This window comes from Streptomyces sp. NBC_01537 (assembly GCF_045040445.1).
Lineage (GTDB): Bacteria > Actinomycetota > Actinomycetes > Streptomycetales > Streptomycetaceae > Actinacidiphila.
This window is the reverse complement of sequence record NZ_CP109392.1, coordinates 2,742,694-2,972,245: the sequence shown is the minus strand read 5'-3', so window position 1 is coordinate 2,972,245 and position 229,552 is coordinate 2,742,694. Positions and strand designations below refer to the sequence as shown.

203 protein-coding genes, 5 tRNA genes, 2 pseudogenes and 1 riboswitch (2 of these 211 running past the window's edge) are annotated in these 229,552 nt (G+C 69.9%); of the genes and pseudogenes, 139 read left to right on the top strand and 71 right to left on the bottom strand.

The features are described from left to right. Window positions 1-1,149, bottom strand: the 5' portion of a protein-coding gene (gene glgX / locus OG607_RS13615) for a glycogen debranching protein GlgX (RefSeq protein WP_405736747.1). It extends 1,047 nt beyond the left edge of the window; 1,149 of the gene's 2,196 nt are visible here — the first part of the coding sequence; its start codon is at window positions 1,147-1,149; its stop codon lies off the left edge, out of view. 356 nt (window positions 1,150-1,505) lie between these two features. Here glgX and OG607_RS13610 point away from each other — a divergent pair, with 356 nt between their 5' ends. The 4 genes from OG607_RS13610 to OG607_RS13595 all read left to right on the top strand — a co-directional run bounded on the left by OG607_RS13610 (window position 1,506) and on the right by OG607_RS13595 (window position 5,631). Beyond that, window positions 1,506-2,621, top strand: a complete 1,116-nt coding sequence (locus OG607_RS13610; protein WP_405736745.1) for an Ig-like domain-containing protein — start codon at window positions 1,506-1,508, stop codon at window positions 2,619-2,621. Window positions 2,622-2,805: 184 nt separating this feature from the next. Further along, window positions 2,806-3,993, top strand: a complete 1,188-nt coding sequence (locus tag OG607_RS13605) for an Ig-like domain-containing protein (RefSeq protein WP_405736742.1) — start codon at window positions 2,806-2,808, stop codon at window positions 3,991-3,993. An 82-nt stretch (window positions 3,994-4,075) separates the two neighbouring features. Continuing rightward, window positions 4,076-4,843, top strand: a complete 768-nt coding sequence (locus OG607_RS13600; protein WP_405722951.1) for an enoyl-CoA hydratase/isomerase family protein — start codon at window positions 4,076-4,078, stop codon at window positions 4,841-4,843. Window positions 4,844-5,064: 221 nt separating this feature from the next. Then, window positions 5,065-5,631, top strand: coding sequence for an ATP-binding protein (locus tag OG607_RS13595; protein WP_405736739.1), 567 nt, complete (start codon window positions 5,065-5,067; stop codon window positions 5,629-5,631). Between the two features lie 304 nt (window positions 5,632-5,935). Here the strand turns inward: OG607_RS13595 and OG607_RS13590 are convergent, their stop codons facing one another. Beyond that, on the bottom strand, window positions 5,936-6,979 hold the full coding sequence (locus OG607_RS13590) for a phosphatidylinositol-specific phospholipase C domain-containing protein (protein ID WP_405722949.1): 1,044 nt from the start codon (window positions 6,977-6,979) through the stop codon (window positions 5,936-5,938). Window positions 6,980-7,265: 286 nt separating this feature from the next. On the opposite strand from OG607_RS13590, the gene OG607_RS13585 reads away from it, so the two are divergent. Both OG607_RS13585 and OG607_RS13580 read left to right on the top strand, forming a co-directional pair. Beyond that, window positions 7,266-7,394 (top strand): hypothetical protein, encoded by a 129-nt coding sequence (locus OG607_RS13585; RefSeq protein ID WP_405722947.1) that lies wholly within the window; start codon window positions 7,266-7,268, stop codon window positions 7,392-7,394. Between the two features lie 94 nt (window positions 7,395-7,488). Then, window positions 7,489-7,917: a VanZ family protein gene (locus tag OG607_RS13580; RefSeq protein WP_405722945.1), complete on the top strand. Its 429-nt coding sequence runs from the start codon at window positions 7,489-7,491 to the stop codon at window positions 7,915-7,917. On the opposite strand, the gene OG607_RS13575 is transcribed toward OG607_RS13580, so the two are convergent. Both OG607_RS13575 and OG607_RS13570 read right to left on the bottom strand, forming a co-directional pair. Then, window positions 7,914-8,156 (bottom strand): DUF397 domain-containing protein, encoded by a 243-nt coding sequence (locus tag OG607_RS13575; RefSeq protein WP_405722943.1) that lies wholly within the window; start codon window positions 8,154-8,156, stop codon window positions 7,914-7,916. The genes OG607_RS13580 and OG607_RS13575 overlap by 4 nt on opposite strands. Next, complete coding sequence (locus OG607_RS13570; RefSeq protein ID WP_405722940.1) at window positions 8,153-8,980, bottom strand: Scr1 family TA system antitoxin-like transcriptional regulator; 828 nt, start codon at window positions 8,978-8,980, stop codon at window positions 8,153-8,155. The genes OG607_RS13575 and OG607_RS13570 overlap by 4 nt, the downstream gene beginning before the upstream one ends. A gap of 275 nt (window positions 8,981-9,255) precedes the next feature. Here OG607_RS13570 and OG607_RS13565 point away from each other — a divergent pair, with 275 nt between their 5' ends. The 4 genes from OG607_RS13565 (at window position 9,256) to OG607_RS13550 (ending at window position 14,020) form a co-directional block, all read left to right on the top strand. Continuing rightward, window positions 9,256-9,639 carry an ATP-binding protein gene (locus OG607_RS13565; RefSeq protein WP_405722938.1) on the top strand — a complete coding sequence of 128 codons (384 nt, stop codon included), beginning with the start codon at window positions 9,256-9,258 and terminating at the stop codon, window positions 9,637-9,639. Between the two features lie 58 nt (window positions 9,640-9,697). Next, entirely contained in the window at window positions 9,698-10,486 is a 789-nt protein-coding gene (locus tag OG607_RS13560; RefSeq protein WP_405722937.1) for an SDR family NAD(P)-dependent oxidoreductase, read from the top strand. 346 nt (window positions 10,487-10,832) lie between these two features. Beyond that, window positions 10,833-12,749: an RICIN domain-containing protein gene (locus OG607_RS13555; protein WP_405722934.1), complete on the top strand. Its 1,917-nt coding sequence runs from the start codon at window positions 10,833-10,835 to the stop codon at window positions 12,747-12,749. 122 nt (window positions 12,750-12,871) lie between these two features. Then, window positions 12,872-14,020 carry an esterase-like activity of phytase family protein gene (locus tag OG607_RS13550; protein ID WP_405722931.1) on the top strand — a complete coding sequence of 383 codons (1,149 nt, stop codon included), beginning with the start codon at window positions 12,872-12,874 and terminating at the stop codon, window positions 14,018-14,020. Between the two features lie 164 nt (window positions 14,021-14,184). Here the strand turns inward: OG607_RS13550 and OG607_RS13545 are convergent, their stop codons facing one another. Continuing rightward, the gene (locus tag OG607_RS13545) at window positions 14,185-16,161 is read right to left on the bottom strand and encodes a glycoside hydrolase family 97 catalytic domain-containing protein (RefSeq protein WP_405722929.1); all 1,977 of its coding nucleotides are present in this window, start codon (window positions 16,159-16,161) and stop codon (window positions 14,185-14,187) included. A 669-nt stretch (window positions 16,162-16,830) separates the two neighbouring features. On the opposite strand from OG607_RS13545, the gene OG607_RS13540 reads away from it, so the two are divergent. Further along, complete coding sequence (locus tag OG607_RS13540) at window positions 16,831-18,324, top strand: RICIN domain-containing protein (protein ID WP_405722926.1); 1,494 nt, start codon at window positions 16,831-16,833, stop codon at window positions 18,322-18,324. Here the strand turns inward: OG607_RS13540 and OG607_RS13535 are convergent. The 6 genes from OG607_RS13535 to OG607_RS13510 all read right to left on the bottom strand — a co-directional run bounded on the left by OG607_RS13535 (window position 18,317) and on the right by OG607_RS13510 (window position 25,633). Next, window positions 18,317-19,942, bottom strand: coding sequence for a glycoside hydrolase family 43 protein (locus OG607_RS13535; RefSeq protein ID WP_405722924.1), 1,626 nt, complete (start codon window positions 19,940-19,942; stop codon window positions 18,317-18,319). The two genes, OG607_RS13540 and OG607_RS13535, sit on opposite strands and share 8 nt — an antisense overlap. Beyond that, on the bottom strand, window positions 19,939-20,865 hold the full coding sequence (locus OG607_RS13530) for a carbohydrate ABC transporter permease (protein ID WP_405722921.1): 927 nt from the start codon (window positions 20,863-20,865) through the stop codon (window positions 19,939-19,941). The genes OG607_RS13535 and OG607_RS13530 overlap by 4 nt, the downstream gene beginning before the upstream one ends. Further along, on the bottom strand, window positions 20,865-21,749 hold the full coding sequence (locus OG607_RS13525; protein ID WP_405722919.1) for a carbohydrate ABC transporter permease: 885 nt from the start codon (window positions 21,747-21,749) through the stop codon (window positions 20,865-20,867). Before OG607_RS13525 ends, OG607_RS13530 begins: the two co-directional genes overlap by 1 nt. 18 nt (window positions 21,750-21,767) lie before the next feature. Further along, a complete protein-coding gene (locus OG607_RS13520) occupies window positions 21,768-23,099 on the bottom strand; it encodes an ABC transporter substrate-binding protein (RefSeq protein ID WP_405722917.1) in 1,332 nt (443 codons plus the stop codon). A 311-nt stretch (window positions 23,100-23,410) separates the two neighbouring features. Then, window positions 23,411-24,502 (bottom strand): LacI family DNA-binding transcriptional regulator, encoded by a 1,092-nt coding sequence (locus tag OG607_RS13515; protein WP_405722915.1) that lies wholly within the window; start codon window positions 24,500-24,502, stop codon window positions 23,411-23,413. A gap of 114 nt (window positions 24,503-24,616) precedes the next feature. Then, entirely contained in the window at window positions 24,617-25,633 is a 1,017-nt protein-coding gene (locus OG607_RS13510; RefSeq protein ID WP_405722912.1) for a hydroxyacid dehydrogenase, read from the bottom strand. 500 nt (window positions 25,634-26,133) lie between these two features. Here OG607_RS13510 and OG607_RS13505 point away from each other — a divergent pair, with 500 nt between their 5' ends. The 6 genes from OG607_RS13505 to OG607_RS13480 are packed head-to-tail and all read left to right on the top strand — an operon-like array spanning window position 26,134 to window position 35,589. Then, window positions 26,134-27,483 carry an ABC transporter substrate-binding protein gene (locus OG607_RS13505; protein WP_405722909.1) on the top strand — a complete coding sequence of 450 codons (1,350 nt, stop codon included), beginning with the start codon at window positions 26,134-26,136 and terminating at the stop codon, window positions 27,481-27,483. Next, window positions 27,480-28,451, top strand: coding sequence for a carbohydrate ABC transporter permease (locus OG607_RS13500; RefSeq protein ID WP_405722906.1), 972 nt, complete (start codon window positions 27,480-27,482; stop codon window positions 28,449-28,451). Before OG607_RS13505 ends, OG607_RS13500 begins: the two co-directional genes overlap by 4 nt. 59 nt (window positions 28,452-28,510) lie before the next feature. Next, complete coding sequence (locus OG607_RS13495) at window positions 28,511-29,362, top strand: carbohydrate ABC transporter permease (RefSeq protein ID WP_405736736.1); 852 nt, start codon at window positions 28,511-28,513, stop codon at window positions 29,360-29,362. Window positions 29,363-29,412: 50 nt separating this feature from the next. Next, window positions 29,413-30,945 (top strand): glycosyl hydrolase family 28 protein, encoded by a 1,533-nt coding sequence (locus OG607_RS13490; protein WP_405722903.1) that lies wholly within the window; start codon window positions 29,413-29,415, stop codon window positions 30,943-30,945. Beyond that, window positions 30,942-34,292, top strand: coding sequence for an alginate lyase family protein (locus OG607_RS13485; RefSeq protein ID WP_405722901.1), 3,351 nt, complete (start codon window positions 30,942-30,944; stop codon window positions 34,290-34,292). The genes OG607_RS13490 and OG607_RS13485 overlap by 4 nt, the downstream gene beginning before the upstream one ends. 28 nt (window positions 34,293-34,320) lie before the next feature. Next, window positions 34,321-35,589 carry an alginate lyase family protein gene (locus OG607_RS13480; RefSeq protein WP_405722899.1) on the top strand — a complete coding sequence of 423 codons (1,269 nt, stop codon included), beginning with the start codon at window positions 34,321-34,323 and terminating at the stop codon, window positions 35,587-35,589. Window positions 35,590-35,605: 16 nt separating this feature from the next. On the opposite strand, the gene OG607_RS13475 is transcribed toward OG607_RS13480, so the two are convergent. Then, window positions 35,606-36,676 (bottom strand): LacI family DNA-binding transcriptional regulator, encoded by a 1,071-nt coding sequence (locus OG607_RS13475; protein WP_405722896.1) that lies wholly within the window; start codon window positions 36,674-36,676, stop codon window positions 35,606-35,608. 582 nt (window positions 36,677-37,258) lie between these two features. Here OG607_RS13475 and OG607_RS13470 point away from each other — a divergent pair. Beyond that, on the top strand, window positions 37,259-37,855 hold the full coding sequence (locus tag OG607_RS13470) for a low molecular weight phosphatase family protein (RefSeq protein WP_405722893.1): 597 nt from the start codon (window positions 37,259-37,261) through the stop codon (window positions 37,853-37,855). A gap of 15 nt (window positions 37,856-37,870) precedes the next feature. On the opposite strand, the gene OG607_RS13465 is transcribed toward OG607_RS13470, so the two are convergent. The 3 genes and pseudogenes from OG607_RS13465 to OG607_RS13455 all read right to left on the bottom strand — a co-directional run. Further along, window positions 37,871-39,604 (bottom strand): DUF4012 domain-containing protein, encoded by a 1,734-nt coding sequence (locus tag OG607_RS13465; protein WP_405722891.1) that lies wholly within the window; start codon window positions 39,602-39,604, stop codon window positions 37,871-37,873. Window positions 39,605-39,719: 115 nt separating this feature from the next. Then, window positions 39,720-40,289, bottom strand: coding sequence for a hypothetical protein (locus OG607_RS13460; RefSeq protein WP_405722890.1), 570 nt, complete (start codon window positions 40,287-40,289; stop codon window positions 39,720-39,722). 280 nt (window positions 40,290-40,569) lie between these two features. Next, a pseudogene (locus OG607_RS13455) lies at window positions 40,570-40,952 on the bottom strand (sugar transferase); the annotation flags it as partial. Window positions 40,953-41,315: 363 nt separating this feature from the next. Here OG607_RS13455 and OG607_RS13450 point away from each other — a divergent pair. From OG607_RS13450 to OG607_RS13440, 3 genes are all read left to right on the top strand, one after another. Then, entirely contained in the window at window positions 41,316-42,155 is an 840-nt protein-coding gene (locus OG607_RS13450) for a WecB/TagA/CpsF family glycosyltransferase (RefSeq protein WP_405722888.1), read from the top strand. A 289-nt stretch (window positions 42,156-42,444) separates the two neighbouring features. Next, window positions 42,445-43,857 (top strand): sugar transferase, encoded by a 1,413-nt coding sequence (locus OG607_RS13445; RefSeq protein WP_405722886.1) that lies wholly within the window; start codon window positions 42,445-42,447, stop codon window positions 43,855-43,857. Then, entirely contained in the window at window positions 43,805-44,158 is a 354-nt protein-coding gene (locus OG607_RS13440; RefSeq protein WP_405722884.1) for a transposase, read from the top strand. The genes OG607_RS13445 and OG607_RS13440 overlap by 53 nt, the downstream gene beginning before the upstream one ends. A gap of 19 nt (window positions 44,159-44,177) precedes the next feature. Here the strand turns inward: OG607_RS13440 and OG607_RS13435 are convergent, their stop codons facing one another. Further along, the gene (locus tag OG607_RS13435) at window positions 44,178-44,996 is read right to left on the bottom strand and encodes a class I SAM-dependent methyltransferase (RefSeq protein WP_405722881.1); all 819 of its coding nucleotides are present in this window, start codon (window positions 44,994-44,996) and stop codon (window positions 44,178-44,180) included. A gap of 399 nt (window positions 44,997-45,395) precedes the next feature. On the opposite strand from OG607_RS13435, the gene OG607_RS13430 reads away from it, so the two are divergent. Further along, entirely contained in the window at window positions 45,396-46,628 is a 1,233-nt protein-coding gene (locus OG607_RS13430; RefSeq protein WP_405722879.1) for a glycosyltransferase family 4 protein, read from the top strand. 128 nt (window positions 46,629-46,756) lie between these two features. Here the strand turns inward: OG607_RS13430 and OG607_RS13425 are convergent, their stop codons facing one another. Then, the gene (locus tag OG607_RS13425) at window positions 46,757-46,942 is read right to left on the bottom strand and encodes a hypothetical protein (RefSeq protein ID WP_405722877.1); all 186 of its coding nucleotides are present in this window, start codon (window positions 46,940-46,942) and stop codon (window positions 46,757-46,759) included. 327 nt (window positions 46,943-47,269) lie between these two features. Between OG607_RS13425 and OG607_RS13420 the strand changes: the two genes are divergently transcribed. Then, window positions 47,270-47,800, top strand: coding sequence for a glycosyltransferase (locus OG607_RS13420; RefSeq protein WP_405722875.1), 531 nt, complete (start codon window positions 47,270-47,272; stop codon window positions 47,798-47,800). A gap of 255 nt (window positions 47,801-48,055) precedes the next feature. After that, window positions 48,056-48,874, top strand: coding sequence for a class I SAM-dependent methyltransferase (locus OG607_RS13415; protein ID WP_405722872.1), 819 nt, complete (start codon window positions 48,056-48,058; stop codon window positions 48,872-48,874). Window positions 48,875-48,876: 2 nt separating this feature from the next. Here the strand turns inward: OG607_RS13415 and OG607_RS13410 are convergent, their stop codons facing one another. Further along, on the bottom strand, window positions 48,877-49,056 hold the full coding sequence (locus OG607_RS13410; RefSeq protein ID WP_405722870.1) for a transposase domain-containing protein: 180 nt from the start codon (window positions 49,054-49,056) through the stop codon (window positions 48,877-48,879). Here OG607_RS13410 and OG607_RS13405 point away from each other — a divergent pair. The 5 genes from OG607_RS13405 to OG607_RS13385 all read left to right on the top strand — a co-directional run bounded on the left by OG607_RS13405 (window position 49,055) and on the right by OG607_RS13385 (window position 54,359). After that, a complete protein-coding gene (locus OG607_RS13405) occupies window positions 49,055-49,807 on the top strand; it encodes a class I SAM-dependent methyltransferase (RefSeq protein ID WP_405722868.1) in 753 nt (250 codons plus the stop codon). The two genes, OG607_RS13410 and OG607_RS13405, sit on opposite strands and share 2 nt — an antisense overlap. Window positions 49,808-49,835: 28 nt before the next feature. Continuing rightward, entirely contained in the window at window positions 49,836-51,032 is a 1,197-nt protein-coding gene (locus tag OG607_RS13400) for a glycosyltransferase (RefSeq protein WP_405722866.1), read from the top strand. Then, window positions 51,029-51,838, top strand: a complete 810-nt coding sequence (locus OG607_RS13395; RefSeq protein ID WP_405722864.1) for a glycosyltransferase — start codon at window positions 51,029-51,031, stop codon at window positions 51,836-51,838. The genes OG607_RS13400 and OG607_RS13395 overlap by 4 nt, the downstream gene beginning before the upstream one ends. A 237-nt stretch (window positions 51,839-52,075) precedes the next feature. Beyond that, window positions 52,076-52,735, top strand: a complete 660-nt coding sequence (locus OG607_RS13390; protein ID WP_405736733.1) for an FkbM family methyltransferase — start codon at window positions 52,076-52,078, stop codon at window positions 52,733-52,735. A 316-nt stretch (window positions 52,736-53,051) separates the two neighbouring features. Next, the gene (locus tag OG607_RS13385) at window positions 53,052-54,359 is read left to right on the top strand and encodes an alpha-L-fucosidase (RefSeq protein ID WP_405722862.1); all 1,308 of its coding nucleotides are present in this window, start codon (window positions 53,052-53,054) and stop codon (window positions 54,357-54,359) included. On the opposite strand, the gene OG607_RS13380 is transcribed toward OG607_RS13385, so the two are convergent. Both OG607_RS13380 and OG607_RS13375 read right to left on the bottom strand, forming a co-directional pair. Next, window positions 54,329-55,564: a hypothetical protein gene (locus OG607_RS13380; protein WP_405722859.1), complete on the bottom strand. Its 1,236-nt coding sequence runs from the start codon at window positions 55,562-55,564 to the stop codon at window positions 54,329-54,331. The genes OG607_RS13385 and OG607_RS13380 overlap by 31 nt on opposite strands. A 127-nt stretch (window positions 55,565-55,691) precedes the next feature. After that, window positions 55,692-57,062 (bottom strand): lipopolysaccharide biosynthesis protein, encoded by a 1,371-nt coding sequence (locus OG607_RS13375; protein ID WP_405722856.1) that lies wholly within the window; start codon window positions 57,060-57,062, stop codon window positions 55,692-55,694. Window positions 57,063-57,600: 538 nt separating this feature from the next. On the opposite strand from OG607_RS13375, the gene OG607_RS13370 reads away from it, so the two are divergent. After that, window positions 57,601-58,281 carry a glycosyltransferase gene (locus tag OG607_RS13370; RefSeq protein WP_405722853.1) on the top strand — a complete coding sequence of 227 codons (681 nt, stop codon included), beginning with the start codon at window positions 57,601-57,603 and terminating at the stop codon, window positions 58,279-58,281. Between the two features lie 54 nt (window positions 58,282-58,335). Here the strand turns inward: OG607_RS13370 and gmd are convergent, their stop codons facing one another. Then, window positions 58,336-59,385, bottom strand: coding sequence for a GDP-mannose 4,6-dehydratase (gmd, locus tag OG607_RS13365; protein WP_405722852.1), 1,050 nt, complete (start codon window positions 59,383-59,385; stop codon window positions 58,336-58,338). Between the two features lie 155 nt (window positions 59,386-59,540). Here gmd and OG607_RS13360 point away from each other — a divergent pair, with 155 nt between their 5' ends. After that, window positions 59,541-61,049 (top strand): polysaccharide biosynthesis tyrosine autokinase, encoded by a 1,509-nt coding sequence (locus OG607_RS13360; protein WP_405722851.1) that lies wholly within the window; start codon window positions 59,541-59,543, stop codon window positions 61,047-61,049. Window positions 61,050-61,104: 55 nt separating this feature from the next. Then, a complete protein-coding gene (locus OG607_RS13355) occupies window positions 61,105-62,109 on the top strand; it encodes a GDP-L-fucose synthase family protein (protein WP_405722849.1) in 1,005 nt (334 codons plus the stop codon). A gap of 154 nt (window positions 62,110-62,263) precedes the next feature. Here OG607_RS13355 and OG607_RS13350 read toward each other — a convergent pair whose 3' ends face one another. From OG607_RS13350 to gcvT, 18 genes are all read right to left on the bottom strand, one after another. After that, window positions 62,264-62,656, bottom strand: a complete 393-nt coding sequence (locus tag OG607_RS13350) for a type II toxin-antitoxin system VapC family toxin (protein WP_405722848.1) — start codon at window positions 62,654-62,656, stop codon at window positions 62,264-62,266. After that, entirely contained in the window at window positions 62,653-62,925 is a 273-nt protein-coding gene (locus OG607_RS13345; RefSeq protein WP_405722847.1) for a hypothetical protein, read from the bottom strand. The genes OG607_RS13350 and OG607_RS13345 overlap by 4 nt, the downstream gene beginning before the upstream one ends. Window positions 62,926-63,106: 181 nt before the next feature. Continuing rightward, window positions 63,107-64,603, bottom strand: coding sequence for an FAD-dependent oxidoreductase (locus OG607_RS13340; protein WP_405722846.1), 1,497 nt, complete (start codon window positions 64,601-64,603; stop codon window positions 63,107-63,109). Next, window positions 64,600-65,601 (bottom strand): ABC transporter ATP-binding protein, encoded by a 1,002-nt coding sequence (locus OG607_RS13335; RefSeq protein WP_405722843.1) that lies wholly within the window; start codon window positions 65,599-65,601, stop codon window positions 64,600-64,602. Before OG607_RS13335 ends, OG607_RS13340 begins: the two co-directional genes overlap by 4 nt. Continuing rightward, the gene (locus tag OG607_RS13330) at window positions 65,598-67,328 is read right to left on the bottom strand and encodes a dipeptide/oligopeptide/nickel ABC transporter permease/ATP-binding protein (RefSeq protein ID WP_405722842.1); all 1,731 of its coding nucleotides are present in this window, start codon (window positions 67,326-67,328) and stop codon (window positions 65,598-65,600) included. The genes OG607_RS13335 and OG607_RS13330 overlap by 4 nt, the downstream gene beginning before the upstream one ends. Next, window positions 67,325-68,266 carry an ABC transporter permease gene (locus tag OG607_RS13325; protein ID WP_405722840.1) on the bottom strand — a complete coding sequence of 314 codons (942 nt, stop codon included), beginning with the start codon at window positions 68,264-68,266 and terminating at the stop codon, window positions 67,325-67,327. Before OG607_RS13325 ends, OG607_RS13330 begins: the two co-directional genes overlap by 4 nt. Before the next feature lie 6 nt (window positions 68,267-68,272). Further along, window positions 68,273-69,661: an ABC transporter substrate-binding protein gene (locus OG607_RS13320; protein WP_405722839.1), complete on the bottom strand. Its 1,389-nt coding sequence runs from the start codon at window positions 69,659-69,661 to the stop codon at window positions 68,273-68,275. 388 nt (window positions 69,662-70,049) lie between these two features. After that, window positions 70,050-70,370, bottom strand: a complete 321-nt coding sequence (gene fdxA / locus OG607_RS13315) for a ferredoxin (protein WP_405722837.1) — start codon at window positions 70,368-70,370, stop codon at window positions 70,050-70,052. Beyond that, window positions 70,367-71,452: a 2-oxoacid:ferredoxin oxidoreductase subunit beta gene (locus OG607_RS13310; RefSeq protein ID WP_405722836.1), complete on the bottom strand. Its 1,086-nt coding sequence runs from the start codon at window positions 71,450-71,452 to the stop codon at window positions 70,367-70,369. The genes fdxA and OG607_RS13310 overlap by 4 nt, the downstream gene beginning before the upstream one ends. Beyond that, the gene (locus tag OG607_RS13305; protein ID WP_405722834.1) at window positions 71,449-73,329 is read right to left on the bottom strand and encodes a 2-oxoacid:acceptor oxidoreductase subunit alpha; all 1,881 of its coding nucleotides are present in this window, start codon (window positions 73,327-73,329) and stop codon (window positions 71,449-71,451) included. The genes OG607_RS13310 and OG607_RS13305 overlap by 4 nt, the downstream gene beginning before the upstream one ends. 636 nt (window positions 73,330-73,965) lie before the next feature. Next, window positions 73,966-74,688 carry a nuclear transport factor 2 family protein gene (locus tag OG607_RS13300; protein WP_405722832.1) on the bottom strand — a complete coding sequence of 241 codons (723 nt, stop codon included), beginning with the start codon at window positions 74,686-74,688 and terminating at the stop codon, window positions 73,966-73,968. Window positions 74,689-74,714: 26 nt separating this feature from the next. Beyond that, window positions 74,715-75,407, bottom strand: a complete 693-nt coding sequence (locus OG607_RS13295; RefSeq protein WP_405722830.1) for a nuclear transport factor 2 family protein — start codon at window positions 75,405-75,407, stop codon at window positions 74,715-74,717. A 14-nt stretch (window positions 75,408-75,421) separates the two neighbouring features. Continuing rightward, window positions 75,422-76,162 (bottom strand): nuclear transport factor 2 family protein, encoded by a 741-nt coding sequence (locus tag OG607_RS13290; protein WP_405722828.1) that lies wholly within the window; start codon window positions 76,160-76,162, stop codon window positions 75,422-75,424. 1 nt (window position 76,163) lies between these two features. After that, on the bottom strand, window positions 76,164-76,862 hold the full coding sequence (locus OG607_RS13285) for a nuclear transport factor 2 family protein (protein WP_405722826.1): 699 nt from the start codon (window positions 76,860-76,862) through the stop codon (window positions 76,164-76,166). Window positions 76,863-77,932: 1,070 nt separating this feature from the next. Next, a complete protein-coding gene (locus OG607_RS13280) occupies window positions 77,933-79,300 on the bottom strand; it encodes an L-serine ammonia-lyase (protein WP_405722823.1) in 1,368 nt (455 codons plus the stop codon). A gap of 113 nt (window positions 79,301-79,413) precedes the next feature. Continuing rightward, on the bottom strand, window positions 79,414-80,694 hold the full coding sequence (gene glyA, locus OG607_RS13275) for a serine hydroxymethyltransferase (protein WP_405722821.1): 1,281 nt from the start codon (window positions 80,692-80,694) through the stop codon (window positions 79,414-79,416). 57 nt (window positions 80,695-80,751) lie between these two features. Then, window positions 80,752-81,129, bottom strand: coding sequence for a glycine cleavage system protein GcvH (gene gcvH / locus OG607_RS13270; RefSeq protein ID WP_329311964.1), 378 nt, complete (start codon window positions 81,127-81,129; stop codon window positions 80,752-80,754). A 42-nt stretch (window positions 81,130-81,171) separates the two neighbouring features. Beyond that, window positions 81,172-82,281 carry a glycine cleavage system aminomethyltransferase GcvT gene (gcvT, locus tag OG607_RS13265; RefSeq protein WP_405722820.1) on the bottom strand — a complete coding sequence of 370 codons (1,110 nt, stop codon included), beginning with the start codon at window positions 82,279-82,281 and terminating at the stop codon, window positions 81,172-81,174. Window positions 82,282-82,433: 152 nt separating this feature from the next. Then, a riboswitch (glycine riboswitch) is annotated at window positions 82,434-82,538 on the bottom strand. A 160-nt stretch (window positions 82,539-82,698) separates the two neighbouring features. Here gcvT and OG607_RS13260 point away from each other — a divergent pair. After that, on the top strand, window positions 82,699-83,370 hold the full coding sequence (locus tag OG607_RS13260; protein WP_405722818.1) for an AAA family ATPase: 672 nt from the start codon (window positions 82,699-82,701) through the stop codon (window positions 83,368-83,370). A 54-nt stretch (window positions 83,371-83,424) separates the two neighbouring features. On the opposite strand, the gene OG607_RS13255 is transcribed toward OG607_RS13260, so the two are convergent. Beyond that, on the bottom strand, window positions 83,425-84,360 hold the full coding sequence (locus tag OG607_RS13255; RefSeq protein ID WP_405722816.1) for a hypothetical protein: 936 nt from the start codon (window positions 84,358-84,360) through the stop codon (window positions 83,425-83,427). Between the two features lie 167 nt (window positions 84,361-84,527). On the opposite strand from OG607_RS13255, the gene OG607_RS13250 reads away from it, so the two are divergent. Both OG607_RS13250 and OG607_RS13245 read left to right on the top strand, forming a co-directional pair. Further along, window positions 84,528-85,286, top strand: coding sequence for an enhanced serine sensitivity protein SseB (locus OG607_RS13250; RefSeq protein ID WP_405722814.1), 759 nt, complete (start codon window positions 84,528-84,530; stop codon window positions 85,284-85,286). A 208-nt stretch (window positions 85,287-85,494) separates the two neighbouring features. Further along, a complete protein-coding gene (locus tag OG607_RS13245; protein WP_405722812.1) occupies window positions 85,495-86,322 on the top strand; it encodes an enhanced serine sensitivity protein SseB C-terminal domain-containing protein in 828 nt (275 codons plus the stop codon). Between the two features lie 24 nt (window positions 86,323-86,346). Here the strand turns inward: OG607_RS13245 and OG607_RS13240 are convergent, their stop codons facing one another. After that, entirely contained in the window at window positions 86,347-87,864 is a 1,518-nt protein-coding gene (locus tag OG607_RS13240) for a DUF885 family protein (RefSeq protein ID WP_405722809.1), read from the bottom strand. 599 nt (window positions 87,865-88,463) lie between these two features. On the opposite strand from OG607_RS13240, the gene OG607_RS13235 reads away from it, so the two are divergent. The 23 genes from OG607_RS13235 (at window position 88,464) to OG607_RS13125 (ending at window position 117,367) form a co-directional block, all read left to right on the top strand. Beyond that, window positions 88,464-89,459, top strand: coding sequence for an ABC transporter permease (locus OG607_RS13235; RefSeq protein WP_405722806.1), 996 nt, complete (start codon window positions 88,464-88,466; stop codon window positions 89,457-89,459). A 135-nt stretch (window positions 89,460-89,594) separates the two neighbouring features. Then, window positions 89,595-91,349: an ABC transporter substrate-binding protein gene (locus OG607_RS13230; protein ID WP_405722804.1), complete on the top strand. Its 1,755-nt coding sequence runs from the start codon at window positions 89,595-89,597 to the stop codon at window positions 91,347-91,349. A gap of 125 nt (window positions 91,350-91,474) precedes the next feature. Beyond that, window positions 91,475-92,473, top strand: a complete 999-nt coding sequence (locus OG607_RS13225) for an ABC transporter permease (RefSeq protein ID WP_405722802.1) — start codon at window positions 91,475-91,477, stop codon at window positions 92,471-92,473. After that, the gene (locus tag OG607_RS13220; RefSeq protein WP_405722800.1) at window positions 92,470-93,573 is read left to right on the top strand and encodes an ABC transporter ATP-binding protein; all 1,104 of its coding nucleotides are present in this window, start codon (window positions 92,470-92,472) and stop codon (window positions 93,571-93,573) included. The genes OG607_RS13225 and OG607_RS13220 overlap by 4 nt, the downstream gene beginning before the upstream one ends. A gap of 11 nt (window positions 93,574-93,584) precedes the next feature. Next, on the top strand, window positions 93,585-94,631 hold the full coding sequence (locus OG607_RS13215) for an ABC transporter ATP-binding protein (RefSeq protein WP_405722798.1): 1,047 nt from the start codon (window positions 93,585-93,587) through the stop codon (window positions 94,629-94,631). A gap of 81 nt (window positions 94,632-94,712) precedes the next feature. Continuing rightward, window positions 94,713-95,882: a cysteine desulfurase family protein gene (locus OG607_RS13210; RefSeq protein ID WP_405722796.1), complete on the top strand. Its 1,170-nt coding sequence runs from the start codon at window positions 94,713-94,715 to the stop codon at window positions 95,880-95,882. A 24-nt stretch (window positions 95,883-95,906) separates the two neighbouring features. Continuing rightward, window positions 95,907-97,073, top strand: a complete 1,167-nt coding sequence (gene mnmA / locus OG607_RS13205) for a tRNA 2-thiouridine(34) synthase MnmA (RefSeq protein ID WP_405722794.1) — start codon at window positions 95,907-95,909, stop codon at window positions 97,071-97,073. Next, window positions 97,070-97,870 carry a PaaX family transcriptional regulator C-terminal domain-containing protein gene (locus OG607_RS13200; protein ID WP_405722792.1) on the top strand — a complete coding sequence of 267 codons (801 nt, stop codon included), beginning with the start codon at window positions 97,070-97,072 and terminating at the stop codon, window positions 97,868-97,870. The genes mnmA and OG607_RS13200 overlap by 4 nt, the downstream gene beginning before the upstream one ends. A gap of 118 nt (window positions 97,871-97,988) precedes the next feature. Then, window positions 97,989-99,563: an MFS transporter gene (locus OG607_RS13195; protein WP_405722790.1), complete on the top strand. Its 1,575-nt coding sequence runs from the start codon at window positions 97,989-97,991 to the stop codon at window positions 99,561-99,563. 64 nt (window positions 99,564-99,627) lie between these two features. Continuing rightward, complete coding sequence (locus tag OG607_RS13190; protein ID WP_405722787.1) at window positions 99,628-100,095, top strand: TIGR03618 family F420-dependent PPOX class oxidoreductase; 468 nt, start codon at window positions 99,628-99,630, stop codon at window positions 100,093-100,095. Window positions 100,096-100,105: 10 nt separating this feature from the next. Next, window positions 100,106-100,636 (top strand): TIGR00730 family Rossman fold protein, encoded by a 531-nt coding sequence (locus OG607_RS13185; protein WP_405722785.1) that lies wholly within the window; start codon window positions 100,106-100,108, stop codon window positions 100,634-100,636. 7 nt (window positions 100,637-100,643) lie between these two features. Next, entirely contained in the window at window positions 100,644-101,342 is a 699-nt protein-coding gene (locus tag OG607_RS13180; protein ID WP_405722783.1) for an SDR family oxidoreductase, read from the top strand. 110 nt (window positions 101,343-101,452) lie between these two features. Continuing rightward, window positions 101,453-102,406, top strand: coding sequence for a methionine synthase (locus tag OG607_RS13175; RefSeq protein ID WP_405736730.1), 954 nt, complete (start codon window positions 101,453-101,455; stop codon window positions 102,404-102,406). 23 nt (window positions 102,407-102,429) lie between these two features. Next, window positions 102,430-104,652 (top strand): NAD-dependent DNA ligase LigA, encoded by a 2,223-nt coding sequence (gene ligA / locus OG607_RS13170; protein WP_405722781.1) that lies wholly within the window; start codon window positions 102,430-102,432, stop codon window positions 104,650-104,652. Window positions 104,653-104,812: 160 nt separating this feature from the next. Beyond that, window positions 104,813-106,945, top strand: a complete 2,133-nt coding sequence (locus OG607_RS13165; RefSeq protein WP_405722779.1) for a putative bifunctional diguanylate cyclase/phosphodiesterase — start codon at window positions 104,813-104,815, stop codon at window positions 106,943-106,945. A 250-nt stretch (window positions 106,946-107,195) separates the two neighbouring features. Further along, complete coding sequence (gatC, locus tag OG607_RS13160; RefSeq protein ID WP_405722777.1) at window positions 107,196-107,492, top strand: Asp-tRNA(Asn)/Glu-tRNA(Gln) amidotransferase subunit GatC; 297 nt, start codon at window positions 107,196-107,198, stop codon at window positions 107,490-107,492. A gap of 4 nt (window positions 107,493-107,496) precedes the next feature. Further along, entirely contained in the window at window positions 107,497-108,990 is a 1,494-nt protein-coding gene (gene gatA, locus OG607_RS13155) for an Asp-tRNA(Asn)/Glu-tRNA(Gln) amidotransferase subunit GatA (RefSeq protein WP_405722775.1), read from the top strand. Further along, the gene (locus OG607_RS13150) at window positions 108,987-109,226 is read left to right on the top strand and encodes a hypothetical protein (RefSeq protein ID WP_405722773.1); all 240 of its coding nucleotides are present in this window, start codon (window positions 108,987-108,989) and stop codon (window positions 109,224-109,226) included. The genes gatA and OG607_RS13150 overlap by 4 nt, the downstream gene beginning before the upstream one ends. A 5-nt stretch (window positions 109,227-109,231) precedes the next feature. Continuing rightward, window positions 109,232-110,746, top strand: a complete 1,515-nt coding sequence (gene gatB / locus OG607_RS13145; protein ID WP_405722772.1) for an Asp-tRNA(Asn)/Glu-tRNA(Gln) amidotransferase subunit GatB — start codon at window positions 109,232-109,234, stop codon at window positions 110,744-110,746. Window positions 110,747-110,972: 226 nt separating this feature from the next. Continuing rightward, a complete protein-coding gene (locus OG607_RS13140; RefSeq protein WP_405722769.1) occupies window positions 110,973-113,213 on the top strand; it encodes an MMPL family transporter in 2,241 nt (746 codons plus the stop codon). Continuing rightward, window positions 113,191-113,787: a hypothetical protein gene (locus OG607_RS13135; RefSeq protein ID WP_405722766.1), complete on the top strand. Its 597-nt coding sequence runs from the start codon at window positions 113,191-113,193 to the stop codon at window positions 113,785-113,787. The genes OG607_RS13140 and OG607_RS13135 overlap by 23 nt, the downstream gene beginning before the upstream one ends. 134 nt (window positions 113,788-113,921) lie before the next feature. After that, the gene (locus tag OG607_RS13130) at window positions 113,922-114,110 is read left to right on the top strand and encodes a hypothetical protein (protein WP_405722765.1); all 189 of its coding nucleotides are present in this window, start codon (window positions 113,922-113,924) and stop codon (window positions 114,108-114,110) included. A gap of 59 nt (window positions 114,111-114,169) precedes the next feature. Beyond that, window positions 114,170-117,367, top strand: a complete 3,198-nt coding sequence (locus OG607_RS13125) for an AAA family ATPase (RefSeq protein WP_405722762.1) — start codon at window positions 114,170-114,172, stop codon at window positions 117,365-117,367. 251 nt (window positions 117,368-117,618) lie between these two features. Here the strand turns inward: OG607_RS13125 and OG607_RS13120 are convergent, their stop codons facing one another. The 3 genes from OG607_RS13120 to OG607_RS13110 all read right to left on the bottom strand — a co-directional run bounded on the left by OG607_RS13120 (window position 117,619) and on the right by OG607_RS13110 (window position 120,101). Continuing rightward, the gene (locus OG607_RS13120) at window positions 117,619-117,783 is read right to left on the bottom strand and encodes a DUF6191 domain-containing protein (protein ID WP_405722760.1); all 165 of its coding nucleotides are present in this window, start codon (window positions 117,781-117,783) and stop codon (window positions 117,619-117,621) included. Between the two features lie 41 nt (window positions 117,784-117,824). After that, window positions 117,825-119,000, bottom strand: a complete 1,176-nt coding sequence (locus tag OG607_RS13115; protein ID WP_405722757.1) for a PQQ-dependent sugar dehydrogenase — start codon at window positions 118,998-119,000, stop codon at window positions 117,825-117,827. Window positions 119,001-119,108: 108 nt separating this feature from the next. Then, a complete protein-coding gene (locus OG607_RS13110; RefSeq protein ID WP_405722755.1) occupies window positions 119,109-120,101 on the bottom strand; it encodes an aldo/keto reductase in 993 nt (330 codons plus the stop codon). Window positions 120,102-120,148: 47 nt separating this feature from the next. Between OG607_RS13110 and OG607_RS13105 the strand changes: the two genes are divergently transcribed. From OG607_RS13105 to OG607_RS13065, 9 genes are all read left to right on the top strand, one after another. Continuing rightward, on the top strand, window positions 120,149-121,108 hold the full coding sequence (locus OG607_RS13105; RefSeq protein ID WP_405722753.1) for a 2-hydroxyacid dehydrogenase: 960 nt from the start codon (window positions 120,149-120,151) through the stop codon (window positions 121,106-121,108). A 295-nt stretch (window positions 121,109-121,403) separates the two neighbouring features. Next, window positions 121,404-124,244, top strand: coding sequence for a putative bifunctional diguanylate cyclase/phosphodiesterase (locus tag OG607_RS13100; protein WP_405722751.1), 2,841 nt, complete (start codon window positions 121,404-121,406; stop codon window positions 124,242-124,244). A 214-nt stretch (window positions 124,245-124,458) separates the two neighbouring features. Then, entirely contained in the window at window positions 124,459-126,336 is a 1,878-nt protein-coding gene (locus OG607_RS13095; RefSeq protein WP_405722748.1) for an acetolactate synthase large subunit, read from the top strand. 27 nt (window positions 126,337-126,363) lie between these two features. Next, the gene (gene ilvN / locus OG607_RS13090) at window positions 126,364-126,891 is read left to right on the top strand and encodes an acetolactate synthase small subunit (protein WP_329311922.1); all 528 of its coding nucleotides are present in this window, start codon (window positions 126,364-126,366) and stop codon (window positions 126,889-126,891) included. Window positions 126,892-126,991: 100 nt separating this feature from the next. Further along, window positions 126,992-127,990: a ketol-acid reductoisomerase gene (ilvC, locus tag OG607_RS13085; protein WP_405722746.1), complete on the top strand. Its 999-nt coding sequence runs from the start codon at window positions 126,992-126,994 to the stop codon at window positions 127,988-127,990. A gap of 259 nt (window positions 127,991-128,249) precedes the next feature. Beyond that, complete coding sequence (gene serA / locus OG607_RS13080; protein WP_405722743.1) at window positions 128,250-129,839, top strand: phosphoglycerate dehydrogenase; 1,590 nt, start codon at window positions 128,250-128,252, stop codon at window positions 129,837-129,839. A gap of 148 nt (window positions 129,840-129,987) precedes the next feature. Continuing rightward, on the top strand, window positions 129,988-131,574 hold the full coding sequence (locus tag OG607_RS13075) for a DUF2079 domain-containing protein (protein ID WP_405722742.1): 1,587 nt from the start codon (window positions 129,988-129,990) through the stop codon (window positions 131,572-131,574). Window positions 131,575-131,631: 57 nt separating this feature from the next. Continuing rightward, entirely contained in the window at window positions 131,632-131,985 is a 354-nt protein-coding gene (locus tag OG607_RS13070; protein ID WP_405722740.1) for a PadR family transcriptional regulator, read from the top strand. Continuing rightward, window positions 131,985-132,614, top strand: a complete 630-nt coding sequence (locus tag OG607_RS13065; protein ID WP_405722739.1) for an HAAS signaling domain-containing protein — start codon at window positions 131,985-131,987, stop codon at window positions 132,612-132,614. Before OG607_RS13070 ends, OG607_RS13065 begins: the two co-directional genes overlap by 1 nt. 9 nt (window positions 132,615-132,623) lie before the next feature. On the opposite strand, the gene OG607_RS13060 is transcribed toward OG607_RS13065, so the two are convergent. Continuing rightward, window positions 132,624-133,721 (bottom strand): PucR family transcriptional regulator, encoded by a 1,098-nt coding sequence (locus OG607_RS13060; RefSeq protein ID WP_405722738.1) that lies wholly within the window; start codon window positions 133,719-133,721, stop codon window positions 132,624-132,626. Between the two features lie 193 nt (window positions 133,722-133,914). Between OG607_RS13060 and OG607_RS13055 the strand changes: the two genes are divergently transcribed. Genes OG607_RS13055 through OG607_RS13045 form a run of 3 tightly spaced genes read left to right on the top strand, consistent with a single transcriptional unit; the run spans window position 133,915 to window position 137,072 of the window. Continuing rightward, window positions 133,915-134,844, top strand: coding sequence for a proline dehydrogenase family protein (locus OG607_RS13055; RefSeq protein ID WP_405722735.1), 930 nt, complete (start codon window positions 133,915-133,917; stop codon window positions 134,842-134,844). A gap of 29 nt (window positions 134,845-134,873) precedes the next feature. Beyond that, the gene (gene pruA / locus OG607_RS13050; RefSeq protein WP_405722733.1) at window positions 134,874-136,505 is read left to right on the top strand and encodes an L-glutamate gamma-semialdehyde dehydrogenase; all 1,632 of its coding nucleotides are present in this window, start codon (window positions 134,874-134,876) and stop codon (window positions 136,503-136,505) included. A gap of 51 nt (window positions 136,506-136,556) precedes the next feature. Beyond that, a complete protein-coding gene (locus OG607_RS13045; protein WP_405722730.1) occupies window positions 136,557-137,072 on the top strand; it encodes a DinB family protein in 516 nt (171 codons plus the stop codon). A 379-nt stretch (window positions 137,073-137,451) separates the two neighbouring features. Here OG607_RS13045 and OG607_RS13040 read toward each other — a convergent pair whose 3' ends face one another. After that, window positions 137,452-139,056 (bottom strand): purple acid phosphatase family protein, encoded by a 1,605-nt coding sequence (locus OG607_RS13040; protein WP_405722728.1) that lies wholly within the window; start codon window positions 139,054-139,056, stop codon window positions 137,452-137,454. Window positions 139,057-139,187: 131 nt separating this feature from the next. On the opposite strand from OG607_RS13040, the gene OG607_RS13035 reads away from it, so the two are divergent. After that, window positions 139,188-140,225 carry a 3-isopropylmalate dehydrogenase gene (locus OG607_RS13035; RefSeq protein WP_405722725.1) on the top strand — a complete coding sequence of 346 codons (1,038 nt, stop codon included), beginning with the start codon at window positions 139,188-139,190 and terminating at the stop codon, window positions 140,223-140,225. Between the two features lie 191 nt (window positions 140,226-140,416). Further along, window positions 140,417-141,505, top strand: a complete 1,089-nt coding sequence (locus tag OG607_RS13030) for a branched-chain amino acid aminotransferase (protein WP_329311911.1) — start codon at window positions 140,417-140,419, stop codon at window positions 141,503-141,505. 25 nt (window positions 141,506-141,530) lie between these two features. On the opposite strand, the gene OG607_RS13025 is transcribed toward OG607_RS13030, so the two are convergent. Further along, complete coding sequence (locus OG607_RS13025) at window positions 141,531-142,970, bottom strand: cytosine permease (protein ID WP_405722723.1); 1,440 nt, start codon at window positions 142,968-142,970, stop codon at window positions 141,531-141,533. Between the two features lie 145 nt (window positions 142,971-143,115). Between OG607_RS13025 and ureA the strand changes: the two genes are divergently transcribed. From ureA to cimA, 6 genes are all read left to right on the top strand, one after another. Next, on the top strand, window positions 143,116-143,811 hold the full coding sequence (gene ureA, locus OG607_RS13020) for an urease subunit gamma (RefSeq protein ID WP_405722721.1): 696 nt from the start codon (window positions 143,116-143,118) through the stop codon (window positions 143,809-143,811). After that, complete coding sequence (locus OG607_RS13015; RefSeq protein WP_405722719.1) at window positions 143,808-145,499, top strand: urease subunit alpha; 1,692 nt, start codon at window positions 143,808-143,810, stop codon at window positions 145,497-145,499. Before ureA ends, OG607_RS13015 begins: the two co-directional genes overlap by 4 nt. Window positions 145,500-145,513: 14 nt before the next feature. After that, complete coding sequence (locus OG607_RS13010; protein WP_405722718.1) at window positions 145,514-146,548, top strand: agmatine/peptidylarginine deiminase; 1,035 nt, start codon at window positions 145,514-145,516, stop codon at window positions 146,546-146,548. Between the two features lie 20 nt (window positions 146,549-146,568). Continuing rightward, on the top strand, window positions 146,569-147,180 hold the full coding sequence (locus tag OG607_RS13005; protein WP_405722716.1) for a TetR/AcrR family transcriptional regulator: 612 nt from the start codon (window positions 146,569-146,571) through the stop codon (window positions 147,178-147,180). 131 nt (window positions 147,181-147,311) lie between these two features. Beyond that, on the top strand, window positions 147,312-148,385 hold the full coding sequence (locus OG607_RS13000) for a phospholipase D-like domain-containing protein (RefSeq protein WP_405722714.1): 1,074 nt from the start codon (window positions 147,312-147,314) through the stop codon (window positions 148,383-148,385). A 325-nt stretch (window positions 148,386-148,710) separates the two neighbouring features. Then, window positions 148,711-150,315, top strand: a complete 1,605-nt coding sequence (gene cimA / locus OG607_RS12995) for a citramalate synthase (protein WP_405722711.1) — start codon at window positions 148,711-148,713, stop codon at window positions 150,313-150,315. Window positions 150,316-150,339: 24 nt separating this feature from the next. Here cimA and OG607_RS12990 read toward each other — a convergent pair whose 3' ends face one another. Both OG607_RS12990 and OG607_RS12985 read right to left on the bottom strand, forming a co-directional pair. After that, window positions 150,340-151,158, bottom strand: coding sequence for a class II fructose-bisphosphate aldolase (locus OG607_RS12990; protein WP_405722709.1), 819 nt, complete (start codon window positions 151,156-151,158; stop codon window positions 150,340-150,342). Then, a complete protein-coding gene (locus OG607_RS12985; protein WP_405722706.1) occupies window positions 151,155-152,030 on the bottom strand; it encodes an SIS domain-containing protein in 876 nt (291 codons plus the stop codon). Before OG607_RS12985 ends, OG607_RS12990 begins: the two co-directional genes overlap by 4 nt. Before the next feature lie 155 nt (window positions 152,031-152,185). Here OG607_RS12985 and rox point away from each other — a divergent pair, with 155 nt between their 5' ends. Continuing rightward, a complete protein-coding gene (gene rox, locus OG607_RS12980) occupies window positions 152,186-153,634 on the top strand; it encodes a rifampin monooxygenase (protein ID WP_405736727.1) in 1,449 nt (482 codons plus the stop codon). Here rox and OG607_RS12975 read toward each other — a convergent pair. Continuing rightward, window positions 153,612-154,277, bottom strand: coding sequence for an HAD family hydrolase (locus tag OG607_RS12975; protein WP_405722704.1), 666 nt, complete (start codon window positions 154,275-154,277; stop codon window positions 153,612-153,614). The two genes, rox and OG607_RS12975, sit on opposite strands and share 23 nt — an antisense overlap. Before the next feature lie 28 nt (window positions 154,278-154,305). Between OG607_RS12975 and OG607_RS12970 the strand changes: the two genes are divergently transcribed. Beyond that, on the top strand, window positions 154,306-154,782 hold the full coding sequence (locus OG607_RS12970; protein ID WP_405722701.1) for a GNAT family N-acetyltransferase: 477 nt from the start codon (window positions 154,306-154,308) through the stop codon (window positions 154,780-154,782). Here the strand turns inward: OG607_RS12970 and OG607_RS12965 are convergent. Beyond that, window positions 154,752-155,606: an MOSC domain-containing protein gene (locus OG607_RS12965; RefSeq protein WP_405722699.1), complete on the bottom strand. Its 855-nt coding sequence runs from the start codon at window positions 155,604-155,606 to the stop codon at window positions 154,752-154,754. The genes OG607_RS12970 and OG607_RS12965 overlap by 31 nt on opposite strands. Before the next feature lie 160 nt (window positions 155,607-155,766). Between OG607_RS12965 and OG607_RS12960 the strand changes: the two genes are divergently transcribed. The 4 genes from OG607_RS12960 to OG607_RS12945 all read left to right on the top strand — a co-directional run bounded on the left by OG607_RS12960 (window position 155,767) and on the right by OG607_RS12945 (window position 159,731). Next, a complete protein-coding gene (locus OG607_RS12960) occupies window positions 155,767-156,873 on the top strand; it encodes an HpcH/HpaI aldolase/citrate lyase family protein (protein ID WP_405722696.1) in 1,107 nt (368 codons plus the stop codon). 1 nt (window position 156,874) lies between these two features. Further along, window positions 156,875-157,747: an HpcH/HpaI aldolase/citrate lyase family protein gene (locus OG607_RS12955; protein WP_405722694.1), complete on the top strand. Its 873-nt coding sequence runs from the start codon at window positions 156,875-156,877 to the stop codon at window positions 157,745-157,747. A gap of 156 nt (window positions 157,748-157,903) precedes the next feature. After that, window positions 157,904-159,499, top strand: coding sequence for an acyl-CoA carboxylase subunit beta (locus tag OG607_RS12950; RefSeq protein ID WP_405722693.1), 1,596 nt, complete (start codon window positions 157,904-157,906; stop codon window positions 159,497-159,499). 28 nt (window positions 159,500-159,527) lie between these two features. Further along, complete coding sequence (locus OG607_RS12945; protein ID WP_329311894.1) at window positions 159,528-159,731, top strand: acyl-CoA carboxylase epsilon subunit; 204 nt, start codon at window positions 159,528-159,530, stop codon at window positions 159,729-159,731. 63 nt (window positions 159,732-159,794) lie between these two features. Here the strand turns inward: OG607_RS12945 and OG607_RS12940 are convergent, their stop codons facing one another. The 8 genes from OG607_RS12940 to OG607_RS12905 all read right to left on the bottom strand — a co-directional run bounded on the left by OG607_RS12940 (window position 159,795) and on the right by OG607_RS12905 (window position 169,905). Next, complete coding sequence (locus tag OG607_RS12940) at window positions 159,795-160,376, bottom strand: ATP/GTP-binding protein (protein WP_127356425.1); 582 nt, start codon at window positions 160,374-160,376, stop codon at window positions 159,795-159,797. Next, on the bottom strand, window positions 160,357-160,911 hold the full coding sequence (locus OG607_RS12935; protein ID WP_405722691.1) for a DUF742 domain-containing protein: 555 nt from the start codon (window positions 160,909-160,911) through the stop codon (window positions 160,357-160,359). The genes OG607_RS12940 and OG607_RS12935 overlap by 20 nt, the downstream gene beginning before the upstream one ends. A 76-nt stretch (window positions 160,912-160,987) precedes the next feature. Further along, window positions 160,988-161,401 (bottom strand): roadblock/LC7 domain-containing protein, encoded by a 414-nt coding sequence (locus OG607_RS12930; RefSeq protein WP_329311891.1) that lies wholly within the window; start codon window positions 161,399-161,401, stop codon window positions 160,988-160,990. Between the two features lie 9 nt (window positions 161,402-161,410). Beyond that, a complete protein-coding gene (locus OG607_RS12925; RefSeq protein WP_405722690.1) occupies window positions 161,411-164,464 on the bottom strand; it encodes a nitrate- and nitrite sensing domain-containing protein in 3,054 nt (1,017 codons plus the stop codon). 426 nt (window positions 164,465-164,890) lie between these two features. Further along, window positions 164,891-165,499, bottom strand: coding sequence for an ATP/GTP-binding protein (locus OG607_RS12920; protein WP_329311889.1), 609 nt, complete (start codon window positions 165,497-165,499; stop codon window positions 164,891-164,893). Then, entirely contained in the window at window positions 165,480-165,887 is a 408-nt protein-coding gene (locus OG607_RS12915; RefSeq protein WP_329311888.1) for a DUF742 domain-containing protein, read from the bottom strand. Before OG607_RS12915 ends, OG607_RS12920 begins: the two co-directional genes overlap by 20 nt. Window positions 165,888-165,957: 70 nt before the next feature. After that, complete coding sequence (locus OG607_RS12910; RefSeq protein WP_329321907.1) at window positions 165,958-166,371, bottom strand: roadblock/LC7 domain-containing protein; 414 nt, start codon at window positions 166,369-166,371, stop codon at window positions 165,958-165,960. 9 nt (window positions 166,372-166,380) lie between these two features. After that, a complete protein-coding gene (locus tag OG607_RS12905; RefSeq protein WP_405722687.1) occupies window positions 166,381-169,905 on the bottom strand; it encodes a nitrate- and nitrite sensing domain-containing protein in 3,525 nt (1,174 codons plus the stop codon). Between the two features lie 567 nt (window positions 169,906-170,472). On the opposite strand from OG607_RS12905, the gene OG607_RS12900 reads away from it, so the two are divergent. The 9 genes from OG607_RS12900 to OG607_RS12860 all read left to right on the top strand — a co-directional run bounded on the left by OG607_RS12900 (window position 170,473) and on the right by OG607_RS12860 (window position 174,302). Then, window positions 170,473-170,673, top strand: coding sequence for a hypothetical protein (locus OG607_RS12900; protein ID WP_405722685.1), 201 nt, complete (start codon window positions 170,473-170,475; stop codon window positions 170,671-170,673). Between the two features lie 67 nt (window positions 170,674-170,740). Continuing rightward, window positions 170,741-171,532: a fumarylacetoacetate hydrolase family protein gene (locus OG607_RS12895; RefSeq protein WP_405722683.1), complete on the top strand. Its 792-nt coding sequence runs from the start codon at window positions 170,741-170,743 to the stop codon at window positions 171,530-171,532. Beyond that, entirely contained in the window at window positions 171,525-172,997 is a 1,473-nt protein-coding gene (gene gltX / locus OG607_RS12890) for a glutamate--tRNA ligase (protein WP_405722680.1), read from the top strand. Before OG607_RS12895 ends, gltX begins: the two co-directional genes overlap by 8 nt. Before the next feature lie 10 nt (window positions 172,998-173,007). Beyond that, a complete protein-coding gene (locus tag OG607_RS12885) occupies window positions 173,008-173,742 on the top strand; it encodes an HAD family hydrolase (protein WP_405722678.1) in 735 nt (244 codons plus the stop codon). Between the two features lie 91 nt (window positions 173,743-173,833). After that, window positions 173,834-173,905 (top strand) — tRNA-Gln (locus tag OG607_RS12880). A 22-nt stretch (window positions 173,906-173,927) separates the two neighbouring features. Beyond that, window positions 173,928-174,000, top strand: a tRNA-Glu gene (locus tag OG607_RS12875). Between the two features lie 29 nt (window positions 174,001-174,029). Continuing rightward, a tRNA-Glu gene (locus tag OG607_RS12870) sits at window positions 174,030-174,102 on the top strand. Window positions 174,103-174,114: 12 nt separating this feature from the next. Next, window positions 174,115-174,186 (top strand) — tRNA-Gln (locus OG607_RS12865). A gap of 43 nt (window positions 174,187-174,229) precedes the next feature. Beyond that, window positions 174,230-174,302: transfer RNA gene (locus OG607_RS12860), tRNA-Glu, on the top strand. A 44-nt stretch (window positions 174,303-174,346) separates the two neighbouring features. Here OG607_RS12860 and OG607_RS12855 read toward each other — a convergent pair. After that, window positions 174,347-175,027: a MerR family transcriptional regulator gene (locus OG607_RS12855; RefSeq protein WP_405722676.1), complete on the bottom strand. Its 681-nt coding sequence runs from the start codon at window positions 175,025-175,027 to the stop codon at window positions 174,347-174,349. 82 nt (window positions 175,028-175,109) lie between these two features. Here OG607_RS12855 and OG607_RS12850 point away from each other — a divergent pair, with 82 nt between their 5' ends. Further along, entirely contained in the window at window positions 175,110-175,607 is a 498-nt protein-coding gene (locus OG607_RS12850; protein ID WP_405722674.1) for a DUF4188 domain-containing protein, read from the top strand. A 54-nt stretch (window positions 175,608-175,661) separates the two neighbouring features. On the opposite strand, the gene ndgR is transcribed toward OG607_RS12850, so the two are convergent. Further along, the gene (gene ndgR / locus OG607_RS12845; protein ID WP_127356438.1) at window positions 175,662-176,378 is read right to left on the bottom strand and encodes an IclR family transcriptional regulator NdgR; all 717 of its coding nucleotides are present in this window, start codon (window positions 176,376-176,378) and stop codon (window positions 175,662-175,664) included. 161 nt (window positions 176,379-176,539) lie between these two features. Here ndgR and leuC point away from each other — a divergent pair, with 161 nt between their 5' ends. From leuC to OG607_RS12825, 4 genes are all read left to right on the top strand, one after another. Beyond that, a complete protein-coding gene (gene leuC / locus OG607_RS12840; RefSeq protein WP_405722672.1) occupies window positions 176,540-177,952 on the top strand; it encodes a 3-isopropylmalate dehydratase large subunit in 1,413 nt (470 codons plus the stop codon). Between the two features lie 6 nt (window positions 177,953-177,958). Further along, complete coding sequence (leuD, locus tag OG607_RS12835; protein ID WP_405722670.1) at window positions 177,959-178,552, top strand: 3-isopropylmalate dehydratase small subunit; 594 nt, start codon at window positions 177,959-177,961, stop codon at window positions 178,550-178,552. Between the two features lie 167 nt (window positions 178,553-178,719). Continuing rightward, the gene (locus OG607_RS12830; RefSeq protein WP_329311878.1) at window positions 178,720-178,953 is read left to right on the top strand and encodes a hypothetical protein; all 234 of its coding nucleotides are present in this window, start codon (window positions 178,720-178,722) and stop codon (window positions 178,951-178,953) included. A 123-nt stretch (window positions 178,954-179,076) separates the two neighbouring features. Then, entirely contained in the window at window positions 179,077-179,718 is a 642-nt protein-coding gene (locus tag OG607_RS12825) for an HU family DNA-binding protein (RefSeq protein WP_405722667.1), read from the top strand. Between the two features lie 249 nt (window positions 179,719-179,967). On the opposite strand, the gene OG607_RS12820 is transcribed toward OG607_RS12825, so the two are convergent. Continuing rightward, window positions 179,968-180,186 (bottom strand): hypothetical protein, encoded by a 219-nt coding sequence (locus OG607_RS12820; protein WP_405722665.1) that lies wholly within the window; start codon window positions 180,184-180,186, stop codon window positions 179,968-179,970. Window positions 180,187-180,271: 85 nt separating this feature from the next. Then, window positions 180,272-180,937, bottom strand: coding sequence for a 2-phospho-L-lactate guanylyltransferase (gene cofC / locus OG607_RS12815; protein WP_405722662.1), 666 nt, complete (start codon window positions 180,935-180,937; stop codon window positions 180,272-180,274). 168 nt (window positions 180,938-181,105) lie between these two features. Between cofC and OG607_RS12810 the strand changes: the two genes are divergently transcribed. From OG607_RS12810 to OG607_RS12800, 3 genes are read left to right on the top strand one after another with little or no spacing between them, the layout of a single operon-like run. Then, the gene (locus OG607_RS12810) at window positions 181,106-181,822 is read left to right on the top strand and encodes a lysophospholipid acyltransferase family protein (protein WP_405722659.1); all 717 of its coding nucleotides are present in this window, start codon (window positions 181,106-181,108) and stop codon (window positions 181,820-181,822) included. Between the two features lie 2 nt (window positions 181,823-181,824). Continuing rightward, window positions 181,825-182,820: an NAD(P)H-dependent glycerol-3-phosphate dehydrogenase gene (locus OG607_RS12805; RefSeq protein ID WP_405736722.1), complete on the top strand. Its 996-nt coding sequence runs from the start codon at window positions 181,825-181,827 to the stop codon at window positions 182,818-182,820. A 40-nt stretch (window positions 182,821-182,860) separates the two neighbouring features. Next, a complete protein-coding gene (locus OG607_RS12800; protein WP_405722657.1) occupies window positions 182,861-183,997 on the top strand; it encodes a D-alanine--D-alanine ligase family protein in 1,137 nt (378 codons plus the stop codon). Window positions 183,998-184,053: 56 nt separating this feature from the next. Here OG607_RS12800 and OG607_RS12795 read toward each other — a convergent pair whose 3' ends face one another. Both OG607_RS12795 and OG607_RS12790 read right to left on the bottom strand, forming a co-directional pair. After that, window positions 184,054-184,557, bottom strand: a complete 504-nt coding sequence (locus OG607_RS12795; RefSeq protein ID WP_405722654.1) for a DUF3515 domain-containing protein — start codon at window positions 184,555-184,557, stop codon at window positions 184,054-184,056. Window positions 184,558-184,617: 60 nt separating this feature from the next. Next, window positions 184,618-184,851: an Lrp/AsnC ligand binding domain-containing protein gene (locus tag OG607_RS12790; RefSeq protein WP_329311871.1), complete on the bottom strand. Its 234-nt coding sequence runs from the start codon at window positions 184,849-184,851 to the stop codon at window positions 184,618-184,620. Between the two features lie 156 nt (window positions 184,852-185,007). On the opposite strand from OG607_RS12790, the gene OG607_RS12785 reads away from it, so the two are divergent. Further along, window positions 185,008-185,970, top strand: coding sequence for a thiamine-phosphate kinase (locus OG607_RS12785; protein ID WP_405722648.1), 963 nt, complete (start codon window positions 185,008-185,010; stop codon window positions 185,968-185,970). Then, window positions 185,967-186,797: a bifunctional hydroxymethylpyrimidine kinase/phosphomethylpyrimidine kinase gene (gene thiD / locus OG607_RS12780; RefSeq protein WP_405722646.1), complete on the top strand. Its 831-nt coding sequence runs from the start codon at window positions 185,967-185,969 to the stop codon at window positions 186,795-186,797. The genes OG607_RS12785 and thiD overlap by 4 nt, the downstream gene beginning before the upstream one ends. Before the next feature lie 42 nt (window positions 186,798-186,839). Here thiD and rpmB read toward each other — a convergent pair whose 3' ends face one another. Continuing rightward, the gene (gene rpmB / locus OG607_RS12775) at window positions 186,840-187,025 is read right to left on the bottom strand and encodes a 50S ribosomal protein L28 (RefSeq protein ID WP_014628431.1); all 186 of its coding nucleotides are present in this window, start codon (window positions 187,023-187,025) and stop codon (window positions 186,840-186,842) included. Window positions 187,026-187,273: 248 nt separating this feature from the next. On the opposite strand from rpmB, the gene OG607_RS12770 reads away from it, so the two are divergent. From OG607_RS12770 to mutM, 9 genes and pseudogenes are all read left to right on the top strand, one after another. Continuing rightward, window positions 187,274-188,845, top strand: a complete 1,572-nt coding sequence (locus tag OG607_RS12770) for a DAK2 domain-containing protein (RefSeq protein ID WP_405722643.1) — start codon at window positions 187,274-187,276, stop codon at window positions 188,843-188,845. A gap of 304 nt (window positions 188,846-189,149) precedes the next feature. Beyond that, a complete protein-coding gene (gene recG / locus OG607_RS12765) occupies window positions 189,150-191,354 on the top strand; it encodes an ATP-dependent DNA helicase RecG (protein WP_405722641.1) in 2,205 nt (734 codons plus the stop codon). Window positions 191,355-191,420: 66 nt separating this feature from the next. Continuing rightward, on the top strand, window positions 191,421-192,014 hold the full coding sequence (gene rsmD / locus OG607_RS12760) for a 16S rRNA (guanine(966)-N(2))-methyltransferase RsmD (protein WP_405722639.1): 594 nt from the start codon (window positions 191,421-191,423) through the stop codon (window positions 192,012-192,014). Between the two features lie 26 nt (window positions 192,015-192,040). Next, entirely contained in the window at window positions 192,041-192,520 is a 480-nt protein-coding gene (gene coaD / locus OG607_RS12755) for a pantetheine-phosphate adenylyltransferase (protein WP_329311865.1), read from the top strand. A 10-nt stretch (window positions 192,521-192,530) separates the two neighbouring features. Then, complete coding sequence (locus tag OG607_RS12750) at window positions 192,531-193,598, top strand: cell division initiation protein (RefSeq protein WP_405722637.1); 1,068 nt, start codon at window positions 192,531-192,533, stop codon at window positions 193,596-193,598. A gap of 135 nt (window positions 193,599-193,733) precedes the next feature. Beyond that, window positions 193,734-194,312 (top strand): YceD family protein, encoded by a 579-nt coding sequence (locus tag OG607_RS12745; RefSeq protein ID WP_405722635.1) that lies wholly within the window; start codon window positions 193,734-193,736, stop codon window positions 194,310-194,312. A 2-nt stretch (window positions 194,313-194,314) separates the two neighbouring features. Then, window positions 194,315-194,488 (top strand): 50S ribosomal protein L32, encoded by a 174-nt coding sequence (gene rpmF / locus OG607_RS12740; protein WP_026251550.1) that lies wholly within the window; start codon window positions 194,315-194,317, stop codon window positions 194,486-194,488. Window positions 194,489-194,507: 19 nt separating this feature from the next. Further along, window positions 194,508-195,191 (top strand): annotated as a pseudogene (gene rnc, locus OG607_RS12735) (ribonuclease III); the annotation flags it as partial. A gap of 55 nt (window positions 195,192-195,246) precedes the next feature. Then, complete coding sequence (gene mutM, locus OG607_RS12730; protein ID WP_405722632.1) at window positions 195,247-196,107, top strand: bifunctional DNA-formamidopyrimidine glycosylase/DNA-(apurinic or apyrimidinic site) lyase; 861 nt, start codon at window positions 195,247-195,249, stop codon at window positions 196,105-196,107. On the opposite strand, the gene OG607_RS12725 is transcribed toward mutM, so the two are convergent. Together OG607_RS12725 and OG607_RS12720 are read right to left on the bottom strand one after the other, a co-directional pair. Beyond that, window positions 196,080-196,460, bottom strand: a complete 381-nt coding sequence (locus tag OG607_RS12725) for a winged helix-turn-helix transcriptional regulator (RefSeq protein WP_405722630.1) — start codon at window positions 196,458-196,460, stop codon at window positions 196,080-196,082. The two genes, mutM and OG607_RS12725, sit on opposite strands and share 28 nt — an antisense overlap. A gap of 67 nt (window positions 196,461-196,527) precedes the next feature. Further along, complete coding sequence (locus OG607_RS12720; protein WP_405722628.1) at window positions 196,528-197,304, bottom strand: CAP domain-containing protein; 777 nt, start codon at window positions 197,302-197,304, stop codon at window positions 196,528-196,530. 217 nt (window positions 197,305-197,521) lie between these two features. Between OG607_RS12720 and OG607_RS12715 the strand changes: the two genes are divergently transcribed. The 4 genes from OG607_RS12715 to OG607_RS12700 all read left to right on the top strand — a co-directional run bounded on the left by OG607_RS12715 (window position 197,522) and on the right by OG607_RS12700 (window position 203,866). Continuing rightward, the gene (locus tag OG607_RS12715) at window positions 197,522-197,815 is read left to right on the top strand and encodes an acylphosphatase (protein WP_405722625.1); all 294 of its coding nucleotides are present in this window, start codon (window positions 197,522-197,524) and stop codon (window positions 197,813-197,815) included. A gap of 369 nt (window positions 197,816-198,184) precedes the next feature. Next, window positions 198,185-198,388, top strand: a complete 204-nt coding sequence (locus OG607_RS12710; protein ID WP_329311858.1) for a hypothetical protein — start codon at window positions 198,185-198,187, stop codon at window positions 198,386-198,388. Between the two features lie 188 nt (window positions 198,389-198,576). Then, on the top strand, window positions 198,577-202,233 hold the full coding sequence (smc, locus tag OG607_RS12705) for a chromosome segregation protein SMC (protein WP_405722623.1): 3,657 nt from the start codon (window positions 198,577-198,579) through the stop codon (window positions 202,231-202,233). A gap of 205 nt (window positions 202,234-202,438) precedes the next feature. Then, window positions 202,439-203,866: a sugar porter family MFS transporter gene (locus tag OG607_RS12700; protein ID WP_405722622.1), complete on the top strand. Its 1,428-nt coding sequence runs from the start codon at window positions 202,439-202,441 to the stop codon at window positions 203,864-203,866. On the opposite strand, the gene OG607_RS12695 is transcribed toward OG607_RS12700, so the two are convergent. Next, window positions 203,863-204,870: an LLM class flavin-dependent oxidoreductase gene (locus OG607_RS12695; RefSeq protein ID WP_405722620.1), complete on the bottom strand. Its 1,008-nt coding sequence runs from the start codon at window positions 204,868-204,870 to the stop codon at window positions 203,863-203,865. The genes OG607_RS12700 and OG607_RS12695 overlap by 4 nt on opposite strands. A 70-nt stretch (window positions 204,871-204,940) precedes the next feature. Here OG607_RS12695 and ftsY point away from each other — a divergent pair, with 70 nt between their 5' ends. Continuing rightward, on the top strand, window positions 204,941-206,134 hold the full coding sequence (ftsY, locus tag OG607_RS12690; protein WP_405722617.1) for a signal recognition particle-docking protein FtsY: 1,194 nt from the start codon (window positions 204,941-204,943) through the stop codon (window positions 206,132-206,134). A 159-nt stretch (window positions 206,135-206,293) separates the two neighbouring features. Here ftsY and OG607_RS12685 read toward each other — a convergent pair whose 3' ends face one another. Next, a complete protein-coding gene (locus tag OG607_RS12685) occupies window positions 206,294-207,004 on the bottom strand; it encodes a bifunctional DNA primase/polymerase (RefSeq protein WP_405722614.1) in 711 nt (236 codons plus the stop codon). Window positions 207,005-207,430: 426 nt separating this feature from the next. On the opposite strand from OG607_RS12685, the gene OG607_RS12680 reads away from it, so the two are divergent. From OG607_RS12680 to ftsH, 7 genes are all read left to right on the top strand, one after another. Then, window positions 207,431-208,786 carry a hypothetical protein gene (locus tag OG607_RS12680; protein ID WP_405736720.1) on the top strand — a complete coding sequence of 452 codons (1,356 nt, stop codon included), beginning with the start codon at window positions 207,431-207,433 and terminating at the stop codon, window positions 208,784-208,786. A 411-nt stretch (window positions 208,787-209,197) separates the two neighbouring features. Then, the gene (locus OG607_RS12675; protein ID WP_405722611.1) at window positions 209,198-210,529 is read left to right on the top strand and encodes an ammonium transporter; all 1,332 of its coding nucleotides are present in this window, start codon (window positions 209,198-209,200) and stop codon (window positions 210,527-210,529) included. Continuing rightward, window positions 210,526-210,864 (top strand): P-II family nitrogen regulator, encoded by a 339-nt coding sequence (locus OG607_RS12670; RefSeq protein ID WP_329311851.1) that lies wholly within the window; start codon window positions 210,526-210,528, stop codon window positions 210,862-210,864. Before OG607_RS12675 ends, OG607_RS12670 begins: the two co-directional genes overlap by 4 nt. Window positions 210,865-210,956: 92 nt before the next feature. After that, entirely contained in the window at window positions 210,957-213,428 is a 2,472-nt protein-coding gene (locus OG607_RS12665) for a [protein-PII] uridylyltransferase (protein WP_405722608.1), read from the top strand. A 101-nt stretch (window positions 213,429-213,529) separates the two neighbouring features. Further along, on the top strand, window positions 213,530-215,074 hold the full coding sequence (ffh, locus tag OG607_RS12660) for a signal recognition particle protein (RefSeq protein ID WP_405722606.1): 1,545 nt from the start codon (window positions 213,530-213,532) through the stop codon (window positions 215,072-215,074). A gap of 30 nt (window positions 215,075-215,104) precedes the next feature. Beyond that, window positions 215,105-215,620 (top strand): GNAT family N-acetyltransferase, encoded by a 516-nt coding sequence (locus tag OG607_RS12655; protein WP_405722603.1) that lies wholly within the window; start codon window positions 215,105-215,107, stop codon window positions 215,618-215,620. Between the two features lie 21 nt (window positions 215,621-215,641). Continuing rightward, window positions 215,642-217,588 (top strand): ATP-dependent zinc metalloprotease FtsH, encoded by a 1,947-nt coding sequence (ftsH, locus tag OG607_RS12650; protein ID WP_405722600.1) that lies wholly within the window; start codon window positions 215,642-215,644, stop codon window positions 217,586-217,588. Window positions 217,589-217,642: 54 nt separating this feature from the next. Here the strand turns inward: ftsH and OG607_RS12645 are convergent, their stop codons facing one another. Beyond that, on the bottom strand, window positions 217,643-218,476 hold the full coding sequence (locus OG607_RS12645; protein ID WP_405722598.1) for a class I SAM-dependent methyltransferase: 834 nt from the start codon (window positions 218,474-218,476) through the stop codon (window positions 217,643-217,645). A 216-nt stretch (window positions 218,477-218,692) separates the two neighbouring features. Here OG607_RS12645 and proS point away from each other — a divergent pair, with 216 nt between their 5' ends. The 15 genes from proS to OG607_RS12570 all read left to right on the top strand — a co-directional run. Beyond that, the gene (gene proS / locus OG607_RS12640) at window positions 218,693-220,105 is read left to right on the top strand and encodes a proline--tRNA ligase (RefSeq protein ID WP_405722595.1); all 1,413 of its coding nucleotides are present in this window, start codon (window positions 218,693-218,695) and stop codon (window positions 220,103-220,105) included. Window positions 220,106-220,318: 213 nt separating this feature from the next. Then, on the top strand, window positions 220,319-220,909 hold the full coding sequence (locus OG607_RS12635; RefSeq protein WP_405722592.1) for a hypothetical protein: 591 nt from the start codon (window positions 220,319-220,321) through the stop codon (window positions 220,907-220,909). 210 nt (window positions 220,910-221,119) lie between these two features. Next, window positions 221,120-221,557: a 30S ribosomal protein S16 gene (gene rpsP, locus OG607_RS12630; protein WP_329311844.1), complete on the top strand. Its 438-nt coding sequence runs from the start codon at window positions 221,120-221,122 to the stop codon at window positions 221,555-221,557. A gap of 2 nt (window positions 221,558-221,559) precedes the next feature. Then, window positions 221,560-221,799, top strand: a complete 240-nt coding sequence (locus OG607_RS12625) for an RNA-binding protein (RefSeq protein WP_329311843.1) — start codon at window positions 221,560-221,562, stop codon at window positions 221,797-221,799. A 118-nt stretch (window positions 221,800-221,917) separates the two neighbouring features. After that, a complete protein-coding gene (gene rimM, locus OG607_RS12620; protein ID WP_405722590.1) occupies window positions 221,918-222,439 on the top strand; it encodes a ribosome maturation factor RimM in 522 nt (173 codons plus the stop codon). A gap of 11 nt (window positions 222,440-222,450) precedes the next feature. Beyond that, the gene (trmD, locus tag OG607_RS12615; protein WP_405736717.1) at window positions 222,451-223,269 is read left to right on the top strand and encodes a tRNA (guanosine(37)-N1)-methyltransferase TrmD; all 819 of its coding nucleotides are present in this window, start codon (window positions 222,451-222,453) and stop codon (window positions 223,267-223,269) included. Window positions 223,270-223,406: 137 nt separating this feature from the next. Continuing rightward, on the top strand, window positions 223,407-223,757 hold the full coding sequence (gene rplS / locus OG607_RS12610) for a 50S ribosomal protein L19 (protein WP_405722587.1): 351 nt from the start codon (window positions 223,407-223,409) through the stop codon (window positions 223,755-223,757). Window positions 223,758-223,788: 31 nt separating this feature from the next. Then, window positions 223,789-224,412 carry a signal peptidase I gene (lepB, locus tag OG607_RS12605; protein ID WP_405722584.1) on the top strand — a complete coding sequence of 208 codons (624 nt, stop codon included), beginning with the start codon at window positions 223,789-223,791 and terminating at the stop codon, window positions 224,410-224,412. Beyond that, window positions 224,405-225,568, top strand: a complete 1,164-nt coding sequence (gene lepB, locus OG607_RS12600) for a signal peptidase I (RefSeq protein WP_405722582.1) — start codon at window positions 224,405-224,407, stop codon at window positions 225,566-225,568. The genes lepB (OG607_RS12605) and lepB (OG607_RS12600) overlap by 8 nt, the downstream gene beginning before the upstream one ends. Continuing rightward, a complete protein-coding gene (gene lepB / locus OG607_RS12595) occupies window positions 225,480-226,412 on the top strand; it encodes a signal peptidase I (protein ID WP_405722579.1) in 933 nt (310 codons plus the stop codon). The genes lepB (OG607_RS12600) and lepB (OG607_RS12595) overlap by 89 nt, the downstream gene beginning before the upstream one ends. Before the next feature lie 34 nt (window positions 226,413-226,446). Next, window positions 226,447-227,229 (top strand): signal peptidase I, encoded by a 783-nt coding sequence (gene lepB, locus OG607_RS12590; protein WP_405722577.1) that lies wholly within the window; start codon window positions 226,447-226,449, stop codon window positions 227,227-227,229. Between the two features lie 2 nt (window positions 227,230-227,231). Continuing rightward, the gene (locus OG607_RS12585; protein WP_405722575.1) at window positions 227,232-227,711 is read left to right on the top strand and encodes an NUDIX hydrolase; all 480 of its coding nucleotides are present in this window, start codon (window positions 227,232-227,234) and stop codon (window positions 227,709-227,711) included. Window positions 227,712-227,750: 39 nt separating this feature from the next. Next, complete coding sequence (locus OG607_RS12580) at window positions 227,751-228,077, top strand: DUF2469 domain-containing protein (RefSeq protein ID WP_329311835.1); 327 nt, start codon at window positions 227,751-227,753, stop codon at window positions 228,075-228,077. A gap of 74 nt (window positions 228,078-228,151) precedes the next feature. After that, window positions 228,152-228,529 (top strand): YraN family protein, encoded by a 378-nt coding sequence (locus tag OG607_RS12575; RefSeq protein ID WP_405722573.1) that lies wholly within the window; start codon window positions 228,152-228,154, stop codon window positions 228,527-228,529. Continuing rightward, on the top strand, window positions 228,529-229,552 hold the 5' portion of the coding sequence (locus OG607_RS12570; protein ID WP_405722571.1) for a YifB family Mg chelatase-like AAA ATPase. 584 nt of this gene lie beyond the right edge of the window; the window shows 1,024 of its 1,608 coding nt (coding positions 1-1,024); it begins with the start codon at window positions 228,529-228,531; its stop codon lies off the right edge, out of view. Before OG607_RS12575 ends, OG607_RS12570 begins: the two co-directional genes overlap by 1 nt.

Sequence of the window (229,552 nt, the reverse complement as noted above, 5' to 3'; positions counted from 1 at the left end):
GAGCATGTCGACGTCGTGCATGGAGCGGGCCAGCGCCGCGGCGAGGTCGAAGCGGAAGCCGTCGACGCCCATCTCGGTGACCCAGTAGCGCAGGGAGTCGGTGATCAGGCGCAGGACGTGCGGCTGGACGACGTGGAGGGTGTTGCCGCAGCCGGTGTAGTCGGCGTAGCGCCTCGCGTCGTCCTGGAGGCGGTAGTAGCCGCGGTTGTCGATGCCGCGCAGGGACAGGGTGGGGCCGAATTCGCTGCCCTCGGCGGTGTGGTTGTAGACGACGTCGAGGATGACCTCTATACCGGCGGCGTGCAGGGCACGGACCATGCCCCGGAACTCGTTGACCTGCTGGCCGCGGGTGCCGGAGGCGGAGTACGCGGCGTGCGGCGCGAAGTAGCCGACGGAGTTGTACCCCCAGTAGTTGCGCATGCCGCGCCGCAGCAGGTGGTCCTCGTGGGCGAACTGGTGCACCGGGAGCAGCTCGACTGCGGTGATGCCGAGGTTGACCAGGTGCTCGACGGAGGCCGGGTGGGCCAGGCCCGCGTAGGTGCCGCGCAGCCGCTCCGGGATGCCGGGGTGGAGGGCGGTGAAGCCGCGGACGTGCAGCTCGTAGATGACGGAGTCGGCCCAGGGGGTCTTGGGGCGGCGGTCGTTCATCCACTCGTCGGGCCAGCCCACCCCGTCCTCGACGACCACGCCCTTGGGGACGAAGGGCGCGGAGTCGCGGTTGTCGCGGACGGTGTCGGCGATGTCGTTGTCGGGCCAGTCCCGTACGTGCCCGTAGACCTCGGGCGGCAGCGTGAACTCGCCGTCCACGGCGCGGGCGTACGGGTCCAGCAGCAGCTTGGCCGGATTCCAGCGGGCGCCGGTCCAGGGGTCCCAGCGGCCGTCCACGCGGTAGCCGTAGCGGGTGCCGGGCAGGACGCCGGGGACGAAGCCGTGCCAGATCTCGTGAGTGAGCTCGGTGAGTTCGAGCCGCTCCTCGGCGCCGTCCTCGCCGAACAGGCACAGCTCGACGAACTCGGCCCCGCCGGCCCACAGCGCGAAGTTGGTGCCGGGCCGGCCGTCGGGCCCGGTGTGGAAGCGGGCGCCCAGCGGTGTGGGGCTGCCGGGCCAGACGGCACGGCCGGCGTCGGACTCGGGAGAAGGTGCCGTCATCCGTGGTTGCGGCAGGATCAGGGGATCAGCACGGTTGCCGTTCGGCCATGGCACAGCCGGGGTCGTGACGGCCTCGTCCTCGCGTGTCTCCGACACGTGCTCGCCTCCAGAGGCTCCGACGGTCGTTCACGCGGTGTCCCTTCCGCGTACATCCCGTCCCACTCCACCTTTACCCGAGCTTCTTACATGAAAGTCCTGGTGTTCGGGCTGAGCTTCCAGGCCGGGCGGGTGGACGGCTCCCGTGCGGGACGTTTCCCAGGGGCCGGTCCGGTCGTTGATCGGATGTGACGAATGCGGTGAGGCGCGCCCTGAGCGCGTGCGCGGGGGCGGGCCTGGTCCTGCTGGCGGGGTGTGGCATGGGCGCGAGCGCGGGGGACGGCGGAGGCAGCGCCTCCGCCCCGCCGGTTTCCCAGGCGAGAATCCTGGTCACGCCGAGAGACGGCGCCCGGAATGTCAGCCCGGACGCGCCCTTCGGCGTCGAGGTGGACCAGGGCACTCTCACCTCCGTACGGGCCCAGGACGAGGAGGGCCGTCCGGTCGAGGGCACGATCTCCGCGGGCCGCCAGATCTGGAAGCCCACCGCGAAGCGGCTCGCCCTGTCGGCGAAGTACACGGTGGACGCCTACGCCGTGGACGCGGACGGCCGCACCGCCGCCAAGCACGTGGTCTTCACCACGTTCGTCCCCCGGAACGCCCTCATCGGCTACTTCACGCCCGAGGACGGCTCCACCGTCGGCACCGGCATGATCGTCTCCCTGACCTTCAACCGCCCGGTCACCGACCGCGCCGCCGTCCAGCGCGCGATCTCGGTCACCTCCGCCCCCGCCGTCGAGGTCGCCCCGCACTGGTTCGGCAACCAGCGCCTCGACTTCCGCCCCGCCGCGTACTGGACCCCCGGCACCAGGGTCACCCTGAGCCTGCGGCTGCGCGATGTCGAGGGCGCGCCCGGGGTGTACGGGACGCAGTCCAAGGACGTGGGCTTCACCATCGGCCGCGACCAGACGGACATCGTGGACGCGGAAGCGCACACCATGACGGTGCGGCGTGGCGGCCAGGTCTACCGGGTGCTCCCGGTCTCGGCGGGCGCGCCGTCCAACCCCACGTACAACGGCAGGATGGTGATCTCCGAGAAGCTGCCGCTGACCCGGATGAACGGCGACACGGTCGGCTTCGGCGGCGAGTACGACATCCCGGACGTACCGCACGCGATGCGGCTCACCCGGTCCGGCACCTTCGTCCACGGCAGCTACTGGGCGGCGCGGTCGGTCTTCGGCCGGGAGAACACCAGCCACGGCTGCGTGGGCCTGTTCGATGTGAAGGGCGGCGGGGCGGAGACACCTGCCGGGTGGCTCTTCGACCACTCGCTGGTGGGTGATGTGGTGGAGGTCGTCAACTCCCATGACCGCACGGTCTCTCCGGACAACGGGCTGGGCGGCTGGAACCTCACGTGGCAGCAGTGGCGGGCGGGATGATCTCCGGGCAGGCACCGGGCTGATCCAACTGGTGCGGAACGGTGACATGGCCCAGAGGTGTGTTCCTAGCTTCGTGTGGTTATCTGACCCAAGAATTGGCGTGGGTATGGGGAGATAACACTTGAAGCCGATACGGACGACGCCGGGAGCCAGACAGACCATTCTGGCCCTGGTCGTCGGAACGATGATGCTGGTGGCCACAGCATGCGGGGGAAGCGACAACGACAGCGGCACGGGCAGTGGCGGTGACGGCAAGAACGACACCAAGGCCTCGGGCCAGGGCGGCGCCTCCGCCACGCCCAGCCCGGCCGCCGTCGTCAGCGTCACGCCGAAGAACGGCGCCTCCGGCGTCGAGACCACCGGGGCCCTGAAGGTCAGCGCGGCCAAGGGCACGCTGACCTCGGTGGTGGTCAAGGACGGCAAGGGCAACAAGGTCGACGGCGCGATATCCACCGACGGCACCGGCTGGGCGCCGAGCGGCACCCTGGCCGCCTCCACCAAGTACACGGTGGACGCCGTCGCCAAGGACAGCTCGGGCCTGAAGTCCACCAAGCACTCGACCTTCACCACGGTGCGCCCGGCGGCCACCTTCGTCGGCTACTACACGCCGGAGAACGGCCAGACCGTCGGCACCGGCATGGAGGTCTCGCTCAACTTCAACCACGCGATCACCGACAAGAAGGCGATCGAAAAGGCCGTCAAGGTCACCGCCGACCCCTCGGTCGAGGTCGTCGGCCACTGGTACGGCAACCAGCGGATCGACTTCCGCCCCAAGGAGTACTGGGCCGCCGGCACCAAGGTCACGCTCAGCCTGCGCCTCAACGGCGTCAAGGGCGCCTCCGGCACGTACGGCACGCAGTCCAAGGACGTGCACTTCACCGTCGGCCGCAGCCAGGTCAGCATCGTCGACTCGGCCGCGCACACGATGAAGGTCTACCGCGGCGGCAAGCTGATCCGGACCATCCCGATCACCTCGGGCGCGCCGAGCACGACCACGTACAACGGCAAGATGGTCATCACCGAGAAGTACACCGAGAAGCGGATGAACGGCGACACGGTCGGCTTCGAGGGCCAGTACGACATCCCCGACGTGCCGCACGCGATGCGCCTGACGACCTCCGGCACCTTCGTCCACGGCAACTACTGGGCGAGCTCGTCCACCTTCGGCAACGCCAACGTCAGCCACGGCTGCGTCGGGCTGCGCGACGTCAAGGGCGCGGGCAACTCGTCCACCCCGGCGGCGTGGTTCTACAACAGCTCGATCATCGGCGATGTCGTCCAGGTCAAGAACTCCAACGACAAGACCGTGGCCTGGTACAACGGCCTCAACGGCTGGAACATGTCGTGGAGCGACTGGACCAAGGCCTCGTGACGCCAGCCTCGTGACGCCTCGTGACGCGCGCTGAGATCTGCGTCGCAGCGTAAACGCCCGTTCACGACTACCCTCGTCGGCCATGACAGTGAACCTTGAGGTCGACGAGGGTGTCGGCACGATCCGCCTGGCCCGCCCGCCAATGAACGCCCTGGACATCGCCACGCAGGACGCCCTGCGGGCGGTGGCCGAGGAAGCGGCCGGCAGGGACGACGTACGCGCCGTCATCGTCTACGGCGGCGAGAAGGTGTTCGCGGCGGGCGCGGACATCAAGGAAATGCAGGCCATGGACTACGAGGCCATGGCCGTGCGGGGCAAGGCGCTGCAGGACTCCTTCACCGCCGTCGCCGCCATCCCCAAGCCCGTCGTCGCCGCCATCACCGGCTACGCCCTCGGCGGCGGCTGCGAACTCGCGCTCTGCGCCGACATCCGGATCGCCGCCGACAACGCCAAGCTCGGCCAGCCCGAGATCCTGCTCGGCCTGATCCCCGGCGCCGGCGGCACGCAGCGGCTCGCCCGCCTCGTCGGGCCCTCCAAGGCCAAGGACCTGATCTTCACCGGCCGCCACGTCCGCGCCGAAGAGGCCCTGGCCATCGGCCTGGTGGACAAGGTCGTCCCCGCCGACCAGGTCTACGCCGAAGCCCGCGCCTGGGCCGAGCGCCTCGCCCGCGGCCCCGCCGTCGCCCTGCGGGCGGCCAAGGAAGCGGTGGACGCCGGCCTGGAGACCGACCTGACCACCGGTCTGGCCATCGAACGCGGGCTGTTCGCCGGGCTGTTCGCGACGGAGGATCGGAGTACGGGTATGCGTAGTTTTGTCGAAGACGGCCCGGGGAAGGCGAAGTTCCGGTAAGGGAAATACCCTTCGGCCGCCTTAAGCCAGCCTTATGTCAACCTTAAGGCGGCCGACGCCCACTGTCACCCAAGTGATCGATCGACTACTCAACGTCGCAGCTCACTGATGCCGCGTCAGGCCCGTCGGTGCCCTCGGCATATGCCATAGCCCCTGCCCGGAAGCAAAGGTTCCGGCAGTCCAATTCCCCCGATCCGCCCCGAACCGCCGTCAGTACGGCCATCATGAAAGGCATGGCGGGGCAGGGAGCATCGGAGCGACCGCAGAGGGTGATCACCACACCCCCTGCGGGATGGGCACCCACGACACCACCCGTGGCGACGCCCGTGGTACCCGCGCAGCCCGTAGCGGCTGCGGCTGCGGACGACATGACTTCCCTCGATCTCCTCGGCGACCCCTCCCTCGAAGAGGTACGCCTCTGCTCCCGCCCCGAATCCGCCGGCGTCGCCCGCCGGCTCTCCGGCTCCGTCCTCCGCTCCTGGGCCCTCCCCCAGAAGACCGAGGTCGTCGAACTCCTCGTCTCCGAGCTCGTCGGCAACGCCGTCCGCCACACCGGTGCCCGCACCTTCGGCCTGCGCATGCTGCGCCGCCGCGGCTGGATCCGCGTAGAAGTCCGCGACCCCTCCCGCGCCCTGCCCTGCCTCATGCCCGTCCGCGACCTCGACATCAGCGGCCGCGGCCTCTTCCTCATCGACAAGCTCGCCGACCGCTGGGGCGTCGACCTCCTGCCGCGCGGCAAGACCACATGGTTCGAGCTGCGGGTCCAGGAACGCGAGCGCGAACGCTGAGCCGCGCGAAAGCCGAAAAGGCCCTCGGCGTCGTGCCCCTCTTTTTTTGGCGTCCTTCGCGGGCGCTTCGCTCGCTTCGGGCCGCTGCGCCGGACTCCGTCCGCCGGTCCCCGCAGCCCCGAAAGCCGAAAAGGCCCTCGGCGTCGTTGTACGACGCCACGAGGGCCTCTTCTGTTGCCGCGGGCCAGGGGGGTGGGGCCGCGACTGGTCCCACTCTACGGCATTCCCGGCCCACCGCCTAATCAACCGAAGGTGATGTGGGCCACCGGCCTTGAAAACGGTGGTCAGCGGGCCCTTCCACCCCCTACCCGCGTGTCGTGACCGCGCCAAGCACGGTAGTCGACAGCGCCGACCAGTCCGCGGTGATGATGCTCGCGTGGTCCGCCGCGAGCAGGGACAGCCGGGCCAGGGCCTCCGCCTCCGTCGGTGCGGTGGAGGAGATGGCGGGGGAGACGCCTGCGGCGCCGGTCATGATGAGGAGGTAGTGGCGGTTGTCGTACCAGGCGGTGTCGTAGCCGTTGTTGACGTAGGTCGCCGCATCGCCGTCGAAGACCACGAACCAGGGGCGGATGGTCGTGTCGGAGTAGCGCGTGCGCGGGTCACCGGCGGCGGCGTCGAGGACGGCGGGGAACATCTGGGCCTTCGAGATGTTGCCGGCGGCGTACAGATCCCGCAGGTAGTCCGCGTACTCCTCGTCCGTCCAGTAGGAGTCGAAGGGGTTGGCCTTCTCGAAGGTGCCGGGGATGACCTCGAACATCACCTTGCCGGCGAGGGCGTCACGGCTGGGCCAGGCGTCGGCCTGGGCGGCGGCGTCGAGGGTGCTGTAGGTGGAGCCGAGGAGGTCGGACGGAGCGAAAACGCTGCTGCCGAGCTTGGCGGAGATGAGGGCGTCCAACTCGTCGGGGCCGAGGCCCGCGGTGTTGTTGTAGCCGTTCTTCATCTCGATCTTGAAGGTGATCGGCCGGTGGTCGGGGTGCAGTTGCTGCCAGGCCGCGATGTTGTCCAGGCAGCTGCCGAAGTCCTGGTTGCGGGCCTTGCTGTACAGGTCGGCCGGCTTGCTCGCGTACTCGCAGTTGTTGTCGTTGCCCAGCGGGTTGCTGTGGCTGACCCGCCACCGCTTGCTGATGCTGTCCGTCCAGATGTCGATCTCCAGCAACGACGAGCCGGAGTCCAGCGCGTTGGCGAAGTACGTGTACGTGGCCTTCTGGTAGGCGTTGTGCACGCCCACCGTCGTCGCCGCAGACAGCTTCGGCGCTGCCCCCTGCGCCGACCCGCCCAGCGCGGTGACGGTGAGCGCCGTCGCCGCGAGTGCCCCGATGACCCATCTTGCCGCGTGCCGTATGCGCATGGACCTGCCGCCTTCCACCGTGGGGGGATGAACTGCCCAGGAGCGTAGGGGCTCCCCGTTACCGCTGGGTAGACCCTGGGCGGGAACAGCGTGAAGTGCGGGGTACTGCGGATATGTTGTGGTTCTGTCACAGATATTTCCGTGAAATGCAACCGGTAACTGAGAGCGGATCTCACGGCTAATTCATTGTCATCTAACGGGAATTGGTGGGCGCTCGCGAAATGAGCGCGTAATGTTTTCCATGTCGAAGCCGAAAGGGCGAGACGGAAACCACAAGGAGAACATCATGGCCTTCACCAAGATCGTCCCCGTCACCAAGCCGGCCGCCAAGCACCACAAGAAGCACGCCCCGGCCAAGCCCGTCGCCAAGAAGGTCGTCAAGAAGGTGGAGCGCAAGCGCCCCATCGGCGGCTGACCGACCCAGGCACCCGAGGCGGGTGCGCGGCAGCACCCCCACCGCTTACCCGCCTCGCCGCCCTGACCAACTGCATCTGCCGGGAGGCGATGACATGCGCAAGAGCCGCATCGCCTTGATTCTCTACGCGATCGCCCTCGCTCAGACAACTCTCATTCCCGTCGCTTCCGCGGCGGATGTCACCTACAACAACGTCGTGCCCGGGCGCACGATCCGCTTTTACATCGACCACTCGTCGATCTCGACCTTCCTCCTCGAAGTGGGCGGCAACCTGCTCCTCTGCGCCCCTCTCGGAATCCTGCTTCCCCTCGTCTCCCGCCGCCTTGATGGCGTGCGCCAAGTCACCCTCGTGACCGGGGCCGGAATGCTGATCGTCGAGACCATCCAGGGCTTCTGCCTCACCGGCCGCAGCTTCGACGTGGACGACCTCATCCTCAACACCGCCGGCGCGGCGCTCGCGTACCTGCTCTACGCAGCCGCCCGGCGGGTGGTCCCCAGGGCCTGGTCCGTCGCGCCGGGTTAGCGACGAGTGACGAACGCCGCGAAGGCGGTCCAGGCGGCGGGGCTGAAGGTGAGGTCGCCCGCGGCGGGGTCCTTGGAGTCGCGTACGTGGACGGCGGCGGGGTGGGCGGCGACCTCGACGCAGGCGCCGCCTTCGTCGCCGCTGTAACTGGACTTGCGCCAGGCGTAGGCGACTTCGAGGCACTCCCCGCCTTCGCTGCCGCTGTAGCTGGACTTGAACCACTCCCGTGCGCCGTTCATTGCTCTCCTAGCAGCCGGTCCAACAGGCCTTTGGTGTCTTCGGGATTGAGGGCCTGTGATCGCAGCATCGCATATTTCTGAGCCAGGATGCTGACCTCGTCGCCGTGGGATGTGAGGTGGCTGCCGCGCTGGGTCTCGGTGTACGCGAAGAGCAGATGGTCGGGGTTTTCCAGCAGGACGAAGGGGCCGTCGAGGGCGGCATGGGTGTGGCGGCCGAACGGCATCACCTGGAGCGTGAGCCCCGGCAGATCGGCGTATTCGCGCAGGTGGTGCAGTTGTTCGGCGTATGTCTCGTTGTTGCCGAGTCGGTCCATCAGGATTGCCTCGGCGACGATGAAACTGGCGGTCGGCGGGACCTTGCGATGGAGGATGTCCTGCCGGGCGATTCGGGCCGCCACCTGCTGCTCGATCTCCTCCTCGCTCAGGGTGGGAACCCTGCTGCGGAACACGGCGCGAGCGTAACTCTCGGTCTGGAGCTGGCCGGGGAGGACCTGGTTGGCGTAGATCGAGAGAGTGATGGCTTCGCGTTCCAGGTCGATGTACTCCATCGCCCAGACCGGGAAGGCGTCGATCTCCGGCAGATTGGCCACCGCCACAGCCAGCGCGCGCTTGGTCTCCAGCAGGTCGTCGAGCTGCTCGGCCAGATCGGGCTTCAGGGCGCGCCGGCCCTGCTCGATCGAGGCGATCAGGTCCTCGGAGGCGCAGAGCTGCTCCGCCAGCTCACGTTGCGTAAATCCGGCGGCACGGCGGAAGTTGGCGACCTGGGCACCGACCAGACCGATGCTGGAGCCGAGCTGCTTCTTCGGTTTCTGTGAGGGGTGCATAAGGGGCCTCGCGAATGGGTGGGGCGGGTGAAGGAGCGGGGTGAGGGGCAAGGTTGGCAAGGCGGAGGAGGGAGGCGCAGCGGAGCTGCGGCGACCGACGACAACGCCGCCAGGCGCCGCCCATCGCCACGCGACGCCGCCCCACCCATTCGCGAGGCCCCTGAGCCCTCAACTCCCCACCCGTGCCCGTACATGACCTCGCACATGCTCGTACAGCCGATCCGTACGGGCTGACGTACTGCTGAATACTAGTGACAGAGAGCGACGCTTGATGCATGACTGGCAATTGTGAGTACTTCTACCCGCGCACGCGCCGATCCGTGCCCGCCGCACGTGAGTTGACGCGCCGCACGCTGACCGATTGGGGCATCAGGACGCCGCGAGTGGACGACATCGTGCTGTGCGTGAGCGAGTTGGCGACGAACGCGCTGCTGCACGGCGTCCCGCCTGGGCGCGGCTTCCGTATCCACATCCGGATGGACGGATCCGCTGTCCTGCGGATCGAGCTGCACGACAGTGGGGACGGGAGCCCTCGGATCCCGGTGGAGGAGGCGGACGAGTCGGGCCGGGGGTTGCTGCTGGTCGAGGCGCTGTCGGACAAGTGGGGGGTCGGGGAGCGGGTGCCGGGCAAGATCGTGTGGTGTGAGTTCTCGATCTGACGTCACCGACGTCACTGCCGTCACGGCGAGGTGCCTTCGGGGCGCGTAGCGTGGCCGTATGGATCTGGGTCTCTCGGGCAAGACCGCTGTCGTCACCGGTGCGAGCAAGGGAATCGGGCTCGCGGTCACGCGGGCGCTGGCTGATGAGGGCGCCAGTGTGGTCGCCGGCGCGAGGCACATCACCGAGGAACTGACGCGGCTCTCTGCCGCCTTCCCGGTCCGCCCTGTGGTGGTGGACCTGGGAACTCCGGACGGCCCGGCACGGCTCGTGGCAGAGGCGGTGTCCGCATTCGGGGGCGTCGACATCCTCGTCAACAACGTGGGGGCGGCGCACCCGCGACCGGGTGGATTCCTGTCCGTCACCGACGAGGACTGGCTCTCGGCGCTGACCATCAACTTCCTGTCGGCGGTCCGTTCGACCCGGGCGGCGTTGCCGCACCTCATCGAGCGTGGGGCGGGCAGCATCGTGACGGTCTGCTCGGTGAATTCCTTCCTGCCGGACCCCGGGGTCATCGACTATTGCGCTTCGAAGGCGGCATTGGCCAACTTCAGCAAGGCGCTCTCCAAGGAGGTCGGTTCGCACGGTGTTCGGGTGAACACCGTGAGTCCGGGTCCGGTCGCGACCGATTTGTGGCTCGGTGAGGAAGGTGTCGCGTCGACCGTCGGCAGGGCGAGTGGGAGCGCACCCGACGAGGTGGCCAAGCAGGTCGCGGACAGCACGGTGACCGGTCGGTTCACCCGGCCGGAGGAAGTGGCGGATCTCGTTGTGATGCTTGCCGGGGATCGGGCCGGGAACGTGACCGGCGCGGACTTTGTCATCGACGGCGGGTTGACCACCACTTTGTGACGGTCCGGCTCCCGCCCAAAACGGGTGCGTACGCCGGGTAACTCACGAATCACCCCTGCCGACTCCCCATTAATTCGGGCTGGTTGACGCTTTGTCATGTCCCGTGCTCGTGGAGTATCCAGAAACAAGACAGAGTCTCTTGTTCTGTGTCCTTAGTGTGTGCGAAGGTGTGCAGACTTGTCGGTGCGCGAACAATTCAGCATCCTCGCGCGTGTTTGGTCCGCTCGTGGTCCTGGGCATCGGCATCCATTGGTTCGGACTTTTTTCCTGCTCGGCCCTCGGAAGGGAATGGGACGTGAAAGACTCCGTCCGGTCGAATTCTCCTCACGCAGATCAACTGTTCGATATGACGGACGATCAGCTCGCCCTCGAACTGAGGAACTCTTCGGGAAAAAGCCCCGCACACCACCCTGCAGGCGAACTGCTGTCCCGGCATTGGGACGCGGTCTTCGATTACGCGGGTCTGTGCACGGCAGGCCCGCAGGCCGCCGGAATGCTCACCACGACCGTTTTCACCAGGGTGTTCGGGGAAGCCACGCGGCAGACCGGGCCGACGGCGGCCTGGCGGCCGCACCTGCTGGCCACCGCACTCCGTATCGCGGGGGAGTGGGCGACGGGCGAGCGGCGTGAACTGGTACATCCGGAGCTGCAGTCCCGGCCGCATGCGCGGGACCGTGCGGCCGGGGTCGGCTGGCGGCTTCCGCCGTCGGACAACAGGCGGTTGGTGTTCCGGGCGTTCCAGGGGCTGGCGGAGCCCGCGCGCTGCCTGCTGTGGCACCGGACGGTCGAGGCGGAGGGGCTGCGGAAGCCGGCAGGGCTGCTCGGGCTCGGCGGGGAGGAAGCCAGCCTCGAGCTGGAGAGGGCGCGTGAACTGCTCCGAGAAGGGTGCCTGCTGGCCCACCGTGATCTCGCCCCGGCGGAGGAGTGCCGCCAGTACAGCCGGCTGCTGGACGTCTCCGTCCGGCGAGGTGACGCCGCCCTCGACCCGGATCTGCGACGGCACATGGCCAGGTGCGCGCACTGCCGCTACGCCGCAGGCCAGCTCGACCACTCCGGCGGCCGTACGGCGCTGCTCCTCGCGGAGGCCGTACTCGGCTGGGGCGCCCGGCCCTACCTGGACTCCCGACCGGCGCGCCGCGCCGCCGTCGACGCGGCCGCCGCCCCGGCCGGGCCGTCGTTCCCGGTTCCGCGTCAGCTCTCGGGCTCGTTCCCGGGCACGGCCGCGGGCACGGGCGCGGGTCCTGCCCCGGCCCCGTACCGCGCTTCGCTCCCGCTGCCGGCGCCGGCAGCGGTCCGCGCGCCGGAACCCGTCGCCGAACTTGACCTGGGGCCCCGCCACTCGGCGCGTTCCCACTCCCGGTCCCGTTCTTCGCACGCATCGCGCTTCCCCGGCGCCCGCCAGATCGCCCTGGCCGCACTGGGGGTCAGCGGCTGCGTCCTCGTCCCCCTGGCCCTGTGGTCCAGCCCCTGGTCCGGCGGTACGAGCGGGAACAGCGCCGCGCCCGGCACCACGGGCGCCTCCGCCCCGCCCGGCGCGAAGCCCTCCTGGGTCACGACCGGCGACCGGCCGACCGGCACCATGAGCGGCCGTCTGCACGACGCCGAGACCGGGCTGTGCCTCGACGTCGACGGTGACGTACCCACCCTGCACGCGGGTGCGGTCGCCGCGGAGTGCAGCTCGTCGGCCACTCAGCAGTGGCTGTACGAGCCCGACGGACAGCTGCGCAGCCTCGCCGACCTCGGCCTCTGCCTCACCTCCAGCCGGAACTTCTCCATCGAACTGGGCAACTGCACGGATTCCTCCAAGTCCGGTGGCATGAACGTCCGATACGACTTCACCCTCCAGGGCGTCCTGGTGCCCCGCTGGAGCGAGGAGCTGGCCGTGACGCCTGTTTCCCGGCAGGACGGAGCCGCCCTGGTCCTGAAGGCCCGTGACGACACCACGCTCCAGCAGTGGCTGACCGACACCTCCGCGCCGTCCCCCCAGACCGATGCCACCTCCGGGACCGCCATCGGCGACTCCCTGGTCCAGGTCGCCGCCACGGTCGCCGCCACCACGTCCGCGCCGGCTCCGGTCCCGACTTCGAGCCCGGCCTCCACCCCGCCGGCCACCAGCGCGTCGCCATCGGCCTCCGCCACGGATTCGGGCACCAACAGCTGCTACTACTACTGCTATTCGGGCGGATCCGGCTATGGATACGGATCCGGTTATGGCTACGGCAACGGCTATGGGTACGGGTACGGCAGCTGGAGCGGTCACTGAGGAACGGCCGTTTCGGCAAAGGTTGTGTGCCCGAGGCCGAAAGTTCTACCGAAGCCTCCTTGTCGACAGAACGCCGGATGCCAGGCTGGGGACGCCTCGCCGCTTACGCCGAAGGAGTACGCGTGTCCGCGTCCCAGCCGCCGCACCCGACCCGATCCCGCCGCAGCCGCCGCAGCCGCCGCGCCCGGGCCGCCACCGTCGCCGCCCTGCTGCTGGCCTCGCCGGTCGCGATACCGGCCGCCACCGCGCAGGCCCACGCGCCGAGCACGCCGCCCACAGCGCTCGCCTGCAGCCCCAACGCCTGGGCCGAGGGCTACAGCGACGCCCTGAACAAGCTGGTGGTCGACGGCGACACTGTCGGCGGCCTGTCCGCGCTGGCCTATGACTCCCGCCGCCACGCCTACGGCTCCGTCGTCGACCACAGCACCGGCGAACTCGCCGAGATCTGGTTCTTCGACGACCCGGCCGACCCCCACGTGACCGGCAGCCTGGTGCTGCGCCGGCCCGACGGCACGGCCTACGACGAGAACGACTTCGACGGCGAAGGCCTGGCCGTACTGCCGGGCGGCGACTACCTCGTCAGCTCCGAGACCGAGCCCTCGGTCCGCGTGTTCGGCCGCGACGGCATCCAGCGTTCCGAACTCGCCATCCCGGCCCGCTTCCTGGTCGCCCCCGCCGGCGAAGCCACCAAGAACGCCACCCTCGAAGGCCTGACCGTCTCCCCCGACGGCCGTACGGTCTACGCCGCCATGGAAGGCGTCCTCAGCGGCGACATCAGCGCCACCGGCGACGCGACCGACCGCCGCATCCTGGTCTACCGCCTCGACCGCCACCACGCCTACGACCTCGTCAAGGAGATCGGCTACCAGGTCGACCCCGGAAACCGCATCTCCGAGGTCGCCGCCTACGGCTCCCACGGACTGCTCGTCCTGGAGGCCGCGTTCACCGCCGGCTACGGCAACACGATCAAGGTCTACGCCGCCCCGCACATCACCCGCTCCGCCGATGTCACCCATGTCGGCGACCTCGGCGACGCGGGCACCGCCCTGCCGGCGAAGAAGACCCTGGTCGCCGACGTCGCCCAGTGCCCGTCCCTCGGCGCGACCGCTCCCGAGCCGCAGCCCAACCCGCTGCTGGACAACTACGAGGGAATGACCCTCGCCCCCGGCAAGGGCCGCAACGGCCTGAACGAACTGCTGCTCATCAGCGACGACAACTTCTCCGCCACCCAGAACACCCGCCTGCTGCGCCTGACGGTGCGGCTGCCCTGAGAAGCTGTTGTCCAGCCCCCTTCCGGGTCTGAGGAGCCTGGCACCGCCGCCTCCGGTGTTGTCGTCGGTCGCCGACGCTCCGCGTCGACTCCCTCCTCCGCCTTGGATTCGACGGCACCAGGCCCCTCAGCCTGATCCGGAATGGGGTTGGACAACAGCTTCTGTCAGCTCGCCGGCGTCAGGATGACCGCCTGTCCGCCCGCGCTGGTCATGGTCACGCTCAGTGTGGTGGCCGAGGTGACCGTCTGGGTGCTGACCACGGTGGGGGTCGCGTGCGGGGTGCTTCCGGCTGTTCCGTCGGCGTAGACGGTGGCGGTGTAGCTGGTGCCGCTGTCGAGGAAGTCCAGCGGGAGCGACAGGGTTCGCGCGGTCTCGTTGTTCATCGCCCCGAGGAACCAGGTGGTTCCGCTGCGGCGGGCGACCGCGACGTACTCGCCGATGGAGGCCGCGACGGCTGTGCTCTGGTCCCAGGTGGTGGGGATGGCGTCGAACCAGGCCAGGCCGGGCCAGTTGGCGGTGGTGGCGTAGGCGGAGGGCTTGGAGTACCAGTAGAGGAAGTTCAGCGGCTGGTAGTAGACGGCGGCCATCGCCAGCTGGTGGTTGTTGGTGGTCTGGTCGCGGGACTGGCCGTAGCAGATGGTGTAGTCCATCGGGCCGCCGACGTTGCGGGCAAAGGGCAGCAGGACGTTGTTGGTGGCCGTCGGGAACTGCTCGTTGCCCCGGACGCCTTCCAGGCTGATCCAGTTGGGGTAGGTGCGCTCGTAGCCCCAGGGCCGGACGTCGTCGTGCATGTCTATCAGCAGGTTGTACTTGGCGGCGGTCTTGGCCCAGGTGATGATCTGGTTGGTCATGGTCTGGGTGCCGTCGTTGATGAAGCCCAGTTTGATGCCGGCCACGCCCCAGCTCTTGTAGAGGGCGAACAGCGTGTCCGGGTCCGTCAGGGCGATGCGGTTGACGTAGAGGAAGACACCGACGCTGTGGGTCGTGGCGTAGTCGATCACCGTGGGCAGGTCGATGGCCGAGATCGCGGCGGTGGCGTCGGTCGTGGTGAACTCCGGCCCGTACCATCCCGCGTCGTACTCGATGTAGTCGAGATTGCGGGCGACGGCGAAGTCCACGCCCTCGGTGCCGGCGGCGGTGGTCAGTTCGCAGCGGAAGACCTTGCCGGGCTTGATCCAGGAGGTGTCCGACAGGGCGCAGGCCGGGGCCAGATTCAGCACCAGCTCGGCGTTGTCGATCAGGTCGGCCTCCTCGGACCCGAGCACCATCACCCGCCAGGGCGTGCTGAACGGCGTGGTGACGGTCGAGGTGGTCTGCGTCGTACCGGAGGAGCGAGCGGATTTCTGCATCAGGTAGGTCTTGAGCGTGGTGCTCGCCCCGGTGACCGAGCTGAGCATGGAGCGCGGGTAGTTGACGCGGGAGGATTCACAGATGGTGGCGAAGAGCCCGCTGTCCAGGGAGGCCAGCAGCGGGAGGTCGCTCAGGTAGCCGTAGTCGGTGCTGGAGGTGCCGGTGTATGGGATGGCGTCCGGCGCGATCGCGGTGTAGGCGTCCTCGTCGCGGGCGCTGTAGATGGTGGTGTTGGCAGGGAAGACCCAGGTGGTGAGCTCGTCGGAGATGGTGGCGCTGCCGGTGTCGAGCAGGACGTAGCGCAGCGCGACGCCGGTGTTGTAGGCGCGGAGCTGGACACTGAAATTGACGCCGCTGGCGCCGTCCTGGAGGTTCCAGCGCATCTCCTGGTAGTAGTCCCGGATCGTGGCGTTGCGGCCGAAGACCGGGGTCCAGGTGCTGTCCTTGGTCCAGTGCTGGTAGGCCGTCACCGTCGTGCTGCCGGCGCCCAGTGTGGTCCCGCTGCTCAACTTCAGGCCCAGGACCGAGGTGTCGATGACGGTCGTGGCGTTGCGCTTGGCCGACCACTGGAGCACCCCGCCCACCAGGGACGCCGTGATCTTGTTCTTGCCATCGGGCGAAGTCGCGGTCATCGAGGCGTCCGCCGCGGCAGCCGTGCGCATGGTGGCGAAGCCCGCTGCGGCGACACCCGCCGTGACCGCCGCTCCCTTGAGGAGCCCCCGCCGGGACAACGCCCCCGAGGGGACCGCCCGGTGCCGGTTCGGCTGGTCCTGGCTTCCTGACGTTTCCATGGCTGGCGCACCTCTCCATTGAGTGAATCGCACGAAAAAGAGAGCAGGGCGTCGTGTCGGCCCGGCGAGGGCCGCCGCCGGAGGGCGGGGGTGGCGTGTTCCTCACAACGACTGAAGCTCACTGCTCAAACAAAAAGAACCATGAACTAACGTTTCCTGACGTGCTTGGGTTGTTGTACGCCTTACTCGTTCGAAGGGTCAACCGCTGGACGGTCAGGTTCCGGCATCGTTACACGTGCGTGTCATATGAGGTCCGCGCCGTAAAATCCGGCAAATCGCCGTCCCGATGCCACTCGGGAGGAAGCTCGATACCAACAAAATCGAGCACACATCTTGACGCGAGATCACATGGTCGACTGTTATTGATCCGCCCGCCATATGACGGATGCACCTTTCGGGAGGTCGGTCCGGAGCATGACGATGTGGGGCCGGCGTCAGTCCCCTTGGAGATGACGTGCACCAACCCCGCCCGGTCGGCCCGCCGGCTCCCGGCGCACAGGCGGCGCGGCGGCTCCGTATCCCCCGGTAGCCCCCACCCCGGCTCCCCACACCCACACCCACTCCCACACCCGCCCACCGTCCCTCCCGACTTGGAGCGAAGACGGCGGCACGCCGTGCCCGCACGCAGGCGGACCGGCACCACCTGACCTCAATGGAGAGGCGTAGAACATGCTCAAGGGAAAGCCTTCCCGACGCCGCCGTCCCGCGTGGCGGACCGCTGTCGCGTCGATCGTGACGCTGCTCGCGGGCCTTGCCGCGCTTCTCGTACCCGCTTCGCTTGCCCACGCCGCCACCGTGACGTTCACGACCGGCGACGCGCGGACCGACACCAGTGGCAACACCCTGCAACTGCACGGCCTGGGCATCATCAAGGTGGGCAGCACCTGGTACGGCTTCGGCGAGGACAAGACCGGCGAGACCTCGTCCGACACGTCCTTCCAGGCCATCGCCTGCTACAGCTCGACCGACCTGTCGAGCTGGACCTTCGTCGGTGACGCGCTGTCGGTGCAGAGCAGCGGCGACCTGGGCCCGTCGCGGGTGGTGGAGCGGCCGAAGGTGATCTACAACTCGTCGACCGGCAAGTACGTGATGTACATGCATATCGACAGCACCAGCTACTCGGAGGCCAAGGTCGGCGTCGCCACCAGCGACACGCCCTGCGGTACCTACACCTACCGGGGCAGCTCGCAGCCGTTGGGCCACCTCAGCCGTGACATAGGGCTCTTCCAGGACACCGACGGGACCGCGTACCTGATGTCGGAGGATCGTTCCTACGGCCTGCGCATCGACCGGCTCTCCGACGACTACCTGTCGGTGGTGAGCACCGTGGCGATCCTGGGCAGCAGCGGCTCCAGCAGCTACGAGGCGCCCGCCATGATCAAGAGCAACGGCGTCTACTACCTGCTGGCCTCGCACCTGACCGGCTGGAGCCTGAACGACAACGTCTACGCCACCGCCACCTCCCTCAGCGGCACCTGGTCGTCGATGAGGAACTTCGCCGCCCCGGGCACGCACACGTACGGCAGCCAGACCGCCAACATCATCACCGTGGCCGGCACCTCCGGCACCACGTACATCTACGCGGGCGACCGCTGGAACACCTCCGACCTCGGTGCGTCCAAGCTCGTCTGGCTCCCCATGACCATCAGCGGCACCGTGGTCAACGTCGGCCAGTACCCGACCTGGTCGCTCGATGTCGCGGCGGGGACGTGGACACCGGGCAGCGGCGTGCCGAGCGCGGCGGCGCACACGCTGACGAACTCGGGCAGCTCGATGCTCCTGGACGTCACCGGCGCCTCCACCAGCTCCAACGCCAACATCATCCAGGCGACGTCCACCGGTGGCACGGACCAGCAGTGGACCGCGACCAAGGTCTCGGACAACATCTACACGCTCAAGAACGTCAACAGCGGACTGTGCCTGGACGTCCCCAGCAAGTCCACCGCCGAAAACCGCCAGCTCATCCAGTGGACCTGCAACGGCGGCACCAACCAGCAGTTCTTCTTCGACCTGGTCGGCAGCTACACCGGCAAGGTCTACATGATCGTCAACGTCAACAGCGACCTGCACCTCGGGGTGCTGGACAGCTCGACCACAACCGGAGCGGCAGTCGTCCAGCTGACGGGCACCGGACTCGCCAGCCAGAAGTGGACCATCAGCTAGCACCCTCGGACACCTCCCGTGACTCGGGCGTGCAGGTGAGCCGGAAGCCGGAGAAGTCCGCGGTGAAGGCGGCGTCGACGAGGTCGACGGCGTGGATGCCGGCGAACGCGCCGGTGAAGCGCAGCCCGGATCCGTGGTCGTCGGAGAGCCTGCTGAAGTCGAGGGGCGGCCCGACCGGCGTACGGGCTCCGTCCTCCCTGAGGAACCAGAACCGGGCCTCGGCGCCCTCGACGGTGACGCCGAGGGTGACCGGACGTCCCGGCTCGACGTCGAGGAGGGCCACCTGCCGCAGGCCCTCCTCGTCGCGTTCCTGGAGGCTGAGCACGGTGCGGCCGGTGCCCTGCCACTGCTGGCCGTGCTGGGCTTCGCGCGGGGGCTCCGCCCAGGTCAGGTCCAGGGAGAGACAGGCCCTGGTGTTGTACCAGAGCATCAGACCGGCGGCCTGGGTGAAGGTGCGCGGCCTGGCCTCGACCGTCACCTGGGCCTGCGCCCGGTGCTCGGTGACGCGCTGGGCGAGCAGGCTGTGGGCCCACAGCGACTCGGGTCCCTGGCGGCCGCGCAGCCGGATCCGGCCGGGGCGGCCGGTCGCGTCGGCCCACGAGGGATCCGCGTCTTCGCGCAGCGTGCTCCACGGCCAGGACAGCGGGCCCGTCCGAGCGGCGGGTGGCTGCGGACCGGGGTGGGGCGGTACGTCGACCTCGACCTCGACCGCCGGGTGCCGGCCGCCCTGGCGCAACCGGGGCCAGCCATCGGCGTCCCAGGTCACGGCCTGGATCGCGGTCTCCCGGCCGAGCGTGCAGCGGGGCCCGTCCGCAGTACTCAGGGGGCGGGCCGTCAGGTGGCTGAGGACCCACTGACCGTCGGCCGTCTCGACCAGCTCCCCGTGCCCGGCCTTCTGCAGCGGCAGCGAGGGATCGTCACGGGACGTCAGCAGCGGGCGGCTGTCGACCTCGTACGGTCCGGTGATGTCCCGGCTGCGCGCCACCAGGACGCCGTGCTCGAAGCCCGTGCCGCCCTCCGCGAGGACGAGGTAGTACCAGCCGTCGCGCTTCAGCAGCTTGGGTCCCTCGACGAGCCGTTCGTGCTGGAGCAGCAGACGCGTGCCGCCGACCGGGGCGAGGGTGTCGCGGTCGAGCTCGGTCAGGACGATCCCGGCGAAGCGCCGTCCTCCGGGGCGGTGGTCGCTCTGCAGGTTGAGCAGCCAGAGCCGTCCCTCGTGGTGGAAGAGCGAGGGGTCGAAGCCATGGCCGGGGACCCGGCGCGGCTCCGTCCACTTCCCGTTCACCTCAGGGGCGGTGGTGACGTACGTGTCCAGGTCGAAGTAGCGGGTGCCGACGGACCGCACGATGGAGTAGACGACCCAGAACCGTTCCCCGTCCCAGCTCAGCGAGGGCGCCCAGATGCCGCCGGAGTCGGGGACCCCGGCCAGGGAGCCGCCGGGCACTGCCCCGCGTACATGGCCCGCGTACTCCCAGTGGGCCAGGTCGCGGGAGCGGTGGATGGGGATCGTGGGGAACCACTCGAAGGAACTGGTGGCCAGGTAGTACCAGTCGCCGACCCGGACCATCGACGGGTCGGGGGCGAAGCCGCGGATGACCGGGTTGTGCAGCAGGGTCATTTGAGGGCTCCCAGGGTGACGCCCGTCTGCCAGTAGCGGCGCATCGCGGTCATCATGATCGCCATCGGCACGATGGACAGCAGCGCGCCGGTCAGGACGAGGCTGGTGAGGTCGACGCCGGACTCCGCGCGCTTGCCGGCCCAGTTGTACAGGCCGATGTTGAGGGTCCAGTTCTGCTCGCCGCGCAGCACGGTAAGGGGGAGGAAGAACGCGTTCCAGGTGTTGACGAAGGCGAGCAGGAAGACCGTGGCGCCACCGGTGGTCATGATCCGCAGCACGATACTGAAGAAGATCCGCAGCTCCCCGGCGCCGTCCAGGCGGGCGGCCTCCAGGAGTTCGAAGGGGACGGTGGCCTCGGTGTAGACCTTGGCCAGGTAGACGCTGAACGGGTTGATCAGGCAGGGGATCAGCATGGCCCAGGGGGTGTCCACCAGCCCGATCTCCGAGAACAGCAGGTACAGCGGGAGCGTGAGCAGGGCGAGCGGGATGAGGAACGAGCCGACCACGCACGCGAAGACCGCGCCCCGCCCGGGGAAATCGAAGCGGGCCAGGCCGTAGCCGGTGGCGAGGGCGATGAGGGTGCCGCCGGCGGAGCCGACTCCCGCGTACAGGAAGGAGTTGGCGGTCCAGCGCAGGAAGATGCCGTTGTCGTAACTGAACACCTGGTGCAGGTTCTGCCACAGGTGCATGCCGGAGAACCACATGCCGTTGCTCTGGTACAGCCCCACCCGGTCCTTGGTGGAGGCCACGATCAGCCACCACACCGGGAAGAGGCTGTAGGCGCTGGCCAGGGCCAGACCGATCAGGATGAAGCGCTGGCCGCCGCGCCCGCGTGCGGCGGCGTCGGGGTGGGCGAGGCGGCGGACCGCTCGGACCGGTGTCGTGGCGGGAGGCTGCTGGGCGCCGTTGTCGGTCGTCAGCATCAGTCTGCCTCCTTGGAGGTCAGCCGGTAGAAGAGGAAGGAGGCGACGCCCAGGATCAGCGCCAGCAGGACCGACAGGGTGGCGGCGTAGTGGTAGTTGCCGGCGTTGAAGGCCTGGTTGTAGATGATCATGATGGGGGTGAAGCTGTCGTCGACCGTCTGCGGCGTCACGTTCCGGAACAGCGCGGGCTCGTTGAAGAGCTGGAGCATCTGGATGATGGAGAGCAGACCGGTCAGCACCAGGGCTCCGCGTACGAACGGGATCTTGATGCTGCGTGCGATACGGAACTCCGACGCACCGTCCAGCTGTGCGGCCTCGAACAGCTCACGGGGCACGCTCTGGAGCGCCGCGTAGATGATCACCATGTTGTAGCCGATGCCGTGCCAGGTGAGCAGGTTGCCGATGGACGGCCAGACCATCGAGGGCGCGAAGAAGTCCCAGTGGAACCCGAAGAGGTTTCCCAGCGACGTCAGCGGGCCCACCTCGGGGCTGTAAAGGTTGACCCACACGAGGGCGGCGACCACCCCGGGGATCATGTACGGGACGAGCAGCAGAGTTCGGAATCTGCCGGCCGCCCTGGAGGTGAGGGCGTCCAGCAGCAGGGCCATGACCAGGCTGATGACGAGCATCAGCGGGATCTGGACGCACGAGAAGAGGAACACCCGCAGGACCGAGCCCATGAACACCGAGTCGGTCAGGCCCTTGAGGTAGTTGTCCAGCCCGACGAACTTCTCCGTCGAACCGCCCAGGCCCAGGCCGGACTGCTGCTGGAGGTAGAGGGACTGGTAGACCGCGTAGCCGATCGGCACCAGGTACAGGAAGACGAAGCCGAGCTGGAAGGGCACCGTGAACGCGGCACCCTTCCAGCGCTGGGAGCGAATCATCAGTGGTTGCCCTCGGCCTCAGCCTGTGACGCTGATGCCACGGGACTTCAGGTCGTTGACCGTCCACTCCTGCATGTGGGCCAGGAGCTGGGCGACGGTCTGCTGCTTGGCGACCACCTTGCCCCAGCCGCTCTGCAGCTCGGTGAACATCGCGGTCCAGTCCGGGCCGAAGGTCCAGTCGGTGGTGATGGTGCCCAGGCTGTCGGTCACGACCTGCTTGGCCGGCCCGTAGTTGTCGCCGAGCAGCTTCTGCGAGATCGCCGCGTCGACGTAGGAGGAGCTGTCGGCCAGTGCGGGCATGACGCCGCTGCCGGTCTCCGGGCTGGCCATGGTCTTGACCGCGCCGGTGTCGGTGGACATCCACAACGCCGCCTCGGCGGCCTGCTTCTGGCTCTTGCACTGCTTGGTCACCAGCGTCAGGTTGCCGCTCTGGTTGGTCCCGGCCGGGGTCTTGGCGGCCTCGCCGGTAAACGTCGGCCACGGCGACAGGGCCCAGTCGCCGAAGGACTTGGTGAAGTTCTGCACCATGCCGGACATCTGCCAGGTGGAGATCTGCCGGGTCACGGTGCCGCCGACGTCGTAGTTGCGCTGGACGGCCGCGTAGTCGGCGAAGGAGAGCTTGGAGTTGAGGTCGTTGTCGATGATCGTCTGGATCACCTTCGCCGCCTTGAGGCTGCCCTCGTCCTGGAAGTCGACCTTCCAGGACTTGCCGTCGATGGCGTACCAGTGGGCCCCGGCCTGCATCGAGAGCACCTCCAGGGTGCTCGGGTCCTCACCGGCGTAGTTGGTGATGTGGACGCCGTGCTTCTTCAGCACCTTGCCCGCGGCGATGAAGTCGTCCCAGGTCGCCGGTGCCTTCAGGCCGTACTTCTTGAAGACGTCGGTGCGGTAGATGGTGAAGGCGGGAGCCGAGGCGGTCGGGATGCCGTAGATCTTTCCCTGCACCTGGCCGGCGGCCCAGGAGCCGGCGTTGAACTTGTCCTTGCCGGCGTCGACGTACTGGCTGATGTCGGCGAGCGCGTCCTGCGAGACCCAGGAGGTCACGTACTCGGCGGTGTTCTGCAGCAGGCAGGGGGCGTTGCCGGCCTTGACGGCGTTGGTCAGCTGCTTCTGCATGGTCAACTGGTCGGTGACCTTGGTGTACTTGAGCTGGACGTCCTTGTGGGCGGCGTTGAAGGCCTTGACGACGGCTTCCTGGCCGTTGGCCCATCCCCAGAACTGGAGGGTGACCGGGCCGGCCGACGAGGCGTCTCCGGAGCCGGATCCCCCGCACGCGGAGAGCAGGCCGGTGAGCGCGATACCCACGGCGATGGCGCGGGTGAGTCTTCTGCGGGGGCTGGTGGAGTTCATCTGACCGCGATCCTTCGGGAGTTGGGCGTCTCGGAGATGGTCAAGAGGAAGATGTAGAAACCGTTTGCTGGCTGCCGTGACGGTAGGCCCACCGGACAGCCCTGAGCAAGAGGTCGGATCGACTTTATTGCGTCAACTTGTCGGGCAGGTTATTTCCGCGCGTCGATGCCGTCGATCAAGGAAAGGCAAGGATGTGCAGCTCAGCGCGGCTGTAGCGGTGTTCCTGCGGGCCCAGGCGGGCGGCGTACGGATGCCGGGAATGTGGTGGCGGCAGCGGGAAACCGCTTACGTAACACGCTCACCGCTCTGGGTCAGTCGCCCCGGCGGGGCGGCTGCACGGACTGCCGTACGACGACATGGGTGCCCAGCACCAGGTGCTCGCCGGCACCGCCCTTGCGCCGGTCGGCGCCGCCCTCGCGACGGTCGGCCACGGCGCGCAGCGCGACGCGGCCCATCTCCTCGTACGGGACGTGCACGGTGGTCAGTTGCGGGGTGAGGTGGGAGGCCAGCGGGATGTCGTCGTAGCCGACGACCGACACGTCCTCGGGCACCCGGCGCCCGGCCGCGCCCAGCGCCCGCATGGCGCCCGCCGCGACCACGTCGGTGCCTGCCAGCACCGCGGTGAAGTCCGGCCCGTGCCGCAGGGCGTCCCCGACCGCGTTGTACCCGTACGCGTAGTCGTAACTGCCGTGCCGCACCAGCTTCGGGTCGAGCGGCACGCCGTACGCCTCGAAGGCCCGCCGGGCACCGGTCAGGCGGCCCTGGGCCGTGGTGAGTTCGGCGTGGCCGGGCAGCACCAGGACCCGCCGGTGACCGGCGGACAGCAGATGGCTGGCCATCGCGTAGGCGCCGCCCTCGTTGTCGTAGTCCACCGTGGTCGCGGGAACGTCGCCCTGCAGCGGTGGCCGGCCCACCAGGACGAGGTGCGAACCGGCCGCGTCCAGGGAACGGGCGAAGCGGGCCATGCGCAGCTGGTACTCGTCGAAGTCGTACGCCCCGCCGAGCAGGATCACCGCGGCGACGGCCTGCTGGCGCATGAGGTTGACCAGCGAGAGTTCCCGTTCCGGGTCGTCCCCGGTGGTGCCGACCAGCGACAGCCAGCCGCGCAGCGAGGCCGCGCCCTCGACGCCCTGGGCCACGTGCGCGAAGGCGGCGCCGGTGATGTTGTTGATGAGGATGGCCACGGTCGGTGTGCCGCCGCCCCCGGCGAGCGAGCGGGCGTGGGCGTTGGTGACGTAGTCCAGGTCGCGTACGACCTTCATCACCCGGCGGCGCAGCTCGTCCGACACCGGGTAGTTGCCGGACAGCACGCGCGACACACTGGCGACCGAGACGCCCGCCCGCTGAGCCACGTCCCGGATGGTCGCCCGTCCGGCGTCGTCCGACGCCTTGCGCTGACTCACCGCTGTGGCTCCTTCTTCGCCTGTCCGGCCCCTTCGCCGCATGACCCGCGGCCAGGGAGTGCTGGAACCGTATCCCATGGTTTCCCGCGTGTGCGCCGGCCGGCCGGGCGGGCATCAGGCGGCATGGGCCAGATCCGCCTGGCGCACCTCGTGGGCCGGCGGCAGCCCCGCGGTCAGGCGTTCCAGCTCGTCGACGACGATGCGGCCGAGGCGTTCCAGCTCGTTGCCGAGCGAGCCCGCGATGTGCGGGGTGAGGAACACGTTGGGCAGGCCGTACAGCGGGGAGCCGGCGGGCAGCGGCTCGGGCTCGGTGACGTCCAGGACCGCGCTCAGCCGGCCGGAGACCAGCTCCTCGGAGAGCGCGACGGGGTCGACCAGGGCACCGCGGGAGGTGTTGATCAGTACGCCGCCGTCGCGCATGAGGGCGAGCCTGTCGCGGTCGAGCATGCGGTAGGTCTCGGGGATGTCGGGGGCGTGCAGGCTGACGATGTCGCTGCGGCGCAGCAGGTCGTCCAGCGACAGCGGCTCGGCGCCGAGCGCGGCGGCCCCGGCGGCGTCCACGTAGGGGTCGTACAGGAAGACGGTGAGGTCGAACGGCCGCAGCAGTTCCAGCAGCCGGCGGCCCACGCGCGAGGCGCCGATGATCCCCACCCGGCGGCCGAGGTTGCCGGTGGCCGCGGTCTCGGCGGGGGAGGGCTGGGCGTGGGTGGCGCGGTAGCGGTCGCGGTACGCGAAGACGTCCTTCCCGGCGAGCAGGATCATGGCGAGCGCGTACTCCGCGACCGGCAGCGCGTTGCCGGTCACCGCGCTGGCGACGGTGATCCCCCGGGCCCACACGGCGTCGCCGACCAGCCCGCGGACGGAGCCCGCCGCGTGCAGGACGGTACGCAGCCGGGGAGCGGCGGCCAGCACCCCGGCGTCGAGGCGCGGGCAGCCCCACCCGGTGATCAGGACCTCGGCCGCGGCGAGTGCGTCCGCCGCCGCCGGATCCGCGAAGTCCCGGACGACGAGTGCGGGGTCGATGGCGGCCGTCTCGCGCAGCCGTGCCATGAGCGGCGGGGGGAAGAGCAGGGGGAGGTGCACCGGATCCATCGCGAACACGGCTCTCGGCGGCTGGGCGCTGGGCTGCATGATTCTCCTGGAGCGATGGGAAAATGTTTCTGAAAGCGTCTTCTACCGTATGTCCGGCCCGAACGGCGGGTCAATCGGTGCGGCGGATCACGGAAAGTGGGCGGCTTCATGCGCTTTGGCCGCATTGGTCCATGCCGTGGGGAGTCGGGGCGACGCGGCTGACCTCGGGCGCTTCGCGTAAGCGGTTACTCACCGACTCGCAGGACGTGCCGCCAACCGGCTGTCACCCTGCCGCGGGCGGCCGGTGTGAGGGGAAGTCCGGAAGCCGGACGAGGTCCCGCGCCACGGCAACTCATCGCAGGTCAGGGGCGGTTCTCAGGCCCACCGGATCGTGTCGACAGGGTTACACGGTCTTTTCGAATGTCCGCAGGAACCCTTGACGTGACCTGTCGACAGGAAGAAACTCTGGCCACTCGGTGACGGCAACCGGTTGCCATGATGGCTGAACGGTTGCCACAGCCGAGTCGTGCCGTGCCACCCGAAGCGGAAGTGAGGCGTTCATGCGCGCACACGCCGGCGCTCCCCCCAGCCGCCGCCGGTTCCTCGCACTCTCGGCGGGCGGTGCCGTGACCGGCGCGGTCGCGCTGAGCGGCTGCGCCCTTCAGGTCGCCAGCGGCGTGAGCGGGACCGGCGAGACGGTCACCCTGATGATCAACCCCGACGATCTCGCCCCGGAGCTCATCAAGCAGGCGCAGAAGGACATCGGCGTCAAGATCGTCACGGTGAAGTACGACATCACCAAGCTGATCGCGATGATGACCAACGGCAACCCGCCGGACCTGGTGCGCGGCGTGGGGGCCGTGGACGCCCCGTACTTCATCGCGCGCGGCGTCGCCGAGAACCTGGACCCGTACTTCGCCAGGAGCGCCGTCCTCAGGGCCGACGACCTGGACCCGGTCAACGACGTCTGGCGCTACGACGGCAGGACGCAGGGCAAGGGCCCCCGCTACGGCATGGCGAAGGACTTCTCCCAGGACTCGATGTACTGGTACAACACCGCGCACTTCGACAAGGCGGGCGTCGCCTACCCGCCGGACACCGAACCGGTGACGTACGAGGAGTGGCTGGAGAACGCCAAGCGGCTCACCCGGCGCGAGAGCGGCCGGACGGCCGTCTTCGGCGGCAGCTACAACGGCCTGAACAAGACCGGCCTCCTGGCGAATCTGACGGCCGCCGCGGGCGGCAGCCTCTTCAGCGACGACTTCTCCCGGCTCGACTTCACGACCCCCGAGGGCCGCACCGCGCTGGGCTGGTACATCGGCTACGCCAGGGCCGGAGTCGGGCCGAGCCTCATCGACCCCGACCCCAACGGCTGGGACGGGCCCACCTACCAGGCGGGCCGCATGGCGATGTCGAACTCGGGTTACTGGCTCGGCGGCCTGATCAACGCCGATCCGAAGCTGGCGAAGCTGTCACGGCTGGCCCCCGCCCCGGTCTTCCCGGGCGGCCCGCGCCTGAGCTCCTGCCAGGGCGGCACCGGACTGTGGATGACGAGGAAGTCCCGCAACAAGGACGCCGCCTGGCGGGTCTTCGAGTGGTTCTTCGGCGAGGCACCGGCCAAGGCGCGCGCGTCAGGAGGCTGGGGCATCCCGACCCTGAAGTCGCTGCGCCCGCTGATGCCCGCGGAGAAGGACTACCAGAAGCGCGTGCTGAAGGCGCAGGAAGCCGAGCTGAGGCACTTCTCGGTGGTCTCCTTCACCCCCTACGCGAAGGTGGAGGGCCTCGACGCGATCTTCAACCAGTACGCCCCCGCGGCGATGCGGGGCCAGACCTCCGTCGACTCGCTCGCGCGACACCTGAACCAGGCCATGAACGAGCAGCTCAAGCGCGGTAAGGAGCAGGTGAGATGACAGTCAGTCAGATAGGCCGGATACCCTCCGTCGCGCGAACCGTGGACCGGCCGCGCTCGTCCATGACCGCGCGCCGGCACCGGGCGTTCTACATGTTCACCGCGCCCTGGATCATCGGCTTCCTCCTGCTGACGATCGTGCCGATGGGCTTCGCCCTGTGGCTGAGCCTCACCACCTTCGACGGGCTGTCCCCGCGCTGGCGCTTCATCGGCCTCGCCAACTACCGTGAGCTGCTGTCCGATCCCGTGACCTGGGACGTCCTGGGCCGCACCGGGCTGTTCGCCGTCGCCTCGGTGCCCCTGTCGATCATCGCGGGCCTCGCGCTCGCGGTCCTGGTCAACCGGCCGGTCAGGGCGCGCGGCCTGTTCCGTACGCTGCTGTACCTGCCGGCCGTGGTGCCGCCGGTCGGAGTCGGCATCGCCTTCAAGCAGCTCTTCGACACGAACTCCGGTGCGGCCAACGGCGTCCTGAATCTTTTCGGCATCGACGCCATCGGCTGGCTCGCCGACCCGTACGCCCGCTACGTGATCCTGATGACGGTGCTGTGGGGCGCCGGCAACATCATGATCATCTCGCTGGCCGGGCTCCAGGACATACCGCGCGAACTCGTCGAGGCGGCCCGCATCGACGGCGCCAGCGCCTGGCGGACCTTCCGCAGCGTCACCGTGCCGCTGCTGTCGCCGGTGCTGCTGTTCCAGACCGTGACCGGGGTGATCGCCTCGGTGCAGACCATCATGCCGCTGCTGCTGTCCGCCGACGCGACCACGGCGGGCGTCACCTCGATCCCGCAGTCCAACTACATGTACATGATGCACGTCTTCGCGCAGTACTTCGCGCTCGGCCGCTACGGCTACGCCTCCGCGCTGCTGTGGGTGCTCTTCGTCCTGATCCTCATCGTGACCGGACTCATCTTCAAGGCCACGTCCGGCGTGGTGTTCTACAACGTCGACCCGGAGGCGAAGAAGTGACCGCCACCCAGCTGGAGCCCCGGGCGAAGCCCCAGGGGAAGCCCCACGGGAAGTCCCGGATGAAGCCCGGCTCCGCAGCGGCCGGGGTGCGCGTGCGCACCTCCCGCCTCGTCCTCTACACCGGCCTGGTCGTGGTCACCGGGCTGTTCCTCGGCCCGTTCGGCTGGCTCGTCCTCACCGGCCTGAAGTCGCCGGCGGAACTCGCCGCCTCGCCCGTGCACTGGCTGCCCGACCACGTCCGGTGGGGCAACTTCGCCGATGCCTTCCGTCTGATCGACTTCCTCGGCTACGCCCGCAACTCCCTGATCATCGCCACGATCTACGCGACCCTGGTCACCCTCAGCTCGGCCTGGGTCGGCTTCGGCTTCGCCCGCCTGAACGCGCCCGGCAAGAAGCAGCTGTTCGGCGTGCTGCTCGGCTCGATGATGCTGCCCCAGATCGTCACGCTCTTCCCGACCTACCTGCTGTTCGCCAAGCTCGGCATGGTCGACACGTACTGGCCGTGGGTGCTGTGGGGCCTTGCCGGGGCCCCGTACCTCGTCTTCCTCTTCCGCCAGTTCTTCGCGGGGCTGCCCCGCGAGCTGGAGGAGGCCGCGATCGTCGACGGCTGCGGGTACACCGGGATCTTCTGGCGGATCTTCCTGCCCCAGTCCAAGCCGGTCCTCGCGGCGAGTTTCGTCATCGCCTTCACCTGGTCGTGGGGCGACTTCATCGCCCCGCAGCTGCTGCTGTCCACCGACCGCTCCACGCTTGCCGTCGCCGTCATGACCACCTACGTCACGTCCGCCGGCACGCCCGTCGCCTACCTCCAGGCCGCGGCCTCCGTGATGTACGTCGTCCCCGTACTGCTGATCTTCCTGGTCGCCCAGCGCGGCTTCGTCGCCGGCATGTCCACCACCGGCCTCAAGTAACTCCTCCCGCAGCTCTCATCCCTTTCCTCCCCGTGTGCAAGGAGCCGAGTGTGAACACGTCCTCGTCCCTGTCCCGCCGTTCCGCCCTCCAGGCGGCGGCTGCCGTCGCCGCTGCCGGAGCCATGAGCTTCGCGTCCCCGACCACCGCGTCAGCGGACGAGGGCGAGGGCGAGGCCGCGCCGAAGCTGGTCACCTACCCGCGCCCGTCCACCATGCCGACCAACACCGGCTTCCAGGTGAAGGCCCGCACCCCCGACGGCGATTGGCAGACCCTCGACATCTACCGGCCCCAGCTGGAGGAGATCAACGCCACCACGGGCTCGGGCAAGGTCTACAACTCCTCGATGGCGTACTTCGACTTCAGCGGATCAGTGGAGATCGAGGTCACCTACCTCAAGGGCGGCACCACCACGGCCCGCGTGAGACCGGACGCCCTCGGCATCACCCCCGAACTCCTCGGCGACACCCTCCGCTTCACCCTCGACGAGCCGCGCGACCTCGTCATCCAGATCAACGACCAGACCTTCGACTGCCTGCATCTGATCACCAACCGCATCGACCACTGCCCGCCCGCCGCCGACGACCCGGACGTCATCTACTTCGGCCCCGGCGTGCACACCGTGACCGGAGGCATCCTCACCGTCCCCAGCGGCAAGACCGTGTACCTGGCGGGCGGCGCGGTCCTGCAGGCGCAGGTGTTCTTCAAGAACGTGGAGAAGGCTGCCGTCACCGGCCACGGCATGCTCAACGCCGGTCCCGGCGGCATCCTCTGCGAAGGCAGCAAGAACATCCGCGTCGAGGACGTCATCATCATGAACCCGAACGGCTATGCGGGCACGTTCGGCGAGAGCGAGAACGTCCATGTGAAGAAGGCCCGTTCGTTCAGCTCGAAGGGAAATGGAGACGGTTTCGACGTCTTCTCCTCGACCGGGATCGTCTTCGACGGCTGCTTCATGCGCAACTCCGACGACTGCTTCGCCATCTACGCCCACCGCTGGGACTACTACGGTGACACCCGCGACATCACCATCAAGAACTGCACCCTGTGGGCCGACGTCGCACACCCCGTCAACGTCGGCACGCACGGCAACACCGACGCCCCCGAGGTCATCGAGAACCTGGTCATCAAGAACCTCGACATCCTCGACCACCGCGAACCGCAGATGGGCTACCAGGGCTGCATCGCCCTCAACCCCGGCGACTCCAACCTCATCAAGAACGTGCACATCGAGGACGTGCGCATCGAGGACTTCCGCTGGGGCCAGGTGATCCACATGCGGGTCATGTACAACACGAAGTACAACACCTCGGTCGGCGCCGGCATCGAGGACGTCTACGTAAAGAACCTCACCTACACGGGCACCCACGCCAACCCGTCGCTCTTCCTCGGCTACGACGCCGATCACGGCATCAGCAACGTCACCTTCGAGAACCTGGTGATCAACGGCACGGTCATCGCCGACTCGATGAAGAAGCCCACCTGGTACCTGACCACCGACGCGGTGCAGTGGTACTACAACGAGCACGTGACGAACCTGAAGTTCCTCACCACCGCCGAGGCCGAGGCGGCCGCCGCGTCATGACGATCCCCGCACCCCCCGCACCCAGCCGCCGGGGCTTCCTCGGCGGTGCTGCGGCCCTGCTGCTGGCGTCGGGCGCGAGCGGACTGCTCGTGCCCGGCACGGCGCGGGCCGCCACACAGGACGACACCGGACGCAGAGCCTTCGCCCACCCCGGCCTGCTGCACAGCGCCGACGACCTGGCCCGGATGAAGGCCGCCATCGCCGCCAAGGAGTCCCCGGTCTACGACGGTTACCTCGCCCTCGCGGCCCACGCCCGCTCGCAGTCGGCGTACGCGATCCAGAACACCGGCCAGATCACCTCCTGGGGCCGCGGCCCCGCCAACTACCAGAACCAGGCGGTCGCCGACTCGGCCGCCGCCTACCAGAACGCGCTGATCTGGTCCGTCACCGGCGACCGTGCCCACGCCGACAAGGCCCGGGACATCCTCAACGCCTGGTCCGCCTCCCTGACGGTGGTCACCGGGGCCGACGGGCCGCTCGGCGCGGGCCTGCAGGCCTTCAAGTTCGTCAACGCCGCCGAGCTGCTGCGGCACAGCGACTACGACGGCTGGACGGACGCCGACATCGCGCGCTGCGAGGAGTCCTTCCTGCGCGTCTGGTATCCGGCCGTCTCCGGCTACATGCTCTACGCCAACGGCAACTGGGACCTGACGGCTCTGCAGACCATCCTGGCCATCGGCGTGTTCTGCGAGCAGCCCGTGCTCTTCGAGGACGCGCTCCGCTTCGCCGCCGCCGGCGCGGGCAACGGCAGCGTCCCCCACCGCATCGTCACCGACGCCGGCCAGGGCCAGGAGTCCGGCCGCGACCAGGGCCACGAACAGCTCGCCGTCGGCCTCCTCGCTGACGCCGCCCAGGTCGCCTGGAACCAGGGCGTCGACCTGTACGGCCACCTGGACAACCGGCTCCTCGCCAACGTCGAGTACGCCGCCCACTACAACCTCGGCAACGACGTCCCCTTCACGCCCGACCTCGACCGCACCGGCAAGTACATCAAGACGGCCGTCTCGGCCACCGGACGCGGCACCCTGCCCCCGATCTACGAAATGGCCTACGCCCACTACTCCGGCGTACGCGGCCTCGACACCCCCTACACCAAGGCCGCCGTCTTCCGGGGCACCGGCGGCGCCCGCGTCGTCGAGGGCAGCAACGACGACCTGCCCAGCTGGGGCACCTTCGCCTACGCGGGAGCGACGGCCCCCGCTCCGGGCGGCGCACCCACGGCCCCCGCCGGGGTCACGGCCGTCGGCGAGGACGGCTCGGTCACCGTGTCCTGGCTGCCGGCCGCATGGGCGACCGGCTACACGGTCCTGCGGGCGACCGGGCCCGAGGGGGAGTACCGGACCGTGGCCTCCGGCATCGCCGGGCCGGCGTACACGGACCCCGCCGTGCGCCCCGGCCGGACGTACTACTACACGGTCACTGCCACCAACGCCCAAGGGGACAGCGGCGGTTCCACCTGGACGGCGGCCACCGCCGGTCTCCCCGAGCCCTGGTCCACGCAGGACGTCGGGGACGTGCGCAGCGCCGGATCCGCCGCCTTCGACGGGGAGCGGTTCGTGCTGGAGGCGAGCGGCACCGCCGACACCTACCGCCTGGCCCACCTCCCGCTGCGCGGCGACGGAACGGTCACCGCGCGGATCGTGTGGCCGCTCAGCTCGCAGTACTCCAAGATCGGCGTCACCCTCCGCGCCTCCCTCGACGCCGCCGCCGCGCACGCGTCCATGCTGGTCCAGGGCCTGCCGCTGCACACCTGGAGCGGCGTGTGGACCGTGCGCCCCGCAACCGGGGCGGCCGTCTCCGCCACCGGCAGCACCCCCGTGCCGCCGTCCCAGCAGCAGACGATCACCACCTCCGCGTCCTTCCCGATCTCCAGCCTGGGCGCCCTGCCCGAGTCCGCGACTCCGCTGGAGGCCCCGTACGTCGAGGGCGCCGGCGACGGCTACCGGCTGCGCGCCCCCTACTGGGTGCGGGTGACCCGCAAGGGCCGCCGCTGCACCGGGTCCATCTCCCCGGACGGCATCCGCTGGACCGAAGTCGGCTCCACGGACGTCGAGTTGGGGCGCACCGCGTACGTGGGACTCGCCCTCACCTCCAGCCTCGGCGTCGACCAGGACTACGCCGAGACCGGCACCGGCGCCTTCGACAACGTCAGCGTGACGTCCTCCGCGTCCGGCGAGGTCTGGTCCGTACCCCGCCCCACCCGTACCGCCGGGGACCTCAGCGCCACAACCGGCGCCGACGCCGTCGAGCTGGCCTGGACCGACCCCGACCTCTCCGCCCGGTACGCGGTCCTGCGGGCCGCCGACCCCGACGGCCCGTACGCGACGATCGCGACCGGGGTCGGCCCGGTCGGGTTCGGCACCCGCATCCGGTACGCCGACGCCACCGGCACACCCGGCACGACCTACCACTACGCCGTGGCGAAGACCAACCACGGCGGCCGTGGCCCGCGCTCGGACCCCGCCGACGCCCTGATGCCGACCCCTTCCGTGCCACAACTCACCTCCGCCGCCGAGGCCTTCGCCAACCAGGGCATCGCCTTCCGTCATCTACTGCGGGCCTCCCACGAGCCCGTACGGTTCGCGGCCGAGGGCCTGCCCGACGGCCTGCACCTCGACAAGCGCACCGGCCTCCTGTCCGGAACCCCCGCCGCCACCGGCGAGTTCACCCTCACGACCACCGCCGGCAACGCCTCCGGCGAGGCCACCGGCACCCTCGCCCTCACCGTCGGCACCCCGCCGCCCGACCCGTGGACCTACGGCGACCTCGGCGACCCGGTGCTCGACGACCGCGCCTTCGGGACGCTGGGCGTGGTGGCGATCCGTACGCCCGGCAGCACCTCCTACGCCGGCGGCGCCTTCACCGTGCGCGGCTCGGGCACCGACCTCACGGTCAACGGCCAGGGAATGACGGGGCAGTTCGTACGGCAGCCCGTCACCGGCGACTGCGAGGTCACCGCCCGGCTCGTCTCCCGTACCGGCGCCACCGCCGACCGGGTCGGCCTGCTGATGGCCAAGTCCCTGTCACCGTTCGACCAGACGGCCGGGGCGATCGTCACCGCCGGGACCACCGCGCAGCTCATGCTGCGCCCCACCGTCGCGGGCGCCTCCGCCTTCTCCGGCACCACGACCGTCCAACTGCCTCTGCTGCTGCGGCTGAAGCGCGCGGGCACCGCCTTCACCGCCTACGTCTCCACCGATGACGGCGCCACCTGGACCTCCCTCGCCGCGGGATCGGTCCCCCTGTTCGGTGACGTCCCCTACTACGTGGGCCTCGTGGTCTGCTCGCGCGACCCCCTGGCCCGCTGCACCACCCGCTTCGAAGAGGTGAGCATCACCCCCAACTAGACCCCCACCTGGAATGGAGCTGTGAGCGATGAGCCGCCGCGAACACCCCCACAACCCAGTCCCGCCACCGCCACCGAACGAGTTGAACCGCCGCGCTCTGCTGAGGACCGCCGGAGGTCTCACCGCCGCCGTCGCCCTCGGCGGCTCGGCGGCAGCCCTGACAGCCGCCACCGCGGACGCGGCACCCGCCGCCTTCACCCACCCCGGCATGCTGCACAACGCCGGAGACATCAACCGCGCCAAGGTCAGGGTCGCGGCGGGAACCGACCCCTGGCTGTCCGGCTGGAACAAACTCACCGCCAACTCCCACTCGGCGTCCACCTGGACGCCCCGGGCGACGGCGACGATCATTCGCGGAGGCACCGGACAGAACTACAGCCTGCTCTACAACGACATCGCCGCCGCCTACCAGAACGCGCTGCGCTGGAAGGTCGGCGGCACCGAGGCCAACGCGGCCTGCGCCGCCAAGATCCTCAACGCCTGGTCGACGACACTGACGTCGATCGGCGGCAACGCCGACCGGTTCCTCGCGTCCGGCCTCTACGGCTGGCAGTTCGCCAACGCGTGCGAGCTGATGCGCGACTACGACGACTTCGACCTCGCCGCGGCCCAGGAGCTGCTGGCCAACGTCTTCTACCCGCTCAACAACAGCTTCCTGACCAACCACAACGACGCCTGCATCACCAACTACTGGGCCAACTGGGACCTGTGCAACATGGCCTCCGTCCTGGCCATCGGGATCCTCAACGAGGACAGCGGCAAGTACGACCAGGCCGTCACGTACTTCAAGTCGGGTGCGGGCAACGGCTCCATCGCGCACGCCGTGCCGTACCTGTACACCGACCCCGACGGCTACGGCCTCGGCCAGTGGCAGGAGTCCGGCCGCGACCAGGGCCACACCGTCCTCGGCATGGGCCAGATGGGCGCGATCTGCGAGATGGCCTGGAACCAGGGCGACGACCTGTACTCGTACGACAGCCGTCGCTTCATGAAGGCCGCCCAGTACGTCGCGAAGTACAACCTCGGCAGCGACGTGCCCTTCACCACGTACACCTGGGGCACCGGGCAGAGCTGCGCCCAGTCGTCCCAGACGGTGATCTCCTCCGCCTCCCGCGGGCAGGTCCGCCCCGTGTGGGCGATGCTCCACTTCCACTACAACCGGCGCATCTCCCTGGACGACAAGTACATCTCCGCGATGTGCTACTCCGTCGCCCCTGAGGGCGGGGGAGGTGACTACGGCTCCGACAGCGGCGGCTACGACCAGCTCGGCCTCGGCACCCTGATGTACGCGAAGTAGCCGGCCCTGCTGCTGGTCATCGGCGCGCGTCCGCCGGTGGTGCCACCGAGTCGCGTACCACCACATGGGTGCCCAGCAGCAGGTGCTCGTCCTGTGCGCCCGGGGTTCTGGCGAGCACCGTGCGGACGGCCAGGCGGCCCAGTTCCTCGTAGGGGACGTGGACCGTCGTCAGGGCGGGGTGCAGATCGCGGGCGAACGGGATGTCGTCGTAGCCCACGAGCGAGACGTCGCCCGGCACGTCCAGGCCCGCCTCGTGCAGAGCGGTGAGCGCTCCCGCCGCCACCATGTCCGTGGCGGCGATCACCGCTGTGAACTCCAGCCCCTGGGACAGCGCCTGTCGCATCAGCCGGTACCCCGAGTCCCGGGTGAAGTCGCCGGACAGCCGCAGCGCCGGGTCCGGGTCCATGCCGCGGTCGCGGTGGGCGGCCAGACAGCCGCGCTCGCGTCCCTGGGCCGTGCTGTGGTCCGGGCTCCCCCCGAGGAAGAGGACCCGCCGGTGGCCCTGGGCGAGGACATGCGCGCACAGCGCGTAGGCGCCGCCCTCGTTGTCGTACTCGATGACCGTCACCGGCGCGCCGGGCGCCAGCGGAGGCCGCCCGCACAGCACGAGCCGCGACCCGGCCGAAGCCAGCGAGTCGGCGACCCGGCCCATGCGCTCGCGGTACTCGGGGGTGTCCGCCCCGCCGCCGACCAGAATGACGGCGGCGGCCCGATGGGCACGCATGGTCTCGATGAAGTCCAGCTCGTGCCGGGCGTCCCCGTCCGTGCTGCACACCAGGCACAGATGGCCGAGCCGGCTCGCCTCGCGCTCCACGCCGTGCGCCATGAGCGCGAACGACGGCCCGGTGATGTCGTCCAGGACAAAGGCGAGCGTGGGCGTGCCGACGCCCGCCACCGCCTTGGCCCGCGCGTCGGCGATGTAGTCCAGTTCGCGGACCGCCCGCATCACGCGCGTACGGGTCGCGCCGCTCGCCGGATACGTGCCGCCGAGGACGCGCGACACGGTCGACGCCGACACCCCCGCCCGCGCCGCCACATCCCGGATCGTGGTCCGGCTCGCACCGGCGTCGGCGCTCTTCCTCGTCATGGTCCCGCCTCGCCCCCCTGGCGCCTGTGGACGTGCGGCAACACCCGCGCCAACCGGTTCCGGAACCGGAGGCTAGCAGCGGGAGCGGACGAGGGCGAGCGACCCGGGGACTGCCGCCCCGGGCGGCCCTGTTTTCCGTTGGGGCGTGCTGCCGTCGCCGACAAGTCGTCCGCGCCCGGCACAGCGGCTGCGGACACCACGGCCTTCCCCAGCCCTTCCCCTCCCTTTTCCCTTCGCTGTCGTCATCGTCGCGGGCAAGCATCCCGGGGCAGCCTCAGCTTCACCAGCCGCAAAGCCGCGACGGACTTGCCGGCCTCAAGCTGCGCTCTGGCGTACGTGTGGCGCAGGACGCGAGCGCTTTCGTCGGTGGCCAGGTCGGATACGCGACGCTACGAACGCGCTCGTCAACGACTTCGAGTACCAGTCCGCGGCGAGAGCGCGGTGGTGGTCGCCGTGCCGCCCACCGCCGTGGCGGGCGCCTATACGGGTACGGTGACCCACTCGGTCGCGTAAACGAGCGCGCACGGCGATGGCCCGGCGGGGCGAACGGACGAAGGTGACCTTCGCCGCGATACTGCTGTCATGCCCGACCACTCCGCCGCGTCGGCCCGCGGCCACTGGCGGCTGCCGTTCCGGGTGCTCATGGTCTGCACAGGAAACCTGCACCGCTCGCCGCTGGCTGAGCGTCTGCTGACGGCCCGCCTGGGCTCGTCCCGGGAGATGTTCCGGGTGAGCAGCGCCGGCACAGCCGCAAGGGCGGGCACCCCCATGGACCCGGTGGCTGCGGCTCTCCTTGCCGGGCTGGGCGGGGACCCGTGCGGTGCGGTCGCTCGCCGGCTGACCGTGGAGCTGGTGGAAAGCGCCGACCTCGTGCTGGGCGCTGCGGCGGAGCACCGCGATGCGGCGGTGCGGCTGTCACCCGCCTGGGCGCTGCGGCGGGCGTTCACCTTGCGTGAGTTCGCCAGGCTCCTGAGGGCCGACGACGCCGCCGGGGTGGCCGAGCCCCCGGACCGGGCTGCCGAGCTGGTCCGCGGTGCCGGGGCCCGCAGGGGGTCGGAAGGCCCCGGTGAGGACGACGACGTGGCCGACCCGTACGGGGCGCCCGAGCAGGTGGCGCGGTCGTGTGCGGCGCGGATCGCGGAGTCGGTGGAGCGGATCGCCGTGGCCGTACGGGGCTGACCTGTACCGGCGGCCTCAACCGCCGCACCGCGGGTACGGATGCACGGTGGCCTGCAACGGCCGCACCAGCGGCTGGCGCAGCACGACCGGCGCCCGCGTGGCGGGAGGCTCAACCAGGTGCAGTTCGAGCGTGCGGGCCGATTGCGCGGGCAGCTCCATGTCCAGGGTGAACACGGGATGCCTGCGCTCCGTGGCGCTGTTCAGCAGCGCGGTCCGGCCGTCCAACGTAGCCCCGGTCAGGACCGCTCCCGTGCTCGCGAAGTAGGAGACCAGCAGCCGGTTGTCCCCCGGCCTGGTGGCGTACGGCGGCTTGTCCGCCCGCTGGGTGACGTACGTGGGGAGCCCGGAAGCCGGGGCCCGATTGGTGAGCGTGACCGTCACCGTGATGTCACGCCCGTACCGGCTGCACTGCTGCGGCTGCCAGTCCAGCCTCCGGTCGAGGTAGTAGTCGAGCTTCGACCCGGCCGCGTTGTTGACGACCAGTCCTGCGAACGGTGCTGGGCCGTCCGGCAGGTCGCCCGCGAAGTGGTGCCGCTGGACTTCCCGTTGCTCGGACCGATGGGCGCTCCACAGGGTGACCCGCCCCTCGTTCAGCTCTGTGTGCAGAGCTGACAGCAAGGCAGGCAGCCGCCGGCCGCCGGCGGCGGGGATCAGCTTCGAGGCAGTGGCGCCGGCTACGTCGAGGAAGAAACCCTTGCGCTCCATGGTGTTCGCGAAGGCCGCGTAGCTGGCGCGTTCGGTCAGATCCACCACGTTCCCGGCCGACACGGTGGTGCCGTCGGCCAGCCGTGCCGGACCGGTGACCGCGAGCAGCCCCGCCATCGCACCCGGGTCGAGGGCAATGACCCCGTCGGTCTTCTTACCGCTGTGCCGCGACCAGGCGTCCGCCCAGATCTGCGCGGCGTAGGGGAAGTGCGGACTGAGGTTGGCGTTCACCCAGGTGGTGGTGGGCGCGTTGTGCGCGTACTCGGCGTCGTACTCCTTGCCGAAATCCACTGTGGCGAGGGCGTCGGCCATGACCGTGTCATTGCCGAAGTCCGCGAAATTCAACTTTCCCCGGGAGGCCGTCAGGACGGCGAACGCGCCGGGCAGCCCTCCGGTACCCCGGGCCTCGGCCGTGTTCTGGAAGATCACCAGATAGCGCCGTTCGCCCTCCGCGCCCATCATGGCGGGCAGCACGCGCGCCGCCACGGCGGCGTCGGCCGTGGCCGGCGCGAGCCGGTCGAGCTCACCGTTGAGGCGCGTACGGGCCCGGTCCGCGGCCGGCAGCCAGGTGTTGCGGGGCAGCCCGGCGGAACGCGTACGCGTGTCGGCCGACACGCGCGCGGCGCGTCGCAGGGAGGGAGCCGCGCGGCGCAGCGCGGCGAGGTCGATGGGGCTGCCGGCCCCCCGGGCCTCGGCGGTGAGGCCGGTCGCGAGGCGTACCAGCGGGGGCAGAACATCCGCGGTGACACGGTGGGTGGCCCATGCCGCCCCGCGTACGGTGCGCACCGGGTCGCCCAGAACGGGGACCTGCGCCGCCAGGTACCACGCCGGGCCGGTGGTATAGCGGTGGGCCCGCGCGGCGTGGCCGGCGGCGGAACGCACCTCGGGCGCCAGGGATCCGAGGCCCTGTGCTCCGCCCGCCGACGCGCTCGCCGTCCTGAGGCCTTGCAACGGGGCCAGGTCGCGTTGCGCGGCCAGCAGCTCGTTACGGGCCAGCACCCCGGTGACGACGATCCACGCGCCTCCGGCGAGCACCAGGCCCACAGCGCCCCACAGCAACGTACGGGTCCGGCAACCAACGCGTCGCCGGGCCCGTACGTCGCTGTCGGCTCGATCCCGGAACCACTCCCGAGGCGGCATCAGCCGTGCTGCCCCCTCGTCATCCGCGCCGGCGCCGGCGCATGAGGTACGCGCCCCCGCCGAACGCGCCCAGCGCGGCGGCCGCGCCGGCCACGGCCAGGGTGCGGCCCTTGGCGTTCTCCGGCTCCTTGACGTGGTTGGCCACAGGCACCGTGTCGACGTTCACCGGGGCCGACCCCGCCCCCGCCCTCGCGTCGTCGGCAAAACCGGTAAAGCCGGGAAGCCAAGGAAAGCCAGGAGAGCTGTAATGGTAGTGCTGGCCGGGACGGTAGTGATGCCCCGGACCGTCCCCGGGACCGCCCGGCAGCCCAGTGACTGTGATGATTGCGGACAGATACAGTCCTGACTCCGAACCGGTCAAGGAGAAGCTGTAGCTGCCGGTCGGCGTCCGCCGGGGGATGGTTACGCTCCCACTCGCCTCACCGGAGCCGTCGGCCTTGACGACGGCCAGCAACGTCGGGTCGGGCCGGTCGGCTCCGGTACGCACCTCCGGCGCGAACCGCGCGGCGACCGATTCGCCCACTTTGAATGTCTTCCCGACGAACGTCAGCACGTTGCCCGCGATCAACGTGGTGGCGTTGAGGACCATAGGACCGGTCCCCGGTGGATAGGGGGCGGCACTGGCGGCCGGCGCCGAGACCACCGTTGCGGGAACAGCGAGTAGAGCGGCCGCGGAGGCCGCCACTGCGATGCGCCGAATCGAAGATATCGACATCGTGTTCGGGCTCCTTCAGCTGAGACTTGCGCCCGGCTGCCGGCGCAGCTGGGCAGACAGTGAGACGAAGGGATGGATACGGCCTCGGAGGCCCTGGATAACGGTTCCCACGGCACAACCCTCCGGATGGGGGAGCGAAAAGCACCGGACGGCCTCAGTAGGCTCCGTTCCCCCGCAGTACCGCCGCCGGGGTCCGGGCCAGGATGAGCAGGTCCAACCGGAGCGACCACGTGTCGACGTACTTCAGGTCCAGGCGCAGGGTCTCGTCCCAGCTGAGATCGGACCGGCCGCTGATCTGCCACAGCCCGGTGAGGCCGGGACGGACCAGCAGCCTGTGGCGCGCGTCCCCGGTGAACGCCGACACAGCTGTGGCAGCTCGTCCAGCGAGAAGCGCCGCAGCCAGCGGCCCGTGCTGGTGATGCGCGGGTCCTCGCGGATCTTGAACAGGTGCCCGTCGGTCTCGTTGCTGCCGGCCAGTGCCTGGCGCTGCCGCTCGGAGCCGACCCACATGGTGCGCAGCTTCAGAACATGGAATTCCGGCGCCTGATCCGAGCATTCTGCTTGCGTACTGCCTGATGCCGAGCGGGGCGATGAACCGCTCCGACGGCGGGTCGGCTTCATCCATTCGACGCCGCGGCCTCGCGCATCCCGAACATATAAATATAAATATGGCGTCAGCTCAGGTTCCTTCATTGACACTTCAGGTCGGCCTTTGGGGTGGGGCGGTCGACCCGGCGGCGAGAGGACTGCCATGCGCGCAGCAGTGACCGGCGGGACCGGTTCCATCGGCTCCCACCTGTACGACCGATTGCTGAGCAGCTGTCTGAGCGACGGCCCCTTGATGGTGTACGGAGCTGGAACGGCCTTGGCCGCCCGGGTGCTCCCCGCAGGAGCGCACCCGTGACCGTCCTGGCCGGGAGAGGCGATGTCCCTGTCGTCGAATGCATGGGTGTGCCCATCACCGCCCACACTCCCGAAACTGCGGCCCGTCACGTGATCCAGCTCGCCCTGCAGCACCGCGTTACCCGTTCCTCGGGCCCCACCACCGATGCGCCACCAGGTACCGACGTGCACCTGTGCAACGCCTACACGCTCGCCCTCGCCGACCGTGATCCAGAACTGCACGGCATCCTGCGTCGTTCAGGACTCAATCTCCCCGACGGACAACCTGTCGTCTGGGCCAACCAATTGCTGCACCGAAGAGCTCAACTGCCCAATACGCGTACTTGTGGACCAGAGCTCTTCTTGGACGTCTTCGCGCTCGGTCAAGTCGCCGGAATTCGGCACTACCTGCTGGGCTCCACGCCGCACGTGCTCGATGCTCTGCAGCGAGAACTTCGCCGGCGATTTCCACAAGCCCTCATCGTCGGCGCTCACTCCCCGCCCTTCCGGCCCTTGAGTGTGCGAGAGCGGCATGACCAGGACCGGGACATCCTCGCCTCCGGTGCCGACATCGTCTGGGTCGGACTCGGTACGCCCAAACAAGATGTCCATGCGACGGCACTCGCATCGGGACTGCCGGTGGTGTGCGCGGCCGTGGGAGCTGCCTTCGACTTCGTCGCCGGCCACAAGCGGCGGGCCCCGCGCTGGATGCGGAGCTCTGGGCTGGAGTGGATCTTCCGCCTGTTCTGCGAGCCCCGCCGCCTCTGGCGGCGCTACCTGTTCGGCAACGCGCGCTTCCTCTGGGGCGTGGCTCGGCAGACGGCCCGCGACGCCGTGCAGGGCGCCTTTGCGTACTGAGCGTACGAGGTGCTCTTCCCTGCCGATTGGTGATCCTGGTCCTGCCAATGCCGGATCGGCAGGTCCGACGCCACACGCGAACTGCTCCTCAGCCTTGGGCGGCCTCAATGAGGGGGAACTGAATCGGCCTTCCCCCTGCACCACTGTTCGTCCAGCCGAACGACATGGGAAGTCAAACAATCCGTGGGACCCAGTTGGAGGGTACATGTCGCTGTCCAGAGCAATCGGCCCTGACGTTGCATCAGCAGAGCAGGTCGAACCGCATCTCACTCGACGTCATCCTCTCGGCATGCGAAGACACCGGGGCAAGGTCGCCTGGCACTTGCCGATGGCGGTCGCCGTCGATGCTGCCGTAGTAGCCCTGCCGGCAGAGTTGGTCTTCGGGCTGGCGAACGAGCCGCACGCCGGGGCGTGCGCGGCGTCGTCGGCCTTGGTGTGGCTGCTGATCGGTACCTCGCGGGGGCGGTACTCGTCAAGGAACCTGGGAGAACGCGACAGCGTCACCTCCATGCTGCGGGACTGGCTGGCACTGGTGGGAGTACTCGCTGCCTTTCATGCAATGACAGGCGAGTCGTCCGACTTCACCCTGGCGTTGGCTGCACTGGTTCCGTGTGTCCCGATGACTGCGGCACGCCAGGCACTGCTGCGCCGCCACTTGCTCGCGCTGCGCCGTAGTGGGCGGGCCGTCAGGCGGGTTCTCGTGATCGGAGAGTCGAGCGCCGTGGACGGGGTGGTGAGTCATCTGGCACGGCATTGCGACCACGAGTACGTCGTGGTCGGAGCCTGCACATACGGCGATGGGAACCATGTCTCGGCGGCCCCGATCGCTGCCCGGTTGGACGGGCAGCCGCCAGTACGCGCGTCAAGGGATTCCTCTCTCGTGCTGGAGGCGGCCCGCAAGCTCGACGCCGATCTGGTCTTCATCGTGCCGGGGCCGAGCATGGCGGGTGATCGGCTTCAGCGACTTTCGTGGGCCGTGCACGGCGACGGGCGTCGGCTTGTCGTACTGCCGGGGATCACCGAGGTGGCCCGGCGCCGCCTTGACGTCTCCTCCGTGGCCGGCCTCACCCTGTTGCACGTCGCGCCACCCATCCGCCGCGGCCCCGCCTTGTTGCTGAAGTCGGCGACCGATCGACTGGGCGCGGCGCTGCTGATCGTGCTGCTCGCCCCGATTTTCGCCGTGGTGGCGGTCGCCGTCCGACTGGATTCAGCAGGAACGATTCTGCATCGGCAGATCCGCATCGCGCAGGGCGGTCGGCCGTTCAACATGTGGAAGTTCCGCAGCATGGTCGGCAACGCCGAGCAACTGCGTCAGGGGCTTGCCGGGGACAATGAGCACGACGGTCGCATATTCAAGATTCGACGCGACCCCAGGGTGACCCGGGTGGGGCGAGTGCTACGTCGCTACTCACTGGATGAGCTCCCCCAGCTGATCAACGTCCTCCAAGGGCACATGTCCCTGGTGGGGCCGAGGCCGCCGCTACCCGATGAGGTGGCGGGATACAACGATGTGGAACAGCGCCGGCTGAGCGTCAAGCCAGGGCTCACCGGCCTGTGGCAGGTCAGCGGTCGCTCCGACCTGTCGTGGGACGAGACGGTCGCCCTGGACCTGCGCTACGTCGACAACTGGTCCCCGGCAGGGGACCTCGATGTACTCATCCGCACTTTCCGGGCCGTTGTCAGCGGCAACGGTGCCTACTAACCGCGCCGGAGCGGAGCGCGGCGCCGCCGCTCGGCCTAGCCGCTGGCCGCTCGACTTGGTGGTCTTGCACAAAGATCCCGGACAGCGGGGCTTCAAGGTCCAGCCGAAGCGGTGGGCGGTGGAGAGAACGTTCGCGTGGATCACCATGCGACGTCGCCTGGCCTGCGACTACGAACGCGACCCGGCGCACTCCGAAACCGTGATCCGCTGGGCCATGACCGACGTGAACTCCGCCGACTCACCCGAGGTCGACTTGCCGTCCACCAAGGACCCCGCCCACTACGCAAAACCGCCCCCATAACCCGATCTCAGACACCTTCTCAGTCGCCTCGCCGCTCGGCGGTGATGAATACGTTGGTCGGCCGAATTTTTTGCCACGCTCTCGTCGCGTGGTATCGGTAGTTCCAGGCGGTGGTGACCGCGAGAGTGCGATCGACGAAAGCACCGGTCTGGGTCGCATACAGGTTCCTGCGCACTGCCCTCCCGATCCGGCTGGTCATCGGTGACATGCAGAACACGCTCGACCGGATGGACAAGCCTGCTTGGTCGACTGCCGTTTCGAAAATATGCCTAGGAATCCCTCTTTCGCGCAGTGTCAGCCCGGGTTTTCGGGGCGAACGCCAGTCACCCATGGAGACAACCGGCTCGCGGAGTACCACCCATCCGCCGGGTGCCAGAACCCGGCCGATCTCCCCCACGACGCGACTCACGTTGGGCACGTGGTGGAGTACTCCAAGGCAGAGCACAAGGTCGAACGCCCCTGCCTCAAATGGCATTTCTCCCGATGGTACGGGCTTGACATACTCCAGGGGAAAACCCTGAAGATTGGTCGATCGTAGTCTGTCGGACGGCTCCAGAATGGTAATGCGGTCGACGGCGTGCAGGATGGGCAAGAACTCCTCACCGAAGGAGCTCCCTACACCCAGCGCGTGCGAAAAACGGCGCCGGGGAAGAGTCCTGAAGCCAAGGAAGGAGTTAATCCCATTATAACCGTAGGGGGTTCGAGGTTCCGCACTGCCAAGATCCGCATACGCCTCTCGTTCGTCTGCGAACCATTCTTGGATCTGCTCGTCGGTGAAATCATCTCCCCAGAGTTCCTGCCCCGAGAGGAATCGATCGGCATATGTGTCGCGCTTCATGTTTTGCACTCTAACGCGCAGTCACAGGAAGAGGACCGCGTCGAACGCCGAGCCAACCCGTTTGGCGCAGGGCCAGCGCGCCCCGGCGTCACCGCCAGTCCGACGCGGTAGACGGCCGGCTGATGGGCGTTGACCGTGCTCTCTCTTCCGGCCCACTGCTACACCCGGTAGAGGGAATACGTACCTAATCCTGAACATACAACTGCATGGCGTCGCAAGACTTTCCACTCTGGCATGTAGTCGTAATAACGGTGCTGGCTAACTTCGCCGTTCATCGCCACTCCGGTCCGGATTCCCGCCCAGCGGCCGAGAGGGCTCTGGAACGTCTGGAGGAGCGGCGGCTGCGGCTCGATCCGCACGACACCCGCGGTCAGCGGGGCCAACGGGCTGGAGGTTTCGGTGGAGGTACTCGAAGCGTGTGCGAGCGGCCTGCGGGTCGCCGTGGTGCACAGTTTCTACGGGTCGAGCAGCCCCAGTGGGGAGAACCAGACGGTGGTCGCACAGGCGGAGGCTCTGCGCAGGGCGGGCCACCGCACGCTCCTCCTGGCCAAGTACACCGATGAGCTCAGCCACCCGCTGTATCCGCTTCGCGCCGCCGCAACGGTGGCCACGGGATTCGGCTGCTCCCCCCTGGCCGAGCTCCGACGACTTCGCCCGGATGTGGTGCACGTACACAACCTCTTCCCCAATTTCGGCCGGACCTGGCTGCGTCGATGGCACGGTCCCGTCGTCGCCACGGTGCACAATTACAGGCCCATGTGCGCCGCCGCCACGCTTCACCGGGACGGCGCGACATGCACTCGCTGCCCGGACGGCGACCGGTGGGCCGGGCTGTACAGCGGCTGCTATCGGGGGTCGCGGGCGGCCACGGCGCCGCTGGCCTGGGCAGGCCGCCACGGTGCTGCGGCCGACCCGCTGCTGCGTCGCGCGGACCGCGTCGTGGTGTTGTCCGACGCAAGCCGCAGGATGTATCTGAGAGCGGGAATTCCGGAAAGGCAGATGGACCTTGTCCCCAATTTCACCACCGATCCCACCGTCCTCCGGCAGGCCGAAGACGTGCCGATGGAACGAACAGCGAGGTGGCTTTTCGCCGGGCGGCTGACGCCGGAGAAGGGCATCCGGGAGCTGCTGTTGCGCTGGCCTGCCGGTCGCCCGCTGGACGTGGTGGGCAGCGGCCCGCTACTCGATGACTGCCGCCGGGCTGCCCCAGAGGGGGTGCGTTTTCTCGGCGCCCTCGACCACGCGGAACTACGCCGCAGGCTGCCGTCCTGGACAGCACTGGTCTTCCCGAGCCGCTGGCTGGAGGGCGCCCCTCTCATCTACCCGGAGGCACTGGCTGCTGGACTGCCGGTCCTTGCCTTTCCGGGTTCAGGGGTTGCCGAAGCCGTAAGGACGCAGGGCACGGGCGCTGTGGTCGGCTGGGACGAGTCCTTGGACGCGGTGCTGGCGGATGCCACGGAGCGCTTTCCTGCTCTGCGTCACCACTGCCGGAGCGTCTTCGAGCAGCACTACACCGAGGAAGTGTGGACGGCTCGTATCGACGAGGTCTACACCAACGCCATCTCCTCCAGAGCGGGTGCCCCTCATGCCCGATACAGCGGATCTGGGCCTTGGACCAGGGAGATGCGGTGACACGACGTAGGCTGCTCATCGTCCAGCCGTACATTCCCGATTACCGCGTCCCTTTCTTCCGCAGGCTCACGGCGGACCTGCACGCCGGTGGAGTCGAGCTCACCGTCGCCCATGGCCTTCCGACCGGCTCACAGGCCCAGCGCGGCGACGCCGGCGCTCTGCCGGGTGCTGTGGCCCTGGACCAGCACTCGTTCCGCCTGGGCGGCCGCACTCTGCTGTGGCGGCAGCTGGGGGAACTCGCCCGCCAAACCGACGCGGTCGTGCTGGAACAGGCACTTCACAACCTGGAAGCGCTTCCACTCTTGATGAGGCAACTGGCCGAACCTGTGGCCCGACGCGGTCCCTTGGTGGCCTTTTGGGGGCACGGACGGACCTACACCAAACCGGTGGGTCGCGTTGTGTCGTCCCTCAAGGAGATCATGACCAGGCGGGGTTCTTGGTTCTTCGCCTACTCCGAAGGAGGAGCCGCGCACATTGCGGCACGCGGATTCCCCCGTGACCGGATCACTGTGCTGCGCAACTCCGTCGACACTACGGAGATGGCCTGTGTGCGGGACAGGGCGGGGCAGCGGGGAACACCGGAGCACGCTGAGGCGCGGTCTCTATGCGAGCGGCATCGCCTGAGGTCAGGTCGCACAGCTTTGTTCATCGGCGGCCTGGACGCGTCCAAGCGCATCCCCTTCCTACTGGAGTCCGCCAGGCGGATCGCCGCCGAACTTCCGGGCTTCCGGCTACTGGTCGCTGGCGAGGGACCCGACCGTCGATTGGTGGAGGCGGCCGCGTCCCAGCCGGGTAGTCCCGTAGTCGCGCTGGGATACGCCACACGGTCGCAGATGGGGCTGCTCGGCGCTGTAAGCGACGTCATGCTGATGCCTGGCCGGGTCGGGTTGTGCGCGGTGGACTCCTTTGCATTGCGCACGCCCGTGGTCACGACCGAGTGGCCCTGGCACGCTCCCGAGTTCGAGTACTTGATCGGCGGATGCAATGCCCTGATCACGCCAGACGATGTGGATTCCTACGCGACGGCGGTCGCGTCGCTGCTACACGACCCTGCTCGCTTGGACTCGTTCCGCACCGCATGCCTGGACGCGGCCGCCGATTACACCGTCGAAGGCATGGCCGCCCGCTTCCGCGACGGTGCTCTCCGCATGCTTGGTGAGAGGGACACATGAAGTCCTGCACACCATTTGGGGCGCGAGGGCGGCTGAGGGGAGTCGCCCTCGGCACAGGAGACTTCCCGTGGGGCAAAGGCGCACCTCGCTGGCCACGACCTGGGATTCCGACTCGCGCCGCTGGCGTGGGGGCTGAGTCCGCCAGGGCTACGGGTAGGAGTTCGGCGCCTCCAGGCTGGACTGACTCGGCCGCGCGGCCCAACACACAGACATATATGAGGCATATACGGGGTAACCGCCGCTAGGATCGACAACATGTCGGATTTGCGTCAGAAGGTCGCCCGCAGTCGGATCGCCGCATTGGCAGCCATTCCCGGACGAGTATCCCTGATCGGACGACACAACGCTGCGGTGCTGCAAAATTCTGCTCGCTGGCTGGTGCGTTCGCGAGAGCATACAAACTTCACCTATGACCTCACGCCATTGAACCGAGAGCATTTGGCCTGGTTCATTTCCACAGTGGCGGCTCGTCCGGTCGGAGAAGTCCGGAAATACTTTGATGAGGTCGAGTCCGACCATCGGCTGAGTAGCCACATTCGGCGTGCCAATGCAGCGAGTGATCGGCGACGCCTGGCCGACGGTGACGTCCGGCTCGGCCGGCGGATCGGCTGGTATGCACTCGTCCGTGCTCTTCGGCCCGCGCACATCGTCGAGACCGGCACGGACAAAGGGCTCGGTGCCTGCGTAATTGCCGCGGCTGTCCTGCGCAACGGCGGAGGGCGAGTCACGACAATCGACGTCAATCCTGACTCGGGATGCTTGATCACCGGCCAATATGAGAGCGTAATCGACCGCCGTATTGGCGACAGCCTCGGCGTGCTCGGCCGGCTCGGCACAGTGGACCTATTCCTGCACGACAGTTTGCACACCCGTGACCACGAGATGGCTGAGTTGGCGGCCGTCGGACCGCGCCTCGCAGAACAAGCCATGGTGCTCAGCGACAATGCCCACGCCTCCGATGGCCTGTCCGGCTGGGCAGAGGAGACCGGAAGTCAGTTCCTGTTCTTCCGTGAACAGCCCCACGCCCACTGGTACCCCGGCGGTGGAATTGGCGCAGCTTGGACCCGGCTCTAATCTCAAGAACAATGCCGGCCGAGTACGAAGCGCACCTCCAGCTTCGGTGGGAGCAGCCGCACCCGAGCCTCGCGATCCTGGGTCATGGCCAGCACGGCGTCCATCAGATCCGGCGGAAACGCCGCGGTCAGTCCGCGCTGACGCCATGGTTCCCACCGAGGCAGACGGGCGAATCTGCGCATGATCGGAGTGTCCGCGCAATGCCCGGCGTTGTATGCGTACTACGCTGTCGCCATGTCTCTCCCTAGGGAAATCGTTAAATTTGCAGTGGGTACAGTGAATCGGCCGATCTCCCGCTACCGATTCTCCCGGGCATTGGCATCGGCATCGTATCCTTACAAGATCGAGATCGGCGCGTACCGCACCAAGCGCGCCGGCTGGATCGATACGGATATCAGCTGGCGCACGCGGCATTATATGGATGCGACCAAAGACTGGCCAGTGCCGACTTCCTCCGTCAGCCACGTCTATGCCGATAATGTGATCGAGCACCTGCGCATGGGACCCAATCGAAGGCTTTTTCGTGAAGCGCATCGCGTGCTCGCCCCGGGTGGGCGCATTCGACTGGCCACGCCAGACGTGGAGTACCTCGTCGATCGCTACATGAAGGGAGACGATGAGACGAGAAACCTAATCGAGATCTCGAATCGGAAGAATTATGAGGCATATCATCCCGTTGATCTGCTTCGAGTAGCCTTTCAGGAGTGCGGCCATCACGTTGGATACTTGTGGGACTACCAATCCCTACGCGATGAACTAAGATTGGCGGGTTTTACGAATATCTGCCGGTTCGAGCCCGGACAGAGTGACGAACCAGAACTCAGGGCGTTGGAGACTCGCCAGGATTTCGCCCTCGTCGTAGAAGCGAAAGTCGTCAAGAGCCCCACTCCCCAGTGGGCCACTCGACAGGCGACTTCGGAAAGCGCTCGCTGATACCCAACATTAGGCGACTAATGAGTAAATGTTCACCGTTCGAGCCGGAGAGGACTTCGGCGTGAAACCCCGAGTCGCATGGTACACGCCGCAGGTGCTTCCCTACTCGCAGACCTTCGTTGCTAACCAGTTGGCTGCGCTGCGCGGGGTCGACTCCCGGCTATTCGGTGTCGAATCCGTTCCGGACATCGCGGCGCCGGGAAAGGCATGGGTACTCGAATCCGATTGCACTTTCGGTAGGATTCAATCACTGTTATTCAAGGCGACGCGGCGCTCACCCGCCCTGCATGGCGCCCTGAAAGAATTCGACCCCAGTGTTCTGATCGCTCACTTTCTCCAGTGCGCCTGGCGTGTTTCGCAGGTCGCGAAATCCGTAGGGATCCCGTTGGCCGCGATGTGCCACGGATCCGACTTTCTGACGCTGCGCGGAAGCAGGCGGCATCAGTCATGGAGTACCCGGCAGCTTGCTGGCAACTGGCGAGTATTCATCGAGGAAATCCCACTGTTTCTAGCCGCGTCAGCTTTTCTAAGAAATCGGCTCCTGGAAGCGGGAGTGCCATCGTCCAGGGTCGCTGTCCATTACCTTGGAGTGCCGATTCCGGACGGCGCAGGGCTCGGCAGCGCCAAAGAGCGCTCCGGAGTGCTATTCGTCGGTCGGCTCGTTGAGAACAAGGGATGCGGCCTTCTGCTCACCGCCGTCGGGAGACTTGCCAGCGGTCGGCGTGTGGATGTGACTGTGGTGGGGGACGGGCCGCAGCGAAGTGCGCTGGAGAAACAGGCAGCTGACTTACCATCCAGCGCGAAAATCCACTTCGTCGGCAAGCTCCAGCAGGATGCGGTGTTCCGACTCATGAGACAGCACCGTGTGCTTTGTGTGCCGAGCACGGAGGTCGCGTCAGGGGCATCTGAAGGCCTTGGCCTGGTCGCTTGCGAGGCCGCAGCTCACGGCCGTCCCGTGATCGCGTTCGACACAGGGGGACTGCGCGAGACCCTGATTCACGGCACGACAGGTCTCCTGGTACCGCCAAGGAATGTCGGGGAACTGGCGGAAGCGTTGGAAGCAGTGCTGTCCGACGACTCCTTGGCGGATGCTATGGGCCGCGCCGCACGGCAGCTCGCGACAGAAAGATTCGATCTTTCGGTACAGGGCCATCGGCTCCACGAGCTACTCGTGACACGCGACTTGATCAGCGGTCGGCACAGCCGGGAGGCGAAACCAGGATGACAACAGTGCCGCCACGTGTCCGACTGGTCGTTCCAACCACGGGACAACGGCCTCTCTACCTACGGCAGTGCCTGGATTCGATCAGGCGTCAGCGGGAGCCGATCGAGGTCGTGATCGTCGCCCCCGCGTCTGCTGCGTCCGTGCTCCATGCCTTCGCCGAGCGGTACGAGTGCCGCCTCCTGGTTGAACGAGACAGCGGCATCAGCAACGCGGTCAACCAGGGATGGGAGGAAACGGAGGCAGATTACGTGGGTTGGCTGGGTGACGACGATCTACTCGCCGACTGTGCTGTGTCGGTCGCCGTCCAAGAGCTCGAAAGGAACCCGGCGGCGGCTATGGTCTATGGCCGGGTCCAGGTCATCGACGCCCAGGGGCACCACGTGTTTACTATGCGCCCTGGGAAGTTTGCTCCGAGCATTCTCAGATTTGGGCCCAACTTCGTCTGGCAACCGGGCTCTCTATACCGGCGAGACGCTGTGAGCCAGGTGGGGCTCCTCGATCCTTCGCTGCGCTACGCGATGGATATGGACCTACATCTTCGACTGCGTGAGAAAGGAGTCCTAGTCTATATTCCCCGATTGCTCGCAGCCTACCGCCTGCATCCAACCTCCTTGACAGTCACCAATCCTGAACCAAATGCAGAACGCCGAATGGTAATTCGCAGGCACCTCGGTCGCGTAGCCAGATCGTGGGAAAGTTGCTGGTGGCCCCTGGTCATGAGCGCAGCACGCGCGTGGCGTTACGCGCATTTCCGAACCGGCCGGGAAGAGCGGCTGGTGACGACGCAGGTCTTTCAAGAGGAGTGACGATGACGCATACAGACAATGCCGAAATGAGCGTGATCACTGACGAGGGCCGGACGCGGGCGCTACGAGCCTTGGACCGGAACCTTCGCGCGAGCCGCATCCGGTTGCGCTACAGGGCTCTTCGGCACCCTGTACGGCTCGGATATCCCACGCCGTCGCAGGTGCGGAAATGGAAGCAGCGTGGCTACAGCGTGCGAGCAAAGGCGATCACCCCATGGGGGGCAACAGATCGTCGTGATGCTGCCCGACGATGTGTCCGTTTCATTGCGTCAGAACGGGTTCTTCGAATATGACCTGAGCGCATTCTATCTTCGTTTCCTGAAGAACGGCATGACATTCGTTGACGTCGGTGCGCATGTCGGCTACTTCAGTATGTTGGCGAGTAGGGCGGTCGGTCCGGCCGGTCGTGTGTTCTCCTTTGAGCCGACTCAGTCGACTTACGATGTGCTGGTGACCAATGCGCGAACCGAGAGCAACATCACGCCGATCAACCAAGCTGTGTGGTCGGAAGAGGCAGAGATCGAACTGCATGACTACGGACCATGCTTCAGTGCCTTCAACTCCGCCTTCGGGGCACGGTCAGAGGGGGTCCGTACCGGGTTCTCGGAGCGTACGCATAGCGTACAGGCCGTTTCGCCTGATTCCTTCGTGCGCGATCAGGGATGCACTCCCCATGTGGTGAAGATTGACGTGGAGAGCGCGGAGGGGCACGTGCTTCGCGGAATGCATCATGTGCTCAGTGAGCACCGGCCGGTCGTGTCTCTCGAAGTCGGAGACATGGGCGTACCGGGTGCCGCAAGCAGCCGGGATTTGATCGAGCACGTACTCGCGTACGACTACCGGGCGTTTGAGCTGAGTGACGGACAGGCTCTGCCTCATCAGCCGAAGCGCGAGTAAGGCTACGAGAACATCGTTCTCGCACCCGATGAGGGAGCCGGCCGTCTCTGAGTCCTGTCCTCTGCTGTACGGGTGGATTTCGGAACGCATTCGGTTCCTCAGTACGATGTTTCCGAACTCCCGAGGCTACGCTTCGGAAGGTGACTATCTCAGGCAGTGGAAGCAATGGCACCACCCCTTTGGACTCGCAGGGATTGCCTCGTCGGCGGATTATGGCTAGTGCGGTTGCAAGCGCGGGGGCTCTGCTGGTCCGAAACAGGTTGCGAATGCGCTGGCCAAACCAACGAGTTCCAGCGCGTCGGACTATCAGCCGACCATGGCATCACTCGACACCCATCCCGTGCCTCAATGGCACAAGGACGCCAAATTTGGAGTCTTCATCCACTGGGGCGTATACTCCGTGCCCGCCGGCGGGGTCCGGAAGTCCGCTGCGGAGTGGTATTTGCGGCGCATCAACCAGGTGGGCTCCGCAGAGTACAACCTTCACCGGACCATCTACGGACCTGACTTTCCCTATGATGCGTTCATTCCTCAGTTCAAGGCCGAGAATTACAACCCCGACGAGTGGGTGCGGCTGTTCGAGAGTGCCGGCGCGCGCTATTTTGTGGTCACCAGCAAGCACCATGACGGATTCGCCGTGTACCCCAGCGTCGTAACAAACCGTCACTCTGTGGCCATGGGCCTACACCGCGACCTGGTGGGCGAGCTTGTCTCAGCAGCACGGCGCCGCGGAACAGTGCGCCCAGGCCTCTACTACTCGCTCGGGGAATTCTATAATCCGGCCCTCGCCCGACCGATGCGTAATCCGTACACGGGCGCGGTGATTCCCTACGCCGGCTACCTTCCGGTCGACGACTACGTGCGGGACTACGAGCTGAAACAGCTGCGCGAAATCATCGACCGCTACGACCCGGACCTACTGTGGGGAGACGGACCGTCGCTCGGGCCGTCGGACGGGATCTGGCACAGCGAGGAAGTGCTGGCCTACTACTACAACCAGGCCAAGAACCGCAGCAGGCCGAAGGAGGTGGCAGTCAACGACCGATTCGGTATGCACTACGATTTCGCCACCCACGAACAGCGCACCAACTCCAGCCTCGACCCGCGCAAGTGGGAGTGCTGCATCACCATTGGTGCCTCGTGGGGTTACAACAAGGCCGAACTCGCCGAGGACTTCAAGACCTCCGAGTATCTGGTCCACCTGCTCGTCGATGTAGTCAGCAAGAACGGCAACCTTCTGCTCAACGTCGGGCCGCGGGCTGACGGCACCATCCCTGACGTGGCGCTTGACCGGCTGCGAGCCATCGGAGCCTGGCTCGACATGAACGGAGAGGGGATCTACGGATCCTCGCCTTGGTCTCGTCCCGAGGAGGCTGGTGCCATTCCCGGCATCCGGCACACCCTCACCCCGGGCAAATTCCACACCATCATGCTCGGATGGCCGCGAAATGGGCTCGCGATCCCTGCTGATGTGCCCATCAGCGAAAACTCGCAGGTCAAGCTCCATGGCAACCGTGGAGAGCCGCTGTCATGGAGCCGCCGCGATGGAAAGATCCTGATTACGTTGCCGGACACTCCGCCAGGTGATCACGCCTACACGTTCACCTTCGACGGGATCCGTTGAGCCGAAGGCGGAACCGTGCCCGACTGCCGCTGGCTGGCCAGGTAGACAACCGCTGCGGCGGCCGCAGTCCCCAGGTATACCCCTTCGAGCCGGGGCCACGGAGAGAACAACAGGTCCCAGCCCAATTGTCCGGCCAGCAAGGAGAAGATCAGAGCCGGCGACCCGGATCCGGACCGCACCGCAGCGGCGAGTGCCCATAGGACAAGCCCCACCGGGAAGAGCAGCCCAGGGAGTGCGAGGACTCCCGTCTCGGCCCACACCTGGAAGAGCACCGAGTGCAGAAACATGCCCCGGCCGAAGTAGTAGCGGGTGATGCCCTCGTGGACGGTGACGCCGATGGCCTGCATGCGGTCCAGGAACGCGGACCGCGTCTGCACGCTCACTTGCGGCGCCACGCCGCGGCCCACCAGCGGTGAGTCCTCGATGACTGCGGTGGAGGCGATGAACTCCGGTCGAGCTCCCAGCAGCAGGCCGCCCTCGACGCGGCTCTGCACCTCCCACTTCATCTCCTGCTGCGCACCGAGCCGGCCGCTGTCGGCGACGTGACCGTAGCCGACGTAGACCACAGTGCCAAGCGCGCACAGAGCAGCACTGAGCAACACACAGCGTCTGAAGACCGGACCGGACCCGCGCCGGGAGGCGAGCAGGCCGACCACAGCGGCCACGAAAAGGATGAGGAACTCGGACCGGAACCCGAGTTCAAGGTTCAGCAGTGCGACGGTCAGCATCGCCAGTGCCGACAGCCATCGTCTGTCCCGGAGGGGTGGTGTTGCCACCACGAGGGCGGCTGCCACGCTGGCCACGGGGCCGAATCCGTACTTCCACGGATCCGCTGAGAGTCCTGGCGTCGGGACGAAGGCAATGCCGCCCGCCAAACCGACCACAAGCGACACGACGTAGATGTTCTTTACCCGTCCGCGCTGCTGGAAGGCCCACATCGCACCGCAGAAGCTCAGTGCCACGGTGATCGGTCGGCACAGCGCGTAGACGGTGTGCCCCAGGGGGTCGTGGACGACCAACTCGGTGGCCGCTGCGGTAAGCAACCACAGGGTAAGCAGGCACAGACACAGGCGCCCCGATTTCTGGCCCCATGCGGCGGTCAGAGCCACCGGCCCCATCGCCAGCAGAACACAATGCCCAATAGTGACCCCACCGTTGACGTAAAGCGACCAGGCCATTCCAAGACCGACGATCGCTGCGATCATCCCCGCCAGCAGGTCACCTCCGTTCACCGTGGCGGCGGCGGTCGCGGGTGGGTGTGCGTCGACCGCACCTCCCACCGGCAGTCGGTCTTTGGGGTGGACGTCCGCGAGCGGGGGGTTCGCTCTTGTGTCATGCACGAGACATGGCCCTTCGCAGGCTGGGGATCAGGACAACGGCACTGAACGCGACCACCGAGCCGATGACCGGGCCCGGTGCACCGATGAGGCACGCGAGCGGGATGGACAGGACGAGGTTGATGACCGCCATGATGCTGATCCTGAGCGCTTGGAAGCGCAGGCCAACCGCATCCGTCAGCCACATGCTGACCGGGTAGTTGAGCGCCTGGACGAAAAGCAGGGCGGCGAACGCGGCCATGAGACCGGCCCCCACATGGACCCGGTCGTGCACCATCCACGAGCCGACGGCGGGGCCCAGTGCAACGAACGCCGTGCCCATGAGAACCCCTCCGGCGGCGAAACAGAGGGTCAGCGTGGCAAGGTCCCGACGGGAGGGCGCGTCCCGGGCTTCGCGCTGGTGGGCGAAGAGGGTCCACAACGGCACCCCGGCGATACCGATCAGGCCGATCGCCGGGGTGAACAGCTGCGCCCCGGCCGAGTAGACGGCAACGGCCGCGGGGTCGGCGACGTGGCTGAGGACCAGCCGGTCGGTGGTGTACGCGACGGAGGATCCGGCGTTGATGACGAGCATCGGCGCCGTCAGGTGGCGGATACGGCTGGCGGGCTGACACCGTCGCCAGGTGCCTGCCACGAGGGACAACAGGGGCATGGCCAGCAATCGGCTCGCCAGAACCAGGCAGACTACGCCCACCGCGCACTGGGCCAGGAAGCCCGACGCTGCGAATGCTGCAATGGGAGCGTGTATGACGGCTGCGATCAGCAACAGGACAAGAGCCAGCACACTTCCCGCCGCCTGCATGAAGAGGGCGATGTGAGTCCGGTTCAGGGCGATGAGGAGGGACTTGCCCAGGCTGAAGGGGAGGCTGTAACCGAACGCCGCGAATGCGACAGCGACACAGGCATCGGTGCCCGGTTGCGCCGTCCGTCCGAGCGCCGGAGTCCACGCGCCCAGGCAGGCCGGAACGATGCCCACGACCGCGATGAGAGCACCTGCGTATGTAAGGGTCCGCGCGCCGGAGACGACGGTCTGGCGCACGGGCTCCCGGTCGCTGTCGCGGCATTGCGCCAGCGCGTTGATGATGGCCGCACCGACACCCAGATCACCGAGAGGAATCATTGTCGGCAGAGTGACGGCCAGTGTGACGAGGGCGTACCCGGGCAGCCCGAGAGAGTCGACCATGACACGTGTGGTCAGCAGCATGGCGGCCGCGGTGATGGGCAGTGTCACGATTTTCGCGACAACCGACTTGCCCGCGGCTCGCAGGAGGGGTGCCGTCCTCTCGTTGAGCGGGCGGGTGGGGGTCGTCTTCCTCGACGCCTCCGGCATCTCCTCTGCCGGTTCCTTCGCAGACTGCTGGCCCATCAGCACACCGCTGGTTGATGCAGCCGTACGTCAAGGAACATGCGTTCTCCCAAAATGCGGCTCGGTGACTGAGAGCACCATGAAATATTTTTGATAGTTTGCCACCATTGGTACTTTTTATGCATCTATTTCATCTGTGCGCCACGTCGCCTCCGAGGAGACTGTAGAAGTGGAAGCCGCCGTTCCTGGGTTCCGTCACCGCGAATTGCGTACGCTGCGCGTGGCCGTACCCCCTGCCCACAACCATCCCTCGTACTACGTGGTCAGAGACCTCGTCAGGGCAATGACCGCCGAGGGGGCCCTCCCGCAGCCGCTTCCCGTGAGCCCGACGGCAGGTCGCTTTCTCGCCAAGGGGCACGTCGCCCTCCCGTCCCCAGTGCGCCGACGCAGCGGACCTGTCTTCGTCCCCCTAATGGGGGCCCGATTCGGAGAGCTGTATTCGGCGGCACTGACAGGGGATGTCGTCCCCTACTGCTGGGATGTGTGGGAGCCGCTCTGGGAGAAGTTCGCTGTGCGACTGCGTCGGCTCCGGCCACGCGTGGTGTTCGTCACTGCCCAGCAGTCCGCCGAGTTTCTCGGGCGGGCCCTTCCGGACTCGACGGTGGTCCATTTGCCGGAGGCCACTCGGACGTCGTGGCATGTTCCGCAACGCCTTCTGAGTGAACGGACGATCGGGGTGCTGGAGCTGGGGCGACGGCACAACGGCTGGCACGAGGCTGTGTGCGGGGCGCTGGAAAGGCGTTCGGGCCACCGCCATGTCTATGCCCGCTGGCGGGAAGAGCTCGTCTTTCCCAGCGAGCGGGCTCTGCGCGATGGCTTCTCGGACACCGTGGTGTCCGTCTGCTTTCCCTCGTCGATCACCCATCCCCTGCGGTCAGGTCGCGTTGAAACCATGACACATCGTTATCTGGAGAGCATGGCGTCGGGGTGCCTCATGGTCGGACACGCGCCCCGAGAGCTTGTGGACCTGATGGGATTCAACCCGGTCGTCGAAGTTGACTGGAGTGCCCCGGTCGACCAGTTGCTCGACATCCTGGCCTCACCGCAGCGCTGGCAGCCACACGTCGACAGGGTGTTGCGACGCGTGCGCGAGGTGGGCGACTGGAGAGTGCGAGTACGCGATATCAGGGTCGCGCTGGAGGTGGCCGACTTCAACGGTGCACCCACGGCGGGGACGACCAACCGAGACAGGCGGCGCGGCGCCGTGAAAGCCGTCTGACCGGAACCCTGGCGGGGACTGGGGACAGGAGCACACGGCGCCGGGTCTTCCCTGCTACGGAGCCACCAGAGCCGGAGCGTCTGTCTCCGGGGCCAGGCAGGCCGCGGCCCCGAGACCCCTCGGCTGTTCCAGGCCTGCCAGCTCCGCGTCGACCATAAGGCGGGCAAGTTCCCGACCGTACACCGTCGGCCGCCAGTCCAGCACCCGTTCGGCCTTGGAGGCGTCGCCGACCAGGTCGTCGACCTCAGTCGGGCGCAGGTAGCGGTTGTCGAAGCGGACGTGGTCGCGCCAGTCGAGGCCGGCGTGGGCGAAGCACTCCTCGACGAAGTCGCGCACGCTGTAGCTGGTGCCGGTGGCGATGACGAAGTCGTCGGGTACGTCCTGCTGCAGCATGCGCCACATCGCCTCGACGTACTCCGGCGCGTATCCCCAGTCGCGGCGGGCGTCGAGGTTGCCCAGGTAGAGCTCGTCCTGCAGGCCGGCCTTGATGCGGGCGGCGGCCATGGCCACCTTCCGGGTGACGAAGGTGGGTCCGCGGCGCGGCGACTCGTGGTTGAACAGGATGCCGTTGACGGCGTAGATGCCGTATGCCTCCCGGTAGTTCCGGGTCACCCAGTAGGCGTAGACCTTGGCGACGCCGTACGGGGAGCGGGGGTGGAAGGCGGTGCCCTCGTGCTGGGGCGGCAGCGTCGCGCCGAACATCTCGGAGCTGGAGGCCTGGTAGAAGCGGCAGGGGAGGTTGATCGCCCGGATGGCCTCAAGGAGGCGGGTGGTGCTCAGGCCGGTGGTGTTGCCGGTGAATTCGGGCTCGTCGAAGGAGACCCGGACGTGTGACTGGGCGGCGAGGTGATAGACCTCGTCGGGCCGGATCTGCTCCAGGAGGCCGGCGAGCCGGGTGCCGTCCGTGAGGTCGCCGTAGTGGAGGAACAGGCGGGCTTCGGGGTCGTGCGGGTCGCGGTAGAGGTGATCGATGCGGTGCGTGTTGAAGGTGGAGGCGCGTCGGACGATTCCGTGCACCTGGTAGCCCTTCTGCAGCAGTAGCTCCGCGAGGTAGGAACCGTCCTGGCCGGTGATGCCGGTGATGAGCGCCGTCTTGGCTGTCACACGCACTCCCTGCTGATGGGCTGTCATGTGGGGCCCTGTCAGCGTACGGACCCGCCGACTCAAAGGATGGCAATTAGGATCATGTGTCGCATTTGCCTGTTTCTGGTCATAAGGTGTGGCTTTGTACTCACTGGCTCCGACCGGGGACGGACATCTTGGATCTGCGCGACTACCTACGGGTCCTCTCTCGCCGCTGGCGCGTCATCGCTGCACTGACCCTGCTGGGCACAGGGCTCGGCGTACTGGGCACCTACGCCGTCACGCCCGAGTACCGGGCCAGCACCACGCTCTTCGTCTCCATGCAGGACGGAGTCGACACGGCCCAGCTGAACCAGGGGAACGTCTTCACCCAAGCGCGGGTGCAGTCATACGCGAAGATGGCCACCAGTCCCCTGGTGACGCGCCCCGTCGTCAGGTCGCTGAAACTCGGTATGACGCCAGCTCAACTGGCCAGCAGGATCTCCGCATCCGCGCAGCTCGATACGGTGCTGCTCCGGATCACCGTCACCGACACCAGGCCGAGCCGGGCGGCATTGATCAGCAACGCCGTGGCCGAGCGCTTCGCCGGCATGGTCAGCGAGCTGGAGCGGCCGGCCAACGCGGAGTACTCCCCGGTGAGGCTGAGTGTCACGGAGCCCGCGTCCACGCCCACTGCGCCCTTCTCGCCGCGTCCTCTCGTGAATCTCGCGCTCGGTCTGCTTGCCGGGCTGGCGCTCGGGGCGGGTTGCGCGGTCCTGCGTGAATCGCTGGACACCTCGGTACGCACCAGCCAGGCCTTGGCCGACTTGATGGCGAAGGCCGGCGGGCCTCCGGTTCTCGGCAGCATCGTGCACGACGCGCGCAATGCCCGGCATCTGGTGGCTGCGCGGGACGACATGCACGGTATGCGTGCCGAGGGCTTCCGGCAGCTGCGCACCAACCTTCGGTTCGTGGACGTGGACAGGGCACCCAAGGTGATCGCGGTGACCAGCGCGCTCCCCGGAGAGGGCAAGACCAGCGTCGCGGTCAATCTGGCCGCCGCGATGGCAGAGGCGGGTGCCAAGGTGTGCCTGGTCGAGACCGATCTGCGCCGCCCCACCGTGGCACGGTCTCTCGGCCTGGTCGGAGATGCCGGGCTGACGTCCTGTTTGATCGGCCAGGCACATGTGCAGCAGGTGCTGCAGTCCACCGGTACGTTCTCGGTTCTGACCAGTGGGGCGGTGCCGCCCAATCCGGCGGAACTGCTGGGCAGCGAGCAGTTCCGTAGCGTGCTGGCCACCCTTTCGGAGGAGTTCGACCACATCGTGATCGACACGTCGCCGGTGCTCCCGGTCGCGGATACCGCGGCGATGGCCCCGGTGGTGGACGGTTACGTGTTGGTGGTGCGGGCTGCCCGCACCGGCCGTACCCAGGTCGCTGCTGCCCTGGACACACTTCGGCGTGGCGGCACTCCCGTACTGGGCACGATCTTCAATATGGCTCCGCAGAAAGGCGAGGAGGGGGCCTACGGCTACGCGTACGCCTATCGGCCGCAGCGCCATACGACCGGCGCATTCTCCCGGCTGCTGCGCAATGAGGGGCACGTGACACCCGCTGAACCCCCGGCCCTTCAAAGTGCGTCAACGATGCGGCCGGCGGGAATGGATGCCGTTCGGAACGGCAAGCCCAGCCGCTCCGACTGGTGAACCCATGTTGGCTCCGCAGTGGCGACCCGAGGACGGCGCAGGCGCAACTCCTGCCATGACGCATGAGCCGATCCGGGAGGCGCCCCCTCGAACGGGGGTCGGCGTGGCCGCCGAGCAGGTCTGGCTGCCGCCCCGTGCCCGCATTTTCGTGGCGGGACACCGTGGTCTGGTCGGGTCGGCGGTCAGCCGCCGGCTCGCCGCCGACGGTCATGAGGTGATCACCCGTGGCCGCGGTGAACTCGATCTGCGCGACGCCACGCGGACCGGAAGATTCCTGGCGGACGTCCGCCCGGACGCGGTGGTGCTGGCCGCGGCGAAGGTCGGCGGCATCATGGCCAACAGCAACTTCCCTGTGCCGTTCATCGAGGACAATCTGCGCATCCAGCTGAGCGTGATCGCGGGTTCGTACGCCGCCGGAGTCGGCCGGTTGCTCTTCCTCGGGTCGTCCTGCATCTACCCGAAGCTCGCCGAACAGCCGATCCGCGAGGAAGCGCTGCTCACCGGCCCGCTGGAGCCGACCAACGAGCCGTACGCGCTCGCCAAGATCGCCGGGATCGTTCAGATCCAGTCCTACCGGCGGCAGTACGGCGCCTCGTACATCTCCGCGATGCCGACCAATCTCTACGGACCGGGCGACAACTTCGACCTCCAGACCTCGCACGTCCTGCCCGCCCTGATCCGCCGCTTCCACGAGGCGAAGCGCGACGGCGCGGCCGAGGTGACCCTGTGGGGCTCGGGCACCCCGCGCCGTGAATTCCTGCACGTCGACGACCTCGCCGCGGCCTGTGCGCTACTACTGCGAAGCTACGACGGCGATGAACCGGTGAACGTCGGCTGCGGCGAAGATCTGACGATTCGTCAACTCGCGGAGACCGTCCGGGCCGTGGTCGGATTCGACGGCCGCATCAGCTGGGACACATCCAAGCCCGACGGCACGCCGAGAAAACTCCTGGACATCTCCCGCCTCACCGCGCTCGGCTGGAAGCCGGCCGTCGCACTGCGCGAGGGGGTCGCTGCCGTCTACGCGGACTGGCGGACAGGACCGGCCCCGGTGAGATGACGGCAGGTCGATATGGGCTGCGACTGGGCGCGGAGCCTGTAGCTCCGTGGGGCGGGGCGTTCGGTCCGCACTACGGAGCGGCGCGTTCACCCAGAGGGTTTCTGGTCTCTCGCCGCGCTTGGTTCCGCTCTTGTGGACACCTTTGTCGCAGGGGTCAGACTTTGATGACGCGGGTGCCAGGACCGCACAGCATCAGGAGGTCCTCGGGGTCGGAGGTCAGTACGGTCACTGGGGCGGGTGAGGCCAGTGCGGTGGCGGCCACGATTGCGTCGAGGGCGTACTTGTGGCCGTGCAGCCCGGCTGCGGCGAGAAGCTTGCTTGCGTGGCGGGCGATGACTTCCGTAGGCGGGATGATGTTCACTCGCGAGACCGCGTAGTCGAAGCGGGCTTGGTTCACCCGGGGGTCACGGGCTTCGACGAGCGTGACGGAGCTGGTGACCACGCGGATGTCCTCTGCCTCGGCGGCGGCCAGCCACTCGGTGAGTTCGGGGGAGTGCCGTACGAGCTTGGACAGTCCTTCGCAGTCCAGCAGGAGGGTGCCGCTCACGCGGCGTCCGCCGAGCCGGCCGTATTGCCGCGCAGGACCGCCCGCTTGGCCTCGACCGCGCCGTGGTCGACCGGACCGTGCTCGGCTTCCGCGTCCTCGATCAGCTCGCGAAGTCGGTCCCGCTCCAGCTGGCGCTGGATGAGAGCTTCGAGGTATGCGGACATGCCGCGCTTGCCGGTGCGCTCCTTGAGCGCCGCGATGGTGCCTTCGTGGAGGGAGACGGATACCGGCCGGACAGGGCCTTCGCCGGGGGCGGGGGGAGTAGTCATACGTCGAGTTTAACAAGTCAATTGTTATTTAGTTGCGGGACTCGGTCCCTCCGGAGCCGGAAGAGGTGAGAGGGAAGGCCCTGACAGCTCCGAAAGACTCGAAGGAGCAGGTCAGGGCCGGTTTCCTCAGCACGGCGCCGGACAGACCCTAGGGCGACGGGGTAGACGGGCGTGCTCCCCGTCACCCCGTGGCGGCGCGGATCCCGGCGATACGGCCCGAACTGATTGCCCAGGACAGCGGAGTGCCGAACCGGTGCTCGTCAAGGCCGATCCAGCCGCCGACGACCGAGCCGGCCCCGAACAGTCCGGGGATGGGGCGGGACTGCGGGTCGAGCACCCGCAGGTGCTGGTCGATCCGCAGCGGCCCGGCGGTGTCGATCATGAGTGGCCGGAACCGCAGGGCGTAGAACGGCGGCTTGCGCAGCGGGACCAGGTGCTCGGGGTCCTTGGCCCACAGTGCGTCACGCCCGGCGTCGCAGTAGCCGTTGTATTCCTGCACGGTGGCGCCCAGCGCCTCCGGGTCGGCGCCGATCCAGTGTGCGATCTCCGACCAGTCATTGGCCGAGACGCACCAGTCCTTGTTCGCCGGATCGGCCAGCGTGTCACGCAGCGTGGTGCGGTAGCCCCCGGCGATCCAGGTGCCCGGATCTTCCTCGCCGGGACGCGCCTCTCCGGCGAACGGGTCCGGCTGTTCGATGACGTACTGCACCAAGTCGTCGTCGAACAGTGCGAACCCGGCCATGCCGGGCTGGACGATCAGCGCGTTGGTGGTGGCGTTGACCCTGCCGAGTGATTCGTCGAGGAACCGATCGCCGCGTGCGTTCACCCACAGGCAACGAGGCTCCATGCCCGCGCGGTTCGGCTTGTTCTTCTTGGTCTTGAAGCTGTAGCAGTTCTCCTTGATGAGGAACGAACGGCCGCCTGTGTCGGCCCCGACCGCGCCGGCGAGGGCGATTCCGTCGCCGGCCAGTCGCTTGGTGTCGGTCCAGTAGACGTCCTCGTCGTAGACACCGGGGAATTTCTCGTGCAGCAGTTCGACGTTTCCGGTGAAGCCCCCGGTGGCGAGCACGACCCGCGGGGTCTGGATCGTGATCCTGCCGTCCCTGGTGTCGGCCACCACCGCGCTCACCCCGGTGTCCGGCGAGCCGATGATCTCGGCCGCTGCGGCCCTGGTGAGAATCTGGCCGCCCTTGGCTGTGAAGTGCTTGCTGAGCTCCTCCATCACCCGCTGGAAGCTGCCGGGGTGGTTGGACCATCCGCTGGGCTCAACGCCCAGGTCCACGCCCGTCATGGGCCGGTAGCCGATACCGCGATCCTCCAGCCAGTTCACCGTCTCGTCGGCCTCGTCCACCCACAGCCGGACAAGCCTGGGATCCACGCCGTCGTAGTGGTGGTACGCCATCGTGTCCCGGAAGACGGTGTCGGGCGAGTTCCCGAGGCCGGCCTCACGCTGGGACCTGCTCTGCACCGAGAACAGGAACCCGCCAGACATACCGGCGTTGCCGCCCACGAGCGGGCGCTTTTCCAGCACCACGACCCGGTCCAGTCCGTGCTCCTGTGCGGTGATCGCTGCCGGCAACCCTGCACCACCGGCCCCGATCACCACCAGGTCCGCCGTCATTCCGCCCGCGGGCGCCACGTTCACCGAGTTGGGCTGGTCCAGGGTCATATCGCTCATGCGTTTGCTCCCTCAGGTGCGGGGTTGTCGGCGGTGAAAAGGTGGCAGGCGATCGTCCGGCCATCGACGACGGTGACGGCCGGCCGCTGGATCCGGCACGTCGACGTGGCGTGCGGGCAGCGTGGTGCGAAGGGGCAGCCTTGCGACGTGGGCCCTGTCCCCTCACTGGCGGCGACCGGGCCGGCCTGCTGCCGGGCTGCTCGCCGTTTGCGTTGGCGGAGCGGGTCGGCCACGGGTGAGCTGGCGATCAACGCCTGGGTGTAGGGGTGCAGTGGCCGGAACAGGACGTCCTGTGTGGTTCCGGTTTCCATGACTCGCCCGCGGTAGAGCACGACCACTCGTTGGGCGATGGCCGCGACCACCGCGAGGTTGTGCGCGATGAACAACATGGCCGTCCCCCGCTCGCGGCTCAGGTCGCTCATCAGGTCGAGCATCCGTGCCTGGGTGACCACGTCGAGGGCGCTGGTCGGTTCGTCGCAGATGACAAGCGCCGGATCGGTGGAGATCGCCCTGGCGATGGCGATGCGCTGACGCTGGCCTCCGGAGAACGCGCTCGGGTAGCGGTCGATCGCTTCGGCGGGCAGGCCGACCCGGGTCAGCAGCTCCTCGATCCGCGTCCGGGCGTCCGCGGCACTGAGCTTGCCGTGGACTTCGAGGGGTTCACCCAGCGTCCTGCCGATGGTGCATGCCGGATTGAGCGAGGCGTAGGGGTCCTGGAAGACGACCTGGAGCCCGGTGGACAGATCCCGCCGATCGGCGGCATGCCGGTGGGTGATGTCCTGGCCGTCGAGGTGGATGGTGCCCCGCGCCGGGGCCGTCAGGCCGAGAATCGCCCTGCCCACCGTCGACTTGCCCGAGCCCGACTCGCCCACAAGGCCCACGATCTCCCCGTGGCCGACCGTGAGGCTCACGTCGTCGACCGCCTTGGTGGGACTGGAGCGCCACCCGCTCCTGTACTCCACGCCGAGATCCCTGACGTCCAGCAGGGGTGTGCTCATCCCCAGCTCCTTTCCTCGCCGGCGTCGACCGGAAGCCGGGGTGTCGCCGCGACCAGCGTGCGGGTGTATTCCTGGGCGGGCGACAGCAGCACCGCCTCCGTGGTGCCCTCCTCGATCAGACGACCGTCCGACATGACCGCGACCCGGTCGCAGATGTCGGCGACCACACCCAGGTCGTGTGTGACCAGCAGAAGCGTCAGTGAGGACTCCTCCCGCAGGTGCAGCAGGAGATCGATGATTTCTGCCTGGACGGTGACGTCGAGCGCCGCGGTGGGTTCGTCGGCGACCAGCACATCGGGCTCGCCGCTGAGGGCGAGCGCGATCGCCACCCGCTGTGCGATGCCCCCGGAGAGCTGGTGCGGATAGCGGCGGGCGACCGCGGCCGGATCGGGCAGGCCGACGCGGGTCAGCAGACTCAGCGCGATCCGCCGGGCCTCCCGCCGACGGACGCGCCGATGCAGGCAGATCATCTCGTCCAGTTGCGAGCCGACGGTGAAGGAGGGGTCGAGCGCGGCCATCGGTTCCTGGGCCACAAGGCCTATTCGGGACCCGCGGACCTTGCACAGTCGCGCCTCGTTCAGGCGCAGCAGGTCCTCTCCGTGGAGTAGCACCCGGCCCGAGGTGACCCGCCCGGGCGGCGGCACCAGCCCGAGGATGGACAGCGCGGTCGTTGTCTTGCCGGATCCGGACTCGCCGACCAGACCGAACACCTCTCCGCGCTGCAGCTGGAAGCCGACGTCCCGGACCACGGCTCGGTCGCTGCCGTCCTCTCCCAGATAGCACACGTGCAGCCGGTCGACCGTCAGCACCGCCTCCGACGCCGGCGCGGGCGGGGCCACCGCGTCCGCAGGCTCATCCGGCACCGGCCGTCGCGGGTCAGGCAGTTGCGACGGACGCCGGTGCCCGCTCAGCGCCTCCAGCAGGGCGTGGCCGACGAGGTTGAGGGACAGCACGGTCGCGGTGAGGGCGAAGCCGACCGGAACCATCAGCCACGGGTGCTGATCCATGTTGTTTGCGGCGTTCAGGGTCATCTGACCCCAGCTCGGGGTCTCCGGCGAGAAGCCGAGGCCGAGGAAGGACAGGGACGTCAGAAACAGGAACGTGCCGCTGTACTGCACGACCGCCTGGACGATGAGGGGACCGGTGACGTTAGGCAGGATGTGCCGGGCCAGGATCCGCGGGCGCGACAGCCGGGAGACCAGCGCGGCGTCGACGTACGGCAGCTCGCGTGCGGCAGCCGTCGAGGTCCTCACGACCCGGAAGACGGCGCCGCTGGTCAGCACTCCGAAGGAGATGGCCATCACGATCAGGTTGTTGTCGGTCACCGCAGCGATGGCCAGCACCACCACCAGACCCGGCAGCGCGAACAGGATGTCGACGACGAAGGTGGCGGCGGTGTCGACCCGCCCCGACAGGTAGCCCGCGAGCAGCCCGCCGGGTACGGCGAGCAGCAAGGAGACCCCTACCGGGATGAGAGCGGTCAGCAGCAGTCCGCCTCCGCCGTGCAGCAGCCGCGAGAAGATGTCGCGGCCGAGCTCGTCGGAGCCCAGCCAGTGCGCTGCGCCGGGCCCGCTGAACGGGTTGGACAGGTCCTGCTCCAGCGGGTCGATGGGCGCGAGCACCGATGCCATCGCGCATGCCACGCTGATTCCGATCAGCCAGATGAGACTCACCCAGACTGCCGGGCGGGCGAGCGCCTTGCGCAGGACTGCGACGGACGGGGTCATGAGAACCGGATCCTTGGGTTGAGGGCCGCGGCCACCACATCGGTCAGCAGGTTGACAGCGACGATGATGAGGCTGAACGCCAGCACCGCGCCCTGCACGATCGGAAGATCATGCTGGCGGATCGAGCTGAGCATCAGCGTGCCCACGCCGGGCAGGTTGAAGATCGCCTCGATCACCATGACCCCGCCGAGAGCGAACACGAAACCGAGGCTGCCCACGGTCACCACCGGGCCGCTGGCGTTGCGCAGCACATGCCTGCACACGATCCGCCTACGGGACAGCCCATTGGCCGCAAGCATGCGAACGTAGTCGCGCGAGAGCTGGTCGACAACGCCCGCCCGGGTCTGGAACGCCACCGGCCCCACCCCCGCCAGCCCCACGGCGACCATCGGCAGGATCAGGTGCGACAGCCATTCCCCCGGTGAGGCGGTGAAAGCCACGTACCCGGTGGCCGGCAGCACCGGAAGCCGGATGGCGAAGGCGAACACGAGCAGGCCCGCGAGCCAGAAGCTCGGAACCGCCATGCCGATGCTGGCCACCCACATGACCGCGCGGTCCATCGCGCCGCCCCGCACGGCCGCGACCGTCCCGAGGGTGACGCCGACCAGGAGGGTGAACCCCGTGGCCAGCACGGCGACCGACACCGTGACCGGCAGCGCGCTGCCGAGGGCGTCGGTCACCGTCTGATTCGACACCAGGGACGCCCCCAGGTCGCCGTGGAACAGGCCGCCGAGCCAGTCGCCGTACTGGACGATTGTCGGCCGGTCCAGTCCCAGCGAGGCTCGGAGTTCGGCCACCTGGTCCGCCGTGGCCCCCGTGCCGAGCAGAAACGACGCCGGGTCCCCAGGAACAAGCTGGACCAGCAGAAACGTCAGCGTCGCGACGATCCCCATGATGGGGACCACGGACGCCAGCCGCCGCAAACACAATCGGAGCATGATCACTCAGCTCCCGACCGGCGTCAAGTGGTACAGCATCGGTGCACCGGCCCGGTCGGGCTCGACCACCTTGACGACATCCGGGTTGTAGCCGTGCAGCTGGCTGCTCAATGCCGGGATCACGTACCACGCCTGCTCCGCGGCGGTCTCGGCCAACTGCGCGTAGAGCCGCTTCTGCTCGGCTCCTTCGGCTGAGACGGCCTTGGCCAGCAGGGCATTCACCGTCGCGTTGCTGTTGCCGAGCGGGTTCATCGCAGACTTCTTCGTCATCGCGAAGGTGATGTCGCTGTAGGGGAGTCCGGTCACCGACAGGAGACACGTGGACATCGCCCACTTGCCGGAGTTGGTCTGCTGCACGAAGTCGTCACCGTGGTTGCTGAGCTGCACGTCGATGCCGACCTTGCGGAGATAGCCGGCGAGGGCCTGGGCCATCTGGTCCCACTGCGGGTTGTTCACCACCTTGACCGAGAACCCGTTCGGGTAGCCGGCCTGGCGCAGGAGCTGCTTGGCCTTGGCCACGTCATAGGTGTAGTAGCTGTCGATGCTCTGGCTGTAGCCGAGGCTGTCCGGTCCGAACGGCGTCGAGGCGTTGGTGACCCCTTGACCGGCGAGCACGGACTTGAGGATGGCCTTCCTGTCGATCGCGTAGTTCATGGCCTGCCGGACGCGCACATCACCCAGCGGCTTGTTGATCTCGCCCTTGGTGTCGAAGATCGTGAAGCCGAAGAAGGCGGATGCGGAGCCCTGGGCGATCTTCCACCCGTTGATTTCCGTTCCAGCCGACACGATCGTGTAGTCGATCTGGCCGCCGCGTGCCGCGTTGTCGGTGGCCGTGGGGTCGGCCATCAACTGCACCACCAGCTTTTCGAAGCGGGGCCACTGGGCGGCCGTCGCCCAGTACTTCTTGTTCTGGGTGAACGTGTAGGTCTTGTTCTGCGTCGTGCCGCTCTTGTCGAGGATGTACGGGCCGGATCCGACCGCTGTGTCGGCGAGCGTGCTGGGGTTCTTGAGCGCGGTGGGACTTATCATCCAGCCGGCCTGCTGGGAGAACCCGTAGGGCAGGTCGGGCTGGGGGGACGTCAGGTTGAAGCGCACCTTGCTCTTGGACACGACGTCGACCGACTGGATGTACGAGAGGTAGGGCGCCGCCGCCACGTTCGACGGACTGACCGACTTGGCGTACTCGATGTTGGCCTTGACGGTCTCCGCGTCGAAGCTCGCGCCGTCGGTGAAGACCACATCGGTACGCAGCTCCATCACCAGGGTCTTGGAGTCGCTGTAGTCCCACGAGGTGGCCAGCCACGGGACGACGGTGCCGTCCGCGTCGAGATGGGTGAGCGTGTCGTACGTCGCGGCTGTCACGTACTGGCTCAGCTGGGTCTTCCACGGGTCCATCGAGTTCCCTGTCGGGAACGCGGCCATCGTGAAGGTGGTCTTCTGTCTGGACCCTCCTGTGCTGCCCGAGCCGGCACAGCCGGTGGCGGCCACCAGGACGGATGATCCGATAAGTGACAATGCTGTACGCCTCAACACCATGAACTCCTCAACGTCGGCTCTGACTCAACGAGGTATGTGGTGGTCTCGAATTCAACACGCCGTACGACACGGTGAGAATGCATCGGCGTCGGCTGCGTGCTGATGGCTGCCATTCCTGGAGACGATGGGCAGTGGTCGTCCGGTCTCCGGAATAAACGCCACGTGAGAATTCCGTCTCTCCGTGTTGCCATCCTCGCCTTCTAATTGAGGTGCACCCGCTTCTCGGAGAAACGGGATTCACTGACGATCAACGGACGGGTGGTGGAAAATCGGCGACGAGCGGGGCGTCCGCCGATATCGGGCCGGTCCCGGAGGCACCTCCCGGAGAGCCGAGGCCGGTGAAGAAGGCCTCGCCGGCGTTGGTGAAGGCGGCCCACTCCGGCGGCACGTCCTCGGAATAGAAGATCGCCTCGACCGGGCACACGGGTTCGCAGGCGCCGCAGTCGACGCATTCCTCCGGGTGGATGTAGAGCATGCGCTCGCCCTCGTAGATGCAGTCCACGGGGCATTCCTCCACGCATGCCCGGTCCTTCACGTCCACGCAGGGCTGTGCGATGACGTACGTCATGGGGTATCCCTCCGATGCGGTTCCACGGTCCAGGCGTCGCGGCCTCGCAGCAGGTCCCGCAGGGTGCCACCGCCCCCGCTCTGGGCCGCCTGCTCTCTTACCAGGTCGTCGTAGGTGGGACGCCGAGCCGCCCGGAACACCCCGACGGGCACGACGGGGCCGTGGTCCCCGCTGTCCAGCCGGGACAGGGCGAACGCCTGCGTGGGGTCGCCGGCCGCGGCGTCGTGCACGACCAGGGCGTCCTCGCCCGTCTCGGCGACCGGGGCCACACGCAGTCCGCCGGTACGGAGGTCGCGCACGACGCCGTACTCTCCCTCGGCCCCGAAGCGCACCGGTTCCCCGTCGCGCAGCGGGATGATCCGCTGGACGCGCTCCTGGGGATCCTTCACGGCGTCGAAGGCGCCGTCGTTGAAGACCGGGCAGTTCTGGTAGATCTCCACAAGGGCCGTCCCCCTGTGCTCGGCCGCCGCCCGTAGCACCTCGGTGAGCTGCGCGCGGTCGGAGTCCAGGGCTCGGGCCACGAAGGTCGCCTCCGCGCCGAGGGCGAGCGAGACCGGGTTGAAAGGGTGGTCGACCGAGCCCAGCGGGGTCGACCTGGTGACCGTCCCGGGATCCGAGGTGGGAGAGTACTGGCCCTTGGTCAGTCCGTAGATCCGGTTGTTGAAGAGCAGGATCTTCAGGTTGACGTTGCGCCGCAGGGCGTGGATGAGGTGGTTTCCCCCGATGGACAGCGCGTCGCCGTCACCGGTGACCACCCAGACGCTGAGATCCGGGCGGGTGACGGCGAGGCCGGTGGCCAGGGTGGGGGCGCGTCCGTGCACGGAGTGCACCCCGTAGGTGTCGAGGTAGTACGGGAAGCGGGACGAGCAGCCGATGCCCGAGATGAAGACGATGTTCTCGCGGCGCAGTCCGAGTTCGGGCAGGAAGGACTGGACCGCTGCCAGTACGGCATAGTCCCCGCAGCCGGGGCACCAGCGGACTTCCTGGTCCGAGCGGTAGTCCTTGGCGGTCTGCGGCTCGTCGGCCGAGGGCACGCCGTCCAGACCGTGCCTGCCCGGCAGGCCGAGCTCGGTCGTGGTCATGCCGATTCTCCTTTGATCACGGATACGAAGGCGTCGGCGAGTTCCTCGGCTCCGAAGGGCTGGCCGGTGACCTTCGAACGGCTGACCACGTCCACTCCGTACGCGGCGCGCAGGAGCCCGGCGAGCTGGCCGAGGTTCATCTCGGGCACCACCACCTGCCGGTAGGCACGCAGAACCGCGCCGAGATTGCCCGGGAAGGGCCGCAGATGCCGCAGATGGGTCTGGGCCACGGGCAGTCCGCGGGCCCGCACCCGGCGGCAGGCCGCACCGATGGGCCCGTACGTCGAACCCCAGCCGAGCACCAGTACGTCCGCCCGGCCGTCGGGGTCCTCGACCTCGACGTCGGGCACGTCTATGCCGTCGACCTTCGCCTGGCGCAGCCGGACCATGAGCTCGTGGTTGGCCGAGTCGTAGGAGATCGTTCCTGGGCCGTCGGACTTCTCCAGGCCGCCGATGCGATGCTCCAGGCCTGGCGTGCCCGGGATCGCCCACGGTCGGGCAAGGGTGGTCCGGTCGCGCAGATACGGCCAGAACGCCCCCGACCCGTCCGGGGCGTTGGGCTCGGTCGCGAATTCCACGCGCAGGTCCGGCAGGTCGTCGGGCTCCGGGACCAGCCACGGTTCGGAGCCGTTCGCCAGCGCTCCGTCCGACAGGAGCAGGACCGGGGTGCGGTAGGCGAGCGCGATCCGGGCCGCTTCCAGGGCGGCGTCGAAGCAGTCGCCGGGCGAGCGCGGAGCGATGACGGGCAGCGGGGCCTCACCATTGCGGCCGTGCATGGCCTGCAGCAGGTCGGACTGCTCGGTCTTGGTGGGCAGCCCGGTGGACGGCCCGCCGCGCTGGACGTCGATCACGACCAGTGGCAGCTCGGTCATCACCGCCAGGCCGAGGATCTCGCTCTTCAGGGCCAGCCCCGGCCCGGAGGTGGAGGTGACTCCCAGCGCCCCGCCGAAGGCCGCGCCGAGCGCGGCGCCGATCCCGGCGATCTCGTCCTCCGCCTGGAGGGTGAGGACGCCGAACTCCTTGTGGCGGGCGAGTTCGTGGAGGATGTCGGAGGCCGGGGTGATCGGGTAGCTGCCGAGCAGCACGGGAAGGCCCGCTCGCTGCCCGGCGGCAGTCAGCCCGAGAGCGAGCGCGGTGTTGCCGGTGATCTGCCGGTACGTGCCGGGCGGCAGCTCGGCGGGGGCGATCTCGTAGGTGGTGGCGAACGCCTCCGTGGACTCGCCGTAGTTCCAGCCTGTCCGGAAGGCTGTGACGTTGGCCTCGGCCACCTCCGGGCGGGCGGCGAACTTCCGCCGCAGGAAGGTCTCCGTGCCGGCGGTGGGGCGGCCGTACATCCAGGCGATCAGGCCGAGGGCGAACATGTTCTTCGCCCGCTCCGCGTCCTTGCGGGACAGGCCGCTGTCGGCGAGCGCGCCACGCGTCAGGCTGCTCATGGGCACCAGGTGCACGACGTGCCGGCTCAGGGTCGCGTCCTCCAGCGGTGAGGTCGCATAGCCCGCGCGCTGCAGGTTGCGGCGGGTGAACTCGTCGGTGTTGACGATCACGGTCGCGCCGGGCGGCACATCAGCGGCGTTGGCCTTGAGGGCCGCCGGGTTCATGGCGACGAGCACGTCGGGGCGGTCGCCGGGGGTGAGGATGTCGTAGTCGGCGAAGTGCACCTGGAACGAGGAGACACCCGGCACCGTGCCCTGAGGGGCGCGGATCTCGGCCGGGAAGTCCGGACGGGTCGCCAGGTCGTTGCCGAATGCGGCGCTGTCGGCGGACAGCCGGTCGCCCGCGAGCTGCATGCCGTCGCCGGAGTCGCCGGCGAAGCGGATGACGACGCGCTCCAGGCGCACGGGAGGACGCGGGACGGTCGGTGAGATGGGCGAGGTCACAGCAGTCCTCCCGGCCCGCTGCAGGCGAGCGGGGCGCGGCGGTTCTGCGTGGCGGGCAGATGGGACACGAAGGCCTCCAGTACGTCGGGAACAGGGAGCAAGGCGGGATGCCGTCCTGTGGACGGCCACCCGGGACGCAGCGTCCTGGGCGGCGGGCGCCGGAGCGGCGGGCGGTCAGTAGGCGTCCGACACCTCGTCGAAGGGTCGCGAGTGCCGGCAGAAACAGCGCCCCGAGACCCGTCGCGCACACACTCACCGCTCCGGACCGGTCCAAGAGGAATCCCCGGCACAACGCGCCGACGGCGGTGAAGAAAACCACCACGCTCACGGCGATCAGAGATGATTCCCGCCATGCAGACAGAGCTGGGTACGACGAGAACACGCCATTGGTATTGAGGTTGCAGGGTTTGCGGCATGTCTGTGTTCCGTTCGCCAGGTCAAGAATGCGTCGGCAGTGGACTCCGCGACGCGGAGCGCTGTGTCCGCCGGTCTTCCGTGGCTCCCATTCCGAATGAGGCATGGCAATCGGTATGGCAGCGATGCAGCGATACTCAGGAACGGGGCTTGCATTCCCGAGCGCTTCTACCTATTTGGGCTGGTTCCCTGTGCGGAAACGGGCAGCGAGGCCGGTCACTGTCAGTAGCTGAAGGTCTCGCTGAAGGTGGCGTAGGGCTCGGGCATGCGCGGCAGGTCCTGCGGCAGCTGGGTCTGGCTGTAGACCCTGTAGGTCTCCTCCTCGATGTCGGGGCGCGGCATCTCCACCGGGGGGCCGCCGACGCCCATCGGCGCGTCGGCGGTCCGGTCCGCCCAGCTCACGCCGACCGGCGTGAAGAAGTCCGTGTAGACGTGCATGTGCCAGATCTTCCAGAGGCCGTTCTCGCGGACGAAGTCGACGCCGTACTTCTCCCAGATCCAGTGCGCGATGGGCTTGTAGTCGGGCGGCATGACCTCGGTGACCTGGCCCGGGGAGTACCACATGCCCTTGGCCGTCTTCCCGTCGCCGGCGATCTCGATGATCGAAGTGGTCAGGGGGTGCATGATCAGAGTGCCGGCGCCCAGGTTGTCGTCCGACTCGTCGAGCTCGGGGTAGTGCTGGCGGAGCAGCTTGAGGTTGGCCCGCTGCATCATGCGGCACAGCTCGCCGTAGTAGTAGTTGATGGACTCGTATCCGACAAAGTAGCCCTGGTTCTGCGCGAAGGTGGGCTCCGGGGTCTCCTTGACCCAGATCGCCTCCAGCTCCTCGGCGTTCTTGCCGAGCCCGTGGTAGTAGGCGTGCCGGCTCATCACGTTCTGGACCTCGTGGATGTCCAGGACTTTCTGGAGCTTCTGCTCGGTGGTCAGTTCCGCGGTGTCGCTCATGTACGGCTCCTCGTTGAGGTGGAGGGTCAGGTGGGCTGGTCGGTGTACGACCAGGTCTCGTCGAACGTCCGGTACGGATCGGGCGGGGCCGGCGCCAGCCTCTGGGCCGTGTCGACGTGGTACGGCTGGTTGAAGCTGACCGGACGCGACGGGGGCGTCATGCCCTCCATGACCTGCCCGGGTTCGGGGAAGTAGGGCGGCCGGTGGATCGAGGACTCGACCCAGCTCTGGTGATAGGGCGTGCGGAAGGTGGTGTAGATGTGGAAGTGCCAGAACTTCCACGCGCCGCCCTCCTTGACGAAGTCGATGCCGTAGCGGCCCCACGACCAGTGGGCGATGGGCGGACCGTCCGGACTGGGATAGGTCTCGTGGCCCGGGGAGATCCACACGCCCTTGGCGGTCAGGCCGTCCTCGGCGATCTCGACCACGGGGGTGGTGGCGGCGTGCTCGGTCATGAGCCCCGGCAACTCCGGCGGGGCTCCGTCGACGTAGCAGCCCTTGACGGTCTCCGCGCCCTCGAAGACGCCCCAGTCCTCGGGCTCGAAGGTCAGGCCGGGCGCGTCCTTGGCGAAGAGCGTCTCGAACTCCTCGCCGTTGCGTCCCGCGGCGTGCAGGTATTCGTGCATGCCCATGAGGTTGTGGATCTCGTGGATGTCCTCCAGGCGTCGCAACCGCCTGTCGAAGTCGTCCTGGTCCTGTGCCGTCTGGTCCTGTGCCATCTGGGGGGGGTCCTTTACAGGGGCGGGAGGTCGTCGAGGGTGCGGTACGGCTCCGGGGGCCTGGGGTCGTACGTCGGCACGCGGGTGACGGAGTAGTCGTTGAGGGGCGCGGTCGGCGGCCGGTCGGACGTCGTGGACAGCGGTGGCGGCGACTGCGGGCGCAGCGAGCTCTCGACCCAGCTGCCGTCGTAGGCGGTACGGAAGCGCGGCACGACCCGCAGACGCAGGATCCGCCAGACGCCGTTCTCCTCGTCCTCCTCGTGGACGAAGTCGACGGCGTAGTGCACCCACGCCCAGCTGGCCTCGGGCCGTCCCGCGTCGGGGTTGAAGCCCGTCTGCGCGGCCATCACCATCCACACGCCGCGGGCCGAGCCGCCGTCCTCGGCGACCTGGATGACCGGGGTCGTGAACGCGCTCTCCAGCAGCATCCCCGCGCGGTCGTCCTGGACGTCCAGCTCCGGGTACTCGGCTCGCATGCCCTCCCCGTTGCGGCGGGCCATCTCCAGCAGCGGCCCGACCAGCGCGGCGCGGGCGCCGTCCAGCCCCTCGTACACGCCCCAGTCGGCCAGCTCGACCGTCACGCCGGGGGTGCGGCGGGCGAAGGTGCCGATGAGGTCGTCGTAGTGGCCGGCCGCGCTGAAGAAGGCGTGGCGGCCGATGAGGTTGTGGATCTCGTGCACCGCCCTGATCCGGTGCAGCCGCTGAGCCCTGGTCCGGGTCGTCGGGGTCGTCTGGGTCCCGGTAGTGGTCGTCACCTCAGGCCTCCTTCGGCGGGTCGGTGTAGCCGGTGGTCTCCTGCCAGCTCCCGTACGGCTCGGGCGGCGGGGGCTGCAGGGCGGGTACCGCGTCGAGCGCGTACGGCTGGTTGAAGGTCACCGGCCGGTCGACCACGGGCATGCCGGGAACGACCTCGCCCTTCTTCGGGAAATAGGCGGGGCGGTTGATCGAGGAGTCGACCCAGTCCTGGTCGTACGGCGTGCGGAAGGTGGTGTAGACGTGGAGGTGCCAGATCCGCCAGGTGCCGCCCTCCTTGAGGAAGTCGACGCCGTAGCGGCCCCATGACCAGTGGGCGGCCGGAAGGCCGTCCGGCATCGGGAAGGTCTCGTGCCCCGGGGAGATCCACACCCCTTTGGCGGTCAGGCCGTCACCGGCCACCTCGATGACGGGCGTCGTCAGGGTGTGCTCGATGAGCAGGCCCGGGGTGCCGGCGGGGAAGGGGTTCTTCTCCACGTACGCGTTCCAGATGTGGTCCCAGCCGTCCCACACGCCCCAGTCCTCGGCCTCGAAGGAGACGCCGGGGGCGTCCGTCGCCCAGCACTCCAGGAGCTCGCGGTCGTTGAGGCCGGCCGAGTGCAGGTACGCGCGGCGGCCCATGAGGTTGTGGATCGCCTGGACGTCCTCCAGGCGCTGGAGTTCCCTCTCCAGATCGGGTGTGACGGTGTCGTGGTTGTCCAACGCTTCTCATCCCTTGCGGTCGGAGGTCGTGGTCGGAGCTGTTGTGGCGGCAGTGAGCCCCTGCGCAAGCGGGCGCATGGCACTGCTCGGAATGGGTGTTGACGGGTGTCGCGGGGCAGCTTGACGACGGCTTGTCACCAGCCCGGGCCACCAGCCCGGGCCACCGGTCCTGCCACCGGCCCCGTCACCGGCGGGAAACGGCCGGGACGCCGTGTTCGGCGGACGCGCGGAGGCCGCGATCGTCGCCGGAGAAGGCGCGGGCGGGGGGTGGCGGAAGTGAAGGGTGCGGTGATGCCGTGTCAGGCGTTACGCACGAAGCCGCGGACCGGCCCCGGGCGGGATCCGTCTCTCAGCAACGTACGGGCACTGGGCGTCGCGTGGGCGGGGCGGCACGGCCGGCCCGTGTACATCACCGTGGAAGCCTTCTTGCAGCCCGTCGGCGTGGGCATCGAGCCGCCGAGAGCGCTCATGGACGGCCCCGCGTCATGGCGGCGCCCGTCGGAGAAGGAAGCGGGCCGCCGCCTGGCACCGGACCGAACCGGCGCGCACCCCACGGCGAGCATGCCGCCGCAGCGGCGAGGCTCGGACGTGAGGGCGGTCATTCGGCGTTCCTTCGGCTCTGGGGACCCCGCTCACCGAACCGACTGCGAGCCGGTGCGAGCGGGGCCGCATAGGCGGCTCCGGTGCCCTCACAGTAGCGAGCACCGTCCGTGGCCGGAAGGGGTCGGAAATCGCCTCGCAACATGGATGGCATGCGCCATCAATATGTGCCGTACGACCCCTTGTGCGACGCCCGGGAATGGGCCAGGACCGCCCTCACGACCCTTCGTGGCGCGCCCGTGCCTCGCGGTACGCGAGCACCCGGCCACCGTCACGGTGCGCCATCTCGCGGACGACCAGGCTGTGTTGGCGGTGTACGAGGCCGGGGACGAGAAGTCCTCCACGTACGCGATGGGCGCCGCGCGGCAGTACCCCGGCGCGCTCGGGGGCATCGGCACTTTTCGCCGTGCAAGCAGGGAAGGCCCTGACGGCTCCGAAAGACTCGAAGGAGCAGGTCAGGGCCGGTTTCCTCAGCACTCGATGACGTTGACCGCGAGGCCGCCGCGGCTGGTCTCCTTGTACTTGACCTTCATGTCGGCCCCGGTCTCCTTCATGGTCTTGATGACCTTGTCGAGGGACACGTGGTGCCGCCCGTCCCCGCGCATCGCCATGCGGGCGGCGGTGACGGCCTTGACCGCGGCCATGCCGTTGCGCTCGATGCAGGGGATCTGGACGAGGCCGCCGACGGGGTCGCAGGTGAGGCCGAGGTTGTGTTCCATGCCGATCTCGGCGGCGTTCTCGACCTTTTCGGGGGAGCCGCCGAGGACTTCGGCGAGGCCGCCGGCGGCCATGGAGCAGGCGGAGCCGACTTCGCCCTGGCAGCCGACCTCGGCGCCGGAGATGGAGGCGTTCTCCTTGAAGAGCATGCCGATGGCGCCGGCGGAGAGGAGGAAGCGGACGACGCCGTCGTCGTCGGCGCCGGGGACGAAGTTGACGTAGTAGTGGAGGACGGCGGGGATGATGCCGGCGGCGCCGTTGGTGGGGGCGGTGACGACGCGGCCGCCGGCGGCGTTCTCCTCGTTGACGGCCATGGCGTAGAGGGTGGTCCACTCCATGGCGTGGGCGAGGTGGTTGCCTTCGGTGCGGAGCTGGCGGGCGGTGTTGGCGGCGCGGCGGCGGACTTTGAGGCCGCCGGGGAGGATGCCCTCGCGGGACATGCCGCGGGCCACGCAGGCCTGCATGACGTGCCAGATGTCGAGGAGGCCGGCGCGGATCTCGGTCTCGGTGCGCCAGGACTTCTCGTTCTCCAGCATGAGGCCGGAGATGGACAGGCCGGTGTCGTGGGAGAGGCGGAGCAGCTCGTCGCCGGTGCGGAAGGGGTACTTCAGGACGGTGTCGTCGAGCTTGATGCGGTCCTCGCCGACCGCGTCCTCGTCGACGACGAAGCCGCCGCCGACGGAGTAGTAGGTCTTCTCCAGCAGGGGCGCGCCGTCGGTGTCGTACGCGAAGAGGGTCATGCCGTTCGCGTGGTACGGGAGGGAGCGGCGGCGGTGGAGGATGAGCTGGGTGTCGAAGGCGAAGTCGATCTCGTGGACGCCGAGGAGGTTGATGCGGCCGGATGCGCGGATCCGCTCGGCCTGGGCGTCGGCGGTCTCGACGTCGACCGTGCGGGGGGAGTTGCCCTCCAGGCCGAGGAGTACGGCCTTGGGGGTGCCGTGGCCGTGGCCGGTGGCGCCGAGGGAGCCGAAGAGCTCGGCGCGGACGGAGGCCACGTGGGTGAGCAGGCCTTCGTTCTTGAGGCGGCGGGCGAACATGCGGGCGGCGCGCATCGGGCCCACGGTGTGGGAGCTGGACGGGCCTATGCCGATCGAGAAGAGGTCGAAGACGGAAATGGCCACGGTTGACTCCGTCGGTTGGTGCGTGGAGGGGAGAGTCGGAGGGGGCGGGAGGATCGTCAACGCGTTCCGTACGTGTTCCGTACCGTGGAACGCGTTGACGATACCGCAACAGGTCAGCGGGTCGACAGACCCGGGTACAGCGGGTGCTTGGCCGCCAGGGCCGAGACCCGGGCGCCGAGCGCCTTGGCCTGGTCCTCGTCGAAGCCGGGCTTGAGGGCCTCGGCGATGATGTCGGCGACCTCGCGGAAGTCCTCGGCCTGGAAGCCTCGGGTGGCCAGGGCCGGGGTGCCGATGCGCAGGCCGGAGGTGACCATGGGCGGCCGGGGGTCGTTGGGGATGGCGTTGCGGTTGACCGTGATGCCGACCTCGTGGAGGCGGTCCTCGGCCTGCTGGCCGTCGAGCTCGCTGTTGCGCAGGTCGACCAGGACCAGGTGGACGTCGGTGCCGCCGGACAGGACGGAGACGCCGGCCTCGGTGAGGTCGGGCTGGACCAGGCGCTCGGCGAGGATCTTGGCGCCTTCGAGGGTGCGGACCTGGCGGTCCTTGAACTCCTCGCTCGCCGCGACCTTGAAGGCGACCGCCTTCGCCGCGATGACGTGCTCCAGCGGACCGCCCTGCTGACCGGGGAAGACCGCCGAGTTGATCTTCTTGGCGAGCTCGGCCTTGCAGAGGATGACGCCGCCGCGCGGGCCGCCCAGGGTCTTGTGGGTGGTGGTCGTCACCACGTCCGCGTAGGGGACGGGGGAGGGGTGCAGCCCGGCGGCCACCAGGCCCGCGAAGTGCGCCATGTCGACCATCAGCAGGGCGCCGACCTCGTCGGCGATCCGCCGGAACGCGGCGAAGTCCAGCTGGCGCGGGTAGGCGGACCAGCCGGCGACGATCAGCTTGGGCTGGTTCTCCTTGGCGAGGCGCTCGACCTCCTCCATGTCGACCAGGCCGGTCTCGGCGTCCACGTGGTAGGGGACGACGTTGTAGAGCTTGCCGGAGAAGTTGATCTTCATGCCGTGGGTGAGGTGCCCGCCGTGGGCGAGGCTCAGGCCGAGGATCGTGTCGCCGGGGGAGAGCAGCGCGAACATCGCGGCGGCGTTGGCCTGCGCGCCCGAGTGCGGCTGTACGTTGGCGTGCTCGGCGCCGAAGAGCGCCTTGATGCGGTCGATGGCGAGCTGCTCGATGACGTCGACGTGCTCACAGCCGCCGTAGTAGCGGCGGCCGGGGTAGCCCTCGGCGTACTTGTTGGTGAGCACCGAGCCCTGCGCTTCGAGGACGGCGACCGGGGCGAAGTTCTCGGAGGCGATCATTTCCAGGGTGGACTGCTGGCGGTCGAGCTCGGCGTCGACGGCGGCGGCGACATCGGGGTCGAGCTCGTGCAGGGAGCTGTTGAGGAGAGAAGACATCAGGCGGTATCCCGTTCGGCTGGGGCTGATCGGCTGAGGCGAGGCTGAGGCTTAGGGTCAGTTGCCGGTGAAGGAGGCGTACTCGTCGGCGGACAGCAGATCCGCCGGCTCGTCCGAGATCTTCACCTTGAAGAGCCAGCCGCCCTCGAAGGGGGCGGAGTTCACCAGTGCCGGGTCGTCCACCACGTCCTGGTTGACCTCGGTGACCTCACCGGAGACGGGCGCGTACAGGTCGCTGACCGACTTGGTCGACTCCAGCTCGCCGCAGGTGTCGCCCGCGGTGACCGTGGCGCCGACCTCCGGGAGCTGTACGTACACGACGTCACCGAGTGCGTCGGCGGCGTGCGAGGTGATGCCCACGGTGGAGACTCCCGCCTCGGCGGCGGAGACCCACTCGTGCTCCTTGCTGTAGCGCAGCTGCTGGGGGTTGCTCATGACCTGATTCTCCTGGATGAGGTGGTGTGCTCGCGAAAAGGGTCAGCGGGTGCGCTTGTAGAAGGGCAGGGCCACGACGGCGTACGCCTCGTGGCTGCCGCGGATGTCCACCGCGACCCCCTCCGTGCCGGGCGCGGCATACTCGGCGTCCACGTACGCCATGGCGATCGGCCTGCCCAGGGTCGGGGACGGGGCGCCGGAGGTGACCTCGCCGATCACCGTGCCGTCGGCCGCCACCACCGGATAGCCCGCCCGGGGGACCCGGCGGCCCTCGGCGACCAGGCCGACCAGCTTGCGGACGGGACGGCCGGCGGCGGCCTCCAGGGCTGCACGCCCCACGAAGCCGCCGGGCTTGTCGAACTTCACGACCCGGCCGAGTCCGGCGTCGAAGGGGGTGAGGGCGGCCGTCAGCTCGTGCCCGTACAGCGGCATGCCGGCCTCCAGGCGCAGCGTGTCGCGGCAGGACAGGCCGCAGGGCACCAGCCCCACTGGGGCGCCGGCCTCGGTGATGGCCTGCCAGAGCTTCTCGGCGTCGGCCGGGTCCACGAAGAGCTCGAAGCCGTCCTCGCCGGTGTAGCCGGTGCGGGCGATCAGTGCCTCGACGCCCGCGACGGTCCCGGGCAGCCCGGCGTAGTACTTGAGGCCGTCGAGGTCGGCGTCCGTGAGGCTCTTGAGGATCCCGGGGGACTCCGGGCCCTGGACGGCGATCAGTGCGTATGCGTCCCGGTCGTCCCGTACGTCCGCCTCGAAGCCGGCGGTGCGGGCGGTGACGGCGGGCAGGACGACGGCCGCGTTGGAGGCATTGGCGACGATCATGAACTCGGTCTCGCCGAGCCGGTAGACGATCAGGTCGTCGATGATCCCGCCGTCCTCCTGGCAGATCATCGTGTAGCGGGCCCGGCCGACCGCGAGCGCGGAGAGGTGGCCGACCAGCGCGTGGTCCAGGGCGAGGGCCGCCTGTGGGCCGGTGACGGTGATCTCACCCATGTGGGAGAGGTCGAAGAGCCCGGCGCGCGTGCGCACCGCGGTGTGCTCGTCGCGCTCGCTGCCGTAGCGCAGCGGCATGTCCCAGCCCGCGAAGTCGGTCATGGTGGCACCGAGCGCGCGGTGCAGCGCGTCGAGCGCGGTACGGCGCGGCGGGGTACTGGTCATCGAACGGGCTCCCAATGCAGGCGTGGCGAGGCTGATCCTCCCCATCTGTCATCGGAACCTGAGAGGTTCACCTGGACCCCTGAAAGGGTCCCGGTTTGCACCTTGGGTGGGGCGGCGCCGGATCACGGCCGCTGCCCGCTTTTCAGATGTGCCTCGTCCGCGCGGTGACTGTGCCTGAGAGATTCAAGGGAGGACTTGCTCCTTCGGCGCCCGCCGGTTGCGTCTGCACCCGGCTGGGACTCTCCCGCGCGGCCTCGAACGGCCTGTATGAGATTGAGGCGCTCATCATTGCACGCCCGTCCCGGATCCGTCTTGGCTCCGTCCCGATCATGTCCCGAAGGGGCCCGGATCATAGGGAAGTCATTGGTCTCCCCATTACCATTTCTTGAACAAAGCTCGACCGGGAGGGCGATCGCTGTGCTGGTGCGATGGAGCGGTGCGTACGCGTCGGCCGCCGGGGGCATGACCGTCCCCGGCCAGGCCCTACGAATCACGGTCCCGGCCCCGTCGAGAGTGCGGCCGGGGCGTCGTCTGACGGACCTGCGCGGCCGCGCGGTGCGCACCCTGAGCTACCCCGCCGGCGATGTGCTCGTCGTCTCCGGCCTGCCCGGCGGCGGCAAGAGCACCCTCATGCGGCGCGCGGCCGGCGCCCGGCTGATCGACTCGCAGGACGTACGCCTGCGCTGGGCGGCCCGCATGCCGCGCCGGCTGCCCTACGCCGTCTACCGCCCGCTGGTCCGGATCGCCCACTACGCGGGCATGCGGCGGGCGCTGCGCTCCGGCGAGAGCGTCGTCGTCCACGACTGCGGCACGCTGCCATGGGTACGGAACTGGCTCGCCCGCCAGGCGGCCGGGCGCGGCCGGGGCATGCACCTGCTGCTGCTCGACGTGCCGGAGGAGGCGGCCCGCGACGGGCAGCGCTCGCGCGGCCGCGGGGTGTCCGCGTACGCGATGGCCAGGCATCGCAGGGCGTCCCGGAGACTGCTGGCGGCGGCGCGGGCCGGGGGGCTCCCGGGTGCGTGCGTCTCGACGGTGCTGCTCGACCGCGCCGCGGCCCGGGCGCTCGACGCCATCACGTTCGACGTCTGAGCGGCCCGGGCCGCGGCGGGGATGCGGTGATGCGGGTTGTGCGGGTCGTGCGGGTCAGCCCATGCTCGCGGCGATCTGAGGAGCGGCCGGGACCGCCGGGACCGCCGGGGCATCCGGGACCGCCGGAACCGCGGGATCGGCCGGAACGGCCGGATCCGCCGAGGTTTCCGGAGCCACCGGAAGGTCCGGGGTCGCCGGGAGCTGGGGAGCCGAATCCGGAGTCCCCGGGGCCTGCGGATCCTGCGGGACTGACGGCGCCTGCGGGACCGCCGGCGCCTGCGGGACCACCGGGGCCTGCGGGACCACCGGGGCCTGCGGGTCGGCCTGCGTGACCGGCGGGTCGTCGGAGCGCAGGGCGCGCGACAGGGCCGGGGCGGCCGGTGCGGCCGGTGCGGCCGGGGCGTCCAGGGCGACCGGCAGCGGCAGACCCGACAGGAGCGCCCCCGGCAGGGCCGCCACCAGCGCGGGCACCGTGGTCGTGAGGGCCACCAGGTCCAGCGGGAGCTTGGTGACCATGGACGTGATGGTGCCCACGTCCTTCTTCGCCAGCGCCGCCACCAGCTGGGTGACGTCGCCGGTCAGGACGTCCAGTGCTGCCTTGACCTTCGCGAGCGCGTCATCGATGGGGGCTGCCGCGTCCTCCTGGCTCTGCGAGGAGTCGGCGGGCTTGGCGGGCTTGGCGGCCTTGGCCTTCTCGATCACGGCGCTGAGCCGGTCGGTCGCTTCCTTGAGGCTGCTCTGCAGCTCCTTGAGCTTGTTGGCATCCGGCGCCTGGGCCTGGGCCTCCTGGCCCAGTTTGCCCGCGAGGGACAGCGTGTCGCCCACCGCCATGACCGCCTCGGCGGGGGTGGCGGAGTCCGGGACCGCCACGACCGCGGCCGTACGGGTCGGAGCGTGGACCGCCGCGTCCGCGACGCCGGTGACGCCCAGGATGAGCGATCCGGAGAGCGAGGCGGCTATGGCAGTGGCAGCGATCTTGTTGATGAGCATGTCAGGGTTTCTCCCAAAGCGTGGAGGTTTGTTCTTACCTGACTCATCATTGAGAGGGTCGTCACGGAGTGCAACCTGACAATCACCATACGTGTCCATCCGGGTTACCGGATAGGGTTTCTGTACAGGTGGACACGTCAGAAGAGACGTCGGCAGGTGGGGTAGTGATGGAGATTCCGGCGCAACGCATACCGGACAGCCCGTTCGGTGGCTGGCCCGCCAACGAGCTGGAGGAAGTGCTCTCCGCCGCCATGGGCGACCCCGGCGCCACCGCGCGGGTCATGGAGGTGCTCGGCCGCTCCCACGTGTGGGTGCCGCTGCCGGGCGGCGGCAGCCCGGACAGCGCCGACCTGGACCTGGCGACCATGGAGCTCGACGGCATCGTCTACACCCCGGTCTTCAGCTCCGAGCAGCAGTTCCTGCAGGCCGCCAACGGCATGTCCTTCGCCGTCGCGCCGCTGCGCGAGTTCGCGCGCGGCCTGCCCCCGCAGATCGGTATCGCCGTCAACCCCGGTGGCGCGGTGGGCATCCCGCTGCCCCCGGCCGCCGTCATGGAGCTGTGCCGCACCGAGCGGGCGCCGGACGCGCCCACCGGTGCCCGGGTCCGGCTGTGGGAGCCGGGGGCGGACGAGGAGCCCGTGGAGTTCCTGGCCACGGCGGCGGGCGAGTTCGCCGTCACCCCGGTCGTCCTCAGCGCCCGGCGCGCGCTGGCCAGCGTGGAGGGCGATCCGCCCGCGCTGTTCATCGGCGTCGAGCTCGACCGCTGGCAGGAGGAGGACCGCGCCGCCGCGATGACCGCCCTCGGGCGCGCGCTGGGCGTGATGCCCGTGCCGTGGCCGGTCAACCTGGTTCTGCTCGACATCGCCCAGGACCCGGTCGGCGACTGGATGCTGGAGCGCGTACGGCCCTTCTACTCCCGGGACTGAGAGGCCGCGCCGATAGGGGGCGCGGGTGAAGGAGCGGGGCGAGGGGCAAGTCTGGCAAGGCGGAGGAGGGAGGCGCAGCGGAGCTGCGGCGACCGACGACAACGCCGCCAGGCGCCGCCCATCGCCCCGCGACGCCGCGCAACCTATCGGCGCGGCCTCTGAATCAAGGGCCGAGGCTGCTGTCAGTGGAGGCGCCTAACCTGGTTTGATGAGCTTGAGAGACGAGCTCGACAGAAGGGGCGGCCACGTGAGCGCGGGCGCGGGAGCGGGTGGCCTGGAGCATGCGCTCCAGCAGGTGACACCCGGGAGATACGACGCCTACGAGGACCTGCTCAGGGCGCTCGCCGACAGCCAGGTCTGGATGCTGCTCTGGCACGGCGCCCCCGGCACCGCCGAAGCGCAGTACGGCAACATGGAGGTCGCCGGGTACGGCTACGCGCCCTGCGTCACCTCCCCCCGGGAGCTCGCCGCCAGCGGCTGGGCCCGCGCCCACGAGGTCATCTCCGGCCGTGACATCGCGTCCTCGCTGTTCCCCGACCGCTGGGGCCTGTGGCTCAACCCCCACGCCCCCGGTGGCGGTGTGGGCGTGCCCTGGCTCGACCTGCGGCGCGTCGCGGCGGGCCTGGACCGCCTCCCCGCCGGGCCGCTGGGCATCAGCGAGCCGGCCCTGCAGATCCCCCAGTACTACGCGCTGCTCGTGCAGCACGCCCACCGCACCCCCGCGGTCCGGGCGCTGCGGCGGGCCTGGGTCCAGCCCGCCCTGGGCGAGCCGTATCTCGCCATCGGGCTCGACATGTACGACACCGGGCCCGCGGCCGTGGAGTCGGTGCGCCTGATGATGCAGCAGTCCATCGCCGGTGTCCCGCAGGGCCTGCCCGTCTCCACCGTCGCGATGGCGGACGAGTACGACCCCGTCGCCATGTGGATGCGGGTGCGCGCCACGCCCTTCTACGACCGCGACGCCCACGCCCCGGCGCCCTCCGCCGCGGCGGGCGGCGCGTCCTGGGCCGGCTGGGCCCCCGGCCCCACGGGCTGACCGGGGGCCTGCGCGCCCGGGGGCCTACGCGGCGAGCGCCGCGTCGATGAGACCGAGCGGGGGGCTGCCGAGGGCGAGCAGGGCGCCGTGGAAGCGCTCCAGCGAGAAGGAAGGGCCCCACTGGCGGCGGGCGCGCTCGCGCAGCCGGAGAATCTCCAGCTTGCCCCAGGTGTAGCGGCCGTAGCCGGCGTCGAAGGTGCCGCGACGGGCCTCCGAGGCGGCGGCGGCCCTCGCCAGGTGCGCGTCGCGCATGAACAGGGCGGTGGCGTCGTCCACCGTCAGCGCGCCGGTGTGCAGCCCGATCGCACAGGACAGCCGGGTGACCCGCACCAGCGCCTCCAGGGCGACCCCGATCGCGAAGCGCGGATCGCCGTCCCGGAAGCCCTCCTCCAGGCAGACCTCTTCGACGTAGTGGGCCCAGCCTTCGCAGAAGGACAGCGAGTGGAGCGCCCGCCGCACCGCCGTCGGCGCGTGCCGCAGCGCGCGGCCGTGCGCGAAGTGCCCGGGGGCGACCTCGTGCACCGTGATCGCCGGCAGGCTCGTACGGCTGAAGACGGACAGCCACTCCTCCCGCTCCGGCTCCGGCCAGTCCGGCTCCGGCGGGGTGACGTGGTACCAGGAGGCGGAGTCCGGTTCCCCCGGGGCGGCCCAGGTCATCATGGCCATGGACCAGCGGCGCGACGGCGGGGCCGGGCCGACCCGGCACTCGCCGTCGAGCCAGGGGACGAGCCGGTGCTCGCGCGTGAAGCCGATGACCTCCTCGGTCAGCCGGGCCGCCTCCGGGATGACACCGTCCGCGTCGGGGTGGTCGGCGAGCAGTTCGGGAATCAGCTCGCCGACGCCGCGCGCGGGGTCGAGCCGCTCGCAGGACCGCGTCAGCAGCTCGGTCAGCCGGGCACACTCGCGCTCCGCCTCGCCGGCCAGCGCGGACAGGTCGACGGCCACCCCCTCCTGGCTGCCCATCAGGGCGGCCAGCGCCGCTCCGCCCAGCCGCGGGTCCGGGTCACCGGTCTCCGCGGCGCGCGCGATGTGCGCGACCAGCCGCCCGTGCGCGGCCAGCGCGGGCACCGCCTCGGGCTCGCGGTCACCGTCGAGACCGGCGGCGAGGCCGCGTACGGCGCCGAGCAGGGCGCCGGCGACCGGCGCGCTCACCCGGTCGAGTGAGGCGATCGCGGCGTCGACGGCGTCGGGCCACTGCAGCAGGTGCCGGCGGCGGGCCTCGGCGCGCTGCCCGGCCGGCGCGTACGCGCGGTCATAGGTGGTCAGTTCCAGATTGGACAGGTGCGGATAAGGATCGCGGCGGTGCAGTTCCAGCTCGCCGTACTGGACCTTCAGGGTGTTCTCGAAGACCGACAGATGGGCCTCGTCATGGGGGTCCGCCAGAGTGTTCCCGGCCCGCCGCGCGTGGGCGAGTGCGGATAGCCCGCGGCGTACGCCCTCCGGCGAGAGGTCCTGCACCTGGCCGTCGTACGCGTGCAGGCCGGCCATCTCCCGGACCAGGGGAACCATGAGGTCGCACACCGCGTGCAGCCGATCATCCATGCCCCGAAGGTAGCGCCCGATCGGGCCCGGCACACAAACGCCTATTACCGCGTTTCGGGAATTACCCGGTCGTTCCCGGAAGGGTGCTGTGGAACCGGAACCCGCAAATCCGGGCGAAGCTTCCCGTTTGAATGGTGAACCGGGTCCGTATTCACCGCGAAGAAATCGCGGACTGTCGACGGAATACCGGTCACGTCCGGTCCCGCCCCTGCTCGCGGCGCCGTCAACCTCCCGTGCGCAACTGGGGGAACCCCTACGAAATCCCCTGGTCCGGCCCTTGCGGAACAGAGGGTTAACCCTCTGTTCGAGGGTCGGTGCGGGTGATGCGGATGACCCCCCGAGGGGCCGGTCGTACGCCGGTTGCAACGCCCCTGAAATAAAAGCGGTGATTACATCACAGTTGCGCATCGCTTCGTTGCTGGACCTGGTGTGTGATCGCACAGGCAATGAAGACTCCGTCCCCAAGGTGACACACAGATTTCTATGTCGTCTTGACGACAAAGCTTTGCCCGACAGCGTCGGCCCGGTCTGACGACCCGGACGGGCAGATCAGGGACGCCGATGCCGGTCACCGCCGGCAGGGGGATGCACGAGGAGAGATGACCGCACCGCTGCACGACACCGCTGCCGCCGAGACGGCACTGACCGACATTGCCGCCGGTGAGCCCGCCAAGGCCATCGAGGGCAGGTCGCCCGGCCGCATAGCCTGGGACCGGCTCAAGCGCGACAAGGTGGCTCTCGCAGGCGGCGCCGTCGTCCTGCTGCTGATCCTGGCGGCGGTCTTCGCCCCCGTACTGACCAGCCTCCTCGGTCATCCGCCGGACGAGTTCCACGCCGACCAGATCAACGCCGACCTGGGTACGCCCAAGGGCGCCTTCGGAGGCATCTCATCCGACTTCCTGCTCGGCGTGGACCCCACGTTCGGCCGTGACGTCTTCAGCCGGATTCTGTACGGCGCGCGCATCTCGCTGATCGTGGCCTTCCTCGCCGCCGGGGTCTCGGTGGTCATCGGCGTGCTTCTGGGCACCGCCGCGGGCTACTTCGGCGGCTGGATCGACGCGGCGATCAGCCGGACCATGGACCTGCTGCTGGCCTTCCCCCAACTGCTGTTCACCATCGCGCTGGTGTCGGTGATGCCCAACAGCCTGCTGGGCCTGAGCGGTACGGGTGTCCGGATGGGCATCCTGGTCGTTGTCATCGGTTTCTTCGGCTGGCCGTACATCGGCCGCATCGTGCGCGGACAGGCACTGTCGCTGCGTGAACGCGAGTTCGTCGAGGCGGCCAAGAGCCTCGGCGCGGGCAGCGGCCACATCCTGCTGCGCGAGCTGCTGCCGAACCTGGTCGCCCCGGTGCTGGTGTACACGACGCTGATCATCCCGACCAACATCCTCACCGAGGCCGCCCTGAGCTTCCTGGGGGCCGGCGTGAAGCCGCCCACTCCGTCGTGGGGCCAGATGCTCTCCGACGCGGTCGGCATCTACCAGGCGGATCCCATGTACATGGTGATCCCCGGTCTCGCGATCTTCATCACCGTGCTCGCCTTCAACCTTTTCGGCGACGGCCTTCGGGACGCTCTCGATCCGAAGGGCAGCTGAACCGCTCTCCGTGTCACACCCCGTCCGAGCAGGTGTCCGAACCAAGGGCGCCCCGGCCGGACTTTCCAGCTCCGGGGACGGCCATCTGCCCCCGGCGGTCCACCTGGACCGCGACTATCAGGAGGATTCATACCGATGACCCGCAGACGGACACTCGCGGCGACAGGTCTCGTCGCTGTGATGGCACTGACCGCGGCAGCGTGCGGCGGCGACAAGGACAGCGACACGTCGAGCAAGGGCGCGGGATTCAACGCCGCCGCGACGAAGGTGGTCAACGCCTCCGACAAGAAGGGGGGCACGCTCAAGCTGTGGTCCACCACGGACTTCGACTCCCTGGACCCCGCGCGTGCCTACATGGCCTCCGCCTGGAACTTCCAGCGCCTCTACGCGCGTACTCTGCTCGCGTTCGACGCCAAGCCCGGTGACGCCGGTCTCAAGCTCGTCCCGGACCTGGCCTCCGCCGAGCCGGTGATCTCCGCGGACGGCAAGACCTACACCTTCAAGCTGCGCAGCGGCCTGAAGTTCGAGGACGGCTCGGCGATCACGTCCAAGGACATCAAGTACGGCATCGAGCGTGTCTTCGCGCAGGACGTCATCAGCGGTGGCCCGGTCTACCTGATCCAGTCCCTCGACCAGGGCCAGAAGTACCCCGGTCCGTACAAGGACAAGTCCGCCGACAAGCTCGGTCTGAAGTCGGTCCTGACCCCGGACGACTCGACCATCACCTTCAAGCTGGCCAAGGCGGACTCCAGCTTCCCGTACCTGCTGGCCATGGGCAGCGCCTCGCCGGTCCCGCAGAAGCTCGACACGGGTTCCAAGTACGGCGAGAAGCCGGTCTCCTCCGGTCCGTACAAGGTCCAGTCGTACCAGCCCGGCAAGCTGCTCACCATGGTCCGCAACACCCAGTGGAGCCAGAGCACGGACCCGTTCCGCAAGGCGCTGCCGGACAAGGTCACGATGACCATCACGACCAACGCCGACGAGATGGACAACAACCTTCTCGAGGGCAAGGCCGACATCGACTTCGCGCAGACCGGTCTGTCGCAGAACGCGCAGATCAAGGTCCTGCAGGACGCCAAGCTCAAGGCGAACACGGACGACCCGTACAACGGCTTCATCCGCTACGTCTCGGTCGTCCCGAAGGTCGCCCCGTTCGACAACATCCACTGCCGCAAGGCCGTCCTGTACGCGGCCAACACGACCGACCTGCAGACCGCCCGCGGCGGTTCGGTGGCCGGTTCGACGTACGGCAGCATGCTGCCGCCGAACATCCTCGGCTCGGACAACTACGACCCGTTCAACCTGACCAAGGGCAAGGCCCAGGTCGCCAAGGCCAAGGAAGAGCTCGCGGCCTGCGGTAAGCCCAACGGCTTCACCACCACCATCGCGGTGCGCAACAACAAGGACAAGGAAGTCAAGTCCGCGGTGGCGCTGCAGGCGGCGCTGAAGGCGGCGGGCATCACCGCCAACATCGACCAGTACGACGGCAAGCTCAGCGGCTCCGTCACCGGTTCGCCGTCCGTGGTCAAGAAGAAGGGCTACGGCCTGATCATCATGGGCTGGGGCGCCGACTACCCGAACGGCTCCGGCTACCTGCAGCCGCTGGTCGACGGCCGGTACATCGTCCAGAACGGCAACTTCAACTTCTCCGAGATCAACGACCCGGAGATCAACGGCTGGTTCGACGAGGCCGCCGGTCTCACCGACCCCAAGGCCGCCGCCGCGATCTACACGAAGATCAACCACAAGGTCACCGATGGCGCCTACTACCTGCCGATCGTCGCGGACAAGGCGCTGAACTACCGCAACCCGCGGCTGACCAACGTCTTCATCAACGAGGCGTTCGGTGAGGTCGACTTCCAGGCCCTGGGCGTCAGCGACGGCAAGTGACCTGCCACCGCCGAACCCCGTAACAAGTAGTTCGTACAGCTAGCCCGAAGGGCAGGTGAAGGCCCCGCCGGGGCCGCCGGAGACTCTCACAGCAGAGACCGGCGGCCCCGGGCAGGCCGAGCGCAGTGCTCGTGTATCTCATCCGACGGCTCATCAACGTGGCCGTTCTGCTGCTGGTGGTCTCCGCGATCACCTTCGGCATCTTCTTCATGGTGCCGAAGCTCACCGGCAGCGATCCGGCCCTGCTCTACGTCGGAAAGATCGCCGACAAGGCCGCTGTCGAGGGCATCCGCCACAAGATGGGCCTCGACAAGTCGATCGCCGAGCAGTACTGGCTGTTCCTGAAGGGCCTGTTCATCGGGCGCGACTACAGTTCGGGCCCGGACATCACGCACTGTTCGGCGCCTTGCTTCGGTTACTCCTTCAAGACCGAGCAGGAGGTCTGGCCGGTACTGCTGGACCGGCTGCCGGTCACTTTCTCGCTCGCCGTGGGGGCCTCGGTCATCTGGCTGACCGTCGGCACCGGCACCGGCATCGTGTCGGCGCTGCGCCGCCGTTCGGTCCTGGACCGGGTCACGATGATGACGGCCCTGGCCGGCGTCTCGCTGCCGATCTACTTCACCGGTCTGCTGGCGCTGTCCGTCTTCGTCCACCTCCTCGGCTGGCTGCCCAACGACTACGTCAACTTCACGGACGACCCACTCGAATGGGCACGTAACCTGATCCTGCCCTGGATCACCCTGGCGTTCCTGTACGCCGCCACGTACGCCCGGCTCACCCGCGCGACGCTGCTCGAAGTCCTCGGTGAGGACTACATCCGCACCGCGCGCGCCAAGGGCCTGAAGGAGAACACCGTCATCGGCAAGCACGCGCTGCGCTCCACGCTGACCCCGATCCTCACCGTCTTCGGTCTCGACGTCGGTGCGCTGATCGGCGGCGCCGTGCTCACCGAGAAGACCTTCAACCTCCGTGGTCTCGGCTACGAGGCGGTGCAGGCGATCAGCGCGAGCGACCTGCCGGTCATCCTGGGCGTCACCCTCTTCGCCGCCTTCTTCGTCATCATGGCCAACCTCGTGGTTGACCTCCTCTACGCAGTCGTCGATCCCCGGGTGAGGCTCGGATGAGCAAGCTGACCAAGACCTCCGCCGTCCCCGAGATGGTGCCCGAGGACGGCCGGCCGGCCGCCGCGCCGCCGGAGTTCCTCTCCGTACGCGATCTCAAGGTGCACTTCCCGACCGACGACGGGGTGGTCAAGTCCGTCGACGGACTCTCCTTCGACCTGGAGAAGGGCAAGACCCTCGGCATCGTCGGCGAGTCCGGCTCCGGAAAGTCCGTCACCTCGCTGTCGATCCTCGGTCTGCACCGGACCGGTGCCCGAAGCCGCAACGCCCGGGTCTCCGGTGAGATCTGGCTGGACGGCGAGGAGTTGCTCGCCGCCGATGCCGACCGGGTACGGGAGCTGCGCGGCCAGAAGATGGCCATGATCTTCCAGGACCCGCTCACCGCGATGCACCCCTACTTCAGCGTGGGCCAGCAGATCATCGAGGCGTACCGGGTGCACCACCCGGAGGCGGGCAAGAAAGAGGCCCGCAAGCGCACGATCGAGATGCTGGACCGGGTCGGCATCCCGCAGCCCGACCGGCGCGTCGACGACCACCCGCACCAGTTCTCCGGCGGTATGCGCCAGCGCGCGATGATCGCGATGGCGCTGGTCAACGACCCCTCGCTGCTGATCGCCGACGAGCCGACCACCGCGCTGGACGTCACCGTCCAGGCCCAGATCCTGGACCTGATCCGGGATCTGCAGAAGGAGTTCGGATCCGCGGTCATCATCATCACCCACGACCTCGGAGTCGTCGCCGAACTCGCCGACGACATCCTCGTGATGTACGGCGGCAAGTGCATCGAGAAGGGCTCGGCCGAGGTCATCTTCGAGCGGCCCGAACACCCGTACACGTGGGGCCTGCTGGGATCCATGCCGCGACTCGACCGTGAGCGGACCGACCGGCTGAACCCGGTCAAGGGCTCCCCGCCGAGCCTGATCAACGTGCCCTCCGGCTGCGCATTCCACCCCCGCTGCCCGTACGCGGACCTCACCGGGGGCGCCAGCCAAACCGTCGTTCCCGAACTGTACGAGGTCGGCAGCAGGCACTTCGCCGCCTGCCACCTCGGTCAGGCGGACCGGGAGCGCATCTGGACCGAAGAGATTGCGCCGAAGCTGTGAAAGGCCAGGAGATGACGATCCCCCCGCAGACGACCGCCGAGGGGGTGGCGGCACCTCCCGACCGCCCGGTTGACGGAGAGCCGCTGCTCAAGGTGAGCGGCCTGGTCAAGCACTTCCCGATCACCAAAGGACTGCTGCGCCGCCAGGTCGGCGCGGTCAAGGCCGTCGACGGCCTCGACTTCCACGTCATGCCCGGCGAGACGCTGGGCGTGGTGGGCGAGTCGGGGTGCGGCAAGTCCACCATGGGCCGGCTGATCACCCGGCTGCTGGAACCGACCGGCGGCAAGGTCGAGTTCGAGGGCCGGGACATCACCCACCTCGGCACGTCGGCGATGCGCCCGATGCGGCGCGACGTACAGATGATCTTCCAGGACCCGTACTCCTCACTGAACCCGCGGCACACGGTCGGCACCATCGTCAGTGCGCCGTTCCGGCTGCAGAAGGTCAAGACCGAGCACGGGACCAAGAAGGCGGTCCAGGACCTGCTGGAACTGGTGGGCCTCAGCCCCGAGCACTACAACCGCTATCCGCACGAGTTCTCCGGCGGCCAGCGGCAGCGCATCGGCATCGCGCGGGCGCTGGCGCTCAAGCCGAAGCTGGTGGTCGCGGACGAGCCGGTCTCGGCGCTGGACGTGTCCATCCAGGCGCAGGTGGTCAACCTGCTCGCCGACCTGCAGAGCGAGCTCGGGCTCACGTACGTGATCATCGCCCACGACCTGTCGGTCATCCGGCATGTCTCGGACCGGATCGCGGTGATGTATCTCGGGAAGATCGTGGAGATCGCGGACCGTGAGAGTCTCTACGGCAAGCCGATGCACCCGTACACCAACGCGCTGATGTCCGCGGTGCCGGTGCCGGACCCCAAGCGGCGCACACAGCGCAAGCGGATTCTCCTCACCGGTGACGTCCCCTCGCCGATCTCCCCGCCCGCGGGCTGCCGCTTCCATACCCGCTGCTGGAAGGCGACAGAGGTCTGCAAGACGACCGAGCCGCCGCTGGTCGCCCTGCAGACCGGCCACCAGGTGGCCTGCCACCACCCGGAGAACGCGCCGGAGTAAGAGGCCTGGCCGATGGGGCGCGCGGCGTCGCGGACACGGCATGAAGGCCACCTGGCCGCCCCGGATAGAATCGGGGCCATCATGGCCTACCTCGACCACGCCGCCACCACTCCGATGCTGCCGGAGGCGGTGCGGGCGATGACCGACCTGCTCGCCGTCACCGGCAATGCCTCCTCCCTGCACGCCTCGGGCCGCCGGGCCCGCCGCAGCGTGGAGGAGTCCCGCGAGTCGCTGGCCGCCGCGCTCGGCGCCCGGCCCAGCGAGGTCGTCTTCACCGGCGGCGGCACCGAGTCCGACAACCTCGCGGTCAAGGGGCTGTACTGGGCCCGCCGCGACGCCGACCCGCGACGCACGCGGATCCTGGTCAGCCCGGTCGAGCACCACGCCGTCCTGGACGCCGTCGAGTGGCTCGCCGAGCACGAGGGCGCCCGGGTGGAGTGGCTGCCGGTGGACGCGTACGGGCGGGTGCACCCGGAGGCGCTGCGCGAGGCGATCGTCCGCGACCCGGGGGATGTCGCCCTGGTGACGGTGATGTGGGCCAACAACGAGGTCGGCACCATCCTGCCGGTCCGCGAACTGACGGCTGTGGCACGGGAGTTCGAGATCCCGATGCACGCCGACGCGGTCCAGGCCTTCGGTCAGGTCGAGCTGGACTTCGCGGCCTCCGGGCTGGACGCGATGACGGTGACCGGCCACAAGGTCGGCGGGCCGTACGGCGTGGGGGCCCTGGTGCTGCGCCGGGAGGTCGCACCGGTACCGCTGCTGCACGGTGGCGGCCAGGAGCGGCACGTACGCTCCGGGACGCTGGATGTGCCCGCGGTCGCCGCGTTCGCGGTGGCCGGAACGCTGGCGGCCCAGCGGTGGGAGGCCTTCGCGCGGGAGGCGGGCGCGCTGCGCGACGACCTGGTCGCGAAGGTCCGGGCCGCCGTCCCGGACGCGATCCTCAACGGTGACCCGTCGGCTGCGGGCCGGCTGCCCGCCAACGCCCACTTCTCCTTCCCCGGCTGCGACGGCGACTCCCTGCTGATGCTGCTGGACGCCCGGGGCATCGAGTGCTCCACCGGCTCCGCCTGCACCGCCGGCGTCCCGCAGCCCAGCCATGTGCTGCTCGCCATGGGCACCGACCCCCTGCTCGCCCGGGGCTCGCTGCGCTTCTCGCTGGGCCACACCTCCACCCAGGCCGACGTGGACGCCCTCGCCGGGGCCATCGGACCGGTGGCCGAGCGTGCCCGCAGCGCGGGGCTTGTCTGACCCGGCGCGTACTCTGGTAACGCTATGACTGACTCCTCAAGCGCCCCCCGCCGCCTTCGCGTGCTCGCCGCCATGTCCGGCGGCGTGGACTCCGCCGTCGCCGCCGCCCGCGCCGCCGAGGCCGGCCATGACGTGACCGGCGTCCATCTCGCGCTGTCCGCGAACCCCAAGTCCTTCCGGACCGGCGCGCGCGGCTGCTGCACGATCGAGGACAGCCACGACGCACGGCGGGCCGCCGACGTGATCGGCATCCCCTTCTACGTCTGGGACCTGGCCGACCGCTTCCGCGAGGACGTCGTCGACGACTTCGTGGCCGAGTACGAGGCCGGGCGGACCCCGAACCCGTGCCTGCGCTGCAACGAGAAGATCAAGTTCGCCGCGCTCCTGGACAAGGCGCTCGCGCTGGGCTTCGACGCCGTCTGCACCGGCCACTACGCCACCATCGTCACCGCGCAGGACGGCAGCCGGGAGCTGCACCGGGCCTCCGACGCGGCCAAGGACCAGTCGTACGTCCTCGGGGTGCTGGACGAGCGCCAGCTCGCGCACGCCCTGTTCCCGCTGGGCGACACCCTCACCACCAAGGGCGAGATCCGCGAGGAGGCCGCCGCCCGCGGCCTGTCGGTCGCGAAGAAGCCCGACAGCCACGACATCTGCTTCATCGCTGACGGCGACACCCAGGGCTTCCTCGCCAAGCACCTCGGCACCGCCGAGGGCGACATCCTCGACACCGACGGCAACAGGCTCGGCAGCCACACCGGCGCCTACGGCTTCACCGTCGGCCAGCGCAAGGGCCTGCGCATCGGCACCCCCGCCGCCGACGGCAAGCCGCGCTACGTCCTGGACATCTCCCCGGTCGACAACACCGTCACCGTCGGCCCGGTCGACGCCCTCGACGTCACCGCCCTGACCGCCATCCGCCCCCGCTGGTGCGGCACCCCGCCCGTGGGCTCCGGCACGTACACCGCCCAGCTGCGCGCCCACGGCGAGGACGTCCCGGTCACGGCCGAGCCGGGCGAGAACGGCGAGCTGCGGGTCCGCTTCACCGGGGAGCCGGTGCGCGGGGTCGCGCCCGGCCAGGCGGTCGTGCTCTACGACGGCACGCGGGTCGTCGGCTCGGCGACGATCGCGACGACCGAGCGGCGTATGCCCGCCTCACGTACGCCAGCCTCAGCCGCCGCCGACGCGAGGTGAATCCGCAGTCGCTGATGCTGAGCTGCTTCGGCATCCATGCCCTGGGCCAGGACAAGGCCTTCGCCACCGGTGGCCTGATCGAGCTGTTCGGCCGTGCCGGGGTCGGCGAGGATGCGGTGCGGTCGACACTGACGCGGATGGTCGGCCGGGGGCTGCTGGAGCGTCACCGGGTGGGCCGCAAGACGTACTTCGGGATCACGCCGCGCGCCGCGTCCGTGCTCCAGGACGGCCATGACCGGGTCTGGCACACCGGCGCGGTCAACCGGGCCTGGGACGGCACCTGGACGCTGGTCGGCTTCTCCCTCCCCGAGGCCTGGCGGCGCGAGCGGCACGACCTGAGGTCCCGTCTGGTGTGGGGCGGCTTCGGGCTGTTGCAGAACGGGCTGTGGGTGGCCCCGGGCGCGGTGGACGTGCCCGCGCTGGTCGAGGGTCTCGGCCTGGACGGCCACCTGAACGTCTTCCGGGGCGCCGCCGCGACCGGCCCCACCGACGCCCGTGCCGTCCTGGAGTCCGCCTTCGACATCGAGGCCATCGCCAAGGGCTACCGCGCCTTCCTCGAACGCTGGTCCGGCCCCCGGCCCGCCCCCGAGACCGACGGCGACCTGGCCCGGCAGCTCCTGCTGCACACGGACTGGCTGGAGCTGGTCCGTACCGACCCCCACCTGCCCGCCGAGCACCTGCCCGAGGACTGGCCGGCGGCCGGCGCCGAGGAGCTCTTCCGGACGCTGGCCCGGCGCTACGAGGCCCCGGCCCGCGAGGAGGCGGGCCTTCTGCTGGACGCGATTGCGGTCCCCTGACGACCTCAACATTGGGCAGTCTCTTGACGGCCGTCGAAAATTAGCCCTACATTCAGCGCGTCCCAGGGCGCCGCTGCGCTCGGCAACCCCGTACAAAGCCGTACAAAGGGGAATTTTCGTGTCCACAGAAACCAGCAGCATCAGCACGGACAAGGCATCTGCCGCCGACACGCCGGGCAGCGGCTTGCCGCTCGGCACCCTCATCGCCGGCTGCTTCGCCGTCTGCCTGGCCCAGATCGCCCTCGCGATGCCGGCCACCCTCAACGGCCTCTTCCAGGAGGACCTGCACCCCATCGGTTCGCAGCTCACCTGGATCTCGGACGCCTTCCTGCTCCCCGTCACCGTCCTTGAGCTGACCTTCGGCGTCCTGGGCGACCTCTTCGGCCGCAAGCGCCTGCTCGTCGGCGGCTCCGCCCTCCTCGTCCTCGGCGAGCTCGTCGCCGCCCTCGCCGGCGGCGTCCACCAGCTGTGGATCGGCCAGGTCATCGCCGGCCTCGGCGCCGCCGCCCTCTTCCCGACCTCCCTCGCCGTCATCGCGGCCGGCACCCACACCGCCCGCGACCGGGCCCGTACGATCACCATCTGGGCCGCCGCCCTGTCCAGCGGCGGCTTCATAGCCCCCGTCCTCGGCGGCGTCACCGGCAACTACGGATCCTGGCGCGTGGCCTTCTACGTGGTCGCCGGCCTGGCCCTGCTCAGCACCGTCATCAGCCAGCTGTACGCCCACAACTCCAGCGCCCCGGAAGGCCGTTCCCTCGACCTGGCCGGCCAGATCACGGTCGGCATCGGCCTGTTCGCCCTCCTCTACGCCGTCATCCAGGGCCCGACGGACGGCTGGACCGCCACCCCCGTGGTCATCGCCTACGTCGTCGCGGCCGTCTTCATCGGCCTGTTCGTCGCCGCCGAGAACCGCGCCGCCTCACCGCTGCTGCGGCTGGACCTGTTCAAGAACCGTGCCTTCGCCGTCGCCTCGATCGTCGCCGTCGTCGGCATGTTCAGCTACCTCGGCACCGCCTACGCCACCAGCATCCGGCTCGGCCCCATCCAGCACCAGAGCCCGCTGCGGTCCTCGGTCGCCTTCATCCTCCTCAACAGCTGGACCCTGCTGCTGATGCCGCTCATCTCCCGCCTCCTGGAGAAGGTCAGCGCCCGCTGGGTCCTCGGCGGCGGCCTCGCCCTGATGGGCATCGGCGACTTCATCGCCGCCACCCTCCCCGTCGGCGACCGCGCCCTCACCTCGCTCATCCTGCCGCTCGCCCTGGTCGGCGTCGGCTTCGCGCTCACCGTCTCCTCGATCACCGTCACCGCCGTGAACACCGTCCCCGTCCACTACGCCGGCATGGCCAGCGCCTCCACCAGCCTGCTCCGCGACTTCGGCTTCACCCTCGGCCCGGCGGTCATCGGGGCGATCGCCCTGAGCCGTGCGGCCTCCGAATTCACCGCCAAGCTCGCCTCCTCCGACCTCGCCGCCCAGTCCAAGGCCGCCGCCGCCCAGGTCGCCGCCGAGGGCGGACCGCTGGCCGTCAACTCCGTCCCCGCCTCCTCCCCGCCCGGCGCGGCCTCCCCGTTCGCCCTCGAAGCCCTCGGCCACGGTTACTCGATCGGCTTCGTCGTCTGCGGCATCGCCGCCCTGGTGTCCTGCCTGCTCGCCCTGGTCGCCCTGCGCGGCGAATCCGCCGAGTCGGTCGCGTAGGCCCTGTCCGGGTAGGCCCTGTCCGGCTGGAATACCCCTGCGGCCAGGGGCCGTTGTCCGTCCCATGACCGACAACGCCCCTGGCCCCCGCAGCCTGTCCGACGACGAGCTCTCACAACTCCTCGGCGCCCACCAGTTCGGGACCCTGGCCACCAACAAGCGCAGCGGCCACCCCCATCTGACCACCATGCTCTACGCCTGGGACCCGGCCGAGCGGGTCGTACGCCTTTCCACCACCGCCGACCGCATCAAGGTCCGCCAGCTCCGCAACGACTCCCGGGCCGCCCTCCACGTCTCCACCGCCGACCACTGGTCCTTCGCCGTGGCCGAGGGCGAGGCCGAGGTCTCCGAACCCACCACCACCCCCGGCGACCCCGTCGGCCGCGAACTCCTCGCCATGCTCCCGCCGGCCGCCCGCCCGGACGACGCCACGGACTTCCTCGCCCAGCAGGTCGCCGAGCGCCGCGTCGTCATCCGCCTCAAGGCCGACCGCCTCTACGGCACCGCCCTGGACGTGTCCTCCTCGTCATAGGCTCGCGGCCATGAATATCTGCGTCTTCCTCTCCGCCGCCGACCTCGACGCCCGCTACACAGAACCCGCCCGCGAGTTCGCCGAGCTGATCGGCAAGGGCGGCCACACCCTGGTCTGGGGCGGCTCCGACGTCGGCCTGATGAAGGTGATGGCGGACGGCGTACAGGAGAACGGGGGCCGGCTGGTCGGGATCTCGGTGGAGTTCCTGGCGGCCAAGGCGCGTAGGGACGCCGACGAGATGGTGATCGCGGCCGACCTCGCCGAGCGCAAGGCGCAGTTGCTGGCCCGGTCCGACGCGATCGTGGTCATGGTGGGCGGCACGGGGACGCTGGACGAGGCGACGGAGATCCTGGAGCTGAAGAAGCACGGGATGCACGCCAAGCCGGTGGTGCTGCTCAACACCGCGGGCTTCTACGACGGCCTGAAGCAGCAGTTCGCCCGGATGGAGGCGGAGGGCTTCTTGCCGCTGCCGCTGACCGACCTCGTCCTCTTCGCGGAGGACGGGGCCTCGGCGCTCGCGTATATAGAGGGCGCGCGGTGATGGGATCATGGCTCCCATGGCGACTCATCTGATCACCGGGGCCGGTTCCGGCATCGGCGCCGCCGTCGCGCGGCGCCTCCTCGACCGGGGCGACGAACTGTGGCTGCTCGCGCGAGACGCGGGCCGGGCCAAGGAACTGGCCGGGCGCTACGAGGGTGCGCGCACCCTCGTGGGAGACCTCGCGGAGCCGGAGCGGCTGTCGTGGGCGCTGTCGCACCAGGAGCTGCCGGAGCGGCTGGACTCCCTCCAGCACATCGCCGGGATCGTGGAGCTGGGCCCGGTCGGGGACACGACGCCGAAGACCTGGAACCAGACGCTCGCGGCGAACCTCGTCTCGCCCGCCGAGCTGACCCGTCTGCTTCTGCCCCAGCTGCGCCTGGCGCGCGGCCATGTCGTCTTCGTCAACTCCGGGGCCGGTCTGAACGCGCACGCCGAGTGGAGCGCGTACGCCGCCAGCAAGCACGGCCTCAAGGCGCTCGCCGACGCCCTGCGCCTGGAGGAGCACGGCAACGGGGTGCGGGTCACGACCGTCTACCCGGGCCGCACCGCCACGCCCATGCAGGCGAAGGTGCACAGTCAGGAGGGCAAGGAGTACGACGCCTCGCGCTGGATCGCCCCGGAGTCGGTGGCGACGACGATCCTGACGGCGATCGATCTGCCGCGCGACGCGGAGATCAACGACCTGACGGTCCGGCCGGGGCGTTAGGCCCTGTCCGGGCGGGGCCGGTCCGGTGGGAGCCGCCCGCGGCATACGCTTCGGGCGTGAGTACGGATGAGTTTGCGCTGCCCGAAGGGGCGGCCACCGGGATCGGGTCCATGCCGGGCGAGGACGCCAGGGAAGCAGCGCGTACGGCGACGGGCGCGTTGGAGGCACTGCCGTTCCTGCCCGAGCTCCCCGCCAGGGGACCCGGCGCGGACATGCTGGGGCGCACGCTCGGGATGCTGGTCGAGCTGTACGCCCGCGTCGAGCCCAGCGGCTGGCGGTTCGGGGACCGGCCGGGCCGGGACACCCGGCGGGCACGGGCCTGGCTGGGCGAGGACCTGGACGCGCTGGAGGAGTTCACCCAGGGCTACGAAGGCGCGCTGAAGCTGCAGGCCGTCGGCCCGTGGACGCTGGCCGCCGGGGTCGAGCTGAGGAACGGCGAGGCCGCGCTCTCGGACACCGGGGCGTGCCGGGACCTGGCCGAGTCGCTGGCCGAGGGGCTGCGGCTGCATGTCGCGGAGGCACGCCGCCGGATCCCGGGCGCGCGGCTGGTGCTGCAGTTGGACGAGCCCTCGCTGACGGCGGTGCTGCTGGGACGGGTGAGGAGCGCGAGCGGCTACCGGACGCTCCGCGCGGTGGACCGCCAGGCGGTGGAGGGCACGCTGCGGGACGTGATCGGGGCCGTCCGGGCGCCCGTGATCGTCCATTCCTGCGCGCCGGAGGTGCCGTTCGGGCTGCTGCGCCGGGCCGGGGTCGCGGGGATCTCGTTCGACTTCGACTTGCTGACGGAGCGTGACTGGGATGACTTCGGAGAGGCGGCCGAGGGCGGCACCGCGCTCTTCGCCGGTGTCGTGCCGGGCACCGACGGCCCGTTGTCAGACCCTGCCGGTAGCGTAAGTGGTGTTCGGGCGCTGTGGCGCAGGCTGGGACTGGCACCGGGGGATTTGGGGAGTTCCCTTGCCGTCACCCCGTCCTGCGGTCTGGCGGGGGCCTCGCCGGCCTACGCCCGTGCCGCGCTCGTGCATTGCGCGAAGGCGGCGCGTTCGCTCGTCGACAACCCAGAGTGACCGGAGTGAGGAAGGACGGGGAAGTGGAGATTCCTGCCGAGGTACGCGAGCAGCATGCCCAGCTGGCCGAAGAGGTCGAGGAGCACCGCTTCCGCTACTACGTCAATGACGCGCCCGTCGTCAGCGACGCGGACTTCGACCGGCTGCTGCGCGAGCTGGAGGCCCTGGAGGAGCGTTATCCGGAGCTGCGCACGCCGGACTCGCCCACCCAGAAGGTCGCGGGCGCGTACGAGACCGGGTTCGCGTCCGTCCAGCACCGCGAGCGCATGCTCTCCCTGGACAACGCCTTCGACGAGGAGGAGCTGGACGCCTGGGCGGAGCGCCTGGTCGCCGAACTCGACGGCATTTCCTACCACTTCCTCTGCGAGCTCAAGGTCGACGGCCTGGCCGTGAACCTCACGTACGAGCACGGGCGGCTGACCAGAGCAGCGACCCGGGGCGACGGCCGCACGGGTGAGGACATCACGCCCAACGTCCGTACGATCGCCGAGATCCCGGACCGGCTGGCGGGGGAGCGGATCCCGGAGCTCGTCGAGATCCGCGGTGAGGTCTACTTCCCGATGGAGAAGTTCGAGGAGCTCAACGCCCGCCTGGTCGAGGCCGGTGACAAGCCCTTCGCCAACCCGCGCAACGCGGCGGCGGGCTCGCTGCGCCAGAAGGACCCGCGGGTCACCGCCTCCCGGCCGCTGCACATGGTGGTGCACGGCATCGGCGCCCGGCGGGGCTTCGAGATCGAGCGCCAGTCGCAGGCCTACGAACTGCTGCGCGAATGGGGCCTGCCGACCACCAGCTATGCCCGGGTCGTCGACACGATCGCCGAGGTCAAGGAGGTCATCGCCTACTACGGCGAGCACCGTCACGACGTCGAGCACGAGATCGACGGCATCGTCGTCAAGGTCGACGAGATCCCGCTCCAGGGGCGGCTGGGCTCCACGGCGCGCGCCCCGCGCTGGGCGATCGCCTGGAAGTACGCCCCGGAGGAGGTCAACACCAAACTGGTGGGGATCCGGGTCGGCGTCGGGCGCACCGGCCGGGTCACGCCGTACGCGGTGGTGGAGCCGGTGAAGGTGGCGGGCTCGGAGGTCGAGTTCGCGACCCTGCACAACCAGGACGTGGTCAAGGCCAAGGGCGTGCTCATCGGCGACACGGTGGTGCTGCGCAAGGCGGGCGATGTCATCCCGGAGATCCTCGGCCCGGTCGTCGATCTGCGGGACGGCACCGAGCAGGAGTTCGTGATGCCCGCCGAGTGCCCGGAGTGCGGCACCGGCCTGCGGCCCATGAAGGAAGGGGACATCGACCTGCGATGCCCCAACGCCCGCTCCTGCCCCGCCCAGTTGCGTGAACGTGTCTTCTATCTCGCCGGCCGCAAGTGCCTGGACATCGAGAACTTCGGCTATGTCGCGGCCGCCGCGCTCACCAGGCCCCTGGAGCCGGCCGAGCCGGTGCTGCGCGACGAGGGCGACCTGTTCGACCTCAAGGTCGAGGACCTGCTCCCCATCAGGGCGTATGTACTCGACCAGGACACCGGGCTGCCCAAGAACGACCCGAAGACTGGCGAGCCGAAGATCGCCACGGTCTTCGCCAACCAGCAGGGCGAGCCCAAGAAGAACACCCTCGCCATGCTGGACAACATCGCCGCCGCCAAGGAGCGGCCGCTGGCCCGGATCATCACCGGGCTGTCGATCCGTCACGTCGGACCGGTCGCGGCGGAGGCGCTGGCCCGCGAGTTCCGCGACCTGGACCGGATCAAGGACGCGGCCGAGGAGGAGCTGGCGGCGGTCGAGGGCGTCGGCCCCACCATCGCGGCCTCGCTGAAGCAGTGGTTCGCCGAGGACTGGCACCTGGAGATCATCGAGAAGTGGCGACGCGCCGGGGTGAAGTTCACCGAGGAGGGCTCGGAGGAGGGGCCGCGCCCGCTCGAAGGGCTCACCGTCGTCGTCACCGGCACCCTCTCGACGTACACCCGCGACGGGGCGAAGGAGGCACTGGGCAGCCGCGGGGCGAAGGTCACCGGCTCGGTGTCGAAGAAGACCGGCTTCGTGGTGGTCGGCGACAACCCCGGATCCAAGTACGACAAGGCCATCCAGCTCAAGGTGCCGGTCCTGGACGAGGACGGCTTCGCCGTACTGCTCGAACAGGGTGCCGACGCGGCCCGGGAGGTGGCGGTGAATCCGGCCGAGCCGGAGGAGAAGACACAGGAGGAGCCGCAGGAGGAACCGCAGGAGGAGCCGAGCGCTGCCGAGTGACGGCCTGTCATCACCCGTTCGGGCGATAGCAGAAGGATCCGGGCGGGTGGGTCGCATTCGGGCAACAGCAGCCGATCGGTGCCCGTGACAGCCTTTGGCGGCCTACTGTTGAGAAGCCGGAAGGCACACCGGCACACAGCGGGCTGCGAGAGGGACGGGCATGGAACCGACGGACAGCGCCGGACCGGCGCGGCAGCTGAGCCAGCCAGCTGCGCCGGCGCTGCCCTCGGCAGCACTGAGGTATGCGGTGGTCGGCGCGGCCGCGGCGGCGCTCGGCGTCGGCATCGTACGGACCCGGATCGACGGCGACGCGCTGTTCCCCGGCGGCACCGTCGGCTGGGCCTTCGCCCTGCTCACCGGCATCATCGTCGGCCACCTCGTCGCCATGGGCCGCGACCGCTGGTGGGGCGGCACCGGCTCCGGCGCCTCCCTCACCCTGGCCATGCTGCTGCTCTACGGCTGGGTGCCCGCCGTCCTGGTCAGCCTGGCCGTCGTCGTGCTGGTCGGCTGCGCCCGCCGGCACCGCTGGCGGCAGGCCATGCTCCACGGCGCGGTCGACATCCTGGGCATCGGCGCCGCCTCCCTCGGCCTGGCCGCCTTCGGCAACCATCCCTCCGCTGGACAGCCCTGGTACCCCTCCACTTGGGGGATGGCCGCAGTACCGGCTGTGGTGGTCTCCGCCCTCGCCTACCTCGCTGCGACCCGCACCCTTCTGTGGTATGCCATCGTCCCGCGCGATGGCGGCCTCCCGACCGTCGCCCGCACCGCCCTGATCAGGCAGGGGCTCGTCGGCGTCGCCCTGCTCGGCATCTCGCCGCTCATCATCGTCGTCGCCACCGACCTCCCGGTGATCCTCCCGCTCTTCGCGGTCCCCCTCATCGCCCTGGACTCCACGCTCTGGATCGCCCACGCGAGGGCCGAGGAGCAACTGAGGGATCCGCTGACAGGCCTTCCCAACCGCCAGTGGCTGCTGGAGCGCGCCTGGACCGCCATCGACGACGCCGAGCGCGGCGGCGAGCGAACAGCTCTCGTCCTGATCGACCTGGACAAGTTCCGCTCCGTGAACGACACGCTCGGTCACATGGCCGGTGACCGTCTGCTCCTGCAGATCGCCGACCGCCTCCGGCTCGCCCTGCCCCGTGGCGCGGAGGCCGCGCGGCTCGGCGGCGACGAGTTCGCCGTACTGCTGCCCACCTGCGACTCCCCGACCCGGGCCCAGCGGATCGCGCGGTCCCTGGTCGCCGCACTGAGCTCACCGCTGAGTCTTGACGGCCTGACCCTGGTCCTCGAGGCGAGCGCCGGGGTCGCGGTCTATCCCGACCACGCGAGCGATGCCGAAGGTCTGCTCCGGCGCGCCGATGTCGCCATGTACCAGGCGAAACGTGACCGCAGCGGTGTCGAGGTCTACGAGGCCAAGCGCGACGGCAACACCCCCGACCGCCTCGGGCTGCTCGGCGACCTCCGCCGCGCCCTCGACGCGGGCGACGTCGAGCTCCACTACCAGCCCAAGGTCCGCTTCGACGGCCAGGTCGCCGGCCTTGAGGCCCTGGTCCGCTGGGTCCACCCCCAGCGGGGGAGGGTGAGCCCCGAGGACTTCATCGCCATCGCCGAGACGTCCGGGCTCATGCCGCAGCTCACGGAGTACGTGCTGGAGATGGCGCTCGGGCAGATCGCGAAGTGGCGTGCGATGGGACTGATGGTCCCGGTCGCCGTGAATGTCTCGCCCCGCGATGTCCACTCGCCCGGATTCGCCGGCGCGGTCGCCGCGCGGCTGGCCCGGCACGGGGTCCCGCCGGGGTCGCTGCAGCTGGAAATAACGGAACACGTGCTTCTCGAGGACCCGCAGCGGGCGGCCGACACGCTGGCCGGGCTGACCGGGCACGGCGTGAAGATGTCCCTGGACGACTTCGGGACGGGGTATTCGTCGCTCGTCCACCTGCGGCGACTGCCCGTGAGCGAGCTCAAGATCGACCGGTCGTTCGTGGCCCGGCTCGTCGTCGACAACGAGGACGCCGAGATCGTGCGCTGCACGGTCGACCTCGCCCATTCGCTCGGGCTCCTGGTCGTCGCGGAAGGCGTCGAGGACGACGAGACCTGGGAACGGCTCCGCGACCTGGGCTGCGACGCCATCCAGGGCTGGCTCGTCGCCGCGGCCATGCCGCCCGACGAGACCACGGCCTGGCTCAAGCTGCGCGGACGTACGGGATGGCACCGGCACGCCGAGCTCGAGGCGGCGCCCGCGCCCGCCCCGACCCCTGCGCCTGCCGTGCGGGCCGTCCGGGATGCCCACTGACGGGTGCGGGTGCCCGCCGTGGGTGGCTTTCCGTCCGTTGCGGCCTTCGGCCGGGGTGTTCCCACCCGCACCACCCGTGCGGCATTTGTTTTCGGGTGACGGTGGCACCTGTGGGGGCGGAGCGCCGTCGGCGGCGTGCAGGCCGCAGCCGCCGACGAAGGGTCGGTACCCAAACCGTTTAGCCCCGCAGGGGCCTGCCCCCATAGGATTGGCCCGAAAACACCAATACCAACCCCCAGAGGATCGCTGCATGCCTGGCATCACGCGCGAGGAGGTCGCCCACCTCGGCCGGCTGTCGCGTCTTGAGCTGAAGGACGAAGAGCTCGACCACTTCGCCTCGCAGCTGGACGAGATCATCGGCGCGGTAGCCCGCGTCTCCGAGGTGGCCGGCGAGGACGTACCGCCGACCTCACACCCGCTGCCGCTGACCAATGTCATGCGCCCTGACGTGGTCAGGCCCGGCCTGACCCCGGCGCAGGCGCTGTCCGGCGCGCCCGCGCAGGAGCAGCAGCGCTTCAAGGTGCCGCAGATCCTGGGGGAGGACTAGAGCCATGACAGACCTGACCAGGCTCAACGCAGCCGAGACCGCCGCGACCATCGCCAAGGGCGAGGCCTCCGCCGTGGAAGTGGCCCAGGCCCACCTGGATCGCATCGGCGCGGTCGACGAGAAGGTGCACGCCTTCCTGCACGTCGACACCGAGGGCGCCCTCAAGGCCGCCAAAGCCGTGGACGACAAGCGCGCTGCGGGCGAGGAGCTCGGCCCGCTCGCGGGCGTGCCGCTCGCGCTCAAGGACATCTTCACCACGAAGGGTGTCCCGACGACCGTCGGCAGCAAGATCCTCGAAGGCTGGATCCCGCCGTACGACGCGACGCTGACGACCCGCCTGCGCGAGGCCGGCATCGTGATCCTCGGCAAGACCAACATGGACGAGTTCGCCATGGGGTCCTCCACCGAGAACAGCGCCTACGGCCCGACGGGCAACCCCTGGGACCTCACCCGTATCCCCGGCGGCTCCGGCGGTGGCAGTGCCGCCGCCCTGGCCTCCTTCCAGGCCCCGCTGGCGATCGGCACGGACACCGGCGGCTCGATCCGCCAGCCGGCGGCCGTCACCGGCACCGTCGGTGTGAAGCCGACGTACGGCGCGGTCTCGCGCTACGGCATGGTGGCATTCAGCAGCAGCCTCGACCAGGGCGGCCCCTGTGCCCGTACGGTCCTGGACGCGGCCCTGCTCCACGAGGTGATCGCGGGCTACGACCCGCTGGACTCGACCTCCATCGACGCGCCCGTACCGGCGGTCGTCGAGGCCGCCCGCAACGGCAACGTCAAGGGCCTGCGCGTCGGCGTCGTCAAGGAGTTCGGCGGCGAGGGCTACCAGGCCGGCGTCATGGAGCGGTTCAACGACGCGATCGAGCTGCTGCGCGAGCAGGGCGCGGAGATCGTCGAGCTCTCCTGCCCGTCCTTCACCTACGCGCTCGCCGCGTACTACCTCATCGCCCCCTCCGAGGCCAGCTCCAACCTCGCCCGCTTCGACGGCCTGCGCTACGGCCTCCGGGCAGGCGACGACGGCACCCGCTCCGCCGAGGACGTCACGGCACTGACCCGCGAGGCCGGTTTCGGCCCCGAGGTGAAGCGCCGGATCATGCTCGGCACGTACGCGCTCAGCTCGGGCTACTACGACGCGTACTACGGCAGCGCGCAGAAGGTCCGGACCCTCATCACCCGGGACTTCGAGACGGCCTTCGGCAAGGTCGACGTGATCATCTCGCCGACCACCCCGACCACCGCCTTCCCGATCGGGGACCGGGTGGACGACCCGCTGGCGATGTACCTGACCGACCTGTGCACCATCCCGGCCAACCTGGCGGGCAACTCGGCCATGTCCGTGCCCTGCGGCCTCGCGCCGGAGGACGGGCTGCCGGTGGGCCTGCAGATCATCGCCCCGGCGATGGCCGACGACCGGCTCTACCGTGTCGGTGCCGCCGTGGAGGCGGGCTTCACCGCACGCTGGGGGCACCCGCTGCTTGAGGAGGCTCCGACGCTGTGAGCAAGCTCGACAAGGCCAAGGGCTTCAAGAAGTCCAAGCCCGGCACGTATCTCTCCATCGCCACGTCCCTGTTCGGCGCCGTCGGCGTCGCCAAGCAGGTGAAGCGGGGCAGGGCCGAGAGCGACAAGCTGCTGCTGCTGGACGCGGCGATCAGCGCCGCGGCGATCGTGACCGGCGTCGCTCTGCTGGTGCGCGAGCTGCGCCGGCTCGGCGACGACGATGTGCTGGGCGGTTGATAGGGATGACTGTGACGACTGACGACCTGGTGTCCTACGAGGACGCCCTGGCGGCGTACGACCCGGTGATGGGCCTTGAGGTCCACGTCGAGCTCGGCACCGACACCAAGATGTTCTGCGGCTGTTCCACCACGCTCGGCGCCGAGCCCAACAGCCAGGTCTGCCCGGTCTGCCTGGGCCTGCCGGGCGCGCTGCCGGTGGTCAACGCGATCGGCGTGGAGTCGGCCATCAAGATCGGTCTCGCGCTCAACTGTGAGATTGCCGAGTGGTGCCGCTTCGCCCGGAAGAACTACTTCTACCCGGACATGCCGAAGAACTTCCAGACCTCGCAGTACGACGAGCCGATCGCCTTCAACGGCTACCTGGACGTCGCTCTCGAGGACGGCGAGATCTTCCGGGTGCAGATCGAGCGCGCCCACATGGAGGAGGACACCGGCAAGTCCACCCACGTGGGCGGCGCGACGGGCCGTATCCACGGCGCCTCGCACTCCCTCCTGGACTACAACCGGGCCGGCATCCCCCTCATCGAGATCGTCACCAAGCCGATCGAGGGCGCCGGAGCGCGTGCTCCGGAGGTCGCGAAGGCGTACGTCGCCGAGCTGCGCGAGCTCATCAAGGCCCTCGGCGTCTCCGAGGCCCGCATGGAGATGGGCCAGATGCGCTGCGACGTCAACCTGTCGCTGCGGCCGCACGGCCGGGAGAAGTTCGGCACGCGCAGCGAGACCAAGAACGTCAACTCGCTGCGCAGCGTGGAGCGCGCCGCCCGCTACGAGATCCAGCGGCACGCCGCGGTCCTCAACGCCGGCGGCACGATCGTCCAGGAGACCCGGCACTTCCACGAGGAGGACGGCTCCACCACCGCCGGCCGCATCAAGGAGGAGGCCGAGGACTACCGGTACTTCCCCGAGCCCGACCTCGTGCCGATCGCGCCCGCCCGTGACTGGGTCGAGGAGCTGCGCGCCGGGCTGCCGGAGCTGCCGCGGCTGCGCCGCAAGCGGCTCCAGGAGGACTGGGGCATCTCCGACCACGAGATGCAGTCCGTCCTCAACGCCGGTGCGATCGACCTGATCGTCGCCACGACCGAGGCGGGCGCGGATTCCGCCTCGGCCCGCAAGTGGTGGATGGGCGAGCTGGCCCGCCGCTCCAACGAGGACGGTGTCGAGCTGGCCGAGCTGCCGATCACCACGGCGCAGGTCGCCCGGGTCTCGGCGCTGGTCGCGGCCGGTGACCTGAACGACAAGCTGGCCCGCCAGGTCATCGAGGGCGTGCTCGCGGGCGAGGGCGACCCGGACACCGTCGTCGAGAAGCGCGGCCTGAAGGTCGTCTCGGACGAGGGCGCGCTGGGCGCGGCCGTGGACGAGGCCATCGCGGCCAACGCGGCCATCGCCGACAAGATCCGCGGCGGCAACCTGGCGGCGGCGGGCGCGCTGATCGGTGCGGTCATGAAGCTCACCCGCGGCCAGGCCGACGCGAAGCGCGTGCGCGAGCTGGTGCTGGAGAAGCTGGGCGTCCAGGGCTGATCAGCAGCTGACCTGTACGTACGCGAGCCAAGGGGCGGTCCTCCGGTTTACGGAGGGCCGCCCTGTGGCATATGTATGCATTCTGAGAATCCCGTTAGCATTCTGTGACCATGCCCACGAACGGCCCTAAGGATCTTTTTCGCCTGAAAGAGTGGTGGGCGTTCGTAAGGCGTTCTTTGAGGGCTATTCCCCTGAAAGATCCACAAATCCAGGGGAGAGCACCGCAATGGCCGCACTTGCACGGTGGTGCCTCAACCGACGGTTCGCCGTCCTCGGCCTCTGGCTCGCCGCCCTCGTCGGCCTGACCGTCGCGGCCGCCGTCACCGGCTCCGCGTACTCCAACGACTACGAGGTCTCCGGCACCGAGTCGGCCAAGGCCACCGCCCTCCTCGCCGAGGCCTTCCCCGGCCGGTCCGGCGACAGCGACACCATCGTCTGGCACACCGACCAGGGCACGGTCCGCACCGCGAGCGTCAAGGCGAGCCTCACCGAGGCCCTGGACAAGGTCGCCCGCCTGGACGGCGTGGCCTCCGTCACCGGTCCGTACGACTCCGGCTCCGGCGACGGCAGTGCGCAGATCAGCCAGGACGGCCACACCGCCTACGCGACCGTGACCTTCGACGCGGCCGCCGAGAACCTCACCGAGAGCCAGGCCAAGGCGGTCGTGGACGCGGCGAAGCAGGCGGCGAGCGACAACGTCGAGGTCGAGCTCGGCGGCAGCGCGATCGCGCTCACCGAGGGCACGAGCACCCACCTCAGCGAGCTGGTCGGGGTCGCGGTGGCGGCCGTGGTGCTGCTGCTGGCCTTCGGGTCGATGTTCGCCATGTTCCTGCCGATCATCACGGCGCTGGTCAGCGTCGGGACCGCGTACATGGCCACCGTGCTGCTCGGCCACCTGATGACGGTGGCCGACTTCGCGCCGATGCTGGGCATGCTGATCGGCCTCGGTGTGGGCATCGACTACGCGCTGTTCATCGTCACCCGGCACCGGCGTGGGCTGAAGCAGGGACTGCCGGTGCGCGAGGCGGCCGAGAAGGCGGTCAGTACGACCGGGCGGGCCGTGGTCTTCGCGGGCGGCACGGTGTGCGTGGCGCTGCTGGGGATGTTGATCCTGCGGCTGAGCTTCCTCAACGGCGTCGCGATCGCCGCGTCGCTGACCGTGCTGCTGACGGTCGCCGCGTCCGTCACCCTGCTCCCGGCGCTGCTCGGCATGATCGGCATGAAGGCCCTGAGCCGCCGCGAGCGCCGCCGGCTCACCGAGCACGGCCCCCAGCCCACCCTGCCCACCGGGCTCGCCGCCCGCTGGTCGGCCTTCGTCGAGCGGCATCCCCGGCTGCTGGGCGCGGTGGCGGCGGCCGTGATGCTGGTGCTGGCGCTGCCCACGCTGTCCCTGCACCTCGGCTCCTCCGACCAGGGCAACCACGCGTCCACGACCACCACCCGCAAGGCGTACGACCTGCTCTCCGACGGTTTCGGGCCCGGCTTCAACGGCCCGCTGCAGTTGGTTGCCGAGACCGGCAACGCCGCCGACAAGGTCGCCCTGGAGCAGCTCACCACCACCCTCAAGCACACCGGAGGCGTCGAGGCGGTCAGCGTCCAGTCCGCCGAGCACGGCAGCGACGTCCAGGTGATCACGGTCGTCCCGACCACCTCGCCGCAGTCGCAGGCCACCGACGACCTTGTGAGCCACCTGCGCGACGACGTCATCCCAGAGGCCGCCGAGGGCACCTCGCTCCAGGTCCACGTCGGCGGGGTGACGGCGAGCTACGGCGACTTCGCCGCCGTCATCATCGGCAAGCTGCCGCTGTTCATCGGCTCGGTCGTGGCCCTGGGCTGCCTGCTGCTGCTCCTGGCCTTCCGCAGCATCGGCATCCCGCTCAAGGCCGCCGTGATGAACATCGCGGCCGTCGCCTCCTCCTTCGGCATCGTCGTCGCGATCTTCCAGTGGGGCTGGGGCAGCGAACTGCTCGGGCTCGGCAGCGCGGGCCCGATCGAGCCCTTCCTGCCGGTGATCATGGTCTCGGTGCTCTTCGGGCTCTCCATGGACTACCAGGTCTTCCTGGTCAGCCGCATGTACGAGGAGTGGCAGGAGACCCATGACAACCGCCGCGCGGTCCGGGTCGGCCTCGCCGAGACCAGCCGCGTGATCAACTCGGCGGCGGTGATCATGATCTCGGTTTTCCTGGCCTTCGTACTCAGCGGCGACCGCACCATCGCCATGTTCGGCATCGGGCTCGCCGCCGCCGTCGCCCTGGACGCCTTCGTGCTGCGTACGCTGCTGGTCCCGGCCCTGATGCACCTGATGGGCGGCTGGAACTGGTGGCTCCCGGCCTGGCTGGAGCGGTGGCTGCCGCGCATCAGCATCGAGGGCCCGGCGGAGGCGGTTCCGGATTCTGCGGTTTCTCTCATGAAGTTCTCAGAATCGGCCCCTACGGTGGCCCGCTATGGAGACCACCAAGACCGCTGAGGCGCCCGAGAGCGCCACCGAAACCGAAACCGACACCAAGGCGGTCGAGGCCGAGGACGAGAACGAGATCGAGAACGAGATCGAGAACGAGATCGGGAACGAGGACGAGAACCAGGACGAGATCGAGCTGGACGAAGTCCTGGAGAACGACTGGGAGCCCGCAGCCAAGCCGTCCGGCGGCGTCCTGGCCGCCGCGGCCGCCGTCGTGGGCGCGGCCTTCGGCCTGTCCTCGCTGACCGGCACCTGGATAGCCGACCTTATGTCGGAGCGCCAGAACATCATCGCGCAGGCCGCCGGCACCGCCACCACCACGAACCAGCAGATCGCCCAGCTCTACGGCACGCCGTGGCACACCACCGCCCTGTTCAACGGCTTCTTCGCCATCGCGGCCATCCTGGTCGCCGTCGCGGTCCTGCTCGCCGCGAAGGGCTCCGCGACCTGGGTGCGAGCCCTCGCCTGGGGCGGCCTGGCCCTCGGCGTCATCGGCCTGTTCATCGCCGGCGTGATCTGGTTCGACGTCTTCACCGACATCCCGACGGTCGCGGCTACCACGACCACGTCCAGCACGGGCTGACCTAAGGCACCTGAGGCACTGCCTAAGGCCCTTACGGCCTTGTAGTTCGGGCAGTTGCCCGATGTGGCGCACCCCCCTTGGGGACGAGTCTTGTCTCAACGGAACAACGAGACGAGTCCCCAAGGGAGCAGGACATGTTCGAGTACGAGATGTCGCAGATGCGGTCCGCCGACCTCCGCCGCCAGGCGGACGAGTGGCGGATTGCGGACGTGGCCGCCAAGGCCGACCGGGAGCTCCAGCGGTCCGAGAGGCGGGTGAACAAGCGGAAGCAGCGGAGCGTACGGCAGGCTCTGCAGGCGATGCGCCCCCACAACGCCGCATGACCGTCATCGCGGTGGCCGTTCCGGAGGAATCCGGTACCGGAGTGTCAGACCCGCGTGACATGCTCGGGAGAGTGCAGACCCAGTCCGTCAGCCCCGTCTTCGTCGGCCGCGACCGTGAGCTGACCCGCCTCACCTCCGCGCTCGCCCGCGCTCATGCGGGCGAGCCGCAGGCGTTGCTGATGGGTGGTGAGGCAGGGGTCGGCAAGAGCCGGCTGCTGGAGCAGTTCCTCGGCGCGGCCCGCGAGTCCGGGGCCGTCACGGCGGTCGGCGGATGCGTCGAGATCGGCGCGGACGGACTGCCCTTCGCCCCGGTGTCCACGGCGCTGCGCACCCTTCACCGCCGGTTCGGCGACGAGCTGCGGGCCGCCGCGGCGGGCCAGGAGGGCGAGCTGGCCCGGCTGCTGCCGGAGCTGGCCGCCGCGGCCGACCGGGATTCCCATGACGAGCACGGCCGGGCCCGGCTCTTCGAGCTCACCACCCGCCTTCTCGAACGGCTGGCGGAGGACCGCACGCTCGTCATCGCCCTTGAGGACCTGCACTGGGCCGACCGCTCCACGCGCGAGCTGCTCACCTACCTCTTCCGCTCCCTGACCCGGGGCCGCGTGATCGTCCTGGCGACCTACCGCTCCGACGACATCCACCGCCGCCACCCGCTGCGGCCCTTCCTCGCCGAGCTGGACCGGATGCGTACGGTCGAGCGCATGGAGCTGTCCCGCTTCAACCGGGGCGAGGTGCGCGATCAGGTCGCCGGGATCCTCGCTGCCGAGCCGGTCCAGGCGTTCGTCGACACGGTCTTCGCCCGCTCCGACGGGAATCCCTTCTTCGTCGAGGAGCTGGCCTGCAGCATCACCCAGGGCTGCCGCACCGGCCTGAGCGACAGCCTGCGCGATCTGCTGCTGGTACGGGTCGAGACCTTGCCGGAGGCCGCCCAGCGGGTCGCCCGGATCGTCGCCGAGGGCGGCTCGACGGTGGAGTATCCGCTGCTCGCGGCGGTCGCCGGGCTCGGTGAGGACGAGCTCATCGAGGCACTGCGCGCCGCAGTCGGCGCCAACATCCTGCTCCCGACGGAAGACGGGGACGGCTACCGCTTCCGCCACTCCCTGGTCCGCGAGGCGGTCGGCGACGACCTCCTGCCCGGCGAGCGCAGCCGCATCAACCGCCGCTACGCCGAAGCCCTGGAGGCCGCCCCCTCCCTGATACGCAGCGACGAGTCCCCCGCCCGGCTGGCCAGCTACTGGTACCACGCCCACGACGCCGCCAAGGCCCTGCCCGCCGTCCTGCGGGCTTCAGTGGCGGCGCGGCGCCGGCATGCGTACGCCGAGCAACGGCACATGCTGGAGCGGGCGCTGGAGCTGTGGGACAACGTCCCGGAGGAGATCCGCGCAGGGCTGTTCCTGGCCGAGTACTGCGAGGTGTACCCGACGTGGTGCGGCTGCGACACCGAGACCACGCCCCTGCAGTACCTCGACCTGATGTGCGAGGCCACGGCCGCCGCGACCTACAGCGGGGACCAGGCGGCCGCGTACGAGACCGCCAAGCGCGGACTGCGGCTCCTGGAGGACGGGCAGGACCCGCTGCGCGCCGCGTGGTTCTGGATACGCAGCTCCCAGCTCAAGCGGGCGCTGGCGCGCGGCGACGGCTGGGAGGAAATCGCGAAGGCCCAGGAGCTGGTGCGCGGACTGCCGCCGTCCGCCGTGCACGCCGAGGTACTGGAGATCGCGGCCGGCTGGGGCATGAACTACAACCCGGGGCCGGACAGCATCAGCACCGCCGAACAGGCCATCCAGGTCGCCCAGCTGGTCGGCGCCGAGGAAATCGAGCTGTACGCCCGGATGACCTGGGGCATCCTGATGGCCGACTCCGGATCGGTGGAGGAGGGCCTCGCCGAGCTGACCGCCACCCGGGAGCGGGCGCGGACCTTCGCCGATCACGGCAAGCTCTTCGTCACCGTGTCCGCGAACCTCGCCGCCGCCCTGGAAAGCGTGGGCCGGTCCGCGGAGGCGGTGGAAGTGGCCCGGGCCGGTGCGGAGGCGGCGGTTCTGGGCGGGCTGCGCGACCCCGCGGCGTTCGCTCTCGCCAACCAGGCCGAGTCGCTGCTCGCCCTGGGCCAGTGGAACGAGGCAGGCCAGCTCGCCGTCCGTGGCCGGGCCGACACCAAGCACGCCCTCTACCTCGGCTGGGCGGCGACCACCGCCGGCCAGCTCGCCGTGCTGCGCGGCGACTACGACACCGCGACAGCCGAACTGGCCGCCGCCCGCAACGCGTTCGGCTGCGACGACCACCAGCCGCAGAACGCGATCCCGCTGCGCCACCTGGCAGCCGCCCTCGCTGCCGGGCGCGGCCGGTTCCTCGATGCCCGGGCCGAGATCGAGCAGAGCCTCGGCGAGGGCTTCGCCCCGGGCATGCACCGCTACGCCTGGCCGCTGCTGCACACCGCCGCCGTCATCGAGGCCGACGCGGTCGGCCTGCCCGCCGCCGACCCCGGCCGCCCGGCGGTCATCGACGCCATCCGCAAGGCCGCGAGCAGACTGCCGGCCATCGCCCCGGTCTGGGCCGCCTACCGGCTCCTCGTGGACGCCGAACTCGCCCGCGCCGCCCCTAGGGCCTGTCGTGTGGATCTCCGCGGCGTCGCGGGGTCTGGCACCAGCGCTCGCGGCGTTGTCGTCGGTCGACAACGCTCCGCGTTGCCTCCCTCCTCCGCCTTGCGATCGCAGGCGCCAGACCCCGCTCCTTCTCCCACGGAGATCCATACGACAGGCCCTAGCTCCGACACCGCCCGCTGGACCGCCGCCGAAGCCGCCTTCGCCGCCCTCGACCGCCCCTACCAGCTCGCCCGGATCCGCGTCCGCCTCGCCGAGGCCCACCTCGCCGACGGCGACCGCGATGCGGCGGCCCCCCTTCTCAGCGCGGCCCTCGCCACCGCCGACCACCTCGGCGCCCTGCCGCTCCGCGCCGAGGCGGCCCAGCTGGCCGAACGCGGCCGTATCACCCTGGGGGACGCCGCCGGCCGCACCGCGGAGCCCGCCCCCGCCGAGCCCGGCGAGCCCTTCGGGCTCACCAGTCGCGAACGGGAAGTGCTGCGCAGGGTCGCCGCCGGTTACACCAACCGCCGCATAGCCGAAGAGCTCTTCATCTCACCCAAGACCGCCAGCGTCCATGTCTCCAACATCCTCGCCAAACTCGGCGTCACCGGCCGGGGCGAGGCAGCCGCCCTCGCCCACCGGCTGAGGCTCTTCCCCGCAGCCCCGACGGGCTAGGGTCTGTCCGGTGGCTGTTCTCCTTTAGCCGCTGGCGCGGCGCGGCCGTGGCGTCGCGTGCCCTGGCACCAGCGCTCGCGGCGTTGCCGACTGCGACATCAGCCGCTGGCGCGGCGGGCCCACAGGAAACCACCCTGTGGGCGCCCCGGCGCCTTGCGATCACAGGCGCCGCAGTGACATCAGCCGCTGGCGCGGCGGGCCGCTCCTTCCCCCACGGAGATCCGCCGGACGGATCCTAGGTCCTGGCGCGGCTACGGCTTGGCGGTTCGTATGACGACCATGCCGGAATCGAGGTCTATCGGGCCGCGCCCGGGGTCGTTGTCGCCGTCGTCCTCGCGGAAGAGCTCAAGGCGATTGCGCTCGTCGTCGGTGTGCTTGCGGCTCGGCGCGAACAGTTCCTCGAAGAGGTTGAACATCGCTTACCCCCCAGTAGCGTGCTTCCGCGAACAAGCGTACGTCACCCCACTGACAGCCGCAGGATCCTGTCGTCGCCGCTGCGCGGGGTGCCCCGGCCGTCCGTGTTGCTCGTGGTGAGCAGCAGGCTGCCGTCCTCGTCGGCGACGACCGTACGCAGCCGGCCGTACCGGTTGACGAGAAAGGCCTGCGCGGGGGCGGCGGCCTTCCTGCCCGCGAGCGGGATCCGCCACAGGCGGGCGCCCTTGAGGGAGGCCATCCATATGGAGCCCTTGGCGTAGGCGATGCCGCTGGGGGAGGCGTCGTCGGTGTGCCAGACGGCGACGGGATCGACATAGCCCGAGCGGTGGCCGATGCCCTCGACGACGGGCCAACCGTAGTTCCTGCCGGGCTCGACGAGATTGAGCTCGTCCCAGGTGTCCTGGCCGAACTCGGAGGCCCAGAGCCGCCCTTGGGAGTCCCAGGCGAGGCCCTGGACATTGCGGTGGCCATAGGAATAGACGACGGATCCGGCAAAGGGATTGCCCGGCGCCGGTTCGCCGTCGGCGGTCATCCGCAGGATCTTGCCGCCGAGGGACTTATTGTCCTGGGCGATACCCCGGTCGCCGCTCTCCCCGGTGCCCGCGTACAGCATCCCGTCCGGGCCGAAGGCGATCCGTCCGCCGTTGTGGATCGCCCCGTGCGGGATGCCCCGCAGGAGCGTGTCGGGGGCGCCCAGTTGCTCGCCGGCGGGCCTGTCCTCGTCGTACAGCATGCGGACGATGCGATTGTCGGACTCGGTGGTGAAGTACGCGTACACCAGGTGATCGGTCGCGAAGTCCGGCGACAGCGTCAGCCCTAGCAGCCCGCCCTCGCCGCCCGACGAGACCCCGGGCACCGTACCGACAACCGTCTTGCCGCCCGTCTTCGCCGCGACCCGGGTGATCCTCCCGGTGTCCCGCGACGCGACCAGCAGATCCCCTTCGGGGAGCAACGCCACCCCCCACGGGGTGTCCAGCCCCGTCGCCACCGTCCCCGTCACCCTGGCACTGCCCGTCGCCGGGGCGGCGGACTCGGCCGGTACGGAGGACTGCGACGCGCTCGGCACGGAACTCGCCGGGGCCGATGACGTGGGCGTGTGCGTCCCGAAGGGCGTCGGCCCGTCGCCCGAGGAACACCCCGCCGCCGCCAGCAGCACGGCGGCGACAGCGACCGGCACGATCGCGTTACGGCATCGCACAGCGGTCCCTCCCAGGCGGATCGGTACGGATCAAGCACATCACATCCGTTACTACACCGCTCACAGGTTCCCGGTTCCCAGTTCCCAGTTCCTGGTTCAGCGCCCCGGTCAGTCCCAGGAACCCCGCGCCGCCGGCAGCGAGGCGATCTCCGCGAAGTCCTCGGCGGTCAGGGCCAGGCCCGCCGCCCCCGCGTTCTCCTCGGTCCAGACGGACCGCTTCGCCCCCGGCACCGGCACAACCTGCGCACCCTGCCCCAGCACCCAGGCCAACGCCACCTGCGCAGGCGTCGCGCCGTGCTGCTCGGCGACCCTGCGCAACCCGGCCACGATCGGCTGGTTCGCGGCCATCATGTCGGCCGTGAAGCGCGGGTGGCGGGCCCGTACGTCGTCCGGCTCGAAGCCCTGCCCCGGCGTCAGCGTGCCCGTGAGGAAGCCGTTGCCCAGTGGCATGGCGGCCATGAAGCCGACGCCGCGCGCCGCGCACCAGGGCAGCAGCGCGTCGAGCGCCTCGGGGGACCACACGGACAGCTCCGCCTGGACGCAGCTGACGGGGAAGACCTGCTGGACCCGCCGCAACTGGCGAAGCGTTTCGTCGTGCATCTGTGCCCCGGCCCGCCGCCCCGCCCGGGCGCCCACCGCGCACAGCCCCAGCGAGCGCACCTTGCCGGCCGTCACCAGCTCGGCCATCGCCCCCCAGGTCTCCTCGACAGGGACCTCGGGGTCGGCGCGGTGCAGCTGGTAGAGGTCGATGACATCGGTCTGCAGCCGCCGCAGCGAGGCGTCGCAGGCCCGCTTCACATAGCCCGGCCGCCCGTTGGCGACGATGTGCTGCTCGCCCACCAGCAGACCGCACTTGGTGGACACGAAGACATCCCCGCGCCGCTCCTTGAGCACCCGCCCCACCAGCAGCTCATTGGTGAACGGCCCGTACATGTCGGCGGTGTCCAGCAGCGACGTACCGGCGTCCAGAGCGGCGTGCACCGCCCGCAGCGATGTCTCGCCGTCCTGCCGCGAAGCGCTGTACGCCCAGCTCATCGGCATGCATCCCAGCCCGACGGCGCCCACTTCAAGAGCTGCCGCGCCGATTGTCCTGCGCTCCACGTTGGCTGACCTCCCTCGGCCGCCAACTGTGCCATAGCGTTCTCACCATGAATGACCGCGCCCATGCCAAGTCCAGCGCTCCCCAGGTCTGGCTGCCGATCCCGGCCGAGGAGATCGGCGGACTTCCCGACGGCCTCGACTACCGCTTCTGGAACGGCGGGGAGGACTTCCCGGCCGATCCCGCCGCCGTCGAGTTCTACGTCGTCCCTTACATGCAGGCGCCGGGGATCACCGCTCGCCCGCTGCCGCGGATGGCCCGGCTGCGGGTCGTGCAGACCCTCAGCGCGGGTGTCGACCACGTGACCCCCTACCTGTCGCAACTCCCGCCCGGCGTGCGGCTGTGCAACGCCCGCGGGGTGCACGAGGCGAGCACCGCCGAGCTCGCCCTCACGCTGGTGCTGGCCTCGCTGCGCGGCATCCCGGACTTCGTACGCGCGCAGGACGCCGGACAGTGGCGCCAGGACTTCTATCCGGCGCTCGCCGACAAGACCGTCCTGATCGTCGGTTACGGCTCGATCGGCGCCGCGATCGAGGACCGCCTCACGGCCTTCGAGTGCGATGTCGTACGTGTCGCCCGCACCGCCCGGGACACCCCGCGCGGCCCGGTGCACGGCCTGTCCGAGCTGCCGGAGCTGCTTCCGGCCGCCGATGTCGTGATCCTCTCCACGCCGCTCACCGACGCCACCCGGGGCCTGGCCGGGGCGGACTTCCTGTCCCGTCTGAAGGACGGCGCGCTGCTGGTGAACGTCGCGCGCGGGCAGGTCGTCGACACCAAGGCACTCCTCGCGGAGCTGGAGACCGGCCGGATCCTGGCGGCCCTCGATGTCACCGACCCGGAGCCGCTGCCCGCCGGGCACCCGCTGTGGCACGCGCCCGGTGTGCTGATCAGCCCGCACGTCGGCGGACCGACCTCCGCGTTCCTCCCCCGCGCCAAGCGGCTGCTGCGCTCGCAGCTGCGGCGCTTCGCGGCGGGCGAGCCGCTGGACAACGTGGTCACGACGACCTGAACTCCCTTGTGTCACCATGCGAATGCGGATGGTGACGACATGCTTCCTGTGGTCACGCTGTGTGTGTGGACTATGTCCCTGAGTGACGGAACTGGTGTATCGTCCCGATGGGGGTATGCGCCTCACGCGGCTCAGGAGGCCACGAACGCGCGCGGAACGACTCAGGACTTGATGGGGGGCGACGGGCGATGCACTGCCAATGGAGAAAGACCCGGACGCGGGACCTCAGCGGACCGCCACGGCAACGCGGGACAGCACGCGGGACAGTACGCCGGACCGAGCGCCGGACCGCACGGTGAGCGCGACCGGGGCGGTGCTCGCCCGGCCGCCTGTGCCGGGCGGCGGCCGGGCGGCGGGACTGCTGCCCCAGCTGCTGGTCGCGCTGCTCTGCGGGGGATACGCCACCGGTGCGGCGCTCGGCTGGGGATCGGCCGAGGTCGCCCTCGTCATGGGCGACTTCGGCCTGTCCGCCGCCGCGCTCACCGCCGCCCTGTCCTGTATGGCGTACGCGCGCAACGGCTCGGGACGGCACCGGCCCGCCTGGGCGCTGTTCGCGGTCTCGTCCTCCATGGTCGCGCTCGGCAACGGCGTCTGGGGCTTCTACGAGGTCGTGCTGCGCGAGTCCGTGCCCCGCACCTCGATCGCCGACTTCTGCTTTCTGCTCTTCGCGCCGCCCGCCATCATCGGCCTGCTGCTGCTCGCCAAGCGGCCGGTCACCCGGGCCGGCTGGGTCTGCCTGGCCCTGGACGCCTGGCTCATCGGCGGCTCGCTGCTCACCCTGTCGTGGAGTCTCGCGCTTGCGCATGCCGCGCAGTGGGAGGGCCGCAGCACCGCACGCGTCGCCATGTCGCTCGCGTATCCGCTGCTGGACATCATGCTGGTCAGCATGGTGCTGGCACTGCACTTCCGGCGCACGTCGGCCAACCGTGCCGCCGTCAACACCGCGATCGCCGCCCTCGCCCTCACCGTGCTGTGCGACGCGCTGTTCACCTCACCGCTGCTGCGCGAGCACTACAAGTCGGGCCAGATCCTCGACGCCGGCTGGTTCGCCGGCAGCATGCTCCTGGCGTACGCCCCCTGGGTGGGCCGCCGCGAACCCGAGGCTTCCGGCGGCGGCGCGGTCCAGGCGCAGCCGGGCCGCAAGGTCACCGGCTCGCTCGGCGCCCTCACCCCGTACCTCGCGGCCGCGGTGTGCGTCCTGGGCATCCTCTACAACGCCATCGACGGCCGGAAGATCGACCAGGTGGTGCTGCTCACCGGCTGCACCGTCGTGCTCGCGCTCGTCGTCCGCCAGGGCATCATGCTGCTGGACAACATCTCCCTCACCCAGGAGCTGGCCCAGAAGGAGAACCACTTCCGCTCCCTCGTGCAGGGATCCAGCGACGTCATCATGATCGCCGCGCCGACCGGAATCCTGCGCTACGTGAGCCCCGCCGCGCAGGGCGTGTACGGGCGGGAGGCCGAGGACCTGGTCGGCACCGAGCTCGCCTCGCACATCCACCCCGAGGACCTGGGCCGGGTGCTGCACGAGGTGCGCCGGTTTCTGGCCGCCCATCCCGCCGAGGAGCCCGTCACCCGGATCGAGTGCCGGATCCGCTCGGGGCGGGGCGGCTGGCTGCATGTGGAGTCCACGGTCAACCGCTACCAGGGCGGCCTGATCTTCAACAGCCGCGATGTCACCGAGCGCGTACGCCTCCAGGCCCAGCTGCAGCACAGTGCCTCGCACGACGCGCTCACCGACCTGCCCAACCGGGCGCTGTTCACCGAGCGGATCCGCCTCGCGCTCAGCGGCCGCCGGGCCGGGGACGGCGAGGCGGGGGGTGTCGCGGTGCTCTTCATCGACCTGGACGGCTTCAAGGCGGTCAACGACACGGTCGGCCACCAGGCCGGGGACGAGCTGCTCGTCCAGGCGGCCCGACGGCTCCAGGATTCCGTGCGGTCGGGCGACACCGCGGCACGCTTGGGCGGCGACGAGTTCGCCGCCCTCATCTGTGGCACCAGCAGCGACCGGCACAAGCGCGAGTACCAGGTGCAGGAGATCGCCGACCGGCTGCGCGCGGGCCTTTCGGAGCCGTATCTCATCAGCGGGGCCGGCCCGAGCGGTGAGCTGCGGGTCGCCGCCAGCATCGGCATCGCCTTCGCCGAGCCCGGCGTCACCCCCGGGGAGCTGCTGCGCAACGCGGACCTGGCGATGTACCGGGCCAAGCAGGCGGGCAAGGGCCGGGTGGAGATGTACGCGCCGCAGATGCAGGCGGACGTCGTGCGCAGGACCGAGCTGGCGGGGCGGCTGCGCGCCGCCCTGCACGACGGCGAGTTCACCCTGCTGCACCAGCCCGTCGTGGACCTCGGCAGCGGCCGGATCACCGCCGTCGAGGCACAGGCCCGCTGGCGCTCCGCCCAGGGGATCCTGTTCACCCCCGCGGAGTTCCTGCGGGTCGCCGATGTCGACATGGCCCAGAAGAACGGCGACCCCACCACCCAGCTCGGCCGCTGGCTGCTCGCCGAGGCCGTGGAGCAGGCCGCGCTGCGGTACGGATCCGGGCATCCCGTCCCGGTGGCCGTACGGATGCCCGCGCACCGCCTGATGGGCGGGGGCGAGCACCAGCCCGTCAAGGACATCGAGGCACTGCTGGCCCGCCACGGGCTGCCGTCCGGCGGTCTGGTCCTGGAGCTCACCGACCAGGACCCCCGGATCAACCTGACCGAGCTGGAGCGCCGGCTGATCACCCTGCGCCGCCTCGGGGTGCGGATCGCGCTCGACGGCTTCGGGACGGGATACGCGGCGCTGGCCGCGCTGCGCAGGCTGCCCGTGGATGTCGTCAAGCTCGACCGCTCCTTCACCGACGGCGTGGTGGAGTCCTCGCGGCTGCACAAGATCACCGGGGGACTGCTGCGGATCGCCGGTGAGCTCGGCATCAAGGCCGTCGCCGACGGAGTGGATCGCCCGGAGCAGGTCGTCGCGCTACGCTCAATGGGGTGCACCCACGGCCAGGGAATGGCCTTCTCGGGCCCGCTGGAAGAGCACCGGCTGCGCTCCTCGCTGACGCGCGGCGGGTACCCGGTGCCCAGAGAGGCGGTGATCGCGACCGGTGGACCGCTGCGCTCAAATAGTGAGACGGCCGTCCCGCCCGCTTGACACTCCACACAGGCCAGGAGGAAGGTCAGTGCCATGCGCACCCGAATTCTCGTACTTGGAAAGCGCGTCGGCTGACCCGAGGCCCATCGCCGCCTCGTGGAACGCACCGACGCGCTCCCCTCGCTTGCCTTCAGGCACGAGGGGTTTTTTGTTGCCCCGGACATAGCCGGGACCCAGACAAACCACCCTCATTCTTCGAGAGAAGAGATCGCAGATGACCGACCAGGCCACCGGGGCCCACCACCCGCAGCCGCGGGCCCGCGGCGCCGCGCCGCAGTCCGCCCCCGCTGAGCGCATCACCGGCGCGCAGTCCCTCATCCGCTCCCTCGAGGCGGTGGGCGCCGACACGGTATTCGGTATCCCGGGCGGTGCGATCCTTCCCGCGTACGACCCGCTGATGGACTCCACCAAGGTCCGCCACATCCTGGTCCGCCACGAGCAGGGCGCCGGCCACGCCGCCACCGGCTACGCCCAGGCCACCGGCAAGGTCGGCGTCTGCATGGCCACCTCAGGCCCCGGCGCCACCAACCTGGTGACCCCGATCGCGGACGCCCACATGGACTCCGTCCCGCTGGTCGCGATCACCGGCCAGGTCGCCTCCAAGGCGATCGGCACCGACGCCTTCCAGGAGGCGGACATCTGCGGCATCACGATGCCGATCACCAAGCACAACTTCCTGGTCACCAACCCGGACGACATCCCCCGGACCATCGCCGAGGCGTTCCACATCGCCGCCACCGGCCGCCCCGGCCCGGTCCTGGTCGACATCGCCAAGGACGCCCTGCAGAACCCGACCACCTTCTCCTGGCCCCCGCAGACCGACCTGCCCGGCTACCGCCCTGTGACCAAGCCGCACGCCAAGCAGATCCGCGAGGCCGCCCGGCTGATCAACGAGGCCAGGCGCCCGGTGCTCTACGTCGGCGGCGGCGTCATGAAGGCCCGCGCCACCACCGAGCTGCGGATCCTCGCCGAGCTCACCGGCGCCCCGGTCACCACCACCCTGATGGCGCTGGGCTCCTTCCCCGACAGCCACCCCCAGCACGTCGGCATGCCCGGCATGCACGGCCAGGTCTCCGCCGTCGCCGCGCTCCAGCGGGCCGACCTCATCGTCGCTCTGGGCGCCCGCTTCGACGACCGCGTCACCGGCAAGCTGGACAGCTTCGCCCCGTACGCCAAGATCGTGCACGCCGACATCGACCCGGCCGAGATCTCCAAGAACCGCACCGCCGACGTGCCGATCGTCGGCGACGCCCGCGAGGTGCTGGCCGACCTGATCGTCGCCGTCCAGGCCGAGCACGAGGCCGGTCACAAGGGCGACTACGAGGACTGGTGGAAGCAGCTCAACGGCTGGCGCGAGACCTACCCGCTGGGCTACGACCTCCCCGAGGACGGCTCCCTGTCCCCGCAGCAGGTCATCCAGCGGATCGGCGAGCTGGCCCCGGAGGGCACCCTGTTCGCGGCCGGCGTCGGCCAGCACCAGATGTGGGCCTCGCAGTACATCAAGTACGAGAAGCCCGGCACCTGGTTCAACTCCGGCGGCGCCGGGACCATGGGCTACGCCGTCCCCGCCGCGATGGGCGCCAAGGCCGGCATGCCCGGCGCGACGGTCTGGGCGATCGACGGCGACGGCTGCTTCCAGATGACCAACCAGGAACTGGTCACCTGCGCCCTGAACAACATCCCGATCAAGGTCGCCGTCATCAACAACGGCGCCCTGGGCATGGTCCGCCAGTGGCAGTCGCTGTTCTACAACCAGCGCTACTCCAACACCGTCCTGCACGCCGGCGACACCAACTCCGGCCAGGGCTCCCACACCGGCGCCAGCGCGGCACCGGTCGCCGGCACCCGCATCCCGGACTTCGTCAAGCTGGCGGACGCCATGGGCTGCGTGGGCCTGCGCTGCGAGGACCCCGCCGACCTGGACGCGGTCATCGCCAAGGCCAACTCCATCAACGACCGCCCGGTGGTGGTCGACTTCATCGTCCACGAGGACGCCATGGTGTGGCCGATGGTCGCCGCCGGCACCTCCAACGACGAGATCATGGCAGCCCGCGACGTGCGTCCCGACTTCGGCGACGCGGCCGACGACTGAGCGACTGAGAGAACAGGTAATCGCGACATGTCCAAGCACACACTCTCCGTCCTGGTCGAGAACAAGCCCGGTGTCCTCGCCCGGATCACCGCTCTGTTCTCCCGGCGCGGCTTCAACATCGACTCCCTCGCGGTCGGCACCACCGAGCACCCCGAGATCTCGCGCATCACGATCGTGGTGACCGTCCTGGACGAGCTGCCGCTGGAGCAGGTCACCAAGCAGCTCAACAAGCTCGTCAACGTCCTGAAGATCGTGGAGCTGGAAAGCGGCTCTGCGGTTCAGAGGGAACTCGTTCTGGTGAAGGTGCGGGCGGACAACGAGTCCCGCTCCCAGATCGTGGAGATCGTCCAGCTCTTCCGCGCCAAGACGGTGGACGTCTCCCCGGAGGCCGTCACCATCGAGGCCACCGGCAGCTCCGACAAGCTGGAGGCCATGCTCAAGATGCTGGAGCCCTTCGGCATCAAGGAGCTGGTCCAGTCCGGCACCATCGCCATAGGCCGTGGTGCCCGTTCCATCACCGACCGCTCGCTGCGCGCGCTCGACCGCTCCGCGTAAACGCGGCACGCGCAGACCGCATAGCGAGACCGTCAGACTTCCCCGCGCCCACGCGACGTAATGTGTGGGCAACACGCCAGATCCAAGGAGAGACCCCAAAGTGGCCGAGCTGTTCTACGAGGACGACGCAGACCTTTCGATCATCCAGGGCCGCAAGGTCGCGGTCATCGGTTACGGAAGCCAGGGCCACGCGCACGCGCTGTCGCTGCGCGACTCCGGCGTCGATGTCCGCGTCGGCCTCCAGGAGGGTTCGAAGTCCAAGGTCAAGGCCGAGGAGCAGGGCCTGCGGGTCGTGTCTGTCGCCGAGGCCGCGGCCGAGGCCGACCTGATCATGATCCTCACCCCGGACCCGATCCAGGCCCGCGTCTACGAGGAGTCCATCAAGGACAACCTCAAGGACGGCGACGCCCTGTTCTTCGGTCACGGCCTCAACATCCGCTACGGCTTCATCAAGCCCCCGGCGGGCGTCGACGTCGCCCTCGTCGCCCCCAAGGGCCCGGGCCACCTCGTGCGCCGCCAGTACGAAGAGGGCCGCGGCGTCCCCTGCATCGCGGCGGTCGAGCAGGACGCCACGGGCGGTGCCTTCGCGCTGGCCCTGTCCTACGCCAAGGGCATCGGCGGCACCAAGGCCGGCGTCATCAAGACCACCTTCACCGAGGAGACCGAGACCGACCTCTTCGGCGAGCAGGCCGTGCTCTGCGGTGGCACCGCAGCCCTGGTCAAGGCCGGTTTCGAGACGCTGACCGAGGCCGGCTACCAGCCCGAGATCGCGTACTTCGAGTGCCTCCACGAGCTCAAGCTCATCGTCGACCTCATGTACGAGGGCGGCCTGGAGAAGATGCGCTGGTCCGTCTCCGAGACCGCCGAGTGGGGCGACTACGTCACCGGCCCCCGCATCATCACCGACGCCACCAAGGCCGAGATGAAGAAGGTCCTCGCCGAGATCCAGGACGGCACCTTCGCCAACAACTGGATCGCCGAGTACAACGCCGGCCTCCCCAAGTACAACGAGTACAAGAAGGCCGACGAGAACCACCTGCTGGAGACCACCGGCCGCAAGCTCCGCAAGCTCATGAGCTGGGTCGACGAAGAGGCGTAAGCACTCGTCCGGCCGTCGACGGTCCGTGGCCCGACCCGGCCACGGACCGTCGCACAGCCGCCGCTTTATCCACGCCGTACACCCTCGTCAGGGTGATCCTTCCAGGAAGGCGCAGGACCCTGTCCGCCGCGCCGATACACTCCCTTAACAAGCGCGTCAGGCTCACAGCGTCGTGCGTCTTCCACGCGGCATGCCATCCCTCTCCACCGCCTTCGGCCGTCGGGACGCGGCCGTCCGCCAGGGACTAGTGAGGACTCACGTGAGCAACCCCGTCGTACTCATCGCTGAAGAGCTGTCGCCCGCGACCGTCGACGCACTGGGACCGGATTTCGAGATCCGGCACTGCAATGGCGCCGACCGAGCCGAGCTGCTGTCCGCGATCACCGATGTCGACGCGATCCTGGTGCGGAGCGCCACCAAGGTCGACGCCGAGGCGATTGCCGCCGCCTCGAAACTGAAGGTCGTCGCCCGCGCGGGCGTGGGCCTGGACAATGTCGACGTGTCCGCCGCCACCAAGGCCGGCGTGATGGTCGTGAACGCCCCGACCTCCAACATCGTCACCGCTGCCGAGCTGGCCTGTGGCCTGCTGATCTCCGTCGCCCGCAACATCGCGCCGGCCAACGCCGCGCTGAAGCAGGGCGAGTGGAAGCGGAACAAGTACACGGGTGTGGAGCTGGCCGAGAAGACCCTCGGCGTCGTCGGCCTCGGCCGGATCGGCGCGCTGGTCGCCCAGCGCATGTCGGGCTTCGGCATGAAGATCGTGGCGTACGACCCCTACATCCAGCCTGCGCGTGCCGCGCAGATGGGCGTGCGGGTGGTCAGCCTGGACGAGCTGCTGGAGGTTTCGGACTTCATCACCGTTCACCTGCCCAAGACGCCTGAGACGGTCGGCCTGATCGGCGAGGACGCGCTGCACAAGGTCAAGCCGTCCGTCCGCATCGTCAACGCCGCGCGCGGCGGGATCGTGGACGAGGAGGCGCTGGCCTCGGCGCTGAAGGAGGGCCGGGTCGCGGGCGCGGGCCTGGACGTGTACGCGAAGGAGCCGTGCACGGACTCCCCGCTGTTCCAGTTCGACAACGTGGTGGCGACCCCGCACCTGGGCGCGTCCACCGACGAGGCGCAGGAGAAGGCCGGCATCTCCGTCGCCCGCTCCGTACGCCTCGCGCTGGCCGGCGAGCTCGTGCCGGACGCGGTCAACGTCCAGGGCGGCGTCATCGCCGAGGACGTCAAGCCGGGGCTGCCGCTGGCGGAGAAGCTGGGCCGGATCTTCACCGCGCTGGCGGGCGAGGTCGCGGCGCGCCTGGATGTCGAGGTGCGCGGCGAGATCACCCAGCACGATGTGAAGGTGCTGGAGCTGTCGGCGCTCAAGGGCGTGTTCGAGGATGTCGTCGACGAGACGGTGTCGTATGTGAACGCTCCGCTGTTCGCGCAGGAGCGCGGCGTCGAGGTCCGCCTCACCACCAGCAGCGAGTCCCCGGACCACCGCAACCTGGTGACGGTGCGCGGTCTGCTCGCCGATGGCACGGAGGTCGCGGTCTCCGGCACGCTGGCCGGTCCGAAGCACATCCAGAAGGTCGTCGCCGTCGGTGAGGACGACGTGGACCTGGTGGTCGCCGACCACATGGCCTTCCTGCGCTACACCGACCGCCCCGGGGTGGTCGGCAAGGTGGGCCGGATCCTCGGCGAGGCCGGGATCAACATCGCGGGGATGCAGGTCGCCCGGGCGGCGGCCGGCGGCGAGGCGCTCGTCGCGCTGACCGTCGACTCCAGCGTGCCGGTGCAGGTCCTCGCGGACATCGCCGAGGAGATCGGGGCGAGCTTCGCCCGCGCGGTCAACCTGGAGGACTGACCTGGAGGACCGACGCCCTGGCGTCACATCCGCAACGCAGGCCCCGGGAGCAATCCCGGGGCCTTCCTTGTGACCTCCATTGTGACCTCGCCGAACGCCGGTTAGGGTGACCCGGTTGGCGACGTGGACGGTGGGGAGACCGGAACGCATGGGGGCGGGACCGACCACGGAGCAGCAGCAGCGGCTTGTCGACCTCACGTCGGAGAGCCTCCGTACCCGGACACGGGTCCGCAGACGCAGACGCATCCGTACGGTCGCGCTCATCCTCATCTGCTTCGCCTCGATGCTGTCGGTCGGTCTCCAGCAGTGGGCCGACGCCCGGCTCGGCGGCTTCGACCTCGGCATCTTCGACCAGGCGATCCGCGAGTACGCGCACTTCCATCTGCCGCGCTCGCCGATCAAGAACTTCCACCACGAGTTCCCGCCCGCCTTCTCGCTCCTCGGCGACCACTTCTCCCCGGTCCTCGCGCTGCTCGCGCCGCTCTACTGGATCTGGGACGACCCCCGTGTCCTGCTGATCGCCCAGGCCGCGCTCTTCGCCGCCGGGGTACCCCTGGTCCGGCGGATCACCACCCGCTGCTTCGCAGACGCGGCGCCGGAGGCGTCCCGTACCGCCACCGACCTCGCGGGGCTCGTGTACGCCCTGGGCTGGCCGCTGTTCATGGCCTCGCGCGAGGGCTTCCACGAGGTGGCCTTCGCCGTGCCGCTCACCCTGCTGATGCTGGAGCGCGGCCAGGCCCGCCGCTACGGCGGCGTCATCATCGCGGCCGTCCTGCTGCTGTGCACCAAGGAGGACCTCGGGCTGCTGGTGGCGGCGTACGGACTCGTACTCGCCCTGCGCAGCGGCGGCCAGGAAGGCGGGCGGCGCGGTATCTGGACCGGGCTCTGCCTCCTGGTCATCGGCCCGGCCGGCTGCCTGGCCGCGATCCGCTGGCTGATCCCGGCGATGGGCGGCGAGCCCGGCTACTACTGGAACTACGGCAAGCTGGGCCCCGGCGTCCTCGCGGTCGGTGTGCGTCTGCTGACCGACCCGGTCACCTCGTTCTCCCTCGCCGTGGACAGCTGGGCGAAGGTCTCGCTGCTGCTCTGGCTCTTCCTGCCGCTGCTCTTCCTGCCCTTCGGGTCGGCCACCGTGCTGTGCGCGCTGCCGCTGCTCGCCGAGCGGCTCTTCTCGGACAACCCCAGCCACTGGTCGATGTCGCACCACTACGACGCCTTCCTCTGGCCGCTGCTCCTGGTCGCCACCATCGAGACCCTGGCCCGGCTGCACCTGCGCGCCCCCGGCCGCGCCCGCCGCTGGGTCACCCTCTCCGTGACCGCCTGCCTGGCCCTCGGCTTCGCCTTCGGGCTGGCCCGCCTCGCCGACCCCGCGCACTGGCGTCCCACCGCACCCGAGCAGGCCCTCGTCGAGGCCGCCGCCCGCATACCCGACGGCGTCACCGTCGAGGCCGACAACAACGCCGCCCCGCACCTCACCGCCCGTACGCACACCGTCATCGCCGACGACACCCCGCGCGGCGCCGACTACGTCCTGCTGCAGACCAGCCGGCGCACCTTCCCCTTCAGGTCGGCGGCTCAGGAGGAGGCCAGGGTCCGGCTGCTGCTGGCCCACGGCTACGAGGAGCTGTGGGCGCGGGACGGGGTCGTGCTGCTCGTCCGTATGGATGACGAGGCCATTCCCGGCATGCGCATACCGGGTGAGGACAGCATCCCGGTCAAGGACGCCCCGCTGTAGACGATTTGTCACGCAGGTACTTGAGGGGACCAGGCCGTGGCAGGTACCTTGTAACGCATGGAACCTGGCGACGCCCGCAAGACGATGAGTCAACTGCGGCGGGGAGTTCTGGAGTACTGCGTGCTCGCACTGCTCCGGGACCGCAAGCGCTACGGCGTCGAGCTGCTGCGCGAGCTGGGGGAGGTGGACGCCATGGTCACCAGCGAGGGCACCATCTACCCGCTGCTGTCCAGACTCCGCAGGGACGCCCTGGTCGAGACGACCTGGCAGGAGTCCAGCAGCGGCCCGCCGCGCCGGTACTACGAACTGACCCCGTCCGGGGCGCGCGCGCTCGACGAGTTCGCCGCGGCATGGCCCGGATTCAACGACGCCGTCCTGCACTTTCTGACCAAGAACGGGGAATCCACGTGATGACCAAGGACCTGAGAAGCAACGCGCTGGCCGAGGAGTACCTCGCGGAGCTGGGCCGGGCGGCGGCCGCGCTGCCGGTGAACCGGCGGGAGGAGCTGCTCGCCGACGTGCGCTCGCACATAGCGGTCGCCAGGGCCGAGGCCGAGGTGGACGACGAGGAGGCCATCACCCGGATCATCGGCCAGCTCGGCGACCCCGAGGTGATCGTCGCGGCGGCACTGGCCGACCTCCCTGCGGAGCGCCCGCCGCTGTCGGCCGGCTCCTGGTCGATGGAGATCGCCGCCGTCGTCCTGCTGCTCGTCGGCGGATTCCTGGCCGGGGTCGGCTGGGTGGTCGGACTCGTCCTGCTGTGGTCCTCACGGCGCTGGACGATCGCCGACAAACTGCTGGGCAGCCTGCTGATCCCCGGCGGTCTGGTCGTCCCGGCCCTCGCGGTGGGCGGCGCGCTGTTCGGCGCGGCCGAGACCTGCTCGAGCGATTCGGCGACGGTGGGCCAGCCGGAGGTGATGACCTGCAGCGGCGGCGGGGGAGTGGCTCCCGCAGTGGGCATCACCCTGGTCGTCCTTCTGGTGATCGTGCCGATCTTCACCGCGGTCCACCTCATCCGGCGCGCACGCCCGAAGGGCTGAGCTCCCGGCCTACAGGCGGGCGGCCTTCAGCGCCATGTGCAGCAGCAGCCGGTCCTCGCCGTTGGCCAGGTCGAGGCCGGTGAGCTGCTCGACGCGCGAGAGCCGGTAGTAGAGCGTCTGGCGGTGGATGGCCAGTTCGGCGGCGGTGCGGCCGGCCTGGCCGGCGCAGTCGAGGAAGACCTCGGCGGTGCGGGCGAGTTCGGCGTGCTGCGGTTCCAGCAGGGGGCGTACGGCGGGATCCGGGGCGGTGGTGAGGGCGGCGAGTAGGCGGTAGGGGCCGAGGGTGGACCACTCGGCCACCGGGCCGAGCTGGGGGCGGGCCTTGGCGGCCCGGGCGGCGGCCTGGGCCTCGTGCCAGGCGTCGGCGAGCGCGTCCAGGCCCCGGCGGGGCGCGCTGAGCCCGGCGCCGGCGGCCGGGGCGGACTCCAGCAGGCGGGCGCCGGCGGTCCGCGCGGGGGTCAGGACATCCGGAGACCGCAGCCGTACGAGTGCCGCCAGGGCCGGTCCCTGCGGCAGTGCGCAGATCGCCGCCGCCCCCGGCACCGTACGGATGCCCGGGGCCTCCTCCGCGGTCCAGGGCAGTAGGCAGACCAGCGTGTGCCATTCCTCCGAGTCGGCGCCCAGCAGGGCGCGCAGCGGGTCGGCGCCGCCGCCGGTCAGGACCGTGCGCAGCTCGCGTCCGAGGTCGGTGCCGGCCCTCGCCTCGGCGGCGAGCAGAGCGCCGATCCGGGTGGCCGTCTCCATGGCGGCGGTGAGCTGCGGCCCGGTGTGCTCGGCATCGTCGAGCAGCCAGACGTAGCCGTGGACGATGCCCCCGTGGCGCACCGGCAGGCACAGCCGGGGCCGGACCACTCCGGCGTCCGGTGCGGCGGGGATGCGTACGGGGGCGGTGGCGCGGGTGATGCCGAAGCGCTCGAACCACGCGCGGACCTCGGCCGTGGAGCGCCGGGTGAGGATCGAGCGGGTGCGGACCGGGTCCATGGATCCGTCGTCGTCGCTGTCGTGGGCGCCGAAGGCGATCAGCCGGAAGTCGCGGTCCTCCAGGGTTGCCGGGGCGCCGAGGAGGGATGAGACCTCGTCGACGAGTTCCTGGTAGTCAGCGCGCATCCGGCCATTCTCCCTCATGTCCTTCATACAAATGTCTGAGGGGCGTAACCCGGACGCGTGACAGCTGTCGATGGCTCACGGATCGGGTGAACCATAGATTTCACGGCGAATCCTTTCTTCCCAACTTCCCAACTTCCCGTTTTCCCGTCTTCCCGTCTTCCCGTCGCATCCACGCCCCGTCCAGGAGGAGCCCGTGCTGGGTCCCGTGTTGCTCGCCGCCTCGCGCAGCGACCGCATGCGCCGCATCGTCGCCGCGGCGCCGATCACCCGTCCGGTGGTGAACCGTTTCGTCGCGGGCGACGAGCTGCATCCCGCGATGGAGAGCGTCCGCGCCCTGACCGCGTCCGGCTTGGAGGTCACCCTCGACCACCTCGGCGAGGACGTGACCGACAAGGCCACCGCGACCACCACCCGGGACGCGTACCTGCGCCTCCTCGAAGCGCTGGCGGAGACCGGCCTGGGCACCCGCGCCGAGGTCTCCGTCAAGCTGTCCGCCTTCGGCCAGGCGCTGCCGGCCGGCGGCCACGACATCGCCCTGGAGAACGTCCGCCGGGTCGCCGAGCTGGCCACCGAGACCGGCACCACGGTCACCCTCGACATGGAGGACCACACCACCGCCGACTCGACGCTGGCCATCCTCGCCGAGCTGCGCGAGCGGCACCCGGCCACCGGCGCCGTCCTCCAGTCGTACCTCTTCCGCACCGAGGACGACGCCCGCGCCCTCGCCACCGAGGGCTCCCGCGTCCGCCTGGTCAAGGGTGCCTACAAGGAGCCCGCGAGCGTCGCCCACCAGAGCAAGCAGGATGTGGACCTCGCCTACGTCCGCTGCCTGAAGATCCTCATGGCCGGTGACGGCTATCCGATGATCGGCTCGCACGACCCGCGCCTCATCGCGATCACCCAGGAGCTGGCCCACCGCGACGGCCGCAAGCAGGGTTCGTACGAATTCCAGATGCTCTACGGCATTCGCACCGCCGAGCAGCGACGGCTCGCGGAGGAGGGCGAACGGGTCCGCATCTACGTGCCGTACGGAGCAGACTGGTACGGCTACTTCATGCGCCGCCTCGCCGAGCGTCCGGCGAACCTCACCTTCTTCCTGCGGACCTTCCTCCCCACCCGCTGATCCCAAAAGGACACAAGGAGCTGTTTTCCATGGACGCTGTGACCCAGGTCCCCGCCCCGGTCAACGAGCCGATCCACTCCTACGCCCCGGGGAGCCCCGAGCGGTCCCGCCTGGAGGCCAAGCTCAAGGAGCTGGCGGGCAACCCGGCCGACCTCCCCATGACCATCGGCGGCGAGCGCCGCATGGGCGGCGGCGAGCGCTTCGACCTCGTGCAGCCGCACAACCGCGGCGCCGTCCTCGGCACGTACGCCAACGCCACCCACGCCGACGCCCAGGACGCGATCGACGCCGCCCTGGCCGCTGCCCCCGCGTGGCGGGCCATGGCCTTCGACGACCGTGCCGCCATCATCCTGCGCGCCGCCGAGCTGCTGGCCGGCCCGTGGCGCGAGACCGTCGCCGCCTCCACGATGCTCGGCCAGTCCAAGACCGCCCAGCAGGCCGAGATCGACAGCCCCTGCGAACTGGTCGACTTCTGGCGCTTCAACGTCCACTTCGCCCGCCAGATCCTCGCCGAGCAGCCCCCGGCCAACTCCCCGGGCGTCTGGAACCGCAGCGACCACCGGCCGCTGGAAGGTTTCGTCTACGCGATCACCCCCTTCAACTTCACCGCGATCGCCGGCAACCTGCCCACCGCGCCCGCCCTCATGGGCAATGTCGTGGTCTGGAAGCCCTCCCCGACCCAGACCCACTCCGCGGTGCTGCTCATGCGCATCCTGGAGGAGGCGGGGCTGCCCAAGGGCGTCATCAACCTCGTCACCGGCGACGGCATCGCCGTGTCCGAGGTCGCCCTTGAGCACCCCGAACTGGCCGGCATCCACTTCACCGGCTCGACCCGCACCTTCCAGTACCTGTGGAAGACCGTCGGCAACAACATCGAGAAGTACCGCGGCTACCCCCGGATCGTCGGCGAGACCGGCGGCAAGGACTTCGTCGTCGCCCACCCCTCGGCCGACCCCGCGATCCTGAAGACCGCCCTCACCCGCGGCGCCTTCGAGTACCAGGGCCAGAAGTGCTCCGCCACCTCCCGCGCCTACATCCCGCGCTCCATCTGGGACGGCGGCTTCAAGGAGGCCTTCGCCGCCGAGGTCGACGGCCTCACCATGGGCGATGTCACCGACCTCTCCAACTTCATCGGCGCCGTCATCGACGACCGCGCCTTCGCCAAGAACAAGGCCGCCATCGACCGCGCCAAGGCCGACCCCACGGTCGAGGTCGTCGCGGGCGGTACGTACGACGACAGCGTCGGCTACTTCGTCCGCCCGACGGTGCTCGTCTCCACGGACCCGGAGAACGAGATCTTCCGGGAGGAGTACTTCGGCCCGATCCTCGGCGTCCACGTCTACGACGACGAGCGCTACGACGAGATGCTCGCCCAGATGGAGTCCGTCTCCGCCTACGCCCTGACCGGCTCGGTCATCGCCCAGGACCGCGCCGCCGCCGCCCACACGATGGAGAAGCTGCGCTTCGCCGCCGGCAACTTCTACATCAACGACAAGTCCACCGGCGCCGTCGTCGGCCAGCAGCCCTTCGGCGGCGGCCGCGCCTCAGGCACCAACGACAAGGCCGGCGCCGCGTCCAACCTCACCCGCTGGACCTCCGCGCGCTCCATCAAGGAGACCCTCGTCCCGCCGACGGACTACCGCTACCCGCACATGGGCTGAGCCCGGGAAAATGGCCTGACCCAACCGCGCCCCGGCCCTAGCCTGACGGTCATGACCGACACGACCGCAGGCCGGGCCCGGGGCGATCTGGGCCCGCCGCACATCAACACCGACGAGAAGACCACCCTCGTCCTCTTCCTCGACTACCTGCGAGACCGCGTGGCCGCCAAGCTCGAGGGCCTGGCCGACCGCGAGGCCATCGCACCCGGCGTACCGTCCGGCACCAGTCTCGGCGGTCTGGTCAAGCACATGACCGGGGTCGAGCTCAACTGGTTCGTCTGGGCCTACGAGGGCGCGGACGTCCCCCGGTGGGACCACAACGCCCCCGCCACCGAGGACGACACCGCCGAGGCCCTCATCGAGGCCTACCGCGCGGCCGTGGACCGAGCCGGCGCCGTCATCGCGGCCTGCGACGACCTCGACAGGCCCGGCGTACGGTCGCTGCGCGACAACCACCCGGCGCCGTCCATGCGCTGGATCCTGGTCCACATGATCGAGGAGACGGCCAGGCACGCGGGTCACGCGGACATCCTGCGCGAGCAGATCGACGGGGCGGTGGGCCGCTAGGTGGGCCGTCAGGGGTGTCCGGAGGGCGCCGCCGTCTCAGATAGTAGGAAGTCCGACTAACTGTGGAGACAGATGCGCGGACCTGTCCTAGCTTTGTAGAAGCCGAACGTCTCGCTCCACCAGCGACCGGCGGATGAGAGCCGCGCCACCCGTCGCAAGGCAACCCCTTGCCGCGCGCATGCTCCCCGCCTCCGTTCTATGGCGACCTGCCGACTCCTGATGCTTCTTGGAGCTGATCACCATGGACGAGACCGCCCGCAAGAACGCCGCCGAAGCCCTCCAGCGCGCCCTTGACCGCCGTGACAACGGCGGCCGGACGGGGCACGAGCCGCGCTGAACCGCGCGGGCCGAACCCCGTCTCGGATTACTGCCCGGCTTACTACTTCGCCGTACGGGCCACCGTGAAGTGGTCGATCCGCTCGCCGCTCTCGGCGAGCGCGGAGACCGTGAGCTTCGCGGTGTGCCCCTTCGGGGCCGGCTCGACCTCGACCGCGAGGAACGAGTAGCCCGTGTAGCGCACGCGCGACCACTCCACCGTCTCGGTGGCCTTCACGCCGCCCTTGGTCCAGTGGTAGGTGTCGACGCTGTCGACGTCGGCGACATGCCCCTCGTAGCTGTCGGCCACCGGGAAGGCGTAGAGGCTGCGGCCCGCGGCGCCTGCCGTGACGTAGACGATGCCGTCGCGCTCGGAGTGCACCGTGGTGCCGATGGGCGCCTGCTTGGACACCGCGCCGGCCTTGATCGCGTCCGTACGCTCGTACACGTGGTTGTGGCCGTTGATCACCAGGTCCACGCCGTGCTTCTCGAACAGCGGCACCCACGTCTCCTGGACGCCACCCTCGGAGGCGTGCGAGGTGGTGGTCGAGTAGGAGCAGTGGTGGAAGAAGACCACGATGAAGTCGACGCCGGACTGCTTGCGCAGCTCGCCGAGCTTCTTGTCCAGCCACGCGGTCTGCTTGCCGCCGCTGATGCCGTAGTTGGCAGGGATCTCGTACGAGATGTCGTTCGCGTCGAGCGCGACGACCGCGACATTGCCGTACGTGAAGGAGTAGACGCCCGGGAGCTTCTCCGCGTCCGGACCGTTGCCCGGCAGGGTCCAGCGGGCGTCCTGGCCGCCGTAGCCGTTGGGGGAGTACCAGGCCTCCATGTCGTGGTTGCCGACCGCGACCATCCACGGGACGCGGGAGGCGACCGTCTCGGTCTGGGCGAGGAACTGGTCCCAGACGCGGGCGTCGTACGTGTCCGTGCTCTGGCCGGAGCCGGAGGAGTCGGCGTAGCAGATGTCGCCGGCGTGGAGGTGGAAGGAAGGGTTCTGCGCGAGGATGACGGCGTCGTTGCCGAGGGCGTGGTAGCTGACGCCCTGGTCACCGAAGGCGGTGAAGACGAAGCGCTCGTGGTGGGCGGGCGCGGTGGTGAACGTGCCGATCGTGGCGAAGGCGCTGGCGGTGGCCGGGTCGAAGCCCTCGTGGCCCACGCCGTAGTAGTAGGTGGTGCCGGGGCGCAGCCCGTCGAGCGCGGCGTGCAGGTAGTACTGGTCGACCGCCGGGAGCGCGGAGGTGAGCGCGGCCGTGTGCAGCGGGCGCACCTCGGCCTCGATCTTCTTGCCCAGGTCCCACGGCTTGAGGCCGACGCGGACGAACGGCTTCTTCACCGCCAGCGGCACCTGCCAGGAGATCCGGAACTGGGTCTTCGGGTCGGCGCCGAAGGCGAGGTGCCGGCCGAAGGGGGCCACGTGCTTGCCGTCCACCTCACCGGTGGCGGGCTTGCTCAGCTGCCCGGAGGCACGCGAGGCCGTGGTCGTGTCCGCGTAGGCGGTGTAGGCGGAGGAGCCCAGGAGCCCGGCCCCGGCGGCAACCCCCGCCGCCGCGGCGCCGCCCCGGATCACTCTGCGGCGGGAAAGCTTCGCCCGCAGGTATTCGTGCTGCTCGGCCATGCTCATGCGCTCGGCGAGCTGGTCGTCGATCCCCATGCGTGGTGTGTCCATGGCTGCCACGATTCCATCGCGTTTCAACCGGGCAAGGGCATCGGGATGAACGGCACCTGACCGGACCTTCAAGCGTCCGTCATGCGGACACCAAGTGTCATGCAATGGGACGGGCGAGTAGGGTGCCAAGCATGTCTCGCAGCCTCAGTCTCGCAGTGATCCCCGGTGACGGTATCGGCCAGGAGGTCGTGGCCGAGGGCCTCAAGGTGCTCTCCGCCGTCCTCCCGCAGGACGTCAAGCTGGAGACCCAGGAGTTCGATTTCGGCGCCAAGCGCTACCACGCCACCGGTGAGACCCTCACCGACGCGGACCTCGCCGCGCTGAAGGCGCACGATGCGATCCTGCTGGGCGCGATCGGCGACCCCTCGGTGCCGTCCGGCGTCCTGGAGCGCGGCTTCCTGCTCAAGCTGCGGTTCGCCTTCGACCACCACGTCAACCTGCGGCCGAGCAAGCTGCTGCCGGGTGTTTCGACCCCGCTGGCCGGCTCGCCCGAGATCGACTTCGTCGTGGTCCGTGAGGGCACCGAGGGCCCGTACACCGGCAACGGCGGCTCGATCCGCACCGGCACCCCGCACGAGGTGGCCACCGAGGTCAGCCTCAACACCGCCTTCGGCATCGAGCGCGTGGTCCGGGACGCGTACGCCCGTGCCCAGGCCCGCCCGCGCAAGAAGCTGACCCTGGTCCACAAGAACAACGTGCTGGTGCACGCCGGTCACCTGTGGACCAACATCTTCAACAAGGTCGGCGAGGAATTCCCCGAGGTCACCACCGACTACCTGCACGTGGACGCGGCGACGATCTTCCTCGTCACGCAGCCCGAGCGCTTCGACGTGATCGTCACCGACAACCTCTTCGGCGACATCATCACCGACCTCGCCGCCGCCGTCTCCGGTGGCATCGGCGTCGCCGCGAGCGGCAACATCAACCCCAGCGGCGACTTCCCCTCGATGTTCGAGCCGGTCCACGGCTCCGCCCCGGACATCGCGGGCCAGGGCAAGGCCGACCCGACCGCCACCATCCTGTCGGTCGGCCTGCTGCTCCAGCACCTCGGCTACCCGGACGAGGCGGCCAGGATCGACGCGGCGGTCGCCGAGGACCTGGCATCCCGTTCCGTCGCCCGCTCGACCTCCGAGATCGGCGACGCGCTCACCGCCCGGGTATCCGGCTGACCGCCGGACCGGACACCAGCCGGCCCGGCGACTGACAGACCTCTCGGGCCGCACGTGTATGTCCACGGCCCCACCGCTGCGATAATCGGCGGTGGGGCCGCTGTGCGAGGGGAAACTCGGACGTCCTAGGAGTAAGCAGGAGGACGGCGGGTGCGGTCCGCTCCGACCTTGACGCCAAAGGATCACGACACATGACGACGCCCACGATCGAGCTGAAGCCCTCCTCGCACCCGCTGTCCGACGCGGAGCGCGAGGCGATTCTCGCCAACCCCGGTTTCGGCCGGCACTTCACCGACCACATGGTGACGATCCGCTGGACCGAGGGCCGCGGCTGGCACGACGCCCAGCTCGTCCCGTACGCGCCGCTGTCCATCGACCCGGCGAACATGACCCTCCACTACGCCCAGACGATCTTCGAGGGCCTCAAGGCCTACCGCCGCCCCGACGGCAGCGTCGCCACCTTCCGGCCGGAGGCCAACGCCAAGCGCTTCCAGTCCTCGGCCAGGCGGCTCGCCATGCCCGAGCTGCCCGTCGAGACGTTCATCGCCGCCGTCGACGCCCTGGTCACCCAGGACAAGGCATGGGTCCCGGCCCATGGCGGTGAGCAGTCGCTCTACCTGCGGCCCTTCATGTTCGCGGCCGAGGTCGGCCTGGGCGTCAAGCCCGCCAACGAGTACCTCTTCATCGTCATCGCCTCCCCGGCAGGCGCCTACTTCCCCGGTGGCGTCAAGCCCGTCTCCATCTGGCTCTCCGAGGACCGCGTCCGCGCCGTCCCCGGCGGCATGGGCGACGCCAAGACCGGCGGCAACTACGCCGCCTCGCTGCTCGCCCAGGCCGAGGCCGCCGCCAAGGGCTGCGACCAGGTGGCCTACCTCGACGCCGTCGAGCACAAGTGGGTCGAGGAACTCGGCGGGATGAACCTCTACTTCGTCTACGGCGACCGCATCGTCACCCCCACTCTCACCGGCTCCCTCCTTGCCGGCGTCACCCGCGACTCCCTTCTGAAGGTCGCCCGCGACCTCGGCTACGAGTCCGAGGAAGCCCGGGTCTCCATCGACCAGTGGCAGACCGACACCGCCAACGGCACCCTCACCGAGGTCTTCGCCTGCGGCACCGCCGCCGTCGTCACCCCCGTCGGCACCGTCAAGCGCTCCTCCGCCGAATGGACCCAGAGCGACGGCCGGCCCGGCGAGGTCACCCTCCGCCTCCGCGAAGCGCTTCTGGCCATCCAGACCGGCCGCGCCGCCGACACCCACGGCTGGATGCACGACCTCGGCTGACCGCCGCAGGGGGCGGGGTGGTGGATCACACCCCGCCCGCGGCCACCGGCGCCGGAGTCGATGCCGGGGCCGGGGCCGGAACGGGGTGCGGCCGCCCTGCGCTGAGCGCGACGTACGCGGCAGCCGCGATCGCCCCGGATATCAGAAAGCTCAGGTCGACCCCGCCGGTGAGGCGAAGCAGCGCTCCGCTGTAGAGCGGTGTGTCCACCGCCGTCAGCCCCACTGCCGACCCCACCGCCCAGGCGACCGTGGCCTGGACGTTCCATCCGCCCCGGTACCAGTACATCCCGCCCACCGTCCCGCGGTTGTAGACCTGCAGGGACTCCGCGTCGTAGACGCCCCCGCAGCGCCGGAAGCCCAGCAGGGTGATGACCGCCCACGGCGTACCCACAGCCGTGAGCACCAGCACGAACGAGGTCATCGCGTCCTGCGCGGCCCACGCGAAGTGCCCGAGGTAGACCAGCAGCGTGGAGACCCCGGCCACGGCATACGTGGCCTGAGTGCGCGTGGCCCGCGGCAGGATCGCGTCGAGGTCCAGGCCCATGCTGTAGAGCATCAGCCCGGCGTTGCCGACCGAGCCCGCTGAGGCGTTGATCAGCAGGAAGAGCAGATACCAGCCCGGCGCGGCGGCGACCAGCGGTCCCGCGTAGTCCGTGCCCGCACCCACCGCGAGGGCGGTGAACGTGCCGAAGAGCTGTGGGACGAGCAGACCGATGACAAGGCCGAGGCAGGCCGCCCAGAAGACCCGGGGCTGGGAGACGCGGCGCGGGGAGATGTAGCGGGTGTAGTCACCGAGCAGCGTGATGAAGGCGATGGGGCCGCTGAGCCCGGCGGAGACGGCGGCGAGCAGCCAGGTCGGCCAGAAGCCGCCGAGCAGGTACTCCGAGCCGGCGGGGGCGGCGGTGGTGAACATGCCGGCGTACGCGATGAAGCCGACGGCCAGCAGCAGGGTGAGTCCGACGGCGAGGGCGCGGCTCAGCCGCAGCAGCATGCGGTAGCCGAAGACGGCGGAGGTCGCCGTGCAGGCGGCGAGCAGCGCATAGACGATGGCGTAGGTGACGCCACCGGTGGGCAGGCCGATGAGCCGGTTGAGACTGCCGACGACGGCGTCGCCGCCGACCCAGAGGGTCAGGGCGGTGTAGCCGAGCGAGAGCAGCAGGCCGATGACCGAGCCGAGGAGCCGCCCCCGCACGCCGAAGTGTGCGCCGCTGCTGGTGGACAGGTTGGTGGCGGTGCGCAGCGAGACCAGGGCGAGCGGGGCGACCAGCAGGGTGCCGACCAGGGTGCCGGCCACGAGCGCGCTGAACGACGCCCACCAGCCGAGCCCGAAGGAGACCGGCAGCCAGCCGAAAACGATCACGCCGAGGGCGAGGTTCGAGCCGAGCAGGATGCTGACGAGGTCCCGGGGGCCGCTGGTCCGCTCCTCGTCGGGGACGGTGTCCACTCCCCGCTGTTCGATCTGCATGGGCGAGCTCCCTGGAGGAAAGTTAGAGCGCTGTTCTAAGTTCGTCCACTGTCCCCCACGACCCGTTCAAGGTCAAGACTTCACATTTCGGAAGTCTTGATTTAGAGTGGCGTTCTAAGACTTTGATCGCGGGAGGTGCGGCGACATGCGGTTGACCCCGACGGAACGCGACCGCCTGCTGCTGTTCGGCGCAGCGGAGCTGGCCCGGGCGCGGCGGGCCAGAGGTCTGCGGCTCAATGTGCCGGAGGCCACCGCGCTCATCGCGGACACGGTCTGCGAGGCGGCGCGGGACGGCGCCCGCCTCGCGGAGGCGATCGACGCGGCCCGCGGCGTGCTCGGCCCGGACGACGTGCTGCCCGGCGTCGCCGACATCGTCACCGAGGTGATGGTCGAGGCGGTCTTCGACGACGGCTCCCGGCTCGCCGTGGTCTCCGACCCGATCGGCGGCGGCTCCCTGGAGGAGGCGGCCCCGGGCGCGGTGCTGCCCGGCCCGGCCTGTGCCGAGCCCGCCTCCGCGATGCTGGTGACCGTACGGAACACCGCGTCGGTGCCGGTCAGTGTCACCTCGCACTTCCACTTCTTCGAGGCCAACCCCCGGCTGGACTTCGACCGCGCCGCCGCCTACGGCATGCGGCTCAACGTCCCGGCCGGCTCCTCCGTCCGCTTCGGCATCGGCGAGGAACACGAGGTCGGGCTGGTCCCCATCGGCGGTGCCCGCGTCGCCATCGGCTTCGCCGGACTGGTCGACGGACCTCTGGACGCGCCCGGCGCGAAGGAAGAGGCGCTGCGCCGCGCGGCCGCCTGCGGCTACCTCGGAGCGGAAGCAGGAGCAGAGCGATGACCGCGATCGATCCCCACGAGTACGCGGCCGTGCACGGCCCCCGTGCCGGCGACCGGGTCCGGCTCGGCGACTCGGGCCTGGTGGTCCGCGTCGAGTCCGACTCGCAGCGGCCCGGCGACGAGTTCCTGGCCGGCTTCGGCAAGACCGCCCGGGACGGGCTGCACCTCAAGGCCGCCGCCGTCCGGGAGACCTGCGATGTGGTGATCAGCAATGTGCTGGTCATCGACACGGCGGTGGGCATCCGCAAGGTGTCCGTCGGCATCCGCGAGGGCCGGATCCATGCCATAGGGCGCGCCGGCAACCCCGACACCATGGACGGCGTCGATGTCGTGGTCGGCACCGGCACCTCGATCGTGTCCGGCGAGGGGCTCATCGCCACCGCGGGGGCCGTGGACACCCATGTCCATCTGCTCTCGCCCCGGATCATGGAGGCCTCGCTGGCCTCGGGCGTGACCACGGTCATCGGCCAGGAGTTCGGCCCGGTGTGGGGCGTCGGTGTCAACTCGCCGTGGGCCCTGCGCCATGCCTTCAACTCCTTCGACGCCTGGCCGGTCAATGTCGGCTTCCTGGGCCGCGGCTCGTCCTCCGATCCGGCCCCGCTGGTCGAGGCGCTGGCCGAGGGCGGTGCGTCCGGTTTCAAGGTGCACGAGGACATGGGCGCCCACACCCGCGCCCTGGACACGGCACTTCGGGTCGCCGAGGAGCACGACGTCCAGGTCGCCCTGCACAGCGACGGGCTGAACGAGTGCCTGTCGGTCGAGGACACCCTGTCCGTCCTCGACGGCCGGACGATCCACGCCTTCCACATCGAGGGCTGCGGCGGCGGACATGTGCCGAACGTGCTGAAGATGGCCGGCGTGCCCAATGTCATCGGCTCGTCCACCAATCCAACCCTGCCCTTCGGCCGGGACGCGGTCGCCGAGCACTACGGGATGATCGTCTCCGTGCACTGTCTCAAGCCGGACCTGCCGGGCGACGCCGCGATGGCCCGGGACCGGATCCGCGCCGGGACGATGGGCGCCGAGGACGTGCTTCACGACCTGGGCGCGATCGGCATCACCTCGTCCGATGCGCAGGGCATGGGCCGGGCCGGCGAGACCGTACGCCGCACCTTCGCGATGGCCGGGAAGATGAAGGCCGAGCTCGGGCCCATGGAGGGCGACGGGCCGGCGGACGACAACGCGCGCGTGCTGCGCTACATGGCCAAGCTCACCATCAACCCGGCGATCGCCCATGGCCTGGCCCATGAGATCGGCTCGATCGAGGCAGGCAAGCTCGCCGACATCGTGCTGTGGCGGCCCCAGTACTTCGGGGCCAAGCCGCAGATGGTGCTGAAGTCCGGCTTCCCGGCCTACGGCGTCACCGGCGACCCCAACGCCGCGACCGACACCTGCGAGCCGCTGGTGCTCGGCCCGCTGTTCGGGGCGCACGGCGCGACGGCCGCCGACCTCTCGGTCGCCTTTGTCGCCCGCGCCGCCGTGGAGTCCGAGGCCGACCGGATACCGACCCGTCGCCGCCGGGTCGCCGTCCGGGGCACCCGGGGCATAGGCCCGGCCGACCTCGTCCTCAACTCCCGTACCGGGCAGGTGGATGTGGACGGCCGCACCGGACTGGTGACTCTCGACGGCGCCCCGATGCGCTCCGAGCCGGCCGACCAGGTCTCCCTCAGCCGCCTGTACTTCTTGTGACAAGGACCCCTGCCATGAGCAACTTCCCGGCCGCCGACGGCTTTTCGATGCCCGCGGAATGGGCCCCGCACGAGCGCACCTGGATGGCCTGGCCCTCCCCGAGCGTCACCTTCGAGGACGACGCCGACCTGGACGGGTCCCGCGACGTCTGGGGCGAAGTGGCCCGTACGATCGCCGGCTTCGAGCCGGTGACCGTCGTGGCCCGCCCGCAGGACGCGGCGGGGGCACGCGAGCGGCTGGGCGACAGGATCGAGGTGGTCACAGCGCCGCTTGACGACGCCTGGATGCGGGACATGGGCCCCACCTTCCTCACCGGCAACGGCGGGCTCGCCGCCGCCGACTGGACGTTCAACGGCTGGGGCGCCCAGGAATGGGCCGCCTGGGAGCACGACTCCAGGATCGGCGCCCTCGTGGCCGAGCGGGCCGGCGCCCGCCGCTACGCGACCTCCTTCGTCAACGAGGGCGGCGGCATCCACATCGACGGCGAGGGCACGGTGCTGCTCACCGAGACCGTCCAGCTCGACCCGGGCCGCAACCCCGGCTGGACCCGCGAGCGGGTCGAGCGGGAGCTGCACGGCTTTCTCGGGACGAGCACGGCGATATGGCTGAACCGAGGCCTCACCGCCGACTACGGGCGCTTCGGCACCCGGGGCCATGTCGACATCGTCGCCGCCTTCGTCAGGCCCGGCGTGGTCGTCGTCCACAGCCAGCAGGACCCGGCTCACCCCGACCACGCGGTGTCCCAGGAGGTCATCGGCCGGCTCCGCGCCTCCACCGACGCCCGGGGCCGACGGCTGGAGGTCGTCGAGCTGCCCGCCCCCGAGGTCCAGCGGGTGGACGGCGAGCTGGTCGACTACTCGTACGTCAACCACTACCTCTGCAACGGAGCCGTCATCCTCTGCGCCTTCGACGACCCGGCGGACAAGATCAACGCGGGGATCTTCCAGGAGCTCTTCCCGGACCGCGAGATCGTGCTGGTGGACGCCCGTACGATCTTCGCCCACGGGGGTGGTATTCATTGCATAACGCAGCAGCAACCCAAGGCCTGACCAGCAGCACGGAGGAAGCGGTGACCGACCCGGCTCCCCGCCCCCGGCGGCGGCAGAAGCAGCCCCGCGAGGATGTGATGGCCGCCGCCATGCAGACCATCGCCGAGCGCGGGCTGTCCGAGCTGACCATAGCGGGGCTCGGCCGCCAGGTCGGCATGAGCAGCGGCCACGTCCTCTACTACTTCGGCAGCAAGGACGAGTTGCTGCTCCAGACCCTGGAGTGGAGCGAGGAGCAGCTCGGCCACGAGCGCCGCAAGGCCCTGGCCCGCCGGGAGGCGCCCCGCGAGCGGCTGGAGGCGGTCATCGACCTCTATCTGCCCGACGGCCGCCGCGACCCGCGCTGGACGCTGTGGTCCGAGGTCTGGAACCGGACCTCGGCGGCCGAGGAAGTCCTCCTCCGGCAGCTCGAACTGGAACTGGTCTGGCACCGCGACCTGGTGGCCCTGCTCGCCGAGGGCATCTCCCGGGGTGACTTCCGCCCCGTCGACCCCGAGCGCTTCACGGTCCGGCTGCGCGCACTCCTCGACGGCTTCGGGGTCCCGCTGGTCGTCGGCCTGCCCGGCACCGACCGCGACGATGTGCTGGCGCACATCAGGGAGTTCCTGGACGAGGCTCTCCTGCCGCGGCCCTAGGGCCTGTCCGGCGGATGGCCGTGGCCCAAGGAATCGTGTCTCCCGGGCCATCCGCAGTCAGGGAATCCGCAAAGCCGGGGCCAAATTCTACGCGCGTAACCCTCCTGTCGGCGGCTGGACATGTTCTTGTCATGAACACCCTGTTACTTCTGGTGCGGCGCAGCAATGCCCAGTGCTCCACCCCCACACCAGGAGGCACCGTGCACCCCACCGTCACCCGCCACGCCCGCCGGATAGGCACCGCCGCCACCGCGCTGCTGGCCCTGGCAGGCACCGCCCTGGCCACCGCGATACCGGCCAATGCCGCGTCGTACGGCATCATCGTCCAGCCGGACCAGGGCATCACACCCATCTACACCCTGATCAACTCCGCGACGTCCACCCTCGACCTCACCCTCTACGAACTGGTCGACACCACGGCCGAGCAGGACCTGGTCGCCCGGGAGAACGCCGGAGTCGATGTCCGCGTGGTCCTCGACTCGCGGCAGAAGACCACCAACCAGGCCGCGTACACCTACCTCACCGACAACGGGGTCGGGGTCGCCTGGTCGAGCAGCAAGTACTACTACACGCACGAGAAGTCCTTCGCGATCGACGGCACCAAGCTCGTCGTCATGAGCGGCAACCTCACCACCCAGTACTACTCCGCCGACCGCAACTACAGCGTCACGGACACCGACGCCGCGGACATCACCGCCTTCGAGACGGTCTTCGACGCCGACTACGCGGGCACCACCGTCACCCCCGGCGACGGCGACCACCTGGTCTGGAGCCCCACCGACTCCCAGTCCAAGCTCCTCGCCCTGATCAACGGGGCCAAGAGCACGCTCCTGGTCGAGAACCAGGAGATGGGGTACTCCACCATCGTCAACGCCCTGGTCGCCGCCGCCGCGCGCGGGGTCTCGGTCAAGGTCGTCATGACCAACAGCGGCGACGACTACGCCAGTGAGTTCGACACCCTCACCGCGGGCGGCGTCAGCGTCAGCACCTACGCCGACACCGCCTCGCTCTACATCCACGCCAAGGCGATCGTCGCCGACTACGGTCTGTCCAGCCTGAAGACCTTCGTCGGATCGCAGAACTTCTCCTCCACCTCCCTCAACAGCAACCGCGAGCTGGGCATCATCCTCACCAGCACGGTCGTGGCGAACGGCGTCGAGCCGGTGATCGCCTCCGACTACTCGGGCGGCACCATCTGGTCGTAACGGCGGGCGATGCGGGCACCCCGGCCAGGGGTGCCCGCATCGTGAGACCCTCCGACGGACCGGCACGACCTGTGCGAGGATGCCAGCGTGCTCATCCTCGCCACGATGATTATTGGCAGGGCGCGCCGGTCCGCAGTGACCGCCCCGTAGACGACATACGGAGCCGATCACCGTGTCCCAGACCCGCGCGCAGACCTCTCGTACCCACGAGGGGTTTTTTCGTTTTCCGGCCCACCACACGCCGGCGGCGGAGCGCGAGGGATGATGGGGGCAAGTGGATCTGGACATTCCGGATACCGCTCACCCGACAGGAGTTGGAAAGACCATGACCGCCGAACTGGACGACAGCTTTCACGTCTTCGACACCACGCTGCGCGACGGCGCACAGCGCGAGGGCATCAACCTCACCGTCGCCGACAAGCTGACGATCGCCCGGCACCTGGACGACTTCGGGGTGGGCTTCATTGAGGGCGGCTGGCCCGGTGCCAACCCGCGCGACACCGAGTTCTTCGCCCGCGCCGCCGCCGAGCTCGACTTCAAGCACGCCAAGCTCGTGGCCTTCGGCGCCACCCGCCGGGCCGGCGGCAACGCCGCCGACGACCCGCAGGTCAAGGCACTGCTCGACTCCGGCGCCCCGGTGATCACGCTGGTCGCCAAGTCCCACGACCGCCACGTCGAGCTCGCACTGCGCACCACCCTGGACGAGAACCTGGCGATGGTCCGCGACACCGTCTCCTACCTGCGCTCCCAGGGCCGCCGCGTCTTCGTCGACTGCGAGCACTTCTTCGACGGCTACCGCGCCAACCCCGACTACGCCAAGTCCGTGGTGCGCGCCGCCCACGAGGCCGGCGCCGACGTCGTCATCCTCTGCGACACCAACGGCGGCATGCTCCCCGCCCAGGTCCAGGCCGTCGTCGGCGTCGTACTCGCCGACACCGGCGCCCGCCTGGGCATGCACGCCCAGGACGACACCGGCTGCGCCGTCGCCAACACCCTGGCCGCCGTCGACGCCGGCGCCACCCACGTCCAGTGCACCGCCAACGGCTACGGCGAGCGGGTCGGCAACTCCAACCTCTTCCCGGTCGTCGCCGCCCTGGAGCTCAAGTACGGCAAGAGGGTGCTGCCCGAAGGCGCCCTTGCCGAGATGACCCGCATCTCGCACGCCATCGCCGAGGTCGTCAACCTCACCCCCTCCACCCACCAGCCCTACGTCGGCGTATCCGCCTTCGCCCACAAGGCCGGCCTCCACGCCTCCGCCATCAAGGTCGACCCCGACCTCTACCAGCACATCGACCCCGAGCTGGTCGGCAACACCATGCGGATGCTCGTCTCCGACATGGCCGGCCGCGCCTCCGTCGAGCTCAAGGGCAAGGAACTCGGCGTCGACCTCGGCACCGACCGCGACGCCATCGGCCGCGTCGTCGAGCGCGTCAAGGCGCGCGAACTCCAGGGCTACACCTACGAAGCGGCCGACGCCTCCTTCGAACTGCTGCTCCGCGAAGAGGTCGAGGGCCGCCCCTACCGCTACTTCCGCGTGGAATCCTGGCGCGCCATCGTCGAGGACCGTCCCGACGGCACCCACGCCAACGAAGCCACCGTCAAGCTCTGGGCCAAGGGCGAGCGCATCGTCGCCACCGCCGAGGGCAACGGCCCCGTCAACGCTCTCGACCGCGCCATGCGCGCCGGCCTGGAGAAGATCTACCCCCAGCTCGCCAAGCTGGAGCTCGTCGACTACAAGGTCCGCATCCTGGAGGGCAAGCACGGCACGGAGTCCACGACCCGCGTGCTGATCACCACGAGCGACGGCCAGGCCGAGTGGGCCACGGTCGGCGTCGCCGAGAACGTCATCGCCGCGTCCTGGCAGGCCCTGGACGACGCGTACGCGTACGGGCTGCTGCGCGCGGGCGTGGAGCCGGAATCGCAGGCGTAACCCCAGCCAGGGCCGCAGCCACCGTCAGCGCTTCGCGAGGAGGGCCAGCAGCCGCGCGACCTCGGCCGTCACCGCCTCCCGGGCGGGGCCGAGGTACCGCCGGGGGTCGGTCAGCGCCGGGTCCGCGTCCAGCACCGCGCGCAGCGCCCCGGTAAAGCGCCCATTGAGGTGCGTGGCGATATTGACCTTGCGCATGCCGTGTTCAACGGCACGCGCAAGGTCCGCCTCCGGCACCCCCGATGACCCGTGCAGCACCAGCGGCACCGGTACCGCGTCGCGCAGCCGCCCGATCAGCTCGAAGTCCAGCCGGGCATCGCGCGTGCGCATGGCGTGCGACGAGCCGACGGCCACGGCGAGCGCGTCCACGCCGGTCGCGGCGACATACGCGGCCGCCTCGTCCGGATCCGTACGGGCGCCGGGAGCGTGGACGCCGTCCTTGCCGCCGATCTCGCCGAGTTCGGCCTCCAGCCAGACGCCGGAGGCGTGGCAGAGCCCGGCCATGGCGGCGGTGGCGGCGACATTCGCGTCATACGGGAGGGTGGAGGCGTCGTACATCACCGAGGTGAAGCCGAGGGCGACCGCCTCCTCGACCAGAGCGCGGTCGGTGGCGTGGTCCAGGTGCACCGCCACCGGAACGGCGGCGGAGCGGGCGATGGCGAGAGCGGCGGCGCCAATAGGGGCCAGGGCGCCGTGGTGGCGGACGGTGTTCTCGCTGATCTGCAGGACGACCGGCAGTCCGGCGCGTTCGGCGCCGGCGGTGATGGCCTCGGCCTGCTCCAGGAGGATGACGTTGAAGGCTCCGATGCCGTGGTCGCCCAGGGCCCCGGTGCCGGCGAGCGTCATGGAAGGACCACGGAACGGGTGAGATTGCGCGGGCTGTCCGGATCGAGGCCATGGGCCTGCGCGATGGCGACCGCGAGCCGCTGGACGCGGATCAGGTCGGCGAGCGGGTCGAGCGGGCTCGCCTCCAGCACACCGCCGGTGCGGGCGATGTCGGCGGCCAGCCCGTCCGGCAGCCCGCCGAAGGCCCAGGCGACCCGGCCCGGCCCGGTGATGGAGATCGGGCCGTGCCGGTACTCCATGGCCGGGTACGCCTCGGTCCAGGCGCAGGCCGCTTCGCGCATCTTCAGCGCCGCCTCCAGCGCGAGGCCGTAGGCCCAGCCGGTGCCGAGGAAGCTGAACTGCTCGGCGTGCAGGAGCGCTTCGGGCAGTGCCTCGCCGATCGCGCGGCGCGCGTCGGCGACGGCCGGGGCGATGTCCTGGCCGAGGTGGGTCCGCAGCAGCGCGAGCACACTGGTCGCGAAACGGGTCTGCACAACGGACTTCTCGTCGGCGAAGTCCAGCGTGACCAGGTCGTCCGCGATGTCCGTGATCGGCGTGTCCGGGTCGCCGATGACGGCGATGGTACGGGTCGTGCCGCGCACCCGGCGCAGCAGCTCCAGCACCTCCGTGGTCGTCCCGGAGCGCGTGATCGCCACGATCCGGTCGTACTCCCGCCCGTACGGGAACTCCGATGCCGCGAAGGCGTCCGTCAGGCCCTGGCGGGCGACGCGCTCGCGCAGCGCGGCGTACGACTGGGCCATGAACCACGACGTGCCGCAGCCCACCACCGCGACGCGCTCGCCGGGGGCGGGGAGGACGGCTGAGGGGGCCAGCGCGGCGGCGCGCTGCCAGCACTCGGGTTGGGTGGCGATCTCTTCCGCGGTGATCGACATCGGGCTGCATCCTCCGCCGGAAAGGAGGAGTACCCACTCCTCGCCACTCTCAACGTATAGCGCACCAGTGGGCTTGCGGCAAGGCCCGGGTCGTCCCGCAGAATTGCCGACCGAGGCCAGGACCTGCGGAAACAGGAGATTCAGCGGTGAGTTTCATGACTGACGTGATCGTGGTCGGCGGCGGACCGACCGGGTTGATGCTGGCCGGCGAGTTGCGGCTGCACGGCGTGCGGGTGGTCGTGCTGGAGAAGTTGACCGAGCCGACGAAGGAGACCCGCGGGCGCGGTCTGCACACGCGCAGCGTCGAGGTGATGGACCAGCGCGGCCTGCTGGACCGGTTCCTCGCGGTCAGTGAGAAGTTCCAGGTCGGCGGTTTCTTCGGCGGCATCATGAAGTCGTGGCCGGACCGGCTGGACACAGCGCACCCGTACGGCCTCTCCACCCTGCAGCCGGTCACCGAGCGGCTGCTCAACGAGCGTGCCGTCGAACTCGGTACGGAGATCCGGCGCGGCTGCGAAGTGGCCGGGCTGAGCCAGGACGAGGACGGGGTGACCGTCGACTTGGTGGACGGTACACACCTGCGCTCGCGCTATCTCGTCGGGTGCGACGGCGGCCGCAGCGTGGTGCGCAAGGGGATCGGCGTCGGTTTCCCCGGCGAGCCCGCCACGGTCGAGACGCTGCTGGGCGACATGGAGATGACCGAGGATCAGGCGACGGTCACCGCCGTCGTCGAGGAAGTCCGCAAGACCCAGCTGCGGTTCGGCACCATCCCGAACGGGGACGGGACGTACCGCGTCATCGTGCCCGCCGACGGTGTGGCCGAGGACCGTGTGACCGCGCCGACCCTGGAGGAGTTCAAGCAGCGGCTGCGGGCGGTCGCGGGCACCGACTTCGGCGTGCACTCGCCGCGCTGGCTGTCGCGGTTCGGCGACGCCACCCGGCAGGCCGAGCGCTACCGGGTCGGCCGGGTGCTGCTGGCCGGCGACGCGGCGCACATCCACCCGCCGACCGGCGGGCAGGGGCTCAACCTCGGCGTGCAGGACGCTTTCAACCTCGGCTGGAAGCTGGCCGCCGCGGTCAACGGCTGGGCTCCGGAGGGGCTGCTGGACAGCTACCACGCCGAACGGCACCCGGTGGGCGCTCGCGTGCTGGACAACACCCGCGCGCAGATCACGCTGCTGGGCACCGATCCGGGTGCGACCGCGCTGCGCGAGCTGTTCTCGAGGCTGATGGACTTCGAGGAGGTGAACCAGTACGTGACGGGGATGATCACCGCGGTCGACGTGCGCTACGACCTCGGCGAGGGCGAGGGCCACGAACTGCTCGGCCGGCGGATGCGGGATGTGCAGCTGAAGCGGGGCCGCCTCTACGAACTGACGCACGGCGGCCGCGGGCTGCTGCTCGATCAGACCGGCCGGCTCTCGGTGGCGGGCTGGGCGGACCGGGTGGACCACGTCGTCGACGTCAGCGAGGAACTGGACGTGCCCGCCGTGCTGCTGCGGCCGGACGGTCACGTGGCCTGGGCCGGCGAGGACCAGGCGGATCTGCTCAGCCGGATGCCACGGTGGTTCGGCGCGCCCGTCACGGACCGGCTGCCCGGCTGAGCAGCTCCGGCAGCTCGCGCATGTCCTCGAAGACGACGGTGTCCGGGCCCGCCAGCCACTGCGCCGGCGTGACCCCGCCGGCGTAGCCGAAGGAACGCATCCCGGCGGCGCGGGCGGCCCTGACGCCGGGGCGGCTGTCCTCGATGACCACGCAGGCCTCGGGGCGTACGCCCATGCGCGCGGCGGCGTGCAGAAACAGATCGGGGGCGGGCTTGCCCCGGGCCACCTCGGGGTCGTCGGCGCTGAAGATCCGGCCGGCGAAGTGGTCGTACAGCCCGGTGCGGCCCAGGGTGTGGCGCATCTTGTCGTGGCTGCCGCTGGAGGCCACACACGTCGGCAGCGAGATCGCCGCGAGGGTCTCGTGGATCCCGTCGACGACGGTCAGCCCGGCATCGACGTACTCCGCGTGCAGAGCGCGGAACCGGGCGTGCCACGGGGCGGCGGCCGCGGCCCCCAGGCGGGCGCTGACCTCGTCGGTCATGGCCTGGGCGTTGCGGCCGATGAACCGGGTGAGGATCTCGGCCTCGGTGAGCGGCCAGCCCAGTTCGGGGCCCATGGCGAGGAGGGCGCGGACCGCGATGCGTTCGGTGTCGACCAGGACGCCGTCGCAGTCGAAGACAATCAGTTCTATTGGCTCGCTCACGCGCGCATCGTACGCATACGTTGATCGCGTGCCAGACGGAGTGGCGGACGTAATACGGCAGGCGACGGCGGCGGACGCGACGGCGATCGCCCACATCCACAGCGCCTCGCGCGAGGCGACGATGCCCTATCTTCCGCCCCGCAGGCGCTCGGACGACGAAGTGCGGCGCTGGGTGGAGCAGGTCGTCCTGAAGGAGTGCCGCGTGTGGGTGGCGGTCCGGGACGGCGAGGTGCTGGGATACGCGGTGCTGGAAGGGGCCGGCCTGCTGGACCAGCTCTACCTCCTCCCCGGCGCCCGCCGCCGGGGAATCGGCACGCTTCTGCTCGACGAGGTCAGACGGCACAGCCCCGGCGGACTGTCACTGCACGTCTTCCAGGCCAACGCCGACGCCCGCGCCTTCTACGAGCGCCACGGTTTCACCGTCACCGACACCAACGACGGCAGCGCCAACATGGAGAACCTGCCCCAGCTCACCTACGGCTGGAAGCCCGCCTCCCAGGTGTGAACCCGCACCTCGTCGCCCACCGCGAGCGTGCCCTCCCGCAGGACCGCTGCCTTCGTGGCGAAGCTGACCTTCCCGTCGTAGTCGGGCTCCCGCCGGTAGCCGGCCAGCGTGCGGATCGGCTCGGGTCCGGACGGGCGCCCGGTGGCCTGGTCGACCATGGGGACGGCGCAGCGCATGGCGCGTACGGAGTAGCCGAGGCCGACGGTGCCGATGGTGAGGTGGCGGAAGCGGTCCTCGGTGTGGGGGCCGGGCCAGCCGGTGATGACGATGTTGGCGCGGAAGCGGTCCATGGGGACGGGCTCGGCGCCTCGTTCGAGGATGCGGCCGTTGAGGTCGTCGAGGGAGGCCAGGGAGGCCAGCGAAATGGCGTGGGCGTCCGCGAAGTTGACCTTGCCGGGGTTTTCGCCCCAGCCGTCGCGGTCGAAGCCGGGGCGGACCCTGACCAGACGGCAGCGGGAGCCGAGGAGGTCCGAGAACCAGCCGGCGACCTCCGCTCCCTGGTCGACGGCCTCGCCCATGGGCCGCCCGAAGAGGCTGACCTCGCGGCGCTCGCCGTCGAAGGCGACATCCAGCTCCAGGGTGCCCGCGCCCGGAGCGGTGAGCCGCAGCCGCTTGCCGTCGTCGAGCACTCCGGCCCCGACGACGGCGAGGCGGGGGTCGTTGCGCTGGCTGCGGAAGGAGCCGTCACCGGCGTCGACGACCATGAAGGCGCGGTCATGGGCGAGCCCCGTCGCGGTCACCTCGGCCACCTCGCCGGCGGCCACGGAGACGCCCGCGCAGCCCTTCACCGGGTAATACGTCAGCGTGTGTACCGTCACAGCCATGCGGGGACCCCTCCCGGAAGATTCGCTCGCCACCGTACAGTTCGGGTCGTCGGACGTGCGGTGACCAAGGGCACACGTACCGACCAGTAACGTAACCGCCCGTGCGGCCATAAGGTGTCGGCCGTAGCCTCCCCACCCTCGAACCGACCTGGGAGATCGCATGCGTTCCGCGAAGGACTTCTTCCGACCGCTGGCCGTGGGGGCCCCGGCCCCCGTACGGGAGGTGCCGTTCCGGCCGTCGCGGATGATCCACTTCTTCGACCCGAGCAACGAGAAGATGGCGGCCAAGGTGCCGTCGATCGCGTCGAAGGTCGACGTACTCCTGGGCAACCTGGAGGACGCTGTCGCGGCGGACCGCAAGGAGGCCGCGAGGGCCGGCCTCGTGGAGATCGCCAAGGCCACCGAGTTCGGCGAGACGCAGCTGTGGACACGGATCAACAGCCTGGACTCGCCGTGGGCGCTGGATGACCTCCTCACCCTCGTCACCGAGATCGGGCACAAGCTGGACGTCGTGATGGTGCCCAAGGTCGAGGGCGCCGAGGACATCCACTACGTGGACCGCCTCCTGGCCCAGCTCGAAGCCAAGGCCGGCCTCACCCGCCCGATCCTCGTCCACGCGATCCTGGAGACGGCCAGCGGCGTCGCCAACGTCGAGGAGATCGCCGGAGCCAGCCCGCGCATGCAGGGCATCTCGCTCGGCCCCGCCGACCTGGCGGCCAGCCGCCGGATGAAGACCACCCGCGTCGGCGGCGGGCACCCCGGATACCTGGTCCGCGAGGACCCCAAGGGCCTTCCGGACATCGACGGGGCCCCCGAGCTGCCCCGCATCACCTACCAGCAGGACCTGTGGCACTACACGATCGCGCGCATGGTGGACGCCTGCGCCGCGCACGGGATCCTGCCGTACTACGGCCCCTTCGGCGACATCAAGGACGTCCTCGCCTGCGAGGACCAGTTCCGCAACGCCTTCCTGCTGGGCTGCGTCGGCGCGTGGAGCCTGCACCCGGTGCAGATCGACATCGCGAAGAAGGTCTTCTCCCCGGCCCCCGCCGACGTGGCCTGGGCCCGCAGGGTGATCGACGCCATGGGCGACGGCACCGGCGCGGTGATGATCGACGGCAAGATGCAGGACGACGCGACCTTCAAGCAGTGCCAGGTGGTCGCCGAACTGGCCGATGCCCTGGCCGCCCGTGACCCCGAACTGGCCAAGGCCTACGACGCCGCGTACGAAGCCGTTCAGCGAGCCGCGCAGAAGGAGCAGAGCTGACATGACCGACGCCATCCTGCGGCCCCGCCGCTCCGTGCTGTACATGCCCGGCGCCAACGAGCGGGCCCTCGAAAAGGCCAAGTCCATCCCCACCGACGCGCTGATCCTCGACCTGGAGGACTCCGTCGCCCCCGACGCCAAGGCGGACGCCCGCAAGCGCGTCGCCGCGGCGGCGGCCTCGGGGGAGTACGGCTACCGCGAGGTCACCATCCGGGTGAACTCGCCCGGCACCCCCTGGCACGAGGACGACCTGCGGGCCGCCGCCGAGGCCGGGCCGGACGCCGTCGTGGTCCCCAAGGTGGACTCGCCGGAGACGGTGCACGCCATCGAGCGCGCCCTCGAAGCCGCCGGGGCCCCGGACCGTACCGCGATCTGGGCCATGGTGGAGACCCCGCAGGCCATGCTCGACGCCCGCGCGATCGCCGCCGCCTCCGACCGCCTCACCGTCCTGGTCATGGGCACCAACGACCTGGCCAAGGAACTGCACGCCGAGCACGTCCCGGGCCGGGCCCCGCTCCTCACCGGGCTGTCGCTGGCGCTGCTCGCCGCCCGGGCCACCGGCAAGGTGATCCTGGACGGCGTCTACAACGACGTGACCGACCTCGCGGGCTTCGAGGCGGAGTGCGTACAGGGCCGGCAGTTCGGCTTCGACGGCAAGACGCTGATCCACCCCAAGCAGGTGGAGATCTGCAACAACGCCTTCGCCCCCTCGCAGGAGGAAGCCGACAAGGCCGCCCGCATCATCGCCGCCTTCGAGGAGGCCGCGGCGGAGGGCAGGGGAGTGGTCACGGTCGACGGAAAGATGATCGAGAACCTCCATGTGGAGGACGCACGCCGTGTCCTGGCACTTGCCGAGGCTGTTGCCGGGAGGTAACGCCCAGTAGGACGAACGGCACAAAGAATCGGCCCCGCGCCCGCCGCGCGGGGCCTTTCTTGTGTTGGTTCTGTCCAGATGCTCCATGAAGTGGGGCCGGAGTCTGTGCGGAGTCGACGCCGAAATTAAGGGGCCATCGCTCGTAAGGTCGATGACATGAGCGTTTTGGACGAAGTGCCGACCGAGCCCGTAACCGTGGCGAACGACGCCCGAGGCCGAGTGGCAGAGCTGCACGCCATCCGCGAGCAGGTCCGGCGCGGACCCAGCGACCGTGCCACCGAGGCCCAGAAGGCCAAGGGCAAGCTGACGGCTCGCGAGCGCATCGAGCTGCTGCTCGACGAGGGCTCCTTCAACGAGGTCGAACCGCTGCGCCGGCACCGCGCCACCGGCTTCGGCCTGGAGGCGAAGCGTCCGTACACCGACGGTGTGATCACCGGCTGGGGCACCGTCCACGGCCGCACGGTCTTCGTATACGCGCACGACTTCCGGATTTTCGGCGGCGCGCTGGGCGAGGCCCACGCCACCAAGATCCACAAGATCATGGACATGGCCATCTCGGCCGGTGCACCCCTGGTGTCGCTGAACGACGGCGCCGGCGCCCGGATCCAGGAGGGCGTCTCCGCGCTCGCCGGCTACGGCGGCATCTTCCAGCGCAACACCCGCGCCTCCGGCGTCATCCCGCAGATCTCCGTGATGCTCGGCCCCTGCGCGGGCGGCGCGGCCTACAGCCCGGCACTCACCGACTTCGTCTTCATGGTCCGCGAGACCTCGCAGATGTTCATCACCGGCCCGGACGTCGTCCAGGCCGTCACCGGCGAGAAGATCTCCCAGAACGGCCTCGGCGGCGCCGACGTCCACTCCGAGGTCTCCGGCGTCTCGCACTTCGCCTACGACGACGAGCAGACCTGCATCGAAGAGGTCCGCTACCTGCTGTCGATGCTCCCGCAGAACAACCGGGAGAACCCGCCGCCCACCCCCACCGCCGACCCCGCCGACCGGCGCTCCGAGGTGCTGCTGGACCTGGTCCCGGCGGACGGCAACCGGCCCTACGACATGCACAAGGTGATCGAGGAGCTCGTCGACGACGGCGACTACCTGGAGATCCACGAGCGCTGGGCGCGCAACATCATCGTCGCCCTGGCCCGCCTGGACGGCCAGGTCGTCGGCATCGTCGCCAACCAGCCCCAGCACCTGGCCGGTGTCCTGGACATCGAGGCCAGTGAGAAGGCCGCGCGCTTCGTCCAGCTGTGCGACGCCTTCAACATCCCCCTCGTCACCCTTCTGGACGTCCCCGGCTTCCTTCCGGGCGTCGACCAGGAGCACGGTGGCATCATCCGGCACGGTGCCAAGCTGCTGTACGCGTACTGCAACGCCACCGTGCCCAGGATCTCGCTGATCCTGCGCAAGGCCTACGGAGGTGCGTACATCGTCATGGACAGCCAGTCCATCGGCGCCGACCTCACCTACGCCTGGCCGACCAACGAAATCGCGGTGATGGGCGCCGAGGGTGCCGCCAATGTCATCTTCCGCAAGCAGATCGCCGAGGCCGACGACCCCGAGGCCATGCGCACAGCCATGGTCAAGGAATACAAAAGCGAGCTCATGCACCCTTACTACGCAGCGGAGCGTGGACTGGTGGATGACGTGATCGACCCCGTGGAGACCCGCGAGGTCCTGATCCGCTCACTCGCGATGCTGCGCACCAAGCACGCCGACCTGCCGTCGCGCAAGCACGGCAACCCGCCTCAGTAACGTCACCGGTAAGGGAGAAACGACCACTGTGAGCACCCCTGCTGATGCCACACTCGTCCGCGTCGAGAAGGGCGCGGCCAGCGACGAGGAGCTGGCGGCCCTGACCGCCGTCCTGCTGGCCCGCGCCGCCGGTCGCGAAGCGACCGAGTACACCCAGCCGCGCTCCGTCGCGGGCTGGCGCCGCCTGGAGCGCCAGGGCGGCTTCTCCGCCCCGCACAGCTGGCGCAGCTGACACAACACGCGAGGGGCCCGCACCAGCCGGTGCGGGCCCCTTCGCGTTGCGCACGCCGTGTTTCTACCGCAGCCGCGCCATCAGCGCGTGCTCCACGAGCGTGATGAGCGCGCTCTTCGCCTCGCCGCGGTGCCGCGCGTCCGTGATGATGATCGGCGCCTCCGGCCCGATCTGCAGGGCCTCGCGCACCTCCTCGGGCTTGTACGGCTGCTGGCCGTCGAAGCCGTTGAGGGCGATGACGAAGGGCAGCCCGCTGTTCTCGAAGTAGTCGACCGCCGGGAAGCAGTCGGCGAGCCGCCGGGTGTCGACCAGCACGACCGCGCCGATGGCGCCGCGCACCAGGTCGTCCCACATGAACCAGAACCGGTCCTGCCCGGGGGTGCCGAACAGGTAGAGGATCAGGTCCTCGTCGAGCGTGATACGGCCGAAGTCCATGGCCACGGTGGTCGTGGTCTTGTCCGGCGCGTGGGTCAGGTCGTCGATGCCGGCGGAGGCCGACGTCATCACGGCTTCGGTACGCAGCGGGTTGATCTCCGATACGGCACCTACGAACGTGGTCTTCCCCACGCCGAAGCCGCCCGCCACCACGATCTTCGCAGAGGTGGTTGAGCGAGCTGGAGGACCGCTAGAGCTTGCGAAGTCCACTGAGCACCCTTTCGAGCAGTGTCACGTCTGGCTGACCACCCGCGGCTTCGTCGCCACCGGGCTGGTGGATGGCGACGAGGCCCGCCTCGGCCAGGTCGGCGACGAGGATTCGGGCAACGCCGAGGGGGATGGTGAGGAGTGCGGAGATCTCCGCGACCGACTTGATGTCCCGGCAGAGGATGCAGATCCGCTGGTGCTCCGGCAACTGCCCCCGCAGCTGCGCCGGTTCGGCCGTCGTGCTGACCAGCGCCTCGATGGCGAGCTGGTAGCGCGGCCGGGTCCGGCCACCGGTCATGGCGTACGGGCGCACCAGTGGCGCGCCGTCCGAGCCCATGGGCGTGGGACGGCCGGCGGCGCGCGCGGTGCGCGGCTGCGGGGGTGGTGCCTGCGGAGACTCGTACGGCTGAATCCTCGGCTGCCGGTGCTGCGGCGGCCGCCTCGGCTCCGGGCTCGGGGCCGAGGGGAAGTTGAACCGCTTGTAGGGCGGCTGCTGTTGCGGATTGCCGTACTCATCTCCGCCTGGGGGCGTTGCCACGGTTCCTCCTCCGGCTGGGTCGACGCGTCTGAGCACGCACCCTACGGTGACTCAGACGCGTCCGCATGCCTGTCTGCTAGTTGAGCAGGCTGCCCTGCAGTTCGGCGCGTAGATCCGGGGTGAGGACCGACCCCGCTCGGTCGACGAGCAGGGCCATCTCGTAGCCCACGAGGCCGATGTCGCACTCGGGGTGCGCCAGTACGGCCAGTGACGAACCGTCAGAGACGGCCATGAGGAAGAGGAAGCCGCGTTCCATCTCCACGACGGTCTGGTTGACGCTGCCGCCCTCGAAGATGCGGGAGGCACCCGCCGTCAGCGAGGTCAGACCCGAGGCGACCGCGGCGAGCTGGTCCGCCCGGTCCCGCGGGAAGCCCTCGGACATCGCCAGCAGCAGGCCGTCGGCAGAGACCACAACCGTGTGGGACACCCCGGGGGTGTTGTCCACGAAATTGGTGATCAACCAGTTCAGGTTCTGTGCCGCCTGGCTCATCGGACTCAACTAACGCTCCTGGTGATTGGGGCCGAAGCCCTGGCCGTTCGTGTCAGTTCCCGCAGTGCGTCCCTGCTGGACACCGCGCCGCAGATTGCTCAGCCGGCCTCGTACGTCCTCGGGTGCACGAGAGACCGAGGGGCCGCTCTGCGGAGTCTGCTGTGCGGTGCCCGGGACCAGGTTGGCCTTGGGGACCCGTCGGGGCAGGCCGGAGGGGGTGACCCCACCCGCCTTGGGCTCGCGGGCCTGCTCGGCCCGCTGCCAGTTCTGGTCGTTCGCGGAACGCCAGTCGTCGTTGCCGTTCTGCGCCGGCACCGCGGCGGGAGCCGGGGCCGGAGGCTGCGCCGCCTGTGCGGGAAGCGGTAGCGGTGCCGGGGCCGCGGGCTGCTCGGCGGACGGCCACCCGCGGTCGCGACGCGGCAGGCCCGCGTCGGTCAGCGAGTTGGACACACTGGAGCTGGGTCCCGGTCGCTCGAAGCCTACGCGCTCCGGCGCCTCAAAGGGGGCAGTCGGGGAGGAAGCACCGGAATCCGCGACAGGCTGCGGGTCCTGGTAGCCGTAACCGTTGTCGTAGGCCTGCGGCTGGGGCTGCGGCTGCGACGGCCAGTCGTCCTGGTAGGACGGGGCCTCCTGGTACGCGGGCTCGGCGTAACCAGGGTCGGTGTAGGGCTGCTCGTACGGCTGCGGCTGGGGCTGCTCGCTGTACGCGTGCTCGTCGTAGCCGTTGGCCTCGTAGGAGTAGGCCTGCGGCTGGGCGTAGGGCTCCTGCTCCGCGTAGGACTGAGGCTCGTAGGTGTCGTAGGACTGCTCCTCCGGACGGTCGCCGGTGGCGGCCTCCAGCTGGGCGCGGCGTTCCTCGCGCATCAGGGAGCGGCCCACGGGGTCCAGGGCGCGCGCGTCGTCCGGGACCTGGACGGCCTCGTAGCGGGTGTCGTCGAAGCCGAGTTCGGCGGCGGTCGGGGCGTAGGCCTCGAAGTTCTGGGTGTCGTGCTCGGGGACGATCCGGGAGACGGTGAAGTCGTCCTCGGGAGAGACCAGGTCCTCGCCGCCGCCACCGTGGGTGATCGGCTCGGGGAGCATCACCAGCGAGGTGGTGCCGGCCTGCTCGCCCGACGGGCGGAGCTGGACGCGTATGCCGTGCCGGTCGGCGAGGCGGCCGACCACGAACAGGCCCATGCGCTTGGAGATCGAGGCGTCCACGGTCGGCGGGTCGGCCAGCTTGTGGTTGATGTCCGCGAAGTCCTCGGCGGTGAGGCCGATGCCCTTGTCGTGGATCTCGACCATGACGCGGCCGTCGGGCAGCCGGGTCGCGGTGACCCGGACCTTGGTCTGCGGGGAGGAGAACGTGGTGGCGTTCTCCAGCAGCTCGGCCAGCAGGTGGACCATGTCGGTCACGGCTGTGCCGTGGATCTCGGTGTCCGGGATGCCGACCAGCTCTATGCGCTCGTACGACTCCACCTCGGAGGCCGCGGCGCGCAGGACGTCAACCAGCGGGACCGGCTGGTTCCAGCGGCGGCCGGGCTCCTCGCCGGCGAGGACCAGGAGGTTCTCGCCGTTGCGCCGCATGCGCGTGGCGAGGTGGTCCATCTTGAAGAGGTTCTCCAGCTGGTCCGGGTCCGCCTCGTTGTTCTCCAGCTCGGTGATCAGGGTGAGCTGGCGCTGGATGAGGCCCTGGTTGCGGCGCGAGAGGTTGGTGAAGATCGCGTTGACGTTCCCTCGCAGCAGCGCCTGCTCGGCGGCGAGCCGGACGGCCTCGCGGTGGACCTGGTCGAAGGCGCGGGCGACCTCGCCGATCTCGTCCTGGGAGTTGATCGGGATGGGCTGGATGCGGGTGTCGACCCGGCCCGGCTCGGTGCGCGAGAGCTGGTCGACCAGTGCGGGCAGGCGCTTCTCGGCGACCTCGAAGGCGCCGTTGCGCAGGCGGCGCATGCTGTTGCTCATCGAGCGGGCCATCATGGCGGCCACGATGAAGGCGATGATCAGGGCGACCAGCACGACCGCGGAGTTCACGATGGCGTCGGTGCGCGCGCTGTCCGCGACGTTCTGGGTGTCGTTGAGGGCGTTGTCGGTGAGGTAGACCTCGATGGCGCGGTAGGCGTCGAAGCCGAGGGTCGAGGCCGCGAACCACGTGGTGGGCGTGACGCCCACCTTGGCCAGGTCCGAGGGGGACTTCCCGGAGGCGATCGCCTTGACCATCGTGGTCAGGTCACCTGGCGGGGCGACGAAGGTCACGCCCGCCGCCGCGGCCTGCTCCTTGGCCTGGGCGATCTGCTCCTGGCCCTTGGCGGTGGCCTCCTTCGTCACCTTCGCGAGCTCGGCGATGTCCTGGTCGGTGCCGCCGCCCTGGAACTCCTCCAGCGCGACCTGCTGCAGATAGGCGTAGGAGGCGAAGGCCGTGAGCTGAGTGCTGAGTTCGCCGTCCGCCAGCTTGCTGCGGTCCTCGACCAGGAGGTGGGTGCCGATGGACCGCATGAGCGACTCGGCGGCCTGGGTGAGCGAGATGGCGTACAGGGTGCGGCCGAAGCTGGCCTGGTTGCTGCTGCCGAACCCGAGTTCGTTCGAGAGCTCCATCAGCGGGTGCTGAACGGCGTGGTAGCCCTCCTCGGTCCGTACGCCGGGCAGCTTGCGGGTGAAGGAGGCCGCGCGCAGCGCGGCCAGCTGCTTCTCGCCGTCGCGGACCAGCTTGACGCGCTTGATCAGGGCCGGGGTCTGAGGCATCTGGGCGACAGCGGCGTCAAAGGCGTCGCCTGCCGTGTCGGTCGCCTCGCGGGCGGCCACCACCTTGGCGTTCTTGGTGTCTCCCTTAAGCAGGGGGACGACCGAGACATCTCGCTCGTTGATCGCCGCGTTGGCGTAGACGGAGGCCGCCGCCACCAGCTTGGCGACGCGCACGGCGTCGTCGGCCTGCCGCCAGGTCTGCACGGAGCTCTGCACCCGGAAGACGCCGAAGACAAGGGCGACGAGGACGGGGATGATGAGGATCGCGTTCAGGCGCGTACCCACCCGCCAGTTGCGGATGGCGAAGCGGCTGCCCGGACCCGCCGCGGGCGCCTCGACGGACATCTCCGACGGGGCGTCGGGAGCGGGCGTCCCGTATCGCGCAGGCGGGGTGAAGTTGCCACGCGGATGGTCCGCGGCACCCGGCTCTGCTCGCCTTGTGTTCCTCACTCGACCAACAACCTCTCGGCGACGGCACTGATAGCGCCGTTACTACTGTCGGGTTCGACGAATTCCAGCACGTCATGGGGCCGCTCTACAAACCTCGTGCAGACAGTCCCAAGTACGGGAATCGCGCTTGAAAAAACGGGCAAAAAGTTAAAACTGTGGCAAAGTATTCGCTGATGTGTGCTAGATCGGTGCTCTATGAAGCCGATCAGGAGCAGCGGGTGTTCGGAGCCCGGTCGATTCTCTGTCGAAACGTTATGAACGCAAAGACCGGCCGTGTCAAAGACACAGCCGGTCCGTGCCGCAACTGGCAGACTGGAGCGCTTACTTGAGGCGAGCGAGCAGCGCATGCTCAACGAGCGTGATCAGCGCGCTCTTCGCCTCGGCACGGTGCCGGGCGTCCGTAGTGATGATCGGGGCGTCGGGGCCGATCTGCAGAGCCTCGCGCACCTCCTCCGGACGGTAGGGCTGGTGCCCGTCGAAGCCGTTGAGGGCGATGACGAACGGCAGCCCGCTGTTCTCGAAGTAGTCGACCGCCGGGAAGCAGTCGGCCAGCCTGCGGGTGTCGACCAGGACCACGGCGCCGATCGCGCCGCGCACCAGGTCGTCCCACATGAACCAGAAACGGTCCTGTCCCGGCGTACCGAACAGGTACAGGATCAGGTCGTCGTCGAGCGTGATACGGCCGAAGTCCATGGCCACGGTGGTCGTGGTCTTGTCGGCGACATGGCTCAGGTCGTCGATCCCGGCCGACGCGGAGGTCATGACGGCCTCCGTGCGCAGCGGGTTGATCTCCGAGACCGCGCCCACGAACGTGGTCTTGCCCACGCCGAAGCCGCCCGCCACCACGATCTTGGCCGAGGTGGTGGAACGAGCAGTGGGCGGACCTCCGTATGCCGCCTGCTGCCCGGGCCTAGAGCTTGCGAAGTCCACTGAGCACCCTTTCGAGCAATGTCACATCGGGCTGTCCGCCGGCCTCGCTGCTGCTCGGCTGGTGGATGGAGACCATCCCGGCCTCGGCCAGGTCGGCCACCAGAATGCGGGCCACACCGAGCGGGATCGCCAGCAGGGCCGAGATCTCCGCGACCGACTTGAGCTCGCGGCACAGGTGGCAGATGCGCTGGTGCTCGGGGAGCAGCCCCTGGTACGCACCCGGTTCGGCGGACGTGCTGACCAGCGCCTCGATGGCGAGCTGGTAGCGAGGCCGGGTGCGGCCACCGGTCATGGCGTACGGCCGCACCAGCGGCTGGTCGCCTTCGCCCCCGTACGGCGCATGGTGGGATGCGCCGTACGGGCCGGGCGAGGCGGGCGGCGGTGTCATGGGTCCTCCGGATCGAGCGGAAGCGGTCGCGAATCTAGGGCACTGCGTGGTGGTACGTGAGGCTTTTTGCTCAGCCCAGCAGGCTGCCTTGCAGTTCTGCGCGCAGGTCCGGGGTCAGGACGGCGCCCGCTCGGTCGACGAGCAGGGCCATCTCGTACCCCACGAGACCGATGTCGCACTCGGGGTGGGCGAGGACGGCCAGCGAGGAGCCGTCGGAGACCGACATCAGCAGGAGGAAGCCGCGTTCCATCTCCACGACGGTCTGGTTGACGCTGCCGCCCTCGAAGATCCTGGAGGCACCCGCGGTCAGCGAGGTCAGTCCGGAGGCGACGGCGGCGAGCTGGTCGGCGCGGTCCCGGGGGAAGCCCTCGGACATCGCCAGCAGCAAGCCGTCGGCCGAGACCACGACGGTGTGGGACACCCCGGGGGTGTTGTCCACGAAGTTCGTGATCAACCAGTTCAGATTCTGTGCCGCCTGGCTCATGGTGCTCAACTAACGCTCCTGCTGGTGAGTGGTGCTAAAGCCCTGACCGTCCGTCGGGGAACCGGCCTGGCGGCCTTGCTGGATACCGCGTCGGAGGTTGGTCAGGCGTCCGCGCACGTCGTCGGGTGCCCGCGAGACCTGGGGTCCGCCCTCGGGTGCCTGCTGAGGAGCGGCACCGCCCGGAACCAGGTTGGCGCGCGGTACGCGGCGCGGCAGCCCGGAAGGGGTGATCCCGCCGGCCGACGGCTCGCGGACCTGCTCGGCGCGCTGCCAGACCTCGTCGTTGGGCGTCGGGCGCCACGTCGGGGTCTCGCGGCGCGGCGGCTGCGAGGGCTGGTGCTGGGGCTGGTGCTGGGGTGCCGAAGTGCCGGGGCGCTGCGGCTGGTGCTGCTGACGCGGCGGCTGCTGGGGCTGCTGCGGCGGCTGCTGGGCACGGACCCGCTGCGGGGGCTGGGGAGCCTGCTGCGGGGGCTGAGGGGCCTGGTTGTCCGGCTGCTGCTGGGGCCTGGGCTGCGGCGGCTGCTGCTGCTGCGGGGCGGGCGCGGACGGACCGCGCTCCACGTGCACCTGCTGCATCCGCTCGACCCGGCCGCTGCGGAACCAGTCCGACTCCAGGGCCTCGAATATCGGGCTGCGCTCGTCACCGCGCATCGGCGCAGGCGGCAGTGCCATCGGCTCGGCGGCGGGCGGCAGCGGCTGCTGGGGCCGCTGCTGCTGCGGGACCGGCGCCGGGGCGGGGGCCTGCGGAGCCACCGGACGCGGCGCCTGAGGCGCCGGAGCGGGGGCCGGGCGGGCGCCGTTGGCCGGCGGCTGGAACACATCGCTGCGGGTGAACCCGCCAGGGCCCTGCGGACCCGGGTACGGGGCGTCGAAGTCCGGGCGGGGGATCGGCTGCGTGGCGTCCACCGGCTGCTGCACCGGGGCAGGGGCCGCAGCCGGACGCGGGGCGCTGCCGGGGCCGCGCTGCGGGCCGGTGTGCGGAACGCTGTTGAAGTCCGGGCGCTCGAACGCCTGGGTGGAGTCGACGTCCTCGTGACCACGCGGCCGGTCGGTGGAGGCCGAGGCCGGCACCGGCTGCGGTGCGCCGCCGCCGCGCTGCGGCTGGCCGGAGTCCGCCCAGCTGGGGTTCGTACGCTGCGGAGCCGGGGCCGGAGCCTGACGGCCGTTGCCGGGACCGCCGGGACCGCTGGGAATGCCGGGTCCACCGGGGCTGCCGGCCGGACGCGGACCCTGGTGACGGCCGCCCTGCGGCGAACCGTTGTTCCCGGGGCCGGAGTTCAGGGCCGGGCGGGGCTCGGAGCCGGGAACCTGGCCGCGCTGCGGCGGCCGGCCGACCTGACCGTTGCCGTTCGCCGGGCCGGAGGCGAGCCCCGCGGCCAGGCCGCCGGGGCCACCCTGGCCGCCGGGCATACCGGGCTGCTGGCTGCGTCCGGCGGTGCCGGGCTTGGCCTTGGCGCCGCCCTGGGTGACGTCCACCGGCAGCATGACCAGCGCCGTGGTGCCGCCGGAGTCCGACGGGCGGAGCTGGATGCGGATGCCGTGACGCAGGGACAGCCGGCCGACCACGAACAGGCCCATGCGGCGGGAGACGGAGACGTCCACCGTCGGCGGGTTGGCCAGGCGCTCGTTGATGTCGGCCAGGTCCTCGGGGGACAGGCCGATGCCGGTGTCGTGGATCTCGATCAGTACGCGGCCGTCGGGCAGCGCGTGACCGGTGACCCGCACCTTGGTCTGCGGCGAGGAGAACGAGGTGGCGTTCTCCAGCAGCTCGGCGAGCAGGTGGACGAGGTCGTTGACGATACGGCCGTTGACCTCGGCGCCCGGTACAGACGTCAGTTCGATCCGCTCGTACTGCTCCACCTCGGAGGCCGCGGCGCGCAGCACGTCGACCAGCGGGACCGGCCGGGTCCACCGGCGGCCCGGCTCCTCGCCCGCGAGGACCAGGAGGTTTTCACCGTTCCGGCGCATACGGGTCGCGAGGTGGTCCAGCTTGAACAGCGAGGACAGCTGGTCCGGGTCGGCCTCGCGGGCCTCCAGCTCGGAGATCAGGCTCAGCTGACGCTGGATGAGGCCCTGGCTGCGGCGCGAGAGGTTGGTGAACATCGCGTTGACGTTGCCTCGCAGCAGCGCCTGCTCGGCGGCCAGCCGGACCGCCTCGCGGTGGACCTCGTCGAACGCGCGGGCGACCTGGCCGATCTCGTCGCGGCTGGTGATGCCGATCGACTCGACCGAGGTGTCCACGTCCTGCGGGTCGGACTCCGACAGGTGCTTGACCAGTTCGGGCAGCCGCTTCTGGGCGACTTCCTGGGCCGTCTCCTGCAGCCGGCGCAGCGAGCGGATCATGGAACGGGCCACGACGAACGCGCCGACGACCGACAGGCCCAGGACCAGCAGGATGAGGGCGCCGTTGATGTACGCCTCCTGCTCCGCCTCGTTCTGGAGCTTCAGAGCCTGCTGTGTCATGTCGTTCAGCAGGTTCTGCTCGATCTTCTTCATCGTCTCCAGCTTGGTCCGGGCTTGGTCGTCCCAGTCCAGGTAGGAGCCTTCGATGTTGTTGATGCCGTCCTCGGTGGCCGCCACCCGCTCCTGCAGGGTGTCCACCGCGGCGATCTGGTCGTTCCGGTCGGCGTTCAGCGGATCCAGCAGGTCGGCCGCCTTGCCCTCGCCGTAGATCTGCCGGAACTGCTTGAGCGTCGTGGTCTCCGCCTCGTTGGCGGTCTCCAGGTAGCGCCAGTCGTTCGGCTGGAGGTTCCTGCCGTTGGCGAGCGCGGCGCTGATCATCGCGCGCTGGATGGAGTCGTACTCCTTGGCCGCCGAGAAGCTGGCCAGGGCGCGGGTGCTCGCGATCATGTCCGAGTTGCCGGAGGCCTCGGCCATGTCGGTGGAGAGCTGGAGCAGCTGGGTGATCAGCTGGTCGTACTCGGTGACGGTCTGGGCGATGTAGTTCTCGTCGCTGTACGCGTCCTCGCGGATCGCCTTCAGCGTGCCGAGCTGCTTGCTGATCGCGACCAGGGACGCGTTGACGCCCGTCAGGTTCTGCGGGATGCCCGCGTTGATGGCGGTGTTGAAGCCGACCTTGGCCTGGTCCGTGGCCTCACGCGCGGCGACGACGGTGTCGTTCTTGCCGCTCTTGCTGCTGAGCGGGCCGGCGGAGCTGTCGCGTTCGTCCTGCAGCGCGGCGGCCAGCTTGGTCGCCTGCTGCGTCAGGTCGGTGAGCGCCTGCACATTGCTCAGCTGATCGACGTTGTCCAGCGACGTCTGGATGCGCAGCGCACCCAGCGATGTCGCGGCGACCACCGGCAGCGCGAGCAGCGACACCAGGCGGGTGCTGATCCGCCAGTTGCGCATGGCAATGCGCGAGCTGTGCTTGGGGCTCGAACCCGTGCCGCGGACCGGGCCCGCGCTGTTCGGCGCGCCCGTGGTCCCGGCTTCTGCGGATTCATCCGTCCGGCGCGGCGATGGGCCGTGTTCGGTCCCACCGCGCTGTTCCGGTTCGCCCGCAGCGCCGCCATCCCTCTTGAAACGTCCCTGCACTAGCGTCGCAACCTCTGGACCAGGCGTCCCCCGCGCGGGCGGCGGGACGGTGTCGAGTTTGGCCGGCCCGCCCTCCCCGGCGGGTGCCCTGTTCGCCGTCGCGCTGCGCTCGAACGCGCCCCCTGCGCGCCGGTCGATTTGTGCGACGGTCCGGGGAATTCCAGCACAGTGCCGGATCCTCCAACAAGGCCCGAAGCCCTTTCGATGCAATTGAACGGAATCTGTGACTCAGCGCACCGGCAGGGTCACCGGTTGTCGGTGAAACTATCGGTGATAGACGGCCAATTCGGACGTTATTCCCGCGAGTCGCGGGGGGGCTCGATCGGCCGCACCCCGGTCCTTGATGGGCGAAGAGTCAGCGAATGGGAGAAATGCCGGATTAGACAACCTTGATCCACTGTCCGACTAGACCGGTTTGTCCAGTAGTTGGTGAGGAAAATCACAGCACACTGGTTGACTCGGTCACCCGGTTCGGGGAATGGACGCCACTAACCTGACGCTTTACACCCCGTTGCAAGCCGTCAAACGCGCCCGTGCGCCCCGAATTCCTAAGGCTCAGAACGATTCATGAAGACGACCATGATGTTCCGCCCCATAGCCAACCCCCGCCGCACCACCCTCGCCCATCTCAAGGACGCGGAGCCGCTGAGCGGGACGGAGCAGGCCGCGGAGCCCGAGGGCGCCGATGTCGTCGAACCCCGGTCGCTGCCCCAGCAGACGGCCAACCCGCGCCGCACGGTGCTCATGAAGGCGCCCGGCGAGGAGTGAGCCGCCGCGGGGGCGCCGTCAAATAGGCTGGGGGCTCAGTCCCCGGTCACCCCTGTGAGGGAATAGCGTGCGCATCGCCAGGTTCTCCATCGACGGCAATGTCGCCTTCGGCGCGGTCGAGGGTACGGAAACCGTGCCCGACGGCCTGGTCATCGACATCATCAAGGGCGTCCCGTTCGCCGACTTCGAGCTCTCCGGCACCAAGGTCCCGCTGAGCAAGGTCCGGCTGCTGCCGCCCGTACTGCCCAGCAAGGTCGTGGCCATCGGCCGCAACTACGCCGCACACGCCGCGGAACTGGGCAACGAGGTGCCGGACTCGCCGTGGGCGTTCTTCAAGCCGTCCACCTCGGTGATCGGCCCGGGCGACCCGATCGTGTACCCCTCGTTCTCCTCCGAGGTGCATCACGAGGCCGAGCTGGCCGTCGTCATCGGCCGCATGTGCCGCGAGGTCCCGCGCGAGCGCGTCAAGGACGTCATCCTCGGCTACACCTGCGCCAACGACGTCACCGCCCGCGACACCCAGCGGGCCGAGAAGCAGTGGGCGCGGGCCAAGGGCTTCGACTCCTCGTGCCCGCTCGGCCCCTGGATCGAGACCGGCCTCGACCTAGCCGCCGCCTCCGACCTCGCGATCACCGCGACCGTCAACGGCGAACTGCGGCAGGCCGGCCGCACCAGCGAGATGGTCAACGGCATCGAGGACCTGATCGTCAGCATCACCGAGGCGATGACGCTGCTCCCCGGCGACGTCGTCCTCACCGGCACCCCGGCCGGGGTCGGACCGCTCAACGTCGGCGACGAGGTCGCCGTCTCCATCGAAGGCATCGGCACTCTCACCAACAAGGTGATCAAGCGTGGCTAGCGCACCCGTACGCGTACGTTTCTGTCCGTCCCCGACCGGCAACCCCCACGTGGGCCTGGTCCGCACCGCCCTGTTCAACTGGGCCTTCGCCCGGCACGCCAAGGGCACCCTGGTCCTGCGCATCGAGGACACCGACGCCGCCCGTGACTCCGAGGAGTCCTACGAGCAGCTCCTCGACTCGCTGCGCTGGCTCGGCCTCGACTGGGACGAGGGCCCCGAGGTCGGCGGCCCGCACGCCCCCTACCGCCAGTCGCAGCGCATGGACATCTACGCGGACGTGGCGGCCAGGCTCCAGGACGCCGGCCACGCCTACCGCTGCTACTGCACCACCGAGGAGCTCGACGCCCGCCGCGACGCCGCCCGCGCCGCCGGCAAGCCCTCCGGCTACGACGGCCACTGCCGCGACCTCACCGCCGAGCAGACCGCCGCCTACGAGGCCGAGGGCCGCAGCGCGATCGTCCGCTTCCGGATTCCCGACCACCCCATCACCTTCACCGACCTGGTGCGCGGCGAGCTGACCTTCACCCCGGAGAACGTGCCCGACTACGGCATCGTCCGGGCCAACGGCGCCCCGCTCTACACCCTGGTCAACCCGGTCGACGACGCGCTCATGGAGATCACCCACGTCCTGCGCGGCGAGGACCTGCTCTCCTCCACCCCGCGCCAGATCGCCCTGTACGCGGCACTGATCGAGCTGGGCGTCGCCAAGTACGTCCCCGAGTTCGGCCACCTTCCGTACGTCATGGGAGAGGGCAACAAGAAGCTCTCCAAGCGCGACCCGCAGGCCTCGCTGAACCTCTACCGGGAGCGCGGCTTCCTCCCGCAGGGCCTGCTGAACTACCTCTCGCTGCTCGGCTGGTCGTTCTCCGCCGACCAGGACACCTTCACGATGGACGAGATGGTCGCGGCCTTCGAGATCAAGGACGTCAACGCCAACCCGGCCCGCTTCGACCTCAAGAAGGCCGAGGCGATCAACGCCGACCACATCCGCCGCCTCGACGTGAAGACCTTCACCGAGGCCTGCGGCCCCTGGCTGCGGGCCCCGCACGCCCCCTGGTCCCCGGAGAACTTCGACCAGGCGGCCTGGGAGGCCATCGCCCCGCACGCCCAGACCCGGCTCACCGTCCTGTCCGACATCACCGCCAACGTCGACTTCCTCTTCCTCGACGCCCCGGTGGACGACGAGGCCTCCTGGCTCAAGGCGATGAAGGACGGCTCCGACGCCCTGCTGCTCACCGCCCGCGAGCAGCTCGCCGCCGCCGACTGGAACGCGGAGTCGCTGAAGGACGCCGTCCTGGCCGCCGGCGAGGCCCACGGCCTCAAGCTCGGCAAGGCCCAGGCCCCCGTCCGCGTGGCCGTCACCGGCCGCACGGTGGGCCTGCCGCTCTTCGAGTCCCTGGAGGTGCTGGGCCGCGACCGCACGCTCGCCCGCATCGACGCGGCACTGGCGAAGCTGGGCGGGTAGCGTCTGCCCCATGCCGATCCGCGCCGTGCTCTGGGACATCGACGACACCCTCTTCGACTACTCCGGGGCCGAGCGCGACGGCGCGCTCGCGCACTTCGAGGCCGAGGGCCTGCTCCCCGCTCATGGCGGTCCGGAGCGGGCCCTCGGCCTCTGGCGTGAGGTGATGCGGCGGCACTACGCCCGTTTCCTCGCGGGGGAGGTGACCTTCGCCGAGCAGCGCCGGGAGCGGGCCAGGGACTTCCTGGGCCGGGAGATGGACGACGCGGAGGCGGACGCGTGGTTCGGCCGCTACCGGGAGCACTTCGAGGCCGCCCGCTGGTCCGCGTTCGCCGATGTGCTGCCCGCCCTGGACGCGCTCGCGGCCGCCGGCTACCGGCACGGCGCGCTGTCCAACTCCAGCGCCGTCCAGCAGGAGCCCAAGCTGCGCCAGATCGGCCTGCGAGACCGCTTCGAGGTCCTGCTCTGCTCCGCCGAACTGGGCCATGCCAAGCCCGCCCCGCAGGCCTTCCTCGCGGCCTGCGACGCGCTCGCGCTGCCCCCGCACGAGGTGGCGTACGTCGGCGACCAGCCCGACACCGACGCGCGCGGTGCCGACGCCGCAGGCCTGTGCGGTATCTGGCTGGACCGGGCCGGCCCGGCCGACCAGGCCACCGTGTCCGACCTGCGGCGGATCACCGACCTGGGACAACTGCCCGCACTCCTGGCGGCGGATACCCGTTTTGGAGCCCCGTCTCCCATCGGGTAATGTTCTTCCTGCGCCACCCGGTGCGGGCCGAAAAGCCGAACCGGAGAGCGTAACCAAACAAAACCCCCCAATGCAGGGGGTTGAGTTTTGGTGGGGTATGGTGTAATTGGCAGCACGACTGATTCTGGTTCAGTTAGTCTAGGTTCGAGTCCTGGTACCCCAGCGCATTACTTTTCGCAGTGCGAGCCCCCGTTGTGTAGCGGCCTAGCACGCCGCCCTCTCAAGGCGGTAGCGCCGGTTCGAATCCGGTCGGGGGTACTGGATCTCTCCCAAGAGGTCCTGCTGGGGCCCCCGTTGTGTAGCGGCCTAGCACGCCGCCCTCTCAAGGCGGTAGCGCCGGTTCGAATCCGGTCGGGGGTACTTGACACACCATGGGGTATGGTGTAATTGGCAGCACGAGTGATTCTGGTTCATTTAGTCTAGGTTCGAGTCCTGGTACCCCAGCGCAGTATCCGTAACACCGCACCAAACAGAAACAAACAAGCAGGCCCCCGTTGTGTAGCGGCCTAGCACGCCGCCCTCTCAAGGCGGTAGCGCCGGTTCGAATCCGGTCGGGGGTACGCGAATCGAAGGGCCCGGCGTCAATGACGCCGGGCCCTTCGGCCTATCCGGCCCCCGCCCCCGCCCCGGCCCCGGTCTCGTTCCCCTTCCCGAAGCGGCGGTTGGATTCCTCCGCCTCCGCCAGCCGCCGCAGGCTCAGCAGCACCGGCTCGTACAGCACCGTGAGCGTGACCGCGGCCTCGACCTGTTCCATCGGGGTGTCGCGCTCCTCGATCATGTCCAGGTCCCGCGTGGCCAGCTGGGCGGCGATCCGGGCGTACGGCGCCAAGTGCGCGCTGTCGCAGGGGTAGCCGAGTTTCATCAGCGCGGTGACCGCGGTCACGAGCATCCGGTACGGCGGGGAGGAGTCCGCGGTCCCGCTGCTGAAGCGCCAGTCCAAATCGGCCAGCAGCCGGTCCACTTCGCGTCGTGCGGCGCCGGTCGCCGGGTCGCTCTCGTCCGGCGCCGGCCCGTGCGGCAGCGCCCAGGTGGCCGCGCCGAGGCGCCGGTGCTGGTCCAGCGACTCGTCCTCCAGCGCCGCCAGCACCTCCCGGGCGGTGGCCACCGGCACCCGGCCGATCTGGATCAGGGCGCGCACGAGCCGTAGCCGGCGCAGGTGCTCTTCGCCGTACTCGGCCTGGGTGGCGGTGATCCGGAGGCCCGCGGGGAGGAGTTCCTCGCGCAGGTAGTACTTGATCGTCGCGCTCGGGACCCCGCTGCGCTCGCTCAACTCGGCCAGTCTCATCCCTTGCGCCCTTCCTTGGAGAGTGCCACTATCCAATCATGGATAGTGCCGCTATCCAATGTGTCGCACAGGGGGATCCACCATGAGCGCCAAACTGATTCCGGGTCGCCAGACCGCCGCCGCGGAAGGAGACATCGTCGTCTTCCTCATCGGCATGAGGATCAACCGCTTCCGCGCGCCGCGCAGCTGGTGGCCGGTCTTCACCGCCATGCCGCGCATGCTGCGCGAGCTCTCCGAGGACAAGTCCAGCGGCCTGCTCGGCTACCGCCTTCTCCTCGGCGGCCCGAGGATCGTCTACGTCCTCCAGTACTGGGAGTCCAAGGAGAAGCTGCTCGCCTACGCCTCCGACCAGGACCGGCGGCACCGCCCCGCATGGGCGGCCTTCAACCGCTACGCCCGCGCGGGCAAGGGCCATGTGGGCATCTGGCACGAGACCTACGCGGTCCCCGCCGGCTCGTACGAGAGCATCTACTCCGACATGCCCGCCTTCGGCCTCGCGGCGGCTACTGGCGTCATACCGGTCAGCCGCCGGGGCGAGGCCGCCGCGGACCGCCTGAAATTCAGCCCGTCCGGCGATTGAGGACAAAGCGCAGCCGGCGGCTGTGCAACCCGGCGAAAGCTCGTGGCCGTCGCCCTAGCCGTTGCGGCGCAGCGCCTCGCTGAGGCGCCCGGCGGCGTCGATGACGGCCTGGGCGTGCATCCGGCCCGGGTGGCGGGTCAGCCGCTCGATCGGCCCGGAGACGGAGACCGCGGCGACGACGCGGTTTGAGGGCCCGCGCACGGGTGCGGAGACCGAGGCGACGCCCGGCTCGCGCTCGCCGATGGACTGGGCCCAGCCCCGGCGGCGTACGCCGGACAGCGCGGTCGCGGTGAAACGGGCGCCCTGGAGGCCGCGGTGCAGCCGCTCGGGCTCTTCCCAGGCCATCAGGACCTGGGCGGCGGAGCCGGCCTTCATGGGGAGAGTGGAGCCGACGGGGACGGTGTCCCGCAGACCGGAGAGCCGCTCGGCGGCGGCGACGCAGATGCGCATGTCGCCCTGGCGGCGGTAGAGCTGCGCGCTCTCGCCGGTGACGTCCCGCAGGTGCGTGAGCACCGGGCCGGCCGTGGCCAGCAGGCGGTCCTCACCGGCCGCCGCGGCCAGCTCGGAGAGCCGGGGGCCGAGGATGAAGCGCCCCTGCATGTCGCGCGCGACCATACGGTGGTGCTCAAGGGCGACCGCCAGGCGGTGCGCGGTGGGGCGGGCCAGGCCGGTGGCGCCTACGAGCCCGGCCAGGGTGGCCGGGCCGGACTCCAGTGCGCTGAGCACCAGAGCCGCCTTGTCGAGAACGCCGACGCCACTACTGTTGTCCATGCAACGATACTCGCGTCTCACTCTGTGAAACGCAAGTTCAATTTTCCGGAGAACGCGTCAGGCTGGATGCACAGGCAATGGCGCCCGCCCCCCCACAAAGGGACCGGAAACCACGGCATCGGACGAGTTGGCCGGCATTGCGGCCGGTCGGAGGGAAAGCGATGGGTAGGACACTCGCGGAAAAGGTCTGGGACGATCACGTCGTCCGGCACGCCGAAGGCGAGCCCGACCTCCTCTACATCGACCTGCACCTCCTCCACGAGGTCACCAGCCCGCAGGCCTTCGACGGCCTGCGCATGAACGGCCGCCAGGTGCGCCGCCTGGACCTCACCATCGCCACCGAGGACCACAACACCCCGACCCTCGACATCGACAAGCCGATCGCCGACCCGGTCTCGCGCACCCAGCTGGAGACGCTGCGCAAGAACTGCGCCGAGTTCGGCGTGCGCCTGCACCCGCTGGGTGACGTCGAGCAGGGCGTCGTCCACGTCGTCGGCCCCCAGCTGGGCCTGACCCAGCCCGGCATGACCGTGGTCTGCGGTGACAGCCACACCTCCACCCACGGCGCCTTCGGCGCGCTGGCGTTCGGCATCGGCACCTCGCAGGTCGAGCACGTACTGGCCACCCAGACGCTGCCGCTCGCGCCCTTCAAGACCATGGCGATCACCGTCGACGGCGAACTGCCCGACGGCGTCACCGCGAAGGACCTGATCCTGGCGATCATCACCAAGATCGGCACCGGCGGCGGCCAGGGCTACGTCCTCGAATACCGCGGCTCGGCCATCGAGAAGCTGTCGGTGGAAGCCCGGATGACCATCTGCAACATGTCGATCGAGGCCGGCGCCCGCGCGGGCATGATCGCCCCGGACCAGACCACCTTCGACTACCTGCAGGGCCGCGACCACGCGCCCAAGGGCGAGGACTGGGACGCCGCCGTCGCGTACTGGAAGACCCTGAAGACCGACGAGGACGCCGTCTTCGACGCCGAGGTCGTCATCGACGCCGCCTCCCTGTCCCCGTTCGTCACCTGGGGCACCAACCCCGGCCAGGGCGCCCCGCTGAGCGCCACCGTCCCGGACCCGGCCTCCTTCCAGGACCCGTCGGACCGCATGGCCGCCGAAAAGGCCCTGGAGTACATGGCCCTGGAGGCCGGTACGCCGCTGCGCGAGGTCAAGGTCGACACCGTCTTCCTCGGCTCGTGCACCAACGGCCGGATCGAGGACCTGCGCGCCGCCGCCGCCGTCGTCGAGGGCCGCAAGGTCGCGGACGGCGTGCGCATGCTGGTCGTGCCCGGCTCCGTACGCGTCGCCCTGCAGGCCGTCGAGGAAGGCCTGGACAAGGTGTTCAAGGCCGCCGGCGCCGAATGGCGGCACGCGGGCTGCTCGATGTGCCTGGGCATGAACCCGGACCAACTCGCCCCCGGCGAGCGCTCCGCGTCCACCTCCAACCGCAACTTCGAGGGACGGCAGGGCAAGGGCGGCCGCACCCACCTGGTCTCCCCGCAGGTCGCCGCCGCCACCGCCGTCACCGGCACCCTGTCCTCGCCCGCCGACCTGACTCCCGTGGAGGCCTGACCAGTCATGGAAGCGTTCACCACCCACACCGGCCGGGCCGTCCCGCTGCGCCGCAGCAACGCCGACACCGACCAGATCATCCCGGCCCACTGGCTGAAGAAGGTCACCCGCAACGGCTTCGAGGACGGCCTGTTCGAGGCCTGGCGCAAGGACCCGTCCTTCATCCTCAACCAGCCCGAGCGAAACGGCGCCACCGTCCTGGTCGCCGGCCCCGACTTCGGCACCGGCTCCTCCCGCGAGCACGCGGTCTGGGCCCTGCAGAACTACGGCTTCAAGACGGTCATCTCGTCCCGCTTCGCCGACATCTTCCGCGGCAACTCCCTGAAGAACGGTCTGCTCACCGTCATCCTCCCGCAGGAGACGGTCGAACAGCTCTGGAAGCTCACCGAGGCGGACCCGACGGCCGAGATCACCGTCGACCTCGAAGCCCGCGAAGTCCGCGCCGAGGGCGTCACCGCTCCCTTCGAACTCGACGACAACGCCCGCTGGCGGCTGCTGAACGGCCTGGACGACATCAGCCTGACGCTGGGCAACGAGCCCGACATCTCCGCGTACGAGGCGAAGCGGCCCTCCTTCAAGCCGCGCACCCTGCAGGCCTGACCTGGCATTTTCCCTCCAGTCCCAGCAGATACGACGCAGCGCCCCCGCCGTTGGCGGGGGCGCTGCGTCGTGTTCGGTTGTCTGTTCCGGGGCAATTTGCCGCTGTTGGTGACACAATCGGCACATGACTCTTCTCCCTCCTCGGAGGGAAGCTCGAAAGGCAGCCGATGGAACACCGCCGCCAAGTCGAGCCGTACGCGGCCCTCGCTGCCAGGTTGAAGCAGGCCCACACCCGAGTGGCGGGTCTGCAAGTGCCCGAGGAGATCCGGGTTCAGTTGAGCCGGAAACTCCTCGTCGTCACCGCCGCTTCGAAGCACGATCTCGCAGGTGCGGCAAGGCGTCTGGATGCTCTGATGAAGGACCTCGATGAAGGCCGATTCCCCGATCAAGACTCTTCCTGAGTGCCGAGTTCGTTGCGGCACTAGGGTGATTCGCCCGTTTCGTATTTGATTTGCGGTATATATCCGCCTAGCGTGCGAAAAAGCCCGAACCCAATCGCCGGGCAAGTTTCCGAAGGGGAAGACGTGAACAAGGCGCAGCTCGTTGAAGCGATTGCCGACAAGGTCGGCGGTCGGCAGAACGCGGCGGACGCGGTGGACGCGGTCCTGGACGCGATCGTCCGCGCGGTTGTCGCGGGGGACCGGGTCTCGGTCACCGGTTTCGGCTCGTTCGAGAAGGTGGAGCGTCCGGCCCGTTACGCCCGCAACCCCCAGACCGGGGAGCGGGTCCGGGTCAAGAAGACCTCGGTGCCGCGCTTCCGCGCCGGCCAGGGCTTCAAGGACCTGGTCAGCGGTACGAAGAAGCTTCCGCGCGGCGGCGAGGTCGCCGTCAAGAAGGCGCCCAAGGGCAGCCTGAGCGGCGGCGTCACCGCCAAGGCCACGACAAAGAAGGCGGCCGCGAAGAAGACCACCGCGGCCAGGAAGACCACCGCCGCCTCGAAGAAGGCAGCCGTGGCGAAGAAGACCACCGCCGCGAAGACCGCCGTGAAGAAGACCACGGCGGCCAAGAAGACCACCACCGCCGCCGCGAAGAAGACCACCGCCGCGGCCAAGAAGACCACGACCAAGGCCACCGCCAAGAAGACCGCGCCGGCCAAGAAGGCCACCGCGAAGAAGGCCCCGGCCAAGTCCCCGGCGCGCAAGCGCCCCACCACCGCCAAGCGCTGACCCTCCGGGTTGAGAAGCTGTTGTCCAACCCCCTTCCGGGTCTGAGGGGCCTGGCGCCGCCGCCTCCGGCGTTGTCGTCGGTCACCGACGCTCCGCGTCGATTCCCTCCTCCGCCTTGGATTCGACGGCGCCAGGCCCCTCAGCCTGATCCGAAATGGGATTGGACAACAGCTTCTTACCCCAGCAGGCCGCGACGGGCCGGGCTCCCACCAGGAGCCCGGCCCGCGCCGTTTCCCCACGGGTCGGGGCTCAGCCCAGCGGATCCGGGAAGGTCTGCAACGTCACGAACACCACCCGCCGGGCGTCCCCGACGCCCTCGGTGCGGATCCGCACCCGCTGGCCGGCGCGCAGCAGCCGCAGCCCGCCCGCGTCAAAGGCCGCCGCGTCGAACGGCAGCGGCGTCCCGTCGTCGAGCAGAACGCTGCCTTCACGGCTGCGGGGATCGTACGTATACGCGGTGGCCTGCATGCGCAGAAGCCTAGTGCGATGACCGGAATGGTTCGCCGGGCCCGTCCGGTTCCCGGTCCGTCCTCAATCGCCGGACGGGCTGAATTCAGTGTCCCCCGGCGAACACCAGTCGGGCCGCGATCGCGGCCGTACGCGGGCCGACGCCCAGCGCGAGCGCGACGCGCAGATCCGCCGCCGTGTCGACGTCGCGGCGGGCGGAATCCACACCCGACAGGGTGATCTCGCGGGCCCCGGAGGCGAGGTGCCGGTCGCGGGAGGCGCCGCCGAAGGCGGGATCGAGGGGGACGCCGGGGGTCGCGGCGAGCAGCGTGGTGCCGATTCCGGCCGCATCGGCCAGAAACGCCCGTCCGGGGGCCGAGGCGGCGGCGTCGAGTACTTGGTGCAGGTCGGTCCCCCGCAGGGCCGGGAGATCGGCGTTGAGGGCCGCCACGGCGGCACCGGGGCGGCGGGAGCGCACCGCGTCGGCGCCGTGCCGCAGGGCGGCGTTGAGCCCGGTGCCGGGATCGTCGGGGAGAACGCGCGCGCCGAGGGCGGTCAGTTCCGCACCGGCCAGGGGGTCGTCGGTGACCACGGTCACATCCCTCACGGCCGGACAGGCCAGCGCCGCGGCCACCGTGTCCTGGGCGAAGGCCAGCGCGAGCCCGGCCCGTGACGGACCGGCCGAATCGGCCAGGCGGCTCTTGGCCACGGCCAGCGGCTTCAGCGGGACGACGAGGGACCACCGGAAGGCGGCCGGGGAGGATGCGGACACCGAACTATTGTGCTCACTCCCCCCGCGTCGGCGGCGACCGCCGCCCCTGGCGTTACGGTTGCCCTACCGGCGACACTTGTGCGGCTGCCAGGCCCGCACCGGTGCAGCGCCACAGGAGGCCGCGGCCCGGAGACTCCGGGCGGGCGGCGGATGGAGGAGGAAGTTCTGGTGTCCCGCCGCAGAATCGGCTTCTGGTACCGGCTCGCAGCTGTCATCGCGAAACCGCCGCTTGTTCTCCTCTTCAAGCGTGACTGGCGTGGAATGGAGAACATTCCGGCCGACGGCGGATTCATCACGGCGGTGAACCACAACTCGGCGCTCGACCCCTTGTCGTATGCGCATTTCCAGTACAACAGCGGACGGGTTCCGAGGTTCCTCGCGAAAGCCACGCTCTTCGAGATCTTCTTCGTCGGCATGATGCTGCGCGGCACCGGCCAGATCCCCGTCCTGCGCGAGTCCACCGACGCCGCCAACGCCTTCCGGGCCGCCGTGGACGCCGTCAACCGCGGCGAGTGCGTCGCCTTCTACCCCGAGGGCACCCTCACCCGTGACCCCGAGCTGTGGCCCATGGTGGGCAAGACCGGGGTCGCCCGGGTCGCGCTGATGACCAAGGCCCCGGTCGTCCCGGTCGCGCAGTGGGGCGCCAACAAGGCGCTGCCGCCGTACGGCAAGCCGCACCTGTTCCCGCGCAAGACCCTCGTCGTGCTGGCCGGGCCGCCGGTCGACCTGAGCGCCTACTACGGCTCGGATCCCACCCCGGACGTACTGAAGGAAGTGACCGACATCATCATGGCCGCGGTCGCGGAGCAGCTCTCCGTGCTGCGCGGGGAGCCCGCGCCCGCCGAACGATTCGACCCGCGCAAGCAGAAAGGGATCTCCAAGTGACGATGCGTTGCGCGGTGTACGGAACCGGCTCCTGGGGCACAGCCTTCGCGATGGTGCTGGCCGACGCCGGCTGTGAGGTCACGATGTGGGGCCGTCGCCCCGAACTCGTGGCCGCCATCGACGGGACCCACACCAACCCCGACTACCTGCCGGGCATCGAGCTCCCCCCGGCGATCCGCGCCACCACCGACCCGGCCGAGGCCGCCCGCGGCGCCGAGTTCGTCTTCCTCGCCGTGCCCTCGCAGACGCTGCGCGGCAATCTGGCCGACTGGGCGCCGCTGCTGCCGCCGGACGCCGTGCTGGTCAGCCTGATGAAGGGCATCGAACTCGGCACCACCAAGCGGATGAGCGAGGTGATCGAGGAGGTCGCCAAGGTCGGCCGCGACCGCGTCGCGGTGCTGTCCGGCCCCAACCTCGCCAAGCCGATCGCCGCCCGCCAGCCCGCCGCGTCCGTGGTCGCCTGCACCGACGAGGCCGTCGCCAAGCGGCTGCAGACCGCCTGCCACACCGCGTACTTCCGCCCGTACACCAACACCGACGTGATCGGCTGCGAACTCGGCGGCGCGGTGAAGAACGTCATTGGCCTCGCCGTCGGCATCGCCGACGGCATGGGACTGGGCGACAACACCAAGGGCTCGCTCATCACCCGCGGCCTCGCCGAGACCACCCGCCTCGGCATCGCGCTCGGCGCCGACCCGCTCACCTTCTCCGGCCTGGCCGGCCTCGGCGACCTGGTCACCACCTGCTCCTCGCCGCTGTCGCGCAACCACACCTTCGGCACGAACCTCGGGCGGGGGATGACCCTGCAGGAGACCATCGCGGCCACCAAGCAGACCGCCGAGGGCGTCAAGTCCTGCGAGTCCGTGGCCGATCTGGCGCGCCGGCACGGCGTCGACATGCCGATCACCGAAACCGTTGTCGACATCGTGCACAACGGCAAACAGCCCGCCGTAGCGGTGAAGGAACTGATGTCCCGCTCCGCCAAGTCCGAGCGGTGAGCACGAGGCGGCAACAGGCAGACGGTAAGGTCAACGGGATATGAGCAACCAGCCCTCTTCGAGCCCCAAGCCGCGCGTGGCCGTCGTCTTCGGCGGCCGCAGCTCCGAGCACGGCATCTCCGTCCTGACGGCGGGCGCCGTCCTGCGGTCCATCGACCGTACGAAGTACGACGTGCTGCCCATCGGCATCACGGCGGACGGCCGCTGGGCACTGACCGCCGACGACCCCGACCGGATGGCGATCACCGATCGCAAGGTCCCCAGCGTCGAGCAGGTCAGCGACCAGGAGGGCTCGGTGCTGCTCCCGGTCGACCCGCGCAGCCGTGAGGTCGTCTACGCCGAGCCCGGCGCCGTCCCCAAGGTCCTCGGCGACGTCGACGTCGTCTTCCCCGTCCTGCACGGCCCCTACGGCGAGGACGGCACCCTCCAGGGCCTGCTGGAGCTCTCCGGCACGCCGTACGTGGGCGCGGGCGTCCTCGCGTCGGCGCTGGGCATGGACAAGGAGTACATGAAGCGGGTCTTCATCTCCTACGGGCTGCCCGTCGGCCCGTACGTGGTGATCCGCCCGCGCGAGTGGGAGCGCGACGAGGCCGGCTGCCGCAGGAAGGTCGTCGACTTCGCCGCCGAGCACGGCTGGCCGCTCTTCGTGAAGCCCGCCCGCGCCGGCTCCAGCATGGGCATCACCAAGGTCGACGACCTCTCCGGCCTCGACGAGGCCATCGAGGAAGCTCGCCGCCACGACCCCAAGATCCTGGTCGAGTCGCTGCTCACCGGCCGCGAGATCGAGTGCGGCGTCCTGGAGTTCGAGGACGGCCCCCGCGCCAGCGTCCCCGCCGAGATCCCGCCCGTCAGCTCCCACGCCTTCTACGACTTCGAGGCCAAGTACATCGACTCGGCCGAGGGCATCGTCCCCGCGCCGCTCAGCGCCGAGCAGACCGCCGAGGTCCAGCGCCTCGCCGTCGAGGCCTTCGACGCCGTCTCCTGCGAAGGACTCGTCCGCGCGGACTTCTTCCTCCAGGACGACGGCACGTTCGTCATCAACGAGATCAACACGATGCCCGGTTTCACGCCGATCTCGATGTACCCGAGGATGTGGCAGGAGTCCGGCGTCTCCTACCCCGAGCTGGTGGACCGCCTCATCCAGGCGGCGCTGCGCCGCTCGACGGGCCTGCGCTAGGCCCTGTCCGCCGGACAGGACCCAGCCGTTCGCGTGCCGCTTCCGCCGGGTTGTGCCTACAGCTCGGTCGGAACGGTCCGCTTCACCGCCGCCGCCAGGTCCGTCAGCGGATTGACCTCCGGCGCGTACTCGGTCGGAACCGTCACCTCGACGAAAGCCGTGCGCCCGGTCGTCGTGAACCGGTAGCCCCCGCCCTCCAGCTGCTGGACGAGCCAGCTCACGCCGTTCACATCGGCCGCGTCCGAGGTCGGGTTGTACGTCTTGCTGCCCGGGGTGAGAACCTCCGGCCGCGGCACCCCGCACCGCAGCACCACCGTAGGATCGCCCCAGCCGGCGGTGAGCCGGGAGGCCGGCTCAAGGGCGCGCCGGGAGAGGCCGTCGACCTTGGCGGGCAGCGAGGCGTGGAGCCGCCCGCAGATCGCGGAGGCCTTGGCGGAGGCGGCCGGGACGGCGACGCGGCCGTCACCGGTCCCGTGGTACGCGAAAACGTAGACCGCCGTCGCGGACAGGCACGCGACGGCGGACACGGACAGCAGCACTACACGACGGCGACTGCTCACGAGGCGGCGGACTATCACCCGCCGAGTCTAGAAGAGTGCCGGAGAGGACTCAGAGGTGGATCAGAGATGGACCACCGGACAGGTCAGGGTGCGGGTGATCCCCTCCACCTGCTGTACCTTCGCGACCACCAGGCGGCCGAGGTCGTCGACCGTGTCGGCCTCGGCGCGCACGATCACGTCGTACGGACCGGTGACGTCCTCTGCCTGGATGACTCCGGGGATCTTGGAGATCACCTCCGCTACCGACGAGGCCTTGCCGACCTCGGTCTGGATCAGAATGTACGCCTGTACCACGGAACCTCCAGGGCGGCTACGAGGATCATGTGGGGAGGGGACGCCACGGTACCGCGTCGCCGCACGTCGCGGGGAGACCCGCGCGGGCACGGCCGCGCGCCGGATGCCGCCAGAAGCCGCCCGCAAGAGGAATGACCAGGTGAAGGGGACGAAGCGATGAAGGGGACCGTGGGCGAGTTGGGGGAGTTCGGGCTCATCAGGGAGTTGACCTCCCGGCTGACCTCCAGCCCTGCCGTACGCCTCGGGCCGGGGGACGACGCGGCCGTGATCGCCGCGCCGGACCGCCGGGTGGTGGCCACCGTCGACGCGCTGATCGAAGGGCGGCACTTCCGCCGGGACTGGTCCACCGCCTACGACGTCGGCCGCAAGGCCGCCGCCCAGAACCTCGCGGACATCGCCGCCATGGGCGCCGTCCCCACCGCCGTGCTGCTCGCCCTGGTCGTGCCGGCCGACCTGCCGGTGACCTGGCCGGTCGAGCTGATGGACGGCATCCGCGACGAATGCCAGGTCGCGGGCGCCGCGGTGGCCGGCGGCGACGTCGTGCGCGGCGACACGATCATGGTGTCCATCACCGCGCTGGGCGATCTGCGCAACCGCGAGCCCGTCACCCGCGCCGGGGCCCGCCCCGGCGACATCATCGCCGTCACCGGCTGGCTCGGCTGGTCCGCCGCCGGGTTCGCCGTCCTGTCCCGGGGCTTCCGCTCCCCGCGCGCGTTCGTCGAGGCCCACCGGCGCCCCGAGCCGCCGTACCACGCGGGCCCGGCCGCCGCCGAACTCGGCGCGACCGCCATGACCGACGTCAGCGACGGGCTGGTCGCCGACCTCGGGCACATCGCCGCCGCCAGCGGCGTACGCATCGACCTGAAATCCGCCGACATCGATGTCCCGGCCCAGATGTCCGACATCGGGCAGGCCGTCGGTGTCGACCCGCTGCACTGGGTGCTCACCGGGGGAGAGGACCACGCGATCGTCGCGGCCTTCCCGCGCGATGTGAAGCTGCCCGCCCGCTGGCGGATCATCGGCGAGGTCCTGAAGCCCGCCGGAGTCCCGCAGGTCACCGTCGACGGCGCGCCCTGGGACAAGGCGGGCGGCTGGGACCACTTCGGCGGCGAGGAGTGAGCGCCGTGCCGCCGCCCCGGGTCCTGACCGTCGCCGGTTCCGATTCGGGCGGTGGCGCCGGCATCCAGGCCGACCTGAAGACGATGCTGGCGCTCGGCGTGCACGGTATGAGCGTGATCACCGCCGTCACCGCGCAGAACTCGCTCGGCGTCCAGGGCACCTGGGAGCTTCCCGTGGAGGCGGTGCGCGCCCAGTTCCGCAGCGTCGTCGACGACATCGGCGTCCAGGCCGTCAAGACCGGCATGCTGTCATCCCCCGAACTGGTGGCCGCAGTCGCCGAACTGCTGGCGGGCGTGGACGCCCCCGTCGTGGTCGACCCCGTCGGCGTCTCCAAGCATGGCGACACGCTGCTTGCGCATGAGGCCGTTGAGGCCGTGCGTACGCTGCTGCTCCCGCGCGCCACCGTCGCGACCCCCAATCTCGACGAGGTCGCCCAACTCACCGGCATCGTCGTCGAGGACGAATCCGGCATGCGCAGGGCGGCCGACGCGATCCTCGCCCTCGGTCCCCGCTGGGTCCTCATCAAGGGCGGTCATCTCGCCACCTCAGGGCAGGCCGTGGACCTGCTCTGCGACGGCTCCCGGGAGAGCCGGCTCCGCGCCGCCCGCTACGACAACCGGCACACCCACGGCACCGGCTGCACCCTCGCCAGCGCCATCGCCGCCCGGCTGGCCTGTGGCGACGACGTCCCGGACGCCGTCCACGCGGCCAAGCACTACGTCACCGGCGCGATCCAGCACGGCTTCCCGCTCGGCGCGGGCATCGGCCCGGTCGATCACGCCTGGGCATCCCCGGGCATGGCAAAAGGCCGGTTCACGGTGAGGTGAACCGGCCTTGGGTAGCCGCAAGGCTGCGCTACGACGTATGCGTCAGCGCGCGACCTTACCGGCCTTGATGCACGAGGTGCAGACATTGAGGCGCTTCGGCGTCCGACCGACCACCGCACGCACCGTCTGGATGTTGGGGTTCCAACGACGGCGGGTACGGCGGTGCGAGTGCGAAATGTTGTTGCCGAAGCCCGGCCCCTTGCCGCAGACGTCGCAGTTGGCAGCCACGGGTCACTCCAAAGACTTCAGATGCACGTACGGTGAAAATCCCCTCGGGGCCCGTCATCATGCATAAGTGATGACCGACTGTTCCGGGGGATGGCCCGAGATCGTCCCGGGCAACCGGAGCAGCATACTACGACCGCTGCTGTGCAACGAAATTACCATGGTCGGCAGGCCCTCCGCCCCGGACCGCCCGGCCCCCGGACCTCCCGCTACTGTGCGTGGCAGCTTCACCGCTGCCCCAGGAGGATCACGTGCCCGCACCGCACCCGCTCGATGCTCCTACCGTGCGCGTGTGGTGCCGCCTGGCCCTCCAGGCCCTGGGCCGGGCCCGCGAGGAGATCGACGCGATCAACGTCTACCCGGTCGCGGACGGTGACACCGGCACCAATCTGTATCTGACCGTGGAGTCCGCGGCGGAAGCCCTGGAAGCGGCACCCGGCACCGACCTCGCCGAGACCCTGCGGGCCATGTCGTACGGCGCCCTCATAGGCGCCCGCGGCAACTCCGGCACGATCCTCGCGCAGCTCCTGCGCGGCATGACCCGCGTCCTCGCCGACGGCGGGCCGCTCGCGCACGCGCTGCGCGAGGCCGCCGACTCCGCGTACGCGGCCGTGGCCCACCCCGTCGAGGGCACGATGCTCACCGTGGCGAGGGCGGCCGCCGCAGGCGCGAGCGGCGACGCCCCGGCGACCGTGGCCCGTACCGCCTACGAGGCCGCCCGCGGGGCGCTCGCGGACACCCCGGGCCAGCTGGAGGCCCTCGGCCGGGCCGGGGTCGTCGACGCCGGCGGGCGCGGCCTCGTCGCCGTCCTCGGCGCCCTCGCCGATGCCCTCGCCGGGCAGGAACCGGCCCTCCCCGAGGTCGTCGGCCCCGTGATCCCCTTCGGCTGCGCCCCCGACGGCGACCCGCACGTCGTGCCCGGCGGGCCCGCGTACGAGGTCATCTACCTCCTGGAAGCCGCCGACTCGGCCGTCCCCGCCCTGCGCGGCACGCTCGACGACCTCGGCGACTCCCTCGTCGTGGTCGGCGGCGACGGTCTCTGGAACGTCCACGTCCATGTCGACGACGTCGGCGCCGCCGTCGAGGCCGGTATCGAGGCCGGACGCCCCTACCGCATCAAGGTCACCCACTTCGGCGACCAGGTCCGCGCCGCCCCGGACGAGGCCCCGCGCGGCGAACGCGTCCTGCGCGCAGTCGTCGCCGTCGTACGCGGCCACGGCCTTGCCGACCTCTGCGCAGGCGCGGGCGCGGTCGTCGTCGCCACCGGAGCCGAACTGCCCGACGCCATCCGCCGCGCCCACGCTCGTGAGGTCGTCCTCCTCCCCAACGACGCCACCCTCCGCGAAACCGCAGCCACCGCCGCCGACCACGCCCGCTCCGAAGGCGTCCGCGTCGCCCTCATCCCCACCCGCTCCGCCGTCCAGGGCATCGCCGCCCTCGCCGTCCACGAGCCCGCCCGCCGCTTCGACGAGGACGTCGTCGCGATGACCTCGGCGGCCGGCGCCACCCGCTACGCCGAACTCGCCGTCGCCGAACGCGAGTCCTGGACCTCCGCGGGCATCTGCCAGGCCGGCGACATCCTCGGCCTCATCGACGGCGACGTCGCCGTCATCGGCGGCAACCTCGTCGAAACCGGCACGATCGTCCTCGACCGCATGCTCGCCGCCGGCGGCGAGATGGTCACCCTCGTCCTCGGCGCCGGCGCCCCCGACGACCTGACGGAGCGCCTGGAGGCCCATGTGCGCGACGGCTACCTTGCCGTTGACACGGTTGTCTACAGCGGGGGCGAGCCGGGGTGCCCGCTGCTCATCGGCGTCGAGTAACGGTGCCGTCTGCCGTGGGGTCGGGGGCGCCTGCCGGGGTCTCTCTCCTCGGCGCTCGCGACTCTGCCCTGCCCAGCCGGACCCGGGATCCTCGCTCGTCGCCTGCGGGAGAACCCCTCCACCGCCCCCGCCCGGCCGGAAGGGCATCTTCAGCCCGTCCGGCGTTTGAGGACACGCCCGAAGGGCGTTCGGGGTCCGGGGCGAAGCCCCGGTTCGGGAAGGGGCGGGGTGGGGGAAGACCCGCCCACGGACCGGCGGCTGGGCGCGGCCCCGGTTGTCGGACCCATGCGCGAAGATGGACGCGATGTCTGCCCTCGACGAACCCCTGAAGAAGTCGGTCGGCGGCCGCACGGCCACCGTTCTCGCCGACCACCTCGACCTGCACACCGTAGGCGACCTGCTGCACCACTACCCGCGCAGGTACGCGGAGCGCGGCGAGCTGACCCGCCTGGCCGAGCTCCCGCTGGACGAGCACGTCACGGTGGTCGCGCAGGTCGCGAAGGCGACGAAGAAGACGTTCAACGGGGGCAGAGGCGTACGCCTGGAAGTCGTGGTCACCGACGGCAGCGGATCGCTGACGCTGGTGTTCTTCGGGAAGGGCGTCTACAAGCCGGAGCACGACCTGATCCCGGGCCGGCGGGGGATGTTCGCGGGCAAGGTGTCCGTCTTCAACCACAAACTGCAGCTCGCGCACCCCGAGTACAAGCTGCTGGACGCGCTGGACGACGAGGAGGCGGTCGACTCCTTCGCGAATCAGCTCATCCCGCTCTACCCGGCGTGCAAACAGATCGCGTCATGGAGCATCGCCCAGTCCGTCCAGACGGTGCTGGACTCGCTCGGCGGCACCGGCTGGGCCGGAGTCGGCGAGCCGCTGCCGGAGGCGCTGCGGGAGGCCAGAGGTCTGATCCCGCTGCCCGTGGCACTCGAAAAGGTCCACCGGCCGCGTACGAAGGCGGACCTGGCGGAGGCGCGGGACCGGCTGAAGTGGGACGAGGCGTACGTCCTGCAGGTCGCCCTGGCCCGTCGCCGCGCGGCGGACTCCGCGCTGCCCGCCGTGCCGCGCGTGCCGGCCGCCGAGGGGCTCCTGACGGACTTCGACGCCCGGCTGCCGTTCACGCTCACCGAGGGCCAGCGCAAGGTGTCGGCGGAGATCTTCGGGGACCTCGCCACCGACCATCCGATGCACCGCCTGCTCCAGGGAGAGGTCGGCTCGGGCAAGACCATGGTCGCCCTGCGCGCGATGCTCGCCGTCGTGGACGCGGGCGGGCAGGCGGCGATGCTGGCGCCGACCGAGGTGCTGGCGCAGCAGCACCACCGGTCGATCACGGAGATGATGGGCGACCTCGCGCAGGGCGGGATGCTGGGCGGGGCCGAGCACGGCACGAAGGTGGTGCTGCTCACCGGGTCGATGGGGACGGCGGCGCGACGGCAGGCCTTGCTGGACCTGGTGACCGGCGAGGCCGGGGTCGTGGTGGGGACGCATGCGCTGATCGAGGACAAGGTGCAGTTCCACGACCTGGGGCTGGTCGTGGTGGACGAGCAGCACCGCTTCGGGGTCGAGCAGCGTGACGCGCTGCGCGGGAAGGGGAAACAGCCCCCGCATCTGCTGGTGATGACGGCCACACCGATCCCGCGCACGGTCGCGATGACCGTCTTCGGCGACCTGGAGACCTCGGTGCTGGACCAGTTGCCGGCCGGGCGTTCGCCGATCGCCACGCATGTCGTGCCGGCGGCCGACAAGCCGCACTTCCTGGCCCGGGCCTGGGAGCGGGTGCGCGAGGAGGTCGAGGGCGGGCACCAGGCCTATGTGGTGTGCCCCCGGATCGGGGACGAGGAGGCGGACGCCAAGAAGAAGACCGCCGAGACCCCTTCGGCTGAAGACCTGGCGGAGCGCCGCCCGCCGCTGGCGGTGCTCGACATCGCCGAGCAGCTCGTGAAGGGTCCCCTCGCCGGGCTCAGGGTCGAGGCGCTGCACGGCAGGATGCATCCGGATGCGAAGGACGACGTGATGACCCGCTTCGCGGCCGGCGAGGTGGATGTGCTGGTCGCGACGACGGTCATCGAGGTCGGCGTCAATGTCCCGAACTCGACGGCCATGGTGATCATGGACGCGGACCGGTTCGGCGTCAGCCAGCTGCACCAGCTGCGCGGCCGCGTCGGCCGTGGCTCGGCGCCGGGCCTGTGCCTGCTGGTCAGCGAGATGCCGGAGGCCAGCTCGGCCAGGGCCCGCCTCGACGCGGTGGCGGGGACGCTGGACGGCTTCGAGCTGTCGCGGATCGACCTGGAGCAGCGCCGGGAGGGCGATGTGCTGGGCCAGGCGCAGTCCGGTACGCGATCCAGCCTGCGCATGCTGACCGTGATCGAGGACGAGGACGTGATCGCGGCCGCCCGCGAGGAGGCGACCGCCCTGGTGGCCGCCGACCCGGAGCTGGCCGGGCACCCGGACCTGCGCAGCGCCCTGGAGAGCCTGGTGAACGCGGACCGCGAGGAGTACCTCGACAAGGGCTGAGGCAGGAGCCGGGCCTTATCGTGGGGGAGCCAGCACAACCCCCCACACGACACCTCAGGACGTGACATGACCCGCGTGATCGCCGGGGCCGCCGGTGGCCGCCGCCTCGCCGTGCCCCCGGGGGACGGGACCAGGCCGACCTCGGACCGGGCGAAGGAAGGGCTGTTCTCCACCTGGGAGGCGCTGCACGGCACCCTGCACGGGGCCCGGATGCTCGACCTGTACGGCGGATCGGGCGCCGTCGGCCTGGAGGCACTCTCTCGCGGTGCGGAGCACGTACTGCTGGTCGAGGCGGACCCGCGCGCCGCCCGCGTCATCCGGGAGAACGTCGCGGCGCTGGGCCTGCCCGGGGCCGAGGTGCGGGCCGGGAAGGCCGAGAAGATCCTCGCGGGGCCGCCGCCGGAGCGGCCCTACGACCTGGCGTTCCTGGACCCGCCGTACGCCCTGGAGGAGGAGGAGGTGCGGGAGATCCTGCTCACACTCCGGACCCGGGGCTGGCTGGACGACGGTGCGATCGCCACCGTGGAGAGAAGCACCAGGAGCACTCGGGACCGGGAGTTCGGCTGGCCGGAGGGTTTCGAAGGGCTGAGGGCCCGTCGTTACGGCGAAGGCACGCTTTGGTACGGTCGCGCCGCCCAGGTCACCGACGGGTTGTCATGACGCACCCGAAGAGCGAGGAGTCTCCATTGCGCCGCGCAGTCTGTCCGGGGTCCTTCGACCCCATCACCAACGGACACCTCGACATCATCGCCCGCGCCTCCCGCCTCTACGACGTTGTGCACGTGACGGTGATGATCAACAAGTCCAAGCAAGGGATGTTCACGGTCGAGGAGCGGATCGCCCTCATCGAGGAGGTCACCGCGGAGTTCGGCAACATCCAGGTGGAGGCCTTCCACGGGCTGCTCGTGGACTTCTGCAAGGAGCGCGACATCCCCGCCATCGTCAAGGGCCTGCGCGCGGTCAGCGACTTCGACTACGAGCTGCAGATGGCCCAGATGAACAATGGCCTGTCGGGCGTCGAGACCCTCTTCATCCCGACCAGCCCCACGTACAGCTTTCTTTCCTCTTCTCTTGTCAAAGAAGTCGCCCAATGGGGCGGCGACATCTCCCACTTGGTGCCCCCGCGGGTCCTGACGGCCCTCAACGACAAGCTCGGGCAGCGCTAGGCTCTGCCCTGTGGACGTCCAGAAGAAGCTCGATGAGATCGTCGCCGCCGTAGAGGCCGCCCGGTCGATGCCGATGTCGGCCTCCTGTGTGGTCAACCGCGCCGAGCTGCTCGCAATGCTCGGCGACGTACGGTCGGCGCTGCCCGACTCCCTCTCGCAGGCCGAGGCGCTGCTCGGCGGCCGCGAGCAGATGGTCGAGGAGGCCCGCGCCGAGGCGCAGCGGATCATCGAGTCCGCGCACGCCGAACGCGGCTCAATGATCTCCGACACCCAGATCGCCCAGCAGTCCCACGAGCAGGCCGAGCGCATCGTCGCCGACGCCCGCCGTGAGGCCGAGGAGATCCGGGCCGAGGCCGACGACTACGTCGACAGCAAGCTCGCCAACTTCGAGGTGGTCCTCACCAAGACCATCGGCTCGGTCGACCGCGGCCGCGAGAAGCTCCTCGGCCACGGTCCCGGCCTGGACGAGCAGGGCTACGAGGACGAGGACGCCCCCCAGCGCTCCACCGACCCCGAGACCCTGCGCCGCGACGCCGACGCCTACGTCGACGCCAAGCTCGGCGCCTTCGAAGCGGTGCTCTCCAAGACCCTGGAGGCCGTCGGCCGCGGCCGCCTCAAGCTCACCGGCCACAGCGCCGCCGACGAACTGGGCGCCCACATGGCGGCCCAGGAGGCGGCCGGCATCTCCGCCGAACAGACGGACGCCGAGTACATGGCGGGCCTGGCCGCCCCGGTGCCGCAGCAGCCGCAGGCCCCGGAGTACCAGCCGCAGCAGCAGCCGCAGTACGACCCCAACGCGGGCTACGGCTACCCCCAGCAGGACCCGTACGGGCAGCAGCAGGGGTACCAGGACCAGTACGCCGCGGACCCCTACGCCGCCCAGCAGCAGGGCTACCAGGACCCCGCCTACGGCTACCCCCAGCAGCAGCAGCCGCAGTACCAGGACCCGGCCGCCGAGCAGCAGGGTTACGGCTACCAGCCGCAGCAGGCCGCCCTGGACGAAACCAGCTTCTTCGACACCGGGATGATCGACCTGGACCGGCTCCGGGAGCTGGAGCAGCGCCGCGGTTTGGGCTGAGCCCGGGGGACCGGTATCCTGATCCCTCAGCCGTGTAATCCCCCGGCGCTTTGGCGTGTCCGCAGCCCGCGGGTCCACGCCGACCGATGAAAGCAGGAAGTCCTGAACACCCGCCTCGACCACCGCGCACCGCTCGTGTTCGACACGCACGAGCTGGGCCGTCGTCCTGGTGCGATGAAGAAGGTCTCCCGTACGGTTCCGGCGCCCAAGGATCTCGGCATCGAGGTGATCGGCGTCCGCGAGGGCGCGGACATCCCGATTGATCTCCGCCTGGAGTCGGTCATGGAGGGGGTACTCGTCACGGGTACCGCCCGTGCGCCGCTCTCGGGGGAGTGCGTAAGGTGTCTGGAGCCGATCGAGCGCGAGCTCGACGCGGAATTCCAGGAGCTGTACTCCTACCCCGACGCCGACACCCGGACCGGTGGGCACCTCAAGCCCGCCGACGCCGGTGACGACGCCGAGGAGGAGGACACACTCCACCTCGAGGGCGACCTGTTCGACCTCGAGCCTGTGCTGCGTGACGCGGTGGTTCTCGAACTGCCGCTGCAGCCGGTGTGCCAGGAAGACTGCCTGGGCCTGTGCTCCGAGTGCGGAGCCCGGCTCACGGACGACCCGGACCACCACCACGAGGTCACCGACATCCGTTGGGCGGCCCTGCAGCAATTTCAGAAGAGCGGTGCCGACCAGGGTGCCGACGAGAACCAGGAGAAGTAGCCGTGGCTGTTCCGAAGCGGAAGATGTCGCGCAGCAACACGCGCCACCGCCGTTCCCAGTGGAAGGCTGCGCCCGTGAGCCTCGTGGCGTGCGAGCGTTGCCACGAGCCGAAGCAGCAGCACATCGCGTGCCCGAGCTGCGGCACCTACAACCGTCGTCAGGTCCTCGAGGTCTGATCGGCGGGTGACGGGCTCCATGTCAGATACGGCAGCCTCGTCCCACACGCTTCTGGAAGGGCGGCTCGGGTACAAACTCGAGCCCGCCCTTCTGGTGCGTGCGTTGACGCATCGCTCCTACGCGTACGAAAACGGTGGCCTGCCCACCAACGAACGACTTGAGTTCCTCGGGGACTCCGTCCTCGGCCTGGTGGTCACGGACACGCTCTACCGCACCCACCCGGACCTTCCCGAGGGCACCCTTGCCAAACTCCGTGCCGCCGTGGTCAATTCACGCGCGCTCGCGGAGGTCAGCCGCGGTCTCGACCTCGGCAGCTTCATCGCGCTGGGGCGCGGCGAGGAGGGCACCGGCGGCCGCGACAAGGCCTCCATCCTCGCGGACACCCTCGAAGCGGTCATCGGCGCGGTCTACCTCGACCAGGGCCTCGACGCCGCCTCGGAGCTGGTCCACCGGCTCTTCGACCCGCTCATCGAGAAGTCCTCCAACCTCGGTGCCGGCCTGGACTGGAAGACCAGCCTCCAGGAGCTCACCGCGAGCGAGACCCTCGGCGTTCCCGAATACGTGGTCACCGAGACCGGCCCCGACCACGAGAAGACCTTCACGGCTGCCGCTCGCGTCGGTGGTGTCGAGTACGGCACCGGCACCGGCCGCAGCAAGAAGGAAGCCGAGCAGCAGGCCGCGGAAGCGGCCTGGCGGAGCATCTCGTCCCGCTGACGGGTCGGGGGGACGACTCCCCCCGACCCACGAGGGAGAACCCATGCCCGAGCTGCCCGAAGTCGAGGTCGTACGCCGCGGCCTCGCCCACTGGGTGAGCGGCCGCACCGTCGCCCAGGTCGACGTGACGCATCCCCGCGCCGTCCGACGCCACCTCGCCGGGGCGGAGGACTTCCAGGCCCGCCTCAAGGGGGCGACCCTCGGCGAGGCCCACCGACGGGGCAAGTACCTGTGGCTGCCGCTCGGCGGTGATGCCGCGCTGCTCGCGCACCTCGGCATGAGCGGCCAGCTCCTCGTCCAGCCCCACGACGCCCCCGCCGAGACCCACCTGCGCATCCGCATCCGCTTCGAGGACGAACTCGGCACCGAGCTCCGCTTCGTGGACCAGCGCACCTTCGGTGGCCTGTCCCTTCACGAGTCGGCGCCGCAGGACGGCGTACCCCTCCCGCTCGCGCACATCGCGCTGGACCCGCTGGACGCCGCCTTCGACGAGGCCGCCTTCCACGCGGCCCTTCGCCGCCGCCGTACGACGATCAAGCGCGCGCTGCTCGACCAGTCCCTGATCAGCGGGGTCGGCAACATCTACGCAGACGAGGCGCTGTGGCGTACGAAGCTGCACTACGAGCGGCCCACCGCGACCCTCACCCGCCCCGTCACCGCGGAGCTGCTCACCCACATCCGCGAGGTGATGGGCGACGCGCTCGCCGCCGGCGGGACGAGCTTCGACAGCCTGTATGTGAACGTGAACGGCGAGTCCGGCTACTTCGACCGGTCGCTGGACGCCTACGGCCGCGAGGGCGAGCCCTGCGGCCGCTGCGGCACGCCGATCCGCCGCCGGCCGTGGATGAACCGTTCCAGCTACTACTGCCCGCGCTGTCAGCGCACGCCGCGCGCCTCGTCGTAGCGCTGCTGGGCCTCGATGACCTCGGGCATCCGCTCCTCGACCAGCTCGATGAGGGCGACCAGCCGCTCGGCGGTCTCCTGCCCCAGCGGGGTGAGGCTGTAATCGACGCGCGGCGGATTGGTCGGCTGCGCCTCCCGGTGCACGAGGCCGTCGCGCTCCAGGGCGTGCAGGGTCTGGGAGAGCATCTTCTCGCTGACGCCGTCGACCCGGCGCCGCAGTTCGTTGAAGCGCAGCGGCCCTTCGCTGAGCCCGCCGAGGGCAAGGATTCCCCAGCGGCCGGTGACGTGTTCCAGCGTCGGCCGCGACGGGCAGGCGCGCGCGAACACGTCGAACTCGGGGCAAGGGCTGTCCATAACGGCCAGCGTACGCGCGAGCAGCGCAACCCACCAGGTTGCGCTAACCAGAGGTTAGTGGCCGGGCCTAGTAGCCGAAGTCCTGGGTCCACCACGGGCCGCCGTCGGCGAGGAACGCGCCGACACCCAGGGTGCGGAAGTTGCAGTTGAGGATGTTGGCGCGGTGGCCGTCGCTGTTCATCCAGGCGTCCATCACGGCCTGGGCGTCGGCCTGGCCGCGGGCGATGTTCTCGCCGCCCAGGCCGGTGATGCCGGCCGCCTCGGCGCGGTCCCAGGGGTCGTTGCCGTCGGGGTCGATGTGGTCGAAGAAGTCCCGCTTGGCCATGTCCTTGCTGAAGTCCGAGGCGAGCTTGCCCAGGTCCGCGTCGGCGATCAGCGGCGCGCAGCCGATCTTGGCGCGCTCGATGTTGACCAGCGCCAGCACCTGGTCCTCGGCGCTGTTCCCGTTGTTCGCGGGGTCGGTGGCGGTGCTGGAGGCGGTGGGGCTCGGCACGACCGTGGCCGTGACGGTGCTGGCCGGCACGCTCGGCACCGCGGTCGGCGCCGAGGTGCTCGGGCTGGCCGGCAACGACGGCGAGACCACCGGGGCGCTGGGGCGGGTGTTGCCCCGGCTGGCGGGCTCGGAGGCCCGGTCGGTGGGCTCGGCGGACGTACCGCCCTGCACACCGGTGTTCTCGGCCTGGCTGCCCGCCTGCACGGTGTCGCTTGCGCCGGTGAAGGAGTAGCCCCCGGAGCCGTCCGGCGAGGGGAGCAGCCCCGCCGACACCGCTATCGCGCCCACCGCCATCGCTGCCGAGGTCGCCAGCAGCCCGGTGCGTACGGGGTGGCGGCGCCGTTTCCTCATACCCGCGTTCGTGCGGTTGGTCCGGTCTGTCCGGCGACGGCGGCCACCGCGATGCGCGGCCACGGGCTGTGGGGCAGTTCTGGAATGGCGACCCATCCGGCACAGTCCTTGTGTTGTGGTGTCACTCGTACGGGCGAGTCCTGTTGCGGCGCGACTGTATCGAATTACGCGTGCGACTGTGGTGATCCTGTGAGAACTGCCGGGATAGCGTGCGGACATGAACGAAAATGTCCGGCTCGACGTCCGGCTCACGGTATGGGTGCGCGGCAGGGTGCAGGGAGTGGGTTTCCGCTGGTGGACCCGGGCGAACGCACTGGAGATCGGCGGCCTGTCGGGCTATGTGAGCAATCTCGCAGACGGCCGGGTGCAGGTCGTGGCCGAAGGGGACCGGACCGGCTGCCAGCGTTTGCTGGTATGGCTGCGGGACGGGGACACGCCCGGGCGGGTCGATGGCGTGACCGAGATCTGGGATGTTCCGCGGGGCGGCTACGAGGGCTTCCAGATTCGTTGAAGTCCGGACGTTCTCGCAGGTGGGCGCGGGGTCCGTATGCCCGAGGCAATCGCATGGGACAAGGTCTGCGGGGAGGTTGCCTTTTACGGGTCGCCATGCAAGGCTGCGGGCATCGGGGTCGATCACCAGCCTCGCGGCATGCACCCGGCGTCCTCTTCGCGCCGTGATTTCTTAGGCATGCGCGATGACCGGGCTGTGATCGTGTTGACCCTCAAACCTTTTGGTGAGACGCTGGAAGCCCCGCCCACCGAGGTTGTTATGGCTTGAAAACGGCAGCTTCGGGGCTCTACAGGGCGCGGGTGCCAAAACCCCTCACTCACGACCCATACCGCTCCCCGGTCGGTCACTCAGCGTGGAGGACCATCCATCATGGCAAAGGCGCTTCTCGGTTACGTCGGCGGTCCCGACCCGCGACTCCTCTCCGAGATGCGAAGGCTGCAGCAGCGCGTTCAGGACCTGGAAACCGAGCTTGTTCGGATCCAGGCGGAGAACGATGCGCTTGCTGCCGCGTCGCACGAAGAGTCGCTGCTCAGCAGCATCGACGTACACCACGCGGAGCCCGTTCTCGCTTGATCTGCCTTTCGGCAGACAAGTGGCGACGAGCCCGTTTGGGAATGTGCAAGGGACGCTTCGGCGTCCCTTCGTCGTTTTTTCGCCCCCCGCTCCAGCTGTGATCTCCGCCCTTACGGTCTGATGTGCCCTGCGCGTCCGTGGGTGAAACTCCTGGGGGCCCGCGAAAGCGACCGGTAAAGTTCACCGGCGTGCACCTCAAGAGCCTGACCCTGCGCGGGTTCAAGTCGTTCGCCTCGGCGACGACGCTGCGCTTCGAACCCGGTATCACCTGCGTCGTCGGCCCCAATGGCTCCGGCAAGTCCAATGTTGTGGACGCGCTGTCCTGGGTCATGGGCGAACAGGGCGCGAAGTCGCTGCGCGGCGGCAAGATGGAGGACGTCATCTTCGCCGGCACCACGGGGCGTCCCCCGCTCGGCCGGGCCGAGGTGTCGCTGACCATCGACAACAGCGACGGCGTGCTGCCGATCGAGTACGCCGAGGTCACCATCACCCGGATCATGTTCCGCAACGGCGGCAGCGAGTACCAGATCAACGGCGACACCTGCCGGCTGCTCGACATCCAGGAACTGCTGTCCGACTCCGGCATCGGCCGCGAGATGCACGTCATCGTCGGCCAGGGCCAGCTCGACTCGGTGCTCCACGCCGACCCGATGGGTCGCCGCGCCTTCATCGAGGAGGCGGCCGGTGTACTGAAGCACCGCAAGCGCAAGGAGAAGGCGCTGCGGAAACTGGACGCCATGCAGGCCAACCTCGCCCGCGTCCAGGATCTCACCGGTGAGCTGCGGCGGCAGCTCAAGCCGCTGGGCCGGCAGGCCCAGGTGGCCCGCCGGGCGGCGGTCATCCAGGCCGACCTGCGCGACGCCCGGCTCCGCCTGCTCGCCGACGACCTTGTCACCCTCCGGGACGCCCTGCGCACCGAGGTCGCCGACGAAGCCGCCCTGAAGGAGCGGCGCGACGCCGTCGAGGAGCTGCTCACCGCCGCCGTCCAGCGCGAGGCCCGCCTCGAGGAGCAGGTCCGTGCCCTCTCGCCCCGGCTCGCCGACGCCCAGGCCACCTGGTACGGCCTCTCCCAGCTCTCGGAGCGCGTACGCGGCACGATCGGCCTCGCCGAACAGCGCGTACGCCATGCCACCAGCCAGCCCGCCGAGGAGCGGCGCGGCCGCGACCCGGAGGACATGGAGCGCGAGGCCGCCCGCATCCGCGAGCAGGAGGCCGAGCTCACCGAGGCCCTCGACGCCGCCCAGCGGGCCCTCGACGACACCATCGGCCACCGCGCCGACCTCGAAGGCCGGCTCGCCGACGAGGACAAGCGCCTCAAGGCCGCCGCCCGCGCCATCGCCGACCGCCGCGAAGGCCTCGCCCGCCTCAGCGGCCAGGTCAACGCCGCCCGTTCCAGGGCCACCTCCGCCGAAGCCGAGATCGGCCGCCTCACCGCGGCCCGCGACGAGGCCCGCGACCGCGCCGAGTCCGCCCAGGAGGACTACGAGGAGCTCAAGGCCCAGGTCGAGAACCTCGACGCCGACGACTCCGAACTCGACGCCCGCCTGGACGCCGCCAAACGCGACATGGCCGCCGCCGACGAAGCCCACTCCGCCGCCCGGGACGCCTCGACCGCCGCCGAACGCCAGCGCGCCGCGACCTCCGCGCGGCACGACGCCCTCGCCCTCGGCCTTCGCCGCAAGGACGGCACGGGCGCGCTGCTGGCGGCGGGGGACCGCCTCTCGGGTCTCCTCGGCCCCGCCGCCGAACTGCTGACCGTCACCCCGGGCTACGAGGTCCAGGTCGCCGCCGCGCTGGGCGCCGCCGCCGACGCGATCGCGGTGTCCGGGCCCGGAGCCGCCGCGGAGGCGCTGCGCTTGCTGCGCCAGGACGACGCGGGCCGTGCGGCGCTGCTGATCGCCGAAGGCGCAACCGTGTTGTGGGAGAACGTTCCGCAAGGCGGAACGGGCTGGCACAACGCGGCCACCGGCTCGCAGCCGGCCACGATGTCTCAGCCCACCGCGACCGCATCCGTCCCCCACGCCCGCACCGAGGCCGACGCGGACCTCAACCACGCCGCCGCCCTGATCTCCGGCCCCGCCGAGCTCCTGCCCGCCGTACGGCGGCTGCTCCGGGACTACGTCGTCGTAGCGACCCTCGCCGACGCGGAAGCGCTCCTGGCCGCCCACCCGGGACTGACCGCGGTCACCGCCGAGGGCGACACCCTCAGTGCCCACTTCGCGCAGGGCGGTTCCGCCGGTGCCCCCAGCCTCCTGGAAGTGCAGGCGGCGGTGGACGAGGCGACGGCGGAGCTGGAACGTCTCGCCGCGCAGTGCGAGGAACTCGGCGCTGCGCAGAGCGCGGCGAAAGAGCGGCGCGCGCAGGCAGCCCGCCAGGTGGAGGAGCTGACCCAGCGCCGCCGCGCGGCGGAGAAGCAGAAGTCGGCCGTCGCCCAGCAGCTCGGCGGCCTGGCCGGCCAGGCCCGCGCGGCGGCGGGCGAGGCGCAACGTACCGCCGCGGCCGTCGGCCGGGCCGAGGAGGCCCTCGCGGCGGCGGCCGAGGAGTTCGAGGAGCTCTCGTACCGTCTGGGCGAAGCCGAGGCCGCCCCCGCCGAGGAGGAACCCGACACCTCGGTCCGGGACCGGCTCGCCGCCGACGGTGCCAACGCCCGGCAGACCGAGATGGAAGCCCGGCTCCAGGTGCGTACGCACGAGGAGCGCGTCAAGGGCCTCGCCGGCCGGGCCGACGGCCTGGACCGCGCTGCGCGCATGGAGCGCGAGACGCGGGCGAGGGCCGCGCAGCGCAGGGCGAGGCTCGAGTACGAGGCGGGCGTCGCCTCGGCCGTACTGGCCGGCGCGCGCGGGCTGCTGGCCTGCGTACAGGTGTCCGTGGCCCGCGCCGAGGCGGAGCGCGCGGCGGCGGAGAGAGCCAAGGCGGAGCGCGAGGCGGAGCTGGGGGAGGAGCGCAAGCAGGGCCGGGAGCTGAAGGCGGAGCTGGACCGGCTCACCGGTGACGTCCACAAGGGCGAGGTGCTCGGCGCGGAAAAGCGCATGCGCATCGAGCAGTTGGAGGCCAAGGCGCTGGAGGAGTACGGCATCGAGCCGGCCGGCCTGGTCGCCGAGTACGGCCCCGAGCATCTCGTACCCCCTTCCCCGCCGGCCGAGGGCGAGGAGCTGCCGGAGGACCCGGAGCACCCGCGCAACAAGCCGCGCCCGTACGACAGGGCCGAGCAGGAGAAGCGGCTCAGGGCCGCCGAGAAGGCGTACACGCAGCTCGGCAAGGTCAACCCGCTGGCCCTGGAGGAGTTCGCGGCGCTGGAGGAGCGGCACCAGTTCCTGAGCGAGCAGCTGGAGGACCTGAAGAAGACCAGGACCGATCTTCTTCAGGTCGTGAAGGAGGTCGACGAGCGGGTCGAGCAGGTCTTCACGGCCGCTTACCACGACACGGCCCGTCAGTTCGAGGGCGTCTTCTCCCGGCTGTTCCCGGGTGGCGAGGGCCGGCTGATCCTCACCGACCCGGACAACATGCTGACCACAGGTGTGGACGTGGAGGCCCGTCCGCCGGGCAAGAAGGTCAAGCGGCTGTCGCTGCTGTCCGGTGGCGAGCGGTCCCTCACCGCGGTCGCCCTGCTGGTGTCGATCTTCAAGGCCCGGCCGAGCCCGTTCTATGTGATGGACGAGGTCGAGGCGGCCCTGGACGACACCAACCTGCAGCGGCTGATCCGGATCATGGAGGAGCTCCAGGAGAGCTCGCAGCTGATCGTGATCACCCACCAGAAGCGCACGATGGAGGTCGCCGACGCGCTGTACGGCGTCTCCATGCAGGGAGACGGCGTGTCCAAGGTGATCAGCCAGAGGCTTCGTTAGATGGCATCTACATTCAGGTAATGAATACATAAGTCCTCGCTGTGTGTCGGAAGAGACTCCAGGCAGGCTTTTAGCTTCGGAAGTTGAAGGCGTATGGTCTTCAGCGTTGATTGAATCTTCGAGTGATGGCCATCGGCTGATCGGCTGACACTCAGGGATCAAGCCCCCCACAGGAGGGCTCTGCGCTGAGCCCCAGGAGTTCACCGTGACCAGCACCGCACCCAAGGTCGACGCCGGAGGCCGCAAGGCTCATCCGGACCACCTCGGACATGTCGTCTTCATCACCGCGGCCGCCGCAATGGGCGGCTTTCTCTTCGGCTACGACAGCTCCGTCATCAACGGCGCCGTCGAGGGCATCCGGGGCAAGTACGACATCGGCTCGGCCGCCCTCGCCCAGGTCGTCGCCATCGCGCTGATCGGCTGCGCGATCGGCGCCGCGACCGCCGGCCGGGTCGCCGACCGCATCGGCCGGATCCGCGTGATGCAGATCGCCGCGGTGCTCTTCACCATCAGCGCGGTCGGCTCCGCCCTGCCGTTCGCCCTGTGGGACCTCGCCATGTGGCGGGTCATCGGCGGCTTCGCCATCGGCATGGCCTCGGTCATCGGCCCCGCCTACATCGCCGAGGTCGCCCCCGCGGCGTACCGCGGCCGGCTCGGCTCCTTCCAGCAGGCCGCCATCGTCATCGGCATCGCGATCTCCCAGCTCATCAACTGGGGCATCCTCCAGGCCGCCGACGGCGACCAGCGCGGCACGATCATGGGCCTCGAAGCCTGGCAGGTCATGCTCGGCGTGATGGTCGTCCCGGCCGTCCTCTACGGTCTGCTGTCGCTCGCCATCCCCGAGTCGCCCCGCTACCTGATCTCCGCCGACCGCATCGACGACGCCAAGCGCGTGCTGCGCGACGTCGAGGGCCGGGACAACGACCTCGACCTGCGCATCGCGGAGATCCGCGACCACATGCGCAGCGAGCACAAGTCCAGCTTCAAGGACCTGCTCGGCGGCCGCTTCGGCTTCCTCCCGATCATCTGGATCGGCATCGGGCTGTCCGTCTTCCAGCAGCTCGTCGGCATCAACGTGATCTTCTACTACTCGGCGACCCTCTGGCAGTCCGTCGGCATCGACCCGAGCAGCTCGTTCTTCTACTCTTTCACCACGTCGATCATCAACATCATCGGCACGGTCATCGCCATGGTCTTCGTCGACCGCATCGGCCGCCGCCCCCTCGCCCTCATCGGCTCCGCCGGCATGGCCGTCTCCCTCGGCCTCGTAGCCTGGGCCTTCTCCCACAAGACCGGCTCCGGCAGCGACATCACCCTCCCCAACGCCGAAGGCACCGTCGCGCTGATCGGCGCCCACGCCTTCGTGCTCTTCTTCGCCCTCTCCTGGGGCGTCGTCGTCTGGGTCTTCCTCGGCGAGATGTTCCCCAACCGCCTGCGCGCCGCCGCGCTCGGCGTCGCCGCCTCCGCCCAGTGGATCGCCAACTGGGCGATCACGGCCAGCTTCCCCAGCCTCGCCGACTGGAACCTGTCGGCGACGTACGTCATCTACACGGCCTTCGCGGCCCTCTCCATCCCCTTCGTCCTGAAGTTCGTCCCCGAGACGAAGGGCAAGACGCTGGAGGAGATGGGCTAGAACGTGTCCGGCCGGCTCAGGCCTTTCAGGCTGGGCAGCACCCGTTCCGCGAAGAGCCGCAGGCTGCTCCAGCCCTCGTCGACCGGCATCCCGCCGCACAGCGGATGGAGCACGAGGCTGGCCTGGTCGCCGCCCGCCTCGGCGAAGGCGACGCACTCCTGCGGCGTGAGCACCCGGTAGACGCCCTCGGCCCTCAGCTCCTCCACCGTCCCCGCCCCCGACCGCACCGCCGACCGGATCCCGGACCCCTGCCAGGAGGCGTACGTACGCGCCTCCCGCAGAAAGTACGAACCGTGCTCCGCCCACACCCGGTCCGGGTCCTCCGCGACATGCAGCAGCGGGACCTCCGCCGGAGGCACCAGGCACCACCCCTCGGTCCCGTACTCCGCCAGCCGTGCGTGGTAGTAGGCCTCCAGCTCCGGCAGGTGGGCGCTGGGGAAGAACGGCAGGCCCAGCCGGGCCGCCCGGCGCGCGGCGGCGCGGGAGCTGCCGCCGACCAGGAGAAGCGGGTGCGGCCGGGTGTACGGGACCGGGCGGACCTGGACCGTACGGCCGCGGAAGGCGAAGGGCTCGCCGGTCCATGCCGCGAGCAGGGTCTCCAGCAGCTCGTCCTGGAGCCGGCCGCGCCGGTGCCAGTCGACACCGTGGGCCGCGTACTCCTCCGGGCGGTAGCCGATCCCGGCCACCGTGACCAGGCGGCCGCCGGAGGCCAGGTCCAGCACCGCGATGTCCTCGGCCAGCCGCAGCGGGTCGTGCAGCGGCCCGATCAGCGCGGCGATCGTGACGGCGATCCGCCGGGTCGCCCCCAGCACCGTCCCGGCAAAGACCAGCGGCGACGGCAGCCAGCCGTCGGGCGAGGCGTGGTGCTCCTCGGTCTGGACGGTGTCGATGCCGCTGTCATCGGCGTACGCGGCCATCTCGACGGCGGCGCGATAGCGGCGGGAAAGGGTCTCGGGGGTCGCGGCGGGGTCGACGAGGTTGAAGCGCACGACGGTGACGGCCATGGGCCGAACGTAGCTGACGGCTCATCAGATTCACAGGGGCAGGACCAGGGTCACGCATACTGGACGAACCATGGAAACCGTCATTCTCGCCGTAGTCATCGCCCTCGTCGCGGTCGTCGCCGCCGGTGGCCTGGTCGTGGGCAGCCGCCGCAAGAAGCGCGGCCTTCCCCCCGCGCCGCCCGCCGCGCCGACGATCACCACTCCGCCCGCCGAACCGCACATCGGCGAGGACGCCGAGGTCCCCCGGGACGAGCCGCGCCGGACCATCCAAGAGGTCGAGCTCCCGGAAGCCCCGGAATCGCAGGAAGCCCTCGTGGCTCCGGAGATCGAGCAGCCCGAGCCCACCGCCGGCCGGCTGATCCGGCTGCGCTCCCGGCTGTCCCGCTCCCAGAACACCCTGGGCAAGGGGCTGCTCGCGCTGCTGTCCCGCGAGCACCTCGACGAAGACACGTGGGAGGAGATCGAGGAGACCCTCCTCACCGCCGACGTCGGCGTCACCCCCACCCAGGAGCTGGTCGAGCGGCTGCGCGGCCGCGTGAAGGTGCTCGGCACCCGTACGCCCGCCGAGCTGCGCGCGCTGCTGCGCGAGGAGCTGCTCACCCTCGTCGGCACGGACTTCGACCGCACGCTGAAGACCGAGAGCCACGAGGAGCAGCCGGCCGTCATCATGGTCGTCGGCGTCAACGGCACCGGCAAGACCACCACCACCGGCAAGCTCGCCCGGGTCCTGGTCGCCGACGGCCGCAGCGTCGTCCTCGGCGCCGCCGACACCTTCCGCGCCGCCGCCACCGAGCAGCTCCAGACCTGGGGCGACCGCGTCGGCGCCCGCACCGTACGCGGCCCCGAGGGCGGCGACCCGGCCTCGGTGGCCTTCGACGCCGTCAAGGAGGGCATCGCCGAGGGAGCCGACGTCGTCCTCATCGACACCGCAGGCCGCCTGCACACCAAGACCGGCCTCATGGACGAGCTCGGCAAGGTCAAGCGCGTCGTCGAGAAGCACGGCCCCGTCGACGAGATCCTGCTCGTCCTCGACGCCACCACCGGCCAGAACGGCCTGGTCCAGGCCCGCGTCTTCGCCGAGGTCGTCGACATCACCGGCATCGTCCTCACCAAGCTCGACGGCACCGCCAAGGGCGGCATCGTCGTCGCGGTCCAGCGCGAGCTGGGCGTCCCCGTCAAGCTCATCGGCCTGGGCGAGGGCGCCGACGACATGGCACCGTTCGAGCCGGAGGCGTTCGTGGACGCACTCATCGGCGAGGCGTAACAGCCGACCTCCCCCCGGCATCTGCGGCCGACGTAGGCGAGTGAGCCAAAGCGAAGCGGCCGCTGTCGAAAGGGAGAACGCGCGCAGTCCGCGAGGAACGAGCGGGCGAGCACGATCGACCGTCGACAGTGGCTGAGCGCAGCGGAGGCGAACTCGCCTCTAAAAAATAGAAGCGCCGCGGTCCCGATGGCACACGTAGGCAAGCGTGCCGAGCAGCAACCGGGCCTCCGGCGGCTGCTGGGCGGCATCGAGCGCCGGCGGCCGCAGCCACCGCACCGGCCCGAGCCCGCCCAGGTCGGACGGGGGAGCCGTGACGTGGTCGCCGGGGCCGAGGCAGCGCAGATCGAGGTCGGCGTCGTCCCAGCCCATGCGGTAGAGCAGGTGCGGGAGCTCGGCCGCGGCGCCCGGGGCGACGAAGAACTGGGCGCGGCCGTCCGGGGTGGCGATGACGGGGCCGAGCCGCAGGCCCATGCGCTCCAGGCGGGCGAGGGCGCGGATGCCGGACTGCTCGGCGACGTCGATGACATCGAAGGCACGCCCGGCGGGCAGCAGCACGGCCGCCCCCGGTACCTGCTCCAGCGCGGCGGCCACCCGCTCCAGCGTGGCGCCGGCCGGGATCTCCTCCGCGAAGGCGAGCGGGTGCGCCCCGGGCGCGAGGCAGTGGGCATCGCCGCACGAGCACTCACCGCCGCCACGCGCCGCCCGCGCGCCCGGCGTGACCGCCCAGCCGCACAACCCCGTGTACTCGGCAACGGTGGTGCACGCCGAGGCTCGTGTGCGGCGGCGTGCGCCCTGCCGGCCACCTTGTCGCCCCTGCCGCAGGTACGGCATGTCGCGAATGCTTCGCATGCTGCCGATCGTGAAGCCCATGACACCCCCAACGGGTCGCGGTAGCACTTGGTTACGCCCGTGCCTGATCTGCCGTCTTCGTTGTGATCGGCATGTGTCAAGTGAATCGCCTGCGGCCGGGGAGTAGTTCATTCGAAGGGGTGGCGAATGGTGGCGATTCGCGACCGGGGCTCGCCGGATGGGTGATCGTAGGATTACTTTCAGTATCAGCAAGCCCCTGGAACTGGGTCCGCAGACGGGTATGCCGGAGGCAAGACCGGGGCCGCGGAATTGATCAAGCCCTATTCTCAAACGGAGTTGGGCATCTCGGAATGATTTCAAGATGGGGGTCTTGCGGTGGGCGGCACACAGGACAAGCAGCCCAATGCGCAGTTGAACTCCTGGTTCGTGCGCAGCGGCTGGTCCAAGGGCGAGTTGGCGCGGCAGGTGAACCGCCGGGCCCGCCAGATGGGCGCGCTGCACGTGAGTACCGACACCTCGCGGGTACGCCGCTGGCTGGACGGTGAGCAGCCGCGCGAGCCGATCCCCAGAATCCTGTCCGAGCTGTTCTCGGAGCGCTTCGGGTGTGTGGTGCCGGTCGAGGACCTCGGCCTGCGCGCGGTGCACCAGCCGACCGCGTCGTCCGGGGTCGACCTGCCGTGGGCCGGTCCGCAGACGGTCCAGCTGATCAACGAGTTCTCCCGCAGCGACCTGATGCTCGGCCGCCGCGGCTTCCTCGGGGCCTCGCTGATGCTCTCCGCCGGGCCGGCCCTCGTCGAGCCCATGCAGCGCTGGCTGGTGCCGACCCCGATGGGCTTCCCCGACGCCGTCGGCACGGCCCTGCCCCGCGAGCCGGGTGCGAGCGGCCGGCTGTCGCGGCTCTCCGAGCCCGAGCTGGAGCTGCTGGAGGCCACCACCGTGATGTTCCGGCAGTGGGACAGCCAGTGCGGTGGCGGTCTGCGCCGCAAGGCGGTCGTCGGCCAGTTGCACGAGGTCACCGACCTCCTCCAGGAGCCGCACCCGCAGCGCGTCGCCAAGCGCCTGTACCGGGTCACCGCCGACCTCGCGGCGCTGGCCGGCTGGATGTCGTACGACATCGGGCTGCAGCCGACCGCCCAGAAGTACTTCGTGCTCGCGCTGCACGCCGCCAAGGAGGCGGACGACCGCCCGCTGGGCGCGTTCGTGCTGTCCAGCATGAGCCGCCAGATGATCCACCTGAACCGCCCGGACGACGCCCTGGAACTCATCCATCTGGCGCAGTACGGCAGCCGCGACACCGCCAGTGCCACCACCCAGGCGATGCTGTACGCGATGGAGGCCCGCGCCTACGCCAACATGGGCCAGGTCAGCAAGTGCCACCGGGCGGTGCGGATGGCCGAGGACTCCTACAGCGAGTCCCGCCCCGTCGAGGACCCGGACTGGATCAGCTTCTTCAACGAGGCCGAGCTCAACGCGGAGAACGCCCACTCCTACCGTGACCTGGCGTACGTGGCCGGCCGGAGCCCCACGTACGCCTCGCTGGCCCACCCGGTCATGGCGCGCGCCGTCGAGCTCTTCTCGGCAGACGCCGTGCACCAGCGGGCGTACGCCCTCAACCTGGTCGGCATGGCCAGCGTCCACCTGCTGCAGCGCGAGCCCGAGCAAGCGGCGGACATGACCGTGAAGGCCATCGACATCGCCCGGCGGGTCCGCTCCGAGCGGGTCAACACCCGCATCCGCAAGACCGCCGACACCGCCCTGCGCGACTTCGGGGACGTACCGGTGGTGGCGCAGCTCACCGAACGGCTGGCGTCGCACCTCCCCGAGGTCGCGGAGTCCGCCTGACCACCCCCTGAACCGTTCGCACAACCGTCCGTAGATCCGCCGAAACAAGAACCCCGGCCACGGCCGCCATCCCGAACAGCCCGACTCGGCTCCCCCACGCCAGGTCAACCGGATGGCTGCCGTGGCCGGTCTTTTCTCCGGCGCCACCCGGCTGCACAGGTTTACCGCCCGGCACGTATACAGACCGCGGGACCCCTCGGGGGATCACAGAGGGGTCACGGCGTAGTCACGGCCGCTACCACAGGGGTGCCGATTCACTTTGGCGTAACACGCCCGACTTGTTCGTCACGCCGACGAAACATCGAGCTGCACTGGCGGAAACCCGGCTTAGGCAATCTCATGGCGAAAACCGGCCCACGTACCCACATCCCGCACGGGCCGTTCGGATGATGAGATGACGAGGAGACGCCGATGGCAGCAGGCCTCATGACGCTTGCCGCAGACAAGGTCACGCTCGATACCGGTAACACGGCGTTCATGCTGATCAGTGCCGCTCTGGTACTGGTGATGACCCCCGGGCTGGCCTTCTTCTACGGCGGCATGGTCCGAGTCAAGAGTGCCCTGAACATGCTGATGATGAGCTTCATCGCCATCGCGGTCGTCACGGTTCTCTGGACTCTTTACGGTTTCACTGTCGCCTTCGACACCGGAAACGCCTTCATCGGCGGATTCGACTGGGTCGGCATGCGCAACATCGGGATCGCCGAGCTGTGGCCCGGATACACCATCCCGATCTATGTCTTCGCCGTCTTCCAGCTGATGTTCGCGATCATCACCCCCGCGCTCATCAGCGGCGCGCTCGCGGACCGGGTCAAGTTCACCGCCTGGACGCTGTTCATCGCCCTGTGGGCCACGGTCGTGTACTTCCCGGTCGCGCACATGGTCTGGGGTGCTGACGGTTTCCTCTACACGCACGGCGTGATCGACTTCGCCGGTGGTACCGCGGTCCACATCAACGCCGGTGCCGCTGCGCTCGGCGTGATCCTCGTCATCCGCAAGCGCGTCGGCTTCAAGCGCGACCCATTCCGCCCGCACAGCCTGCCGCTGGTCATGCTCGGCGCCGGTCTGCTGTGGTTCGGCTGGTTCGGCTTCAACGCCGGTTCCTGGCTGGGCTCGGACGGCGTGGCCGCCGTCGCGTTCACCAACACCCAGGTCGCCACGGCCGCCGCCATGATCGGCTGGCTCGCCTACGAGAAGCTCAAGCACGGCTCCTTCACCACCCTGGGCGCGGCTTCCGGCGCGGTCGCCGGCCTGGTCGCCATCACCCCGGCCTGTGGCTCGGTCAGCCCGCTCGGCGCCATCGCGGTCGGCGTCATCGCCGGTGTCGGCTGTGCCGCGGCGGTCGGCCTGAAGTACAAGCTCGGCTACGACGACTCGCTCGACGTGGTCGGCGTGCACATGGTCGGCGGCATCATCGGCTCGCTGCTCATCGGCTTCTTCGCCACCGGCGGAGTCGGCCAGACCGCCAAGGGCGTCTTCTACGGCGGCGGCTTCACCCAGCTCTGGAAGCAGTTCCTCGGCGTCGGTGTGGTCCTGTTCTACTCCCTCATCGTCTCCGCGATCCTTGCCAAGGTCATCGACCTGGTGATCGGATTCACGGTGAGCGAGGACGACGAGGTCGCCGGTATCGACCAGGTCGAGCACGCCGAGACTGCGTACGACTTCGCGGGCGTCGGCAGCGCGGCCCGTGCGGTCCTCTCCTCCCTCGACGGCAGCAGCGAGAGCAAGAAGGTGGACGCGTGAAGCTCATCACGGCGGTAGTGAAGCCGCACCGGCTGGACGAGATCAAGGAGGCCCTGCAGGCCTTCGGCGTACAGGGCCTGACGGTCACCGAGGCCAGCGGCTACGGCCGTCAGCGCGGTCACACCGAGGTCTACCGCGGTGCGGAGTACACCGTGGACCTCGTACCGAAGATCCGGATCGAGGTGCTGGTCGAGGACTCCGACGCCGAGCAGCTGATCGAGGTCGTCGTCAAGGCCGCCCGCACCGGCAAGATCGGTGACGGCAAGGTCTGGTCGATCCCGGTCGACACGGCGGTCCGGGTCCGGACCGGCGAGCGCGGACCCGACGCGCTCTGAGGCACCGGGGCGCTGCCGGGAATTTCCCGGCAGCGCCCCACACTTGCGTTTGTGACGGATACGTATACGTACGGCCTGCGTCTGGAGACAGCGTGACGGAAAGCGTCGAAGCGAAAGCCAACGACGGCAACGACGGACACGACCCCGCAGGCTACGCGGCGGCCCGGCTGCACCTTCTCAACGAGGAGGAGCAGTCCGGGCCGCCGCGCCGTAAGGCCCTGGCCGAACTCACCGACCGCTGGCTCGCCGCCCTCACCCACGGCGCGGCCGCCGAAGCGGGCGTCAACGGCTACGCGCTGGTCGCCGTCGGCGGCTACGGCCGGGGCGAGCTCTCCCCGCGCAGCGACCTGGACCTGCTGCTCCTGCACGACGGCTCCGAGAAGGCCGGTCCGGTCGCCTCGCTGGCCGACAAGGTCTGGTACCCCGTCTGGGACCTCGGCCTGGCCCTGGACCACTCCGTGCGCACCCCCGCCGAGGCCCGCAAGACCGCCGCCGAGGACCTCAAGGTCCAGCTCGGCCTCCTGGACGCCCGGCACATCGCCGGCGACACCGCCCTCACGGCCGGCCTGCGCACCGCGATCCTCGCCGACTGGCGCAACCAGGCCCCCAAGCGGCTGCCCGCGCTGCACGAGTTGTGCGTCGAGCGCGGTGAGCGCATGGGCGAGCTCGCCTATCTCCTGGAGCCCGACCTCAAGGAGGCCCGCGGCGGCCTGCGCGACGCCACCGCCCTGCGCGCGGTCGCCGCCTCCTGGCTCGCCGACGCCCCCCGCGAAGGCCTGGAGGAGGCCCGTACGCGGCTCCTGGACGCCCGTGACGCCCTCCACCTGGTCACCGGCCGCGCCACCGACCGGCTCGCCCTCCAGGAGCAGGACCAGGTCGCCGCCGCTCTCGGCCTGCTCGACGCCGACGCGCTGCTGCGGCAGGTCTACGAGGCCGCCCGCACGGTGTCGTACGCCTCCGACGTCACCTGGCGCGAGGTCGGCCGTGTGCTGCGCTCCCGCCAGATGCGGCCCAAGCGGCGCGGGCTGCTCGGGCTCGGCCGCACCGAGGCCGCCGCCGCCACGCCCGCCGAGCGCACACCGCTCGCGGAGGGCGTCGTCGAGCACGAGGGCGAGGCCGTGCTGGCCCGCTCCGCCCGCCCCGACCGCGACCCGGTGCTGCCGCTGCGGGCCGCGGCCGCCGCTGCGCAGACCGGACTGCCGCTGTCCCTGCACACCGTGAGACGTCTTGCGCAGGCAGCCCGGCCGCTGCCCGTGCCGTGGCCCGCCGAGGCCCGCGAGCAGCTGCTGACCCTGCTGGGCGCGGGGGAGTCCACCATCCCGGTCTGGGAGGCGCTGGAGGCCGAAGGCCTGATCACCCGGCTGCTGCCCGACTGGGAGCGGGTGCGCTGCCGACCCCAGCGCAACGCCGTCCACATCTGGACCGTCGACCGGCACCTGGTGGAATGCGCCGTGCGCGCATCGGCGCTGACCCGCCGCGTCAGCCGCCCCGACCTGCTGCTCATCGGCGCCCTGCTGCACGACATCGGCAAGGGCTGGCCCGGCGACCACTCCGTCGCCGGCGAGGTCATCGCCCGCGACGTCGCCGCCCGCTTCGGCTTCGGGCGCGCCGACGTGGACACCCTCGCCCTGCTCGTACGGCACCACCTGCTGCTCATCGACACCGCCACCCGGCGCGACCTGGACGACCCCGCCACCGTGCAGGTCGTCGCCGACGCCGTACGCGACACCGAGACCCTTGAGCTGCTGCACGCCCTCACCGAGGCCGACGCCCTGGCCACCGGCCCGGCCGCCTGGAGCACCTGGCGGGCCTCCCTCGTCTCCGACCTGGCCAAGCGGGTCGCCGAGGTCCTCGCCAACGGCGCGGTTCCCGAGCCCGCCGCGCCCGAGCCCACCGCCGAGGAGGAGCGCCTCGCCGTCGAGGCCGCCCGCACCGGCGGTCCGGTGCTGGCGCTGCACGCGCATGCGGAGCCCGATCCCGACGCCGAGTCCGAGGGCCCCGAGGAGGTCGGCGTCGAGCTCGTCCTCGCCGTCCCCGACCGGCCCGGCCTGCTCGCCGCGGCCGCCGGCGTCTTCGCCCTCCACCGCCTCACCGTCCGGGCGGCCGATCTGCGCTCCGTCGACCCCATAGGGGACGGCCCCGTCACCCTCCTGCGCTGGCGCGTCGCCGCCGAGTACGGCTCGATCCCGGAGGCCGCCCGCTTGCGCGTCGACCTCGACCGCGCCTTCGCCGGCACCCTCGACATCGAGGCCCGCCTCGCCGAACGCGAGTCCGCGTACCCGCGCCGCCGAGGCGTCACCGCCCCGCCCCCGCGTGTCACCGTCGCCCCCGGGTCCTCCGATTCGGCCACCGTCATCGAGATCCGCGCCCAGGACGCACCAGGGCTCTTGCACCGCATCGGCCGGGCCCTCGAGATCACCGGCGTCAACGTCCGCTCGGCCCGGATCAGCACGCTGGGCGCGAACGCCGTCGACGCCTTCTACGTGACGGCCGGCAACGGCTCCCCCCTGACCGACGTACGCGCGGCGGAGGTCGCCCGGGAGGTCGAGGCGGCACTGAGGTGAGCCCAGGGCCCTTCTGACGTACGGACGGGTTCGATACGCCCTTACGCCCGGATACCCTTGAGAACGACCACCCGCCCCCGACACGAGGATCCGCGACCGACGTGTTCGATACCCTCTCCGACCGCCTTGCAGCGACGTTCAAGAATCTCCGGGGCAAGGGCCGCCTCTCCGAGGCGGACATCGACGCCACCGCGCGCGAGATCCGTATCGCGCTGCTGGAGGCGGATGTCGCGCTGCCCGTGGTCCGCGCGTTCATCGCGAAGGTCAAGGACCGCGCGATCGGGGCCGAGGTCTCGAAGGCACTGAACCCCGCCCAGCAGCTCATCAAGATCGTCAATGAAGAGCTGGTCGGCATCCTCGGCGGCGAGACCCGCCGCCTGCGCTTCGCCAAGCAGCCGCCCACCGTCATCATGCTCGCGGGCCTCCAGGGCGCCGGTAAGACCACGCTGGCCGGAAAGCTCGGCCTGTGGCTCAAGGGCCAGGGCCACACGCCGCTGCTGGTCGCGGCCGACCTCCAGCGGCCGAACGCGGTGAACCAGCTGTCGGTGGTCGCCGAGCGCGCCGGCGTCGCGGTGTTCGCGCCGGAGCCGGGCAACGGCGTCGGTGACCCGGTCCAGGTGGCCAAGGACTCGGTCGAGTACGCGAAGACCAAGCTGCACGATGTCGTGATCGTCGACACCGCCGGCCGCCTCGGTATCGACGCGGACCTGATGCAGCAGGCCGCGGACATCCGGGACGCGGTCAGCCCGGACGAGATCCTGTTCGTCGTCGACGCGATGATCGGCCAGGACGCGGTCAACACCGCCGAGGCCTTCCGCGACGGCGTCGGCTTCGACGGCGTGGTGCTGTCCAAGCTGGACGGCGACGCACGCGGCGGCGCCGCGCTGTCGATCGCGCACGTCACCGGGCGTCAGGTGATGTTCGCCTCCAACGGCGAGAAGCTGGACGACTTCGACGCGTTCCACCCGGACCGGATGGCGTCCCGCATCCTCGGTATGGGCGACATGCTCAGCCTGATCGAGAGGGCCGAGCAGACCTTCTCCCAGGCCGAGGCCCAGAAGATGGCCGAGAAGCTGCAGAAGGGGCCGAAGGAGTTCACGCTCGACGACTTCCTCAGCCAGATGGAGCAGGTCCGCAAGATGGGCTCGATCTCCAAGCTGCTCGGGATGCTGCCGGGGATGGGCCAGATCAAGGACCAGATCGCCAATCTGGACGAGCGGGACGTGGACCGTACCGCCGCGATCATCAAGTCGATGACCCCGGCCGAGCGCCAGGACCCGACGATCATCAACGGCTCCCGCCGGGCGCGCGTCGCGCGCGGCTCGGGCGTGGACGTCAGCGCGGTCAAGAACCTGGTCGAGCGCTTCTTCGAGGCTCGCAAGATGATGTCCCGCATGGCCCAGGGCGGCGGGATGCCCGGCATGCCCGGCATCCCGGGCATGGGTGGTGGCCCCGGCCGGCAGAAGAAGCAGGTCAAGCAGGCCAAGGGCAAGCGGCAGAGCGGCAACCCGATGAAGCGCAAGGCCGAGGAGCAGGCCGCGGCGGCTCGCCGGGAGCAGCAGCCGGGCGGGGCGTTCGGCCTTCCGGCGGGCGGCGAGAACTTCGAACTGCCCAAGGAGTTCAAGGACCTGCTTCCGCCGCAGTGACCCGGGTGGTTCATGAACCACAATGGGCCAATGCGAGTTACGATCCGCGCCCCCCGGCCCGAGGACGCCACTCCCTACGCGCAGGCGGTCATCCGTTCCGCCGAGCACGTAGGGCGGTGGAATCCCGTCGATCCGGACGGTTTCCACGAGCTGCTGCGCCAGCAGGGGCCCACCTTGCGTACGTTCCTGATCATCGATGACGCGACCGGCGGGATCGCCGGCAAGTGCAATGTCGCGAACATCGCCAGGGGGCGCTGGCGCAACGCGTCGCTGGGCTACGAGAGCTATCTGCCCTATTCCGGCACGGGTCTGATGAGCGAGGGCATGCGGCTGGTCGTGGACCGGTGCTTCGGGGCCTCCCCGGAGGGCATCGGGCTGCACCGGCTGGAGATCAATGTGCAGCCGGGCAACGAGCGGTCCATCACGCTGGCGAAGCGGCTCGGCTTCCGGCACGAGGGGTTCTCGCCGCGCTACCTCTTCCTGAACGGCGCGTGGCGGGACCACGAGCGCTTCGCGCTCACCGCCGAGGAGTGGCCGGGCCTCTAAAACTGTCCGTATTGTTCGCTTATGAGCAATTCCGTGCCGCCCCGGCAGAAGCCCGACGACCCGTGGCGGACGGAGGGCGCGCCACGCAGCCCGTCCACCCCGCCACGCCGCCGGCTCCCCGCCTGGGGCTGGATGATCCTGGCGGCGCTGGCGGTCTTCCTGATCACGGACCTGGTGCTGTCGCTGGTCACCGCAGGCAATACGCCGAGGATCTCGTACACCGAGTTCGACCGGCAGCTCGACGCGAACAACATCTCCAAGCTCTACTCCAAGGGCGACGCGATCGAGGGCCAGCTCAGGAAGGAGCAGACCGCCCCCGAGGGGGACGGCGGGGGGAAGTACACCAAGTTCAAGACCCAGCGGCCGGTCTTTGCCGATGACGACCTGTGGGCCACGCTCGCCAGGAACAAGGTGACCGTGACCGCCGCGCCGGTGGTCCAGCAGCGCAGCTTCCTGTACAACCTGCTGATCTCACTGGCGCCGGTGCTGCTGCTCGTCGCGCTGTGGATCTTCATCGGCCGGCGTATGGGCCGCGCCATGGCCGGCGGCGGCATGGGGGGCGGTCTCGGCGGCTTCGGCCGCAAGGCGCCACCCAAGCCGGTGGTCCACGAGGAGGGGCGGCGTACGACCTTCGAGGACGTGGCCGGCATCGACGAGGTCGAGGCCGAGCTGAGCGAGGTCGTGGACTTCCTCAAGCGGCCCGAGGCCTACCGGGCGCTCGGCGCGCGCATGCCGCGCGGGGTGCTGCTCGCCGGGCCGCCGGGCACCGGCAAAACGCTGCTTGCGCGTGCGGTGGCGGGCGAGGCGGATGTGCCGTTCTTCTCGGCCTCGGCGTCGGAGTTCATCGAGATGATCGTCGGCGTCGGCGCGGGGCGGGTGCGCGAGCTCTTCGCCGAGGCGCGCAAGGTCGCCCCCGCGATCATCTTCATCGACGAGATCGACACCATCGGGCGTGCGCGGGGCGCCGCCGGCGGAGTCGGCGGCCACGACGAGCGCGAGCAGACGCTCAACCAGATCCTCACCGAGATGGACGGCTTCTCCGGGTCGGAGGGCGTGGTGGTCATCGCCGCCACCAACCGCCCCGACGTCCTCGACCCCGCTCTCACCCGCCCCGGCCGCTTCGACCGCACGGTCCACGTCAGCCCGCCCGACCGCCCGGGCCGCGCGGCGATCCTGCGTATCCACACCCGGGACGTGCCGCTGGAGGACGGCGTCGACCTGATGCGGGTCGCCCGTACGACCCCCGGCATGACCGGCGCGGACCTCGCCAACCTGGCCAACGAGGCCGCGCTCCTCGCCGTCAAGCGGGGCAAGAAGGCCGTTGGCCAGTCCGAGCTGTCCGAGGCCCTGGAGAAGGTCCAGCTCGGCGCGGAACGGCCGCTCGTCATGCCCCGGGAAGAGCGCCGCCGCACCGCCTACCACGAGTCCGGCCACGCCCTCCTCGGCATGCTCCAGCCCGGCGCCGACCCCGTCCGCAAGATCACGATCGTGCCCCGCGGCCGGGCGCTCGGCGTCACCCTCTCCACACCGGACTCCGACCGCTACGCCTACACCGAGGAGTATTTGCGCGGCCGCATCATCGGCGCGCTGGGCGGCATGGCCGCCGAGCACGTCGTCTTCGGCGTCATCACCACCGGCGCCGAGAACGACCTCGAACAGGTCACCAACCTCGTCCGCGGCATGGTCGGCCGCTGGGGCATGAGCGACAAGGTCGGCCCCCTCAGCGCCATCCCCGCCGAGAGCCAGCAGCCCTACGGCCTGTCGGCGGCGCCCGCCACGCTCGACGTCGTGGACAGCGAGATGCGGCGGATCGTGGACGAGTGCTACGGCACGGCGCAGCGGCTTCTCGACGCGCACCGCGAGCAGCTCGACGCGCTGGCCTCGGCCCTGCTCGAAGCGGAGACGCTGGAGGAGGCGGAGGCGTACGCGGCGGCGGGCATCGCGCGTCCGCCCAAACCGGAGGGCTGACCGGGGGCCGGGGCCTGAGGCCCGGGGTCCGGGGTCCGGGGTCCGGGGGCAGCCTTATGCGCGGGCGATCAGGTAGCGGAAGACGTTGTCCATGCGGACCGTGCCGTCGCCCCGCCGGTACGGATGAAGCGCCTCGGCCAGTTCCTTGTCGACCTGCTCCTGGCCGGTGGCGGCGACGGCCGCGTCGAAGAGCCCGGTGGAGACGAGGCCGCGTACGGCGCTGTCCATGTCGGGGTAGCCGAAGGGGCAGGAGACGCGGCCTGAGCCGTCCGGGCGCAGCCCCGCGGCGTGGGCGAGCTCTTCGAGGTCGTCGCGGCCACTGAGCCGCACGCGCGGTTCGGTGAGGCGGGCGGCCATGCGCAGGACGCGTCCGGTGGCGCAGCGTTCGGAGGGGCCCCAGCCGGCGAGGACGACGGGGGCACCGTGCTGGGCGAGGCGGGCGGCGGCGGCCAGCACCGGGGTGAGGGTGCCGGGGTCGGTGGCCGGGTCGAGGGCGGTGACGAGGTTGAAGGGCTCCGCGGGCGCGGGCCGGGGGAGGCGGTCGGGGGTGCCCAGAAGCAGCCGGGTCCTGGCGCGGCCGCTCGGCGGGGCGCCCCACTGCGGCTCGGGGAGCAGCCGCTCCCGGGCCAGAGCGAGCCGCTGTTCGTCCGGCTCGCACCCGGTCACCGCCGCGCCCCGGGCCGCCGCCATCAGCAGGGCCAGACCGGAGCCGCACTCCAGACCCAGCATGCGCGTGCCGGGGCCGACGCCGAGGCGGTCGTACACGGCCTCGTAGAGCGGGACGAGCATCCGCTCCTGGATCTCCGCCCAGTCCCGCGCGCGGGAGCGCGTATGGGAGCGGGAGTGCGTATGGAGGTGTGTCCGGGAGTGCGCGAGCGTGATTGTCATCGAGCCAGCCCCATTCCGCCGAGTCGCCGATCCCGTCTGTCCCCGTTTGCGCCGTGCATGTCCCCGAGAGCCAGAAAACTCCCCTTCCGGCCCTGAGTCCATAGGTCGGGAGGGGTTGCTTGCTCGCAGTCTGTTAACTGACTGTGAACTCTCTGTGCCGGCCGCCCACTCGCCCCGATTCACGTTCCCGGCCCGCCTCGCCGTACCATCTCGCCCATGGCAAAGGCTCCCGTACTCACGCCCCAGGCGGTCGACTTCCCGCGCTGGTACCAGGACCTGATCAACAAGGCCGAGCTGGCCGACAACGGTCCGGTGCGCGGCACCATGGTCATCCGGCCGTACGGATACTCGCTCTGGGAGCGGATGCAGCAGGACATGGACGCGCGCATCAAGTCCGCGGGCGCCCAGAATGCCTACTTCCCGCTCTTCATCCCGCAGTCGTACCTGACCAGGGAGGCCGAGCACGTCGAGGGCTTCGCCCCCGAGCTCGCGGTGGTCACGCACGGCGGCGGCAAGGAGCTGGAGGAGCCGGTCGTCGTACGCCCCACCTCCGAGACGATCATCAACGAGTACTTCTCGAAGTGGGTGCAGAGCTACCGGGACCTGCCGCTGCTGATCAACCAGTGGGCGAACGTGGTCCGTTGGGAGATGCGGCCCCGGATCTTCCTGCGCACGACGGAATTCCTGTGGCAGGAAGGCCACACCGCGCACGCCACGTACGAGGACGCGCGCGACTACGCCGACATGATCCACCGTGAGGTGTACGGCGACTTCATGGTCAACTTCCTCGGCATCGACGTGGTCCTGGGCCGCAAGACCGTCCGGGAGCGCTTCGCCGGCGCGATCAACACCCTCACCCTCGAAGGGATGATGGGCGACGGCAAGGCCCTGCAGATGGGAACCAGCCACGAGCTGGGCACGAACTTCGCCAAGGCCTTCAACACCTCGTACCTGTCGGGCGAGGGCAAGCAGGAGCTGGTCTGGCAGACCTCGTGGGGCGTGTCGACCCGCATGGTCGGCGGCCTGATCATGTCGCACGGCGACGACAGCGGCCTGCGCGTGCCGCCGCGCATGGCGCCCGTCCAGGTGGTCGTGCTGGCGATCAAGGGCGACGACACCGTGATCGCCAAGGTCCGCGAGATCGGCGAGCGCCTCAAGGCCGCCGGTATCCGGGTCCAGGTGGACGACCGCACCGACATCCCCTTCGGCCGCCGGGCCGTGGACTGGGAGCTCAAGGGCGTCCCCGTACGGGTCGAGGTCGGCCCGCGCGACCTCGAGAACGGCACCGCGATGCTCGCCCGGCGCATCCCCGGCGGCAAGGAGCCGGTGTCCATCGACGCGCTGGACGCCCTGATCCCCAAGATTCTGGAGGAGGACCAGGCGACGCTGCTGCGCGAGTCGCGCGAGCGCCGCGAGTCCCGCACCGTGGACGTCGCCACGATCGGGGAGGCGGCCGAGGCCGCCGCCACCGGCTGGGGCCGCATCCCGTGGGCGGACCTGGGCCCGGAGGGCGAGGCCAAGCTCGCCGAGCAGGGCGTTTCCGTACGCTGCCTGGTCGCCGAGGACGGTTCGGTGCCGGACGGATACGACGTGCCGGGCACCGTGGCGATCGTCGCGCGGGCCTACTGAGGGGCCACCGGCCACCGGGGGAGTGCCCAGTGGCCGGAAACAGCCGTACGTAATCGGAAGTACGTCCCGGCTTAGGAGCGGGTGCGCGGGTTCTCCACCATTCTCCGCACCCGCCCTCAGTCATGGGAATCACTCAGAACTGACCGTTGAGTGCAAATTATTTGGGATGCCCCGGAATCGGAACACCGGGCGGTCCTGGCTCGTTGTATCGACGTGAGCACGACACCACCAGTTCTCGCCGCCGAGCTGGCAGTCGCGTGGGCCGACATTCAACGGCACCACCCCGAACTGCCGGATCTGGCCGCCCCAGAGTCCCTGATCGGAGAGTCCTCGTCCGCCTGCGGCACCGAGCTCTCCTTCGAAAGGCTGCTGCACGAGGCCGTGCACGGAGTCGCCGCTGCCCGCGGTATCCGTGACACCTCGCGCGCCGGCCGCTACCACAACCGACGCTTCCTGGCGATCGCCGACGAGCTCGGCCTGGACCATTCCGAGGAGCCGCATCCCAGCAGTGGCTTCTCGCTGGTCCAGCTGCGCCCGGACACGAAGAAGCGCTATCGCGCCACCATCGAAAGACTCCAGCGCGCGCTCAAGGCGCACACCGTGGCCACCGCGGCGGACACCACCCGCAGCTTCCGTGGCCCCGCCGCGCGCCATGGCTCCTCCGGTGGCGGCGTGCGCGTGAAGGCGGTGTGCGACTGCGGACGCAATGTCCGCGTCGTGCCTTCCGTCCTCGCGCAGGCGCCGATCGTCTGCGGAGCGTGCGGCACCCCGTTCCGTATCCCGGAGGCAGCAGCTGTGGCGTGACCGCCAGGATTGTTCTGTCATGCAGCGCGCATGCCACGGGGCGTGCGGCAGCATGCCTGCTGTATGGCAGAATGGTCAGCTGAGCACTCGGCAGCCGTGCAGGACCCCTCTCTCCTTCGGCTGACGCGTCCATCGGACGCTACGGGAACCACAACCCCACGTGGTGCTCCGTCGCGTCCAAACACGTCAAGACCAGGAGACCCCACTCCAGTGGCAGTCAAGATCAAGCTGAAGCGTCTGGGCAAGATCCGTTCGCCTCACTACCGCATCGTCGTCGCCGACTCCCGTACCCGCCGTGACGGCCGGGCCATCGAGGAGATCGGCCTGTACCACCCGGTGCAGAACCCCTCGCGCATCGAGGTCGACTCGGAGCGCGCGCAGTACTGGCTGAGCGTCGGCGCGCAGCCGACCGAGCCCGTCATGGCGATCCTCAAGCTCACCGGCGACTGGCAGAAGCACAAGGGCCTCCCGGCCCCGGCGCCGCTGCTCGTGGCCGAGCCCAAGGCCGACCACCGTGCCCTCTTCGAGTCCGTGACCTCGGGCGACGAGCCGAAGGGTGAGGCGATCACCCCCAAGGCCAAGAAGGCCGACAAGAAGGCCGATGACGCTGCCGAGGCTCCTGCCGCGGCCGAGTCCACCGAGGCCTGAGCATGCTCGAGGAGGTCCTTGAGCACCTGGTCAAGGGCATCGTCGACAACCCGGACGAGGTGCAGGTCGCATCCAAGACCCTGCGCCGCGGACGGGTGCTGGAGGTCCGGGTACACCCCGAGGACCTCGGCAAGGTGATCGGCCGCAACGGCCGCACCGCTCGCGCCCTGCGCACGGTCGTGGGCGCGCTCGGCGGCCGTGGCGTCCGCGTCGACCTGGTCGACGTCGACGACGTCCGCTGAAGTAGTGACATACCGGCACGGGCCGGGGTACGGCTCAGGCAGCCGCACCCCGGCCCGTGTTCGTATTGGTTCCGCAGAACCCCTAGAGCACAGCCCGTAGAGCACAGGAGAAACTGCAGTGCAGCTGGTAGTCGGCAGGATCGGCCGCGCCCACGGCATCAAGGGCGAGGTCACGGTCGAGGTGCGCACCGACGAGCCCGAGCAGCGGCTCGGCCCGGGCGCCGTACTGGCCACGGACCCGGCGTCGGCCGGACCGCTGACCATCGAGACGGGCCGGGTGCACAGCGGCCGGCTCCTGCTGCGCTTCGAGGGCGTGAAGGACCGCACCGCCGCCGAGGGGCTGCGCAACACGCTGCTCATCGCCGAGGTCGACCCGGCGGAGCTGCCGGAGGACCCCGAGGAGTTCTACGACCACCAGCTGATGGACCTCGACGTGGTCTTGGCGGACGGCACCGCAGTGGGCCGGATCAGCGAGATCAGCCATCTGCCGTACCAGGACCTGCTGGTCGTCAAGCGGCCGGACGGCAGCGAGGTCATGATCCCGTTCGTCGAGGAGATCGTCCCCGAGATCGACCTGGAGGAGCAGCGGGCGGTCATCAACCCGCCGCCGGGGCTGCTGGACGAAGCACAGGCGCAGTGAGCGAGGCCGCCATGCGCATCGACGTCGTCACGATCTTTCCCGAGTACCTCGAACCGCTGAATGTCTCGCTCGTCGGCAAGGCCCGGCAGCGCGGTCAGCTGGACGTACGCGTCCACGACCTGCGGGACTGGGCCCACGACAAGCACAACACCGTGGACGACACCCCTTACGGCGGCGGCCCCGGCATGGTCATGAAGCCCGAGCCGTGGGGCGAGGCGCTGGACGCGGTCCTGGAGTCGGGCGAACCGGGGGAGGGGCAGCCGGTTCTGGTGGTGCCGACGCCGAGCGGCGTGCCCTTCACCCAGGAACTGGCGGTCGAGCTGTCCGAGCGGCCCTGGCTGGTCTTCACCCCGGCCCGTTACGAGGGCATCGACCGGCGGGTCATCGACGCGTACGGCGACAAGCTGGACGTACGCGAGGTCTCCATCGGCGACTACGTCCTGGCCGGCGGCGAGGCCCCGGTCCTGGTGATCGTCGAGGCGGTGGCCCGGCTGCTGCCCGGCGTCCTGGGCAACGCCGAGTCGCACCGGGACGACTCCTTCGCGCCCGGCGCCATGGCCGACCTCCTGGAGGGCCCGGTCTTCACCAAGCCCCCCGTCTGGCGCGACCGCGAGGTCCCCGAGGTGCTGCTCAGCGGCCACCACGGCAAGGTCGCCCGCTGGCGCCGCGACGAGGCCTTCCGCCGTACCGCCGCCAACCGGCCCGACCTGATCGGGCGTTGCGACCCGGCGGCGCTGGACAAGCACGACCGCAGGCTGCTCGCCGAGCTGGGCTGGGCGGAGCAGGCCGACGGCCGATTTGGGCGAGTGCCGCAGGCCGTGGAAGAATAGGCCGCTGCTGTGCGTCCGGCGCGCGCCCCTGCCACAGGGGGAACGACGTCCGTCCGGCGCAGCGGCTCCCGTACATCATTCGTGAATTCCGAGATTCCGCCGATGACCTGTGGCATCGGTGAAGAAAGCAGACGAACATGTCTCAGCTGCTCGACTCCGTCGACGCCGCCTCCCTGCGCACCGACGTCCCGGCGTTCCGCCCCGGCGACACCGTGAACGTCCACGTCCGCGTCATCGAGGGCAACCGCTCCCGTGTCCAGCAGTTCAAGGGTGTCGTCATCCGCCGTCAGGGCGCAGGCGTCTCCGAGACCTTCACCGTCCGCAAGGTCTCCTTCAGCGTCGGCGTCGAGCGCACCTTCCCGGTGAACAGCCCGATCTTCGAGAAGATCGAGATCGTGACCCGCGGTGACGTCCGTCGCGCCAAGCTGTACTACCTCCGTGAGCTGCGCGGCAAGGCCGCGAAGATCAAGGAGAAGCGCGACAACTGAGTCCATGGCGGGGCCGTATAGGCTCCGCTCGATGGACACGCAGACGGATCTTCCGGAGCGCGACCGCGTCAGCACTGAGCGGTCGCGCTTCGGCGTACGTACACATCGGTACGCGCTGCTGTTCGTGGCGTGTGCCGCTGCGCTGTTCCTGGTCAACACATTCCTGGTGCAGCCCTTCGTGATCCCCAGCGGATCGATGGAGAACACGCTGCTGGTGGGAGACCGGGTGCTGGTCAACAAGCTGGCGTACCGTTTCGGCGGGGCGCCGCGACGGGGCGACATCGTGGTGTTCGACGGCGAGGGGTCGTTTGTGCAGACGTCGGGCGGGCCCGACTACATCAAGCGGGTCATCGGCGTCGGCGGGGACCGGGTGACCTGCTGCGACAAGCAGGGCAGGATAACGGTGAACGGCCGTCCGTTGACCGAGTCATACCTTTACCCCGGGGACAAGCCGTCCCGGGTACCGTTCGATATCGAGGTACCGGAAGGGAGGCTGTGGGTGATGGGCGACCACCGAGACGATTCCCGGGACTCGCGCGATCACCTCGGCGAGCCCGGTGGCGGAACCGTGCCGGTCGGCAAGGTGATCGGGCGGGCCGAGCGGATCGTATGGCCGCTCAGCCGCTGGCGTTACCTGGACCGGGCAGATGGGTAGGCGGGGCAGGCCGCGCCGCGGGGAATCCATACCGGGGTACGGCGACTACGGGCTGTCCGACGAGCCGCAGGCGCCACGGGCCCGCAGGAGCGGGGGGCGGGCGGAGCGCCGCAAGCTGGCGCGGAAGGTCAAGCGAAAGCGGCGGCGCAGTGCGGCGAAAGAGGTGCCGATCCTCATCGTCGTGGCGCTGCTGATCGCGCTGGTGCTCAAGACCTTCCTGCTGCAGGCGTTCGTCATCCCGTCCGGCTCGATGGAACAGACCATCAAGATCGGCGACCGGGTCCTGGTGGACAAGCTGACCCCGTGGTTCGGCTCCAAGCCGCAGCGTGGCGACGTGGTGGTCTTCAAGGACCCCGGCCACTGGCTGGACGGCGAGACGACCTCGACCACGAGCGACCCGATCGTGATCAAGCAGATCAAGGAGTTCTTCGTCTTCATCGGGCTGCTGCCCTCGTCGAACGAGCAGGACCTGATCAAGCGGGTGGTCGCGGTCGGCGGCGACACGGTGAAGTGCTGTGACTCCCAGGGGCGGGTCACGGTCAACGGCACCGCGCTGACCGAGACCGCGTATCTGCATCCGGGCAATCCGCCCTCACAGATCAAATTCACGGTCAAGGTTCCGGCCGGACGGCTGTGGGTGATGGGGGACCACCGCTCCAACTCGGCCGACTCCCGGTACCACCTGGACGAGGACGGCAACGGCACGGTCCCCGAGAGTCTGGTGGTGGGACGGGCCTTTGTGATCGCCTGGCCGATGGGCCATATGACGAGCCTGAAGGAGCCGGCCACATTCGCCGCGGTGGCCGCGTCGGGCAGCAGTGGTACGTCGGCCCTCGGCGGGACCAATAGGGTGGCGACAGCCAACAATCGGCAAGGATTGATCCAGCTCCCGACTCCTGCGGAACTCCCGCTCGTTATGGGAGTGGTGGGCCTGCGTCGCGTATGGGGCAGGCGGCAGCGTGGAGTGAGGAGTGGATGTGGGGGACCTGGTGGTCGGCGCACGGTCCGGACGCGAAGAGCCCGAGGACCGGGATCCTTCGGCGAACGCGTCCGCGGAGGACGAGGCGGTGGCCGGCGGCAAGGTCGGTTCCGCGGACACCCCGGAATTCGGCGGGTCCGGCAGCTCCGCAGGCTCCTTCGAGGGCGCGGGCGATAAACACGGGGACGGTCCGGCCGGTCCGGAGGAGCCCTCGGAGCATTCACCGGAGGAGCCGGAACGTCAGGAGCGGAAGCAGCGGTCCTTCTGGAAGGAGCTGCCTCTTCTCATCGGCATCGCGCTGGTCCTGGCCCTGCTGATCAAGACCTTCCTGGTGCAGGCCTTCTCCATCCCGTCGGCGTCGATGGAGAACACGCTGCAGGAGGGCGACCGCGTCCTGGTGGACAAGCTGACCCCGTGGTTCGGCTCGGAGCCGGAGCGCGGCGAGGTCGTGGTCTTCCATGACCCGGGCGGCTGGCTGGGCGAGACGGTGCAGCCCGACACCAACGCGGTGGCCAGGGCGGTGCAGCAGGCACTGAGCTTCATCGGCCTGATGCCCTCGGCGGAGGAGAAGGACCTGATCAAGCGGGTCATCGCGGTTGGCGGCGACACGGTGGAGTGCAAGGGCACCGGTCCGGTCACGGTCAACGGCAAGGCGCTCGTCGAGCCGTACATCTACCCGGGGAACACGGCCTGCGGCGACAAGCCGTTCGGCCCGATCAAGGTGCCCAAGGGCCGGATCTGGGTGATGGGCGACCACCGCCAGGACTCCCTGGACTCGCGCTACCACCAGAACCTCGAAGGCAACGGCACGGTCTCGGTCGACGAGGTCGTCGGCCGCGCGATCGTGGTGGCCTGGCCGATCAACCGCTGGTCCACGCTGCCGGTCCCGTCCACCTTCGACCAGTCCGGGATCAACGCGGCGGGCGCGCAGCTCCCCGCGGCGGCCGGTCTCGTGGGCGCGGTGCCGCTCGCGGTGTGGCGACGCCGTCGGCTGATCGCGAAGGTCCGGCAAGGGCGCTGACCTCGCCGCGTACCCCGGGGTAGGGTGCGGAGCCATGAGCGGTGAGAGCACGACACGTACGCGTACGAGCACGGGTGCGGGTGCGGCAGGCAAGGCGGGACGCCCGGCGGGCGGCCGGGCCGGGCACATAGTGTCCGGGCTGGCCGTCGCGCTGGGCTTCGTGCTGTTCGTGGGCGGATTCGGCTGGGGCGTGGTGGTCTACCGGCCGTACACGGTGCCGACCGGGTCGATGACCCCGACGGTGGCCGTGGGGGCCAAGATCCTGGCCCAGCGGATCGACGGCTCGCAGGTGCGGCGCGGCGACATCGTGGTCTTCACCGACTCGCTGTGGGGCAATATCCCCGAGGTCAAGCGGGTGGTCGGGGTGGGCGGCGACAGAATCGTCTGCTGTGACAAGCAGGGCCGTATGACGGTCAACGGCAAGGCGATCGAAGAGCCCTACATCAAGGACACCTCCGAGCCCGCGTCCCCGGTCGGCTTCGAGGCCACCGTGCCCAAGGGCAACCTCTTCCTGATGGGCGACAACCGGGCCGAGTCCCAGGACTCCCGGGTGCGGCTCACGGACACCGACAACGGGTCCGTACCGCGCAGCACGGTGCAGGCGCGGGTGGACGCCATTGCATGGCCGCTCGGGCGGATGGGCATGATCGACAGGACCGATGCATTCACGGGACTGAGCGGCGGGCCCTCGCAGCCGGGGCCGCTGAAGTGGGTGGTGAGCGCGATCGTGGCAGGTGTGGTGCTGATCTTCGGCGGCGCGGCCTACGGGCCGGTCGCGGGGACGCTGTCCCGGCTGTCCCGGCGGCGGAAACGCTAGCGATGCGCCGGCGCGCGGCCCGGGTCGTGCTGCTCGATCCGTCCGACCGGATTCTGCTGCTGCACGGCTTCGAGCCCGCGGACCCCGCCGTGAGCTGGTGGTTCACCCCGGGCGGTGGCGTCGAGGCCGGCGAGAGCCTGGAGGCGGCGGCACGCCGTGAGGTCGCGGAGGAGACCGGAATCACATCGGTGCGCCTGGGGCCCGTGCTGTGGGAGCGGACCAGCGCCTTCGACTTCGACGGCCGCAGGTGGGAGCAGGATGAGTGGTACTACCTGGGGCACACGGAGGCCACCGAGGTCCACTCCGGCGGTCAGACCGAGCTGGAGCGCCGCAGCGTCGCGGGACTGCGGTGGTGGACCTGTGAGGAACTTCTCCGCTCGCGTGAGACGGTGTATCCGACCAGGCTCGCCGGGCTGCTGCGCACGCTGCTCGACGAAGGACCCCCGCAATCCCCGATTCACCTGGGGACTGAGCGTGACTGACGCACAATGGGGGGACGAACGGCTGAAGGGGAACATGCCATGAGCGCCGAGGACCTCGAAAAGTACGAGACCGAGATGGAGCTGAAGCTCTACCGGGAGTACCGCGACGTCGTCGGCCTGTTCAAATACGTGATCGAGACCGAGCGGCGCTTCTATCTGACCAACGACTACGAGATGCAGGTGCACTCGGTCCAGGGCGAAGTCTTCTTCGAGGTGTCGATGGCCGACGCGTGGGTCTGGGACATGTACCGGCCGGCCCGGTTCGTCAAGCAGGTGCGGGTGCTCACGTTCAAGGACGTGAACATCGAGGAGCTCAACAAGTCGGATCTGGATCTTCCGCAGGACGAGTCCGGCTTCAACGGCTGAGTTATCCACAGGGGCTGACCAAGATCATCTTTGGGGCGCCACTTCCGTCACAGTGAGTGACGGAGGTGGTGCGAATGAACGCCCGAGGAGCTCTTGGCCGGTACGGGGAGGACCTGGCGGCCCGCTGGCTCGCCGACACGGCCGGTATGACCGTGCTGGAGCGTAACTGGCGGTGCCGGGACGGCGAGATCGACATCGTCGCGGTGGACGGCGATGCCGTGGTCGTCTGCGAGGTCAAGTCCCGCATACAGGGTGACTACGAGCATCCGATGGCCGCCATCACCGCGCGCAAGGCCGAGCGGCTGCGGCGGCTCGCCGAGCGCTGGCTGTCCGACCGCTGGGTGGCCGAGCACGGCGGCATGCCCCCGGGCGGGGTGCGGATCGACCTCGTCGGGGTGCTGGTGCCCGAGCGCGGCGCCGCGCGGGTCGAGCATGTGCGGGGGGTGGCCTGATGGGCTTCGCCCGTACGTGCTCCGTGACACTGCTCGGCGTCGAGGGCGTCGTCGTCGAGGTCCAGGCCGACCTCGAACCGGGCGTCGCGGCCTTCACACTGGTCGGGCTCCCGGACAAGAGCCTCAGCGAGAGCCGGGACCGGGTCCGCGCCGCCATCGTCAACAGCGGCGAGACCTGGCCCCAGAAGAAGCTCACGGTGGGCCTGAGCCCCGCATCCGTGCCCAAGGGCGGCAGCGGCTTTGACCTGGCCGTCGCCTGCGCCGTGCTCGCCGCCAACGAGCGCATCGCACCCAAGGACATCGCCGACCTGATGATGATCGGCGAGCTGGGCCTGGACGGCCGGGTGCGCCCGGTCCGCGGCGTACTCCCCGCGGTGCTCGCCGCCGCCGAAGCCGGGTACCGCCATGTTGTCGTCCCCGACCGCACCGCGGCCGAGGCATCACTGGTCCCGGGTGTCTCCGTGCTCGGGGTGCGCACACTGCGGCAGCTCATCGCGCTGCTCAACGACGAACTGGCCCCGGAGGAGGCGGACGACTCGGAGGACGGCCGTCCCGACCCGATGCTGGCGGGGCTCGTCGTGCCCGGGGCGGGCATCGGAACCGGGTTCGCCGACTCTCCCGCCCCCGACCTGGCCGATGTCGCCGGACAGGGGGCCGCCCGGATGGCCCTGGAGGTCGCGGCGGCGGGCGGCCACCATCTCTATCTGAAAGGCCCGCCGGGCGCCGGCAAGACGATGCTCGCCGAGCGCCTGCCCGGGCTGCTGCCGCCCCTGACCCGGCAGGAGTCCCTTGAGGTCACGGCGGTCCACTCGGTCGCCGGGATACTGCCGCCGGGCAAGCCGATGGTGGACATCCCGCCCTACTGCGCCCCGCACCACTCGGCGACCATGCAGTCCCTGGTCGGCGGCGGCAACGCGCTGCCCAGACCGGGCGCCGTCTCGCTGGCGCACAAGGGCGTGCTCTTCCTCGACGAGGCTCCGGAGTTCAACGGGCAGGCCCTGGAGGCCCTGCGCCAGCCGCTGG

What these genes read in the sequence shown, in the direction of transcription:
- OG607_RS12675 (WP_405722611.1), top strand. Translation starts at nt 209,198, where the DNA reads ATGGCAGCAGGCCTCATGACGCTTGCCGCAGACAAGGTCACGCTCGAT.
- OG607_RS13530 (WP_405722921.1), bottom strand. Translation starts at nt 20,865, where the DNA reads ATGCTGACGACCGACAACGGCGCCCAGCAGCCTCCCGCCACGACACCG.
- lepB (WP_405722577.1), top strand. Translation starts at nt 226,447, where the DNA reads ATGAGCGGTGAGAGCACGACACGTACGCGTACGAGCACGGGTGCGGGT.
- OG607_RS13320 (WP_405722839.1), bottom strand. Translation starts at nt 69,661, where the DNA reads ATGGACCCGTGGAAGACCCAGCTGAGCCAGTACGTGACAGCCGCGACG.
- OG607_RS12915 (WP_329311888.1), bottom strand. Translation starts at nt 165,887, where the DNA reads ATGACACCGCCGCCCGCCTCGCCCGGCCCGTACGGCGCATCCCACCAT.
- OG607_RS13555 (WP_405722934.1), top strand. Translation starts at nt 10,833, where the DNA reads ATGACGGACGATCAGCTCGCCCTCGAACTGAGGAACTCTTCGGGAAAA.
- ndgR (WP_127356438.1), bottom strand. Translation starts at nt 176,378, where the DNA reads ATGGACAACAGTAGTGGCGTCGGCGTTCTCGACAAGGCGGCTCTGGTG.
- OG607_RS12930 (WP_329311891.1), bottom strand. Translation starts at nt 161,401, where the DNA reads ATGAGCCAGGCGGCACAGAACCTGAACTGGTTGATCACCAATTTCGTG.
- OG607_RS13310 (WP_405722836.1), bottom strand. Translation starts at nt 71,452, where the DNA reads ATGACCACGACCGAGCTCGGCCTGCCGGGCAGGCACGGTCTGGACGGC.
- OG607_RS13025 (WP_405722723.1), bottom strand. Translation starts at nt 142,970, where the DNA reads ATGCAGATCGAACAGCGGGGAGTGGACACCGTCCCCGACGAGGAGCGG.
- OG607_RS12900 (WP_405722685.1), top strand. Translation starts at nt 170,473, where the DNA reads ATGAAGACGACCATGATGTTCCGCCCCATAGCCAACCCCCGCCGCACC.
- OG607_RS13355 (WP_405722849.1), top strand. Translation starts at nt 61,105, where the DNA reads ATGACGCATGAGCCGATCCGGGAGGCGCCCCCTCGAACGGGGGTCGGC.
- OG607_RS12955 (WP_405722694.1), top strand. Translation starts at nt 156,875, where the DNA reads ATGACCGACGCCATCCTGCGGCCCCGCCGCTCCGTGCTGTACATGCCC.
- OG607_RS13325 (WP_405722840.1), bottom strand. Translation starts at nt 68,266, where the DNA reads ATGCTCCGATTGTGTTTGCGGCGGCTGGCGTCCGTGGTCCCCATCATG.
- OG607_RS12990 (WP_405722709.1), bottom strand. Translation starts at nt 151,158, where the DNA reads ATGACGCTCGCCGGCACCGGGGCCCTGGGCGACCACGGCATCGGAGCC.
- OG607_RS13300 (WP_405722832.1), bottom strand. Translation starts at nt 74,688, where the DNA reads ATGAGCGACACCGCGGAACTGACCACCGAGCAGAAGCTCCAGAAAGTC.
- lepB (WP_405722582.1), top strand. Translation starts at nt 224,405, where the DNA reads ATGGGTAGGCGGGGCAGGCCGCGCCGCGGGGAATCCATACCGGGGTAC.
- OG607_RS13560 (WP_405722937.1), top strand. Translation starts at nt 9,698, where the DNA reads ATGGATCTGGGTCTCTCGGGCAAGACCGCTGTCGTCACCGGTGCGAGC.
- OG607_RS13485 (WP_405722901.1), top strand. Translation starts at nt 30,942, where the DNA reads ATGACGATCCCCGCACCCCCCGCACCCAGCCGCCGGGGCTTCCTCGGC.
- OG607_RS13390 (WP_405736733.1), top strand. Translation starts at nt 52,076, where the DNA reads ATGCTGCCCGACGATGTGTCCGTTTCATTGCGTCAGAACGGGTTCTTC.
- OG607_RS12710 (WP_329311858.1), top strand. Translation starts at nt 198,185, where the DNA reads ATGGCAAAGGCGCTTCTCGGTTACGTCGGCGGTCCCGACCCGCGACTC.
- OG607_RS13135 (WP_405722766.1), top strand. Translation starts at nt 113,191, where the DNA reads ATGGAGACCACCAAGACCGCTGAGGCGCCCGAGAGCGCCACCGAAACC.
- OG607_RS13500 (WP_405722906.1), top strand. Translation starts at nt 27,480, where the DNA reads ATGACAGTCAGTCAGATAGGCCGGATACCCTCCGTCGCGCGAACCGTG.
- OG607_RS13415 (WP_405722872.1), top strand. Translation starts at nt 48,056, where the DNA reads ATGTCGGATTTGCGTCAGAAGGTCGCCCGCAGTCGGATCGCCGCATTG.
- OG607_RS13045 (WP_405722730.1), top strand. Translation starts at nt 136,557, where the DNA reads ATGACCGACACGACCGCAGGCCGGGCCCGGGGCGATCTGGGCCCGCCG.
- OG607_RS13330 (WP_405722842.1), bottom strand. Translation starts at nt 67,328, where the DNA reads ATGACCCCGTCCGTCGCAGTCCTGCGCAAGGCGCTCGCCCGCCCGGCA.
- proS (WP_405722595.1), top strand. Translation starts at nt 218,693, where the DNA reads ATGGCAAAGGCTCCCGTACTCACGCCCCAGGCGGTCGACTTCCCGCGC.
- OG607_RS13435 (WP_405722881.1), bottom strand. Translation starts at nt 44,996, where the DNA reads ATGAAGCGCGACACATATGCCGATCGATTCCTCTCGGGGCAGGAACTC.
- gatC (WP_405722777.1), top strand. Translation starts at nt 107,196, where the DNA reads ATGCCTGGCATCACGCGCGAGGAGGTCGCCCACCTCGGCCGGCTGTCG.
- OG607_RS13535 (WP_405722924.1), bottom strand. Translation starts at nt 19,942, where the DNA reads ATGACCCTGCTGCACAACCCGGTCATCCGCGGCTTCGCCCCCGACCCG.
- OG607_RS13605 (WP_405736742.1), top strand. Translation starts at nt 2,806, where the DNA reads ATGATGCTGGTGGCCACAGCATGCGGGGGAAGCGACAACGACAGCGGC.
- OG607_RS13210 (WP_405722796.1), top strand. Translation starts at nt 94,713, where the DNA reads ATGGCCTACCTCGACCACGCCGCCACCACTCCGATGCTGCCGGAGGCG.
- OG607_RS13000 (WP_405722714.1), top strand. Translation starts at nt 147,312, where the DNA reads ATGAACACCCTGTTACTTCTGGTGCGGCGCAGCAATGCCCAGTGCTCC.
- trmD (WP_405736717.1), top strand. Translation starts at nt 222,451, where the DNA reads ATGCGCATCGACGTCGTCACGATCTTTCCCGAGTACCTCGAACCGCTG.
- OG607_RS12985 (WP_405722706.1), bottom strand. Translation starts at nt 152,030, where the DNA reads ATGTCGATCACCGCGGAAGAGATCGCCACCCAACCCGAGTGCTGGCAG.
- OG607_RS12715 (WP_405722625.1), top strand. Translation starts at nt 197,522, where the DNA reads ATGAACGAAAATGTCCGGCTCGACGTCCGGCTCACGGTATGGGTGCGC.
- OG607_RS12960 (WP_405722696.1), top strand. Translation starts at nt 155,767, where the DNA reads ATGCGTTCCGCGAAGGACTTCTTCCGACCGCTGGCCGTGGGGGCCCCG.
- OG607_RS12580 (WP_329311835.1), top strand. Translation starts at nt 227,751, where the DNA reads ATGAGCGCCGAGGACCTCGAAAAGTACGAGACCGAGATGGAGCTGAAG.
- rox (WP_405736727.1), top strand. Translation starts at nt 152,186, where the DNA reads ATGACTGACGTGATCGTGGTCGGCGGCGGACCGACCGGGTTGATGCTG.
- OG607_RS13140 (WP_405722769.1), top strand. Translation starts at nt 110,973, where the DNA reads ATGGCCGCACTTGCACGGTGGTGCCTCAACCGACGGTTCGCCGTCCTC.
- OG607_RS13245 (WP_405722812.1), top strand. Translation starts at nt 85,495, where the DNA reads ATGAGCTTGAGAGACGAGCTCGACAGAAGGGGCGGCCACGTGAGCGCG.
- OG607_RS12950 (WP_405722693.1), top strand. Translation starts at nt 157,904, where the DNA reads ATGAGCGTTTTGGACGAAGTGCCGACCGAGCCCGTAACCGTGGCGAAC.
- pruA (WP_405722733.1), top strand. Translation starts at nt 134,874, where the DNA reads ATGGACGCTGTGACCCAGGTCCCCGCCCCGGTCAACGAGCCGATCCAC.
- OG607_RS13185 (WP_405722785.1), top strand. Translation starts at nt 100,106, where the DNA reads ATGAATATCTGCGTCTTCCTCTCCGCCGCCGACCTCGACGCCCGCTAC.
- OG607_RS13545 (WP_405722929.1), bottom strand. Translation starts at nt 16,161, where the DNA reads ATGGAAACGTCAGGAAGCCAGGACCAGCCGAACCGGCACCGGGCGGTC.
- OG607_RS12910 (WP_329321907.1), bottom strand. Translation starts at nt 166,371, where the DNA reads ATGAGCCAGGCGGCACAGAATCTGAACTGGTTGATCACGAACTTCGTG.
- OG607_RS13480 (WP_405722899.1), top strand. Translation starts at nt 34,321, where the DNA reads ATGAGCCGCCGCGAACACCCCCACAACCCAGTCCCGCCACCGCCACCG.
- OG607_RS12575 (WP_405722573.1), top strand. Translation starts at nt 228,152, where the DNA reads ATGAACGCCCGAGGAGCTCTTGGCCGGTACGGGGAGGACCTGGCGGCC.
- OG607_RS13385 (WP_405722862.1), top strand. Translation starts at nt 53,052, where the DNA reads ATGGCATCACTCGACACCCATCCCGTGCCTCAATGGCACAAGGACGCC.
- OG607_RS13590 (WP_405722949.1), bottom strand. Translation starts at nt 6,979, where the DNA reads ATGCGCATACGGCACGCGGCAAGATGGGTCATCGGGGCACTCGCGGCG.
- OG607_RS13600 (WP_405722951.1), top strand. Translation starts at nt 4,076, where the DNA reads ATGACAGTGAACCTTGAGGTCGACGAGGGTGTCGGCACGATCCGCCTG.
- OG607_RS13295 (WP_405722830.1), bottom strand. Translation starts at nt 75,407, where the DNA reads ATGGCACAGGACCAGACGGCACAGGACCAGGACGACTTCGACAGGCGG.
- OG607_RS13580 (WP_405722945.1), top strand. Translation starts at nt 7,489, where the DNA reads ATGCGCAAGAGCCGCATCGCCTTGATTCTCTACGCGATCGCCCTCGCT.
- fdxA (WP_405722837.1), bottom strand. Translation starts at nt 70,370, where the DNA reads ATGACGTACGTCATCGCACAGCCCTGCGTGGACGTGAAGGACCGGGCA.
- OG607_RS12855 (WP_405722676.1), bottom strand. Translation starts at nt 175,027, where the DNA reads ATGAGACTGGCCGAGTTGAGCGAGCGCAGCGGGGTCCCGAGCGCGACG.
- ftsY (WP_405722617.1), top strand. Translation starts at nt 204,941, where the DNA reads ATGGAAACCGTCATTCTCGCCGTAGTCATCGCCCTCGTCGCGGTCGTC.
- leuC (WP_405722672.1), top strand. Translation starts at nt 176,540, where the DNA reads ATGGGTAGGACACTCGCGGAAAAGGTCTGGGACGATCACGTCGTCCGG.
- ftsH (WP_405722600.1), top strand. Translation starts at nt 215,642, where the DNA reads ATGAGCAATTCCGTGCCGCCCCGGCAGAAGCCCGACGACCCGTGGCGG.
- OG607_RS12585 (WP_405722575.1), top strand. Translation starts at nt 227,232, where the DNA reads ATGCGCCGGCGCGCGGCCCGGGTCGTGCTGCTCGATCCGTCCGACCGG.
- OG607_RS12725 (WP_405722630.1), bottom strand. Translation starts at nt 196,460, where the DNA reads ATGGACAGCCCTTGCCCCGAGTTCGACGTGTTCGCGCGCGCCTGCCCG.
- OG607_RS12685 (WP_405722614.1), bottom strand. Translation starts at nt 207,004, where the DNA reads ATGGGCTTCACGATCGGCAGCATGCGAAGCATTCGCGACATGCCGTAC.
- OG607_RS12925 (WP_405722690.1), bottom strand. Translation starts at nt 164,464, where the DNA reads ATGTCCGTCGAGGCGCCCGCGGCGGGTCCGGGCAGCCGCTTCGCCATC.
- OG607_RS13405 (WP_405722868.1), top strand. Translation starts at nt 49,055, where the DNA reads ATGATCGGAGTGTCCGCGCAATGCCCGGCGTTGTATGCGTACTACGCT.
- OG607_RS13220 (WP_405722800.1), top strand. Translation starts at nt 92,470, where the DNA reads ATGAGCAAGCTGACCAAGACCTCCGCCGTCCCCGAGATGGTGCCCGAG.
- OG607_RS12655 (WP_405722603.1), top strand. Translation starts at nt 215,105, where the DNA reads ATGCGAGTTACGATCCGCGCCCCCCGGCCCGAGGACGCCACTCCCTAC.
- OG607_RS13445 (WP_405722886.1), top strand. Translation starts at nt 42,445, where the DNA reads ATGCGAAGACACCGGGGCAAGGTCGCCTGGCACTTGCCGATGGCGGTC.
- leuD (WP_405722670.1), top strand. Translation starts at nt 177,959, where the DNA reads ATGGAAGCGTTCACCACCCACACCGGCCGGGCCGTCCCGCTGCGCCGC.
- OG607_RS13410 (WP_405722870.1), bottom strand. Translation starts at nt 49,056, where the DNA reads ATGCGCAGATTCGCCCGTCTGCCTCGGTGGGAACCATGGCGTCAGCGC.
- OG607_RS13565 (WP_405722938.1), top strand. Translation starts at nt 9,256, where the DNA reads ATGACTGGCAATTGTGAGTACTTCTACCCGCGCACGCGCCGATCCGTG.
- OG607_RS13335 (WP_405722843.1), bottom strand. Translation starts at nt 65,601, where the DNA reads ATGAGCACACCCCTGCTGGACGTCAGGGATCTCGGCGTGGAGTACAGG.
- OG607_RS13440 (WP_405722884.1), top strand. Translation starts at nt 43,805, where the DNA reads ATGTACTCATCCGCACTTTCCGGGCCGTTGTCAGCGGCAACGGTGCCT.
- OG607_RS13475 (WP_405722896.1), bottom strand. Translation starts at nt 36,676, where the DNA reads ATGACGAGGAAGAGCGCCGACGCCGGTGCGAGCCGGACCACGATCCGG.
- OG607_RS12820 (WP_405722665.1), bottom strand. Translation starts at nt 180,186, where the DNA reads ATGCAGGCCACCGCGTATACGTACGATCCCCGCAGCCGTGAAGGCAGC.
- OG607_RS13120 (WP_405722760.1), bottom strand. Translation starts at nt 117,783, where the DNA reads ATGTTCAACCTCTTCGAGGAACTGTTCGCGCCGAGCCGCAAGCACACC.
- OG607_RS12625 (WP_329311843.1), top strand. Translation starts at nt 221,560, where the DNA reads ATGCTCGAGGAGGTCCTTGAGCACCTGGTCAAGGGCATCGTCGACAAC.
- OG607_RS13035 (WP_405722725.1), top strand. Translation starts at nt 139,188, where the DNA reads ATGTCTCGCAGCCTCAGTCTCGCAGTGATCCCCGGTGACGGTATCGGC.
- OG607_RS13510 (WP_405722912.1), bottom strand. Translation starts at nt 25,633, where the DNA reads ATGCAGCCCAGCGCCCAGCCGCCGAGAGCCGTGTTCGCGATGGATCCG.
- OG607_RS12695 (WP_405722620.1), bottom strand. Translation starts at nt 204,870, where the DNA reads ATGGCCGTCACCGTCGTGCGCTTCAACCTCGTCGACCCCGCCGCGACC.
- OG607_RS13125 (WP_405722762.1), top strand. Translation starts at nt 114,170, where the DNA reads ATGCTCGGGAGAGTGCAGACCCAGTCCGTCAGCCCCGTCTTCGTCGGC.
- gatB (WP_405722772.1), top strand. Translation starts at nt 109,232, where the DNA reads ATGACTGTGACGACTGACGACCTGGTGTCCTACGAGGACGCCCTGGCG.
- lepB (WP_405722584.1), top strand. Translation starts at nt 223,789, where the DNA reads ATGGACACGCAGACGGATCTTCCGGAGCGCGACCGCGTCAGCACTGAG.
- OG607_RS13015 (WP_405722719.1), top strand. Translation starts at nt 143,808, where the DNA reads ATGACCGCGATCGATCCCCACGAGTACGCGGCCGTGCACGGCCCCCGT.
- OG607_RS13395 (WP_405722864.1), top strand. Translation starts at nt 51,029, where the DNA reads ATGACAACAGTGCCGCCACGTGTCCGACTGGTCGTTCCAACCACGGGA.
- OG607_RS13505 (WP_405722909.1), top strand. Translation starts at nt 26,134, where the DNA reads ATGCGCGCACACGCCGGCGCTCCCCCCAGCCGCCGCCGGTTCCTCGCA.
- OG607_RS12850 (WP_405722674.1), top strand. Translation starts at nt 175,110, where the DNA reads ATGAGCGCCAAACTGATTCCGGGTCGCCAGACCGCCGCCGCGGAAGGA.
- OG607_RS13130 (WP_405722765.1), top strand. Translation starts at nt 113,922, where the DNA reads ATGTTCGAGTACGAGATGTCGCAGATGCGGTCCGCCGACCTCCGCCGC.
- OG607_RS12805 (WP_405736722.1), top strand. Translation starts at nt 181,825, where the DNA reads ATGCGTTGCGCGGTGTACGGAACCGGCTCCTGGGGCACAGCCTTCGCG.
- OG607_RS13235 (WP_405722806.1), top strand. Translation starts at nt 88,464, where the DNA reads ATGACCGCACCGCTGCACGACACCGCTGCCGCCGAGACGGCACTGACC.
- OG607_RS13030 (WP_329311911.1), top strand. Translation starts at nt 140,417, where the DNA reads ATGACGACGCCCACGATCGAGCTGAAGCCCTCCTCGCACCCGCTGTCC.
- OG607_RS13460 (WP_405722890.1), bottom strand. Translation starts at nt 40,289, where the DNA reads ATGGTCCTCAACGCCACCACGTTGATCGCGGGCAACGTGCTGACGTTC.
- OG607_RS13240 (WP_405722809.1), bottom strand. Translation starts at nt 87,864, where the DNA reads ATGGATGATCGGCTGCACGCGGTGTGCGACCTCATGGTTCCCCTGGTC.
- ureA (WP_405722721.1), top strand. Translation starts at nt 143,116, where the DNA reads ATGCGGTTGACCCCGACGGAACGCGACCGCCTGCTGCTGTTCGGCGCA.
- mnmA (WP_405722794.1), top strand. Translation starts at nt 95,907, where the DNA reads ATGACTGACTCCTCAAGCGCCCCCCGCCGCCTTCGCGTGCTCGCCGCC.
- OG607_RS12680 (WP_405736720.1), top strand. Translation starts at nt 207,431, where the DNA reads ATGGGCGCGCTGCACGTGAGTACCGACACCTCGCGGGTACGCCGCTGG.
- OG607_RS12885 (WP_405722678.1), top strand. Translation starts at nt 173,008, where the DNA reads ATGCCGATCCGCGCCGTGCTCTGGGACATCGACGACACCCTCTTCGAC.
- OG607_RS12720 (WP_405722628.1), bottom strand. Translation starts at nt 197,304, where the DNA reads ATGAGGAAACGGCGCCGCCACCCCGTACGCACCGGGCTGCTGGCGACC.
- OG607_RS13250 (WP_405722814.1), top strand. Translation starts at nt 84,528, where the DNA reads ATGGAGATTCCGGCGCAACGCATACCGGACAGCCCGTTCGGTGGCTGG.
- OG607_RS13070 (WP_405722740.1), top strand. Translation starts at nt 131,632, where the DNA reads ATGGAACCTGGCGACGCCCGCAAGACGATGAGTCAACTGCGGCGGGGA.
- OG607_RS13575 (WP_405722943.1), bottom strand. Translation starts at nt 8,156, where the DNA reads ATGAACGGCGCACGGGAGTGGTTCAAGTCCAGCTACAGCGGCAGCGAA.
- OG607_RS12800 (WP_405722657.1), top strand. Translation starts at nt 182,861, where the DNA reads ATGAGCAACCAGCCCTCTTCGAGCCCCAAGCCGCGCGTGGCCGTCGTC.
- rsmD (WP_405722639.1), top strand. Translation starts at nt 191,421, where the DNA reads ATGACCCGCGTGATCGCCGGGGCCGCCGGTGGCCGCCGCCTCGCCGTG.
- OG607_RS13215 (WP_405722798.1), top strand. Translation starts at nt 93,585, where the DNA reads ATGACGATCCCCCCGCAGACGACCGCCGAGGGGGTGGCGGCACCTCCC.
- OG607_RS13175 (WP_405736730.1), top strand. Translation starts at nt 101,453, where the DNA reads ATGCCGGGCGAGGACGCCAGGGAAGCAGCGCGTACGGCGACGGGCGCG.
- mutM (WP_405722632.1), top strand. Translation starts at nt 195,247, where the DNA reads ATGCCCGAGCTGCCCGAAGTCGAGGTCGTACGCCGCGGCCTCGCCCAC.
- OG607_RS13255 (WP_405722816.1), bottom strand. Translation starts at nt 84,360, where the DNA reads ATGCTCATCAACAAGATCGCTGCCACTGCCATAGCCGCCTCGCTCTCC.
- OG607_RS13095 (WP_405722748.1), top strand. Translation starts at nt 124,459, where the DNA reads ATGACCGACCAGGCCACCGGGGCCCACCACCCGCAGCCGCGGGCCCGC.
- OG607_RS13345 (WP_405722847.1), bottom strand. Translation starts at nt 62,925, where the DNA reads ATGACTACTCCCCCCGCCCCCGGCGAAGGCCCTGTCCGGCCGGTATCC.
- OG607_RS13380 (WP_405722859.1), bottom strand. Translation starts at nt 55,564, where the DNA reads ATGATCGCAGCGATCGTCGGTCTTGGAATGGCCTGGTCGCTTTACGTC.
- OG607_RS13610 (WP_405736745.1), top strand. Translation starts at nt 1,506, where the DNA reads ATGGGCGCGAGCGCGGGGGACGGCGGAGGCAGCGCCTCCGCCCCGCCG.
- OG607_RS12965 (WP_405722699.1), bottom strand. Translation starts at nt 155,606, where the DNA reads ATGGCTGTGACGGTACACACGCTGACGTATTACCCGGTGAAGGGCTGC.
- OG607_RS12645 (WP_405722598.1), bottom strand. Translation starts at nt 218,476, where the DNA reads ATGACAATCACGCTCGCGCACTCCCGGACACACCTCCATACGCACTCC.
- OG607_RS12785 (WP_405722648.1), top strand. Translation starts at nt 185,008, where the DNA reads ATGAAGGGGACCGTGGGCGAGTTGGGGGAGTTCGGGCTCATCAGGGAG.
- OG607_RS13060 (WP_405722738.1), bottom strand. Translation starts at nt 133,721, where the DNA reads ATGCGCGCTGACTACCAGGAACTCGTCGACGAGGTCTCATCCCTCCTC.
- OG607_RS13470 (WP_405722893.1), top strand. Translation starts at nt 37,259, where the DNA reads ATGCCCGACCACTCCGCCGCGTCGGCCCGCGGCCACTGGCGGCTGCCG.
- OG607_RS12830 (WP_329311878.1), top strand. Translation starts at nt 178,720, where the DNA reads ATGGAACACCGCCGCCAAGTCGAGCCGTACGCGGCCCTCGCTGCCAGG.
- OG607_RS13540 (WP_405722926.1), top strand. Translation starts at nt 16,831, where the DNA reads ATGCTCAAGGGAAAGCCTTCCCGACGCCGCCGTCCCGCGTGGCGGACC.
- cimA (WP_405722711.1), top strand. Translation starts at nt 148,711, where the DNA reads ATGACCGCCGAACTGGACGACAGCTTTCACGTCTTCGACACCACGCTG.
- OG607_RS13230 (WP_405722804.1), top strand. Translation starts at nt 89,595, where the DNA reads ATGACCCGCAGACGGACACTCGCGGCGACAGGTCTCGTCGCTGTGATG.
- gcvH (WP_329311964.1), bottom strand. Translation starts at nt 81,129, where the DNA reads ATGAGCAACCCCCAGCAGCTGCGCTACAGCAAGGAGCACGAGTGGGTC.
- ilvN (WP_329311922.1), top strand. Translation starts at nt 126,364, where the DNA reads ATGTCCAAGCACACACTCTCCGTCCTGGTCGAGAACAAGCCCGGTGTC.
- glyA (WP_405722821.1), bottom strand. Translation starts at nt 80,694, where the DNA reads ATGTCTTCTCTCCTCAACAGCTCCCTGCACGAGCTCGACCCCGATGTC.
- rplS (WP_405722587.1), top strand. Translation starts at nt 223,407, where the DNA reads ATGTCTCAGCTGCTCGACTCCGTCGACGCCGCCTCCCTGCGCACCGAC.
- OG607_RS13585 (WP_405722947.1), top strand. Translation starts at nt 7,266, where the DNA reads ATGGCCTTCACCAAGATCGTCCCCGTCACCAAGCCGGCCGCCAAGCAC.
- OG607_RS13180 (WP_405722783.1), top strand. Translation starts at nt 100,644, where the DNA reads ATGGCTCCCATGGCGACTCATCTGATCACCGGGGCCGGTTCCGGCATC.
- gatA (WP_405722775.1), top strand. Translation starts at nt 107,497, where the DNA reads ATGACAGACCTGACCAGGCTCAACGCAGCCGAGACCGCCGCGACCATC.
- OG607_RS13340 (WP_405722846.1), bottom strand. Translation starts at nt 64,603, where the DNA reads ATGAGCGATATGACCCTGGACCAGCCCAACTCGGTGAACGTGGCGCCC.
- recG (WP_405722641.1), top strand. Translation starts at nt 189,150, where the DNA reads ATGTCTGCCCTCGACGAACCCCTGAAGAAGTCGGTCGGCGGCCGCACG.
- gcvT (WP_405722820.1), bottom strand. Translation starts at nt 82,281, where the DNA reads ATGACCAGTACCCCGCCGCGCCGTACCGCGCTCGACGCGCTGCACCGC.
- OG607_RS13165 (WP_405722779.1), top strand. Translation starts at nt 104,813, where the DNA reads ATGGAACCGACGGACAGCGCCGGACCGGCGCGGCAGCTGAGCCAGCCA.
- OG607_RS13570 (WP_405722940.1), bottom strand. Translation starts at nt 8,980, where the DNA reads ATGCACCCCTCACAGAAACCGAAGAAGCAGCTCGGCTCCAGCATCGGT.
- OG607_RS13040 (WP_405722728.1), bottom strand. Translation starts at nt 139,056, where the DNA reads ATGGACACACCACGCATGGGGATCGACGACCAGCTCGCCGAGCGCATG.
- OG607_RS13520 (WP_405722917.1), bottom strand. Translation starts at nt 23,099, where the DNA reads ATGAACTCCACCAGCCCCCGCAGAAGACTCACCCGCGCCATCGCCGTG.
- OG607_RS13525 (WP_405722919.1), bottom strand. Translation starts at nt 21,749, where the DNA reads ATGATTCGCTCCCAGCGCTGGAAGGGTGCCGCGTTCACGGTGCCCTTC.
- OG607_RS13375 (WP_405722856.1), bottom strand. Translation starts at nt 57,062, where the DNA reads ATGGGCCAGCAGTCTGCGAAGGAACCGGCAGAGGAGATGCCGGAGGCG.
- OG607_RS13400 (WP_405722866.1), top strand. Translation starts at nt 49,836, where the DNA reads ATGTTCACCGTTCGAGCCGGAGAGGACTTCGGCGTGAAACCCCGAGTC.
- OG607_RS13065 (WP_405722739.1), top strand. Translation starts at nt 131,985, where the DNA reads ATGACCAAGGACCTGAGAAGCAACGCGCTGGCCGAGGAGTACCTCGCG.
- OG607_RS13105 (WP_405722753.1), top strand. Translation starts at nt 120,149, where the DNA reads ATGAATGACCGCGCCCATGCCAAGTCCAGCGCTCCCCAGGTCTGGCTG.
- OG607_RS13495 (WP_405736736.1), top strand. Translation starts at nt 28,511, where the DNA reads ATGAAGCCCGGCTCCGCAGCGGCCGGGGTGCGCGTGCGCACCTCCCGC.
- OG607_RS13190 (WP_405722787.1), top strand. Translation starts at nt 99,628, where the DNA reads ATGACCGACAACGCCCCTGGCCCCCGCAGCCTGTCCGACGACGAGCTC.
- OG607_RS13075 (WP_405722742.1), top strand. Translation starts at nt 129,988, where the DNA reads ATGGGGGCGGGACCGACCACGGAGCAGCAGCAGCGGCTTGTCGACCTC.
- OG607_RS13010 (WP_405722718.1), top strand. Translation starts at nt 145,514, where the DNA reads ATGAGCAACTTCCCGGCCGCCGACGGCTTTTCGATGCCCGCGGAATGG.